Raw genomic sequence first — 224,973 nt, 5'->3', positions numbered from 1 at the left:
TCTACGACATCCCGGTCGCACTGGTCAGCGCCGACAAGCGGATCCTGCTGGCGTCCCGGCAGGGGTTCGACCCCAGCAACGACCGCGAGGTCGTGAAGTCGCTGAACACGGCGCTGAACGGCGGCGTGCGGCCCGAGCCCGAGTACACGGGCTGGCCGTGGCGCACCGGGCCGATGGTCGTCGTCGAGCCGGTCGGGCGGGACAGCGAGGTGGTGGCCGCGGTCGTCACCATCTCGCAGACGCGGGGGCTGCGGACCGAGGTGCTGCGGCAGTGGGGGCTGATGGCGCTGGCCGGGCTCGCGCCGATGCTGGCCGTGGTCGCCGCCGCCTGGCCCATGTCGCGGTGGGTGCTCAGGCCGGTCGGCAGGCTCGACGAGGCCACCGCCGCCGTGGCCGCGGGCAACCTCGACGTGCGGGCGGACGAGGTCGGCGGGCCGCAGGAGCTCCGACGGCTCGCGCGCAGCTTCAACACCATGGTCGACGTTGTTGGCAAGGCCCTGAACAGGCAGAAGGCGTTCGTGGCCGACGCGTCGCACCAGCTGCGCAACCCGCTGGCCAGCCTCAGGCTCGCCGTGGACAACCTGGAACCGCACGTCGAAGGCGAGCTCGCGCAAGAAGCGCACCAGATCGCGGTCGAGGAGGCCGAGGAGATGGGGCGCGTGCTCGACACGCTGCTCGCCGCGACTCGGCTCGACAGCGCGCGGCAGACCGAGCCCGTCGAGATCGACCAGCTGCTCGCGACGCACCGGGCGGCCTGGCAGGCGCTCGCGAGCCGGTCCGGTGTCACGCTGAGGATCGACGTGCCGGCGGGCCTCACCATGCAGGAACCGCCCGGCGGCCTCGGCAGCGTGCTCGACGAGCTCGTCAGCAACGCCATCCGGCTCGCCAACGCCACCGAGGTCACGATCACCGGCAAGCACGGTGAGCTGCACGTCGTCGACAACGGCGACGGCCTGAGCCCCGAGGAACGCGAGCTCGCGCTGCAGCGGTTCTGGCGTGCCACCAAGCACCAGAACATCGCGGGCACCGGGATGGGGCTCGCGATCTGCGCCGAGCTGATCGAGTCGGCCGGCGGCACGCTCACCCTGCACGACGCGGACCCGGGACTGGACGTGAAGGTCGCGCTCAGCGCTTCACGGAACGGAACCAGCGCATAGCGCCGTCGTGCAGCGGCACGAGGCCGGTCGCGATGCCGGTGCGGACGTTTATGCGCGACGCCTCCGGGTGGCCCTCCACGATCCGCGCTGTCTCGGTGAACACCGTGCGCGTCACGACCTCCACGACGTCCGCGCTCAGCGACTCGCGCGCCAGCAGCAGGTTCGGCACCGCGAACGTCTGGTTCGCCACCACGCCCTCGTAGGTGGTGCTGGGAATCGTCGCCGGGATGTAGGGGCCCTTGTACTTCTCGGCGAGCCTGACCGCTTCCTGCGGGATGTTGACCAGCCGCACGTCACCCTGCAGGTCGGTGATCGCGGGCGTCGGGATGCCGGTCAGCGCCAGCATCGCGTCCAGTGACCCGTCCGCGACGCGGCGGGACGCCTCGGCGTGCGCCATGCGTTCGTCCATTGCGGACAGACCGAAGAACTCCAGCATCCGCTTGGCGGTGAACTCCGTGCCGGAACCGGTGGGGCCCAGGGAGATGCGCTTGCCGGCGAGGTCGCCGAAGGTGTGGATCGGCGACCCCGCCGGGACCGCGATCTGCATGAAGCTGTCGTAGAGCCGGCCGACCGCGCGGACGCTCTGCGGGTCGTCGATGGGGTCCAAAGAGGACAGCGCGAGCTGGGCCTCACCCGAGCGCAGCAGCTGGAGGTTCTCGACCGATGCGGCCGTCGGGATGGCGGTGACCTTCGTGCCGGGCAACTGCTCCGCCAGCGCGGCCGCCAGGGCCCCGCCGACCTCGCGGAACACCGCGCCCTCGGGACCGGTCGCGAGCACCAGCTCAGCGGGTGCCTCGACCCTGCGCGGGGTGCACCCGGCGAGAGCCAGTCCGGCCCCTAGCAGAAGCGTGCGACGGCTGAGCGACACCGACGAAGCCTAGCTGTTACGTCAGGGCTGTCTGAAGTTTCCTCAGGTCGGCTTGTCGGGTCAGGTGGCGCGGCTCACTCTCTGTCCAACACGTAGTTCAAGGAGGAACAGTGGCCACCACGACCACAGGGCGCAAACCGATCTACAAGCACCTCTACTTCTGGGTGCTGGTCTCCATCGTGCTGGGCGCTGCCGTCGGCTTCCTGTTCCCCAAACAGGCGTCCGAGATGAAGTGGCTCGCCGACCTGTTCGTGAACCTCGTGAAGGTCGTCATCGCGCCGACCATCTTCGCGACGATCATCGTCGGTATCGCGGGCCTCGGGAACCTCGCCAAGGCGGGCGGGCTCGCGCTCAAGACGATCCTCTACTTCACCGCGATGACCACGGTGGCGCTCGCCATCGGCCTCATCGTCGTGAACATCGTCCAGCCGGGTCACCACGGCGGCGACATCGCGCTCAACGCGAGCCAGGCCGACGCGACGCTGAAGTCCGCCTCGACCGCGGAGACGGGCATCACCGGCTTCATCCTGAGCCTGGTGCCGAAGTCGTTCGTCAGCGCGTTCACCGACGGCCAGCTGATCCAGGTGCTCGTGGTCGCCATCCTCGTGGCCGTCGCGGTCGCCGGCATGGGTGAGCGCGGCGTCAAGGTCGTCTCCGCGATGGAGACGCTCTCCAAGGTGATGTTCGGCATCATCAAGATCGTCATGTACGTCGCGCCGATCGGTGCCTTCGGCGGCATCGCCTACACCGTCGGCAAGTTCGGCGGCAGCGTGCTCGGCAAGCTGCTGTGGCTGATGGGCTCGTTCTACGCCACCTGCATCCTGTTCGTCATCGTGGTGCTCGGCCTGGTCGCGAAGTTCGCGGGCTTCAGCCTCTTCAAGTTCCTGCGCTACATCAAGGACGAGATCCTGATCGTGCTCGGCACCTCGTCGTCCGAGTCCGTGCTGCCGCGCATGATGGTCAAGCTGGAGGCGGCGGGCGCCCAGAAGTCGGTCGTCGGCCTCACCATCCCGACCGGGTACTCGTTCAACCTCGACGGCACCTGCATCTACCTGACCATGGGCGCGATCTTCATCGCCCAGGCCACCGGCAACGACGTGTCGATCGGCGTCCAGATCGGCCTGCTGCTCTTCATGCTGATCGCGTCGAAGGGCGCGGCGGGCGTCACCGGTGCCGGCCTGGTCACCCTGGCCGCCTCGCTGCAGGCCTTCGAGGCCCACTCGGCCATCCCCGCGGTCGGCATCGCGCTGATCGTCGGCATCGACCGCTTCATGTCCGAGGCCCGCGCCATCACGAACGTGATCGGCAACGGTGTCGGGTCGCTCGTGGTCGCCGCCTGGCAGAAGGCCCTCGACAAGGACCGCTTGACCGAGGTGCTGAACAACCCCGACAGCGTCGACGTCGACGACCTGCTGGCCCAGCAGACCGGTGCCGAGGGCGACGACAAGAAGGAGCCGGTCGCGGCTCACTGAGGACGTCCGTGGCCGGAGGCGGCTCTTCCCGCCTCCGGCCACGAGACCTCAGACCTCCATGTATGCCGAGGTCCCGCTCTCCCCGCATGCGGCGCGGGGTGAACGGGGCCTCGGTCTCGTTTGGTGGGGAACAATCCCGTTCTGCCCGGACGGACGGTGCCCGCTCGACTCCGGCTGGAGGAGGTGAGCGTCCGCTAACTGGGACGGCAGGCGGCTGAACAGCCAGAACGTGTCTCTACCCGGCTCAACCACTGGCAAATCGGGAATGTCGCGCAACTCTCATCGAGCTGGCCGAAGTTGAACGTTCGGTTACGCTTACCCGGCTGTAACGAACGCCGACGTTGGCCGCAATGTCGTTCTCCGGCCAGGAATCGTTACAGTTCCATGACCTAGATCACCCATTGGAGGGTGTCCCTGGGTTTCGCGGCTGTTAAAGTCGCGTCAACACGCGGGCCATCGTCGTCCCGTGCTCCCACCTGTTGGTTCGAGGTCTGAGCACGAGGACTTTGTTCTTTAGCGAGGACGACGAAGGAGGTCTGCGCAGTGATCTTCTCCGCCATCCCCGGCCCCCAGGGTCTCTACGACCCGGCTGATGAGCGCGACGCGTGCGGCGTCGCCATGGTGGCCGACATCCAGGGCAGGCGTTCCCACGGCATCGTGAGCGATGCCCTGACAGCGCTTGCGAACCTGGAGCACCGAGGCGCCGCCGGCGCCGAGCCCACCTCGGGCGACGGTGCTGGCATTCTGTTGCAGCTGCCGGACGAGTTCCTGCGTGCTGTGGTCGAGTTCGAGCTCCCGGAACGCGACCGTTACGCGGCGGGAATCGCCTTCCTGCCGTTTGAGCCCGAAGAACGCGCCACCGCGATGCAGGAGATCGAGCGCATCGCCGAGCAGGAGAACCTCGTCGTTCTCGGCTGGCGCGACGTCCCGGTCGATCCGGAGAAGGCCGATGTCGGCCCGACCGCGATGTCGGTGGCGCCGCACTTCGCGCAGCTCTTCGTGAAGGGCACTCGGGACGAGGCCGGGATCGCCCTGGACCGCCTGGCGTTCTGCCTGCGCAAGCGGGTCGAGCACGAGGGCAGCGTCTACTTCCCGTCTCTGTCGGCGCGCACGATCGTCTACAAGGGAATGCTGACGACCGCGCAGCTGCCGGCGTTCTTCCCCGACCTGCACGACGAACGCCTCTACTCGGCGATCGCGTTGGTGCACAGTCGTTTCTCCACGAACACCTTCCCCTCGTGGCCGCTCGCGCACCCGTTCCGGTTCGTCGCCCACAACGGTGAGATCAACACCGTGCGCGGCAACCGCAACCGCATGCGCGCCCGCGAGGCGTTGCTGGACAGCGAACTCATCCCGGGCGACCTCGCCCGGCTGTTCCCGATCTGCAACCCGGACGGCTCGGACTCGGCGTCGTTCGACGAGGTGCTGGAACTGCTGCACCTCGGCGGCCGCAGCCTTCCGCACGCGGTGCTGATGATGATCCCGGAGGCGTGGGAGAACCACGCCACGATGGACCCGAAGCGCCGCGCGTTCTACCAGTTCCACGCGTCGCTGATGGAGCCGTGGGACGGCCCGGCCTGTGTCACGTTCACCGACGGTGAGCTCGTCGGCGCGGTGCTCGACCGCAACGGCCTGCGTCCCGCCCGCTGGTGGCAGACCGCCGACGGCCGCGTCGTGCTGGCATCCGAGACCGGTGTGCTCGACGTGCCGTCCGACCAGGTCGTCGCGAAGGGCCGCCTGCAGCCCGGCCGCATGTTCCTCGTGGACACCACGCAGGGCCGCATCATCGACGACGAGGAGTTCAAGTCGTCGCTGGCCTCCGAGTCGCCCTACGACGAGTGGCTGCACGCCGGCCTGCTCGACCTGGCCGACCTGCAGGACCGCGAGCACGTCGTGCAGAGCCACGAGTCCGTCGTGCGCCGCCAGCTCACCTTCGGTTACACCGAGGAGGAGCTGCGGATCCTGCTCACACCCATGTCGATCATGGGCATGGAGCCGCTGGCCTCGATGGGCACGGACACCCCGGTCGCGGCGCTCAGCCAGCGCTCCCGGCTGCTCTACGACTACTTCGTGCAGAACTTCGCGCAGGTCACGAACCCGCCGCTGGACGCGATCCGCGAAGAGATCGTCACGTCCGTCAAGCGCGTGATGGGCCCCGAGCAGAACCTGCTCGACCCCGGCCCCGTCTCGTGCCGCCACGTGACGCTCGACTACCCGGTCATCGACAACGACGAGCTCGCCAAGCTCATCCACATCAACGACGACGGCGACCTGCCGGGCTTCGCCTGCACCGTCCTGTCCGGACTGTACGAAGTGGATGGTGGCGGCGAGGCGCTCACGGCCGCGATCGAGCGCGTCCGCCGCGAGGCCTCGGAGGCCATCGCGAACGGCGCTCGCACGCTCGTCCTGAGCGACCGGGACTCCGACCACCGCATGGCGCCGATCCCGTCGCTGCTGCTCGTCTCCTCGGTGCACCACCACCTGGTGCGCACCAAGGAACGCCTGCGCGTCGCGCTCGTCGTCGAGTCCGGTGACTGCCGCGAGGTCCACCACGTCGCCGCGCTGCTGAGCTACGGCGCCGCCGCGGTGAACCCCTACCTCGCGTTCGAGACGATCGAGGACCTGATCAGCCAGGGCGCCATCACCGGCGTGCCCGCGCACAAGGCCGTGCGCAACTACGTCAAGGCGCTCGTCAAGGGCGTTCTGAAGATCATGTCGAAGATGGGCATCTCGACCGTCGGCGCCTACACCGCGGCGCAGATCTTCGAGGCGGTCGGCCTGTCGAACGACCTGCTCGACGAGTACTTCACCGGCACGCAGTCGAAGCTCGGCGGCGCCGGCCTGGAGGTGCTCGCCGAGGAGGTGGCGGTGCGCCACCGCCGCGCGTACCCGGACAACCCCACCGACCGGGCGCACCGCAGGCTCGAAGTGGGTGGCGAGTACTCGTACCGCCGCGAAGGCGAGCTGCACCTGTTCACGCCGGAGACGGTGTTCCTGTTGCAGCACGCCACGAAGACGCGCAAGGAGGACGTCTTCCGCCAGTACACGGCGGAGGTCGAGCGCATCTCCCGGCAGGGTGGCACGTTGCGCGGGCTGTTCAAGTTCCGGAGCGAGGGCCGTACGCCGGTCCCGATCGACGAGGTCGAGCCCGTCAGCTCGATCGTCAAGCGCTTCAACACCGGCGCCATGTCGTACGGCTCGATCTCGGCCGAGGCGCACGAGACCCTCGCCATCGCGATGAACCGCCTCGGCGGTCGCTCGAACAGCGGTGAGGGCGGCGAGGACCGCGAGCGCCTGTACGACCCGGAACGCCGTTCCGCGGTCAAGCAGGTCGCGAGTGGACGGTTCGGCGTCACGAGCGAGTACCTCGTGAACTCCACGGACATCCAGATCAAGATGGCGCAGGGCGCGAAGCCCGGCGAGGGCGGCCAGCTGCCCGGCTTCAAGGTCTACCCGTGGGTCGCGCGCACCCGGCACTCCACGCCGGGTGTCGGCCTGATCTCGCCGCCGCCGCACCACGACATCTACTCGATCGAGGATCTGGCGCAACTCATCCACGATCTGAAGAACGCGAACGAGCAGGCGCGGGTTCACGTGAAGCTCGTCTCGTCGATCGGTGTCGGCACGGTCGCCGCCGGTGTGGCCAAGGCCCACGCGGACGTCGTGCTGATCTCCGGCTACGACGGCGGCACCGGTGCTTCGCCGATGAACTCGCTGAAGCACGCCGGGACGCCGTGGGAGATCGGCCTCGCCGAGACCCAGCAGACGTTGCTGCTCAACGGCTTGCGCGATCGCATCACCGTGCAGGTCGACGGCGCGATGCGCACCGGCCGGGACGTCGTGGTCGCGGCTCTGCTCGGCGCCGAGGAGTTCGGCTTCGCCACGGCACCGCTGATCGTCGCGGGTTGCGTGATGATGCGCGTCTGCCACCTGGACACGTGCCCGGTCGGCGTCGCCACGCAGAACCCCGACCTGCGCGCCCGCTACACCGGCCAGGCCGATCACGTCGTGAACTTCTTCGAGTTCATCGCGCAGGAGGCCCGCGAGATCCTCGCCGAGCTGGGCTTCCGCACGATCGACGAGGCCGTCGGTCACGCGGAGCTGCTCGACAAGGACGACGCGATCGAGCACTGGAAGACCGCGGGCCTGAACCTGGACCCGGTCTTCGAGGTGCCGGAGACCCCGTACCCGACGGCGAAGCGCAAGATCCGCGACCAGGACCACGGGCTCGACAAGGCCCTGGACCGCACGCTGATCCAGCTCGCCGAGGCGGCGCTGGAGGACGCGCACCAGGTCACCCTGGAACTGCCCGTCCGCAACGTCAACCGCACGGTCGGCACGCTGCTCGGCGCCGAGGTCACCCGCCGCTTCGGCGGCGAGGGCCTGGAGGACGACACGATCCGGGTCAAGCTGACCGGGTCGGCGGGCCAGTCGCTCGGCGCGTTCCTGCCGCGCGGCATCACGCTGGAGATGGTCGGCGACGCGAACGACTACGTCGGCAAGGGCCTGTCCGGCGGGCGGATCATCGTCCGGCCGCACGACGACGCGCCGTTCCGCGCCGAGGACCAGGTGATCGCGGGCAACGTGATCGGCTACGGCGCCACGTCCGGTGAGATCTTCCTGCGTGGCCGGGTCGGCGAACGCTTCTGCGTCCGCAACTCCGGCGCGCTGCTGGTGGCGGAGGGCGTGGGCGACCACGCGTTCGAATACATGACCGGTGGCCGGGCAGTGGTGCTCGGGCCGACCGGGCGCAACGTCGCGGCCGGCATGTCCGGTGGCATCGCGTACGTGCTCGACCTGGATCCCCTGTCGGTGAACCAGGAGATGGTGAATCTGCAGCGCCTCAGCGCCGAGGACCTGCGTTGGCTCAAGGACGCCGTCACCAAGCACCACAAGGCGACTGGCTCTGCCGTCGCCGCGTCGCTGCTCGGTGACTGGACCCGTCGGGCCGGTGCGTTCACGAAGGTCATGCCCGGTGACTACCAGCGCGTTCTCGAGGCCATGCGCCTCGCCCGCGCCGAGGGCCGGGACGTTGACGCGGCTGTCATGGAGGCGTCTCGTGGCTGATCCACAGGGATTCATGAAGTACACCCGGTCCGACGCGCCGAAGCGTCCGAAGCCGGAACGGTTGCAGGACTGGAACGAGGTCTACCTCCACGAGGACCCGGTCGAGCGCAACAACGCCGTGCGCACGCAGGCCACGCGGTGCATGGACTGCGGCATTCCCTTCTGCCACAGCGGAACCGCGGGCTGTCCACTCGGGAACCTGATCCCCGAGTGGAACGACCTGGTGCGCCGCGGCGACTGGGAGCTCGCCTCGGACCGGTTGCACGCCACCAACAACTTCCCGGAGTTCACGGGTCGTCTGTGCCCGGCACCGTGCGAGGCCGCCTGCGTGCTGTCGATCTCGCACGACGCCGGTGGTGCCGTCGCGATCAAGCGGGTCGAGGAGACCATCGCGGACGTGTCGTGGGAGAACGGCTACGTGCAGCCGGCCCAGGCGACGGTGTCCTCGGGCAAGCGCGTCGCGATCGTCGGTTCCGGTCCCGCCGGACTCGCCGCCGCGCAGCAGCTGACCCGCGCGGGCCACGAGGTCGTGGTGTACGAACGGGACGACCGGCTCGGTGGCCTGCTGCGGTACGGCATCCCCGAGTTCAAGATGGAGAAGAAGGTCCTCGACCGGCGCCTGTCGCAGCTCCGCCGCGAGGGCACCAAGTTCGTCACCGGCTGCGAGGTCGGCGTCGACATCACCGTCGAGGAGCTGCGCTCCCAGTTCGACTCGGTCGTGCTCGCCGTGGGTGCGCTGCGGGGCCGTGACGACAAGACGACTCCGGGGCGTGAGCTTCAGGGCGTGCACCTCGCGATGGACCACCTGGTCCCCGCGAACCGCGCCGTCGAAGGCGACGGCCCGGCCGCGATCTCGGCTGAGGGCAAGCACGTCATCGTCATCGGCGGTGGCGACACGGGCGCCGACTGCTACGGCACCGCGACCCGCCAGGGCGCGCTGTCCGTGACGCAGCTCGACCAGTACCCGATGCCGCCGTCGGTCCGCGACGACGACCGTTCGCCGTGGCCCGTGTGGCCGCACGTCCTGCGCACGTACCCCGCGCACGAGGAGGCCGGCGAACGCCGCTTCACCGTGGCGGTCAAGCGTTTCGTCGGCGACGACGACGGCCACGTGCGCTTCATCGAGCTGCAGCAGGTGCGCGTCGAGAAGGACTCGTCCGGCCGCCGTTCCGTGGTGCCGCTGACCGACGAGGTCGAGGTGCTGCCCGCGGACATGGTGCTGCTGGCGATCGGCTTCGAGGGCGTCGAGCACATGCGGTTGCTCGACGACCTGGGCATCTCCCTGACGCAGCGCGGCACGATCTCGTGCGGCTCCGACTGGCAGACGACCGCGCCCGGCGTGTTCGTCTGCGGAGACGCCCACCGCGGCGCTTCGCTCGTGGTGTGGGCGATCGCGGAGGGCCGGTCCGTGGCGAACGCCGTGGACAGCTTCCTCACGGGATCCTCGAACCTGCCTTCACCGGTGATCCCGAACCAGCTTCCGCTCGCTGTGGTCTGACAACGGCGTCCGGCCGGCGGGGAGCAGCATGAACGCCCCGCGCGACAACGAAGTCGCGCGGGGCGTTCGCCTTTCCCTGAGGTCGGGCACATGTGGCCGATCCAGGGCGAGTTCAGGGGACGCGGCTGGGCGGATGTCGCGGAGTGGTTCGACGAACTGCACCGGGAGCAGCCAGGTTTCGAGTCGCACCAGTACATGCGCGACATCGTCGCGAGCGTTCTCGCCAGCGGTGCGGCCGATCGCCTCGGCGTGACCACCTCGATGCACGACATCGTCGTGGTGTCGCTGGACGCGAAGACCTGGTACCACGAGACGATCAGGGTGTTCTCACCCTCGTCGCTGCCGCCTGTTCGGGACGGGTTCGTCATGCTGACCTTCAGCGGGAGCAAGAGCCGCCGCCGGGGCAGCAGGGAGACCGTGCAGTGCACGGTGGAAGAGGCCGCGCCCGCGTTCTGGGACCTCGTGGAGGAGAAGTTCGGCATCACCCGCTAGCCGGGCAGGTGTCGCGGTAGGCCAGCCCCGGCAGGTGCTTCCTCCACTCGAGCGGGCTGAGGCCGCCGCCCCCGACCTCGCAGGCGCGGGCGGACAGGCCACCAGGCGCCGCCTCCCCGAACGAACTGAGCAGCGTGGTGGCCAGTTCGGCGCTCGTGTCCTGGCTGGGCGCCACCGCGTGCGCCGCCAAGCCGAGGCGCAGTGCCAGCTGCGGCGAGGAAACGCGCGCGACCTGTGCCTGCGCGACGAGTGCGCGTGCGGTCGCCTTGTCGCGGTCGACGCCGGCGTTGTACCACTGGGCGGCCGCCAGCCCCGCCGCGCCGACCGCGGCCACCAGGAACACCGCCAGCCAGCTGACCGTGCGCCTGCGGTCGCGCCGGCGTTCGTGCCGCAGCGTGTGGATCCGGTCGCGGCTCACGGCGAGGAACCGCAGGGCGTCGGGGGAGAGGTCGTCGTCGGCCACCAGCGGTGAGATGGCGGCGAACGTGTCCTCGTTGAGCAGCAGGTGGTCGGCGCGCTCGCCCTCCGTCCACTGCGACGCGTCCAGCTCGACGGACTGGGCCGCGCGCAGGCCGATCTGGCGTTCGTCGATCGCGTCGCGCAGTGGCAGCCACTCGGTGAACAACGCCTCGTGCGCCACGCCGATCCAGCGGCCCTGCTGGTCGCCGCTCGCGGTGAGCAGGCGGTGCCGGACGAACACCTCGAACGCGTCGCGGGTGTGGGCGTCCAGCTGGGCCAGGCTGACGCGTTTGCGGGTCGGGCTGCCGGTGTGGTCGAGCGTGGCGAGGGACGCGAGACGGGCGAGCAGGTCCTCCTTGCCCGTCCCGGTTTCCGCCACGGCGCTGTCGAGCACGTCGTCGGCGTGGCGGGCGAGTGCGCCGTGCACGCCGCCGAGGTGCTCGTACCGTTCGCTGGACAGCGTGCCGCCTCGGGGCACGCCCATCGCCAGGTGCTGCAACGTGAACGCGAGCAACGGCAGTGCCTCGCCGCTCGCCGTGTCCTCGACCAGGCGCGCGACGAGCTCCGGGTGCACCTTGAGGCCTGCCACGCGGGCAGGGCCGGTGATCACGACGTTGAGCACCTCTCTCGCCAGCGGCGCCAGCACGTAGCCGCCGAGGTGGACGCCGCCCAGTTCGGGCAACGCCCGCAGGTCGTCCAGGAACTCCGACCGCAGCGTGACGATCACCCGCACGTTGTCCGCAAGCGCTTCCCTGAGCAGGCTCGCGACGATCTGGCGGTCCTTCTCGCCGGCACGGGTGAAGAGCTCCTCCGCCTGGTCGATGGTGATCAGCAGCCTGCGGTCCTCGTCCACGAGCTCCTGGGCCACGCCGCGCAGCCCGTCGAGGACGAGCCGGTCCTTGGTCTCCGCCAGCGTCCAGCCGAGACCGACGCGTTCGGCGGCCTTGCGCACCGCGCGGGCGAGTGCGTCGAGCGGGTCGTTGCCCGGTAACCACGGCGGCATGACGAGCCAGCGCGGGTCGTCTGCCAGCTGGGCCAGGAGACCGGCCCGGACCAGGGACGACTTGCCGCAGCCGGACGGGCCGACGACGGCGAGCAGGCCAGGTCCGCGGCGCACCCTGCGGGCGAGCGCACGCGTCTCGGTGTCGCGACCGAAGAACACCGCGCTCAGCGCCGTGCTGAACGCGTCCAGGCCGGGGAACGGCTCCTGGTCCTTGGCGAGCTTGCGGCCACCGGCGTCGAACTGCCGCAGCGCCTTCTCCAGCTGTTCGCGGGCGGTGGCGTGCGGGATGTGGTTGAGGTGCCCGATCAGCGGGTGGATGACACCGCCGAGCTGGACCGGCAGCAGGAGGCACCCCAGCGCGTCCGCGATGGCCACCTCGGCGGTGCACCAGCTCGACACCACCGACGCCTCGCTGACGACGCAGACGACGGCGTCCGCCTTGCGCAGCTCGAGGTGCAGACGCTCGCGCCACGCCTCACCCACCTGAATCCCGTCGTCGGGATGAACTTCCAGGAAAGTTTCGTGGTCTCGGTCGAGCCAGTCCCGGATCTGTGTCGCGATCGCCACATTCTGCGTCGCGTGGCTGATGAAAACCCTCGCCACGACGGCCTCCTTTGGCATTCGGTCACCGATTGTGCAGATCTGGCAGGGATCGGTGGCCGGTTGTCCACTAATTGGCACATCTCCAACGCGCGAGGATCACTCTGTGCATACATACGTTTCCGTGAAACAGGAAACACTTTCGGGTGAAACTTCTGTGTGATGCGGGCGAACTCAGTCTCGTATATCGCGAAGCTTGTCCACTTCGGGCGAAACTGATAGCTGTAGATCAACTCAGTCGGGGGGTGAAGCATGCGCAGTGTTCTTCTCGCTGTCGTCGTCGCCCTGTGCGCCGTGCTCACCCCGGCCGTCTCGACCGTGTCGATCGGCGCGCCGCCGCCGAAGTCGAAGACCTCTGCCCCCAAGGAGGAAGCGCCCCGCGAGGAGCGCGAGCCGAGCCGCCTGCGCCTGCTGGTCGCGTCCGTCGACCGCACGTCCAAAGTGGCCGGTCCGACCTTTTTCACCGTCTTCACGCCGCGCGCCGTTCCCGGTGTTCTCGTGCTCGTGTCCAGTGCCGAGCCAATAGTGGTCTGGCGCACACCTCCTGCGCTGCAGGTGTTCCGGAACTGAGCGGTCCCCGACCCGCCGGTAAATCGAACACTTTTCACTCAGCAGTGAGGGACTCCCGTGGACTTCCATCGCTTTGTTCAGCATGCCCGCGCACACGCCGCGTCGCGTTCCCGCGCGCTCGGCCGCAAGCTCGCCGCAGGTCAGCAACCCACCACGATGTTCATCACGTGTGCCGATTCGCGCATCGTGACGGCCGCGATCACGGGCGCCGAGCCCGGTTCGTTGTTCGAGCTCCGGACGGCGGGCAACGTGATCCCGCCCTATTCGCTGACCGCGCCCACCAGTGAGATGGCCACGATCGAGTTCGCCGTGCTGCAACTCGGCGTCAGCGAGATCGTCGTCTGCGGCCACTCGCACTGCGGTGCGGTCGGTGCGCTGCACGGCGGCGGCATCGACCACCTGCCCGCCATGCGCGGCTGGCTGCGTCCCGGGCGGCCTCGTACGTCGTCCGACCCGGCGATGCGCGCGGAAGGACAGGACCACGTGCGCGCCCAACTGGAGGTGCTGCTGGCGTACCCGTTCGTGGCCGACAAGGTCGCCTCGGGTGAGTTGCGCGTCCACGGCTGGTTCTACGACATCGAGACCGGCCAGGTCTCCGCGTGTGCCGAGCACGCCTTCCTTCCGCTGTAGGGGTTCCGACGTGATGAAGAAGTACTGGACCGATCTCGGCGCATCGGTCGTCGTGTTCCTCGTGGCGCTGCCGCTGTGCGTGGGCGTGGCGGTGGCGTCCGGGGTGCCGGCCGAACTCGGCATCGTGACCGGCGTGGTCGGCGGCATCGTCGTCGGCCTGCTGCCGGGCAGCACGATGCAGGTGAGCGGACCGGCCGCCGGGTTGACGGTGCTGGTGGCGGACGCCGTCTCCCGGCACGGGATCGCGGCGCTGGGCGTGATCGTGCTCGGCGCCGGCCTGCTGCAGGTGGCGCTGGGCTTAGCGAGGTGCGGACGCTGGTTCCGCGCGATCTCCCCGTCCGTGGTGCAGGGCATGCTCGCGGGCATCGGCCTGGTGCTGATCCTCGGGCAGCTCAGGCACCTGGTCGTGTCGCCGGTCGCACTGGCACTCGGCCTGCTCACGGTGCTGATCATGTTGCTGTGGCAGCGAAGCCCGATGCGCGTCGTGCCGGGCATCCTGGTCGGCGTGGTCGTCTGCACCGGGCTGGCGGCGGCGTTCGCGTCGCCGGTCGACCGGATCAACGTCGGCACGTTGTCGGCGGACGTGCACCTGCCCGACTTCTCGCTGCTGAACACCGGGATCATCGGCACGGCGGTGGTGTTCGCCCTCGTCGCCTCCGCCGAGTCGATGTTCAGCGCCGCGGCCGTCGACCGCATGCACGACGGGCCGCGCACGCGGTACAACAAGGAACTGGTCGCGCAGGGCGTGGGCAACACGCTCTGCGGCCTGCTCGGCGCGTTGCCCATGACGGCCGTGATCGTGCGCAGCGCGGCCAACGTGTCGGCCGGAGCCCGGACGAAGGCGTCCAGGGTGCTGCACGGCGTGTGGCTGCTGCTGTTCGTGGTGCTGCTGCCGGGGTTGCTGACGCTGATCCCGGTCGCCGTGCTGGCGGCGGTGCTGGTGCACGCCGGGTGGAAGCTGCTCGGGCTGCGCGAGGTGATCGCGTTGTGGCGCACGGACAAGGCCGAGGGCTTCATCTTCGTCCTGACCGCCGGGCTCATCGTGGGCACCGACCTGCTCACCGGCACCGTGGCAGGCCTGCTGGCCGCCGTCGTCAAGACGGCGTGGGACGTGTCCCGGCTGTCGGTCGTCGTGACGCCGGAGGGGGTGGCGTTGCGCGGCAACGCGACGTTCCTGCGGTTGCCCGTGCTGCTGGACGAGCTCGACCGCGTGGACCGGGAGCACGTCCGGATGGACCTGAGCGGGGTCCGGCACCTCGACCAGGCCTGCGGGCAGGCCATCGACCAGTGGGTGGACCAGTCCCGGCGGGCGGGCAGGACCGTGGACCTCGTCGGGAGGTAGGGAAGGCGGAGCGCGCGGCCTGGGCGAGCCGTCCAGGCCGCGCGCCGATCCCCGCACGGAAGACCAGATGAACACTGGGCCGTTCGGGTGTGTGCGGCTAACGGCCTCGGGAAAGATGTCGACCCTGCAGATGAACCAGTAGGGGGCGACACATGACCAGCGCAGGCTTCGACGCGAAGTTCCTCGGCACCACCGCCGGGATCCCCGTCCTCACCGAGTCGGGAGCGGCCGACGCGGTCGAGCTCGACGGCTCGACCACGATCGACTACACGCACTTCTCGCTCGCGATGAGCAAGTCGCGCAAGTTCGCGAGCTGGGTCGCGTGGAACATCGACGGTGGCGAGATGAAGGCGTTGAGCCGCAACAACATCCCGTTCGTCAAGGACCCGCGCGTCCCGGCCGCGTTCCAGACCGGCGACGAGCTCTACCGCGACAACCGGCTCGACCGCGGCCACCTCGCCCGCCGCGCCGACCTGTGCTGGGGCCCGAAGGCCGAGGCGCAGAAGGCGAACAGGGACTCGTTCTTCTTCACGAACATCACGCCGCAGATGGACGACTTCAACCAGAGCACCAAGGAAGGGCTCTGGGGCAGGCTCGAGGACGCGGTGCTCGCGGACGTCGACGTCGACAACCTCAAGGTCAGCGTCTACGGAGGCCCGGTCTTCAACGCCGACGACAGGATCTTCCGCAGCGTCGCGATCCCGCGCGAGTTCTACAAGGCGATCGCGTTCGTGGTGGACGGCGAGCTGCGCTGCAGCGCGTTCCTGCTCACCCAGAACATCGTGGTGGCCGAGGCCCTCGACCTGGACGAGTTCAGGGTGTTCCAGGTGTCGCTGACCGAGCTGGAGAAGCGCGTGAGCCTCACCTTCCCGGCCGAGCTGCACGCCGCCGACACCGCGTCGGTGCAGCTGCTGGACGAGACCGAGCGCAAGCCGCTGGACAGCCTCGCCGACATCAGGTGGTGATGGTCAGGGCCTGACGCAGTTCTTCGAGGCGCTGATCATTCCGGCAGCGCGACCTTGCGGACGTGCCCGATGGCGAAATCCCGGCTCGTGCCGTCCTCGCAGTCCGCGCTCAGCACACCTTCGAGGTGCTTGGCCGGCACGATCACGTGCGTCTCGGTCCGGCGCGGGCCGCTCGCGTACTTGATCTCGACGCGGCTTCCGTCGACCAGCGCGGACGACAGCAGCACGACCTCTTCGTCGCGCAGGAAGACGTTCTGGTCGCGCAGGATCCGCGCCGCGCTGGCTCGCGGGGTGCCCCGGCCCGCGCTCGGCCGTTCCTGCTCGACCAGCCGGACCGCGAGCTGGGTCAGCTCCACGTCGTTCATCTCGGTGCGCCACCACCGGTCCTCGCGGCGCTCGCCACGAGCCGGCGCCCGCAGCCGTTCGACGGTCTCCGCGACGGACTTCTCGCCCGCGTCCAGCCCGGTCGGCGCGTACCCGCACCGGCGTAACACCGCGAGCGTCTCGGCCATCGGCCGGTCCGACGCCAGAACGGTCGGCGCGAGGAACCGCAGCTTCAGCGAACCGAGCCGCTTCGACTTCACGATCTCCTGCAGCAGCAGGGGATCCGAGGCCCGCACGCAGCTCGCCACGTCCGTCACCGTGAGCTGCCCGTGCCGCCTGGCCACGTCGTGCACCTGGTACTCGATCACCTGCGGCAGAGCGGCTTCGGACACGGCTGCGAGCCGCGCGAGCACCTCGTCGGCCGACAGGCCCGAGTCCAGCGCGCGCCGCACCGAGCCGGCGGACAGCCGCCACACCCGTGCCGCGTCGTTGTCCTCCAGGTCCGCCACCAGGTTCAGCGTCGCGCTGAGCTCCGGCGACGGCAGCCCGTTCACGACCGCGGTCATGTCCGTCTGGAACGCGGCCTTCTCCGTCGCCGCCGGCATCAACGCGGCGGCCGCGCTGTCGACGTCACCGCCTTGCCGCACCGCCACCCCCAACGGCGTGAGCGCTCCACCGGCCACCAGGCCCAGCGACTCCATCTCACCGATCACCGCCGCCGTCGCCCGCAGGTCGTGCACGGCGGGGCGTTCCCAGGTCAGGTCCTCGACCAGCTCAGCGGTGTTCGTGAAGGCCTCCTCGGCGGAGAACCGCTCCAGCACACCGCGCCGCAGCGCCAGCCCGGCGGCACCGGTGTAGTCCCGCAACGCCGCCCGCGCCAGGTCCGGCTCCGGCCGCCAGTCCATCCGCCGCCAGGCCGCGACCAGCGCCGAGAGCCGCGGCCCCGGCTGCGAGCCGAGCCACGCGTCGGCCTGCGTGGTCGGCAGCAGCCGAGACCGTTCCACCCCGAGCAACTGGGCCTCGGCCGCGAGCTCCAGCCACAGCCGCAGCACGCCGTCCGCGACCCGCAGGGCCCTGGCGACCCGCCGGATCTCCACGGTCGCCACGCCACCGGTGTACCGGGCGTCGAACGTGTCCTGCTCGCAGTGCGCCAGCAGCCGTGCCACTCCGTCCACAGTGGACATGGCGGCGACGATCGGTGAGGTCTCGGACGCCCTGCGCGTGCCGGGGGCCTTCGGCCGCAACGTCAGCCGCCCCTCCGCCGCGCCGTTCGCGCGCACCGAGTTCACCGCGACGAGCCGCGGTCCTTCCGGCCAGGCCAGCGCCCGCTGCTTCAGCTCGCCGAACGCCCGCTCGAAGTCGCCGGCCGAGCACCGCAGTTCAGCGCACACCGTGTCGGCCGTGCCGGTGTTGTTCTGCGCCACGATCACGCCGAGCAGGTCGATCGCGCCCTGGTCGAGCGTGTCCTCGGCCGCGTGCACCGAATCGGAGTCGGTCAGCTGCGTCGCCAGGTCCTTCAGCGTCCGGATGTGGCGGTCGGCGACATCACGGCGGTGCACCAGCACCGCGGCCACCTCGTCCGGCCCGAGTCGGAGGAGCCAGGTCGCGAGCGCGTTGATACGGCGGGGCATTCATCGAATTATGGCCTGGTTGTGCGCACTCAAACGAATTTTCACGCACATGGGCGATCCGCCTAGGCTGACTCGGTGACGTTCGACGGTTTCGGCGAGTACGCCATTGACTTCTACGACGGCCTGGTCCTCGACAACTCGAAGGCGTACTGGGACGACAACAAGGAGACCTACCTGCGTGACGTGCGCGCCCCGATGGAGGCGCTGATGCTCGCGCTGGAGAAGGAGTTCGGTGAGGGCAAGATCTTCCGCCCGTACCGCGACGTGCGGTTCGCCAAGGACAAGACGCCGTACAAGGACCACTGCGGCGCCGTGATCGAGAAGGGTCGCGGCGGCGGCGCGTACTACGTGCAGCTCAGTCCCGAGGGCCTGATGACCGGCGGTGGCTCGTTCCACATGCAGTCAGACCAGCTCGCCCGCTACCGGGCCTCGGTCGACGCGCACGGCGTCCTGCTGCGCAAGATCGTGGACAAGCTGCTGAAGCAGGGCTGGCAGCTGGCCGGCGACGTGATGAAGTCGAAGCCGCGCGGGTTCGCCGACGACCACCCGCACCTCGACCTGCTCCGGCACCGGTCGATCTACGTGCGCAAGGTGTGGGAGCCCGACGACGTGCTGCACGAGCCGGGCTGCCTCGACCGGGTGTGCAAGTCGTGGAGGCAGCTCAGGGAGTTCAACGCGTGGTGCGAGGACCACGTCGGCGTGAGCGAACAGCCGAGGCGATAGCCCAGCCGAGACCGATCCCGAGCACGTCCACCAGCGCGTCCAGCACGTCGCCGCTGCGGTGCAACGGCGTGATGACCTGCTGGAGCACCTCCGAAATGCCTGCGTAGGCGACCAGTGCGAGCAGAATGTGAGGAATTTTCGCGTACAGGCCGGTGAACGCGAGCAGCGCGAACAGCACCGTGTGCACCACCTTGTCCGTGCCGGGCGGAGAGCTCGGCACACCTGACTCGGGGGTGAACAGCACGACGACGCTGAGCGACGCCGCGATCACGAACGGAAGTACTCGACCCATTGTCAGAACATTACCGAGGAGTAGTTCGGGATCGGTCCAGGAACGGGGTCTACTCTCTCTACACGTGAGTCGACGCGCAAAGATCGTCTGTACCCTCGGTCCCGCCACTGGCACGCCGGAAAAGGTCCGTGACCTGGTAGCGGCCGGTATGGACGTGGCCAGGATGAACTTCAGCCACGGCAGCCATGCCGACCACAAGCAGGTTTACGACATGGTCCGCGCGGCAGCCGACGAGTCCGGCCGCGCCGTGGGCATTCTCGCCGACCTCCAGGGCCCCAAGATCCGCCTCGGCCGTTTCGCCGCGGGTCCGGTGGACTGGAACAACGGCGACGTCGTCCGCATCACCGTCGAGGACGTCGAGGGCACGCACGACCGCGTGTCGACGACGTACAAGGAGCTCGCGAAGGACGCCAAGGTCGGCGACCGCATGCTCGTCGACGACGGCAAGGTCGCACTCGTGGTCGTCGACGTCGAAGGTTCCGACGTCGTCTGCGAGGTGACCGAGGGCGGACCCGTCAGCAACAACAAGGGCCTCTCGCTGCCCGGCATGGACGTCTCCGTGCCGGCGCTGTCGGAGAAGGACATCGAGGACCTGGAGTTCGCGCTCTCGCTGGGCGTGGACTTCATCGCACTGTCGTTCGTCCGCTCGCCCGCCGACATCGACCTGGTCCACCAGATCATGGACCGCTCGGGCAGCAGGCGCCTCCCGGTGATCGCGAAGATCGAGAAGCCGGAGGCCGTGGACAACCTCGAGGCCATCGTCCTCGCCTTCGACGGCGTCATGGTCGCCCGCGGTGACCTGGGCGTCGAGCTGCCGCTGGAGCACGTCCCGCTGGTGCAGAAGCGCGCGATCCAGATCGCCCGCGAGAACGCCAAGCCGGTCATCGTCGCGACCCAGATGCTCGACTCGATGATCACCAACTCCCGGCCGACCCGCGCCGAGACCTCCGACGTCGCGAACGCGGTGCTCGACGGCGCGGACGCCCTGATGCTCTCCGGTGAGACCTCGGTCGGCCGCTACGCGATCGAGTCCGTGCAGACCATGGGCCGCATCATCGAGGCCGTCGAGACCGAGTCGGTCGTCGTGCCGCCGCTGACCCACGTCCCGCGCACCAAGCGCGGCGTGATCTCGTACGCGGCCCGCGACATCGGCGAGCGCCTCAACGCGAAGGCCCTGGTGGCGTTCACGCAGTCCGGCGACACGGTCCGCCGCCTGGCCCGCCTGCACACGCACCTGCCGCTGCTGGCGTTCACGCCGGAGCCCTCGGTCCGCTCGCAGCTGTCGCTGACGTGGGGCACCGAGACGTTCCTGGTGCCGAAGGTGGAGTCCACCGACGAGATGGTCCGCCAGGTCGACGTGGCCATGATCGAGATCGGCCGCTACTCCGCGGGCGACCTCATGGTCGTCGTCGCCGGATCGCCTCCCGGCACCATCGGGTCCACCAACCTCATCCGGGTGCACCGCCTGGGCGAGGACGACCACGCGTAAGTGCTCTGACTCTCAGTCAGGCCTGTCGTGATGCCGGCCCTGCTCCCGCATACTGGACGTGTGCCGGGAGCAGGGCCGGTGCCTTGCCCAGACCGAGGAGAGTTCCGCAGTGACTGAGGCCGCCCGTGCCGCCGCTTCGAGCCCGTCGGGCCTGAGTGGACAATCCGCAGTGGACGACCTGGTCGCGTTGCTCGACCTGGAACGCATCGAGGAGAACATCTTCCGCGGTGTCTCGCCCGCGGAGTCGCCCGTGCGCGTGTTCGGCGGCCAGGTGGCCGGCCAGGCCCTGGTGGCCGCGGGCCGCACCGTCCCGGTGGAACGCAGGGTGCACTCGCTGCACTCGTACTTCATCAGGCCTGGCGACCCGCGCGTGCCGATCGTGTACGAGGTGGACCGCATCCGCGACGGCCGCTCGTTCACCACCCGCCGCGTCGTCGCGGTGCAGCACGGCAAGGCCATCTTCTCGCTGTCCGCGTCCTTCCAGCAGGAGGAACAGGGCGTCGAGCACTCGTCGGAGATGCCCGACGTGCCGGACCCCGAGTCGCTGCCGACGTGGACCGAGTCCGCCAAGAGCTACCCGCTGGTGAACCTGAAGTTCCCGCGCCCCATCGACGTCCGCTACGTGACCGAGCCGCCGTGGGAGTCGCGCGAGGACGGCCCGGGCCAGGCCGCGTCACGGGTGTGGATGAAGGCCGACGGCAAGCTGCCGGACGACCCGATGCTGCAACTCTGCGTGATGACCTACGCGTCGGACATGACGCTGCTGGACGGGGTTCTGGCGCGGCACGGCGTTTATTGGGGGCTGGACAAGGTTCTCGGCGCCTCTTTGGACCACGCCATGTGGTTCCACCGGTCTTTCCGGGCCGATGAGTGGTTGTTGTACGACACGACTTCGCCTTCGGCGTCCGGGAATCGTGGGCTCGCTACTGGGCGGTTCTTCACCCGGGACGGGCAGCTGGTGGCGACGGTGGTGCAGGAAGGGCTGATCCGGGTGATCAAGTCGTCACCCGATGGGGTCTGAGCTCGCACCGTAGTTCGAACCACCTGTGTGAGTGATCAACGGCCCGGTGTGGTCCGCCGATGACTACACTCGTCTGGTAGTGCAGCTCGAAGCAGAGGGTGGTGAGCGCCTTGACCGCGCAAGCCTGGCCGGAGCACCTGGTGACCTTGGACGAGTGGGACGCGATGCCAGAGGACAAGAACCTCGAGCTCGTAGATGGAGTCCTGCACGTGGTGGCCGCAGCCGTACCCCCGCACCAGAAGGCCCAGAGCAGGTTGGTCTACTGGCTGGACGAGCAACTCCCGCCGAGCTTGGTCGCCTACCACGACGTCGACGTGACGATCGACAGCTCGAACCGGCCGACCGTGCGCAAGCCCGACATCACCGTGGGGACGGCGGAAGCAGCGGATAGCAACCCCAAGCGGTTCGACGTGAAGGACGTGGTTCTCGCGGTGGAGATCGTGTCTCCCGGTTCCGAGCGCGTCGACCGCGTCACCAAGCCGACCCAGTACGCCAAGGCTGGGATCGCGAACTACTGGCTCGTCGAACTCGGCACCCCGATCAGCCTGACGGCGTTCGAACTCGTGGATGGCGTCTACAAGCTCGTGGAGGACGGCGTGGGTCAGGTGGAGCTGACTCGGCCCGCCCCGCTGGCGTTCGATCTCGACGCATTGACGCGCCGGCGTTAAACCTTCCGGCGCCGATGCGTAGGCCGCAGGTTCGCCGGCGGCGTCAACGCACGCGTCTCCACCCGCTCCAGCACCACCGAACTGGTCAGATTCCGCACCTCGGTCCGCGAAGCGATCTTGTCCATCAGAAACGCCTGCAGGTGCGTGGAATCCGCAACGGCGATGTGCAGCAGGAAATCGGCCTGCCCGGACACGTGGAAGATCGACCGGGTCTCCGGCTGTGCCATCACGAACGCCCGGAACCCGGCCACCACGGTCCGGGTGTGCGGCCGCACGTTCACCGAGATGACAGCCTCCAGCGGCAGCCCGGTGGTAGCCGGATCGACCACGGCGTGGCACCCCGTGATCACACCCAGATCGCGCAACCGCCGCACCCGCTGCAGGCACGACGAAGGCGCCAGCCCGACGATCTCCGCCAGAGCGCGGTTCGGCAGGGTGGCGTCGTTCTGCAACTCCTCCAGGATGTGCCAGTCGACCGAATCGAGTTCGGCTTGTTCGCGCATAACCGAACATCGTACTGACCTGCTGGAATCGACACGAACGAACCACAGACGATCTGCGCCATGCACATCGCGTGGACGTCGTTCCTGCTGGCACTCGTGGTGATCACGGTCGTGCCCGGTCCCGACTTCGTACTGGTCATGGGGAACGCGGTCCGCAGCCTGCGCAAGGGCGTCGAGGCGGCGCTCGGCGTGCTCACCGGGCTGCTGATCCACGCGACGCTCGCGACGGTCGGGTTGTCCGCGCTCGTGGCGGCGGCTCCGGGGGCGTTGTTCGCGGTCAAGGCGATCGGCGCGGTTTACCTCGCCTACATCGGCTTCATGACTCTCAAAACCGCCAGCGAGCCGCTCGCCGAACAGCCGCGGCAGCAGAACGTGTTCCTGCGCGGCATGTTGTGCGATCTGTTGAACCCCAAGGTGATGCTCACGTTCCTGAGCCTCATCCCGCAGGCGATGGACCCGAACGCCGCGCCCCTGCCTCAAGCGGCGGTGCTGAGCGCCGTCACGGTCGGAGTGTTCGCGGTGTTCTGGGTCATCGTCGTGCCCTCCGCTCGTCAGCTGGGCAGGTTGTTGAGCAGGCCCAGGACGCGCGCGGTGTTCGAGAGGGTCTGTGGGACCGCTCTCATTGGGCTGGCCGCGTCAGTTCTCGCTACCTGAGTCCCACGTGACGGACAGTTCGTCGCGCGTCCCGAAACGGACCAGGTGCCGTTCGACGACGTCGCGCAGGCGTGCCACGTCCTCCTCCGACGTGCACACCACGCGCATGATCAAGCCGTCGTCGGCGGCCTCGAACTCCGCCAGCCCGGCGGAGAAGCGGACGAAGCCGCGGGTGTCCTCCCAGGACCCTTCGAGGTCTTTGGCCGTGAAGTGCTTCACCAGCTGCGATCCGTACCTGGAGGCACGGTCGGTCGCCGAGCGTCCCACGCTCGTGAATTCCGTCATGAAGCCAACTTACGCCTAGCAATACGTACCGGCACGTGACGCGGTTCACCTGGCAAAACGGAGTCTGAGAACACCCTGTGACGTCTCGCGCTGAGGCGGAGAACACGGCAGGCTGTCGCCTATGACGGAAGGCAAAGCACGTATCGCGGTCACCGGTCTTGCCACCATGGGCAGCAACCTCGCGCGGAACCTCGCGCGGCACGGTTTCAAAACTGCCGTGCACAACCGGACGCCCGCGAAGATGAAGGCCCTGCTCGAAGAGCACGGCCACGAGGGCGACTTCGTCGGCGCCGAGACGCTGCAGGACCTGGTGGACAGCCTGCAGACGCCGCGCCAGATCATCATCATGGTCAAGGCGGGTGGCCCGACCGACGCCGTCATCGACGAGTTGAGCGGGCTCCTGGAGCCCGGCGACATGGTCATCGACGGCGGCAACGCACACTTCAACGACACGCGCCGCCGTGAAGCCGCGCTGAAGGAGAAGGGGCTGCTGTTCGTCGGCGCCGGCATCTCCGGTGGCGAGGAGGGCGCCCTCAACGGCCCCAGCATCATGCCGGGCGGTCCCGCCGAGTCCTACAAGCACGTCGGGCCGGTCTTCGAGGAGATCGCGGCCAAGGTGGACGGTCAGCCGTGCTGCGTGCACGTCGGGCCGGACGGCGCCGGGCACTTCGTGAAGATGGTCCACAACGGCATCGAGTACGCCGACATGCAGTTGATCGCCGAGGCGTACGACCTGCTGAACCGCATCGGCGGGCAGACGCCGGCCGAGATCTCCGAGGTCTTCACGCAGTGGAACTCGGGCGACCTGGAGTCGTACCTGGTCGAGATCACCGCCGAGGTCCTCAAGCACGTCGACGCGGACGGCACGCCGCTCGTCCAGGTCATCGAGGACGCGGCCGAGCAGAAGGGCACCGGCCGCTGGACCGTGCAGGAGGCGCTGGAGCTGGGCGTCCCGGTCACCGGCATCGCCGAGGCCGTCTTCGCCCGCAGCCTGAGCGGTCATACCGACCAGCGCAAGGCCGTGCGGGACGCGTTCGGTGCCAGCCAGGTCGTCGCGAAGCCGGACGCCGAACTGGTCGACGACGTGCGCCAGGCGCTCTACGCGTCGAAGGTCGTCGCGTACGCGCAGGGCTTCGACATGATGCGCGAGGCGTCGAAGAACTTCGGCTGGGACATCGACCTCGGTGCGATGGCGACGATCTGGCGCGGTGGCTGCATCATCCGCGCGCAGTTCCTCAACCGCATCCGCGAGGCGTACGACACGAACGCGGACATCGCGTCCCTCCTGGTGGACGACTACTTCCGCGACGCGGTGCAGAACGCCGAGGCCGCTTGGCGCAGGGTCGTGGTCCGTGCGGTCGAATCCGGCGTGCCGACGCCGGGCTTCGTGTCCGCTTTGGCCTACTACGACGGACTTCGCTCCGAACGGCTGCCCGCCGCACTCGTGCAGGGACAGCGCGACTTCTTCGGGGCGCACACGTACAGGCGCACCGACAAGCCCGGTAGCTTCCACACGTTGTGGTCGGGTGATCGATCAGAGGTGGAAGCGTGAAATTTCGAGTTCTGGGGGCGGTCGTCGCTGTGGCGGCAGGGGTTTCCCTGACGTCCAGCGGCGGCGCCGTGGCGGTCGGCAACGAGGCCCTCACGGCTGATCTCGACACGATCCTGGCCGACAACGCGCTCAAGGGCGCGGACGTCGGCCTGGTCGTGCGGGACGCCGGCACGGGTGAAGTGATCTACACCAGGCAGAGCAGCAGGCGTTCCCAGGTGGCGTCGAACATGAAGCTGCTCACCACGACGACGGCGCTGGACCTGCTGGGCCCGGGCTTCCGCTGGAAGACCGAGCTCGTGTCGAGCGGCACGAAGTCCGGGTCGACGCTCAACGGCGACCTGGCGCTGCGCGGCGGCGGCGACCCGACGATGTCCAGGCTGCGCTACCAGCAGCTCGCGGACACGCTGAAGGCCAGCGGTGTCACCACGGTCAACGGCGCGTTGGTCATCGACGACACGAAGTTCGACGCGCAGCCGTACGGCACGGGCTGGGCGTGGGACGACGAGCCGTTCTCCTACAGCGCGGAGACGTCGGCGCTCACGCTCTCGCCGGACGCGAAGTTCAGCGCGGGCACGGTCGTCGTGCGCGTCAAGCCGGGCGCCGCGGCGGGCGCCCCGGCCGTCGTCACGACCGAACCGGCGAACGACCACGTGCAGGTCGTGTCCACGGCGACGACCGGCAACGCCGGCCTCTTCGTGGAACGCGAGCACGGCACGAACCGCATCATCGTCAGCGGGTCGACGTCCGTCGAGGCCACCAGGCTCTCGTCGGTCAAGGACCCGACCGGCCTCGTGACGTCGGTGTTCCAGAAAGCGTTGCAGGCCAGCGGGATCACCGTCACCGGCGGGGTGAAGCGGCAGAAGGCTCCGGCCGGTGCCACCGTCCTCGCGACCGACACGTCGATGACGCTCAGCGAGCTGAACGTGCCGTTGCTCAAGGACAGCAACAACATGCTGGCCGAGGTGCTGGTCAAGACCGCGGGTGGCTCGTTCACCAACGGCATCAACCAGCTCAGCACCAAGTGGTCCGGCCTGGGCGTCGACCCGAACGCGGTCGAGGTCTTCGACGGCTCCGGCATGTCGCGGCTCGACCAGTTCTCGCCGGACGACCTCACGTCGGTGCTGATCAAGGCCAGGACCAAGCCGTGGTTCTCCGCGTGGCAGGCCTCGCTGCCCGTCGCCGGTGTCGACGGCACCCTGGTCAACCGCATGAAGAACACCCCGGCCGCGGGCAACGTGAAGGCCAAGACCGGATCGCTCTCGGGCGTCTCGGGCCTGGCGGGCTACGTGAAGACCGCGGCGGGCCGTGACCTCGTGTTCTCGGTGGTGCAGAACAACGTCCTGCTGTTCAACAGCCCGAAGAACATCGAGGACAGGATCGCCGTGCGCCTGGCCTCGGAGGGCGGCTCGGTCTCGCCGCAGGTCCAGACGGTGCCGCAGCAGCGCAAGGCTCCGGCGCAGGACCGCGCGAAGGTTCCCGCACAGGAGCGCTTCGACGTGGAGTGCTCTTGGATCGGCACCTGCTAGCGGAACGTCCCCGGTGGAGCCGCCCCGAGCGTTTTCGGGGCGGCTCCTCGTTCTCCTACGCCGGAGCGGGCACGGGTTCGAGCCCGTTGCGGTCCGGGTCCACCAGGTACACGCGGGCGTTCGAGATGTCGAAGTACAGGCCCTTCAACGTGAGCGTGCCCGCCACGATCGCCTCGCGCACGCTCGGGTAGCCGAGCAGGTTGTCCAGCTGCTGCGCGACGTTCGCGACCGCGAGCCGGTCCGCCACCGGCAGTTCCGCGCAGCCGGGCGCCGTCGGCGCGTGGAACCTGATCAGCGACGGCTCGGCGTTGCGCAGCCACGAGCTCAGGTGCGAACCGCGCGGCGCGGACCCGCTGACCAGCGCCTTCATCGCGCCGCAGTCGGAGTGTCCACACACGACGATCGTGCTGACGTTCAGGATCTCCACGGCGTACTCGACGGCCGCCCCGACCGACCTGTCGTCGGCGGACGACACCGGCACCAGGTTGCCGATGTTGCGCACGCAGAAGAGGTCGCCCGGCCCGGACGTGGTGATCAGGTTCGGCACCACGCGGGAGTCCGCACACGTGATGAACAACTGCTGGGGGCGCTGCCCGCGCACCGCCAGCTCGTGCAGGAACGGCCGCACCAACGGCGCGGAACGGCGTTCGAACTCGCGCATCCCGCGCAGCATGGGGTCGCCTTCGACCAGAATCGATGTGGACGACGCCCGCTGGGCAGGCAGCGTGACGGCCTCGGGCGTGCCCTGCCAGTGCGACCACGGCGCGAACCAGCGCGGCAGCGGGCCGGGCAACGTCTTGAGCCGCCCCGGTTTGCCCTGGTTCGCCCGGTCGAACCAGGTGTCGTGCACCTCGTCGACCCTAACCCGGCCACCGAGCCGTTCGTAGCCCTCACGCCAGTCGTTGATCGCCTCGTAGGACGCGTGGTCCAGGTAGTCGACGTGCAGCTCCAGCACGACGGTCTCGCGCTGCGGCATCCTGCGCAGCTCACGCACGAGCCGTCCGACTCCCAGGAACACCAACGATCCCCGCACGCACACCCGGTTGCCCTCGACGCGCACCGAGCAGTGCGTCAACCGGTACAGCGCCCGCAGCAACGCGATGACGAGCCCGGCGACCACGCCCTCCAGCAGTCCGAAGAGGACGACGCCGAGGACGGTCGCGGCGTACACGACGAACTCCCCGTGCTGCAGCAGGTTCCGCATCCGCTGGAACGACACGAGCTTGAGCCCGACCACGAACAGCACGCCCGCCAGCGCGGACAACGGGATCAGCTCCAGGGCGGGGGTGAACGCCAGCACGGCCACCGCGATCCACACGCCCTGCAGGATCGCGGCGTACCGGGTCTTCGCTCCGGCCGCGACGTTCGTGGAGCTGCGCGCCAGGCCACCGCTGATCGGGAACCCGCCCAGCGCGCCCGCGAGCACGTTGCCGGTGCCCTGCGCGACGAGTTCCTTGTCCAGCCGGGCGCGCGGCCCGTCGTGCAGCCGGTCCGTGGCCACAGCGGACAGCAGCGACTCCATGCTCGCCACCAGCGCGACCGTGACGACGGCCATGACCACCGTGCCGGCACTGCCCTGCGGCATCTCCGGGAACGTCAGCGCGTGGCTGTCCGGCAGGTCGACGTGGGTGACGTCGAGGCGCAGCGCGAACGTCAGCGCGGTCGCCAGGGCGACGGCCACCAGCGGTGCCGGGACCAGCGAGGCACGCGGAACGTGCGGCCACAGCAGCAGGACCGCGATCGCCACCGCACCGGCGATCACCGAACCGGGCGAGGGGCCGGCCAGTTCGCCCGCCAGCAGGGCGAGGTTCGCGGGCACGGACGATGCCGCCGTGCCGCCCAGCACCACCACGAGCTGCCCGGCGGCGATCGAGATGCCGATGCCCGCGAGCATGCCGTGCACGACGGCGGGGGACAGCGACATCACCACGCGGCTGATCCCGGTGAGTCCCAGCGCGACCTGCAGCACGCCCGCGGCCAGCGTGATCGCCGCGGTGGCCGCCCACCCGAACTGCGCCACCAGCCCGGCGACGATGACCACGAGCCCGGTGCCCGGCCCGCTGATCTGCAGCGGTGCCCCGCTGATCGCGCCGACGACCACGCCGCCGATGACCGCGGAGATGATCCCCGCCATCAGCGGCGCGCCCGTGGCGTGCGCGATGCCGAGCGACAGCGGGATCGAGATGAGGAACAGCACGAAGCTCGCGGGCAGGTCGTGCTTCAGGACCAGCGGTGGACCGTGCGGGGTGTGGTCGCCGGTGTTGGACCTGGGCTGATGGTTCACGAGACGTCCCTTTGCTGAATAGCGGCATGGCCCTGTGCGACGGCTGCACAGGGCGGGGAGGGGAGTGAGCTCAGGAGATGGCGCCCGACGTTCTGAGTCGCGCCACCAGGCGCTGTAAGGGCAGCATGCGGCGCGGCCGGACGGCTGCGAGCGCGTCGGCGCGGTCATGCGGGGTCGGCACGGGAACACCTCCGTGTCGGCACAGGCACCAGGGGGCGGGATCAGGCCGCGTCGCCCTCAATGATGAGGCCGGAATCGGTGCTGTGACAGATCTTTCAGCCAACCGTGTTGATCTTGGGCGGCGTCGTCACGCGAGGTGATCACGTAGAAGGGCCGGCTCCGGTCGGGGGGTGCGGAGCCGGCCCAGGTCGGGGCGGAACTAAAGAACTATCGAGTTCCGGAAATTCAGCCTACCGAGCGCAGGTGCTTGCCGTGCGAAGTCTCCTGGCCGACGACGGTCAGGATCAGCTGCGCCGAGAGATAAGCACGGCACGGTGCGGGCATTCGCCGTGAGAACCAGCCGCGCTTGCAGGTCGCGCACCGGCCGTGCTCGTCGGGCTGGTGCTCGTCGAGCAACGCCTTCACCACCGCGACCACCCTCGGCAACTCAACCCTGGCGAGTACGAGAGCGGTCTGGTCGTCGCCGCGTTCGGCGAGATCGGTGAGTGTGGCCAGGTGGGAGTGCAGCGACTTGTCCAGTTGGCTGAACACCGTGACGGCCATCAGGCTCAGAGCTCCAGTCCTTACGTAAGCAGCCCATGCAGACTGTCGCGCCGAACCTGCGATCTGCAAGTTGCAGTACACGAATGGATGACGTCTCTTTGCGACACGCTGGTTTGCTCTCAAACTGAGAGCGACCAGAACGTGGATGGCACGCAGGAGGAGTCATGCGGGGCAGCAGCCCGACCCTGCGCAAGCGCCGGCTCGTGAGCGAGCTCCGGCGCCTGCGTGAAGTGGCCGGGCTGACGATCGAGGAGGTGGGCGAGCGCCTGGAGTGCTCAGCCTCCAAGATCAGCCGCATCGAGACGGGTCGTGTGGGGGTGAGCCCGCGTGACGTGCGGGACATGCTCACCGCCTACGGTGCGGACGCCGCCACCCTCGACGAACTGGTCCAGCTGGCAAGGGAAGCCCGTCGCAAGGCGTGGTGGGACGAGTTCGGCGACATCGTGCCCGGTCGTTACGTGGGGTACGAGGCCGACGCGGACTCGATCAGGACCTACCAGGGGCTGATGATCCCGGGCCTGCTGCAGTGCGAGGCGTACACGAGGGCGTTGATCTCCCAGGTGCTGCCGGACGCGCGCACCGCGGAGATCGACCGGCGCGTCCGGTTGCGCAAGGCCAGGCAGGCCCTGCTGAGTGAGGACGACCCGTTGCGCCTGCACGTCGTGATCGACGAAGCCGCCCTGCGCCGGCTCGTCGGCGGCGCCGAGGTGATGCGCGTGCAGATGGCGCGTCTTCTCGAAGTCGGTGCGTTGCCGAACGTCACGATGCAGGTCGTGCCGTTCAGCGCCGGTGGTCATGCTGCGATGGACGGCCCGTTCGTCATCCTGAGCTTTCCGGAGCAGCTCGACTCCGACGTGGTGTACATCGAAAGCACCAGAAGCGGCGTCTACCTGGAACAACAGTCAGACGTCCATTCCTACGCCGAGATGTTCGAGCGTCTCGTGAGCTCCGCCCAGACCCCGCGGGAATCGGTAACCCTGATCACGGAGATCGCTCGCACTCTCGCGTGACTGCGATCGGGAGTGAACAGAGTGGAAAGCTTGCAGTGGCGCAAGAGCAGCCGATCCTCGGCCGGTGGGCCCGACTGCGTGGAGATCGCGCTCGTCGCCTCCGGCACTGCCGTCCGTGACAGCAAGAACGCGGACGGAGGGCGGCTGGAGTTCGGTGGCGCGGGGTGGGACACCTTCCTCGCCGCCGCGAAGACCGGCTCTTTTGTCAGCTGATCGTCAGATGTACGAGGAAGGCCCCGGCTGGAGTTCCAGCCGGGGCCTTCTCGCGTAAGGGGACGTGGGCCGGCCGGCGTTCCGCCGCCGCGGGCTGGATGCCCCTTGCACGCCGGCCGACCCACGTCGATCATGGGGAGCAGCGGGTGTTCCGCTGTCCGGTCCAACCTGCTCCGACTCGGCGATCTCCGGTTTCCGTTGATCTCGCCGTCTGTGGTTGGTTGGACACGCTAAGCGTAAGAATGCCTTCTACAGCACGACTGGAGCCCGACTGAAGTGATCTTCAAGCTCCAGGTGGCCCACAGGCGAAGGACAGATCGGTGACGCACGGCGAGGAACCCCTCCGGTTCGAGGTTCTCGGCCTTCTCCGGGTCGTTCGCGCAGGTCAAGAGGTTGATCTCGGTGCGGCGAAGCAGCGTGCCGTCCTCGCGGTCCTGCTGCTGGCGCGCAACACACCCGTCAGCCGCGGGCACATCATCGAGGCCGTCTGGGGCGACAACGTGCCCTCGAGTGCGGTCAACCTGGTCCAGACCTATGTCGCCGGACTGCGCAGGGCCCTCGAACCGACCCGCGCCAGGAGGGCTCCCGCCGAGCTGCTGACGTCGGTCGGCGACGGCTACCTGATGCGCGTCGAACCCGGTGCCCTGGACCTCGACGTCTTCGAACGTCAAGTGCTGCTCGCGAACCGCATGCGCGCCGCCGGTGACCTGGCCGGAGCCGCGGTCGAGCTCGACGACGCGCTGGCGTTGTTCCGCGCCGAGCCGCTGGGCGGCGTGTCCGGTCTCTTCGCCGACGTGGAACGCGGCCGTCTCGTCGAACGCCGGCTGGCGGTGCTGGAGGAACGCGCCGAGCTCGGTCTCGCGATCGGGCAGGGCCCGGAACTGGTCTCGCAGCTGAGCTTGATGGTCGTCGAGCACCCGCTGCGCGAACGCGGCCACGGGCTGCTGATGAGGGCGTTGGTCCAGGCGGGCCGGCAGGCCGAGGCGCTGGCCGCGTACCGGGAGGCCCGCGCCGTGCTGATCGAGGAGCTCGGCGTCGAGCCGGGTCCTGAACTGCGCCGCGTGCACCAGGCCGTGCTGGCGGGGGACAGTCCTGAGCCGGAACGGGCGCCCGTGCGCGTGCCACAGCCGGTGTCCGCGCCCGAACCCGCGCCGGTGACGATCCCCGCGCAGCTGCCCCGCGCGCCCGTCGCGTTGATCGGCCGGGACACCGAGCTCGGCTACCTGGACGCGTTGCTGCGCGGCCACGACGGCCCGGTGATGCTGGTGACCGGACCGGCGGGGGTCGGCAAGACCGCGCTGGCACTGCACTGGGCGCACCGCGTGCGCGAGGAGTTCCCGGACGGTCAGCTCTACGTCGACGTGCACGGGTACGACCCGAACCGGGAGCCGCTGGAGATCGGCGAGGTGCTCAACCGGTTCCTGCGCGCCCTGGGCGTGCCGGCCGGCGACACCCCCGTCTCCGTCGACGAACGCTCCGCGTTGCTGCGCACGTTGCTGGCGGATCGCCGGATGCTCGTCATGCTCGACAACGTCCGCAGCTCGGCCGACCTGTTACCGCTGCTGCCGGGGGCGCCGTCGTGCGTTGTCGTGACGTCGCGGCGCCGGTTGGTCGGGCTCGTCGCGCAGGTCGAGGCGAAGCTCGTCGAGCTGGACATGCTCGACCCGGACGCCGCCGTCGACGTGCTGGGCCGCATCGCCGGCAGGTCCGACATCGAGGCCGGCGCCCTGCGCGAACTGGCCGAGCTGTGCGACGGCCTGCCGCTGGCGCTGCGGATCGCCGCGGCCCGCCTCGCGGTGTCGCCCCGCCTGCGCGTCGCCGAACTGGTCGAGGAGCTGCAGGACGAGCAGGGCCGCCTGGCCGCGCTCGGCCTGGAGGACGGTGAGGGCACCGTGCGAGCAGCTCTGGACGCCTCGCGCCGGGCGTTGCCCGAGGAGCCGTCACGACTGCTGGCGATCGTCGGCCTGCACCCCGGCGCTGACCTCACCCCGCACGTGGTCGCGGCCATGGGCGACGTCCCGTTGCTGGAGGCCCAACGCGCGCTGGACGCGTTGACGGCCGCGAACCTGCTGTCCGTCAGCGAACCCGGCCGGCACGTCGCGCACGACATCGTCCGCGTCTACACCAAGACGCTGGCCGGTGAGCTGTCCGAGCCGGAACGCCGGGCCGCGACCGGCCGCATGCTCGACTACTACCTGCACTGCGCGGACCTCGCGGACGGCCTGCTGCCGATCAACCGCGGCAGCGTCCTGGTCGCGCCGGAACACCGGCCCGTGCACGTGCCCGCGATCTCCGGTGCCGCGGACGCGACGGCCTGGTTCGACGCCGAGCGCGCCAACCTGATCGCCGCCGCCGAACTCGCCTCGGGGTCGGGCTGGCACGTGCACGCGTGGCAGCTGCCGTACACGTTGTCCCGGTACCTGTGGCTGCGGACCGAACGCGAGACCTCGTTGCGCCTCACCGAAGCCGCGTTGCAGGCCGCCATCGCGCTGAACGACGACGACGCCCGGTTCGTCATGCAGTTCAACCTGGGCGTCGCGCTGCTGCAGTTCGAACGGTTCGAAGAGGCGTTGCAGGCCCAGCAGGGCGCACTGGAGGTGGCGCGCCGCAAGGAGGACGTGCACCAGCAGGCCCGTGCCCTGACGACGGTCGCCGGCACGTTGCAGGACCTGGGCCGGGCCGCCGAGGCCGAGGAGCACTACCGCGAGGCCATGGAGATCTCGCGGATCGCGGGCTCGAAGTGGGCCGAGGCCAACGCCCACCACCACCTGGGGCTGCTCTACCTGAGCACCCAGCGCTTCGACGACGCGATGCCGTGGCTGCGGGTGGCGCTGCGGATGTACCACGAGGTCGGCGAGCAGTGCGGGGAAGCGGCCTGCCACACCGACATCTCCACGGCTCTGCTGGAGACCGGCGACACGGACGGCGCGCTGTCTGCCGCCCGTACGGCGTTGGCCGTGGCGTGCGACGCCGTCTCGCCGTACCACCAGGCGCTGGCGCACGACCGGCTCGCGGCGGTGTTCGAGCAGCTCGGCGCGGCTGGGGCCGCGGCGCACTGGCAACGGGCGCTGGCGTTGTTCACCGAGCTGGGGGCGCCGGAAGCGGACGGGGTGAGGGCCCGGCTGGCTCGCGCACGTGCGGTGACGGTCGGGTAAGGGGTTCCGCGCGCAGGACTGCGTGTTCGCCCGATGCCTGAGGTGAGGCCTCAGGACGAACCTCAGGCTCATGAACGAATGGACCCCTGAGGCGATCAAGGCGGAAATCGACTACCGGCGTGGCACCGCGGTGTGCAACTGGCGCCGGGCGAACCGCGACATGCCGTCGTGGATCAGCCGGGTGATGCACCGCACCTCTGGAAAACACGGCAACGCCGGCTCATGACATGTGCGAGCATGCCACTTGTGGCGCGCCTCGGTTCTGGAATTCCTCTCGTCGCACGCGATCGGGAACTGGACCGGTTGCGTACCGCATTGGCGCAGGCGGGCGAGGGCACCGCGGGGGCGGTGCTGCTCGCGGGTGACGCCGGCGTCGGCAAGACCCGGTTGATCGACGAGCTGGCCGCCGGCGCCGACGACACCCTGGTCCTCATGGGACGGTGCCTCGACGCGGGCGAGACCGGCCTGCCGTACCTGCCGTTCGCCGAGGCGCTGGGCACGTTGAAGAGCGACGTGTCGCACCGGCCCGCGCTCGCGATGTTGCTGCCCCAGCTGGCGTTGCCGGCCGCACGCGAGCCCGGCACCGAGGGCATGATCGCGCCGAGCCTGGTCCCGGGCCGCAGGCCGGAGCAGGACGTCGGCCAGCTGCAGCTGTTCGACGCCGTGCTCGGGCTTCTCGGTGATCTCTCCGAACAGCAGCGCGTGCTGCTCGTCGTCGAGGACCTGCACTGGGCCGACGCGTCCACCCGGTACCTGCTGTCGTTCCTGTTGTCCCGCCTGCGTTCCCAGCGCCTGCTGGTCGTCGGCACCTATCGCGCGGACGACCTGCACCGCAGCCATCCGTTGCGCCCCTTGCTGTCCGAGCTGGTCCGGCTGCCCGCCGTCGACCGCCTGGACCTCGCGCCGTTCAACGCGGCGGACGCCCGCCGGTTCGTCGAGGCACTGTCCGACGACCTGCCCGAGGACGTCCTCCGGCAGGTCGCGGAACGCTCCGAGGGCAACGCCTTCTTCGCCGAGGAACTCATCGCGGTGGCCACCTGTGACGACGCCAGGTCGTTGCCGTCCGCACTCGCCGACGTCCTGCTCAGCCGGGTCGAGAGCCTCAGCCCCGAGGCGCAGCACGTCGTCCGCGTCGCCTCGGTGCGGGGCCGCCGGGTCCGGCACTACCGCTTGCACGAGGTGTCGGGCATGTCCGACCTCGCGTTCGACGCGGCGTTGCGCGAACTGGTCCAGCACCACCTGCTCGTCGTGCACGACGACGAGGTCTACGCCTTCCGCCACGCGTTGGTCCGAGAAGCCGTCTACGGCGACCTGCTGCCCGGTGAACGGGTCCGGTTGCACGCCGCGTACGCCCGTCACCTGGCGCAGCACCTGGAGGAGCGCGGTGCCTCGGCGGCACTGGCCCACCACGCCTTCGAGAGCCACGACCTGCCGACGGCCCTGAACGCCTCGATCATGGCGTCCAAGGAGGCCGAACGCGCCGGTGCGCCCGCGGAGTCGTTGCGGTACCTGGAAAAGGCCCTCAACCTGTGGAACGCCGTCGCCGAGGCGGATCGTCCGTCCGATGTGGATGAATCCGTGCTGCTGCGGCGCGCGTCCTGGGTCGCGGGCACGGCCGGGCAGCCGGAACGCGCGGTCGCGTTCGCCCGCAGCGCCACCAAGGCGATCAGCGCCGAGCAGACGCCGGAGGAGGCCGCCGAGATCTGGTTGCGGCTCTCGCAGGCGCTGTCGATCCTCGACGGCAACGAGGAGGAGCACTTCCTGGTCCTGGCCAAGGCGCTCCAGCTCGTGCGGGACCGCGAGCCCAGCCCCACGCGCGCCCGTGTGTTCGCGGGCAAGGCCTCTTCCCTGCGCCAGCAACGCAAGGACGCCGAAGCGCGCGAAGCGGCGGAGCTGGCGATCGCGGACGGCCAGACGGCGAACGCGCCGGGTGCGATCGCGGACGGCCTGGGAACCATGGCGATCCTCGACGACCACGCGAACCGGCCGGAGGACGCGAAGGCCAGCTTCGAGCGCGCGATCCAGCACGCGCGCGAGGTCGGCGCGTTCAACAACGAGCTGAGGGCTTGGTACTACTACGGGATGATGCACTACGACCGCGGCGAACTGGCCGAGGCGGCGCGCGTCTACAACCTCGCGGGGGCCAGGGCCAAGGAGACCGGCCTGACCTGGAGCATGTTCGGCCTGGAGATCCGCATCCTGCAGGTGCTGGTGCACTACTACATCGGCGACTGGGACTACGCGGCGTGGGCCAGCGAACCGCCCGGCATGTCGGTGTCGTCGACGGTGCTGGCGCGGCTGGCGTCGGCGAGCACCCACCTCACGGTCTCGCGCGGAGACCTGGCCGAGTCCGAGCGGATGATCACCAAGCTGCGCAGCGACTGGCACCGCGACATCCAGATCGCCCTGATCAACGGCGGCACGGGCGCGGAGCTCGCGTTGTGGCGCGGCCGTCCGGAGCTGGCCGTCGAACGCGTCACGGACGCGCTGGAGTGGGCGCGCAAGCTCGGCGGTCCGTGGATGCTCGCCGGCATCAGGATCGGCGCGATCGGCATCGCGGCGCACGCGGAGATCGCCGCCAAGGCACGCCGCAAGCGCGACACCGAGGCCGAGCGGAACGCGGTCACTGCCGGTCACGAGCTCGCCGAGCACGTGCGGCTGACCGCGCGGAACGGCAAGCCGCGCGCGGGCACCCTCGGCCCGGAGGGACGCGCCTGGCTGGCCCGTGCCAACGCCGAGGAGTCGCGGCTGCGGGGAGCGGGTGATCCGGAGCTGTGGCACAAGGCCGTCGACGAGTTCGGCTACGGGGTCGCGTTCGAGCAGGCGCTGTGCCGGTGGCGTCTCGCGGAGGCGTTGCTGGGCGCGGAACGCCGGGACGAGGCCGCCGAGCAGCTGCGACTGGCCGACGAGGTGGCGACGCGGCTCAAGGCCGTTCCGCTCGCCACGGCCGTCGCGTCGTGCGCCAAGCGGGCCCGCATCAGCCTCAGGGCCGACGAACCGGTGCGCGAGCAGGTCGACCTCTTCACCCCGCGGGAACGCGACGTGCTCGGCCTGGTGGCCGCGGGACGGACGAACCGCGAGGTCGGCGAGGAGCTCTACATCAGCGAGAAGACCGTTTCCGTGCACCTCTCCCGGATCATGGCGAAGCTGGGGGCGTCGCGGCGCGCGGAGGCCGTGGCCATCGCGTACGACCGGGGTCTGCTGGAATAGCGCCGGTTGTCATACCTCAGGCTGACGCGCAACGCGTCGCCGAGTTGATGTCCGCGCACTCAGCTTCCTCATAGCTTCTTCCTCAGCAAGGAACATCCCCTGTGAGGAAGGCACGAGACATGTCTGCACTGGTGTCCGAGGTCGGCACCCGGACCGCCGCGGCGGCCCACAACCTGGTGAAGGTCTACGGCAAGGGTGACACCGCGGTGCGGGCGCTCGACGGCATCAACGTCGCCTTCCAGGCCGGCCGCTTCACCGCGATCATGGGCCCGTCCGGCTCCGGCAAGTCCACGCTGATGCACTGCCTCGCGGGACTGGACACGGTCGACAGCGGCGAGATCCACATCGGACAGACCGAGATCACGAAGCTGAACGACAAGGACCTGACCAAGCTGCGCCGCGACCGCGTCGGCTTCGTGTTCCAGGCCTTCAACCTGCTGCCGACGCTGACCGCCGAGCAGAACATCCTGCTGGGCCTGGAGCTCGCCGGCCGCAAGCCCGACCGCGAGTGGTTCGACACGATCGTCAACGTGCTGGGCCTGCGCGACAGGCTCACGCACCGCCCGACCGAGCTGTCCGGTGGCCAGCAGCAGCGCGTGGCGTGCGCCCGTGCGCTCGTCGCCCGTCCCGAGGTCATCTTCGCCGACGAGCCGACCGGCAACCTGGACTCGCGCAGCGGCGCCGAGGTCCTCGACTTCCTGCGCATGTCGGTCCGCAAGATGGGCCAGACCGTGATCATGGTGACGCACGACCCGGTGGCCGCGAGCTACGCGGACCGCGTGGTGCTGCTCGCCGACGGCCGGCTCGCGGGCGAGATCCACCAGCCCACCACCGAGTCCGTCGTCAACGCCCTCACGCACCTGGGGGCGTGAGCTACCGATGCTGAAGACGATCCTCGCGGGCCTTCGAGCCCGCACGGCGAGGCTGGTGCTGTCCAGCATCGCCATCGCGCTCGGCGTCGCGTTCGTGACGGGCACGCTCGTGCTCGGCGACGCGGTCGGGGAACAGACGAGGGACAACTTCGCCCGCAGCGCCCGCAACGTCGACGCGGCCGTGCACACGGGCGAGAACAGCCCCAACCGGGAGGACGGCATCCCCGCCGGCTTCCTGCAGAAGATCCGCGACACCCCCGGTGTCGAGGGCGCCGACTCGCGTGAGTTCGGCAGCGCCGCGTTGCTCAGCGGCGAGGGCAAGGCGCGCAGCGCACTGGTGCAGCCGCTGCCGACGACGGAGAAGCTGCGCGACTTCAACCTCAAGGACGGCAAGTTCCCGGCCAAGGCCGACGAGGCCGCGATCGACGTCAAGACCGCCCAGGTCGCGAAGCTCAAGGTCGGTGACAAGCTCAAGCTGCTCGACGAGAGCAACGCCGAGCACCCGTTCACCATCGTCGGCACCTACCAGCAGGGCGCCAGCAGCATCTCGATGTCCGGCAGCGACCACGTCCTGGTCTCGCCGGAGGGTCTGCGCACGGTGATCCCGGTGCAGCGGATCTACGAGATCGTCGCGGTCGCGAAGCCCGGTGTGTCGCAGCAGCAGCTCGTCACCGACATCACCAAGGCGATCGGCGCCGGCTACGAGGTGCAGACCGGTGAGCAGCTGACCCAGGCCACGCTGGCGCAGGTCGGTGACGCCGCGAGCGAGATCAAGACGTTCCTGCTCGCGTTCGCCGCGATCTCGCTCGTCGTCGCGGGCATGGTGATCTACAACACCTTCACGATCCTCGTCGCCCAGCGCACGAAGGAACTCGCGCTGCTGCGTTGCGTCGGGGCGAACCGCTCGCAGGTGTTCCGCAGCGTGCTCGCCGAAGCGCTCTTCATGGGACTCACGGCGTCCGTGCTCGGCCTCCTCGGCGGAGTCGGCGTCTCGGCCGGCCTGCAGGCGTTCATCAGCACGGTGGGCGGTGGCGGCCCCGGTGGCGAGGACGCCCCGATCCGCCTGCCGATCTCGTGGGTGACCATCGCCGCCGGCTTCGGTGTCGGCGTGGTCGTGACCGTGCTGTCGGCCGTGCTGCCGGCGCGCCGCGCCACGAAGGTCGCCCCGGTGGCGGCCCTGCGTTCGCAGCCGGACAGCTCCGACGACGTCGCCCGCACCGGCAAGGTCCGGATCGTCGTCGCGGCACTGATCGCGCTGGCCGGTGGCGTCGCCGTCTACTTCGGACTGCAGCAGGAGAAGGAAGAGCCGGCGATGTTCATCACCGGTGGCGCCACGATGGTCCTGCTGCTCGCGGTTCTGCTCCTCGGCCCGCTGTACGTGCCGGTGGTGAACCGCCTGTTCGGCAAGGCGCTGCGCGGTGTCCCGGCGAAGCTGGCCTCGGCCAACGCGGGCCGCAACCCCAAGCGCACGGCCGCCACCACGGCGGCGCTGATGATCGGCGTGACCATCGTCGCCATGGTGACGGTCGTGGCCGGCAGCGGCCGCGCGACCATGAACGAGCAGGTCGACAAGCGGTTCCCGTCCGACTACGCGGTCAAGTCGAACGTCTACAGCCAGCCGCTCACGCAGAAGTTCACCGACGAGCTCGCGAAGGTGCGCAACGTGGCGCAGGTCGCGCCCGAGCTCAGGGCCTACGGCGAGTCGCCCAAGCTCGAGTACGCCGACGTCACCGGCTACCCGGCCGAGGCGCTCGGGTCGCTGGTGCGGCCGGACCTCGCCGCGGGCACGCTGGCAGGGCTCAAGGACGGCGAGATCGCGATGCGCGAGAAGGAGGCCAAGGTCGCGGGCGTCGCCATCGGCTCCACCGTCCCGATCAGCGGCAAGGACCTCAAGGTCGTCGCGCTGATCAAGGACAACAGCTACGGCACCGGCATCGTGACGCTCGAGACCGCCGAGTCGTTGCTCAAGGAGCCCGTCAAGGGCTACCAGAACGTGCTGGTCAAGCTGGCGCCGGGCACGGACATCACGCAGGCCCGCGCCGACCTGGAGCGGTTCATCGCGACCTCGCCGGTGGCGGTGCTCGACTCCGCGGCCGAGACCAAGGCCGAGCTGAACGGGCAGATCGACCAGATCCTGATGTTCATCTGGGCCCTCGTCGGCCTGGCTCTCATCATCGCCCTGTTCGGCATCGCGAACACGCTGACGCTCTCGGTGCTGGAACGGACCCGCGAGTCCGCCCTGCTGCGGGCGCTGGGCCTGACCAGGGGCCAGCTGCGGCAGATGCTCGTGGTCGAGTCGATCCTGATGGCGCTGATCGGCGCGGTCGTGGGTGTGCTGCTCGGCGCCGGGTTCGGGTGGCTGCTGGTCGAGGCGATCTCCAACTCGGAGTTCACGATCAGCTTCTCCATCCCGTTCGGTCAGATCGGCATCATGCTCGGCCTGGCCGTGGTCGCGGCGGTCATCGCGGCAGCCCTGCCGGCCCGTCGCGCGGCCAGGAACTCCGTGGTCGCGGGCATGGCGGAGGCGTAGGAAATCTGGGAAGACACCCCGCCCGGCCTCGCTGTCGGGGGCCACGGCCGGGCGGGTTCGGGAGTGCGGGAACAGGGGCCGCACGACCGGGGGATCGGTGGAGGTCCGGTGCTGTCGGGGCACCGGGCCTCCACTGCGTTCACAGGCGCGACGCCGGCCGTTCCCGCGTTGGCTCGGGTGGTGTGGTGCCCGCGTTGAGCGCGTGGATGATCTCCGGTCGTTCCTCTGGACGGGTACCGCGCAGGGCGATCAGCAGTGCCAGGACCCGGCTGCCGGTCAGGGAGCGGAAAGCCAGGAAACCGAGTGCTGCCAACGGTCCCAGGGTCATGATGCTGGACCACACGGCTGCCTCCCGAAGGTCGTTTCGTTCATCCGACGATCGCACGGGTGACGGAGGTCGTGCGCAGTCTCTCCGTCGGCTCGGCCGAAGTTTCGGTAGTCGTGCGGCGCAGCAGGTTCGTCCACCACTGAACCTCTCAGGCGATCGCCACAGGCAAAGCGGACTGAGCGCGCGGCGAGGCGGCCGGCCCCTCATTGCCGGATCGACAGTGGGGCCGTGAGTAATTTTCCGCGAGCACGAGGTAGTTCGCCACTGCTTTGCCACCTGCGTGAACAAGTGCTCGTCATCCGCCCTGGCGGCACCCGGACCGCGGATCCGGAAAAAATCTTGGAGACCGCGCGTCACTTTCGGCCCGCAAGCCCCTCTACCTGGGGTGAGGGACGACCGGAGCGAGGGCCCGGTCGTCCCTCTTCGCCGTTTCCGGGGGGCCTGTGGTCGCTCGATCCGGGACGTTCGGCGTTTCGGTCCAGGTTTTTGTTGCCTGCCTCCACAAAGTTACGGAACGATGTCGACCGCTTGACACCCGCGCGTCTCCGGTTGAGTGTGAGAGCGCTCTCATCACAGTTAAGCGCCGCTCACGGCGTCGTCGAGGAGGACGGATGAGCACAAGACTGGTCGGCAGCGTCGCTGCGACCCTCGCGATGGTTCTGGTCGCTGGATGCGGCGGGAGTTCCGGGGCCGACGGCAAGATCGAGCTGTCGCTGGGTCTGTTCTCCGACTTCGGGTACGACAAGCTCATCGAGGAGTACATGGCCTCGCACTCGAACATCAAGATCGAGCAGCGCAAGGTCAAGATGGAGCAGCACAACACGCAGCTCGCGACTCAGCTCGCGGGTGGCCGTGGTGCCGCGGACATCGTCGCCCTCGAGGAGGGCGTGGTCTCGCAGTTCCGCGCCTCCAAGGACAAGTTCGTGAACCTGGCGGAGTACGGGGCCAAGGATCTGAAGGACCAGTGGGCCGGGTGGAAGTGGAACCAGGGCACCGCCGACGGCGGTGAGTTCGTGCTGGGGCTGGGCACGGACATGGGCAGCCTGGGCCTCTGCTACCGCGCCGACCTGTTCGCGGCGGCGGGCCTGCCCACCGACCGGACCGAGGTCGCCAAGCTGTGGCCGACCTGGGCCGACTACGCGAAGGTCGCCGACCAGTTCGCGGCCAAGACGCCGAACGTGAAGTTCGTCGACACCGGCCGCAACGTCTACAAGGCGATCCTCGACCAGACCGAGGAGGGCTACTTCGCGAAGGACGACTCGTACATCGCGGAGAAGAACGACAAGGTCAAGGCGGCGTTCGACCAGGCGGCGGCGCTCGGCACCAAGGGGCAGACCGGTGCTCTCGAGCCGTTCAGCCAGGACTGGAACGTCGCGCTGAAGCAGGGTTCGTTCGCCACGACCACGTGCCCGGCCTGGGCGCTCGCGCTGATCAAGGCGGGTGCCGGCGACGCGGCTGCCGGGAAGTGGGACGTGACGACGGCGCCCGGCGGTGGCGGCAACTGGGGTGGCTCGTTCCTGGCCGTCCCGAAGCAGGGCAAGCACCCGAAGGAGGCCTACGAGCTCGCCAAGTGGCTCACGGCCCCCGAGCAGCAGAAGCGGATCTTCAAGGAGACCGGCAACCTGCCGAGCCAGCCGAAGGTCTACCAGGACGCCGAGGTGCAGGCGACCGTCAACGAGTACTTCAACAAGGCTCCGGTGGGTCAGATCTTCGCGACCTCCGCTGAGTCGCTGAAGCCGACCTACCGCGGCACGAAGGACTCGAAGGTCGGCCCGGTGTTCGGCACCGCGCTGACCCGCGTGGAGCAGGGCAAGCAGTCCGCGGCTGAAGCGTGGACGCAGGCCCTGAAGGAAGCGACGGACGCCGCCAAGTGACGGTGACTCGTCCAGAGACCGAGGCGGCTCCGGCCGTCTCGGTTTCGCCTTCCAAGGAGCCGAAGCGCTTCCGGCTGAACCACTGGGACGCCAGGTACACGCCGTACCTGATCATCGCGCCGTTCTTCCTGGTGTTCGGGATCTTCGGGCTGTACCCGCTGGTGTACACGGCGTGGGTGTCGCTGCACGACTGGCAGCTGATCGACGGCAACCAGGGGTTCGTCGGTGTCGCCAACTACGTCGAGCTCTTCGGCGACGCCAAGTTCTGGAACGCGCTGTTCAACACGCTGAGTCTGTTCGTGCTCTCGACGGTGCCGCAGCTGCTGGCCGCGCTGGGCCTCGCCGCGTTGCTGGACCGGGGTCTGCGCGGCAGCGCGTTCTGGCGGGCCGGTGTGCTGCTGCCCAACGTCATCTCGGTCGCCGCGGTGGCGCTGGTGTTCGCGCAGTTCTTCGGCCGCGACTTCGGCATCGTGAACTTCCTGCTCGGGTTCGTCGGCATCGACCCGATCGACTGGCGTGCCGAGACGTGGGCGTCGCACCTCGCGGTGTCGACCATGGTCATGTGGCGCTGGACGGGGTACAACGCGCTGATCTACCTGGCGGCGATGCAGTCCGTGCCCAAGGACATGTACGAGTCGGCCACCCTGGACGGCGCGGGGCGCTGGCGGATGTTCTGGTCGATCACCGTGCCGTCGATCCGGCCGACCATCCTGTTCACCGTCGTCACCTCGACGATCGGCGGTCTGCAGCTGTTCGCCGAACCCGCGCTGTTCGACCCCGGGTTCGCCGCCAACAACTCCACCGGCGGTTCCGACCGGCAGTTCCAGACGCTGGTGCTCTACATGTACGAGAAGGGCTTCCGGTTGTTCGACGCCGGCTACGCGGCCACCGTCGCGTGGATGTTGTTCGTGGTCGTCCTGATCGTCGCGATCATCAACTTCGCGCTGACGCGCCGCATCGCGGGCAAGGGGTGATCGCATGAAGAACGCCAAGGCGGGACCCCTGCTCTACGGGTTCCTGGTCGCCGTGCTCGCCGCGTCGATCTTCCCGCTGTACTACTCGTTCATCGTCGCGTCGAAGGACAACTCCGTCCTCGGCGAGAAGGTCCCGCCGCTGATCCCCGGCGGCAACCTGGTCGAGAACATCACCCGCGTCTTCGACACCGTCGACTTCTGGCTCGCCATGCAGAACTCGTTCATCGTGGCGTCGAGCGTGGCGATCTCGAACGTCGTGCTGGGCACGCTGGCCGGGTTCGCGTTCTCGCGGCTGCGGTTCCGGGGCCGCGACTCGTTGTTCCTGGTCGTGCTCGGCACCGCGATGGTGCCGACGCAGCTCGGCGTGATCCCGCTGTACATGCTGATGTCCGACCTCGACTGGTACGGCACCCTGCAGGCGGTCATCGTGCCGGTGCTGATCGGCTCGTTCGCGGTGTTCTGGATGCGCCAGGCGTGCGAGGAGACCGTGCCGTACGAGCTGATCGAGGCGGCACGCATGGACGGCTGCTCGGTGCTGCGGACGTTCTGGCACGTAGGGTTCCCGGCGGTGCGGCCCCAGGCGGCGGTGCTGGGGATGTTCACGTTCATGACGGCCTGGAACGACTTCTTCTGGCCGTTGATCGTGCTCGACCCCAACGACAGCCCGACGGTCCAGGTGGCCCTGTCGACGCTGGCCAGCGGGTACTACACCGACTACTCGCTGATGCTCGCCGGCGCCTCCATCGCGGTGCTGCCGGTGATCGCGATCTTCGTCCTGCTGTCGCGTCAGATCGTGGGCGGCATCATGCAGGGCGCCCTAAAGGGATGACACTGCGCAGGGCTCAAGCCACAAGGATGTGAATGTATGACGACCGACTCGGACGTCGAGGTCGGGCAGGAGGTGCTGACCTTCCCGCCGGACTTCCTCTGGGGAGCGGCGACCGCGGCGTTCCAGATCGAAGGCGCGACCACGGCGGACGGTCGTGGCGCGTCGATCTGGGACACGTTCGCCGCGACGCCCGGCAAGGTGCTGGCCGGTGACACGGGCGACCCCGCCTGCGACCACTACCACCGGTACCAGTCCGATGTGGACCTGATGGAGTCCCTCGGCCTGGCCTCGTACCGGTTCTCCGTCGCGTGGCCCCGGATCCAGCCCAGCGGCAGCGGCCAGGTCGAGGAGCGCGGGCTCGCGTTCTACGACCGGCTGGTGGACTCGCTGCTGGAGAAGGACATCCAGCCGCTCGCCACGCTGTACCACTGGGACCTGCCACAGGTTCTGGAGGACTTCGGCGGCTGGCGCAACCGCGACACCGCCTACCGCTTCGCCGAGTACGCGGCCATCGTGCACGAACGGCTCGGCGACCGGGTGCAGGCCTGGACCACGCTGAACGAGCCGTGGGTCTCGGCGTTCCTGGGCTACGGCAACGGGATCCACGCGCCGGGCATCACCGACGCGGTCGCGTCCCTGGAGGCGGCGCACCACCTGCTGCTGGCCCACGGGCTCGCCACGCAGGCGTTGCGCGCGCAGGCACCGGAGTCGCACCGGCTGTCGATCGTGCTCAACTTCAGCACGATCTGGGGCGACGACGCGGAGGCCGTCCGCAAGGTCGACGGCCTGCAGAACCGCATCCTGCTCGACCCGGTCCTCGGCAAGGGCTACCCGCTCGACGTCCTGCAGGACACGACGTGGCTGGGTGACTGGACGAACGTGGTCCGCGACGGGGACATGGAGACCATCGCGACCCCGGTCGACTGGATCGGCGTGAACTACTACAACCCGACCCGCGTCGCGCCGGCCGACCCGGACTTCGTGCCAGCCGGTCCGCACGCGGGCCTGCGCGGTGTGTCGATCCAGCCGCCGCAGGGCGAGCTCACCGGCTTCGGGTGGGAGCAGAACGCCGACGCGTTCACCGAACTGCTGGTGCGCCTGTCCCGGGACACGGCGGGGGTGCCGCTGGTGGTCACGGAGAACGGGTCCGCGTTCCCGGACGTCGTCGACCCGGCGGGTCGCGTGTACGACGTCCAGCGGACGAAGTACCTGGTGGACCACGTGCGCGCGGTGCACAGGGCGATCTCCGAGGGCGCCGACATCCGCGGCTACCTGGCGTGGTCGCTGCTCGACAACTTCGAGTGGGCGGCCGGGTACTCGCAGCGGTTCGGGATCGTGCACGTCGACTTCGAGACGCAGCAGCGCACGGTCAAGGAGAGCGCGGCCACGCTGTCCCGGATCATCGGGCAGAACGGGCTCCCCGCGCACGGTTACACCGTTTAGCGCACAGGACGGGCCGAGGGGGCCTTGGCGCTCTCACCTGCGGATACTCGTGTCCACAGGTGAGAGCGCTCTCTTGTGTCAGCGCCTGCGCAGGACCCTGGGATCGGCGTGCAGGTTCTCCCCGAGCCTGATGGTGATGAACTCGTTGTTGTCCGGCTTGCCCGGCGTGCGGCCCGACGACGACGGGAAGTTGTTGTCGTTGAGCACCGCGATCGTGCGGTCGTCGAGGATCGTGACGTCCTCGATCGTGACGAACGGGAACTCGAACGGGTCCGCCTGCCCGCCGACGTGCTTCGGGTTGGCGAGGTTCAGCAGGTCGGCGACCATCGTCTTGTCGAGCTTGCCGTCGGAGTTCCTGTCGCGCTTGTCGGCGAGGTAGACGCGCTTGACGATCGCGTCGGCACCCTGGGCGCTGTCCCGCTCGATGATCAGCAGCCGGTTGTCGTCGACCGCGATGGCGTCGCCGATGGCGAAGTTCGGGTCCTCCAGCTGGTAGCGCCAGGTCCTGCCGGTGAAGCTGTTGGACGCGATGTCGAACTCGTTGAGGCGCAGCGTGCCCGGCGTGTCACCGGCGACGGTGCCCTCCAGCAGCGCGTTGATCCTCTTGCCGTCCGGCGAGAGCGTGATGCCCTCGAAGCCCTTGCTGCCGCCCAGGTTCGGGTTGCCCGCGGGGTTCTCCGGAGCGCGCACGCCCGGCAGCGGCGCGGGTGGTGCCATCAGGCGGCCGGCGCGGTCGAAGTGCAGCAGGTACGGGCCGAACTCGTCGCCCATCCAGTACGTGCCGTCGGCGCCTCGGGTGACCGACTCGACGTCGATGTCGGCGCCGGTGATCACCCGGTCCTGCCTGGTCAGCGGGAACGGGATGTGGCCGTTCGGGTCGGTCAGCGTGACGCCGCCGAGCACGTCGACGGTGTTCTTCGCGAAGTCCGGCGCGATGCGGTGGATGCGCAGCAGGAAGTCCGCGCTGTTGGCCTTGGTGCCGTAGCCGTTGTCGGAGATGGCGTCGAACGTGCCGTCGCTGTTGCGGACGAGACCGCTGAAGCCCTGGATCGGCTGGTCCGCGAACGGCGGCGTGACCCCGTTGACCGGGGCCGTCCCCAGTGCCGCGCCGCTCGGTTCGCTGCCGGGCAGGTAGGTCTCCGCCGGGAGGAAGGCGAAGTTCGTCAGCGTGGCCTGCCGGGGAGGCTTCTGACCGGAGGCTCCGGGAGCGGCGGTGGTGGGCGTGGCCAGTGCCGTGACGGTGAGCAAAGTGAGGCCTACGGCCAGTGTTCTCCTCATGCGGCGACCCTATGACGAGCGTTTTACCCGTGGTTCGCCTCGCGGCAACAAGTTCCATGAACTCTTGACGTCATGACGACGACCTGGCGCCTGCGCTTCGAACTCAGCGACAGCCCCGGCGCGCTCGCGCGCGTCACCGTCCGGCTGGCCGCCGCCGACTGCAACGTCCTCGCGCTGCACGTGATCCCCGTGCCTGGCGGGGTGCTCGACGAGATCGTCGTGCGGGCGGCTCCCGGCGTGCTCCCCGCGGACCTCGTCGAGGCGGTGCGCAGCGAGGGAGGCAAGCGCGTCGGCATCACCCGGGCCGACCTGCGCGACCTCGTCGACGAGCCGACCGCCGTGCTGCGCGCCGCACGCATGGCCCTCACCGACCCGGAGCAGACCGGCGACGCACTCCGCCAGGTGCTGGCCGCCGACTCCGTGACGGTCGGCGAGGCCGCCGACGGCCAGGTCCAGCTGGGAGAGTGGGTGGCCCGGCGGGGCTGGGCCCCGTTCACCCAGGTCGAACTCACGCGCGCGCAGGCGTTGCTCGACCTCGTGGACGCGCCGGCGCCCTCGATGCGCGCGGTGCTCAGCGACGACGGCGCGGCACTGGTCCTGCGTCCGGGGTCCGACGTGGACGAGGACGCCGTCGCCGCCCTGCACTCCCGCTGTTCGATGAGGACGATGTTCAACCGCTACCACTCGGGCATGCGCACCGTGCCCCGCCGCTGGCTGCACCGCCTGCTCAACCCGCCGCGCGGCACCACGGTCCTCGCCCAGTGCGGCGACCAGGTCGTGGCACTGGGACAGCTCATCCACACCGGCACACCGGACTGCGCCGAGATCTCGTTGCTGGTCGAGGACGCCTGGCAGCGCCGAGGCGTGGGCGCGGCCCTGCTCGCAGCCCTGGCCTCGGACGCCCGCGCGGCCGGGTTCACGGAACTCGTCGCGTGGTGCCTGCCTTCCGAAACCGCCCTGGTTCGCACCGCCGCACGCGCCGGCCTCGCCACCACGACACGCCGCGAGGACGGCCTGCTCCGAGTTTCGATCACGCCTCGCGTGCGTGCCCTGAAGACGCCGGAAGCCGCGGAGGTCGCCGAAAAACACGATGAACAGCGCGGAAACCCTCCTCGGAGATCCTTTGGGGCTAAGCTGCTTAGCGGATCAAAGGTTTTCATCGAGGAGTGGTGGTGCTCGTGTCCAACCACGCGCGTCCGACGTTGGAAGACGTTGCCGCGAGGGCAGGGGTTTCCCGCGCGACAGCGTCACGGGTGCTGAACGCGTCACCGCGCGTCAGCCCGGAGGCCCTGGAAGCGGTCAACGCCGCGGTGACGGCGCTGGGCTACCAGCCCAACCGCGCCGCGCGAGCGTTGGTCACCCGCCGCACAGGCGCCGTGGCCGTGCTGTTCTCCGAGCCGGAGCCCAAGATCTTCGACGACCCGCACTTCGCGCGCCTGATCCGTGCGGGGGCACGGGCCCTGGCCGACGTCGACGTGCAGATGGTCCTCATGCTGGTGCACTCGCTGGACGACCAGATCCGGGCGCACCGCTTCCTGGCCGGCGGTCACGTCGACGGTGCCCTGGTGTTCGCACCGCACCGCAACGACGAGCTGGTCTCGATCGTGAAGAAGCTGCCGCTGCCGGTCGTGTACGCCGGCAAGCCGTGGGGGTCGTTGCGGGGCATGCACCTCGTGGACAACGACAACGAGGGCGGCGCCGTGCTCGCCACCGAGCACCTGAAGTCCCTCGGCCGCAAGAAGATCGTCCACGTCTCCGGACCCTTGGACGAACTGTCCGCCATAGACCGTCTGAACGGGTTCAAGTCGGCCATGTCGCTGGACGACAAGGGATTGGCTCGGCTCACCGAGGACGGTGGGTTCACCCGCGAAGGTGGGCGCAAGGCCATGTCCTCGTTGCTGGCGCGGGTGCCTGCGCTCGACGCGGTGTTCGTCGCCTCCGACCTGATGGCGGCTGGGGCGTTGGAGACGCTGAACGAGGCTGGGAAGCGGGTTCCCGAGGATGTCGCCGTGGTCGGGTTCGACGATCACGTGGCCATCGCCGAGCACACCTCGCCGCCGTTGACCTCGGTTCGGCAGGATTCTGACGAGCAGGTCAAGGTGATGGTCGAGCACCTGGTGAAGCTGCTTCGGGACGAGACCGTGAAGCGGAAGCAGCAGATGTTGCCCACCGTGTTGGTGCGGCGCGAGTCTGCCTGAGTTTGGGCGCGCCTGTTTCGTAGGTCGTCCCCCTGCTTCGTTGGCGGCCGCCTGTTTGGCATCCGTAGGTGATTGGGTTGCGGGCGTTGCCTTGCGAGACCCGGCCGGGTGGGTGGTTGCCTTGCGGGCGGCTTGCTGTTGCGTTGGTCGTGGCTCCCATGAGGAATGACTGCTCGCCTGCGGCATCGCTTGGAATGACTGTTCGCCTGCGGCATCGCGTGTGGTCGCGGTCTGCAAGCCTCCGCGGTTCCGGTTCCGTCCAGCCGCATCGCGGCCCGACTTCTGTCGGTCGCCGCTGCCTCGTCTCTTAGGACTGTCAGACCTCGCCGCTACCTTGGGACGCGGGGGGTCCCAAACCCGAGGGGACCCCTGCGCGAGCCTGCTCCGACCCGCTAGTTGCCCAGGTTCTTGCAGGTGGGCGGCGGAAGCGGGTTCAACGGGCTGCACGGCCAGCCCGACGAGGACGGCGCCGGCGTCGTCGTTTGCACCGGCGGGGGTGGGGGCTGGGCCGGGTTCGTCGCCGCCGGGGGTGGCGTGGTGGTCTTTTGCGGTTGCTGCGTGCTCGGGGGCGAGCTGGTGGAGCTCGATGGTGCGCTGCTGTTCGCGGGCGAGCTCTCCGTCGAGCTCGGTGGTGTGCTGGGGGTGGACGAGATCCAGGTGGATGCCGGGGTTCTGCTCGGCGGTTCTTCGCCGGACGCTCCGTGGATCGCCATGCCTACCAGCACGCCGAGCAACGCTGACCCGAGCACGGCGGAACCACCTGCGGCCCACAGTGCGCGCACAGCAGTCCTCCTAATGCTCACGGTGTGAAGTCGGGCGATCACGCTCTTCGGCAGATTACCGGCTCGGCCGGTGGCTGGAGAACGCTCGCCTGGATGCCTTATCGGCTCCTTGACGGCCCCGGTTGAGTGATCGCTGTCACTGAACTGTGATGCGGGCAAGTACCAAACTGGCCCCGGAAAGGCCTGCCACCAGCACGGTTCCGGTCAAATGCCACGTCGGAGCGTCACCCGAGCAGGTGAACACCTCGGTGAAGCGTTCCGTGGAGCAGGTGACGAACGGGACCGACGAGAGGGCGATCGAGGCTGCCGCCACGCCGCCCAGCAGTGCGGAGCCGAACGTGCGCATGAGCGGGAACGCGGCGTTGGCCGTGCCCATCGCCGCGATGGCGAAGAGGAGCGGCACGGGTCTGGGGAACAGGCCCGTCAGGGCGCACCCGACCATCAGGACGCCGAGCACGGCCTGGCCGATCCTCGCCTGAGTCGCCACGGCTTGGCACCCTAACAACTCCGTAAGCTCTTTTCGGTCCGGTTTGCGCCAGTATTTTCGGTATGCGCCATCGTCGATTCCTGATTCCCGTCTCAGTTTTCGTGGTCGTCGCCCTCGGGGTCGGGTTGTACCTGTTCCAGCCGTGGCGGTTGTTCACGGTTCGCGAAACTCGTGACGCGCTGATCGTGCCCCCGGCCACTGTTCAGTCGACGACGCAGTCGGCCGTTCAGCCGACTGCGTCGAGTGCTCCCGCGCCCGTTGCGAAAACGCCGAAGGAGGTCGCGGCCGGTGAGTGGCGCTCACTCGAGCACGCGACGACGGGCAAGGCGAGCCTCATCGAACTGCCTGGTGGCGGGTATTCGGTCCAGTTCGCCTCGTTGAACACCAGTGACGGCCCCGACCTGTACGTTTACCTCTCGCCGCACGCGTCGGGCTCGTCCGAGAAGACCTTCGGTCAGGGGTTCACGAGTCTCGGCAAGCTGAAGGGAAATCGTGGCGACCAGGTGTACGCAATTCCGGCAGGTGTGGATGTGTCCACCATTCGGAGTGTCGTCATCTGGTGTCAGAGGTTCAGTGCGGGCTTCGCCGTCGCGCCGCTGGAACAAGCCTGAAACATCAAGACCGGACGGCCCTTTCACCATTGACTTTCCTGGTCTAGACCACATAGCGTCCACGTCGACGCACACAACATCGTCCCTTGCCGGCGGGCGTGCGGAAGCCCCGTTGGCGAGGAGTACGGCTCACTGGGTGGGCCCACTGCGGCGGTGACGCGACTCCAACTCTCCCCGGAGCCGCGTCACCGCCGGTGGCGTTTACTGTGGGTCGTGCACACCAGGACAGTGGCGATCCACTACGTGCGCGCGGCGCTCCGCGCGTGCCCGGAACCGTCCGTCGTCCTGCTCGGTGCGGGCATCCCCCAGAGCCTCCTCGCGGACGACCGTGCGCGCGTCACGCCCGCGCAGTACACGAAGTTCATCCAGACGCTCTGGGAAGTCCTCGACGACGAGTTCATGGGCTTCGGGCCGCGGCCGTCGAAGCGCGGCACGTTCGCGATGATGTGCCTGCTCGCCGTGCACTGCCCGGACCTCGAGTCGGCGCTCAAGCGCGGTCTGGCGTTCTACGCGCTCTTCGACGAGCCGCTGGAGCTGGCGCTCGACGGCGGCCGCTTCACACTCCACGTGCCCGGTGACCCCGACCACTTCCTCACCGAGTCGCTTCTCGTGCTGTGGCACCGCTTCTCGTCGTGGCTCATCGGCCGCCGCATTCCGTTGCAGGGGGCCGAGTTCGGCTATCCGGAACCGGCGCACGCCGCCGAGTACCACCTGATCTTCGGGTGCCCGCTGCGGTTCGGCGGGCCCGCCACCACGATCGCGTTCGACCCGAAGTTCCTGCGCATGCCCGTGGTGCAGGACGAGGCGGCGCTGAAGCGGTTCCTGCGGCACTCGCCGGCGGACCTGTTGTCCCGCCGCGACCACGGCGCGGACACGTCGGGCCACGTGCGGCGGCTGCTCGGGCGCGGGGTGACCGGGCTGGAGGCCGTGGCGGCGCAGCTCGGGGTGTCGGCGCCGACGTTGCGCCGGAGGCTGGCGGCCGAGGGGACGTCGTTCCGCGAGGTGCGCGAGCAGCTGCTGCGCGACCAGGCGGTGGCCTCGCTGGTGCGGGGCGGGGAGTCGGTCGAGGAGTTGGCGCTGCGCCTCGGGTTCTCCGAGGCGAGCGCCTTCCACCGGGCCTTCAAGCGGTGGACCGGGTCCTCACCCGGCTCCTACCGCGCCTAGAACCTGTCGCGCTCCCGCAGTGATGCGGGCGGGCGGAACCGTTCCCCGTACGTGTCGGCGAGGTAGTCCGCGCGCTCCACGAACGCCTGCACTCCGTAGGAGTTGATGAACTGCAGCGTGCCACCGCTCCACGGCGCGAACCCGAACCCGAAGATCGAGCCGATGTTCGCGTCCGCCACGGACGTCAGCACGCCCTCGTCCAGGCACCGCACGGTCTCCAGCGACTGCACGAACAGCAGCCGGTCCCGCACGTCCTGCTCGGACACGCCGGCGTCGGCCTTCGCGTACCGGGTGGTGAGCTCGGGCCACAGGAACTTCCTGCCGCCCTCCGGGTACTCGTAGAAACCCGAGCCGGTCGACTTGCCGCTGCGGCCCAGCGACACCATCTCGCGGATGAGGTCGTAGGCCGGGCTCTCCGACACCAGTGACGGGTCGTCGGCGAGCGTCTGGTCGTGGATCTTCAGCTGCAGCGACAGCGTCACCTCGTCCGACACCGCCAGCGGGCCGACAGCCATGCCGGACTTCTTCGCCACGTTCTCGATCAACGCCGGTGCGACGCCCTCGGCCAGCATGGTGATCGCCTCGATCACGTACGTGCCGAACGTGCGCGAGGTGTAGAAGCCGCGCGAGTCGTTGACCACGATCGGCGTCTTGCCGATCTGCCGCACGTAGTCGAGCGCGCGCTGCAGCGTCTCCTCGGACGTCTTCTCGCCGCGGATGATCTCCACGAGCCGCATCTTCGGCACGGGCGAGAAGAAGTGCAGGCCGATGAACCGCTCCGGCGCCGTGACCGCCGACGCGAGGCCGGTGATCGGCAGCGTCGAGGTGTTGGACGCGATCACCGCGTCCGGCAGCGCCTTCTCCTCGGCCGCGGGCAGCACCTTGTTCTTGAGCTCGCGGTTCTCGAAGACGGCCTCGATGATCAGGTCGCAGCCCGCGAGGTCGTCGTCGGAGTCGGTCGGCGTGATGCCTTCCAGACCCTGAGCGCCCTTCTGGGCACCTTCGAGGCTGACGTCCTTCAGGACGACCTCGATGCCCGCTTTCGCGGACACCTCGGCGATTCCGGCGCCCATCATGCCCGCGCCCAGCACACCGAGCTTGGCCACGCGTCGTCCCGTGGCCGACGCACGGCCGTTGACCTCGTTGAGGTTGAACCAGAACGCTGTGATCATGTTCTTGGAGACCTGGCCGGAAGCCAGTTCCACGAAGTAGCGGCCCTCGATCTTCAGCGCCGTGTCGAAGTCGACGTAGGCACCCTCGACGGCCGTCGCCATGATCTTCTCCGGCGCCGGGTACACGCCGTGCGACTTCTTGCTCAGCACGGCCGGAGCCGCCGCGAGCAGGCCGTAGCTGTTGGGGTCGCCGAACTTCAGGTCCGGCACGCCCGCGCCCTGCACGTCCCACGGCTGCGACGGCGCCGGGTTCTCCTTGATCCACGCACGGGCCTCGGAGATCAGCTCCTCGCGCGTGTCCACGACCTGGTGCACGATTCCGGCCTGCAGCGCGCGTTCCGGCCGCAGCTGCTTGCCCTCCATGAGCAACGGCAACGCCTTCTGCACGCCCAGCAGGCGCACCATGCGCGTGACGCCACCACCGCCGGGCAGCAGGCCCAGCGTCGCCTCGGGCAGGCCGACGCGGATGCTGTTGTCGTTCACCAGGATCCGGCGGTGCGAGGCCAGCGCGATCTCGAACCCGCCGCCGAGCGCGGTCCCGTTGATCGCCGCCACGACCGGCTTGCCGAGCTTCTCCAGCCGCCGCAGCTGCGACTTGAGCTCCTCGACGCCTTCCAGCGCCCGCGAGGCGTTCTCCGGCGTGATCGCGATCAGGACGTTCAGGTCGCCACCGGCGAAGAACGTCTTCTTGGCGGACGTGATGATCACGCCGGTGATGTCGTCGCCTTCGAGCTTGGAGACGGCGTCGCCCATCAGCTCGCGGTACTCGTCGTTCATCACGTTGGCGGAGCCGGACATGTCCATCGTCAGGGTGACGACGCCGTCCTCGTCCTTGTCGTAGTGGAACGGCATGCCTCAGACCCTCTCGATGATCGTCGCGATACCCATGCCGCCGCCCACGCACAACGTGGCGAGCCCGCGGCGCAGGTCCCGGCGCTCCAGCTCGTCCAGCAGCGTGCCCAGGATCATGCAGCCGGTGGCGCCCAGCGGGTGGCCCAGCGCGATCGCGCCGCCGTTGACGTTGACCTTGTCCTCGGGGATGTCCATGTCCCGCAGGAACTTCAGCACGACCGACGAGAACGCCTCGTTGACCTCGAACAGGTCGATGTCCTCGACCGAGAGCCCCGCCTTGTCGAGCGCCTTGCGCGCGGACGGAGCCGGTCCGGTGAGCATGATCGTCGGCTCGGTGCCCACGACGGCGACGGACACGATCCGGGCGCGCGGGGTCAGGCCGAGAGCCTTGCCCGTCGCCGCCGAACCGATCAGCATCGCCGCGGCGCCGTCGACGATCTGCGACGAGTTGCCGGGCGTGTGCACGTGGCTGATGCGCTCGACGGTGGGGTAGCGGTCGATCGCGACGGTGTCGTAGCCGAGGTCGCCGTGGAACTGGAAGCTGGGCTTCAGCCGGCCCAGCGACTCCACGGTGGACTCGGGACGGATCGTCTCGTCCTCCTTGAGCACCACCGTGCCGTTCTGGTCGACGACCGGCACGACGGACCGCTCGAACCGGCCGTCCTTCTGCGCCTCGAACGCGCGGGCGTGCGACCGGGCGGCCCACGCGTCGACGTCCGTGCGGGAGAAGCCCTCCAGCGTCGCGATCAGGTCGGCCGACACGCCCTGCGGCACGAACGACAGGTCGAAGTTCGTCTGCGGGTCGATCGCCCAGGCACCACCGTCGGAGCCCATCGGCACGCGCGACATCGACTCGACGCCGCCCGCCACCACCAGGTCCTCGAACCCGGACGCGACCTTGGCCGCGGCGAGGTTCACCGACTCGAGGCCGGACGCGCAGAACCGGTTGAGCTGCACCCCGGCCGGGCGCTGGTCCCACCCGGCGGCCAGCACCGCGGTGCGGGCGATGTCGCCGCCCTGCTCACCGAGCGGGGACACCACGCCGAACACGACGTCGTCCACCGCGGAGGTGTCGAGGGAGTTGCGTTCGGACAGCGCGCGCAGCACACCGGCGGCCAGTTCGACGGGCTTGACGCTGTGCAGCGACCCGCGCTTTCCCTTGCCGCGCGGCGTGCGCACCGCGTCGAAGATCAAGGCTTCGCTCATGGCACCACGCTAGGCCCGCGTGTGAGAGCTGGCCATGACCGTGAAGGGTGACCGATTAGCTCACCCGGAACTCCATGTGCTCGGGTTCTTCGGCGTCGACGAACCCCAGTCGCCCGTAGAGGCGTCGCGCGGGCGCGTTGTGGTCGTACACGCGCAGTCGCACGATCTTCCAGCCCTCGTCCACTGCCCACGTCAGGACCGTCCTGACCAGGACTTCTCCGACCCCTCGGCCGCGATGGGAGTCCCGCACCCACATCGAGTAGAGGTAGAGGCCCTCGGGTGTCGCGCTCGCGGCGACCAGGGCGACCGGACGGGGGTCGAGCGCGACGAGCTTCAGGCCCTCCGCCGCACGCGCACGCCAGTCGTCGTCGCTGTACTTCTGCTCGCGGGCCAGCGTGGAGCCGAACTCCTCGGGGTCGCTCGCCAATGCGTCCAGGCGGGTGTCGCGCCAGAGCTCCCAATCGCCGGGCGTGACCTGGTGGATCTGCATACCCGTCAGTCTGTACGACCGGGGTGGGAATTTCGCTCAGTTTTTCCGGGCTGCGCAGGCGCGGCGGTCATGGCGTGGATCACCGCCCGGTGGTTTCGTGGACCGCATGGCAGAGCGTCGATCGCGGTGGATGGACAGTGACCTGGACCAGTTGCGCCAGCTCGCACGCACGTTCTTCGAAAAGGAGGTCACACCGCACGTCGAGCGCTTCGCCGAGCAGAAGCAGGTCGACCGCGAACTGTGGCGAAAGGCCGGTGAGCTCGGCCTGCTGTGCCTGAGCATCCCGGAGGAGTACGGCGGCGGTGGCGGCACCTTCGCGCATGAGGCCGTGTTGCTGGAGGAGCAGGCACGGGCCGGCGACAGCGCGTGGGGCAACAGCGTCCACAGCGGCATCGTGGCGCACTACCTCAACTCCTACGGCTCCGAGGAGCAGAAGCAGCGCTGGCTGCCCAAGCTCGCGTCCGGCGAGTACGTCGGCGCGATCGCGATGACCGAGCCCGGCGCGGGCTCCGACCTGCAGGGCATCCGGACGAAGGCGATCAGGGACGGCGACGAGTACGTCATCAACGGCTCGAAGACGTTCATCACCAACGGCGTGCACGCCGACCTGGTGATCGTCGTGGCCAAGACCGACCCGGCGCAGGGCGCCCAGGGCATCTCGCTGCTCGTCGTCGAGAACGACATCCGGCGCGGCCGCGTGCTCGACAAGGTCGGCATGAAGGGCCAGGACACCGCCGAGCTGTTCTTCGACGACGTCCGCGTGCCCGCCTCGAACCTCCTCGGGGACTCCGAGGGGCTCGGGTTCATCCAGCTCATGCAGCAGCTGCCGCAGGAACGGCTGATCATCGGCGTCTGCTGCATCGCGGGCATCGAGGCGGCCGTGGGCGTGACGCTCGAGTACGTGAAGGAGCGCACGGCGTTCGGCAAGGAGCTGATGAAGTTCCAGAACACCCGGTTCAAGCTCGCCGAGTGCGCCACGGAGGCGGCGGTGACCAGGGCGTTCATCGACGAGTGCGTCGAGAAGCACCTGAAGGGCGAGCTGGACATCCCGACCGCGGCGATGGCGAAGTGGTGGGCCAGCGACCGGCTGGGCAAGGTCGTCGACGAGTGCGTGCAGCTGTTCGGCGGCTACGGCTACATGAACGAGTACCCGATCGCGCGTGCCTGGTCCGACGCCCGCGTGCAGCGGATCTACGGCGGGACGAACGAGATCATGAAGGAAATCATCGCGAGGTCCCTGTGACCACTCCTTCTGGGACCGGGCCTCTCGCCGGCCTTCGCGTCGTCGAGCTCGCCGGCCTCGCGCCCGCGCCGTTCGGCTGCATGGTGCTCGCCGACCTCGGCGCGGACGTGATCCAGGTGCACAAGCCGGGGAGCGTGCAGACGATCCCCGGCGACTTCCTCGGCCGCGGCCGGCGCTCGATCGCGATCGACACCCGCAAGCCGGAAGGCGCCGAGCTGGTCCTGGGTCTCGTCGAGCGCTCGGACGTGCTGATCGAGGGCTTCCGGCCGGGCGTCACCGAACGGCTGGGCATCGGCCCGGCGCAGTGCCTCGCCCGCAACCCGCGCCTTGTGTACGGACGCATGACCGGCTGGGGCCAGGACGGGCCCCTGGCCGACCGCGCGGGCCACGACATCAACTACATCGCCGTCGCGGGTGCCCTGGAGCCCCTCGGCCAGGCCGGCGGGCCGCCGTCGTTCCCGATCAACCTGCTCGGCGACTTCGGCGGGGGAGGGCTGCTGCTGGCCCTCGGCGTGCTCGCGGCACTGTACGAACGCGAGCGCTCAGGCCGTGGCCAAGTGGTGGACGCCGCCATGGTCGACGGGGCGGCGTTGCTGACGACGTTCCTGCACGGGATGCGGTCCGCGGGCATGTGGTCAGGCGGGCGCGGCGAGAACATGCTCGACGGTGGAGTGCCGTTCTACGACGTCTACGAGGCCGCCGACGGGAAGTACGTCGCGATCGGCGCGCTGGAGGAGAAGTTCTACGCGGACCTCGTGCGGGTGCTGGGCCTGGAGGACGCACCCTCGCGCAACGATCCGGCGAACTGGCCTGAGCTGCGGGAACGCATCGCGGCGGCGGTCAAGACCCGGCCGCGGGACGAGTGGGCCGACCTCGCGCGGGACACGGACGCGTGCCTGGCGCCGGTGCTGACCCCTGCCGAGGCGGCACGGCATCCGTACAACGAGGCGCGCTCCACTTTCGTGGACGTGTCCGGTTCGCGGCATCCGGCGCCGGCGCCTCGTTTCGACCGCACTCCCGCGGCCGTTCCCACGGCTCCGGTTCCGGCCGGGACGAACACCGGGGAAGTGCTTGCCGACATGGGTGTGGCGGATGCCCGGATTATGGAACTGCGGCGGTCTGGAGTAATTGGATGAATGTTCGGGTGCGCATTAATAACGCCACGAGGGCGTGACGGTGCGTGATGGGGGACGATCGGCATCCGGGTGAGGGCCGGTGCAACAGTCTCTCTTCCAAGCTGTGGGATGCGAGGGGGTCGTGTTTCACCTCGTGCCCAGGACATCGGCGCTGTTGACGCCCGTCTTTAGCCGCCATTCGGGTGACGTTGGCCGCTGTGCAGGCGTGCGCCGCTGGCAGAACCTGGGAGGAGTTTGGCGTGGTCGTTGTTCATCGCAAGGGTGAATGAGGGACCATGACGGGTGACACGGGCGGTCCGCCGCCCGACCTGTGAACCACACGGACGGAGAGGTACCTGTGAACCTCAAGAAGGTGCTAGTGCTGGCGGGCGTCGCGCTGGTGCTGTTCCTCCTGATCACCCGGCCGGAAGAGTCCGCTTCGGCGGTCCAGACGGCTCTCGGCTGGCTGCGGGAGGGCGCGGAGTCGATCATCACCTTCATCAGGAGCCTCTTCGGGACGGCGACCCCTCTGAGCTAGTGACAGCCGGTGATCCTCGGCCATCTGCGTTGAGCCGGATGGGTGGAATGAGGCCAATCACGCACTGGTAACGGGTGTTCTGGGGATTCAGGGTCTGGCGATTGTCAGACCTACCGAATACCTTCCGCTGCAATGGCCGATCCCCGACCGACGAGGAGGCACATATGGTCGAGGACTCCGGGGTCCACGAGCTGTTGCAGCAGTGGGCGGCTGAACGGTCTGATGACGCAGAGATGCAGGAGGTGAACCGGATCAAGAACGCATGGCTCGCGGAGGCTCCCCCCTCGGCGCCAGGCATCCCCGTGCAGCGGGGAGGCAGGAGCGGGCCGCGTGGCTTGGTCAAGGTCGACTCGGCGGATCCGGCCTACGTGGCCGCGATGCGCAAGCGGGCGCCGGAGGCACCCGAGGCACTGCTCGCCGCCGCGGCGAGCTACTGGCAGCTGGTGGGCGACGTCGCCGAAGCCGAGCAGTGGTGGGACGCGGGCATCAGCCCGTTGGACCAGCGCGCGCTCGACTACCGCGCCGCCGGCCTCTCTCCTGCCGACCTCGGTCGGCGCCTGGGACCGATGACGGTTCTCCAGCACCTCCGCCGCGGTTCTGCCGCAGCCTGGTGCGTCGCACGTCTGCAGAGGCAGCGCCGGGACGGCGTGGCGTAGTGGGAAACGGGCTCTCGGAGGCGGGAGCCCCGTAACCACACACCTCGAAGGGCGGCCTCCTGTCAGGAGGCCTCACCCAAGTAGTGTGGAGGTCGTGCGCGGCCTCCTTACCCCCCAACGAGTGTTGATCGCGTTCGCCTGTCTGGCGGCGCTGATCGTCTGTTGCGGGCTCGCGTACTGGCAGTGGCAGCGCTTCGAGTCCGCCAGCGGCACGTTCCAGAACCTCGGGTACGTGCTCCAGTGGCCGCTCTTCGGCCTCTTCCCCCTCTTCATGGTGTGGCGTTTCCGCCGTTTGGTGCGCCAGAACCGTGACGCGGATCTCGCAGCCGAGCCGGTTGCGCCCGCCCCCAAGCCGGTAGCTACCGTTGACGCCGTCAAACCCGCGCCTGTCGAGCACTTCGACGATGAAGAAGACGCGGAGCTCGCGGCCTACAACCGCATGCTCGCGGACCTCAACGCGCGGGACGGTCGTTGAGCGAAGGCGGGCAGATGAAGGGTGCGTTGACCCGGTTCAGGGTCATGGCTTACGTGGTCGGAGTCTTCCTGCTGCTCCTGGTCGTGGCCATGGTGCTCAAGTACGCCGCGGACATGGACGGCGCGATGAAGGTCGTCGGCCCGATCCACGGCTTCCTCTACGCCATCTACCTGGTGATTTCCGTCGACCTGGCGCTGAAGCTGCGCTGGTCGATCAAGGGCACCGCGCTGGTGCTGGTCGCCGGCACGATCCCGTTCCTGTCCTTCTGGGCGGAGCGCAAGGTGGTCGAGAAGACTGCGCAGGGCGTCCCGCTGTGACGTTTGGCCTGCTAGCGTCTGGGGCTGACAACTGAACACGGCCGTCGATGTCGCGCGGGAGAGTCCCCTTGAGTGGGGACACCGTAGGAGCAACTCCTCCCCGGAATCTCTCAGGTACAGGTACCGCCCGACGAAGGCAACTCTGAAAAGCAGGCTCATCAGCAGCCTCGCCCACGGTGCAAGCCGCGCTCCGCGCGGTGAAGCTCTCAGGCTCATGACAGAGGGGGAGGCTCGCTCTAGTGAGGAGTCTCCGATGGACCGTGTCATTCTTCTGATGCCTCAGCCGGCCGCGTCCGGCTCTTCGGCGCACCCTGGAGGAGCGTTCTGATGTCCCGCCTCACGCCTCTGAACGCCGAGCACGAGCAGCTCGGCGCGATGTTCACCGACTTCGCGGGCTGGCGGATGCCGCTGCGCTACTCGTCCGAACTCGCGGAGCACCACGCGGTGCGCACTACCGCGGGCCTGTTCGACCTCACGCACATGGGTGAGATCGTCCTGACCGGACCGCAGGCCGGTGAGGCCCTCGACTACGCGCTGGTCGGCCACATCTCGGCACTGGCCGTCGGCAAGGCGCGCTACACGATGATCACGCAGGCCGACGGCGGCGTGATCGACGACCTGATCGTGTACCGCCTGGGAGACCAGGAGTTCATGGTCGTCGCGAACGCCTCGAACGCCCTCGTCGTCGCCGAGGCCCTGGTCGAGCGCGCAGCCGGGTTCGACACCGTCGTGACGGACAAGTCGACCGACTACGCGCTGATCGCGATCCAGGGCCCGAAGTCGGTCGAGATCCTCTCCGGCCTGACCGACACCGACCTGTCGACGGTCAAGTACTACGCCTCGTACCCGTCCACCGTGGCCGGTGTCGAGGCGCTGCTCGCCCGCACCGGGTACACCGGCGAGGAGGGCTTCGAGCTCTTCGTCGCGCCCGCCGACGCACCCGCCGTCTGGGCGGCGTTGCTGGGGGCCGGCGAGGCGCACGAGCTCAAGCCGTGCGGTCTCGGCTGCCGCGACACGTTGCGTCTCGAAGCCGGGATGCCCCTGTACGGCAACGAACTCACGACGTCGCTGACGCCCTACAACGCGAACCTGGGCCGCGTCGTGAAGCTCGACAAGCCCGGCGACTTCGTGGGTCGCGACGCGCTGACCAAGGTCGCCGAGTCCGGGGTGGACTCGGTCCTGGTCGGACTGAAGACCCCTGAGCGCCGCGCCCCGCGCCACGGTTACGCGGTGCTCGACGGCGACGAGGTCGTGGGCGAGGTGACGTCGGGCGCGCTGTCCCCGACCCTCGGCTACTCCGTCGCCATGGCCTACGTGTCGAAGGCCAGTGCCGAGCCCGGCACCTCACTGCTGGTGGACGTCCGCGGCAAGAAGCAGCCGGTCGAGGTCGTCGCACTTCCGTTCTACAAGCGCGCCAAGTAGGGAGATCCTCCAGATGTCCGACCAGTTCAACGCTTCCCTCGCGGAGTACGACCCCGAGGTGGCCGAGGCCGTTGCGGCCGAGCTGGCTCGCCAGCAGGGCACGCTCGAGATGATCGCCTCGGAGAACTTCACGCCCGTCTCGGTGCTGCAGGCCCAGGGCTCCGTGCTCACCAACAAGTACGCGGAGGGCTACCCCGGCCGCCGCTACTACGGCGGCTGCGAGCACGTGGACGTCGTCGAGCGCCTCGCCATCGAGCGCATCAAGGCGCTCTTCGGTGCCGGCTTCGCGAACGTCCAGCCGCACTCGGGCGCGCAGGCCAACGCGGCCGCGATGTTCGCACTGCTCGAGCCCGGCGACACGATCCTGGGCCTGGACCTCGCGCACGGCGGCCACCTGACGCACGGCATGCGGATCAACTTCTCCGGCAAGCTCTACAACGTCGTGCCGTACCACGTCGCGGACTCGGACGGCCGCGTCGACATGGCCGAGGTCGAGCGCCTGGCGCAGGAGCACCGGCCGAAGCTGATCGTCGCCGGCTGGTCCGCCTACCCACGCCAGCTGGACTTCGCCGAGTTCCGCCGCATCGCGGACTCGGTCGAGGCCTACCTGATGGTCGACATGGCGCACTTCGCCGGCCTCGTCGCCGCCGACCTGCACCCGTCGCCCGTGCCGCACGCGCACGTCACGACGACCACGACCCACAAGACCCTCGGCGGTCCCCGTGGCGGCGTGATCCTGTCGAACGACGCGGCCATCGCCAAGAAGATCAACTCGGCGGTGTTCCCCGGTCAGCAGGGCGGCCCGCTGGAGCACGTGATCGCGGCCAAGGCGGTGGCGTTCAAGCACGCCGCCTCGCCGGAGTTCGCGGACCGCCAGCGCCGCACGCTCGAGGGCGCGCGGATCCTGGCCGAGCGCCTGTCGCAGGCGGACGTCGCCGCGGCCGGCGTGAAGGTGCTGACCGGTGGCACGGACGTGCACCTCGTCCTCGTCGACCTGGTGAACTCCGAGCTGGACGGCAAGCAGGCCGAGGACGTGCTGCACCAGATCGGCATCACGGTCAACCGCAACGCCGTTCCGAACGACCCGCGGCCGCCGATGGTCACGTCCGGTCTGCGGGTCGGCACGCCGGCGCTCGCGACCCGCGGGTTCGGCGAGGTGGACTTCACCGAGGTCGCCGACGTGATCGCGGAGGCCCTGAAGCCGGGCGCGGCGATCGACGAGCTGCGTGCGCGCGTCGAGGTGCTGGCGGCGAAGCACCCGCTGTACTCCACGCTCTGACGCTGAACGACGAGGGGCGCCACCGGATTTCCGGTGGCGCCCCTTGCGTTGGTGACCCGGGAGCGAAACGACGGGAACCCCGGCCCCTTCCCCAGGGCCGGGGTTTCACCACGTCAGGGTGATGTGTGTTTCAGATGGACCGTCCTAATAGGATGCTGTGGGGTTAGGCAGCGGGTGCCGTGACGCCAGGGGGCAGGCATTCCACGTTGCGCTTGCCGTCAGGCTGGATCACGTACCAGGTACCGCCGACGCCCTGGCCCTTCCAGGCGCCCGGCTTCGGGTCCTGCGAGTACGTGTAGAGAGCCCAGCCGTCGATGGCGACCTGCTTCTTGCCGTCAGCGCGCGTGATCAGCGAGACGAGCTTCGCGTCGACACCTTCGACCTGCGGGATCGTTTCCGAGATCAGCGGCGGCCAGGTGACCGCGCACTGGTTGTTGCAGTTCGACTTGCCTTCGGGCTTCGGGGTGTCCTTGTCGAAGCGGTACAGGGTGCGGCCATCGCCGTCCTGAACCACGAGGCCCATCTTGTCGACGGGCTTGCCGACCAGCTTCAACGTGCTGACCGGGGCTGCTGCGGGGGGCTGCGCGGCCGGGGGCTGCGCTGCCGGAACTTCCGGGGCCTGCTGCTGGACAGGGGCTTCGGGGGCCTGCGCGGGCTCCTGGAGTACCGGGGGCTGACCCACGTCGCCGTAGTCACCGAGGACGCCCAGGTCGGTTTCGGTTTGTGCCACCGGCTTGGAGTTCGTGCCACTGCCAGTGGCGCTCCAGACACCCAGACCCAGCACAACTGCCAGTCCCGCGGCGAGCCCGATGGCAATGCGGTTACGTCGGATCACACTCATGTCCTCCTCGTCCATCCGTTCGCTCTATCCAGGCCATACGGCCCCGGTTGCGTCTCGGTTCAGAAACGAACCGAACCTCCTCCCGTCTCGAACGTCTGGCGGAGCCAGGTAACGCAGGAGGTGCAGTGTGGTCGTCGCTGGTCAGCTGGCAGGAATGGCCGAGCGGGTGCTGGGTGCGGCGTTGCCGATCGGATTTCGGGCGTGGGACGGAAGTGTCGCCGGGCCGCAGGACGGCACGGTGGTCGTGATCCGCTCGCGCGACGCGTTGCGGCGGCTCGTGTGGAGTCCGAACGAGCTGGGGCTCGCCCGCGCATACGTGAGCGGCGAGCTCGACGTCGAGGGTGACCTCGCGACCGGTCTCTCGCAGATCTGGGGGCTCGTGCGGCGGGGCGTCACCCGCCGGCCGCGGCTCTCGGAGGTCGCGAAGCTCGCGTTGCGGCTGAAGGTGCTGGGACCCAACCCGGACGCGCCGAAGGAGGAAGCCCGGCTGCGGGGCGCGCTGCACACCAAGAGCCGCGACCGCGATGCCATTTCGCACCACTACGATCTGAGCAACGACTTCTACCGGCTCGTCCTCGACCCGAGCATGGCCTACTCGTGCGCGTACTTCACGTCCGAGGACGAGCCGCTCGCGCAGGCGCAGCACAACAAGCTGGACCTCGTGTGCCGCAAGCTCGGCCTGGAGCCGGGCATGCGCCTGCTCGACGTCGGCTGCGGCTGGGGTTCGATGATCATCCACGCCGCGAAGCACTACGGCGTGCACGCGACCGGGGTGACGATCTCCGCCCAGCAACGCGAGCACATCCTCGGCCGGATCGAGGCCGAAGGGCTGACCGGCCGGGTCGAGGTGCGGTTGCAGGACTACCGCGAGGTGCGCGACGAGCCGTTCGACGCGATCTCCACGATCGAGATGGGCGAGCACGTCGGCGAGGGCAACTACCCCGAGTACGCCTCGACGCTGCACCGGCTGCTCAAGCCCGAGGGCCGCCTGCTGCTGCAACAGATGTCGCGCGGACACAACGCACCCGGCGGCGGTGCGTTCATCGAGTCGTACGTCGCGCCGGACATGCACATGCGGCCGGTCAGTGCCACCACCGGCTTCCTCGAAGGCGCCGGCCTGGAGATCCGCGACGTGCACGCGTTGCGCGAGCACTACGTGTGGACGGTGCGAGCATGGGCGCAGACCCTGGAAGAGCGCTGGGACGAGGTCGTCGCCCTGGTGGGCGAGGGACAGGCGCGCGTCTGGCGGCTGTACCTGGCCGGCGGCGCGCTGACGTTCGAGGAGGGCCGGATGGGCGTGGACCAGATCCTCGCGGTGCGCAGGAGCGAGAACGGCCGCAGCGGCATGCCGCGCGTGCGTCGTGAGCTGGTGTCCAGGTGAGCTTCCTGATCAGCCTCGTCGTGGTGCTGGCGCTGCTCAGCGGACTGTTCCTGTACGCGGACTCCCGCAAGCGCTACGACCTGATCGACTCCGTGTGGGGCCCCGGTTTCGCCGTGATCGCCGTGATCACGTTGCTGTTCGCGGAGGGCGAACCGACTCGGCAGTGGGTCGTCACCGCCCTGACCGTGGTGTGGGGCGTACGCCTGGGCGTGCACATCCACTCGCGCAACAGGGGCAAGGACGAAGATCCGCGCTATCAGGACATTTTGAGGCGTGCCAAGGGAAACCCGCGCCTGCGGATGTACCGCGTCTACCTGCTCCAGGCCGTGCTGATGTGGATCGTGTCGCTGCCCGTCCAGGCCGCGCAGCACCTTTCGGCCCCTTTCGGAGTGCTGGATTGGCTGGGCACTGGCGTGTGGGTGGTCGGCTTCGTCTTCGAGGCCGTGGGTGACTGGCAGCTCTCCCGGTTCCGTGCGGACCCGGCGAACAAGGGCGCTGTGATGGACCGCGGTTTGTGGCGCTACACAAGGCATCCGAACTACTTCGGCGACTCCGTCGTGTGGTGGGGCCTGTACCTGTTCGCGTTGCACTCGTGGCTCGCCGCGCTCACGATCATCGGTCCGGTGGTCATGACGTGGCTGCTCGCGAAGGGCAGCGGCAAGCCGTTGCTGGAGAAGGACATCGTGTCGCGCCGTCCCGGTTATGCCGAGTACGTGCGGCGCACCAGTGGCTTCTTCCCGCTGCCTCCGAAGAGTCGCGTGGGGTAGCGGACGGGGTTGGGCGCGCGGTGGCGCGGGACTGCCGTTCGAGGCCTGGCCGTCGCGACGCAGCGCAGCAGGCCGCGGTTCGTGCCTTCGGCTTCGCGTCCACAACCCTCTTCGGATCTGTATCGCGGCAGGCAGCGCACGTCACAGCGCCCGTACGGCGCGGGTGCGCGGGTTAGTGTTGGAGCGTGGGCAACGACATCTCCTTCCCGCGCCAACAGGCGCGCACCCAGCGGTTCACCGTCGGCGCACCGAGGACCTTCGCGGTGTCGGCGGACGGCGCACGTGTCTTCTTCCTGCGCCCGGCCACGGCCACAAGCCGTGCGAACGGGCTCTGGGAACTGGACACGGCCACCGGCGTCGAACGGCTGCTCGTCGATCCGGCGACGCTGCTGTCCGATCCGGAGGACCTGCCCGCGGAGGAGAAGGCGCGCCGCGAGCGCACGCGTGAGTCCGGTGCGGGCATCGTCGGGTACGCGCTCTCCCGGGACGCCTCGGTGGCCTCGTTCGCGCTGTCCGGACGACTGTTCGTGGCCGACCTGGTGAGCGGTACCGCCCGTGAGCTGCCGACCCGGGGTGGCGTCGTCGACCCGCGCGTCGACCCGACCGGGCGGCGTGTGGCGTACGTCACGAACGGCACGATGCGCGTGGTCGAGCTGAGTTCGGGTGAGGACTACGCGGTCGCCGAGCCGGACGGCGAGGACGTGACGTTCGGCCTCGCCGAGTTCATCGCGGCCGAGGAGATGTCGCGCTACCGCGGCTACTGGTGGGAGCCGAACGGCGACCGCCTCATCGCCGCGCGCGTGAACAACGCACCGGTGCAGCGCTGGTACATCGCCGACCCGGCGAACCCCGGCACCGCCGCCACCGAGATCGCCTACCCGGCGGCCGGTACGGCCAACGCCACCGTGTCGCTGCACGTGGTGTCGCTCGACAGCACCTTCGTCCCGGTGCTGCTGGAGTTCGACTACCTCAACGACGTGCACTGGTCGTCCGGCGGCGCTCCGCTGATCACGACGCAGACCCGCGACCAGCGCACCCGCCGGATCCACACGCTGTCCCCGGACACCGGCGCCGTCACGGAGCTCGCGGCCGAGACCGATCCGACGTGGCTCGAGGTCAGCGACGGCGCTCCGGCGTGGACCCCGGACGGCCGTCTCGTGCGGATCGTGGGGGAGGGCGACGAGTACGCACTCCAGGTGGGCGACGAGGTCGTGACCTCGGGCCTGCAGGTGCGCCGGGTGCTCGACATCACCGACGACTCGATCCTCGTGGCCGCCTCCGCCGGCGACCCGACGCAGGTGCACGTCTACTCGGTCGGCGCCAGCGTCGAAAAACTGTCCTCTGAGGACGGTGTGCACTCCGCGGTTCGCGGCGGTGACACGGTTGTCCTCGTATCGGCCACTTTGGACTGGTTCGGCGCGCGGGTGCGAGTCGGTGACCACGTCATCGAGTCGTGGGCGGACACGCCGGTCCTCAAGGCGTCCCCGCGCATGCTGACCCTCGGCGAACGTTCCCTCCGCGCCGCGCTCCTGCTGCCCACCGGTCACGTCCCGGGCACCAAGCTCCCGGTGCTGATGGACCCGTACGGCGGCCCGCACGCCCAGCGCGTCGTGTCGGCCCAGAACGCCTTCCTGGCCTCGCAGTGGCTGGCGGACCAGGGCTTCGCGGTCCTCGTCGCCGACGGCCGCGGCACCCCGGGCCGGGGCCTCGCCTGGGAACGCGCGATCGCGTTCGACTTCGCCGGTGCCACCCTGGAAGACCAGGTGGACGCCCTGCACGCGGCCGCCGCGCTCGAACCGGACCTCGACCTCACCCGAGTGGCGATCCGGGGCTGGTCCTACGGCGGCTACCTGAGCGCCCTGGCCGTCCTGCGCCGCCCGGACGTCTTCCACGCGGGCATCGCCGGCGCCCCGGTGACCGACTGGCGTCTCTACGACACCCACTACACCGAGCGCTACCTGGGCCACCCCGACGACAGGCCCGAGGTCTACGACTCGAACTCGCTCATCGCCGACGCGGACAAGCTCTCCCGCCCGCTGATGATCATCCACGGCCTGGCCGACGACAACGTGGTGGCCGCGCACACCCTGCGCCTGTCGAGCGCCCTGCTCGCCGCCGGCCGCCCGCACACCGTGCTGCCGCTCTCGGGCGTCACGCACATGACCCCGCAGGAACAGGTGGCGGAGAACCTCCTCCTGCTGCAGGTCGAGTTCCTCAAGCAGTCGCTCGCCTAGCACGAACAGCGAAAGGGGCGCTTCCCGCAACGGGAAGCGCCCCTTTCGACAAGCCTGCGATCAGGCCAGCGACTGCCGCACCCGGTACGGCGGGATGCTGTTGCCCACCAGCGCCAGGTCGTCGATCGTTTCCGGCTCGTAGCCGGCCGTCTTCAACCGCTCGACCATCAGCGCGGTCGGGTCCTCGACGACGTCCGCGCGGCCGAACAGGTACGCCCACTCGTGCTCGTCCGAGCCGTAGTAGGCGACGGTGTCGAACACCTCGTTGAACCGCTGCCAGGAGCGGATCAGCGTGGTGTTGCGCCACATCGTCTGGCAACCGGACTGGTTGACGACGACGCCGCCGGGACGCAGCAGGGCCTTGCACATGCGCAGGAAGTCCGCGCCGTACAGGCGGTTGTGCTGCGCCTCCTCCTCGCGCTCGTCGGGCAGGTCCACCAGCACGATGTCGTACTTCTCCGACGTCGTGCGGATGTACTCGAACCCGTCGATGTACTGCACGCGGATCGGACCGTCGCCCTTCTCGGCGGCGGCCAGCTCCTCGGTCGTGTAGCCGTACGGGAGGTGCTCCGCGCACAGCTTCACGGCCTGCTCGTCGATGTCGATGTGGTCGACGACGGTCGCACCGTGCTGGACGGCCATCTGGCACACGACGCCCTCGGAGGAGCCGATGACCAGCACGCGCTCGACGGTGTCGGCCAGCAGCAGCGCCGGCACCATCAGGGCCTCGTGGTAGGTCAGCTGGCTGAACTCCGTCGACTGGCGGTCGTCGTCGCAGAACAGCGACAACCCCTGCGCCGTTCGGGCGATCACCAGGTGCTGGAAGTCGGTCTTGGTGTCGACCAGCACCTCGTCCACCTGCCAGTGGCGGGTCATGCCATCGGCGAGCGGCTCGTTGATCGTGTTCACGCGACATGCTCCTTGACGCCACGAGTGACGAGGTCCGTGCTCACGTGAGCAGCGCCCAGAGCGTCAGCGAGTAGCTGGACGGCCAGCGCGGGCTTCGCACGAGTACCGCAGGTGAAGACGTCGACGAACACCGAACCCACTTCGGGATAGGTGTGGATCGACGCATGGGACTCCGAGAGCAGGGCGAGCACGGTGACTCCTTGGGGATCGAACTTCTTGGAGATCACCTCCAGAACGGTTGCGTCGGCCTGCGTGAGAACCTCACCGAGGGCGTGCTTGAGGAACTGCTCGTCGTCGAGCAGATCGGCACTCACACCCGAAAGCTCTGCAAGTACGTGCTGTCCCGCGAACAAACCGACGGTCTCCTCGGTCTGACAGGGCGCTTCGGACATCAATCACTCCAAACTATGTGAATTGCAGACGGGCTTAGATGCAGTACGTGGCCAACGGCGGGAAGCCGTTGAAGCACACGGACGAATAGGAGGACGTGTAGGCGCCCGCGTGGAGGATGTCCACGTGATCGCCCGCCTGCAGGTCCAGCGGCAGGTCGTAGCGGGTGTGCTGGTAGATCACGTCGTCCGCGTCGCACGTCGGGCCCGCCAGCACGATCGGGCCTGCCGGGCCACCGTCGCGCGAGGTGCGCAGCCGGTACGCGATCGCCTCGCCCTCGGTCTCGGCGAGGCCCTGGTAGCGACCGATGTCGACGTAGACCCAGCGGCGTTCGTCCGAATAGGACTTCCGCGACACCAGCACGACGGAGGAACGGATCATGCCCGCCTCGGCGGAGATCGCCCGGCCGGGCTCGATCATCACCCTGGGGCGAGCGGTGCCGAAGTGCCGGGCGACCGAGGCCTCGATGGCGGTGGCGAAGGCCTCCAGGGACGGCGTGGCCTCCTGGTAGACGGCAGGGAGCCCGCCGCCGAGGTTCACCGTCGACGTCTCGATGCCCTCCGCGCGCAGCTTCGCGGCGATCAGCGCCGCGTCGGCGATGCCGGAGTCCCAGCCCTCGACGGAGAGCTGCTGCGAGCCCGCGTGGAACGCGACGCCGAGAGGAACGAGACCCAGTTCGTGCGCCAGCCGCAAGAGATCCGTCGCCATCTCCGGATCGCAACCGAACTTGTTGCCGAACGGGTACGTGGAACCCTTGCTGTGGACAAGGATCCGCACCAGCACGGACGAACCGGGCGCGTGGGAAGCGACGAAACGGACGTCCTGCTCGCTGTCCGACACGAACATCCGCACGCCGCGGGAGTACGCGTACGCGATGTCCGCGGCCTTCTTGATGGGGTTGCTGTAGGAGATCGACGACGGCTCGGCGCCACGCTCCAGGCACAGGTCGATCTCCGCGGGCGACGCCACGTCGAAGTGCGAACCCTCCGCGACCAGCGTGCCGACCACGTCGGACTCCGGGTTGGACTTCACCGCGTAGAAGATGTCGATGGACGGCAGTGCCGCGCGAATCGCCTGGTAGCGCGCGCGAATCGTCTCGAGGTCGATCACCAGACATGGTGTCGACGGGTTCTCCTGGTCCAGGAAACGCCGAATACGAGCCTCTGCCTCGTTGCGCCGATCAACGGCGAAGCTCTCGGTCATTTCCCCAGGGGTCCCCCTTCATCCGCCTCGCGTTCCGTACGCGGGCACGGCCGTCCACTCTACGGCCTGGACACCGAAAGTGCGCAAGCCAGTCCAGGCGAGTGTGATTTACCCAGCAGAACGCAGCTCGATCATCGTGATGTCCGGAGGCGCGCCCACGCGCACCGGCGGGCCCCAGAAACCCGCGCCACGACTGGTGTAGAGCCAGGTGCCGTCCACCTTCGACAGCCCGGCCGTGCTGGGTTGCTGCAGCGGCACGAGGAAGTTGAACGGGACCATCTGTCCGCCGTGTGTATGGCCGGACAACTGGAGGTCGACGCCGCGTGAAGACGCGTCGGCCACCTGCACGGGCTGGTGTGACAGCAGGACTACGGGGTTGTTGCGATCTCGTCCGGAGAGGGCGCGGTCGAAGTCCGGTCCGTCGTTGTAAGACTTGCCGGTGACGTCGTTCACACCCACGACCTCGATGCCGCCGGCGACCGTCAAACCCTCGTTGCGCAAGGGGTTCACGCCGAGCCTGTCGAGCTCCGCGATCCACTGTTCGTGTCCGGAGAAGTACTCGTGGTTGCCTGTCACGAAGAAGCTGCCGTGCTTGGACACCAGGTCCCGCAACGGTGCCGCGGCCTCGCCCAGCTCGGCGACCGTGCCGTCCACCAGGTCACCGACGATCGCGACGACGTCCGCTTCCTGCTCGTTGATCATCCGCACGATCCGCTCGGTGTGCGAGCGCCCGAGCAGGGGGCCGAGGTGGATGTCGCTCACGACCGCGATCCGGAAGCCCGACAGCGACGGCCGCAGCTTGTCCAGCGTCACCGGCACGTTCAGCAGCTGCGGGTCGCCCAGCGCCTGCGTCATGCCGTAGCCGACGACCCCGCCCGCCGCGATGCCGGAGCCGATCGCCACGGAGCGCGAGATGAACAGCCGCCGTGACGGGTCCGGCACGATCTCGGCCGGTTCGGCGGGCGCGGGACCGGCGGCGACGGGCACCGGCGCCAGCGTGGCGCGCTTGAGCAGGATCCGGCGCGGCACCTCCGCGACGCCGAGCGCGATCGCCAGGTAGAAGAGCACCGCGAGCCAGATGAACCCGGGCCAGGCGAAGAACTTCCCGTACTCCGGCGGCACCCTGCGCGTCACGACCAGCGCGCTCATCAGCATCAGGAACGCGGCGGCGATCGCCACCGCTCCGACGCGGCGCCCGAGCGTGCGGGGCAGCGTCGTGTCCACGACCAGCCGCCGCCACAGGTACAGATGGCCCAAGGCGACGGGGACGCCGAGGAGCAAAAGGAAAATCACGACATCAGTATGCGTTTCCAGAACTTCGTGCAACCCGCCAGGCCCCAGGTGGCGTGACTAACCCGGCACCGCAGACAGGGGGAGACCTGATGAGTGATCGGGACGCCGCGTTCCAGGAGTACTTCGCGGCCCGTTCCGACGCCATGCGCGGCACGGCATACCTGCTGTGCGGCGACTGGCATCGCGCGGAAGACCTGGTGCAACAGGCCTTCACCAAGCTGTACCTGGCTTGGCGGAGGATCGAGCGGCACGAGGCGCTGGACGCCTACACCAGGCAGGTCCTGGTGCGGACGTTCCTGTCCGAGCGACGGCGCGGGTGGTTCCGGTTCGAGTCGGCGACGGACGACGTGGCGGACTCGGCCGCTCCGCCCGGCGTCCACCCCGAGGAACGGATGGTGCTGCTGGAGGCGCTGGCGAAGGTGCCTCCGAAGCAGCGTGCGTGCCTCGTCCTGCGGTACTGGGAGGACATGTCCGTCGAGAAGACGGCCGTGGTCCTCAAATGTTCGGAAGGAACCGTGAAGAGCCAGGCTGCGCGGGGGCTGCAGACGCTGCGCGGCCTGCTCTTGGAGCAGGAGAGGGTTCGATGAACGAACAGGACCTCAAGCGAGCTTTCCAGGACGTGGTGGTGGCGAGCAGCCCGCCGCCCCCGATGGATCCGGGCATCGCGCTCGGCAGGGCGCACAAGGCCCGGTCCAAGCGGCGGGCGTCGATCACGGGGGCCGCGGTCGCCGTGCTCGTCGTCGGTGTCGGGCTCGGGTCGGCGTTCGCGCTGAACCCGCAGGGCACGACGGACTACCTGGTGGGAGCGGGGCAGAGCAGCAGTTCCAGCCCCGGCCTGCCGGACACGCAGTGGGGTGAGCAGTGGCCGGTCGGGCAGTCCGACCGGACGGCCACCAACGGGCCGCAGGCCGACCGCGGCAGGCAGTTGCTGGAACTGGCCAGGGCGTCCGTGCCGGCCGGGTACGAGGCGCCCGATCTGAAGTACACGGATCCCGCCATGCACGGCGGCATGCTCCGCGCCCAGGCGCAGGTCTCGAGCGACAAGGGTGAGTCGCCGGAGATCTGGCAGTACACGGCCTACGTGCCGGTGCGGAAGGACGGCAAGGTCGGCAGGCTGACGGTGACCGTGACGACGCCGAACCCGAGTGATCCGGTCGAACCGTGCGCGCTAGTCACGCGGTTCAAGGGTGGCGCCGGAGAAGGCTGCAAGACCTACGACGTCGCCGGGAAGCAGGTCGGGGTCGTTTCTTCCACGAGCCCCGGCCAGAACGACGCCACCTGGGCGTCCTACCGGGCGGCCGGCGGCTGGACGGTGACGGTCGCGCAGGAGGAGGAGTACCCGTACGCCGGGTATCCGGTGCTGGACAGGCAGCCGTTCTTCGGGCCGGAACTGGCGGCGCTCGCGGCTGACCCGAAGTTCCTGCTCGGCAGCTGAGTTCGCTTCGCGCATCGAGGGCGGTCACGTTTTGTGGCCGCCCTCTCTCGTTGCTCTGTTCGGGTGTTTTGCCAGGTAGAGTGCCGTCCTGCAATGCGGACTCTGCTCATCGACAACTACGACTCGTTCACGTTCAACCTCTTCCAGCACCTCGCTGAGGTGAACGGCGCCGAGCCCGTGGTCGTCCACAACGACGACCCGCGCTTCCGGCTGGCCTCACTGCGGTCGTTCGACCACGTGGTGATCTCGCCCGGCCCCGGCCGGCCCGGCAATCCCGCCGACTTCGGCCTCTGCCGCGCGGTGATCGACCACGCCGAGATCCCGTTGCTGGGCGTGTGCCTGGGCCATCAGGGCCTGTGCCTGTCCTACGGCGCCGTCGTGGGGCCCGCGCCCGTGCCACGCCACGGGATCGTCTCCCCGGTCACGCACACGGGCGCCGACGTGTTCGCGGGCCTGCCCTCGCCGTTCGACGTCGTGCGGTACCACTCGCTGGCGGTCACGGAGCTGCCTCCGTCTTTGGAGGCCATCGCGTGGAGCGACGACTCGGTGCTGATGGGTGTGCGCGCTCTCGACCGGCCCGCGTGGGGTGTGCAGTTCCACCCCGAGTCGATCTGCACGGACTTCGGCCGCGAGGTGCTCGCGAACTTCGCCGCGCTCACCCCGACGAGAACGGCCGCCGTGCCGGAACCGGTGCTGGTTCGCTCACCCCCTCAGAAGCGCCCTGTGCACGTCCGGAAGCTGGCCGCGGCCGTGGACGCGGAGGAAGCGTTCGCGGCGCTCCACCGGGCCGCTGAGACCGCGTTCTGGCTGGACAGTGGCGCCGGCGGGCGGTTCTCCGTCATGGGAGACGCCTCAGGGCCTCTCGCACGCGTCGCGCAGTACTCGGTGCAGGACGAGGTGCTCACGCTCGACGGCACACCGCACCCCTGCCCTTCTTTCTTCTCCTGGCTGGAGGACGACCTCGCGTCGTGGAACGTCGAGCAACCCGACGTTCCGTTCGATTTCGCCCTGGGCTGGGTCGGATACCTCGGCTACGAGCTGAAGGTGGAGTGCGGCGGCGACTTCGCACACCGCGCGGAACAGCCGGACGCGTCGTTCGTCTTCACCGACCGTGCCGTGGTCATCGATCACTCAGATGATTGCGTCTATTTGATGTCACTGTCCGATGACGGTTGGTTCGACGAGGTTTCGGCTGTTCTGGCTCACCTGACACCATTGGCCGAACCTTCACGGCCGGTCGTCTCCGACGTGACGTTGCGCCATCCGCGCGCGCACTACCTGAAGCTGATCAGCGCGTGCCAGGAAGCGATCACGGCGGGGGAGACGTACGAGGCCTGTCTGACGAACATGATGTCGTGGCGTGCCTCGCTCGACCCGTGGGACACATATCGCCTGCTTCGCGCCGCAAATCCCGTTCCGTTCGGGGCGTTGCTGCGTTTCGGTGACCTCTCCGTGCTCAGCACGTCACCCGAACGATTTATCAAGGTGGACCGAGATGGCGTCGTGGAGTCATCGCCGATCAAGGGGACACGGCCCAGAGGTGTTGATGCGGCCGACGACGAGATGTTGCGCACAACGCTGGCGCGATCTGTCAAGGACCGCGCGGAGAACCTGATGATCGTGGACCTCGTCCGCAACGATCTCGGCACGTGCGCGGAAGTCGGTTCCGTCGAGGTGACGCGGTTGTTCGACGTCGAGACCTACGCGACCGTACACCAATTGGTGAGCACCGTGCGGGCCCGACTTCGACCGGACAGTTCTGCCGTCCGATGTGTTCGAGCCGCGTTTCCCGGAGGATCCATGACCGGTGCGCCGAAGATCCGGACCATGCAGATCCTTGATGGGCTGGAAGCCGGTCCACGTGGGGTGTACTCGGGAGCGCTCGGATACTTCTCGCTCAACGGAGCAGCCGACTTCAGCATCGTCATCCGAACGCTGGTCGGCAACGGCGACCAGGTGAGTTTCGGTGTGGGCGGAGCGGTGATCTCGCTGTCCGACCCTGACGAGGAATTCGAGGAGACAGCGGTGAAGGCCACTGCTGTGTCACGCCTGTTCGGAGCACACTTTCCAGGCCGTTGATCCAGCGTTCCGGGGATAGTGTGAACGAACCGGTATGTGCGGGTCTATGCGGTTAACACGTCGGCCGGCGAACCGGCCGACGTGTGGAAACCTCGCGTGTTCGCGCAGGTCAGGAGGCGTGCGCTTCCTGGAACTGCACGACCAGGTTCTGCGGAATGCGACCGCGGTCCGAGATCTGGTGCCCCTGCGCGCGAGCCCAGTCACGAATGCGCTGCGCCTCAGCCTTGTCGGTGGCCTTGACCGTGGACTTGCCGGTGCCCTTGCGCTGCTTGCGGCCACCCGCACGGCGAGCCTTGCCGACGAAGTCCGCCAGCGACTCGCGAAGCCGCTCCGCATTTCCCTTCGACAGGTCGATGGCGTACTCGACACCGTCAAGTGCGAAGGTCACGGTCTCGTCGGCTTCTCCGCCGTCGAGGTCGTCGATGAGTTGGACGACGGTCTGCTGTGCCACTGTTCCTCCGTTGGGTACTCACATAGCACGCGGATCCTCGACGTAACCACGTGCTTCGACAACACCGTAGTACACAAGAGGAAAAACGGCGAACCTTTCGCCGCTAAAATGTGACCCCAACCCCCCGGTCGGGGCATTTACCCGGTAAACCACACGGGTGTTATGGGTCCAAAATGTGCTGCTAGTCGTCTCACTTCGGGTCGTTGCTGGGCTTGCCGGACGCTTCCGCATTCCCGCTGACGGAGCAGTGCCGGACATAACGCACCCCCATCCGGTGCAGGTATCCTCGACATACCCGCCAGGGGTAGGGAAGGTCAGGAGCCGATGCACGGGTACACCGCGGACAAGGACGCATACCTCAAGCGACTGCGCCGCATCGAGGGACAGATCCGTGGCCTCCAGCGCATGGTCGAGAACGACGAATACTGCATCGACGTCCTCACTCAGATCTCCGCCGCCACGAAGGCGCTGCAAGCGGTGTCCCTGGGGTTGCTCGACGAGCACCTCAAGCATTGTGTCGCGCAGGCAGCCGCGGAAGGCGGCGCCGTGGCCGAGGAGAAGCTGGCAGAGGCGTCCGCGGCCATCGGCAGGCTCGTCAAGTCGTAGGGGTCCCCACAAGAACTCGCTGGCGTGATCCGCTACAGTTCACCCTGCTACGCCCCCGTAGCCCAATCGGCAGAGGCAGCGGACTCAAAATCCGTCCAGTGTGCGTTCGAGTCGCACCGGGGGCACGACCTTCGGGCGAGGTATGTCTGCGGAAAGCGCGGACCGTACCTCGCCCGTGGTGTTTTCTGGGGGCCGAGCCCCCAGACCCCAGCCGGGGCGCTGCGCCCCCGGACCCCCGCTTCGGCCTCGCTTCGCTTGGCCGATCAACGGGCCGATCACCAAGCTGGTCATGGGGATTCCAAAGTGGAATCGTTGATTTTCTTTTGGCTGGGGTGGGGTTGCGCGTAAAGTTTCCGTTTCGCGGGCCGCGCGGTGATGTCGTGAAGTGCCGGTGGGGGTTCGTGACTCCTCCGTTGGCGAGGTAGCGCCAGGCGTGGCGGTGCGTTGGGCTCCGGACGGGTGCTGGGCTGAAGACGTTGTACGTCTCGTCTAGGCGGTCGATGGTGCCGGGGTGCCCACGCGAAGCCGGTTCCAGTTCTTCGTGAAGCTGGCGCAGCGCGGTCTGTCCGGTGTGGACTCTTTCAGGCGTTGCCAGGTACGACGCGAGTGCGCGACGAGTCGAGGGTTGCCCCGACTCCTCCGGGCGCCGTTCCTCCCGCGGTTGATCAAGGCCGAACGGTGGATGTGAGCGGTGCCCGGAGACCGCTACGGTCGTGCAGGTTTGCATGAACGTGTGCGGGAGTCCTTGGTGTTGCGAAAGTCCTTGTCCTTTCTCTTGGTCTTTTTGACGTGCGCGTGTGCGTCCGAGAGTCCGTCGCGTCCCATCTCCGCGCCCGCGCAGGTGCGTCAGCCGACGCTGGTCAACGAGGCGCGTGGAGACGTGCCGGCCGTGGTGCGCGCGGTGGTCGACGGGCGCACGGTCGAGCTCGACACCGGTGAGCGCGTCGAGGTCTCGTTGCTGGCGCAGCCCGCGGACTGCTGGGCCGCCGGTGCGCGCACGTTCGCCGAGAAGTGGTTGCTGGGCAAGACCGTTCGTGTCAGCGCGCTCACGCCCGGCGAGGTGAACCTCCGGCTGGACGACGGCACCGACTACGCGTCGCTCGCCGTGCGGGAAGGCGTGCTGAGGGCCCAGACGGCGGCCGGTTCGCTCGCCGACGCCGAACTCGGGGCCGCGCGTGAGGACCGTGGTCTGTGGGGAGCGCCGTGCAACGGCATGGACGCCGCACCGACGACGACCACCACGACGACTACGGCCGCTCCTCCCGCGCAGCGCGTCGAACCGCAGGAGTCCAAGTCCACCACGACGCCTCCCGTGGTGACGACCACGCCGCCACCGCCGCCCTGCGCGGTCGTCTACCGGCTCGACGGCCAGTGGCAGGACGGGTTCCAGGGCAAGATCACGATCAGGAACACCGGCGGCGCGCCGATCAACGGCTGGACGTTGCGGTGGTCGTTCGCCGACGGGCAGAGCGTGCGGCAGATGTGGAACGCGTCCGTGTCGCAGCGAGGTTCGGCCGTCACCGCGGCCGGCGTCGAGAACACCAGGTCGATCTCGCCGCGGGGTGAGGTGGAGATCGGGTTCCTCGGGACGTTCCGCGGCAGGAACACCGCGCCCACGTCGTTCAGCCTCAACGGGACGGCCTGCGCGACCAGCTGACTGTTGGTCCTGGCGACCACCCGTGGCAAGATTAATTGGCAATTAACTGATTTGACCTTGCTGAGGGATGAACGTGCAGGTCGTGCCGCTGTACGCCGAGGTCGACCACAGCCTCGGCGGTCGCTGGACCTCGCTGCGCACAGCCGGCCGCGAGTGGCTGTGGCACCGGGCCGATCCTGCGCGTGCCGGGGTGACGCCAGGCTCGCCGTTCGTCGACGCGGGCGGCCTGGAGTAGTGCGTCCCGACGGTCCGCGGCCTGCCCGATCACGGCGACGTCTGGAGCAGGCCGTGGCACGGGACCGGTGTGGACTGTCCTGAATTCACGCTCACCCGCTCCCTGGGTTCTGCCGGCGGCGCGGTCGTCGCCGACTACGAGTTGCTCGCCGAGCCCGGATACCGGTTCGTGTGGGCCGCGCAGCCCTGCTCGACGTCAGCGACGCTGCCCGCCTGGACGCTCCGCGCGGCACTCCCGTGTTGATCACCGATCCGGTTCCGGCGCTGCGTGAGTGGCCGGCGGGCCTCGACTCGCTGGGGCCCGACGACGGCACGGCGACCGGCGCGGTGCTCGAACGAGGGCAGATCGGGGTGGACGACGGCGATCAACGGCTCGACCTCCGCGTCGAGTGCGCCGGTCAACCCGTCTCGATCGCGTTGTGGCGCAACCTGAAGGGCTGGCCGGACGGCGATCCGTACCGCAGCATCGGCGTGGAACCCATGATCGGCCGGACCTTCGACCGCCGTGACGCCACTCGTCCGGTGGCGGTCGTGCCCGCCTCGGGATCGGTGCGCTGGCGCCTGACGATCACCGCACACGCGAGGTCACGCCGCCCGTCCGCCGGCCGGCGAGCGTGTCCGCCCTGCCGGCGGACGAGTTCGTGCCTGCTGTGAGCTGATCTGCCCTCAGCAGAGAAAGCAGCGGATCCGTTGGGGCGGCGGGCATCGTCGGTGCCATGACGAACAGCGAGAAGCTCTTCAGCCCAGGGCTGCGAGAACGGTTCTTCGGTCAGCGGGTGCTGATTCTCGACGGCGCGCTCGACGACGACAACGGCACGGTGCTGGCGACCCAGATGTTGTCGCTGGCGAGCGAGGATCCGCGGCAGGACATCGCGTTGTGGATCAACTCGCCGGGTGGTTCGGTGCCCTCGATGCTGGCCATCCGCGACGTGATGCGGCTCGTGCCGTGCGACGTGGCGACGCTCGCGCTGGGCCTCGCCTGCAGCGCCGGGCAGTTCCTGCTGTCGGCGGGGACGCCGGGCAAGCGGTTCGCGCTGCCGCACGCGCGAATCCTGATGCACCAGGGAAGTGCGGGCATCGGCGGTTCGGCCGTCGAGGTGGAGGTGCAGGCGGACGACCTGCGGCACACCAGGGACACCGTGCTCGGCCTGATCGCGCAGGACACCGGGCAGCCGTTCGACCGGATCTTCACCGACTCGCTGCACGACAGGTGGTTCACCACGGAGCAGGCCCTCGAGTACGGGTTCATCGACCACGTCGTCAGCGACCTCGGGCAGGTCGTCCCCGTCCGCATGCACAAGCTGGGACTGCACTCGGGAGCCATGGCATGAGCAGCTACACCATTCCCAACGTCATCACGCGGGACGCGCGGGGCGAGCGGATCATGGACGTCTACTCGCACCTGCTGTCCGAGCGGATCGTCTACCTGGGCACCGGGATCGACTCCGGTGTCGCCAACGCGTTGATCGCGCAGCTCTTCCACCTCGAGGCCGACAACCCGGACCTGGAGATCAACCTCTACATCAACTGCGAGGGCGGCGACCCGTCGGCGATGCTCGCGCTGTACGACACCATGCGCTACATCAAGGCACCGGTCGCGACGACGTGCGTGGGCCAGGCGGTGGCGGCGGGTGCTGTGTTGCTGGCGGCGGGCGCGGAAGGCCGCCGGTCCGTCCTGCCGCACTCCAGGGTCGTGCTGCACCAGCCCGCGGCGCAGGGACGCGGCACGATCCCGGACCTCATCCTCGCGGCGGACGAGGTGGTGCGGGTGCGCACGCAGCTGGAGGCGATCCTGGCCAGGCACACCGGCCGGACCGTGGCCGAACTGCGCCACGACACCGACCGGGACCGCGTGTTCGACGCGGCGGGTGCCGTCGAGTACGGGCTCGTGGACCAGGTGCTGGACCAGCGGGGCTAGGCGGCCCAGGCCATGGCCACCGGACCGGAGGGGCGGCCGATCGGGCGCGAGGTGTGGAAGTGGCTGACCTGCTGGACGCGGAGGTGGCGGACCTGGCCGGCGACACCGATCAGCAGGTCGGCCAGGTCGATGCCCAGGGCACCGGCGACCGCCGCGATCATCTCGCTCGACGGCTCCTTGCGACCGCGCTCGATCTCGGACAGGTACTGCACCGAGATGCCCGCGCGGTCGGCCACGTCGACCAGACGGTCGCCGCGTTCCTCCCGGGTCTCGCGGAGCTTGCGGCCCAGGGCTTCACGCCACAGGGGTTCCGGGGTGCGCTTGAAGTCCAGGATCTCCGCCATGTCGTCATGGTGACAGCAGCCCGGCCACCGCAAAGGGCTGTTCTGCTAGGAGCAGAACGGCAGGTTCGAAGGGTCACCGAACCTCCTGAGTCAGATAACGACAGCTTGGCAGTGACTGACAGGCTGGCGTACGCTGACGGCATGGGAGTCGACTTCGGGAAGCAAACGGTGCTGGTCACCGGTGCGAGTGCGGGCATCGGCGCGGAGTTCGCGCGGCAGCTCGCGGCACGCGGATCGCGCCTCGTGCTCGTCGCGCGCCGCAAGGACAGGCTGGAGGAACTGGCCGAGCAGCTACGGGCGACGCATCGGGTGGCGGTGCACGTCGTCGCCGCGGACCTCGCCCAGCCGGGCATCGGCGAGCGGCTGGCGGCGGAGGTCGCCGGGTTCGGCGTCACCAGCGTCGTCAACAACGCCGGGTTCGGGAACTTCGGGGCGTTCCACGAGGAGGAGCCCGAGCGGTTGCGGCAGGAGGTCGCCGTCGACGTCAACGCCGTGGTCGAGATCAGCAGGGCGTTCATCGAACCGTTGCGCGCCAACGGTCATGGCTTCCTCGTGAACGTGGCGAGCATGGCGGCCCACCAGGCGACGCCGTGGTCGTCGGTCTACGGCGCGACGAAGGCGTTCGTCTTGAGCTTCACCGAGGGTCTGTGGATCGAGTCGCGCGGCACGGGCCTGCGCGTCATGGTGCTGTCGCCCGGTGCGACGCGCACCGAGTTCTTCGAGGTCTCCGGCAGCGAGGACATGGCTGCGGGGCTGCGGATGCAGACCGCCGGCGAGGTGGTCGCGACGGCGATGCGCGCACTCGACCGCCGCGTCACGCCGGTGGGTGTCATCTCGGGCCGGATGAACCGCGTGCTGGCGTTCGCCGGACGTCACCTCGCCTCGCGTGCCATGGGCGCCAGGATGATCGGGCGGATGGTGCAGCGGAGCTAGTGGCGCGACCCGGAAGGTCGGCGAGGTGATCCACGCTCAGCAGGGCACCTCGCGGCGCCGCCCCCACGCCCCCGTACAACCAGTACGACGACGTGGGGGCGACACCACGACGCACCCGTCTGACCGCGAATTCCCCCGGCAACCTTCCGAGCCACACCACTAGAGTGGGGTTCATGGAGAAGCCGTCGACGCTGTGGGACCGGTCGCGTCAGGCCGTGGTCGCCGAGATCGTCGACACGGCGCTGGAGTTGTTCGCGGAACAGGGGTACGAGGCCACCACGATGGCCCAGGTCGCGGCGAGCGCGGGAGTCTCGCAGCGCTCGCTGTTCCGCTACTTCGGCACCAAGGAGGACCTGGTCTGCGGCGAGCAGGAGGCGCTGGGCGACCTGCTGGTCGCCACCGTCGAGGCGCAGCCGCCGGAAGTGTCCACCTGGGACGCTCTGCGAGCCGGGTTCACCACGATCCTCACCGCGTCGGAGCACACCCCGCAACGGGTGCTGGAGATCTCCACGCTGATCTTCGACAACCCGCCGCTGCGCTCGCGGTACTTCGAGAAGCGGCTGAGGTGGCAGCGGGCGCTGGTGCCCGTGATCGAGAAGCGGATGGGCATCGAGCCCGGTGAGATCCCGGACGCCCGCGCGATGGGCGTCATCGCCACGGTGTTCGCGTGCGTCGACACCGCGTCGGAACTGTGGGTCCGCCACGGCGGCAAGGCCGATGCGTTCGAACTGTACGAACAGGCGCTTGCCGCCGTGCGCGGTTAGACCGCCACCTCGGACTTCTTGCGGCGCAACCGGAGCACCACCGCCACCACGAGCAGCACGACGAGGATGCTGTAGGCGACCGCCGCGAACGGGCTCGTCACCAACGCGCTGAGCTCGCCCTCGCTGATCTGCAGCGTGCGCCGGACCTGTTCCTCCGCCATCGGCCCGAGGATCAGGCCGACGACCAGCGGAGCGACCGGATAACCGTGGCGCCGCATGAAGAAACCGATCACACCGATCACCAGCAGCACGATCAGGTCGTCCACGACGAAGTTCACCGCGTAGGTGCCCAGCGCCGCGAACAGCAGGATGCCCGCGTAGAGGTACGGCCGCGGGATCTGCAGCACCTTCACCCAGATCTTGACCAGCGGCAGGTTCAGCACGAGCAGCATCACGTTGCCGATGTAGAGCGACGCGATCAGCGCCCACACCATCGGGCCGTTGTTGGTGAACAGCAACGGACCCGGCTGGATGCCGTAGCTCTGGAACGCGGCCACGATCACCGCCGCCGTGGCGGTGGTGGGCAGGCCGAGCGTCAGCAACGGCACCAGAACGCCTGCCGCGGCGGCGTTGTTGGCCGCCTCCGGACCCGCCACGCCCTCGATCGCGCCCTTGCCGAACTCCTCGGGCCGTTTCGAGAGCTTCTTCTCCGCCGCGTACGACAGGAACGTCGACACGTCCGCGCCACCGGCCGGCACTGTGCCGATCGGGAAGCCGATGAACGTGCCGCGCAGCCACGGTTTCCACGAACGCGCCCAGAAGCCGCGCGTCATCCACTTGCCGCCCACGGGGATGACCTCGATCGGCCCGTGCCGCAGCCGCGACGCCACGTACAGCGCCTCGCCGACCGCGAACACGCCGACCGCGACCACGACCACGTCGATGCCGTCGGACATCGTCGCCACCCCGAGGGTGAAGCGCTGCTGGCCGGTCAGCGTGTCGGTGCCGACGAGCCCGATGAACAGGCCGAGTCCCAGCGATGCCAGGCCGCGCACGGGAGAGGAGCCGAGCAGCGCGGCCACGGTCGTGAACGCCACGACCATCAGCGCCACGTAGTCCGCCGGACCCAGCTGTACCGCCAGGTCCGCGATGGCCGGCGCCAGCAACGTGAGCAGCACGGTGGCGATCGTGCCCGCCACGAACGAGCCGATGGCGGCCGTCGCGAGCGCGGCCGCACCGCGCCCGGCCTTCGCCATCTTGTTGCCCTCCAGGGCGGTGACGATGGACGCGGACTCGCCCGGGGTGTTGAGCAGGATCGACGTCGTCGAGCCGCCGTACATGCCGCCGTAGTAGATGCCGGCGAAGATGATCAGCGCCGCCGTCGGTTCCAGGGTGTACGTCAGCGGCAGCAGCAACGCCACCGTCATCGCCGGCCCGATGCCCGGCAGCACGCCGACCGCGGTGCCGAGCGTGACGCCCAGCAGCGCGTACAGCAGGTACTCGGGTTGCGCGGCGGTCGCGAAACCCTCCAGCAGCATGGTGATGCTATCCATCGAGGAACGGCACCCCTTCGAAGATCCCGGCGGGCAGCGACAGGCCCAGGCCGTACGCGAACACCACCTGCACGAGCAGTGCCAGCACCACCGCGATCGGCAGTGCCCGCCACCAGGTCGCGCCCAGCGTCCAGGCCGCGCCGAAGAACAGCAGCGCGGCCGCGACCGGCCAGCCGACCAGGTCGATGAGCACCAGGTGCGCGATCAGCACGGCCACCAGCTTGGCCACGGTGAGCCAGTCGGTGCGGACGTTCTCGTCGACGTCCTCGGCCTCTTCGGCCTGTCCGAGCTTCCCGCGGGCGGTCGCGATGATCGCCGCGATGCCGGTCACGACGAGCAGAATCCCCACGGCATAAGGGAACGCGCGTGGTCCTACGACGTTGTCGTCACGCCCGGCGATCGTGGTCGCGTCGACCAGGGTGAAGACCCCGACCGCCGCGACCAGACCGCCGAACGCGTACTCCTCGATTTTTGCAGCAATCACTTGACGAGCCCGATGTCCTGCAGTGCGGGCTTCACCCGGCCGATCTCCTTGGCCATGAACGTGGAGAACTCGCTGCCCGTCAGGAAGGTGTCCGTCCAGCCCTTCTTGGAGAGCTCGTCCTTCCACTGCTGGCTCGCGTGCATGTCGGTGACCAGCTTGGTCAGCCGCTGCTTGGCCTCGGCCGAGATCGACGCGGGCGCGACGACACCGCGCCAGTTGATCAGCTCGACACCCAGGTCCTTGAACGTCGGCACGTTGAGGTCGGGCACCGGGTTCGGGCCGGACGTGCCCAGCGCGCGCAGCTTGCCCGCCTTGATCTGCTCCTTGTACTCGCCGACGCCGGAGATGCCCGCGTCGACCTTCTTGCCCAGCAACGCCGCCAGCGACTCACCGCCGCCGGAGTAGGGCACGTAGTTCAGCTTCCCCGGCTCGATGTTCTTCGCCTTGAGCAGCATCCCGGCGAGGATGTGGTCGGTGCCGCCGGCCGAACCGCCGGTGATCGAGACGCCCTTGCCCTTCTCGGCGACCGCGGCCAGCAGGTCGTCGATCGTCTTGTGCGGCGAGTCCGAGGGCACCACGACGACCTCGTCCTCGGCCGTCAGCCGGGCGATCGGCGTGGTCTCCTCCAGCCGGGCCGGCGACGTGTTGGTCTCCACCGCGCCGACCATGACCAGGCCGGTGATCATCAGGAACGACTCGGAGCGCTCGTTGAGGAGCTTCTGCAGGCCGACCGTCCCGCCCGCGCCACCGACGTTGGTGACCTGCACCGAGTTGGCGAGCTTGGCGCCGCTCACCGCCGACTGCATCGACCGCGCGGTCTGGTCCCAGCCGCCACCGGGGTCCGCGGGCGCCATGATCTCCAGCTTCGCGATGGAGTCACCGCTGCTCGCGCTCTTGGCCCCCTGACCGCATCCTGCGAGCACCAGTCCGGCGGCGGCTACCGCCACCGCTCGTCTCCATGCCGTACCCATCGAGTGCTCCTCGCTTCGTTGCGAACGTTGGGCGGGGACGCTAGGTAACGGCCGTGCGGCTCGTAAGGGTTAGGTCGTAAGTTCCGTATTGGTCGTTTAGTTCGTGACCTGTTTCACAGCTGATGCGTCAGAATTCCATCCATGTTCCGTCGGTCTGTTTCGTTTGGAGCTCTGCTTCTGGCGTTGCAGGTGGTCATCGTGCTCATGACCACCTGTGCGGCCGGGCTGCTCGCCGCCAAACTGCAGAGCGACCGGATCCGAGACTCCTACAAGGACCGGATGTTGTCCGTCGCCGAGAGCGTGGCGCGGCTACCGACGGTGGTCGAGGCGTTCGATTCGGTCGACCCGCCCGCGACGATCCAGCCGCTGGCCGAGCTGATCCGCAAGGCGTCCAGCGTGACGTACGTGGTGGTCACCGACCACAACGGAGTCCGCTACGCCCACCCCGACCCGAAGCGCATCGGCGAGCGCGTGTCGACCGACCCGTCCAGCGCGTTGTCCGGCGAGGTCTTCGTCGGCACGGAGACGGGCACGCTCGGCACGTCGCTCCGCGCGAAGGTCCCGGTGCGGACGGCGGACGGGCGCATCATCGGCATGGCGTCGGTCGGCATCCTGGAGAGCCAGCTCTCGGCCGACCTCGCCGAGGACCTGCCGGAGCTGATCGGCTGGCTGGCGGCGGCCGCGCTGGTCGGCGTGCTCGGGGCCGCGTTGATCACGCAGCACGTGCGGCGGCGGACGTTCCGGCTCGAACCGGCCGAGATCGCGCAGCTGCTCGAGACCAGGGACGCGATGCTGCACGGCATCCGCGAGGGCGTGGTCGCCCTGGACGACCAGGAGAAGCTGGCGCTGGTCAACGACGAGGCGCTGCGGTTGCTGGGCCTGGCCGAGAACCCGAGCGGACGCCCGGCGGCGGAAGTGCTCGACGACGGGCTGCTGGACCTCGCCCGTGGCGACGACGACGTCGCGGACCGGCTCGTCCTCGCCGGGGAACGGGTCCTGGTCGCGAACCGGATGACGGCCAAGACGAACGAACGCGCCGTCGGCGTCGTGCTGACGTTGCGCGACCGGACCGAGCTGCACGACGCGTTGCGCGAGCTCGACGGGCAGCGCACCGTCACGGAAGCACTGCGCGCACAGGCCCACGAGTTCTCGAACCACCTGCACGTCATCGGTGGTCTGCTGGACCTGGACCGCGGCCCGGACGCCGTCGCCTACATCGAACGGGTCGGTGGCGCCGGCTCCGTCACGGCCGACATCATCGACGGAGCGAACGCCGATCCCGCCCTGGCGGCGTTGTTGCTGGCAAAATCCTCCACCGCGCACGAACGAGGTGTGGAGCTCCGGCTCGATCCCGGCAGCTCCGTCGACATTCGTGCGGGCGACGACGCGTTGACCGTGCTGGGAAACCTGGTCGACAACGCGGTCGACGCCGTGGAGACCGGTGGAACCGTGCGGGTGCTCGTGCGCTCGTCGGTCACCGGGGTGCGGGTGGTCGTGGACGACGACGGACCGGGAGTGGCCGAGTCGCAACGCGGCCGCATCTTCGACCTGGGCGTGAGCTCCAAGGACGCCCAGGGCGCGCACGGCAGAGGAATAGGACTTGCATTGGTGTCGAGGGTGGTGACCCGGCGCAGCGGCCGGGTCGCGATCACCGACTCGGAACTCGGCGGCGCGTCGTTCGACGTGTGGCTGCCGGAAACGGGGAACCGATGAGCGTGCGAACGCTCGTGGTCGACGACGACTTCGCCGTGGCGGCGATCCACCGCGGGTTCCTGGAGGCGATGCCGGAGTTCGAGGTGGTCGGCGAGGCCCACCGCGGTGGCGAGGCGTTGCGCGCCGTGGAAGCCTTGCGGCCGGACCTGGTGCTGCTCGACATCCACCTGCCGGACATGTCCGGGCTGGAGGTGCTGTCGCGGCTGCGTGCTCGCGGTGGGCCGCCGGTGGACGTGATCGCGGTGACGGCGGCTCGCGAACGGGAGACCGTGCGCCAGGCGATGTCCCGCGGGGTCGACAACTACCTCGTGAAGCCGTTCACGCGCACGGCGTTCCTCGACCGGATGCGGGAGTACCTCGCCCAGCGGATCGAGGTACAGCGGCTGGGGCAGGTGCTGGACCAGGACGAGGTCGACTCGCTGATGCACCACCGGCCGCGCACCCTGGCCATGCCCAAGGGGTTGTCGGCCGTGACGTTGCGGCTGGTGACGGAGGCGTTGCGGGACAGCCAGAACGACCTCTCGGCCCAGGAGGTCGGGGACCGGGCGGGGCTGTCCCGCGTGAGCGCCCGCCGTTACCTGGAGCACCTGGTGACGATCGGCAAGGCGGAGGTGCAGCCGCGGTACGGCATGGCGAACCGCCCGGCGCACGGTTACCGGCTGACCTGAGCGTCCCAGTCGATGCGGTAGTTCTGGTCCTTCGTGAAAGCCTTGGCCCCGAAGGTCTTCATGACGAGCGGCATGAGCAGCCGGGTGATGGGGCCGATGCCGCGCTTGTTGCTGTTGGTACGCGCCGCACGTGCTGCGATGCCTTCGACGCGTGGGCGTCGCAGCTGCTCGTAGGTGGCGAAAGCCGTTGGGATGTCACGGATGTCGCGCAGGCAGCGTGCCAGCTGCACGGCGGACTCGGCGGCCAGTGAGGCGCCCTGGCCGGAGCTGGCGCTGGGAGCGTGGGCGGAGTCGCCGACGAGCACCATGCGGTCGTGGTGCCAGCGCGGCACGGTCGGCATCATCTCCAGCGGGCCACCACCGATGACGGTGCTGCTGTGCGCCAGGAGCCGCTTCGCCGGCAGGTCGTCCCCGTAGGCCACGCGCAGCCGGTCCAGCCAGCTCTCGGCGGGGATCGCGGCCATCTCCGCAGCCGTCATCGGTTCCGGGACGGCGAGGTTGGTGAACCACGCGATCTTGCCGTCCGGTTGTTCCCAGTAGCCGAGGAACGAGCTGCCGAACACGAAGTACATCGACTCCGGGTCGCCGTGCACGCCGCTGCTCTCCGCGTACGAACCGAATCCCAGCAGACCGACGTACTCGGGCTCCGGAGCGCCCGGATCGATGATCTCGCGGACCGCCGAGCGGATGCCGTCGGCGCCGACCAGCACGTCACCGGACTCGCTGGTGCCGTCCGAGAACGTCGCCGTGACACCGTCTTCGCGGCTCTCCACCTCCACCAGACGCTTGCCGTGCTCCACTTTGATCCGTTGGGCCACCGTCCGCTCGCGCAGCCGCTGGTACAGCTCGGCCCGCGTCACGACCCGGCTGGTGCCCCCGGTGATGCGGCCGAGCGTCCTGCCCTGGGCGTCGGCCATCACCATGTGGCGCAGGGGATCGCCGAACTCCGCTTCCAGTCCCGCGATCTTCAGCGCCGCCAGGCCGTTGGGCGCCACGGTCAACATGCCGCCCACGCCGTCCGCGGTCGTGTCGTACGCCTCGAAGACCGCTGCGTCGATGCCGGCCTTCTGCAAGGCCAGCGCGGTGACCGGGCCCGCTATGCCGCCCCCGATGACCAACGCTCTCACTGTTCCCTCCCGAAGATTTCCCGCCAGGTGTGCTGGTACTCGGCCTTCGCCAGTTCCGCCGTGAGCTTCCGGACGAGCCGCAGTTCGGCCTCCAGCAACGACATCCGGTACTCCTCCTCGACGAGGAAGATCCACTGGACGCCGTCGGCCGTCGCCTTGCCGACCATCCCGCGCGTCTCGTCGAGGTCCTTCGTCAGCGCGCCGGCCCGGGCCTCCAGCAACTCCACGGCCTCCACCGGGTCGAGCACCGAGATGAGCGACAGCGCCACGCCGAACTGCGGGTACTCGTGCACCGGGTCGCGAACGAGCTCGCGCATCCAGTCGTGCAGTTCGGCACGGCCGGTGTCGGTCAGCGCGTAGATCGTGCGTTCGGGCCGTTGCGTGTCCTTGACGGTCTCCTGCTCGGCGACGAAGCCGGCTTTCCGAAGCTGCTCGACGACCATGTACAGCGAGCCGCGGTTGAACTTGATGTTGCGGTCCTTGCCCGTGTCCTTGAGCTGTTTGCCCAGCTCGTAGGGGTGCATGGGGCCCATCACGAGATGTGCCAGCACCGCCAGCGCCAGCGGGTTCGACACCTTGCGCCGCATGCGTCCTCCTTGGTTGATGTCGACTATCCGACTCTAACTAGTTGATGTCAACTATTTGCTGCGGACCGCCGCTCCGCTTGTGAAGGTTTCGGCGGAGGATCCACGGCCCGTGGCAGGATCGGTCGCATGGGATCTGGGGGCAGAATTCTCGTTTTGTTCACCGTGCTCGCCGGCTTGGTCGCGGGCACGACGGCGTCGCAGGCCGCGGAAGACCCGTCGTGCGAGACGGGCGTGCGGTTCACGGCGAACGGCACCGGCGCGGCGATGGGCCTGCGCGTGATGTCGGTCGAGGTGACGAACTGCGGCAGCGGGCCGGTGGAGCTCAACGGCTATCCGCAGGTGAAGGTGCTGGACGCGGAGCTCGGGCAACTGGACGTCGCGATCCTCGAGGGTTCCGGTGGCATCGCGGCGATCGAAGGCTTCGACGACGCGCCACGGCCGATCACGGTGCCGCCGGGGGAGAGTGCGAGGAGCGCGTTCCTGTGGCGCAACACCCACGCGTCGGTGGACCCGCCGCTGGTAGGCAAGCACGTCGACATCGCGGCCGCGCCGGATGACGGCTGGCAGCCGCTGGTCCCGGCGTCGCAGCAGGGCTCGATCCACATCGACCTGGGGAGCACCGGGCGGATCGGCGTCCAGGCCTGGCACCGCCCGTGACCGAGCTCAGGCGCGCGACCCCGGACGACGCCGCCGCGGTGGCCCGGATCTGGTACCCGGGCTGGTGCGACGCGCACCTCGGCAACGTCCCACAGCGGCTCGTCGACGCACGGCCGGAGGAGACCTTCGAGCCACGCGCGCTGGAGCACGCCGGCCAGACCACGGTCGCGATCGTCAACGGCGGGGTCGCCGGGTTCGTCATGGTCGTCGACGACGAGGTCGAACAGGTCTACGTCTCGGCAGACCACCGCGGATCCGGTGTCGCACAGGCACTTCTGGCCGCCGCCGAACAGGAGGTGGCGGCGAACGGGCACTCCCGCGCGTGGCTCGCGGTCGTCGCCGGGAACGCGCGGGCCCGCCGCTTCTACGACCGGCGGGGCTGGGCCGACGAAGGTCTGTTCGACCACCGGGCGCCGCACCCGGACGGCCCGATCCCGGTTCCGGCTCACCGCTACACCAAGCCCGTGTGATCGTGTCGGGTGTGTTAACTCTTCTGGTGGCGCTGTTCTTCCGTGTTCTCATGGCGTCATGTCGACCGCCGCCCTCCTGAGTTTCACGTTCGTCGCGCTGCTGACGGTCATCACACCGGGCCTCGAGACCCTGCTGGTGCTGCGCACGGCGCTGCTGGTCGGTCGCCGCACGGCCATGGGCGTGGTGGTGGGCAGCACGCTGGGCTGCCTCGTGTGGGCGGTCGCGGGCCTGGTCGGCCTGACGGCGTTGCTGCAGGCGTCCGAACTGGCCTACGACGTCGTGCGCTGGCTCGGCGCGGGATATCTGGTCTACCTCGGCGTCAAGGCGCTGTGGCAGTCCAGGCGTCCCGCCGAGATCGACGAACCCGCGCCCGTGCCGTCGGTGCGCGCGGCCGTCCGGGTCGGACTGCTGACGAACCTGCTCAACCCGAAGCCGGGCGTCTTCTACATCTCGCTGCTGCCGCAGTTCCTGCCGGTCGGCCAGCCCGCGTGGGGCGCGGTGCTCGTGGCGATCCACCTCGGCATCGGGCTGGTGTGGTTCCCGATCCTGATCACGGCGGCCGGCCGGGCACGTGCTTTCCTGTTGCGGCAACGGCTTCTGCTGGACCGGTTGTCCGCTTCAGCGCTGATCGCGTTCGGCTTGAAGACGGCGGCGGACGCGCGCTGACGTGTGATGTGATGTCCGCATGCCGACCGCCGCCCTCCTGAGCTTCTCCCTCGTCGCGCTGCTCACCGTCCTGACGCCCGGCCTGGACACGGTGATGGTGTTGCGCACGGCGTTGCTGAGCGGCAAGCGCGCCGCGATGGGCGTGGTCCTCGGCATCACACTCGGTTGCCTGGTCTGGGCGGTGGCGAGCCTCGCGGGCCTCACCGCACTGCTGCAGGCGTCCGCGCCGGCCTACGACGTCGTCCGCTGGCTCGGTGCCGCCTACCTGATCTACCTGGGCGCCAAGGCTTTGTGGAACTCCCGCAAGGCCGTGTCCCTCGACGACTCCCGTTCGGTGCCGGGCGCGGGAGCGTCGTTGCGCGCCGGACTGCTGACGAACCTGCTCAACCCCAAGGTCGGCGTCTTCTACCTGTCGCTGCTGCCGCAGTTCATGCCCGCCGGTGAACCCGCGTGGGGGGCCGCACTCGTCGCCATCCACCTCGGACTCGGCCTGGTGTGGCTGCCGATCCTGATCGCGGTGGCCGGTCGCGCTCGTGCCTTCCTGTTGCGCCAGCGGGTTCTGCTGGACCGGCTGACGGCGTCCGTGTTCGTCGCGCTGGGGCTGAAGCTGGCGTTCGACGCGCGCTAACGCTCCCCGGTGACCGAGCGGTGCCAGGCCGCGAGCGCGACCCTGCTCGGCAGGCCGAGCTTCACCCGGATGTTGACCACGTGCCGGTCCGCGGTGCGCGGCGAGATGAACAGCCGCGTCCCGATCTGCTTCGACGTGAACCCGTCCGCGACCAGCCCGGCGATGGTGAACTCCTGCCGGGTCAGGCCGCCGGGCAGCAGGGGCTTCGCCGGTCGGCGTTCGGAGTCCGGCACCGGTTCGAGCGCGAACGCCATCGCCTGCTCCGGTCGCAGGTCGGCGCCGAGCGTCGAGATCACCTGGTAGTCGTCGCCGAGCGAGCGGCGGACGGTCCGGTCGGCGCGGTCCAGCAGCCGGTGGAACGGACTCATGCCGGCGAACGAGATCCGCGAGATCCGTTCCAGCGACCGCAGCGCGCCGAGCAGCCGTGCCGCGCGGTCGAAGGCCCCGAGTTCGGCGCACGTGCAGGCGAGCAGCCACAGGCTGAACGGCGCACCCCACGTGTCGCCGAGCGCCAGCTGGATCCGCAACGCCTCGATCACCAGCGGATGCACCTGTGCCGCGTCGCCGTGCAGCAGTTCGTACAGGCCGCGATGCCACAACCCCCAGGCGTGCGACCAGTTCACGCCGTTGCTCTCGGCCTGCCTGGCGAGCGCCGTCGTGGCCTTGTCCGCGGCTTCGGCGTCCAGCAGGAAGCACGACGCCATCGCGTGCATCAGCTCGGTGACGTAGGTGTCGCCCAGCGACGCGTACTGACGGCACAACTCCACGACATGCGCGTACAACGGCACACAGTCCGGTGAGCCCTCAACGAAGAAGAGATGCGTGGCCTCGGCCAAAACCAGGTGCACGTCCGTGATCGGCAGCCGTGGCAACGCACGTGCCTCGCTCATCAACGGGAACGCCACCGCTGAATCGCCACGCACCTGCGCCATGTACGCGCTGTGCGCCAGCAACGACGTCCGCAGCGGTGCCTCGGTGATCACCCCGCGGGCGGCGACGAGCATGTCCCACGCCTCCCCGAGCATCCCCGCGAACGAGGTGAAGCGCGCCCGCTGCACGTTCATCGCCACGCCCGCGCCGGCCGCGGCCAGGCCGGGTGTCCGGAGCGCGTGTCCGACGGCCGCGCGGACGTTCGGCCACTCCTCCCACAACCGGCCCATCCACAACGCCTCGCCCGGCGAGAACCACGAGCGGGCGGCCTCGTCCACGAACCCGCTGTAGTGCACGGCGTGGCGGCGCAACGGCTCGTCCGCATCCGTCAGCAGACGGGCACCGAACTGCGACACGGCGCCCAGTAATCGATAGCGGGTCTCACCGGTGACAGAGCTCTTCGCCGTCGCGACAACCGCCCGGAGAACCAACGCGGACAACGGTTTCCGCACGTCCGCATCCGCCACCGCCTCGGCGGCGGCGAGGTCGAAGTCCGCGGGGAACACCGACAACCGCGCCCACAACCGCCGTTCCTCGTCCGTGCACTGCTGCGCCGCCCACTCGAGCACCTGCTCCAGAGAGGCGGGCTGCTGCGGCACCTCGGCAACCACGCCGGTCGGCAGCGCGGCCAGGAGTTCGATCGCGAGCGGCAGCCCTTCGACCGCCTGGCACAACGTCGCGACGCCGGCTGACTCGGGCGGCACCTCCGCCCTGTCCAGGAACAGCTCCACCGCGTCGTCCACGCTCAGCGGCGGAACCCGCAGCGGCTGCTCGCCGTAGACGCCGAGCGGCTCCCGCGAGGTCGCGAGGACCGTCAGCCCCTCGCAGTCGCGCAACAGGTGGTGCGCCAGGTGCCGGACCGCCTCCAGCAGGTGCTCGCAGCCGTCCAGCACGAGCAACAAGTGCTTGTCGTGCAACGACTCCACGAGGCGTTTGAGCCCGGGCTCCGGTGAGTTGTCGACGATCCGCAGCTCGGCTGCGACGGTGCGGGACAGCGCCGCCGGGTCCCGGAGATCCGCGAGCCGCACCCGCCACACCCCGTGCTGGAACGCCCCCGCCCGAGCCAGCGCGCGCCCCGTCTCCACGGCGATCCGGGTCTTGCCCGCACCGCCCGTGCCCACCAGCGTGACCAGCCGCGACCGGCGCAGGAGTGCCTCGGTTTCGGCGAGCACCGCCCGGCGGCCGATGAACGTCGTGGTCTGGGGAGGCAGATCGCCCCGCACGGTCATCGGCGCATCTTCGCCTAGTGGCACCGAAGTGTGATGACGAGCATCACCTCTCCACTCTTTCGGACTAGTGGTGTGACCCGGAAGGTCGGCGAGGTGATCCACGCTCAGCGGGCGGCACCCTTCCGGGCCACACCCCTAGCGAGTTCGACCAGGCGTGGTCACGCGCTCCCGCGTTCGAATGATCATCTTGGTCGCGAGCCGAAGTCCCTGCCGAGCGTTGAGGTGCGGGAGGTACGCGCGGCTCACCGCGTTCGCGATGCGCGGCAGTGCCGCCGAGTCCGGGTACGCCATGAACATCGGCTGGTAGGTCGGCTGGAACTTCGCCTTGAACGCGAACAGCGAGCGGAACCCGTACACCGGCTCCAGCACCTGCCCGGTGAAGTCCAGGACGCGCTGCAACGCCCGCGGCCGCTCCCCGCGGTCCAGCCGCGCGAGCGGTGCCCCGGACAGGCTCAGGAACCGCGCTCCCTCGGCCTGGAGTTGTTGTGCCGCCGAGGCGATCAGGAATTCCATCGAGCCGCGGAAGCCGTGCGAGCGGCGGCGCATGAAGTCGAGCGTCCACCCGACGACCTCGCCGTCGGCGTACACGGGCAGCCAGCTCGTGATGCCGTGCACGGTCCGGTCGCCGTCCACCGCCAGCAGGCAGCGGACCCCGTCACCGGCCAGCTCCTCCAGTCCTCCCAGCGTGAAACCCATCTCCGGCAGGCCCTTGTCCGCCACCCACTCCGCCGAGATCGAGCGGATCTGGTCCGTGATCGCGTACGGCGCGTCGGCGTAGGTGCACCACTCGGCGGTGATCCCGGCCTTGGCGGCCTTGTTCAACGCCGTGCGCACGTCCTGCCACTTCTTGCCGGTGAAGCTCAGCTCGTCGAGCTCGATCATCGTGTCCTCGGCGACCTGCACCGCCGACCAGCCGATCTCCTCCACCGCGGCCCGCGTCTCCGCGCCCACGCTGTAGAGACACGGCGTCCAGCCGTTGAGCGCGCAGAACTCCGCGAACCCGCGCACGGCGTCCAGCCGCGCCGGGCCGATCGGATCGCCGACCGTCAGCGCGATGGTCGCCACCACGCGGTACGCGATTGCCGTCTCCCCGTCCGGCGTGAACCAGTACTGGTTGCCACGCCACGTCGTCATGTACGACAACGACGAGCCGCCGTGGCGACGCATCAGTTCACGGGCTTGCGCTGCCTCCTTCTCGCACGACGACGGCCACGTCCGCCACGACGCCATCAGCAGCCCGGCCAGCACGATCAGCCAGAACACCACGCCGGTGTACTCGAACAGCAGCGCGCCGACGAACCCCTCGGTGGAGAACCGCAGCGGCACCAGGCCGAGGTAGCCCGGCGGCAGGAACCGCGTCGGCAGGTCCGCGAGCAGCGCACCGAACCCCGGCTCCGGCGTGAACTGGTCGCGGACCAGGTACCCGGCGAACACGTACAGCGCCGACAGCAACGCGACGCTGATCGCCGTGAACCGCCAGAACCTCACGACGGCATGCCGAGGAAGACGCACGTCGAAATGCCTGCGCGTCAACAACAGCACCACGGTGATCGCGAGCGGTGCCAGCATCGGCACACCGAACGAGACCGCCATCTCCAGCACGCTCGCGCCCGGGAACTGCGCTACGTACACGACGTACGAACCGATGAACGCCGCGAACGCCACGTTGAACACGAGCGCCGCCCGCCACGCGAACCGCCGTCCGCGCCGCAGCCCTTCCGCCAGCACGAGCAGCAGCAACGCCGGCAGCAACGACATCACGAGCGCGGGGAACCGGCCGTACGACAGCTGGACCAGCATCGTCCGGCACTGCTCGACCGCGTCCGAGGAGCAGAACGCGTCGACGTCCTCCTGCGACGGCTGAGCGACCGCCACGACGTCCGCGAACCACCACAGCGGTCCGTTCGGGTACGGCGACATCATCGACACCACCGGCCCGAGCGCCGACGCCGCGAGCAGCAACGCCACCAGCACCCGCGTCTCCTGCAGCGAACGCGCCTTGTGCACCGGCCCGCTCTTCAGGAACAGCGCTCCCACCACCAGCCCGGCCACGCCACCGGACAGTCGGAGGAGGTCTTCCAGCCAACCCGAGTACAGCGTGAGGACCAGCACCGACAAGATCATCATCAGGCGTACACGACGCCTCCACAGAGGTGGCATCCGGAACGTCAGGGCGAGCGCCAGCCCGACCCCGCCGATCGACGGCCCCGCCGCCTGCTCGCCGACGAGCGACTCGAGCCAGCCCCAGTGCAGGTCGCCGCCGACCAGCACCAGGCCGAGCCCCAGGAACGAGCCGAGCACGTGCGTGGCCAGGAAGATCACCGCGGTCCGCAGGGCGCCGAACTCACGCTCCGCCAGCGGTCCGGCGACCGCCAGCAGCACGGTGGTCGCGACGTAACCCAGCAGGTCCATCGACCACAGTGCCGAGCTGAGCACCGTCCACCACGGACTCCCGGTGCCGAACCCGGTCCACGTGAGCAGCTCGTCGCCAGCGCCGCCGATCGCCCCGGTCAACGCCCCGGCCGTCCAGAAGACGATGAGGAACGCGCACGTCAGAGGTGCGGTGCGGAACAGCCGGGCGATCATCTGACCAGCCCTGTTCGCTGCGCGAGCCACGGCATCGACCCGAAGAGGCCCTCGCGGGCCATGTTCCAGTCGTGGTTGTTCGGCAGTTCTTTCCACTGCACGTCCATTCCGGCCTTCCGGCACGCCTCGAAGACCTCGGCGTCCGCCTTGCGGTACGTGACGTCGTCGCGTCCGGCGACGACCATGCCCGCCGTGTGCGGGAATCGCTGGCGCGCGAGGACGTCCATCGGGTTGACCCGGACGAACGCGGCCTCGTCGCCGCCGAACGCCGCCTTCACCGTCTCCTGCCGCGTGCCCAGGGAGGGCTCGGGCTGGGGAGCGAGGGCGACGAAGTTGCCGTACACGTCCGGCGCGCGCACGGCCAGCTGCACCGAGCACGTGGCGCCTTGGGAGAAGCCCGCGACCGTCCACGACTCCCGGCGCTCGTCGACCGTCAGCCGTTGTTTGATCCACGCGGGCACGTCACGCGCCAGGTACGTCTCCGACTGGCCCAGCTTCGAGTCGAGGCACAGAGGGTTCGCCGTCGACGTGCCGAGCTGGTCGACCACCACGACGATCGGCGCGAGCCCGTCGTGCTGACGCGCGTAGGCGTCGAGGTTGTCGAGGATCCGGCCACCGTCGAACCAGTCGCGTGGGCTGCCCGGCTGGCCCGCCATCAGGACGATGACGGGCAGCCGCGGACGTGGGACCGCGTTGTAGGCGGGAGGCAGGTAGATCCACGCCGGACGCGCCTTGAACGCGCCGGGGATCTCCGCCTCGGTGACGACACCCCTGTCCGGCAGGTCCGCCGGCCGCTTCCAGACGTCGGCGAGCTTCTGGCCCGCGGGCACCTCGACGACGCTCGTGGGCGGGGGAGCGGCGTCGTTCAGGGCGACCGTGTCGTTCCTGAAGACGTCCAGCACCGCGCGCGTGGTGGGGTACTGCCCGAAGTGGGCGTTCGTCGCGACCGCCGCGCTCGCCGTCACGCCCAGCGCCAGCAGGACGCCGAAGGCCCGTCCGTACCACCGGCCGGAGCGCAACCGAACCGCTGCCAGCGTCAACGCGACCAGGGCCGCGCCCAGCCACACCGCCAGAACGGGCGGCAGCGGCTCCGGCCACGGCTTCCACACGTGGTCGACGACGAGCACCAGCCCGGTCACCACGAGCGCGCACGTCAGCACGACGATCGGCAGGACTCGGGACCACCACGTCCGGTTCTTCCGGATCGCCAAGTACGTGAGAGCGAGTGCGGCGGCGGCCGTGGCGAGCTGGGGGATCGGTCCGTTTATCAGCGACAGATCCAACGGGCTGAGCATGCCGCCGATGCTTCAGGAAGTCTTCAGGAAGCACATCGGCGTTTCGTCTCGCTTCAGAGCTGTGAACATCAGCCTGAAGAATGACAACCCCTCAGCCGGATGATGCGTCGCGCCAGGCGTTCGTCAGCACCGGCAGGGCGTCCGGGTGCTCGGCGATCTCCGCCGCACGGGACAAATCGGACTCCGCCATCCCCAGTTCCCGCAACGACGTCGCCGCGCCGAACCGAGTCGCCGTGTCGTGGACACGAGTGGCCAGATCGGACGGTGCCGTGTGCGGGAGCAGTGCCGTGTGGGTGGCGGCGTGCGGCAGTCCGAACGTGCCGCCCAGAACGTGCGCGAGCTTGTGGTGCAGTCCCATGGGGACGGACGCGAGGCACGTGCCCGCGAGCCAGGCCGACGACAGCAGCTCCGTCCGTGCCTCCACAGTGGACGGGTTTCCGCTCAAAGCGTGCAAAACGCCCTCGATCGCCTTGGTCGCGATGGCGTCGATCAGCGGGTTCTCGTTGCCTCGGGCGGCGACGGCGTGCGCGAGAGAGTTGAGCGCGCTCGTGACCGTGACGTCGAGCGGCAGGTCGAGCGTGAGGTCGACGTCGTAGATGACCGTGTTCGGCTGGATCGCCGGGTCGCGCCGCGTCTTCTTCAGCCCCGACGCGGTCTCGCCGAGCACCTGTGTGACCTCGGAGCCCGCGTAGGTCGTGGGGATGACGATCTGCGGTATGCCCGCACGCACCGAGAGCGCCTTCGACAGCCCTGTGCTCGACCCGCCGCCAACGGACACGATGCAGTCCGCCCCGTGTTCGTGCAACGACGCGAGCGCGCGCTCGGTGACCTCGACCGGCGTGTGCATCGCCGCACCGGTGAACCGCGTGACCAGCAGCGGGCCGAGTTCGGCGGCCACTTCGTCGCCACCGTGGCGGGCGATCAGCAGGACCCGCTGCGCGCCCAGCCGCTCGACCTCGGCGCGCACGGAGGAGGCGGTGCCGCGGCCGAAGACCACGCGGGTGCGGCCAGGTTCGAAGGTGAAACTCACGAGTGACGAATATTCGTGAGGGGAGCGCCGGGCGCAACAGCAGAGGGTCAAGCCTTTCGGCTCTGACGGGGCGAGTTCATCACTCCTTAGCGTGAATCTTCATGAAGCGTGTTCGTGTTGTAGTGGCGTTAGCAGGAGCCCTGTCCCTGACGCCGATCCCTGCCACAGCGGCGACACCAGCGTTCACCCTGTCCGGCGGCGTGACCGCGCCGATCCACTCGATGGCCGACGCGGTCCGCGAGACGGTATACGTCGACTCCGGGCTCGACCTCGACGGCAACGGCACCCGTGACCGGGTGGCAGCCGACATCATCAGGCCGTCCACGACCGGGCGCGTGCCCGTGATCATGGACGCCAGTCCCTACTACCAGAGCGCCGGACGCGGCAACGAGAGCGAGGTCAAGACCTACGACTCCGCCGGGGTGCCGGTCAAGTTCCCGCTCTTCTACGACAACTACTTCGTGCCGCGCGGCTACGCCGTCGTGCTGGTCGACTTCCTCGGCACGAACCGGTCGCGCGGCTGCGTCGACGTCGGCGGCCAGTCGGAGATCGCCTCCGGCACGGCCGTGATCGACTGGCTGAACGGCCGGCGCACCGGCTATTCCACCCTGACCGGCGCCACCACGAAGACCGCGTCCTGGTCGACCGGCGCGGTCGGCATGATCGGCAAGTCGTGGGACGGCTCGATCGCGAACGGCGTCGCGTCGACCGGCATCGACGGCCTGAAGACCATCGTGCCGATCGCGGCCATCAGCTCCTGGTACGACTGGTTCCGCTCGGACGGTGTCGCGTACCCCGGCTACAGCTCGCCGACCGGCCTGGGCTCGCAGTTCGAGAACTCCAACGCGCGCTCTCGGTGTGCTGCGGTGCGCACGCAGATGACGAACGGTTCTCCCGCCAACGGCGACTACACGGCGATGTGGCAGACGCGCGACTTCGTGCGCAACGCGGCCAACGTGAAGGCGTCGATCTTCGCGATCCACGGGCTGAACGACCTCAACGTGAAGACGTTGCAGTACGGCCAGTTCTGGGACGCGGTGCCCGCGTCGGTGCCGAAGAAGCTGTGGTTCTCGCAGACGGCGCACGTCGACCCGTTCGACTTCCGGCGTGGCGAGTGGGTCCCGACGCTGCACCGGTGGTTCGACCGCTGGTTGCTGAACGTGCAGAACGGCATCGAGAACGAGCCGCAGGTGTCGGCGGAACGCGCGCCCGACCAGTGGGCGGACGACCAGACGTGGCCTCCTGCGGGCACCGTCAGCACCGTGTTGCGTCCCTCTTCTTCGGGACTCGGCACGACGCCCGGCACGGGCACGTCGGCGTTCACCGACAACGGCAGCGGCACGCCGGCGAACTGGCTCTCCGGCTCGAACACCGGGAGGACGATCTACTCGACGGCACCGCTGACCTCCGACCTGCGCGTCGCGGGCACGTCCTCGATCACGGTGGGGGTGTCGTCCTCGACGCCGACCGCGCACCTCACGGCGTACCTCGTCGACTACGGGCCGGCGACGGTGCGGACCGGCGAGGGCATCCGGACCCTGACCACGGAGTCGTGCTGGGGAGAGAGCCGCACGGGCGATGACGCCTGTTATCGCAACACGGAGGCCACGACGGGCAACGTTGACGCGCAGATCATCGCGCGTGGCTGGGCGGATCTCGCGAACTACCAGTCTCTCTCGACCCCGCGCACGATCACGCCGGGAACCAAGTACCGCATGACGTTCCGACTGTCCACAACGGACCACCTGGTCAAGGCGGGACATCGTCTGGGCCTGGTCATCGGCGGCACCGACTCGACCGCGATCGTGCGGCCGAGCCAGCTGCCGAGGCTGACCGTCGACCTGGCGGACACGTCGGTGCGGATCCCGTTGAAGGGCTCGGTCCCGGCCGCCTCGTCCGCTCCGCTGGTCGCCGGCAGCGTTTCCGCTGGTACGAAGGGCGCGTTGGGCTAGCGAACCGGACTGTCGGTGCTGCTCGCTAGCATCGGCGGCATGGTTTCCACCGACGGTGTCGTTCTCGGAGACGCGCTGCAGGTCCTGCAGCGCGTCTTCGGGTATCCCGAGTTCCGCGGCGACCAGGCCGCCATCGTCGAGCACGTGATCGCCGGTGGCGACGCGCTCGTGCTCATGCCGACAGGTGGTGGCAAGTCCCTCTGCTATCAGGTGCCGGCGCTGGTCCGGCCGGGCGTGGGTGTGGTGATCTCGCCGCTCATCGCACTGATGCAGGACCAGGTGGACGCGCTGCGTGCTCTCGGCGTGCGCGCGGGCTTCCTGAACTCGTCGCTGTCGTGGGACGAACGCCGGAAGGTCGAGGCCGACTTCGTCAACGGCGAGATCGACCTGCTCTACCTGGCGCCGGAGCGGCTGACGTCCGAGGCGACGCTGCGCCTGCTGGAGCAGGGTGAGATCGCGCTGTTCGCGATCGACGAGGCGCACTGCGTCTCCCAGTGGGGCCACGACTTCCGGCCTGACTACCTCTCGCTCACGCACCTGCACGAGCGCTGGCCGAAGGTGCCGCGGATCGCGCTCACCGCCACGGCCACGGAGGCGACGCGCAAGGAGATCCTGACGCGCCTGGAGCTGAACGACGGGCGGCAGTTCGTCTCCAGCTTCGACCGGCCGAACATCCAGTACCGCATCGTCGGCAAGAAGGAGCCGAAGAAGCAGCTGCTGGACCTGCTGCGCGGCGAGCACCAGGGCGACGCGGGCATCGTCTACTGCCTGTCCCGCGCGTCGGTGGAGAAGACGGCGGAGTTCCTGGTGGCGAACGGGATTCCCGCGCTGCCGTACCACGCGGGCCTCGACTCGTCGGTCCGCCAGCGCAACCAGGCCCGGTTCCTCCGGGAGGACGGTCTGGTCATGGTCGCCACCATCGCGTTCGGCATGGGCATCGACAAGCCGGACGTCCGCTTCGTCGCCCACCTCGACCTGCCGAAGTCGGTCGAGGGCTACTACCAGGAGACGGGCCGCGCCGGTCGCGACGGCCTGCCGTCCACCGCGTGGCTCGCCTACGGCCTGCAGGACGTGGTGCAGCAGCGAAAGATGATCGAGTCGTCGGAAGGCGATCTGGCGTTCCGCCGCCGCTCGCAGGCGCACCTCGACGCGATGCTCGCCCTCTGCGAGACGGTGACGTGCCGCCGGTCCAGGCTCCTGGAGTACTTCAACGAACCCGGTGGCGCCCCCTGCGGCAACTGCGACACCTGCCTGACCCCTCCCGAGTCGTGGGACGGCACGGTCGCCGCGCAGAAGGTGCTGTCCACGGTCTACCGGCTCCGCAAGGAGCGCAACCAGAAGTTCGGCGCCGGGCAGGCCATCGACATCCTGCTGGGCCGCAAGACCGCCAAGGTCATCCAGTTCGACCACGACCAGCTCAGCACCTTCGGCATCGGCGAGGACCTGAGCGAGGGCGAGTGGCGCGGTGTGGTCCGTCAGCTCCTCGCGCAGGGCCTGCTGGCCGTCGAGGGCGAGTACTCGACGCTCGTGCTCACCGAGGCGAGCACCGAGGTCCTCGGCCGCAAGCGCGAGGTCAAGATGCGCAAGGACCCGACGCCCGTCCGCTCGACGACGCGCACGGCGTCCTCCTCGTCCGGCGCGGCCAAGGTGAAGGTCGACCTCCCGGCCGACGCGGGCCCGCTCTTCGAGGCGCTGCGCGAGTGGCGGGCCGGCCAGGCCCGCGAACAGGGCGTCCCGGCGTACGTGATCTTCCACGACGCCACGCTGAAGTCCATCGCGGCGTCGCGCCCCGGCTCGCTCACCGCCCTCGGCGCGGTGAGCGGCGTCGGCCAGGCGAAGCTCACGAAGTACGGCGAGCAGATCCTGGAGGTGGTGGCGGCCGGCGGTCCCGCACCGGAAGCCGCCGCACCTGCCGCGGCCGCGGCGCCCAAGCCGAAGACCCCGAGCGCCGGCGGTGCCGCGTGGGGCTCGGGTGACGCCGTGGACGAGTGGCCGGAGCCCGAGGAGCCGGACGAGCCCATGGACTGGTGACGGGTCAGGTCACCTTCTCGATCTGAACCCGCTTGATCACGCTCTTCCCGGACTCCCCGACGAGTTCGAAAGCAGCGCTGTTCAGCACGACGCAGGCCGGCCCGACGCCGACGACGCGGACGGTCGTCTGCCTTCCGTTGTCCAGGTTGGTGACCCGTACCGCGGTCCCGACCGGGAGCTGCGAGGAGAACGCCCCGGCCGCCCCGCCGACGGCCGACAACCCGACGGTCGCGCCGTCGCAGACGACCTGCCCGACTGTTCCGGAAGCCCGCACCCGCGCCGTGGAGGTGCGGGTGGTGGGAGTCGGCGCCGGTGCGTTTCCGATGATCTCCACTCGAATGCGCCGGAGAACGCTTTCTCTTCCGCCGGTCTCGGCAGACCCGAGTGCATCGAATGCCGCGGTGTTCAGCACCGCGCATCCGGTCGACGGTCCGGTGACCGAGACGGTGATCGCCCGCCCGTTGGCGGGATTCGTGACTCGCAACAATGTGCCGATCGGGAACTTGTCCGACAGCACCGTCGCCGGACCCTTGGCGTTCGTCGTCCTCACCTGCTGCCCGCCGCACACCTCTTTGCCCGCCACCACCGGCTGCGACGAGGAGGCACCGGATCCGGCGAGAGCGAAGGCCGTGCCCCCGATGGCCGCGACGACCGAGAAGACCCCGCCGCTCGCGATCCAGCCCTTCGACCAGCGCATGTACAACACCCGACCTCTCTGTCAGGCCGTACGGCCCGCAGATCGGGAAGGTTCAACGGCGCGTGGCCCGAACCAGCGCCGTCGGGTCGCACGACGCCAGGTGATCGCGCAGGGCGACATGGGTGAAGCGGTACTCGCCGTCGACGCGCGTGAGCAGCAGCCTGTCCTGTGCGAGGTGCAGCAAAGCCTTGCGGCGGAACGACAACTCGCCCAGCGACAATGGACGTGTGACGGCCTCGGCGGCGACTTCAGCGAGCGCGTCGAACGGCCAGACGTAGTCGCGGGCGGCGGTCGGGGTCACCAGCAGACCGAGTGCTACTCCCAGTGCGACTCCCCACGACCCCAGTGCGCCGATCCCGCCCAGCAGACCGATCGTGCCGAGCACCGGGACGGCCGGCTGAACCCACCACGGGCGCCCTTGCCGCATGCGGTGTCGTTGCACCGGCAGCACCGTGCTCCACACACGCCCCACGGCTGCGGCGAAAACCCCGCCCGCCACACCTGCCGAGAAGCCAACCCCCATGCCCGTCATCACCGCGTAGGGACCGGTCCAGATCATCGAGACGCCCGGTGCGGCGGCGATCAGCAACGCCCACGGGATGGGTGCGTCACCCGGAATGAAGCCCAACGCCAAGAAGAAAGACGCCACCACCACGAACACGTACGCCACGAGATACGGCCACGGCGTCCCGATTGCGCCCAGCCACAAACCGGCCAGACCGACCAGCAACCCCGCGAACACTCCTGCGAGGAATCCCAGCGCGGCAGTCACGATGCCGTGCGCACGTCCAGGCGGGTGGAAGACGCGGGGCAGTTTGTTCACCAGCACGAGCAAAGAAGAAGCCGCGACAACGAACACCAAAGCGGGCCACAATCCGAGGCGCAGTCCCGTCATGAACGACACGGCACACACACCGCCGGCATACGCCGCAGGCACCGCACGCACGAACAGCAACCACAGCGGACGCGTCGGCAGCAGCGGGAGCCACGCACGGCGATGAGGCAAGTGCACGGGGGCTCCGAGGTCCGGCCGCCCCAACCGCGCGAGGAACTTCAACGCGCGAATGGTGGGTCCCGCACCGCGTTGGCCGGAAAGCCTTTCCACGACGAAGGACCCCACGAAGTCGTTGCCGATCGTGTCGACCTGCTTGTCCAGGTGCGTCAGCGCCAGCAGGTTCAACGCCAGGGGAGAGTCCAGCCGCTCCCAGATCTCCGGGGTCAGGGCCGATTCCAGGCTGTCGAGCCGAGGGCTGACCGAAGCGATGTACTCGAGCACCTGACCGCGGGTCAACGGCTCCACGAACACCGACGGCAGGTTCTCGATCGGACCGGTCGAGGTCACGACGGAGGCGAACGGCGCGAGTTCGGACTCGCAGAGCGCGCGGTCCACGCGCGGCACCTCGTCCAGTCCGTCGATGAGCACGGCCACCCGCTCGCGGCGCAGCCAGATCGTGCCGGCCGAACGGCTGATGCCGTAGCGGCGGTTCATCTCGCGCAACAGCCATGCGGTGAACTCGGTCGGCTTGCGCGTGCCGTATGCCCGCCACGTCGCCAGGTCCACGACGACCGGGATGGGCGCCTCAGGGTCGTCTCGTGCCCGTTCGACCAGCGCCAGGCACAGTTCGCGCAGCAACGTCGACCGGCCGCTGCCCACAGGGCCGATCAGGACCATGGTGTGGCCGAGGCGGTCGTAGACGGCCTCCACGTTCCGCGAGGAGATTTCTTCGCCGTCGACTCGTACGGAGATCGAGGGCTGCTTCAAAGCACCGAGCTTGATCTGCGTCTGCGCGGCCAGCGAGGCACTGAGCAGCGTTTTCACCCGTGACTCGACCCGCGCGAGGGCGGCGGTGCGGTTGCTGGTCTCGTGGCCGCGACCGCGCTCCCAGAGAGCGAGACCGACCGCGACGAGGACCATCACGCCGACCGTGGGCCACAACCATCGGCCGAACTCGCCGATGAACCCCGGCACAGCACCGCCGGTGCTCACGCTGATGGCCGCTGGAAGCAGCAAAACGACGGTGACCAGGCACAACGCGGCCAACGCAGTCAGCCGTGCAGCCCTCGTCACCCCGCTTGGATCCACCTTCACCTCCGCGATCCCGGCGAACGACGGTAACCGTGTCGCCGGGATCGCGGAAGTGAATCCGAACAGGCTTAACTCACACGCGAACCAACCGCCTGTGCCGCCTCAGGAGCCCACTCCGGGTAGGTCCTGTCACTGCTGTTGCTGGCCACCGAAGTTCCGGAGGCCTTCCTTGAGCTTGTCCTCGCCCTTGTCGATGTGCTCGCTGTGCTTGCCGCCGGTCTTGTCGTCGGCGAACTGACCCGCGCGCTCGACACCGTCGTCGACCTTGTCACCATGCTGGCCCACGAGGTCCTTGGCCTTGTTCTTCAACTCGTCGAATCCCATGACTGCATTACCTCCCTATGCAGTTCGGGTACCCCGTCTCAGATCCGATACACGTCGCTGGATCGAGTGAAGCGCCGCGAGCGACTCGGCCTCCATCCCCGCAGGCACCTGTGATCCGTTAAACCTTGCCCGCTCATCCCGGCTCCACTAGGAAACGCGCATGAGGCGAATCGCAGCTGGACTGGCAGTGGCGGCGCTGGCCGTTGGTTTCACCACGACGGGCACCGCGTCCGCCGAGGTTCAGACGGCCCGGCCGGACTGCGGCTACACCGCGACCCCGGAGGAACCGGCCGCGCGTCCGGTGCCGATTCCGCACGACCCGCGGTTCACCAAGGGCAAGGTCCTGGTCAAGGTGAAGACGAACCAGGGCGACATCCCGCTCCTGCTCGACCGCTCCAAGGCCGCGTGCACCGCGCACAGCTTCATCCACCTGGCGCACCGCGGTTTCTACAACCAGACCGAGTGCCATCGGCTCACCGCGTACCCGACGCTGAAGGTGCTGCAGTGCGGCGACCCGTCCAACACGGGTGAGGGCGGCCCTGGTTACAGGTACAAGGACGAGCTGCCGACCGACCTGCAGCCCGCTCCGAACGACCCGACCGGTCAGCGCCGCATCTACCCGCGCGGCACGCTCGCGATGGCGAATGCCGGCCCGGACACGAACGGCTCGCAGTTCTTCCTCGTGCAGTCGGACTCGGTCCTGCGCCCGAACTACACCGTGTACGGCGAGATCCTGCCCGAGGGCCTGAAGACCCTGGACAAGATCGCGGCCGGCGGCATCGCGGGGGAGAACCCGCTCGACGGCCGGCCGAACGTCAAGTCGGAGCTGAAGTGGGTGCTTCCCCTCGGGCTCTGACCGAGGCGCGCCAAGCACGCGGTGAACTGCCGTAGGCACGTGTGAACGCGCGGCTGAACGCTGCTTCCGAATACCCCACGCCTGCTGCGATCCGTCCGACCTGCTCGGTCGTGGTGAGCAGCAGGCGTGCCGCGTGTTCGAGGCGTTGCCGCAGCACGTAGGCGCCGGGGGACCGGCCGAGCACCTCGGTGAACCGGGTGGCGAACGCCGACCGCGACAGCGCGGCGATCCGTGCCAGCTCGTCCACCTGCCAGTCCCGTCCAGGAGCGAGGTGGATCGCGGAGACCACCGCGCTGAGCGAGGGATCCAGCGCGCCCCTCAGCCATCCCGGCTCGGTCTTCTGGCCGGAGTCGGACCACAGGCGCAGGGCCTGGATGAACAGCAGGTCCAGCAGCCGCGACACCATCACGCGGGAGCCGGGGCGCGGCTCGTTCACCTCGGTGATCATCAACGCCAGGCCGAGAGGCAGCCATCGGGCGTCCTCCAGCGCGCCGCGCACGACGATCGCGCCGGGCAGCACCCCGAGCAGCGGCGCCGCTGCCACCGGTTCGGTCAGGTACTCGCCGGTGAACCACGACGCCTTGGTGCCTCCACGCACGGTGTGAGCGTCCCCGCGCGCAAGCAACGCCATGTCGCCTTCAGCGAGTTCGACCGGCCCGTCAGGCAACTCCACTCGTACGGTGCCGTGTTCGACGAGATGCACCAAGCGCGCGCCGGACGGGTATCGCGCCGTGGTGTCGTAACTGCGGACGACCTCGCCGCCCCGCAGGTGGATCGACTGCAGGACGTCCGACAGCGCGTCCTGTCCGCCGTGTTCCGAGCGAATGAGCGGCTCTGGGGGAACGGCAAAGTTCCCCGGCTTCTCGGTCATATTCGGTACTCCACTGTTCTCATAAGCTCGCGGAGCAAGTATGTCCGATGTGAACGGTGAGGAGACCGACTTCATGTCCACGAAGCCGACCGTGCTGCTGGTGCACGGGTTCTGGGGCGGCGCCGCGCACTGGGCCAAGGTCATCGTCGAACTGCGTGCGCGCGGGTTCTCGTCGATCAAGGCCGTGGAGAACCCGCTGACCTCGCTCGCCGACGACGCGGCCCGCACGCGTCAGATGATCGACCAGGTCGACGGTCCCGTCCTCCTGGTAGGACACTCCTACGGCGGTGCGGTGATCACCGAGGCCGGTGACCTGCCGAACGTCGTCGGGCTGGTCTACGTGGCGGCGTTCGCGCCGGACGCGGGCGAGAGCCTGGCGACGATCAGCGAGGTGCACCCTCCGGCCGCGCACGACGTCGTCACGCCGGACTCGGACGGCCATCTGTGGATAGCCGAGAACCGGTTCCACGAGAGCTTCTGCCAGGACCTGTCCGCGGACGAGGCGCTGGTCATGGCCGTCACGCAGAAGGCGCCCCTCGGCGCGGCGTTCGGCTCCGAGGTGTCGGAGCCCGCGTGGCGGACCAAACCGTCCTGGTACCAGGTGTCGACGGAGGACCGGATGATCGCTCCGGACAACCAGCGCCGCATGGCGGAGCGGATGAAGCCGCTCAGGACCGTCGAGCTGGCGTCCAGCCACGCGTCACTCGCTTCGCACCCCGCGGAGATCGCCGACCTCATCGAGGAAGCCTCACGCGTCTGAGCGCGCCCAGCCCTTCAACGCGCCGTAGAACGCGTCCGAGAGCCGCCGGACCACCTGTTCGTCAGGTACTCCGGCGGTTTTCGTCAGGTCGAGGATCTCCCGCGGGTCGAACAACGCGTGGTGCAGGAACCGGGCCACGTTCAGCAGGGCGTCCGGGAGCGCCAGGTCGATCAGCACGCCGCGCAAAGCCTGGTCCCACGCGCTGCACGTCAACGCCGCCACCTCCTCGGCGTTGTGCATCCGTTCCAGAATCCCGCGCTGCGACGAGAACCGCACTATCACCGGGCCGTGCACGTTCTGCAGCTTCACCCACCGTGCGGCTTGGTGCTCGAACAGTTCTTTGCCGGTCTTGCGAGACCGTTCGCCGTGTTCGACCAACGACGCTATGACGTCTTCGTGATAGGCCATTACGAGCGCTTCCACGGAGGGAAAGTGCCGATACGCCGTCGCTTGCGAAAGCGCGGCCCTGCGCGCGATCGACTGCATCGTCGCCGTTGCTGGTTCAGCCCGCAGGACGTGCGTCGCGGCGTCCAGCAATCGCTTGCGGTTGCGACGCGCGTCACTGCGGCTGTTTGTCTCCTCCGGCAGAACGTCCTCCCACCCGCGAACCCCGTTGCGGAGTGCAGGATAGGGCGAACGATCAACGGAAAGCGGCGATTCCGGTCAACGCGTGGCCGATGGATAGCAGGTGGATGTCGGAAGTGCCCTCATAAGTCAGTACGGATTCCAGGTTGTTGGCATGACGCAAGGGCGAGTACTCGAGCGAGATGCCGTTCGCGCCGAGGATGGTCCGGCTTTCCCGGGCGATCGCGATGGCCGACTCGACGTTGTTGTACTTGCCGACGCTGATCTGCTCGGGCTTGAGCGTGCCGGCCTCCTTGAGCCGCGCGAGGTGCAACGCCAGCAGCATCGAGTTGCTGACCTGCACCGTCATGCTCGCGAGCTTGCGCTGGGTGAGCTGGAACGAGGCGATCGGCTGGTCGAACTGGATGCGCGTGCCGGAGTAGTCGAGCGCCGCCTGCAACGAATCCCGCGCGGCACCGACAGCGCCGAACACGATCCCGAACCGCGCCTCGTTCAGACACGTGAGCGGTGCGCGCAAGGAAGTCGCGAGCGGCAGCCGGGCACTTTCCGGCAGCCGCACGTCCTCCAGGACCAACTCGGAAGTGACGGATGCTCGCATCGACAGCTTCTGTTTGATGTCACGGGTGGAGAATCCGGGCGTCCCGCGGGGAACGAGAAATCCCCGAATTCCCTCCTCGGTCCGCGCCCACACCGTTGCCACGTCGGCGAGGCCACCGTTGGTGATCCACGTCTTGGTGCCGTTCAGCACCCAGTCCGCGCCGTCGCGCACAGCCCGCGTGCGCATGCCGGACGGGTTCGAGCCGAAGTCCGGCTCGGTCAGCCCGAAGCACCCGATCGCCTCACCGGCCGCCAGCCGCGGCAGCCACTCCTGCTTCTGCTCCTCCGACCCGTACTTCCAGATCGAGTACATCGACAGCGAACCCTGCACGGACACGAAGCTGCGGATGCCGCTGTCGACGGCCTCCAGCTCCAGACACGCGAGTCCGTACGCGAGCGCGGACGTCCCCGCGCACCCGTACCCCTCCAGGTGCATTCCCAGCACGCCGAGCTTGCCCAGTTCCCGCGCCAGCTCGCGCGGCAGGATCCCCGCCTCGAACCACGAGGCGATGTGCGGCCGGACGTGGTCGGTCAGGTAGGCCGCGACGGTGGCCTGGATGTCGCGCTCCTCGTCGCCCAGCAACGCCGGGATGTCCAGCAACTCCAACGGGTCCTGCACGTCACTGCTCCAGTTTCGGCGGGCGCAGCCGGTAGGTCACCGGCGTGCGCGACAGGCGGATGGGGTTCGCGACGAGCGTCATGCCGTCGATCGTCGCGGTGGGGCCGAGATCCAGCGACTCCGCCAGCGCGAACGCGCGCGCGACGTCGTTGACGGGACCACACGGCACACCCAGTGGCGTCAGCGTCTCGAACCAGTGCTGCGCCGGGCGCGTCCGCAGCCTCGCCGCGAGCACCTCGAACAGCTCGTCCACGTTCTCCACGCGATCGGAGTTCGTGACGAACCGCGGGTCCGTGGCCAGCTCGGGCACGTCCAGTACCGAGCACAGCCGGCGGAACTGCCGGTCGTTGCCGACCGCGAGCACGATCGGCTGGTCGACCGTCGGGAACACCTCGTACGGCGCGATCGACGGATGCCGGTTGCCCATCGGCTTCGGCACCGACCCGGCCAGCGTGAAGCCCGCGCTCTGGTTCACCATGCTCGACAACAACACCGTCAGCAGGTCGAGCTCGACGAGCTGCCCCAGCCCCGTCGCCTCCCGGTGCCGCAACGCCGCCAGGATGCCGACGCACGCGTGCAAACCGGTCAGCACGTCGACCAGCGCCACACCGGTCTTCACCGGCTCGTACGGACCGGGCCCGGTCACGCTCATCAACCCGCCCACGGCCTGCACGAGCAGGTCGTAGCCGGGCAGATCCGCGCCCTTGCCCGAACCGAACCCCGAGATCGAGCAGTAGACCAGGTCGTCCCGCCCGAGCGACTCGTAGTCGAGCCCGAACTTCTTCATCGTGCCCGGCTTGAAGTTCTCGACGACGACGTCCGCCCGCGCGATCAGCTCACGCGCCGCCTCCCGGCCCGCCTCGGTCGACAGGTCGATCTGCACCGACGTCTTGTTCCTGTTGACGGACAGGAAGTACGTCGCCTCGTCCTCGTAGTGCGGCGGACCCCACGAGCGGGTCTCGTCGCCCCTGCCGGGCTGCTCGACCTTGACCACCTCGGCACCGAGGTCGCCCAGCACCATCGTCGCGTACGGCGCCGCCAGCACCCGGCTGAAGTCCGCGATCACCACGCCTTCAAGGGAACTCATGCGACCCGCCCCCGCAGCTTCATCGCGGCCAGCACGCGTTCCTGCGCCAGCTCGCGCGCCGCCACATGTGTCGTGGTGCCGCGACTTCGTGCCTCGTCGATGATGTTCACCGCGTTCGCCCTCAGCTTCGAGGACACGGCCTCCAGCACCGTCGCGGGATCCACCGGGAACGGCGAGTACCGCGCGTCCATCCCGAACGCCGCCGCGACCACGCCACCGGCGTTCGCGATGAAGTCCGGCACGACCGTGATCCCGCGCGCGGCGAGAACCTCTTGCGCCGCAGCCGAAGTCGGCAGGTTCGCACCCTCGACCACCAGTGTGGTGTCGAGCTCGCCCGCCAGGTCCGCGTCGATCACGTCCTGCAGGGCGGCCGGCACCAGCACGTCGCACGGCACCCGGAGCTCGGCACCGAGCGCGCGGACGGCGCCGTACTCCTTCACCGCGAGGTCACCGAATTCGCCTCGCAGCTCCAGCAGTCGTGCGACGTCCAGGCCGCCGGCATCCACCAACGACCCGTGCACCGATGACACGGCGACGACGACAGCGCCCAGTTCGGCGAACCGCTTCGCCGCAGCGGCGCCCACCGCACCGAAACCCTGAATCGCCACGCGTTTGCCGCGCAGCACCACCAACTCGTCCGCCACCTCGGCCACGCCGTACCCGGTGACGCCCAGCTCGTCGTACGGAAGACCGCCGAGTTGAGCCGGTGCGCCCATCATAGCGCCGCGGTCCGACAGTTCGTCCTGGACGATCGCGGCGTCCCGTTCCGTGAGGCCCATGTCGAGCCCGAGCACGTACTCGCGCGGCACCTCGTTGGAGAGCTTGCGCGCGAACGCCCGCAGCGCTGCTTCCTTGCCGGGAGAAGAAGGGTCGAACACGATCCCCGCCTTCGCGCCGCCGAAGAACAGGTCGACGCCGGCCCACTTCCACGTCATCACGCGTGCGAGGCGGGCGATCTCCGCGACCGTCACGTGCGGGCTCATCCGGGTGCCGCCCTTGCCCATGCCGCGCGCGGTGTTGTCGATGACGAGCACACCTTTCATGCCGGTGCGCCGGTCGGACACGCAGACGACCTTCTCCGGCCCCCACTCGTCCATGAGCTCGAGAACGTCCATCACATTCCTCACACGCAGTTGAGTTCCGGCCGTGCCCGGTCGGCGGCGAACCTGGAGGCGTCCAAACTGGACACGTCGACGAAGGGCTCGCGGCCGAGCACGAGGTCGCGAACCACCTCGCCGACCGCGGGGCCCTGCAGGAACCCGTGCCCCGAAAAGCCCGTGGCGTAGAAGAACCTGCCCACCGAGCCGATCAGCGCGTTGTGGTCCGGCGTCACCTCGTACAGCCCGGCCCACCCGTCGCGCACGCCCACGTCCAGCAGCCTCGGCGCACGCCTGCCGATCGCCTCGGTCAGGCGAGGCAGCCACGCGTCGGACATGTCCAGCTTGAAACCCGGTGTCTCGTCGGGGTCGGACATGCCGAACAACAACCCCCGGCCCTCGCGGTGGAAGTAGAAGGTGCTGCCGAAGTCGATGGTGAACGGAGTCACCCGATCGTGTAGCTCCGGCATGGGCTCGGTGAACATGATCTGCCGCCGCAAGGGAGAAACAGGCAGGTCAACGCCCACCATCTCGCCGATCTCCCGCGACCACGCACCCGCCGCGCAGACCACGGTTCCCGCCGAAACCGTGCCGCGGTCGGTTTCGACGCGAAAACTGTCGGACCCCGTCCCTACGATCGATCTCACGGTTGTTCTGGTGTGGAAGCGGACACCGGATCGGCGGGCCGCGGTGGCGTAGCCCAGTACGACGGACTCAGGCGTGCAGTGTCCGTCGTCGGGCGAGAAGGTCGCCGCGAGCAGGCCGTCCGTTTCGATCAGCGGCGAGATCCGCCGGGCCTCCTCGACAGTCAGCATGCGACTGCGCACGCCGAGGGAGTTCTGGAGATCGACGTTGCGCTCGAACGCCGTGACGTGTTCCCGGGAGGAAAGGAGGAACAGGTAGCCGACCTGGTGCAGATCGATCTCCTGCCCGGGGCGCTGCGGAAAGCGCTGGAACAGTTCGATGGATCGAGCTCCGAGCCTGATGTTCAGTTCGTCGGAGAACTGGGCGCGCACTCCACCCGCTGCCTTGCAGGTGGAGCCGGACCCCAGGTCATCCCTCTCCACGACCACGACGTCCCGGACTCCTGCCTCGGCGAGGTGGAAGGCGATGGATGTGCCCATCACCCCGCCGCCGATGACGACGACCTCTGCTTGAGCGGGCAGCTCAGGCGAGGCGGAAGTCAAGGTTCGCCTCGATCGCGAGAGTGTCCATCTGCGCCTTCTGCAGCTTCCCGGAGTAGTCCCAGTTCATGGACTGCCAGCGGGTGAACTGGTCGAGCACCCACACGCCCGACTGCCGGGAGCCGTTGCCGCTCTTGCCGTTCCCGCCGAACGGCAGGTGCGCCTCGGCCCCGGACGTCGAGTTGTTGACGCTGACCATTCCGGCGGAGATGCCGGCGCGGAACCGGAAGGCCTTGTTCGGATCCGTGGTGTAGATCGAGCAGGAAAGGCCGTAGCCGGGCTTGTTGCCGAGCTCGATCGCCTCGTCCAGGTCCGAGTACCCCATGACGCCGACGAGCGGGCCGAACGTCTCCTGCAGGAACAGTTCGTCGTCGTCGCGAACACCGGAAACGATTGCGGGGTGGTAGAAGAAGCCGTTCTCACCAGTGAAGCCGTCGCGGGGACTGGAGGCCGAGATGCGGCCGGTCGGGCCGTGCACCGTGTGGTGCTCACCGATCCAGCCGAGGTACTTCTCGTACGCCAGCGCGAACTTCTCGTCCAGCAGCGGTCCATAGAGGACATCGCCGGTCGGGTCACCCACGGTGGCGCCGGCGGCGGCCTCGACGAACCGGGTCAGGAACTCGTCGTACACCGACTCGTGCACGATCGCCGTGCCGAGCGAGGTGCAGCGCTGGCCCGCGGAACCGAAGCCGGCGAACAACGCGCCCTGCACGGCCAGGTCGAGGTCCGCGTCCTCGGTGACGACCATCGGGTTCTTGCCGCCCAGTTCCAGGCACGGTGTCTGGAGGTGGCGTCCGCACAGTTCGCCGATGCGCACACCGACCTCGCTGGACCCGGTGAAGCCGACCTTGTCGACGAGACCTTGCCGCAGCGACTGCTCGAGTCCGTCGAACGTCTCCGAGCCCTCGGCGAAGACGATCTCGAACACGCCGGCCGGAATGCCGGCGGCCTGGAACACGTCGTAGAAGGCCTGGGCCGATGCGGCGGAGTACTCGGCGGGCTTCCAGACGACCGAGTTGCCGCACAGCAGGGCCGGGATGATGTACCAGGACGGCACGGCGACAGGGAAGTTGCCGGCGGTGATGATCGCCGCGACACCGACCGGGTTGCGGAAGGTGAAGAGCTGCTTGTCCGCCATCTCCGAGGGGACGGTCTGCCCGTAGAGGCGCCTGCCCTCGCCGAGGAAGAAGTTCGCGGTGTCGACGATCTCCTGCACCTCGCCGCGGGCCTCCGCGATCGGCTTGCCGATCTCGCGGGTCACGAGCTGGGAGAGGGGCTCGAAGTTCGCCTCGACCAGGCGGCCGATGTTGCCGATGACCTGGCCGCGCACTGGCGCGGGTACGCGTGCCCACGCGCGCTGTGCGGCCTTGGCCCGCTGGGCGGCGTCGACGAAGTCGCGGCTGGTCCCGAGCTCGATCTCGGCGACCACGTCGGAGGTGTTCGACGGGTTCGTGGAGATGTAGGGCATGCATCCACCCTGGTAGGTGGGCGGTGGATGCGCCAGAGGTTGCAGAACGAAACCTCGCGACGTCGAGCATAAGCTGGCCTGGTGCTCAACCCGGTGCATCTCCGCACGCTCGTCGAGGTCGTGAAGACGGGTTCCTTCGCCGAGGCCGCCCGCCGTCTCGGCTACACGTCGTCGGCCGTGTCGCAGCAGATCTCGGCGTTCGAGCGGGCAGTCGGCGTGACGCTCTTCGAACGTGAGGCGCACTCGATCAGGCCGGCCGCCGCCGCTCTGCTGATCGCCGACCGCGGTGGCGAGTTGCTCGCCGCGTTCGACGGGTTCGAGCACGAGGTGAAGGCGATGGTGCAGGGCCTGCGGGGCCGCCTGCGGATCGGCACCTTCCCCACGGCGAGCGCGCGGGTCGTCCCGAAGGCGTTGGCGAAGCTGCAGGCCGAGTTGCCGGGCGCCGAGATCCGCCTGGACGAGGCGGAGCCGGACGACGTGCTGCCGCTCGTGCTGGCGGGCGAGCTCGACCTCGCGCTGGTCTACGCCTACGACCTCGTCCCGCGCACGTGGCCGGAAGAGCTGACCGTGCTGCCGCTGCTGGACGAATCCCTGCTGGTCATGGTGCCGTCCGCGCACCAGGCCGCGAAGAACAACGTCAGGCTCGAAGACCTCAAGGACGAGCGCTGGATCGCGTCACGCGACGGCACCTCCGGTGCCACCTGCCTCACGCGCCTGTGCGCGGCGGCGGGGTTCGCTCCCAAGATCGCTTTCAGGAGCAACGACTACGAGGTCGTGCAGTCGCTCGTGGCGGCCGGGGTAGGTGTCGCACTCGTGCCCGCGCTCGGGTACAAGGAGCTGCCCGGCACGCACGCGATGCCGTTGCGGCACAAGCCTGTGCGCAGGCACGTGCACGTCGTCCACCGCACGGCGAACACCAACCCGCTGCTGCGCGACGCGGTGAACGCACTGCAGGAGGTGTGCCGGAACGCCGTGGCCGGCCACCTCTACCAACCGTGAGGGGAAGATGCGGCCCGGCTCGCCCATGGCCGGACTGATCTCTACTCGCCGGTCTGCCCGTCCACGAGTTCGCGGAGGAGGTCCAGATGTCCCACGTGGCGCGCGGTTTCCTGTGCCACGTGGGCCAGGATCCACCGCACGGTGCGTTCGCCGTCTGCGGCCGTCGTGTCGGGCGTCAGCTTCTTCAACGCCTCGGTGTTCGCCCATTCCTCACGGTAGGCCTGGATGAGCGACGCCGGGGTGTCGTCGTCTTCGAGGTTCCAGGACGGGTCCGGGTCGCCCCTCCACAGCGACGGCAGCTCGAGGCCCGCGCCCGCGATGCACAGCCAGTACCGCTCGACGGCCGTCAGGTGCTTGAGCACGCCGAGGGCCGTCAGCTTCGGGGACGTGGCGATCGGGGCCGCCGCGGCTTGACTGCGGGTCAGGCCGTCGACCTTCAGCACGGCGGTCTTGCGGAGGAAGTCGAGGAATTCCCAGGCGAGCGCGCTTTCGTCGGTGGCGCGCTTCTCGGGCCAGGTTCGGGTCACCGGGCGAGTTTGTCAGCCTTCATGGCCGGTGTCGTTCAGTAGTAGTGGCGGAGTTTTGGCCACAGGGTTTCCCATGGTTCCGTTGGGGTCGCGCACAGCTTTATCTCCGTGCCGTCTTCCTCGTTCTCCACGGGGTTGCGGTGCTGGCCGACGACTTTGCAGTCGCTGAACGGCGGTGCGTCGAACCCGACCAGGAGCACCTTCCTGCGGCTGGACGGGGGAGGTCCCCAGTCGTAGAAGGACATGTGCCCGGACCAGACGCGCACCTCGGTGTAGGCCTCGATCGCTCCGGCCTGGCCGTAGTTGCGGGTGATGACGGTCGGGTAGTCGTTCGCGAAGAACGCTTCCTGGACGGTCAGGGCCAGTTCGCGCCAGCCGACCTGCTCGCCCTGTTCGGGGTTGATCGCGATCACCGGGGCCAGTGCGCTGGGCGGCAGGATCGGCAAGGAGCCCAGCACAGCCGGCACGACGCTCAGGGCGACCAGGACGCTGCCGGTGGTCTTGCGGTGTGACAGCCATTCTTGGGCCTGGCGTGCTCCTGCTGCCGTCAGCACTAGGAGCAGCGGGACGGCGTAGTAGGGCTTGCCGCCGGTGATCAGGCACAGGGCGCAGAGGATCGGGTAGGCGAGTGCGATCGAGCGGAAGGTCCTGTCACGCCACAGGTTGCGGAAGCCGATCAGCCACACCGGCACCAGCAGTGGTGACAGCAGCAGGATCTGCATGGGGACGAACATGATGCGGTTCTCGGCGCCGTCGTCCTCGCTGATGCCCTGGGCGACCGTCAGCAACGGGAAGTCGTGCAGTGCCTGCCAGACGACGGCCGGGGCGGCGAGCACCGCGCACGCCGCGAGGCCGGCGAGGAGCCACCAGGTGCGCAGGACGGTGCGGGGGCCCACGGCGAGGAGTGCGATCGCCATGGCTGCCAGGAGCAGGAGCAGCAGCCACTTGTTGGCCAGGCCCACGCCCGCCGTTGCGCCGAGGGCCAGCCACCAGCGGCCGTCTGCGGTCTTCAGGAGCTTGATCGCGAAGTAGCCGATGAGCACCCAGATCAGCAGGTCGACGGTGGCGGTGGAGAGCATGTGGCTCACGGCCAGGACGAATGTCGACGTCGCCGAGGCGGCCGCCGCGAAGACCGAGCCGCCGCCCAGTTCCCTCGCTGTCAGGGCGACCACGACCGTGATGGCCAGGGCCAGGAGCGTGGCCATCACGCGGAGGCCGGCCGGTGTCTCGCCGAACACCTCCGTCGTGAGGCGGGCGAGGAGCGGGGTGATCGGAGGCTGGTCGACGTAGCCCCAGTCCAGGCGTTTGCCCGCCGCGATGAAGTAGAGCTCGTCGCGGTGGAAGCCGTAGCGGCCTGACAACGCGGTCAGCGCCACCGCCTGCACGGCGAGCACGATCCCCAGCCCACGTCCCATGGACGGACGGTACCCAGGCGTGCCCGGTCAGGTGGCGGTTTTGCGGTACCAGCGAGGGGAGGTGGTGACCGGGGGCTTGAGGCTCGCGTTGACCACGATCATGGTGGGGCCCTCGGCGCCGGTGAGCGCGGACTTGAGGTCGTCGAAGCCGTTGAGCGTGACGGCGGGGATGCCGAAGCTCTCGGCCAGCTTCGCGAAGTCCGGGCAGGTCAGGTCGACACCGCTGATGGCGTGGTTCGCGATCTGCTGGTCGTAGCGGAGCATGCCGTAGCCGCCGTCGTCGACGAGCACGATGGTGAGCGGCAGGCTTTCTTGTTTCAACGTCGCGAGGTCGCCGCACGCGAAGAGGAAACCTCCGTCGCCGACGACCGCGATCGTGCGGTGTTCGACTGCGGCGCCGATGGCCGCCGGGAAACCGAAGCCGAGCGTGCCCCAGCCGACCGGGTAGGCGAGGCCGCGAGGTTTGGTGACGTGGTGGAAGCCGCCGATCCAGTAACCGGGGATGCACATGTCGGCGACGATCGTGGCTTCGGTGTCTTCCAGTGCCCGCAACAGTTTCATCGCTTCGGGGGAGTCGGCCTCGGCCAGTGCGCGCACCTCGGCGTTGACGGCATCGATGTCGACGGAGGCCTGCTTGGCGGTCACCTCCGCGGCGAGAGCGGTGGTGACGACGGCCGCGTCGCCTTCGAGCGTGACGTCGGCCGGGTAGTTCTTGTTCGCCTCGGCCTTGTCGATGTTGATGGCGATCAGGGCGCGCGGCCTCGGCTGCAACCAGTTCTGGGTCATCATGCCGTCGAAGTCGGTGCCGACCGCGATCACGAGGTCGGCGTCGTCCCACAGCTTTCCGACGGGCGGTGCGTGCACCGGACCTCGCACGACGTAAGGGCTGTCCGTCAGCCCGCGGGCGCCGTACGTCGTGACGATCGGTGCCTGCAGCTTGGCGGCCAACGCGCCGAGGGCTGCTCCCGCGCCTGACCGTGCCGCACCGCCGCCGGCCCAGATCAGAGGCCTCGACGACTTGGCGATGAGTTTCTGGGCTTCGGTGAGGTCGACAACCGCGTGAGTGGGCTCGGCCTGCGTCACGGTGTGGTGCGGGACGTCGGCGGACAGGAAGTCCGTCGGGACGCCCAGGTACACCGGGCCGTGCGGGCTTCGCATCACCTGCTGGACGGCCTTGTCGGCGCACGCGCCGAGCTCCCGGGCGGACGGCACGTCGAACGTCGCCTTGGTGACCGGCGCGAACATGGCCTTCTGGTCGCGCGTCTCGTGCAGGACGCCGCGGTACACCCCGGGCCGCCGGAGGGTCGAGGGGATGTCCGTGGCGATCACGAGCACCGGGCTGCCGGACGCCCATGCCTCGCCCGTGGCGCCCAGGGTGTTCGCCGCGCCGGGACCGGTGGTCACGACCGCCACACCGAGCTTGCCGGTGGCCCGTGCGTAGCCGTCTGCCGCGTAGACCGCCGTCTGTTCATGGCGCACGCCGATCATGCGGATGCCCGGATGTTTCTGCAGTGCCTCCCAGACGGCGAGGTTGTGCACGCCGGGCAGTCCGAACACCACCTCGACGTCGTGCGCGGCCAGCACTTCCAGCAAGCTCTCGGCACCCCTGGGCATGTGCCCGACGCTAAGGCTCCCTTACTACGCGAGCAACGGGTGCGCAGCAGGTCTGGTGCTCAGCGTCAGCTCTCCTCACGAACTCCAGTCCAACCGGGACGGTGTGAACGTTCCGGGTCGCGAAACCTCGTTCGAATCCGGTGAAACGCAATTCGGCCCTGTGTGGAGAGGCGTCGAATTCGATCGCGTCACCGCGCCTTTTCGTTCCTAGGGGCGATTCGGTTGCGCGGGTCGGCCGACAGAGCCGGTGGGCCTGACAGCCGAACGGGACGTGGTGCGTGCGAAGTTCGGCGTGGTACGGCCCCCGAACCGCCGCACGGCATTTCCGGCCTTCCCGCGGCTTTTGTTTCGGTGGATTCACGGCTTCGTGAATTGGTCCCGAGATGATTGACAAGTGAACTGTGTTCAGGGAGTGGCCCCTTGTGCCACCATGTGCGGCGACCGCACTACCTGGGGGTGGAGATGCTGTACTTCGGTGGGCTGTTCGGAGTGCTGATGCTGGGCCTGACGATCTTCGCCGTCGTGGACGTGATCACGACTGACGAGGGCTCCGTTCGCAATCTGCCGAAGATGATGTGGCTTCTCCTGGTCCTGCTGTTCCCGTTGGTGGGTTCGATCGCGTGGCTCGTTGCGGGCCGTCCGGTGGTGGGGACCGGACGCGCTCGATTCGGAGCGTACGAACGAGGTACTCCCGCATTTCCCGAGTACGACCGGCCGGGACGGTTCGCGGCCACCGATGCTGACGACGATCAGGAGTTCCTGCGCCGCTGCCGTGAGCGCGCGGAGGAACAACGACGCAAGGGACGCGAGAACCAGTGAGGATTGCCCTGCTGTTCTTGGTTTTTCTGCTCGCCGGTTGTGGCGGAAACGCGCAAATGGCGGCACAACCCCCCACCGCTCAATCGTCCACTTCGGACAAGCTGGCGCCGGCCGACTTCCAGGCGCGCTGGTGGACGTGGGCTTCCCAGCCCTCGGGCAGCAACCCGGTGTCCGACACCTCGGGGCGCTTCTGCATGCGGGACCAGCCCGTCGAGGTCTGGCTGCTCGCCGGGTCGCTCGGTGAGGCGCCGGTGGAGCGCCAGTGCCGGGTTCCCGCCTCCAAGCCGTTGCTCGCGCCGGTCGTGAACCTCGCGAGCGATGTCGCCTCCTGCGAGACGTTCATGAAGGGCGCACAGGGCGAGGTGCTGCTGGACGGCTCCACGCAGACGCTCACGAAGGTGTCCGCCACGCCGTTCACCTTCGAGGCTCGCGCGGGCAACCCGTACGGCACCTCGGCCGGGCGGATCAACGCCGTCGGCTGCGGTCTCTACGCGTGGATCCCCGCGCCCGCGTCCGGTGAGCACGAGCTCGTCATCCGCGGGTTGGCGGACGGCAAGCAGGTCGACGTGAGGTACAAGCTCATCGTGGGCGCCGACTAAGGCGGAAATGGGGTGCGCCGGTCCGGTAACGTGGTGGACGGCGTCCGAGCAGACGTGAGGCTGGAGCCGCTCCCCGGCAGTGAGTGGCACTCTCCGCCGCAGTGTTCAGCAACTCCTGCTCGCCTAAGCGACCTGACCACGTAGACGCGTGACACATGCGTCCTTGTCGGCCGAGCCGGGCGGCGGAAACGAGGACTGCTGTCATGGCACGTCTGTCCACCACGGACCAGCTCGCCGATCTGCGGCGCACCTACACGGGCGAGAACCTGTCCCAGGCGGTCCCGGCCGTCCGCGACGGTGGCGCGCTGCTGCCCGATGCCACGACCGAGGCCCAGCAACAGCTGGAGGCCAAGGTCCTGGTCGCGGGCTGCACCGCCGCGAGCATGCTCCAGCTGATGCCGCCCGCGAGCATCGTCAGGCCCGCCCACGCGTTCCGGACGGTGGAACCGGGCGAGACCCTGCGGCTGCACCTGACCGACCGGGCTCTGGGCCCGCTGCTGTTCGAACTGCTGCCGCGCACCGAGGGCGGCTTCGGCATGGGCGTCGCCGGTCTCGAGCACCGGCAGTACCGCAGGTCGGCCGAGCTGACCACCGGTGACGCCGGCGTCGTGCTGGCCGGGGTCGACGAGCAGGCGTGGGACCTCGGCATGCGCTACGTGCGCTGGATGCACGAGCACCGCGGCGTCGAGTACACCGAGGGCGGCGGCAACGACGACAAGATCGCGGAATCGGCCACTGGGAGCGCCCTGCTGCGCCGGGTACACCTGTGGCATGACGCCAGCTGGTTGCGAGCACTCCCGATGGGCGGGGCCTGGTTCGTCGAGTGACCCGGTGGTCCGACCGAGGACGAGATCAGGCAGAAGCTCGGTCACCCGGACTTCGGGACCACCCGCGACATCACGGTGCGCCGCATCGACGCGCCGGCCGAGGACGTCGAGGAGGGCATGCGGACCTACCCGTGGCCTGAGGAGTTCGTGTCTGCCGTCACGGCTGGTCAGCCCGATCAGCGGCCCGGCCGCCGGTAGACTGCGCTTTCGCCCGCAGGAACGATCGTCAGGAGGACCCCGGTGACCCAGCAGGCTGCCGAGGCCCAGTCCGATGCCACGCGCAAGGCCCCCCGCGTGCTCGTCGCCGAGGACGAGGCCTTGATCCGCCTCGACCTCGTGGAGATGTTGCGCGAAGAGGGCTACGACGTGGCGGGCGAGGCCGCAGATGGTGAAGAGGCCATCAAGCTCGCGACCGAGCTCAATCCCGACCTGGTCATCCTGGACGTCAAGATGCCCAAGGTCGACGGGATCGAGGCGGCGCAGCACATCGCGGGCAACCGGATCGCGCCGGTCGTGATCCTCACCGCGTTCAGCCAGCGCGACCTGGTGGAGCGCGCCCGTGACGCGGGTGCGATGGCCTACCTGGTCAAGCCGTTCGCCAAGCGGGACCTGGTGCCCGCGATCGAGCTGGCGATGAGCCGGTTCAGCGAACTGGCCGCGCTGGAGCAGGAGGTCGCCGGGCTCACCGAGCGACTGGAGACCCGCAAGGTCGTGGAGCGGGCCAAGGGCGTTCTCATGACCAAGCAGGGTCTGAGCGAGCCGGAGGCGTTCCGCTGGGTGCAGCGCACCGCGATGGACCGCCGCACGACGATGAAGGCCGTCGCAGAGGCCGTCATCGAGAACTTCGGCTGATCAGCGTCTGAGTTCGAGCAACACGGAGTCCGTCTGCCGCCCTGGATCCTCGGGGCGCAGGCGGACTTCGACGTTGTGGCTGCCTTGCAGCGAGACCAGCAGCTCGTGCCGGCCACCCACGCCGCCAGGCATCGGCACGGTCGCCGCGAGAGAGTTGTCCACGTACACCTCGAAGCCCGCTATCGGCGCCACAGAGCGCGCAGAGGAGGCGTCGAGGGTGATCACCAGTGATGCGTCGTTCGGGTCCGTAGCGGCGAACTCAGCGGTCATGACGGGCAAAACGGGCGGCGGCTCGTCTGGGGCGTTCTCCAGCTTCACCGGCGACCGGCCCGGCACCTCCAGGTAGCTCTCCAACACCTGGGCCTGCGACGCGCCGGGCATCCGCAGCACGAACGGCGTCAGCGCGTGCGTCCCGGCCTCTCCGAGCAGCTCGGCGGGCACGTCTGCGACCAGCGTCAACTCGCTGTCCTCCGCTGCCGACCAGCCGCTCACCACCGGCCGCAACGGCAGCTTCGCCGGCCCGAGCTCCGCGACCAGGCCGTTCGGGTCGCCGCCGTCGCCGAACCGCACCGTCGCCCGCAATCGCGCTGAAGGTGCCGCACGCAACGGTGCGCGCGCTACACCGATGCTCGGCGCCTCCTCCTCGGGTTCGAGCACGCGCAACGTCCCCGCCACCAGCGGTGTCTCGATCACCTCGTCCACCGGGCCACGCGAGCCGGTGATGCCCACGGCGTCGATCTCCACACGTCCGGGGTAGCTGGGCGGCGGGGTCACGCTGACCAGCACGCTCGCCTCGCGCCACTTCGGTACGACCGGCACCGTCGCGATCTGCACGCCATCTTGCACAACGCGCACATCGTTATCTGTCAGCACCGCTTCGAATCGATGCAGAACGCCCGCTCCGCGCGTTCCGGGGGCCGTGGAGTCGTCGACCACGACGCGGATCGCATCAGCAGGAGGTATGGGTCCGAGACGATCGGGGGTTCCTGGGACCAGGTCGAGCACCAGCTTCCCGTGCGGTCCCGCCGCGTCCGTCACCACGGCCACGCGGCCTAGTTCGCCCGACTCGTTCAACTGCAACGGTGTCCTTGCGCGCAACACGGCCGTGTCGTTGCCGCACGGCATGTCGAGCACCAGGCGCCCGCCCGAGCCGGAGCCGGGGTTCACGCACCCCCGCCGCCCACTGAGGTGGTAGCGGCGTTCCAGGAACGTGTCGTCGAAGTCGTCGATCCAGCCGTTGATCTTCTGGCGCCAGCTGTCGTCGCTCGGGCGTTCTTCGGCCCTGGCCGGCTCGGACCGCTGGCCGAAGGCGTCGACGGCGCGCACCTCGGGCCTTCCTGAACCCGCGATCTCGGGCGACGTGACGAGTTTTCCGGCGACCTCGTAGCCGGCCGCGCCGTCCACGGGAGCCCATTGGACTCGTCCGTCGCTGCTCCAAACGGTGGACGGAGGGCCAGGTCTCGCGGGCTGAGACGAAACCTCGACGAAATCCGCCGTGTACTTAGTTAGGCGAACGGCCTCTGAACTGGGCTTCTTCAGGGCATCATCGGTGGCGCGCAGCACCAGCACCGAGGCGACCAGAGCCGCCACGATGCCGGCCGCGGTGATCACCCGACGACGCGGAGTCATACGTCCACGTTATGGCAGCCGTCCAAAGAGTGAACGAAGGTTACAGGCTGTGAGATTGCTTAAGTAAAACATAACGCCGCGTTGCGTTATGGTCACGAGCCCATTGGCTTTGATGACTGCGGTCACAGTCATCGCCTAGGTTCCGGCCATCCCTCAGGAGAGGGTGATGGAGCGGCGCGCGGAGATCTCGCGTAGCCGGGAGCAGGAATATAGGAGGGACATCACGTGCGTAAGCACTCTGTGAAGTCCGCAGCGATCGTCGGCGCCTCGCTGCTTGTTCTTGCAGCTTGTGGCTCGAACAAGACCGAGGGCGGCGGCACCACCGGGGGCAGCTGCGACACGTCGAAGGGCACTCTGACCGTCGGTGTTGTCGCCCCGTTGTCCGGGAACCTGTCCGCTCTCGGCGTCGGCATCAAGCAGTCCGCCGAGCTCGCCGTGGACGAGGCGAACAAGAAGTGCACGGTTCCGGGCTTCAAGCTGACCGTGTCCGCCCAGGACGACGAGGCCAACCCCGCCAAGGGTGCCCAGGCCGCCACGAAGCTGTCGACCGACCCGAACGTCGTGGGTGTCGTCGGCACGCTGAACTCGTCGGTCGCCCAGACCGTGCAGCCGATCCTGCGGGACAAGAAGATCCCCCAGGTGTCGCCCGCCAACACGAACCCGTCGCTGACCAGGGGCAATGACTTCCTGACGGCCCCGAAGCGGCAGTTCGACAACTACTTCCGCGTCTGCACCACCGACGACCTGCAGGGGCCGTACGCGGCCAACTACCTCGTCGAGAAGGCCGGCAAGAAGAAGATCGCCATCATCACCGACGGCAAGACCTACGGTGAGGGCCTGGCCGCCGAGCTGTCCAAGCAGGTCAGCAAGAAGGGCGGCACGATCGTCGGTTCCGAGAAGGTCGGCGAGAAGGACACCGACTTCTCCGGTGTCATCTCCAAGATCAAGGCTCTGAACCCGGAAGCCGTCTACTACGGCGGTGAGTACCCGGTCGCCGGCCCGCTGTCGAAGCAGATGGCGAGCGCGGGCCTGAACGTTCCGCTCATGGGCGGCGACGGCATCTTCGACGGCAAGTACATCGAGCTCGGCGGCAAGGAAGGCGACCTCGCCACCTCCGTCGGTGCCCCGACCGAGTCCCTGGCCACGGCCAAGGCCTTCGTCGACGCGTACAAGGCGAAGTTCGGCAAGGAGGACTACGCCGCCTACGGTGCGTTCTCCTACGACGCCGCGAACGCGATCATCGGTGGCCTCGCCAAGACCCTCGAGGGCGGCTCCGCCTGGGACGAGTCGAAGCGTGACGCCATGCTGACCAACGTCGGCGCCTACGCCGGCTCCGGTGCCACTGGCGAGGTCAAGTTCGACCAGTACGGCGACAGCACGAACAAGGTGCTGACCGTCTACCAGGTCACCTCGGCCAAGTGGAAGGACGTTCAGACCGGCACCTTCACCGGCTGACGACTACCGAAAAACTGATTGAGCCACGGCGGGGGCGGGCGTTCTTTGCTCGCCCCCGCCGTCTACGGAGGTAGTCGTGTCAGTCCTGCTCCAACAGCTGGCCAACGGGGTCATTCAGGGTGCGTTGATCGCCCTGATCGCCCTCGGGTACACGATGGTGTACGGCATCATCCAGCTGATCAACTTCGCCCACGGCGAGGTTTTCATGGTGGCCTCGTACGGAGGCCTCGCCACGTTCACGCTTCTTCCTGACGACCTCAAGAAGTCGCCTGCCGTGGCCCTGCCGCTCATGTTCGTCGGCGGCATCGCGGTGGCGGTCCTCGTCGCCGTGATCATGGAACGGTTCGCCTACCGGCCGCTGCGCAACGCACCCCGGCTGGCGCCGCTCATCACAGCGCTCGGCGTGTCCGTGTTCCTGCAGGAGGCTGTGCGCGTCTTCTACCCGAACGCCAAGTCCAACCTGCCGTACCCCAAGGTCTTCCCCGAGGGCAACCTCACGCTCGGCCCGGTGAACATCCCGTGGACCGGTGTGCTGCTCGTCGCCCTCTCGGTCGGTCTCGCGATCGCCCTGCAGACCTACATCAACCGCTCCCGCATGGGCCGCGCGATGCGAGCGACCGCGCAGGACCCCGACACCGCGAAGCTCATGGGTGTCAACCCCGACCGCGTGATCGTGCTGACGTTCATCTTCGGCGCCGTCCTCGCCGGTGTCGCGGGCGTCATGTTCGGCGGCTACCTGAACAACATCAACATCGACATGGGCTTCCAGAACGGCATCTTCGCCTTCACGGCGGCCGTCCTGGGCGGCGTGGGCAGCATCCGCGGCGCGGTCATCGGCGCGTTCATCATCGGTCTGATCAAGACCGTTGCCGGTCAGTACATGCCGGGCGGCACCCAGTACGACTACGTGTGGATCTTCGTCGTGCTGATCCTCGTGCTCGTCTTCCGCCCGCAGGGTCTGTTCGGTGAGCCGGAAAGGGTGCGCGCATGAGTACGGTCGACACTTCTGCGAAGCGCTCCGCGCTCGCACCTCTCGGCAAGCCGTTCGCGGCCGCCGGTGGCGTCCTCGGCATCGTCGCGGCGTTGCTGCCGTGGGTCACGTTCGTTCTCAACGACGGCAACTGGCCGGACAAGTCGACGCTGCAGTTCTTCGACGCCCCGTTCCTCGTCACCGGCTTCCGCTGGCACGTCCTGCTGCTGGGCATCCTCATCCTGGTCGCGGCGTTCGCGCCGATTCCGTCCAGGGGCCGCGTCGTCCGGGCGCTCGGCTGGGGCCTCACCCTCGTCTCCTTCGTCAACTCCGCGTACATCACGGTCAAGGGCGGTGGCCTCGGTGCCATCACGGCCCTCGACGGTGCCACCGCGTTCGGTGGCGTCGTCGGCCTCGTCGCGGGTGTGCTGACGATCCTCGCGGGCTACGGCATCGGCATCGAGCCGGTGGGCGAGTGGAAGTTCAAGATCTCCACCCCGGTCGCGTACCTGGTGCTGCTGCTGTCGTTCGGTGCGGTGCTCTACGCCGTCGCCGCGATGCTGACCACCGGTGGCGTCGGTTCCGCCAACCCGTACGCGGGCGCGATCTTCCTGTCGTTCCTCGGGTTCGCCGCCGGTGTGCTCGGTGCGCTCAGCGGCGTCGGCTACGTCCGCTGGCTCTCGGCACTGTCCGAGCAGCACCGCGTGTTCAGCGTGATCGTGCTGGCGGCGTGCGCGCTGCTGCTGCCGTTCACCGAGGCGGGCAACGAGTACTGGATGACGGTCGCGGCGAACATCGGCATCTACGCCGCCACCGCGATCGGCCTGAACATCGTCGTCGGCCTCGCGGGTCTGCTCGACCTCGGGTACGTGGCGTTCATGGGCATCGGTGCCCTCGTGGCAGCGAACTTCTCCGGTGCCGCCACCGCGTACTTCGGCTTCGACCTGCCGTTCCCCGTCGCCGCCGTGATCGCGGCCGTCGTGGCCGGCATCTTCGGCGCGATCGTCGGTTCGCCGACGCTGCGGGTCCGCGGTGACTACCTGGCGATCGTGACGCTGGCGTTCGGTGAGATCTTCACCCGCTCCGCGCAGAACGACATCGGTGGCTTCACCAACGGCTCCAACGCGATCCCCGGTGTTCCGGCGCTGTCGCTGTTCGGCGCGGAGTTCAACAAGTCGATCTCGATCGGCGCGGTGAAGCTCCCCGCGGGTGTCCTCTACTACGTCCTGATCGTGCTGCTCGTCGCGGCGACGATGGCGGTGTTCGCGAACCTCAAGTTCAGCCGCATCGGCCGTGCCTGGATCGCGATCCGCGAGGACGAGGACGCCGCCCGCGCGATGGGCATCCGCACCGGCAAGATGAAGATCCTCGCGTTCCTCATCGGTGCCATGCTCGCGGGTCTCGCGGGCGCGGTGTTCGCGCACAAGAACGGCACCGTGTCGTACGAGTCGTTCAAGTTCCTCGAGTCGGTCACGCTGCTCGCGGCGGTCATCCTCGGCGGCATGGGCTCGATCCCCGGCGCCGTTCTCGGTGCCGCGCTGCTGTTCGTGCTGCCCGAGAAGCTCCGCGACTTCGAGGACTACCGCCTCATGATCTTCGGCCTCGCGCTGATCCTGATCATGCGGTTCCGGCCGGTCGGCCTGATCCCCGATGCGCACAGGCGTGCTGAGATGGTCGAACGCGCCGACGAGAATGCCGAAGAGGCGCATGTGGAGGCGAAGAAAGCATGAGCACTCCGGTGTTGGAGGCGCGTGACGTCTCGATGGTCTTCGGTGGCCTCAAGGCGTTGAAGGGCGTCACCCTGACGCTCGAAGAAGGCAAGATCGTCGGTCTGATCGGTCCGAACGGTGCGGGGAAGACGACGTTCTTCAACTGCCTGACCGGTCTGTACACCCCGACCACGGGTGAGGTGCGGCTCAAGGGCAACATCCTGCCCGGCGACCCGGCGAAGGTGACGGACGCGGGCGTGGCCCGCACGTTCCAGAACATCCGCCTGTTCCCCAGCATGACCGTGCTGGAGAACGTCATGGTCGGCCGCCACGTGCGGATGAAGCAGGGCCCATTGGCCTCGCTGTTCCACGGCCCGGCCTACCAGCGCGGCGAGAAGGCGGCCCGCGAGCGGTCGCGGGAGCTGCTCGCGTTCGTCGGCCTCAACGGCGTCGATGACGAGCTCTCGCGCAACCTGCCGTACGGCGACCAGCGCCGTCTGGAGATCGCGCGCGCGTTGGCGACGGACCCGGCGGTGCTGCTGCTGGACGAGCCCACCGCGGGTATGAACCCGCAGGAGACGGAAGCGACGCAGCAGCTGATCTTCCGCATCCGCGACACGGGTGTGTCCGTCGTGGTCATCGAGCACGACATCAAGTTCATCTTCGGGCTGTGCGACTCGGTTTCCGTGCTCGTGCAGGGCGAACTGCTCGTCGAGGGCAGCCCCGAGGTCGTGCGGGCGGACCCGCGGGTGGTCGAGGCCTACCTCGGCAAGCCGCCGGAGGAAGTCCAGCACGACGTCGAGGCCGCTGCTGCAGCTGGAGAGGAGCAGGCATGACCGCGCTGCTCGAGGTCCGGAACCTCTCGGTCGCCTATGGCGCCATCGAGGCCGTCCGCGACATCTCGTTCACCGTCGAAGCCGGCCAGATCGTGTCGCTGATCGGCTCGAACGGTGCGGGCAAGACCACGACCCTGCGCACCATCTCGGGTCTGCTGCGGCCGAAGGCCGGCGAGATCCTGTTCCAGGGCAAGCCGATCCACAGCGAGCCGGCACACGCGATCCTGGGCATGGGCATCTCGCACTCTCCGGAGGGCCGCCGCCTCTTCCCCCGGATGACGGTGGAGGAGAACCTGCATCTCGGCGCCTACGTCCGCAAGGACGACGGCGTGCAGGCCGACATGCAGCGCGTGTACGACCTCTTCCCCGTGCTGGGGGAGCGCCGTCACAACAAGGCGGGGCTCTTCTCCGGTGGCGAGCAGCAGATGCTGGCCATCGGCCGCGCCATGATGTCGAAGCCCCGTCTGCTGATGCTCGACGAGCCCTCGATGGGTCTCTCGCCGATCATGACGCAGAAGATCTTCGACACCATCAAGGAGCTGCAGTCGCTCGGCACCACCATTCTCCTGGTGGAGCAGAACGCCCTGGCGGCGCTGGCGTTGTCGGACCACGGCTATGTGATCGACCTCGGCAGGACCACTTTGGACGGCCCGGGGCACTCGCTCCTGGCCGACCAGCGGGTGCGCGACGCGTACCTGGGTGAGGCTCACTGAGGTTCGGCTTGTCGGGAGCGGGGCGGAGGACTTTCCTCCGCCCCGCTTTCGTTTGCCCGTGGGGACATGGGCGGGCGCTCCGCCCGCACCCGGCGCTCTGGTCCGCGCCGCGGCGGTCAGGTGCGGTCGAAGTCGGCCAGGATCCGGGGTAAGGCCAGCTTGGCGGCCCTGCCGTGGTTCACGTCCGCGCCCAGGTCCACGAGCGTGCTTCGGGCGTGGTGCCGCTTCAGGCGCTGGTCGCAGTAGGCGGAGGTTTCGAGCAGCGTGTCCTTGTCGCCGGCCGAGGAGTAGATCGTCACCGGGACCGCGGGGCGCCAGTCGCAGTAGCCGTCGGCCTCGCGCAGCTTCGCGCGCAGGATGCCCGTGGGGTGCTTGACTCGGTCCAGGTAGGACTCGGTCATGAGCTTCTCCATCGTCGCCGGCAGGTGCCGGAAGATGTCCTCGTTGCGGTGGTCGCCGTCGAAGAGCGCCTCGATCGAAGGGTCGCGGAAGGCCTCGGCGGGGTCGTCGTAGAGGTGGTGCAGGCGGTTCCAGGCCACGGTCCAGTACGCCATGTACGCGACGCCGTTGGTGATCTCGTCGTTCGTCGCCCTGGCGACGAGGAGGCTCGGCTTGAACGGGCCGCCGATGGGGGCGAGGGCGCCCACCTCCAGGCGCGGGTCGGCGCCGCGGTGCAGGGCCTGGCCCAACGCCATGGCGGCGTGGCCACCCTGCGAGTGGCCGGTGATCATGACGCGCGGGTCGGGGCGGAGGCCTCGGCGGGCGGCGAACTCACGGGCCGCGCGCAGGGCGTCCACCGAGGCGGTGACGGTCGACGGGGCGTCGACGTACGGGTGGTGGCCGGGACCGGTGCCCAGGCCGAGGTAGTCCGGCGCCGTGGTGAGGTAGCCGGCGGAGGCGAAGAGGTAGGTGGCGGCTCTGTCGTTGCCGTCCGCCACCGAGGCGACCGAGCCCCGGTAGCCGGTGGTGCCGTGCAGCCAGGTGGCCTGCCGGGGCGTGCGGTCCTCGTTGCGCGGTAAGACGATCAGCGCACTCGCCGTCGTCGGTTTCCCGAAGGCGTCGATGGTGCGGTACGTGATGCGCTTCGCCTCCACGGCGAAGCGGACGCGCGAGGCGTCCAGGTCGTAGTCCCCCAGATAGGTGACCAGCTGGTTGGTGTCCATCGTGGACACCGGGACGACGTCGAGGAGGCTGCCGCGCGCCGGGCGGGCGGAGGCGGTGACCGGGACCGAGGCCGCGACCACCGCGCCGCACAGGACTGCTGCTGTCAGTCGAGTCGTGAAGGTCATGCGACCAACGATGTCGGGCTGATCTTGGTCGCACACTGGGGCTCACCGCAGAACTGGGGTGTGGTTAACCCCAGTGCTCAGGCGCCGGGGGGCTTCGGGCGGATGAGGCACGTGAGGCGGGCGGTGCAGGTGCGCTTGCCCTCCTCGTCGGTCACCACGATCTCGTACGTCGTCGTGCTGCGGCCCAGGTGGATCGGGCGCGCCACTCCGGTGACGGTGCCCTCGCGCGCCGCTCGATGATGGGTGCAGGACAGCTCGAGCCCGACGGCGATGCAGTTGAACTGGGAGGCGTGCATCGCGGACGCGACGGAGCCCAGCTGTTCGGCGAGCACCGCGTTCGCGCCGCCGTGCAGCAGGCCGAACGGCTGGCGGTTGCCCTTGACCGGCATCGTGCCGATCATCTCCTGAACATCCCATTGGGTGATTTCGATGCCCATCCGAACGTGCAACTGCTCGTCGGCGAACTCGATAGGCAGGTCCGGGGTCACGCGGGCTCCAAGGGCTCAAGCAAAACTGTCAGACCCCCACCCTAGACTCGGGCCCGTGACTACCTCAGACGTGAAGCGGCTCCTGCTCATCGACGGTCACTCGATGGCCTACCGAGCGTTCTACGCCCTGCCCGCCGAGAACTTCGTGACGAAGACGGGCCAGGTCACGAACGCCGTGTACGGCTTCACGTCCATGTTGATCAACATCCTGCGCGACGAGAAGCCGACGCACGTCGCGGTGGCGTTCGACGTCTCGCGCAAGACCTTCCGCTCCGAGCAGTACCCCGAGTACAAGGCCGGCCGCTCGAAGACGCCGGACGAGTTCCGCAGCCAGGTCTCCCTGATCAAGGACGTGCTGGCCACGCTGGCCATCCCGACCATGGAGAAGGAGAACTACGAGGCGGACGACATCATCGCGACGCTGACCACGCAGGCCGTGGAGCAGGGCGTCGAGGTGGAGATCGTCACCGGCGACCGGGACGCGTTCCAGCTGGTCAACGACAAGGTCACGGTGCTGTACCCGGTCAAGGGCGTCTCGGAGATGGGCCGCTTCACCCCGGCGTACGTCGAGGAGAAGCACGGCGTGCGCCCGGAGCAGTACGCGGACTACGCGGCGGTGCGCGGCGACTCCTCGGACAACCTGCCGAACACCCCCGGCGTCGGCCCGAAGACGATCATCAAGCTGCTCAACCAGTTCGGCGGCCTCAACGAGCTCGTCGACCGCATCGACGAGGTGCCGGGCAAGGTCGGCGAGGCCCTGCGCGGCAACCTGGCGAACATCATCATGAACCGCCAGCTCACCGAGCTGATCAAGGACGTCGAGCTGCCGTACACGATCGACGGCCTCGAGGCGCAGCAGTGGGACCGCGACGCGGTGCACCGCCTGTTCGACGAGCTGGAGTTCCGCGTCCTGCGCGACCGTCTGTTCCAGACGCTGACGACCGCGGAGCCCGAGGCCGAGGAGGGCTTCGAGGTCTCCGGTGGCGCGATCCCCGCGGGCACGCTCGCGAAGTGGCTGGACGAGCACGCCCGCAAGACGCGGGTCGGCGTCGCGCTGCGCATCACCACCGATCTGGAGGGCGTCGCGCTGTGCACGGCCACCGGTGAGGGCGGGTACGTCGCCGTCGAGGAGCTGAACGAGGCCGACGAGCAGGCGCTCGCCGCGTGGCTGGCCGACGAGTCGGTGTCCAAGGCGGGCCACGACCTGAAGCTACCGTTGCGCCGCGTGCGCGCCCGCGGGTGGAAGCTGCGCGGCCTGTCCTCCGACACGGCGCTGGCCGCCTACCTGGTGCGTCCCGGCCAGCGGTCGTTCGCGCTGGACGACCTGGCGCTGCGCTACCTCAAGCGCGAGCTGCGGGCCGAGGAGTCCGGCGACGGTCAGCTGTCGCTGCTCTCCGACGAGTCCGAGGAAGCCCAGAAGGTCGCCACCAGCACCATCCTGCGCGCGCGGGCGGTCGCCGAGCTCGCCGACCGCCTCGACGAGGAACTGGTCACGATCGGCGGCACCGACCTGCTCGCGAACCTCGAGCTGCCGCTGATGAACGTGCTCGACGAGGTCGAGGCCGTCGGCATCGCGATCGACGTCGACCACCTCTCGGAGCTGGAGGCGCACTTCGCGGCCGGCGTGAAGCAGGCGGCGCAGGACGCGTACTCGGTCATCGGCAAGGAGATCAACCTCGGCAGCCCGAAGCAGCTGCAGACGGTCCTCTTCGACGAGCTGAACATGCCGAAGACGAAGAAGACCAAGACCGGCTACACCACGGACGCGGACGCGCTGCAGAACCTGTTCGAGCAGACCGAGCACCCGTTCCTGCAGCACCTGCTCTCGCACCGCGACGTCACGCGCCTGAAGTCCACTGTGGACGGCCTGCTGAAGTCGGTGGCCGACGACGGCCGCATCCACACGACGTTCCACCAGACGATCGCCGCCACCGGCCGGCTGTCCTCGACGGACCCGAACCTGCAGAACATCCCGATCCGCACGGACGAGGGCCGCCGCATCCGCCAGGCGTTCGTCGTCGGCGAGGGCTACGCGGAGCTGATGACCGCGGACTACAGCCAGATCGAGATGCGGATCATGGCGACGCTGTCCGGCGACGAGGGCCTGATCGCGGCGTTCAACAGCGGCGAGGACCTGCACACCTACGTGGCCTCGCAGGCGTTCTCGATCCCCACCTCCGAGGTGACGGGGGAGATGCGCCGCCGCATCAAGGCGATGTCGTACGGCCTCGCGTACGGCCTGTCGGTGTTCGGTCTGTCGCAGCAGCTGCGCATCCCGACCGAAGAGGCCCGCGAGCAGATGGAGGCGTACTTCTCCCGCTTCGGCGGCGTGCGCGACTACCTCAACGAGATCGTGAAGAAGGCCGGCAAGGACGGCTACACCGAGACGGTGCTGGGCCGCCGCCGCTACCTGCCGGACCTGACGTCGGACAACCGCCAGCGTCGAGAGATGGCCGAGCGCATGGCCCTCAACGCGCCGATCCAGGGCAGCGCCGCGGACATCATCAAGGTGGCCATGCTGGGCGTCTACCGAGCGCTGGAGTCGTCCGGCCTGCGCTCGCGGATGCTCCTGCAGGTCCACGACGAACTGGTGCTGGAGATCGCCGACGGCGAGCGCGAGGCCGTCGAGGCCCTCGTGCGCGACCAGATGGGCAACGCCTACCAGCTCCTCGTGCCGCTGGAGGTCTCCGTCGGCGTGGGTCGTTCCTGGGACGAGGCCGCCCACTAGGGTTCGCAGCACGAATCAGCCCGTCCGAGTCGAGTGCTCGGGCGGGCTTTCGTGGTGAGAGCCCGGTGGGCAGGACCCTGCACAACGCCGCGCTCGCGTGACGCCTCGTGGCTACGCGGCAGAACGGCTGATGACGCTCTCAATCGCCTGATGCGGGCGGTGGCAGCGTGATATGCCAACGGCATGAAGATCCTTGTCGTGGTGCTGCTCCTCGCCGTCACCGCCTGCACGGCCACCCAGCAGGGCGAGCCGAAGAGGGAAGCGTGGCTCACGGGCAAGCTGACCTTCCGCAAGGTGGAGAGCGTCGCGCCGACGTCCAAGCCGTCGTCCGGCTATCCCGCGCCCCAGAACGAGGCGGGCGACCCTGCCGTGAAGACGGCGCGGGCGACCAGGCAGAGCCCCGACGCCACCGTCCGCGAGCAGGCGCTCGGCACGTTGGACTGCGGCGCCCCGGACCCGCTGACCGGCAACGACGACGCGGCCGCCCCGCTGGTCACGTGTGACGCCGGCGAGTTCAAGTACGACCTCGGCCCGGTCTTCCTCGACAGTGATCGCGTCGGCAAGGCGAAGGCCAGTCCCAGCGAGTACGGCACCGGCCACGTGGTGACGGTCGAGTTCGACCCCGAGGGCGCCCGGACGTGGAGCGACTTCACGACCGCCAACGTGGGGAACCAGGTCGCGATCCTGGTCAACGGGCGGGTGCTCAGCGCCCCGAGCATCCAGTCACCTATCACGGGTGGCGCCATGCAGATCGCCGGCAAGTTCACCGCGGACGAGGCCGATCAGCTCGCGAGGCAGCTGGTCGGCCGATGATCGAGGACTACGACGAGCGGCGGCTGCGCAGGACGCCGTGCGGTGCCTTCACCGAACGGGACGGTCCACTCGTCCGTCACCACCTCGGCACGCACGTGACGATCCAGCACGCCGAGACCATCACGGGCGATTTGAAGGTGTTGGTCGCACGCCAGCAAAGCATTGCGGCGGAACGGATCGAACCCGTCGAGTGGCGGATCCACCAGCACATCGCCGCGCACGGGCTCGCCGAGCACCTCGCCGAGGCGGGGTTCACCGAGGACGAGCCCGCGCACGTCATGGTCGCCGAACGTGATCGCACGTTGTCGACGCACGAGTTGCCGGAGAGCATGCACTGGCCGGACGACCAGGAGGCCGATGAGGTCCGCCTCGCGACGCCCGCACTGCAACGGTTCTGGGAGGACGAGGCAGGGGACGTCAGCTGGTGCGTCCGGGAACCCGGCGGCGTCTTCTGGTGGCACGACGAGATCGGCGACAGGTTCATCGAGTTCGGCATGACCGGCGCACACACCGAGTTCGGTCCATTGCCGCAGATCATGGCGCCGAACCGGACGCGTGCCCAACTGCACCTGCTTGCCGAGGGAACCGGTGGCGTGCGTGACCTGTTGGCGCGCAACGGGTTCAATGAGCTGACCACGATCCGCACGTTCCGCTGGGCTCCGGAGGGAGAGCCGCGCGCGACGCGGCCGATCCAGCCGATCGGCAACGTCGAGTACCGGGACCTGCTGGAACGCTTCCGGCAGAAGCTCGACGCCGAGCCGGAGGACTCGATCACCTGGGGCAGCGCGTTCAGCGCGGAGAAGGCCGCGACGGACGTGGTCAGGCGAGGTCTGGTCGCCTGTGCGGAGCCGGGTGAGCTGATCTTCTGGGCCGACCCCTACCACTTCGGGATCGCGGGGGATCTGCGCCGCGTGGGTGGTCTCGGCCAACCGGAGTGGGACGAGACCGTGGTCGGCGACGGCGACTACGCCATCAACGCGCCGTACGACCTGAGGTTCGGCACGTTCGGAAACCACCACGAGGACTCGCTGTGCGTCTGGGGCGCCGACCTCCTCGCTGAGGTGACCGGCGAACTGGACGGCGTGTTGCCGAGGTTGAACCGAACCAGCTGAGACGTACGTGTTGTGGGTGTCCGCAGCGAGGGGTGACCCGCAATGTCGTACCAGGTTGGGCTCGATCTCGGATCCGCAGGTACCACCATCGCCACCGGCAGTGGCGTCACGACCAACAGCCGCCGTCAGCCGACGCCGGCCAGGGAAATCGCGAACGTCCTCGACGACCTCACGCATCGGCTCGGGGAGCCCCCGAGCCGCGTCGCGATGACGCATCCCCTGTGCTGGCCGCACGAGCATCTCGAGCAGTTGCGCCAGGACCTCATCAACGAGGGCCGTGCGGACGTGTTGTTCGTGCCCGCGCCGCACGCCGCCGCCATCGCGTTCGACGCCGACGCGCAGATGCCCGAGCACAGCACGGTGGCGGTGTTCGACTTCGGTGCCACCGGGTGCGACGTCACGGTGCTGCGCAAGCAGGGGGTGCTGTTGCTGACCGGGCAGCCGGAACGGGTCGAGGTCGGCGGTTTCGACCTGGACGAACTGGTGGCGGAGCACGTGATCGCGAAGATCGGCACGCACAGCCGGGAGCTCGTGCGGAGCTGTGTCGAGGCCAAGGAACTGCTCGGCAGCTATCCGGAGGTGCGGATTCCCTACGTCGCGACGAACGGCGAGGTGCGCGAGGTCCGGTTGAGCCGGCTGGAGTTCGAGGCGGTCATCCGGCCGTCGGTCGAGTTGGTGATCGACGCGCTGGAACGCGTGGCGAGCAGCGCGGGGCTGTGCCTGCCGGACGTCATCCTGCTCGTGGGCGGCTCGTCACGGATTCCGTTGGTGGCGAGGGAGATCGTGGAACGGCTGCACATCCCGGTGATGAGGGCTCCGGACGGCGCGGCCGCGACTGGTGCCTATCTCGAAGCGAGGCAGCTGGAGCCCGAACCCGGCGAGCAGTCCACCGTCGAGGTGCCCGTGCCGCGCACGGAGGAGCCGAAGAAGCGGATTCCGACCACGCCGTTCATCGCGGCGGGGCTGCTCGTGCTCGTTCTCGGAGGAGGGTGGTTCGCGCACGACGCGATGAACCAGCCACAGATGAGGATGGAGAACACCAGCGTGCAGCTCGCACCGCCGGGAACGGCCGAGTTGCCGCGGATCAGCGAGCCAGGGCGCTGATCTCGCGCACGGTCCGGTCGATCTCCTCGGGTGTGTTGAGGATCGACGTGCCGACTCGTGCGTACGGGATCCGGTAGGACGCCGTCGTGATCTGGATCTGCTTGCGCGCCAGCAGTTCCACGACCTCGGGGCCGCTGTGGCCGGTGACGTCGAAGCACACCATGCCCGCGGATGTCGCCGGGTCGCGCGGCGTGTGCACGACGACGCCGGGGATCTCGGCCAGCCCGTCGGAGAACCGCCCGGACAGCTCGGCGATCCGGGACGCCACGCGGTCGCGGCCGAGGCGTTGGTGGAACCGCACCGCCGCCTGCACCCCGAAGTGCTGCTCGAACGCGTGGAAGCCACCGGGCCCGAGCAACGCCGTCTCGCTGCGGTCGCTCAGGCTCGGCAGCATCGGCACGATCTCGCCGCGCACCTCGGGATTCACCCACACCATGCCGGTGCCACGCGGTCCGAACAGCCACTTGTGCGTGCCGGCGACGAACACGTCCGCACCCATGCGCGCCGCGTCCTCGTCGACGGCCGCCAACCCGTGCACGCCATCAACGATGAGAAGGCAGCGGTCTTGCGGTGCACGCCCTTTGTTCGCCTCGGCGACGACGGAAGCGCACGCTCGCACGGGCATGCGCAGGCCCGTGCTCGACTGCACCCACGTGATGCCGACAGCACGGGTCCGCGGCGTAATGGAGTTACGCAGCCGCACAGCGATCTCGTCCTCGGTGGCCTTCGCCGGGTTCTCGTAGAGCGTGCCGACCCTGACCTTCGCGCCCACCCGTGCCGCCGCGAGCCTGGCCGCCTGCTGGTGCCACGCGTGGTCCTGGTCGCTGAGCAGCAACTCCTGGTCCGGGCGCAGTTTCAGGCCGCCGTAGACGATCGAGAGTCCCATGGTCGTGTTGGGCACGAACGCGATGTCGTCCGCGGCGCCACCGACGTACTGCCCGAGCGCGACGGCGACCTCCTGCGCCTGCTCGGGCATCAGGTCGTGCGAGTTGGCGTCGAGCCTGCGCTTGAACTCCTCGACCGCGTCCCGCACCTCGCGCGGATTGGACGCGAGGTAGAAGAGCCCCAGGTTGGTCAGGCCCTGGTCCAGCCGGAACTCGCGGCGCACGGAGGCCCAGTCCGCTCCCTGCGCGGCGGACGACGCGGCCGGTGCGACCGCGAGCAGCCCTGCCCCCACGAGGAAGTCACGACGTTCCATGCCTGCCATTGGACACCCGTTCCGCCGCGAACGGCAGGCCGGTGTTCAACGCCTTCGCGCCCACGGCACACAGCTCGCCGAGCATGCTCACGCCGATGGACAGCTGCGTCGGCGCGTGGTGGTCGAGCAGCAACACGAAGCCGAAGCTCGCGCCGATCGACGTCACCCACACCAGCAACGTCCACGGCGTGTACCGCTGCCACAGGTGGCCGTCGCGCTCGAACAGCTTGATCGTCAGCCCCCGGACCGCACCGAACGCGAAGCCGGCGGCGAGCGGGAGCAGGTAGGTCAGGTGGAACTCGTCGACCGCGCGGATGCCGAAGAACAGCAGGAACGCGGGCGGCGCCAGCAGATCCCTGGCATTGAGCGGTTCTCCCCTGAACCGCCGCACGAGCACGTACAGCACACCGGCCGCGATCAGCAGATACGTCATGACATCCCCCTAAGTAGCATGACCCTGCTATTTAAAGTAGCAGGATCATGCTACAAAAGGGAGGTGTCGCCGAGAGTCGTGGATCCCGCCGCCCGCCGCCAGGCCGTCGCCGAGGCGGTGTTCCGCGTGGTGGTGCGCGACGGCGTCGAGCAGGCCTCGCTGCGCAACGTGGCGGTGGAGGCGGGTCTCGCGATCGGCTCGATCCGGCACTACTTCGACAGCCACGACGAGATGATCGTCTTCGCCGTCGAGGCCCTCATTCACTCGACAGAGCAGCGCGTACTCGCCCACGTGCGGTCGTTGCAGGACCGGAGTGATCCGCGCCGGCCGGCCGAACGAGTGCTCTCGGAGGTGCTTCCGCTCGACGATCGTCGTCGTGACGAAGCCGTGCTGTGGCTGGCCTTCGTGACCGCCGCGCGCACCCGGCCGTCACTCGTGCCGCACGCCGAACGGCTCTACGACGGCCTGCGGTCCCTCTGCCGCCGGGTGCTGGCCGTGATGACCGAGGCCGGGACCATCGCGGCCACCCACGACGTCGAACTGGAGGCCGAACGGCTGGCGTCGCTGCTCAACGGCATCACTGTCGACGGGGTGCTGCACCCGGACCGGATGACGCCGGAGCTCACGCTGTCGTTGCTGCGCAGGCACCTCGACTCGCTGCGGTAGCTTCCGCGACCCACGCCGGCAGCTCGGGCAGGCCGTGCCGCGCCGCCTGACCGGGACAGCTCACTGCTTGGCCGTGACCTGCACGTCGCGCGCGGTCAGCTCGGCGGCGCACTCGGTGCACTCGACCTTCGCCCGGACGCCTCCGCCGCAGTCGCGGTGGTGCAGGTGGAACGTCTCCTCCTCTTCCGGAGCCATCCACTTCTCGCCCCACGTCCGCAGTGCCATCAGCACGGGGTAGAGGTCGCGCCCTTTCTCCGTGAGGCGGTACTCGTGCCGTGTGCGGCCATCCTCGTTATAGGGCACACGCTTGAGCACGTTCTCCTGCAGCAGCACGTTCAAACGATCGGTCAGGACGCTCCGCGAGATGTCCATCGTCGCCTGGAAGTCCTCGAAGCGACGGGTGCCCAGGAAGATCTGGCGGAGCAGCAGCAGCGTCCAGCGCTCGCCCAGCAGCGCCGCGGGGCGGCTCAGCGTGCAGGGCATGCTCGCGAAACTCGAGTACGGCATGAGCCCAGGGTATCCCTTGCGTTCGTTTTTCGAACTCAGCTACAGTTCGGATTCCGAACTCAGAGGGGTCGATCCTCATGCGCGTCACCGAGCTCAACCGCGACACCGCGCCGGAAGCTGTCGACGTGGTGTTCGAAGGACTGTCCGCGCGAAGCCGCTACCTGCGGTTCCACTCGCCGACGCCGCGGCTGACCGCGTCCGCGCGCCGGGTGCTGACCGATGTGGACGGAGAACGGCACGGGGCCGTGTGCGCGACGGTCGGCGGTGACCCGATCGGCATCGCGAGGGTCATCAAGACCGGCGAGTGCGGTGCGGAGATCGCGGTCGCCGTGATCGACCTGTGGCAGCGCCGTGGCGTCGGCCGCCTCCTGCTGGAGGAGCTGACGTCGATCGCGGCCCGGATGGGCGTCGCCGAACTGCACGGCAACGTCCTGCCCGACAACCACGCGATGCTGGCGCTGGTGCGCAAGGTGCTGCCCGGCGTGCGGTTGAACAGGGAGGCCGACACGATCGAACTGAGCTACCCGCTCGCCTGGGTCACCGCCGAGATCAGCGACGCCGACCTCGTGCGGAGCTTGCAGGGGATCTAGCCCGGCACGTTCACCGTTGACCGTTTGAGCGGTACCGACAAGTCTTTGAAAGCAGGAAGATGGGACGTTCGACCGGACCAAAACTTCACATCGCCTTGCTACGGTGACCGGCATGAGATCGTGGGGGATGTTGGCGGTCGCCGCGGCGGCCATCACGTTCGGCTCGACGCTGGCCATGCCGGACGTCGCGGTCGCCGCTGCCGAGGGCGGGGTGGTCTGCGGGACGTACGAGACCAACTCCAAGATCACGCGCAGCGAAGTCCTGGCGCGCTCACGGACGTGGATCAGCGCACGTGTGCCGTACAGCCAGAGCGACTGCTTCGGCAACAAGTACGGCGCCTACCGCACGGACTGCTCCGGCTTCGTCTCGATGGCCTGGGGCCTGCGCATCTCCTACACCACGCACATCCTCGAGCAGGTCGCGCACCGCATCGACTGGGAGGACCTCCGTCCCGGCGACGCGCTCAACGACCGCGAGAACCACGTCGCGCTGTTCATCGGCTGGGCGGACGCGGCCAAGACGCGGCCGATCGTGCGCGAGCAGGCCGGGCCGGACGGCAGCAGGCCCGTGCAGCGCGTGTGGAGCGCCAGCACCGCTCGCAGGTACGTGCCCCTGCGCTACAACAACATCCTCGAAGCCGGCAGCGGCGGCAGTACCGGCAGCGAGACGCCGGTGACGGACAAGCTCGTCGTCAGCGCCGGCCCGCAGATCTCGAACACCGGCCAGCAGCAGCTCGAGATCTTCGCGCGCGCCACCGACGGCACGATCGTCACGAACTTCCACAAGACGAGCCGCTGGAACGGCTGGCAGCAGCTCGGCCCCGAGCTCTTCGCCGGTGAGCCGGTCGCGCTGATGAACCCGCAGACGAAGATCGTCGAGGTGTTCGCGCGCGGCACGGACGACAGGATCTACCGCCGCGTCGACGGCAAGTGGCTCGCGCTCGGCGACACGGCCGTCGCGGGCGAGCCGACGCTGTTCTGGAACGACAAGACCAACGCCGTCGAGGTCCTCGCCCGCGGCGCGGACGGCCTCCTGCTCCGCTTCACCGACAGGTGGGCGCCGGTCGGCGACCGCAAGATCGAGGGCGACCCGGCCGTCGCCGACAAGGACGTCTACGCGCGTTCCGCCGACGGCAAGCTCGTGAAGTGGGACGGCAGCACCTGGGCCGACCAGGGCGACAAGAAGATCGTCAGCGACCCGAGCGTCGCCGTCGACCAGGTCTTCGTGCGCACCGAGTCCGGCAGCGTCGAGCAGTACGGGACGGGCGTCTGGAAGTCGCTGGGCGGCAAGGGCATCGGCGCGCCGTCGGCGGTCTTCAACTCCACGACCGGGTCCATCGACGTCGTGCAGCTCGGTGAGGGCGGCATCGTCGAGCACTCCCGCGCGACCGACGGCGGCTGGACCCCGTGGGCCAAGCTCGGCACCACCAAGGTCTCCGAGGCGCCGACCGCGATGTACCACGCGCAGACGAAGACCGTCGAGGTCTTCGCCCGCACCGACGACGGCAAGCTGATCCGCCGCTTCTACAAGGAGAAGGCGGGCTGGAGCCAGTGGGCCAAGCTCAGCGACAAGACAGTGTCCTGATCTGAACGGAAACGGGGCGGCGACTCGGATGAGTCACCGCCCCGTTTCCGTTCCAGCTCAGATCAGCACTCGACGAGCAGGCCCTTGATCGCGGCCTCGCCCTTCGTGGCGTCGTTGGCGACGAGCGCGGACTTGATCTCCTTCGCCGCGTCCTTGCACTTCTGCGAGCTCACCGCGTCGGCCTCGGCCTTCTTCTGCGCGGTCACCGCCCGGTCGGTGTCCTCCGCGCTGTTCTTGGCCTTCTTGGTGAGGTCCGCGATCTCGCGGTCCTTGCCCTCGACCTGAGTGGACAGTTCGGCGGAGTGCCCCTTCTCCTGGAAGAAGAGCACGCCGAACGCGGCACCGGCGCCGGCGAGCAGCACGACGAACAACGACAACACGACGATGCCGGTCTTCTTCGCCTTCGGCGGCACGGGTGCCGGCGCGACGGGCTGTTGCTGCGGCGGCGGCGCGAACGCGGAAGGCGTGTACACCTCGAACTCCGGTCCGGCGGGCGCGATGTCCTGCTGCTGCACGGTGGTGTCCGCAGACTGCTGCGGATCGAAAACAGGATTGGTCATGATTTCCCCCCCAGGAAGTCCCCCTGCGCCTATCATCGCCGGACCGTCAACGGCGTTACGTGAGCTGAGCCACGGCGGCGACGACCAGGTCGAAGAACCGGTCCACGTCCAGCCCGACGGCCACCTGCGCGTTCGGTTCCCGGCCGAGCCTGCCGTGCAGGTCCACGACGGTCGCGCCGCGGGTGAACGTCCCCGTGGTCTCGATCCCCACGAACGCCTCGACGCAGGTCACGAGTGTCGGATCGATCACCCGTGCCACCGCGACCGGGTCGTGCAGCGGCGGTGCCGCGAAGCCGAAGACGTCGCGGTAGGTCGCCGCGAAGAACGTCATCAGCTCCCCGCACGTCCGCCCGAGCGGCCCCAGGGCGTTCAACTGAGCCACGATCTCCGGCGTCACCAACGCCCTGTGCGTCACGTTCAGCCCGATCATCGTGATCGGCACGCCGCTGCCGAAGACGATCGCGGCCGCCTCCGGGTCGACGTAGATGTTGAACTCCGCGTACGGCGTGGTGTTGCCGCGCTCGGTCGACCCGCCCATGAGCACGATCTCGCGCACCGCGGCCGGCCCGTACCGCCGCAGGTACATCGCCACGTTCGTCAACGCGCCGGTGGCCACCAGCGTCGCCGGCATGTGGGCGTGCATCACGTCGATCGCGTGCTCCTCGGTCACACCGACGGTCAGCGGGCCGAACGCCGGACCATCCATTCCGGACTCGCCGTGGATGTCCTCCGCCACGTACAGCGGTCGCACCAACGGTTGCGCGCACCCGCGCGCGATCGGCACCGAGATGCCGGCGGCGGAGCAGATCCGCTGGGCGTTCGCGGTGACCTTGTCCAGCGTCTGGTTCGCGGCCACGGTGGTGATCGCGCGCAGGTCGATCTCGGGTGAGCCGGCCGCGAGCAGGATCGCGATCGCGTCGTCGTGGCCGGGGTCGCAGTCGAGCACCACAGGAGTCGGCATGACCTCATCTTGACGAGGCTGGGGCGGATGCGGCTAGCGTGGAGAAAACCTTTTCAGGGGAGGCCGGGGATGACGCGCAGGCGGTACGCGGTGGTCGGGACCGGATCGAGGGCGGAGCGGCACGTCCACGCCATCGCGGTCGAACACGCGGACACCTGCGCACTCGTCGCGTTCGCCGACGTGAACCGGACCAGGATGACCGTCCACAACGACCGCCTCGCGGAACTCGGGATCGAGCCGGTCCCCACGTACGACGCGCAAGACTTCCTGAAGATGCTCGACGAGCAACGGGTCGACGTGGTGGTGGTGACCACCGTCGACCGTTTCCACGACACGTACATCATCGAGGCGCTGGACTCCGGTCGTGACGTCGTGACGGAGAAGCCGATGACGACGGACGTCCCGTCGGCCGGCAAGATCCTGGACGCGGTGCACCGCAACGAAGGCAGCCTCACGGTCACCTTCAACTACCGCTACAACCCGATCCACGAGAAGGTGCGCACGCTGCTCGCGGACGGCGCCGTCGGCGAGATCGGGTCCGTCCACTTCGAGTGGTTGCTGGACACCCGGCACGGCGCCGACTACTTCCGCCGCTGGCACCGCGACAAGGTCAACTCCGGCGGTCTCATGGTCCACAAGGCGACCCATCACTTCGACCTGCTCAACTGGTGGGTCGGCTCGGTGCCCGAGACCGTGTACGCGCACGGCCGGTTGTTCTTCTACGGCAACGAGAACGGTGAGCGTCACGGTTACACGCACGACGACAGGTTCGACATCGATCTGGAGCGCAACGCCTGGCTGAAGAAGCTCTACGTCGACGCACGGCACGAGGACGGCTATCGCCGCGACCAGAACCCGTTCGAGCCCGGTGTGTCCATTGAGGACGACATGTCGGTACTCGTGCGCTACGCCAGCGGTGCGAACCTGACCTACCACCTGACGGCCTACTCGCCGTGGGAGGGCTACCGGCTGATGGTCAACGGTAGCAGGGGCCGTCTCGAACTGGAGGTCGTCGAGAACTCCTGGGTGTCCGGCCAGGACCCGTCCGTGCACGGCGTCGCCGCGAACCCCGAGCAGGGGTGGGCGAAGCTCTCGGTGCACCGGCTGTTCGAGGAACGGGAGGACATCGCGCTGGAGTACGACCGGGACGGGCACGGCGGTGCCGACCAGCGCATGGTCGACGCGCTGTACGGGCCCGCAGGACAGGAGGACCCGCTCGGTCGCAAAGCGACGCACCACGACGGCGCGCTCTCCCTGCTGACCGGGTTCGCCGCCAACCGCAGCTTCGAGACCGGGCAGCCGGTCCGCGTCGCCGACGTCCTCGACCTCCGATAGCGGTCATCGTGCTCCCGGCGCCATTGCCCGTTCGGGTGGCTGTGTTGACGCTTCGGACGCCGTTGGTGCCGTGATGCTGTCGCAAACGAGTCTTGGTTGGCGCGGCGCATTGAAATTACCGGCACCTCGGCTGATGCTGGTGGCCGCGTTGGTGGCGGAGTCCGCCCGAGAAGGGTGAGAGCGATGCGTGTTGCGCTGGTCGGTGCTCGGGGACATGGGGCGCGGCACGTGGAGAACCTGGTCCGGCTCGGCCACGACGGGCTCGCCACGTTCGTCGGCGTGGTCGACGTGGCGGACGTCGACGTGCCGGTGCCGTCCTACCCGGATCTGCCGTCGCTCGCGGCCGAACTGCACCCCGAGGTCGTCGTGGTCTCCTCGCCGCCCTCGACGCACCGCGACCTCGTGCTGGCGGCGTTCGAACTGGGCTGCGACGTGCTCGTCGAGAAGCCGGCGGTGCTGTCGGTGACCGACTTCGACGAGATCTGCGCGGCGGCGCTGGACCGCGGCCTGGTGTGCCAGGTCGGCTTCCAGACGCAGGGCACGGGTTCGTACCGGCGGCTCTGCTCACTGATCGGCTCTGGCGCGCTGGGCGACATCACGGGCATCGGTGCCGCCGGGCGTTGGGTGCGCTCGGACTCCTACTACGAGCGCTCCGAGTGGGCCGGGCGGCAGGGCGAGGACGGCACGCTCGTCAACCCGTTCGCACACGCGCTGCAGAACGCGCTGCTGCTCGCCGATGTCGAGGAACGAGCCGACATCGCTGTCGAGTTGGAGCTGTACCGGTGCCGCGACACGATCAGTGCGGACGACACGGCCTGTGTCCGGGTCACGGCTGATGGCGCGCCGCCGGTCGTGGTCGCCACCACGCTCTGCGCGACGACATCGTTGCCACCGGTCGTCCTGGTGCACGGAACGCTCGGCCAGGTCGTCTGGTGGTACGACGACGACAGGCTGACGGTCAACGACCACCGCATGGCCGTGGCGCCGCCGGTCGACCTCCTGGAGAACCTCATCCGGCACCGGCAGACCGGCGAGCCCCTCGTCGCACCGCTGGCCGCCGCGCGGGCGTTCACGTCGATCGCCGAGCAGTGCGGCAAAGCCGACGTGCCGCTGCTGCCCGCCCGCCGCGTCGGTGAACGGGTGGTGCTCGACGGCATCGACGAGGTCGTCGTGCGGGCGGCCGAGAAGATCGCGACCTTCACCGAACTGGGCTGCGGATTCGGGCGGTAGTCTGCCGCGCAGTTCGCCGCGTTCGGGGAGAGTTGCGTTGGACACCTACATCGACCTGAAGGACGTCCGGGTCACCGGCTACGTCAGCATGGGCCTGATCGCGCTGGTCGTCGCCGAGTCGATCTGGGGCACGATCAACGACTGGCAGGGCGGCTCGTCCTCGTGGAGCTTCCTCGCCATCATGCTGCTCGTGCCCGCGGGCGTGGCGTGCATGGTGTGGTTCCGCGGTGTGACCCACAACGCCGAGGCGATCGCGTTGCACGGCGTGCGGACGGTCTCGCAGGTGTGGAAGGCGAGCGACCCGGAGCAGCGCGAGGTGCCGTTCGCCCAGCGCGCCGCGAGCCCGTTGATCAAGCCCTGGCAGTACGCGTTCCTCGCCATGGTGCTGGGCGACGTGTTCGAGTCGTTGCTGCTCGACACCCCTCTCTACGTGGTGTTCTCGACCCTGTCAACGCTGTGCGCCATAGGCGCGGGCGGTCTCGCCTGCTTCCTCGTCTTCCGCATCTCGATCATGCAGCAGCGGTTCGCGGTACCCCAGCGCAAACGCGGCTAGGTAGGGTATAGTTCTTCGTTGGTTGCAGTTTCGTGTTCGTGTCTTTCACGCTCGCCAAACTTCAGTTGCGAGTGCTTCTCCTTCTTCACGGTTGGGGCAAGGCTCATGACCAACCACGGAGCGGCTGCACAGTGCGGCGCGCTCTTCAGTAATCAAGGAGAAGCAGTACATGGCAAACGGCACCGTCAAGTGGTTCAACGCTGAAAAGGGCTTCGGCTTCATCGCCCCCGAGGACGGCGGCGCTGACGTCTTCGTCCACTACTCGGCCCTCAACGGCGGCGGCTACCGCAGCCTCGAGGAGAACCAGAAGGTCTCGTTCGACATCACGCAGGGCCAGAAGGGCCCGCAGGCGACGAACGTCACCGCTCTCTGACGTTGTTTCACCCCGAAGGGCCTCCGGAATCTTCCGGGGGCCCTTCGGGCTTTCCGGGCCCGCTCCGCGCCGTGTTGTGATCATTGGGTTTTCGCTAGCCTGGCCCGATGCCGTTGCTCGGACCAGCTGATCCGCTGCCGCACGTGCCCCGGCGCATCCTCGTCGCCGGCAACGCCGGATCCGGCAAGTCGACGCTCTGCCTGCGCATCGCCGAGCAGCACGAACTGCGGCGCGTCGAGCTGGACAGCCTCTACTGGGGTCCACAGTGGACACCGCGGCCGGAGTTCTTCGCGGAGGTCGCCGCGTTCGCGCAGGACGACCACTGGGTCACCGAGTACCAGTACAAGGCGGCGCGGCCAGTGTTGCTCGCCAGGGCGGACACGGTGGTGTGGCTCGACCACCGGTTCCCGGTCGTGATGGGACGACTGGTGAGTCGCACGATCAGACGTCGCGCGGCAGGGGTGGAGTTGTGGAACGGTAATCGGGAGTCGTCGCTGTGGTCGGCGTTCACCGACCCCGGGCACATCCTGCGGTGGGGCTGGAAGAGCTACCGGCGCAACCGGGTCAGGGTGCTCGCCCTGGTCGACGACGTGGTGGTCGTGCGGCTGCGCGGGCAGGCGCAGGTGGAGCGGTGGCTCTCGGGGCCGCTCGCCTCGGTCGGGGAGGAGCGTGCTCGGTGAGAACTGCGCTGGTGCTGGGCGGGACGGGCATGCTGGCCGGCTGCGCGGGACAACTCGTGGCACGCGGATGGCGGGTGGTGCTGCCGTCGCGCACGCAGCCGCTGATGGCCGACGACGGTCCCGGACGGGCGGCGCGGGCGTCGATCTCGCGCGGACACCGGCCGACGTGGGTGCGGGCCGACTGGGCGGAGCCCTCCAAGCTCGCGGAGGAGGTCGAGTACGAGCTCGACGGCCACCTGGTGAACCTGCTCGTGGCGTGGGTGCACGACAGCTATCGCGTGAGGGTCCTCAACGCCGTGCGGCACCTTCTCGCAGAGGGTGCGCCGGTAGTGGAGGTGCACACGTCCACGCCGGTGCCGGACCCTGTGCTCCCTCACCCGACACAGCAGGTGTTGCTCGGTCACTTCGCCCACGACGCCACGCTGCGCACGAACCGTGCGGTGCTGCAGGCCGTCGAACGAGGGTTGGAAGGACGAGCGCCCTCGCTGCACCACGAGGACGCCCGCTGAGGCCTTACCGGACCTCGGTCTTCACGACCTTCGCGCGGCCGATCTCCGCCTGCGCCTTCACGCCGACAGCCACGTCCACGAGCTGGCGGACGACCACGTCCTCGTTGCGGATGTCCGCGATCTTCTGCTTGGTCACCGTGACGAACTCGAACGCGCTGACCTCCGCCGCCTCGATCTCGGCGACCTCCTGGAAGTCCTTGCTGAAGTCCAGCACCACCTCCGCGCCGTCGAGGACCACCAACTGGTAGTCCGACGGCAGGTCGGAGGCGAAGCCCTTCTTGAACTCGCCGGCGACCTTGATGCCGTCGGCTGTCTCCTCGAGGTCGAGGACGCCGGCGACAGGGGTGAACAGCGCTTCCTGGAAGTCGGCGGTGGCCTTCGCCGGCTCGGGCTCGGCCAGCGCCGGCGAGGCCGTGAGGGCGATGGTCGCGAGCAGGGCGGTGGCGATGGTCAGCAGTTTCGGCATGTCTTCGTTCGTACCGGCGGGCATCGTGCCCTGCTCGGTCAAACGCGTCGCTCGATCGTGCATCGGAGTTGTACGGTCAGCGCCGACGTCGGGGGACGTGTCTTTTTGGGGGAGTCAATGAGCGCTCACATCGATCTGAAGGACGTCCGGATCACCGGGCACGTGACTCAGGGCCTGATCGTGCTGGTCGCCGTGGCGAGCGTGCTCGGCACGGCGGTCGACCTGAGCACGGGCGAGGTGAGGTGGGACGCGATCGCGTCATTGCTGTTGCTGCCGGCCGCGGTCGCGTTCGTGATCTGGGTCCGGCGCGCCTCGGTCAACGCCACGGCCATCGGGCTGCGCGACGCCAGGCAGATGGCGGACGTGTGGCGGGCGTCCGACGTGGCGCAGCACGACAGGCCGTTCGAGGAACGGGTGCCCAGCCCGTGGATCAAGCCCTGGCAGTACGCGTTCCTCGCGATGATGCTCGCGAACGCGGCCGAGGGGCTCGTCGACGAAGGGCCCGCCTACCGGGCGGCGGCGGTGCTGTCCGCGGTGCTCACCGTCGTGGCCGCCGCGCTGGCCGTCGTGGTGATCGCCCAGGTCTCCGCGCTGCAACGGCCGGAGCGGATCGCTCAGCTCTAACGCGCCGAGCGCATCCCCCGCACCAGCAGCATGACCGACTCGCGCACCTCCGCCCGTGACCGCTCCGGCTGGAACACCTGCCAGTCCAGCGCGATCACGAGCAACGTGCCGAACAGCGCCGCCGACGCGGTGCCGACCTCGACCCCTTCGGGCAGGCGGCCCGCGTCGGCCAGGCGCTTCATCTGACCGCGCACGATCGAGACGATGTCGTCGCGCAGCAACGAGAGAGTGCCGTGCCATTGGCCCGGCGTGCGCCACAGCTCCGAGACGAGGAGCTGGCCGAACGCCGGGTACTCGGCCCAGAAGCCGAGCATCTCGTCGACCAGCGCCTCCAGCGAGTCCTCCGAGCCCTCCGCGGACCGCAGCCGGCCCGCGAGGATCTCCACGCCGTGGTGCAGCAGCGCTTCGACCAGGGCGTCCTTCGAGGCGAAGTTGTAGTAGATCGTGCCCTTGGCGACGCCCGCCTCCGCGGCGATCTCGTCGACCGTCACCGAGGCCGCGCCCCGTTCTCCGACCAGCTTCAACGCCGCGTCGAAGAGCTTCTGCTTGGTCGCCGTCGTCCGCGCGCTCACAGCACGAGCTCCGGCTTCAGCTTGGACGCTGTCCACACGCGCTGCTTGTAGGCCGCCACGGACGTCAAGGCTAGGGCTCCGAGCAGCCAGGCGAGAAGGATCAGCGCGTCCTTTCCGACGCTGCCGAGGTCACCGCCGTACATCAGGTGGCGCAGGCCGTCGACCGCGTAGCCCATCGGCAGGCCGTAGTGCAGCGGGTACAGCGGCACCGGGATCGTCTGCCACGGGAACGTGCCACCCGCGCTGACCAGCTGGAGGATCAGCAGGATCAGGCCGAGGAACTTGCCGACGGCGCCGAACGCGGCGTTCAGCGCGTGCAGGATCGCCACGAACGTCAGTGACATCAGCGCGAGGAATCCGAACGTGCCGATGGGGTTCGACGGCTCGATGTCCACCACGAACCGCACGACCGTGAACATCACGAGCACCTGCACGATGCCGAGCAACGCACCCGGCAGCCAGCCGCCCAGCGCGACCCTGAGTGCTGACTGACCGGCGGCGAGCGCACGGCGTGAGAGCGGGCGCAGCAGCAGGAACAGCACGAACGCGCCGATCCACGTCGCCAGGCCCAGGAAGAACGGGGCGAGGCCTGCGCCGTACGTGGCGGCCTTCGTCTGGGACAGGCCGCGCACCGCCACCGGGTCGCCGATCGCCTGCGCGATGGCCGCCCTGGTCGGGTCGTCCTGGTTCGGGATCTTGTTCACGCCCCCGGTCAGGCCGTCACGCAGCTGCGCCGATCCGTCGGCGAGCTTCACGGCGCCGTCCTCGAGCTGCGGCGTGCCGGTGGCCGCCGTCCGCAGGCCGTCGCGGAGCTGGGCGTTGCCTTCGGCGAGCTTCGTGGCGCCGTCGTCCAGCCTGGCGACGCCGGCGACCAGGCCGGGCATCTTGGACGAGAGCTGCTCGGCGCCGTCGGCCACCTGGTCCGCGCCGGTCGCGAGCTTGCGGAGATCACCAGCGGCGCCCTGCACCTTGCCGTTGGCGTCGTCGACCGGCTTGCGGACCTGGCCGATCGTGGCCATCACGTTCTGCACCTGTTCCTCGGTGAAACCCAAGGTGCGCAAGCGGTTCGCGATGTCGCCGTTCGCCTGGTCGAGCACGCCGACGAGCGCCTGGGCCTTCTTCGCGTACTCCTCGGCCTGGGTCGCGGCGGTCTCGTTGCCGGTGGCGACCTGGCGTGCGCCGTCGGCGATCTTCTTGGCGCCGTCGGGCAGTGGTGCGGTCTGCGAGCGGAGCTCGTGCGTGCCGTCACGGAGCTGCGCGGCGCCGTTGGCCGCCGTCACCGCGCCCGTGGAGAGTTGCTGGACGCCGCTGTCGAGCTCGCCGAGCTTGTCGCGCAGGGTCGCGCTGCCGTTCGCGAGCTGCGTGGCGCCGTCGACGGCCTTGGTGGTCTCCTGGCGGATCGTCGAGAAGCCGAGCAGCAGCTTGTCGGCGGCTTCGGTGGAGACCTTCGCCGTGACGGCCCTGCGCACCTCGCTGACGACCTGGTTCGCGATCGTGCTGCCCAGGTAGTTGTTGGCGTCGTTGGTCGTCAGGGTCAGCACGCCCTGGCGCGGCTTGTTCTGCTCGGCGGAGGTGAGCGCCTCGGAGAAGTCCTCCGGCAGCGTGAGGGCGAAGATGTACTCGCCCTTGCGGACGCCCTCGTCGGCGTCGTCGACGACCTTCCAGTTGAACTTCTTGCCGTTGAGCAGCTCGTCCGCGACGTCCTTGCCCGCGTTGAGGTCCTTGGCGCCCTTGTCCTTCACGACCAGTGCGGCGGGCACGTGGTTGAGGTTCGCGTACGGGTCCTTGTTGGCGTACAGGTAGAGCGACGCGTACAGCAGAGGCACGAGCGCCAGAGCCAGGACGGCGAGTTTGGGGAGCTTGCCGGAGGTGATCCGGCGGAGCTCGTTGAAGGCCATGCGAAGGGCGCTCATGCGGTGATCTCCATCTTGGTGTCGTTGTCCTCACCAAGGCGCGCGTGCGGGATGTCGAGGATGTGAGCGGAGGAGTTCGAGCACAGGACGACGACGGACCGTTCGGGGGTCACGTGGTCGTGGGCCAGGGCGAACCACTCGCGCGGGTCGGGGTGGTAGCGGTCGGGGCAGTCGAGGACGAGAGCCGTCACGCCGGGGCGTGACGCGGCCAGTTCGAGCAGCACCGCGCACCGCGTCCGCGCCGGGACGTGCTCGAAGCGCTTGTCCGCGTGCTCATCGGCGGCGTGCTCCACCAACCAGTCGTGCACCGCCTTCTTGCCGGACGGCATGCCGTTCATCGCGAGCTCCTCGCCGACGACGGCGGACAGGCTCAGCGCTTCCTCCGGCTCGTTCACCTCGGGGGCGTCGACCAGGACGACGCGCTTGCGCAGCGTCTTCGCGTCCGGGGACACGGTGCCCGTCGAGGGCTTCATGCGACCGGAGAGCAGCAGGCCGAACGCCGTGTGACCGGTGCCGGGCTCGCCCGCGACCAGCGTGAGCTCGCCGGGCTTCACGGTCAGCGAAGTCGGCCGGAGCAGGGGACCATGGCCCCCGTTGACGCCTGCGCGACTTGCGTGGATCTCCACGGCTTTACCCTCCGTTAAACTGACCGGTCAGTACAAATTCTCCCGCAGACCTCGGCACCCTGCAACTCGGACATAGGTCACCTAAGGGCTGACGCGGGGCGTACTTCCCAGACGGTCCACAGCGGCCGGTAGCCCTGACGGGGCCAGAACACGCTGCTCAGCGGGTTCGGCGGGTTGTAGTAGAGGTACGTGCCGACCGTGCCCATCCGGTGGAGCTCCTGGTGGGCGTAGGCGAGGAGCTGCTGGCCGATGCCGGCGCCGCGGGCGCCCGGCAGCACCGAGACGCAGTTCACGTAGCCCCAGCGGCCGCGGGGGAGTCTCGCCGCCGCGGCCGTGCCGGGCTCGGACGACACGATCGCGCACTCGGCGAGCGCCACCGCGATGCCGTCGCGTTCGGCGAGCCAGATGGGGCTCGCGTTCTTGAGGCGCTCGACCAGCGCCTGGCATTTCACATGGGCCGCGTTCGGGCGCACGATCGTCGAGCCGACGTAGGAGGAGTACTCCAGTTCGGCGAGCGACAGCTCCAGCACCGTCTCCAGGTCGTGCGGGGTCGCACGGCGGATCGTGAGCGTGCGGGAGATGTGCTGTGCCGGAGTCCTCAGGCGCACGGCGAGCACCGACAGCGGCACCAGCCCGTGGTCGAGGAACGCACGTGCGGCTTTGGTGTCGCGGCTCGGCCAGTGCACGACGCACGCCGTGTCGTCGTGCACCTCCTGCGTGTCGAGGTGCCGGCGGAAGCGGGTGAGCAGCGCGTCCATGCCCTGCGACTCGCCGACGAGCGGCAGCATCTCCCACACCTCGGCCGCCGACCACAGGCGCGTGGTCGTGTGGGGCTCGAAGCTCTGGTGGCTGATGATCCCGGCCACGCGCGTGCCGTCCGCCAGCGCCGCCGTGATGACGTGGCCGTCCGTGGGCGGTTCGGTGGCGGGCGGGAGCAACGGGTCCAGCGAGGCGAAACGCGCTGACTGGGCCGCCACTAGTCCGCGTGCCGAGGTCATGGCACGTGAGGTTACGACGTCAGGCGGGTCCGGAAGATCGCGGTGCCGGGGAAGAGCTTGCCGCGCAGCGGGCTCCACTGGCCCCAGTTGCGGGTGTGGCCCTTCGGCCACTCCGGCTCGACCAGGTCCTCGAGCACGAAACCCGTGTTCGTGAGCGCGCGGACGTAGTCGCCGAGCGTGCGGTGGTGCTCGACGTAGGTCGCCTTGCCCTCCTCGTCCACCTCTACATAAGGCGTGCGGTCGAAGTACGACTGCGTGACGGTGAGACCCAGCGGGCCGGGGTCGTCGGGGAAGATCCACCTCATCGGGTGGTTGACCGCGAACACCCAGGGCGCGCCGGGCCTGAGCACGCGGGCGACCTCGCTGAAGACCTCCTGGACGTCCGCCACGAACGGCACGGCGCCGAACGCGCTGCAGGCGGCGTCGAAGGAGCCGTCGCGGAACGGCAGCTGGTCCGCGCTGGCCTGGACGAGCGGCACGTCGATGCCGGTCTCGGCGTTGTTCCTGCGGGCGTGCCGGAGCATGCCCGCGGAGATGTCGAAGGCGGTGACGTCGGCCTTGTTGTCCTTGAGCCAGCGGGCGCACATCGCACTGCCGCAGCCCACCTCCAGGATGCGCTGACCAGCGATCTCACCCAGGAACCGGGCGTCGGACTCGCGCAGGCCCTCCGGGCACCACACGAAGTCGGCCGCGCCGAGGAACTCGCCGTGCGTCTCGTGGTAGTCGTCGGCGTCCGCGTCCCACCAGATCTGGTTCGCCACGCGTGACTCCGCGGCGTCCGCCCCGCGCTTGACGATGCCGGCGGTGCCGAGCGCTTGCTCCGCGCTCGCGTGCTGGTTGGACACACTGCTCCTTCACATGGGGGCTGGTTTGCTTGCGCGTCTCGCAGCCGCGTACGATATCGCGTGCGTAGTGGGTTAGCGCTGCCCATGATCCAGAAGTGCCGGTGTTCAAGGTCTCTGAGTCGCTGCGCGCGCACCACTTACCCAGCCAATCAATGCCAATCCGTACCGGAGCCACCTACCTAATGTCCACCGACACCACCACCGCCCCCGTTGCCGCTGCTCCCAAGCAGGTCGCGATCAACGACATCGGGACGGAGGAGGACTTCCTCGCAGCTATCGACTTGACGATCAAGTACTTCAACGATGGCGACATCGTTGAGGGCACCATCGTCAAGGTCGACCGGGACGAGGTCCTGCTCGACATCGGCTACAAGACCGAGGGCGTCATCCCCTCGCGTGAACTGTCGATCAAGCACGACGTCGACCCCAACGAGGTCGTCAAGGTCGGTGACGAGGTCGAGGCGCTTGTTCTCCAGAAGGAGGACAAGGAAGGCCGTCTGATCCTCTCCAAGAAGCGCGCCCAGTACGAGCGCGCGTGGGGCACCATCGAAGCCCTCAAGGAGAAGGACGAGCCCGTCAAGGGCACGGTCATCGAGGTCGTCAAGGGTGGTCTCATCCTCGACATCGGCCTCCGCGGCTTCCTCCCCGCCTCGCTCGTCGAGATGCGTCGCGTCCGCGACCTCCAGCCGTACGTCGGCCGTGAGCTCGAGGCGAAGATCATCGAGCTGGACAAGAACCGCAACAACGTGGTCCTGTCCCGCCGTGCGTGGCTGGAGCAGACCCAGTCCGAGGTCCGCAGCGAGTTCCTCAACCAGCTGCAGAAGGGCCAGGTCCGCAAGGGCGTCGTGTCCTCGATCGTCAACTTCGGTGCCTTCGTGGACCTGGGTGGCGTCGACGGTCTCGTCCACGTGTCGGAGCTGTCCTGGAAGCACATCGACCACCCGTCCGAGGTTGTCGAGGTCGGCCAGGAAGTCACCGTCGAGGTCCTCGACGTCGACATGGAGCGCGAGCGCGTGTCGCTGTCGCTCAAGGCGACGCAGGAAGACCCGTGGCGCCAGTTCGCCCGCACCCACGCGATCGGTCAGATCGTGCCGGGCAAGGTCACCAAGCTGGTTCCGTTCGGTGCGTTCGTCCGCGTGGACGAGGGCATCGAGGGCCTGGTCCACATCTCCGAGCTGGCCGAGCGCCACGTGGAGATCCCGGAGCAGGTCGTCCAGGTCGGCGACGACGTCATGGTCAAGGTCATCGACATCGACCTCGACCGTCGCCGCATCTCGCTGTCGCTCAAGCAGGCCAACGAGGGCTTCACGGTCGACACCGAGTTCGACCCGACCCAGTACGGCATGGCCGCCGAGTACGACGACCAGGGCAACTACATCTACCCCGAAGGCTTCGACCCGGAGTCGCAGGAGTGGGGCGAGGGCTTCGACAAGCAGCGTGAGGAGTGGGAGCGCCAGTACGCCGAGGCGCACACTCGTTACGAGGCCCACATGAAGCAGATCAAGAAGGCCGCCGAGGCCGAGGAAGAGGCTTCGGCCGAGGGTGCGGGCAACTACACCTCCGGTGGCGACGCTCCTTCCACGTCCGTGGGCGCGCCGGCTCAGTCCGGTGGCACGCTCGCCTCCGACGAGCAGCTCGCGGCTCTCCGCGAGAAGCTGTCGGGCGGCATGTGAGTCGCTAGTTAGACCTTCGAAGGCCCCTGCACCCTTTGGGTGTGGGGGCCTTCGTTGTTTGGGGGCGTGGGCGGGTGGTCGGCTTTGCGGGCGGCGACCGTGCGGGTGGTCACCGTGCGGGTGGTCACCTTGCGGGCGGCGACCTGTCGGTTGCGTGCTTCCCCCTGGGGGCTCTGCCCCCAGACTCCCGGCAATCTGATCGGGGGGCCACCTGTGGGTTGATGGCACGCCTGTTGCGTTGGGCGGCTGCCTGTTGCTTAGAGGGTGCGTTGGCGGTGGGGTCCCGTCACGAGTCGCACCAAGAGCGGGCCACATGAGAGAAGGGGTGTCAAGCGGACGAAAAGCGTGTCCGCTTGACACCCCTTCTCTCATGTGGCAAGAGCTATGGCGCGACTCGTGACGGGACCCACCGCCAGGCCCGTTCGGTGAAGACGGCTCGCCTTCGGCTTCGCTTGGGGAAGGGCTCTCGTCTTGGCTTAACGCGATCAGGTGCTTGCTGTTCACTCTGTGGTGGGGGCCCAACCTTGTTGTGTAGGTTGGCAAACCTATGCGTGGGAACAAGTTCGTCGTGGCGCTGGGTGTCGGTGTGCTGCTGGTTGTCAGCACCGCCTGTTCTGCTGCCGTGCCGCAGACTCAGGCGCCGCCGCCTCAGATTCCTCGGATCACGCCGTCCACCACGCCGTCTCGGGTGCCGGTGATGGTGGACCGGGCGTTGCCCGATGACTGTGAGCTCGTGGTGCCCGTTGAGGTCATGAACACGACGCTCGGGCAGGAGCTTCCCGGGGAGCCTCGGATCATCGTCGGCATCAAGGAGCCGGGGATCGGACGGACCGGGAAGATCGATTGCTACTACGGGATTCCCGACAAGAAGGGGCTGACGGACGCCAAGATCGTCATCGGGTTGTCGTCCTACACCGACGACCTGACCGCTCGTACTCGTGTCTCCGAGAGTGTCGAGGCCGAGCGGGCTGATGGTGCGAAGATCACCGAGGTCGACGTCGGCAAGCAGAAGGGGACGTTGGTCGAGGGCAAGGACGAGCAGTTGCTCATCGGGTCGCTGGGGAAGTCGACGTTCGTGGTGCGCAACCGGAACAACTTCATCCCCAAGGAGAAGCTCATCGCGATCCTGCCGGTGCTGGCCGCGCAGTCGATGACGCCGCCGGTCTAGCGGTCCTGGTGGCCCGGCTAACCTGACCGGCATGCTCAGGGTGGGGTTGACCGGGGGAATCGGGTCCGGCAAGTCGACGATCGCGCGGCTGCTGGCGGAGAACGGCGCCGTCGTCATCGACGCGGACAAGCTCGCGCGTGAGGTTCTCGAGCCGGGGAGTGACGGGCTCAAGGAGGTCGTCGCGGCGTTCGGCGAGGACGTGCTGAACGCGGACGGGACGCTCGACCGGGCGGCGCTGGCGGCCAAGGCGTTCGCCACCGAGGAGGCTCGGCAGACGCTCAACGGGATCACGCACCCGCGGATCGGTGCGCTCACCGGGCAGCGGATGTCAGAGGCCGCCGAGGACGCCGTCGTGGTGCACGACATCCCGTTGCTGGTGGAGCGGGACATGGCGGCCGTGTACCACCTGGTGATCGTCGTCTTCGCGGACTCGGACACGCGGCTGGAGCGGCTCGTCACGAGTCGCGGGATGGATCGGCGGGACGCCGAGAACCGGATCGCCGCGCAGGCCACCGACGAGCAGCGCCGGGCCGTCGCGGACGTGTGGCTGGACAACAGCGGCGAGGTTCCGGACATCACGGCGTTGTGGGACCGGCTGGTGGGCTTCGAGAAGAACGTGCGCTCTGGCACGTACGCGTCCGGGTCGCCGATCGTCGTGCCCTATGACGAGAGGTGGCCGGTGCAGGCGCGGCGGATCGCGCGCCGGATCAGCCTGGCGGCCGGTGGGCGGCACGTCGAGCACATCGGGTCTACGGCGGTGCCGGGGCTCGCGGCCAAGGACGTGCTGGACTTCCAGCTCGCCGTCGAGGACATGGAGACCGCCGACGAGCTGCGCGAAGTGCTGGCTCAGGCTGGTTTCCCGTACGTGGGGCCGTACGTGGACACGCCGCGTGGCGAGGGTGACTGGAGCAAGCGGTTGCACGCCGGGGCTGACCCCGGACGGCGCGTGAACCTGCACCTGCGTGTCGAAGGTGCGCCGAACTGGCGGTGGGCGGTCGACTTCCGCGACTGGCTGCGGCACGACGCGCGGGCGCGTGAGGAGTACGCGGATCTCAAGCTCGAGCTGTCACAGCGGTTCGCGGGCGACGCCGGCGCCTTCGCCTACGGTGAGGCGAAGGAACCCTGGATGGAGGCGGCCGTGGAGCGCGTCGAGGCCTACAGGGGCGGCCAGGAGTCGTAGATGCCGTGCCACGTCAGCCACGACGTCAGGTTGTGGTTGACGTTGCTGAGCTCTTCGAGGGTGCGGTGGACCGTGCGCAGCGCCTGGTCGGCATCGCCCGGTCGCAGCACTCGGCCCGCGACCGCGGCGGCGAAGTCCTCGCTGCGCACGATGCGGGCCGTGGTGCCGCCGGGGACGGCCAGGCCGAGCAGCAGGTCCGTGGTCTGCCAGTGGCGGTGGTCGCGCTCGACCCGCACCGCGGACAGCACGCTCGGGCTGCTGCGCGCATGCCGTGAACGAGGGCGGTAAGTGGTCAGGCGCAGACCCAGTTCGGGCATCAGCCAGGTGACCTCGGAGTCCGAGAACGGGTCCTCCGGAGTGGGGTGCTCGATTCGCAGACCCCACCGTTCGGGATAACACGAACTGAGAGTTCGCGAGCCACCCGAAGAATACGAGCGCACGCCCGAAATGGTGTCGACGACATCGACCAACTGAGGTGTAGTGACCGCTCCCACGCCGCCGAGCGTAGTCAAATATGTGCTCCCAGTTACACGCCGGGTCGATTTGTTACGTCACGGTCAGGTGACGAACACGCTCTGTGTATCAACGCCAGGTCGTAGGACAACCCGAATAGGTGAGCCACCTGACCACATCGTGACCGTGCGCTGAAATGCCGGACACCGCCGAGTAGGTGGTTTCCAGTGCCCATTGCGCGCGTTGCGCGGAGAGCAGGTTGTGCTGAACTGCGGAGATCAACTCGTCCGTGTCCAAAACAGTCACGCTGTGGCCCGTTCGGACTATCAGGTCGAGGTACAGATCGGTTGTTTTCCAGACACTGCCGATCGCGTTGATCTCGACGACGTCCACGTAGAAGTCGAAGTCGAGCTGGTGACCGGGGTGCCAAGACTGGCGCGTCACGCGGATGTTGAGCTTCGGCAGGAACCAGCTCTCGAAGTGGCTGATCTTCGGATGTCCCGCGAGCGGCCGGAACATGTAGAGGCCGGTCGGTGTGAGGCGGAACTCGTCGACCCTCCTCAGCTGCCCCTTGGGGTCGGTGTTGCTCTTGGCGTCCAGGTCGAAGTACTCGATCTTCGGCGGATGGATGTGTGCCACGTCCGCGATACTGCCATCGTCGGGCGCCGCGGCCACTTAGGATGCCGCGCATGTTCGGGATCATCCGCCCCTGTCGCAACAGAATGGGCGCTGAGCTGCGGTCCGCGTGGCTGTCACACCTTTGTGGAATGTGCCTGTCGTTGCGCGACGAGCACGGTCATCTCTCGCGCCTCGTCACCAACTACGACGGGCTGATGATCTCGGCCGCGGTCGAGGCGCAGTCCGGGGTCTCGCGGCGGACCGCCGGACCGTGTGCGTTGCGCGGCATGAAGTCCGCGGACGTGGCCATCGGCGACGGTGCGCGGCTGGCCGCCTCGGTGTCGCTCGTGCTCGCGTCGTTGAAGATCCAGGACCACGTGGACGACGGCGACGGCCTCGCGGGCCGGCTCGGGTGGGCTGGCCGCGCGGTGGCGCAGCGCTGGGCCTCCAAGGGTCTCGGAACGGCGTCCGACCTCGGGTTCGACGCTTCGGTGATGGTGGACGCGGTGCGGCGCCAGCCCGAGGTGGAGGCCGGGGCGGGGCTCGGCAGCTCCGTGCTCGTGGTCACCGAGCCCACGGAGACCGCGACCGCGTTCGCGGTCGGGCAGACCGCGATCATCGCCGGCAGGCCCGGGAACGTGGAGCCGTTGCGCGAGGTGGGGCGGCTGTTCGGGCGGGTGGCGCACCTGATCGACGCCGTGGAGGACCTGGAGGAGGACCGCGCGTCCGGCGCGTGGAACCCGCTGCTCGCCACCGGGACGCCCGTCGAGGAGGCGCACCGGCTGTGCCTGGACGCGGTCGCGGGGATCAGGCTGGCGCTCGGTGACGTGGAGTTCACCGACGCGCGGCTCGTGCACAAGCTGCTGGTGCACGAGCTGGAGGAGTCGATCATCCGGGTGTTCGGCAAGCGCAAGAGGCACGACTACCCGCCGGGCAAGCCTCGCTGGTCGGATCCCGGCAGCGGGTTGTGGTCGTACCCCAGGCTCAACTGGCAGAGGCAGCCGCGCGGGTGCTTCGAGGGCTGCGGGGCGTTCCTCTACATGTGCGGGACCTGCCAGTTCTGCTGCCGCGACCCGTTCCCCGGGCCGTGGAGCGACAAGCGGCGCGACGGCTGCGACCCCGGTCCCGACTGCGGGCCGAACTGTGACTGCGACTGCAACTGCTGCCCCTGCGACTGAGGTCTTCGAGGGGTCTGACCTGGCACAATCGGAAATTGTCAGACCCTCGGCGTAACGTGCTTCCCGTGGCTTTCGCAACCGAGCTCCCGCCAGAGGAAAGCACCGTCAAGGCGCACTCCGAGCACCGTCCCGTCGGCGACATCGAACGCACCGACGGGCAGTTCCGCGTGGTCAGCGACTACCAGCCGGCGGGCGACCAGCCGGCGGCCATCGCCGACCTGGAACGGCGCGTGCGCTCCGGCGAGCGCGACGTCGTGCTGCTCGGTGCCACGGGTACCGGCAAGTCGGCGACCACGGCGTGGCTGGTCGAGAAGCTGCAGCGCCCGACGCTGGTGATGGCGCCGAACAAGACCCTGGCCGCCCAGCTGGCGAACGAGCTGAAGGAGCTCTTCCCGCACAACGCGGTGGAGTACTTCGTCAGCTACTACGACTACTACCAGCCCGAGGCGTACATCCCGCAGACGGACACGTACATCGAGAAGGACTCCTCGATCAACGACGACGTCGAGCGCCTGCGCCACTCGGCCACGATGTCGCTGCTGACCCGGCGCGACGTCATCGTGGTCGCGTCCGTGTCGTGCATCTACGGCCTGGGCACGCCCCAGTCGTACCTCGACCGCTCGATCCCGCTGGAGACCGGTGTGGAGGTCGACCGCGACGCGTTCCTGCGCCTGCTGGTCGACGTCCAGTACACCCGCAACGACATGTCGTTCACCCGCGGCTCGTTCCGCGTGCGCGGCGACACGGTCGAGATCATCCCGTCCTACGAGGAGCTCGCCATCCGCGTCGAGTTCTTCGGCGACGAGATCGACAAGCTCTTCTACCTCCACCCCCTCACCGGCGACGTGGTGAAGGAGGTCTCCGAGCTCCGGATCTTCCCCGCGACGCACTACGTGGCGGGCCCGGAGCGCATGGAGCGCGCGATCCGCGACATCGAGGCGGAGCTGGAGACGACGCTCGCGCAGATGGAGCGCCAGGGCAAGCTGCTCGAGGCCCAGCGCCTGCGCATGCGCACCCAGTACGACCTGGAGATGATGAAGCAGGTCGGCTTCTGCAACGGCATCGAGAACTACTCGCGCCACATCGACGGCCGTGGCGCCGGCACGGCACCGGCGACGCTGATCGACTACTTCCCCGACGACTTCCTGATGGTCATCGACGAGTCGCACGTGACGGTGCCGCAGATCGGCGGCATGTACGAAGGCGACGCCTCCCGCAAGCGCAACCTCGTGGAGCACGGCTTCCGGCTGCCCTCCGCGATGGACAACCGCCCGCTGACGTGGGAGGAGTTCGCCGACCGCATCGGCCAGGTCGTGTACCTGTCGGCCACCCCGGGCCCGTACGAGATGGGCCAGGCCGGCGGCGAGTTCGTCGAGCAGGTCATCCGCCCCACCGGTCTCATCGACCCCGAGGTCGTCGTGAAGCCGACCGAGGGCCAGATCGACGACCTGGTGCACTCGATCCGCGAAAGGGCAGAGCGCGACGAGCGCGTGCTGGTCACCACGCTGACCAAGAAGATGGCCGAGGACCTGACGGACTACCTGCTGGAGCTGGGCATCCGGGTCCGGTACCTGCACTCCGAGGTCGACACCCTGCGCCGCGTGGAGCTGCTGCGCCAGCTCCGTCTCGGCGACTACGACGTGCTGATCGGCATCAACCTGCTGCGAGAGGGCCTCGACCTCCCCGAGGTGTCGCTGGTGGCGATCCTGGACGCCGACAAGGAGGGCTTCCTGCGGTCGGGGACCTCCTTGGTGCAGACGATCGGCCGTGCCGCCCGCAACGTGTCCGGTGAGGTCCACATGTACGCGGACCGGATCACCGACTCGATGCGGCACGCGATCGAGGAGACCAACCGGCGGCGTGAGAAGCAGGTCGCGTACAACCTCGAGCGGGGGATCGACCCGCAGCCGTTGCGGAAGAAGATCACCGACATCCTGGAGGCCGTGTACTCCGAGATCGAGGACGAGGTCCCGGTCGGCGGGTCCGGGCGGAACCAGTCCCGGGGCAAGCGGGCCGCCGGGGAGAGCGGCCGGTCTTCCGGGGTGGTGGCTTCGGCTGAGCGAGCTGGGATGGCTCGGTCCGAGTTGGCTGATCTGGTGCAGTCGCTGACCGATCAGATGATGAACGCTGCCCGGGATCTGCAGTTCGAGTTGGCCGGCCGGTTGCGGGACGAGATTCAGGATCTGAAGAAGGAGCTGCGGGGGATGGACGCGGCCGGGGTCAAGTGATCCTGGGCGCACGGGTTTCGTAAGTCCGTTCCCCTGGCTCGCTGGCGGCTGCCTGTCTCGTGCGCAGGCGGTCGCCTTGCGGTTGCGTGCGTTGCCTGAGGGCTCTGCCCTCAGGCTCCCGACACTCCGCGAGGATCGACTGCTCGCTTTCACTTCGAGCGTGCTCTGGCCTGTCCACTGTGGAGACGTGTTGCGTGCGGTGGGTTAGATCGCTGTGTGCGGTGCGTAGTCCTGTGCGCTTGTAACGATTCGCGCCTCGCACGTAAATCGCCCTCTGGGGTGAGATGTTCGCGGACTGCTTTCGTCAGGGCCGTGGGCGGCCATGATCTCGGGGTGGATGTGGACTCCCACCTTGCCGCGGTGGAGCAGGCGCTGATCGCTGTGCGGCGTAGTCAGTCTCGTCGGGCCTTGGCCGAGTTGGCTGTGCCTGCGTTCGACGTACTAGATGTTGTGGAGACCGCTGAACGGACTGGGGCCCAGGCCACGGTTTCCAGTGTTGCCTTGGCTTTGCACGTCGATCAGCCTCGTGCCAGCAAGCTCGTGACCAGTGCTGTCGAGGCCGGGTTGGTGGCGAGGATCGCGGACAAGGCCGACGGGCGGCGGGTGTTGCTCGTGCGGACGCCTCGGGGGCGGGCCACGTCCGCTGAGCTGCATCGGGCCCGGCAAAGTGCCTGTGCTGTCGCCATGGCGGACTGGAGTGAGGAGGAGCGGGTGCTCTTCGCCCGGTTGCTCACTCGTTTCGTTGCCGTGTTCGGCGCGCGATAATCCTGTTGTGACACTGGATGAGTTGATCGTCTACTGCGCCGGCAAGCCTGGCGCCGAGGAGACGTATCCGTGGGGCGAGACCGAACTGGTGTGCAAGGTCGGTGGGAAGGCGTTCGCCTTCATCGGGCTTGACGTGCACACCGTCGGGTTGAAGTGCGGTGCCGACGCCGAGGCCGCCTCGGTGTGGCGAGAGCGCTTTCCCGGTGACGTCACGGTGAGCGGGTACGTCGGGCGGTACGGCTGGAACACCATCGCGCTCAAGGGGTCTGTGCCCGACGACGACCTGCTGGAGCTGGTCGACGGCTCCTACGAGGCCGTCGTCGCTCGGTTGCCCAAGGGGAGGCGGCCCGCTGTCTAGCGTTCTTCCGGCTGGATGATGCCGAAGATGTTGTTCTCGGTGTCCTTGTAGTACGCGAGCAGGCCCACGCCGGGCATCTCGTCCTTGGGCAGGGCCACGGTGCCGCCGTTGACCTCGATCGCGGCGATGGCCACGTCGATGTCGGCCACGCTGATCGTCATGACGTAGCCGTGGACCGGTGCGTCCGGGGCCGGGTCCGGGCCTCGGCGGGGGAGCAGGCCGCCGTTCACGCCGGGTTGGTCGTCGTCGCCGGTCACGATGGTCCAGTAGGGGATGTCGCCCCACTGTTCGATCTTCCAGCCGAAGACGGAGGAGTAGAAGTTCCGCGCTCGCTCGGGATCTGCGGCGTGGATCTCGAAGTGCACAGGACGTGACATGGGAGGGCACGCTACTCCGGACAGTGGTTGTCCGCATTGGTCTCTACGGTGGCCGCATGGCAACGGAAATGCAGATCTCGTTCGACGCCGCCGACCCGCCCAAGCTCGCCGACTTCTGGGCGCAGGCACTCGGTTACGTCCCGCAGCCGCCGCCTCCCGGCTTCGCCACGTGGGAGGAGTTCGCGGTGAAGAACAACATCCCGTTCGACTCGGTGGACGACTACGCGGCGATCATCGATCCGCACGGCAAGGGGCCGCGGTTCCTGTTCCAGCGCGTGCCCGAGGGCAAGACCGCGAAGAACCGCGTCCACCTCGACATCCGGCCGGGTCTCGACGCAGTGGCCCGCCTGGTTTCGCTGGGTGCCACGCGGGTGCGTGAGCACAACGACCAGACGGGCCACTGGGTCGTGATGCTCGACCCTGAAGGCAACGAGTTCTGCGTGAGCTAGCTCGTGATGTCCTTCGTCTTGAACTGCCGTGCCGCGAGCAGCGTGAAGATGCCGCCGTAGGCGAGCGCGGAGAACGTGCCGCGCGCCATCTCCGACCAGTCGATGTCGGTCGAGAGCAGGTCGGCCCACGCCATCGCGTAGTGCGTCGGCAGGTAGTTGCGCAGGTCCCCGAGCGGCTCGATCTGGTCGAGGATCTGCGACACGATCGAGACGAGCACCGTGCCGCCGACCGCGCCGAGAGGCGCGTCGGTGGACACGGACAGGAACATCGCGAGGCCCGCCACCCAGAACAGGTTGATCGAGATGTAGATGACGGCGAACGCCATGGCGAGCACGCCGTCGCCGAACGGGGCGGCCTCGCCGGTCGGGCTCACCACCTCGCCCGTGCCGTACCAGGCGACGCCCACGCCCAGGGCCACCGCGGGGAGCAGAGCCAGGGCGAAGACGCTGAGCAGGCCGCTGCTGATGGCCTTCTGGCGCAGCAGGCGGTGCCTCGGGATCGGTGCGGCGAGCAGGTACTTGAGGCTCGACCACGACGCTTCGGACGCGATCGTGTCGCCGAAGAACAGCGCCACGATCATCGGCAGCAGGAAGCTGCTGCTCACGAACAGCGTGAGCACCACGAAGTTGATGCCGCTGGCGGTCGCGAGGTCCACGAAGCCGCCGGAGCGGCGGTTCGGGTCGGACTGCCCGATCTCGAAGCTCGCCGCGAGGATGAACGGCAGCAGCACCAGGAAGGCCAGCACGAGCTGGGTCCTGCGGCGGCGGATCTGCCGTTGCAGCTCCACGTGGATGCGGAGCGTGCGGCGTGCCTTGTAGCCGACCGACGAACCGTCCGGCGCCACCTTGGTGTGCTGCTGGGCGGCGGCGTCGGTGAGGTCCTTGAGCGCGCCTGGGTCGGTGTGGACGCTGTTCTCGTTCACCGGTCCACCTCCTGCGGGATTGGTGCCTTCGTGCGGTTCGGGTTGGCGGTCCGCACGGGTGCGAACGCGGGCGTCGCCGCGATCTCGTCCGCCACGTCGAGGCCGGCCTCGGCCAGCACCTCGACGGCGGCGGGGTTCGGGGCGTCCGCCGTGGCGGACGCCGCTGCCATCAGGAAGTCATTCACCGACCAGCTCCAGGAACGCGTCTTCCAGCCTGCGTCGCGGGCCCGCCTGGTCCACCGCAACACCGGCCGCCACGAGAGCGGTCAGTGCGACGGAGCGCGGGACGCCGTTCATCGACGCGTGCACGGCGTCCTCGTCCTCGTGCACGTCGTGCACGCCTTCGAGACCCCGCAGGACATCGGCTGCCTTCGAGGGGGAGTCGACGCGGAACGTCGCCTCGCCGCCTCCCGCCGCGATGTCGGCCACCTCGCCGGCGGCGACGAGCTGACCCTTGTGCATCACGACCACGTGCGAACAGGTCTGCTCGACCTCGGCCAGCAGGTGCGACGACACGACGACCGTGCGGCCCGCCGCGGCGTAGCGGCGCAGGACCTCGCGCATCTGGTGGATCTGGGGCGGGTCGAGGCCGTTGGCCGGCTCGTCCAGGATCAGCAGGTCCGGGAGGCCGAGCATGGCCTGGGCGATCGCCAGCCGCTGGCGCATGCCCTGGCTGTACGTGCGCACGCGGCGGTGCACCGCCTTGCCGAGGCCCGCGATCTCCAGCGCCTCGTCGAAGTGCGCCTCGTCCACCGGCCGGCCCGTCGCCGCCCAGTACAGGTGCAGGTTCGCGGCGCCGGAGAGGTGCGGCAGGAAGCCGGATCCCTCGACGAACGACCCGATGCGCGACAGCACCGGAGCGCCCGGCGTGACCTTGTGGCCGAACACCCGGATGTGGCCCTCGGACGGGTGAATCAGGCCCATCACCATGCGCAGCGTCGTGGTCTTGCCGGCGCCGTTGGGGCCGAGCAGCCCGAGGACCATGCCGTGCTCGACCCGGAACGAGAGGTCCTTCACGGCGGTCACGCCGCCGGGGTAGGCCTTCGTCAGGTTCGAGATGACCAGCGGCACCTCGGCGAGGTCGGGATCGGAGTCCTGCGCCATGCGGCGGCGGAACATCGCGACGATGCCCGAGCCGATCAGCACGAGCAGTGCGATCGCGATGCCCCACAGGGCTCCCGTCGGGAAGCCCTCGGTGACGTTGCGGCCGGACACCACGGGAACCGAGATCTCGTCGGAGGCCAGCGAGATCCGGTACGCGGCGGGCTGCTCGGCGTTCGCGAACGCCTGGTCCGTCGTCGACACCACGAGAGCCAGCTTGTGCTCGCTCTCGACGGGACGGACCGCGCCGGGCAGCGTCACCGTCACCTCGGCGGCGGAACCGTCCGGCGGCAGCGCCACGCGGAACGGCGCGACGATCGAGCCGGGCAGCGTGCGGGTGCCGTCCGCGGAGACGTCGTAGAGCTTCGCGAACAGGATCGCCTCACCGGAGCTCTGGTCACCGCGCGCGACGCGCAGCTTCACCGTGGACGACCCGGTCAGCAGCACCTGCGAGTCCAGGGCGTCCGAGGTGAACACCGCGGCCTGGCCCGGCATGTCGAGCGACAGCCGCGACGAGATCGCCGACGACCGCGACAGCGCCGAACCCAGGCCCGGCAGGTTGCTGATCGACGCCGGGTTGCCGCCCGCCGGGTTCACCACGACCTGCTCGCGCCCGCTGAGCTTCAGCGTCTTGCGCTCGGTGGAGGAGCCCTGGGCGAGACCGGGGTACGACGGCGCGACGACCGTGCGCAGCGACGGCTGGCCGGACGAGCGGAACGCGCCCTGCACCGTGTACTCGAAGCCCGTACCGGGGTCGGTGCCCCTGCCGCGCAGGTGGAAGTCCATCCAGTCGGCGATCTCGCCGCGCAGCGCGGTGCCGGGGTTGCCGCCGTCGTGGCCGCCCGCGTACCAGACCATCTTGACCTGGGCGCCGGCCGCGGCGATCTGGCGCGCGGTGGCGTCGGACTGGTCGAGACCGAACAGGGTGTCCTGCTCGCCCTGCACCAGCATCGTCGGCTGCTTGATCTGGTCGGTCACGGCCACGGGGGACGACTTGCGCAGCAGGTCGAGCGTCTGCTGCGAGGCACGGCCCTTCGTGGCGACCTCGGTGTAGGCGGCGCAGACCTCGGGCGTGAAGCGGCCGCACGCACCCAGCGAAGGTGTGGGCGGCTGCTGGCCCTGGGCGCCTGAGCTGCCCCCTGGCTGCTGCTGAGGTGCCTGCACGGAGTTCTGGCTCGGTTCCCGCTGGCCCTGCTCGGGCGCGTCACCCGTGGGCGACGAGAGGTCGATCGACGTCATGCCCGCGGAGAAGAAGATGCCCGCCCACGAACGCTTGAAGACACCGTCCTCACCGAACGCCGTGGCGGACGGGGTGGCGTCCGCTCGCGGTGTCGCCAGCGCCGAGTTCGGCAGCAGCGCCTGCGCGAGGTCGTTGTAGGTGATGACGGGGACGAGTGTGTCGACGCGCTTGTCGACGCCCGCGAGCAGCAGTGACAGCGCACCGCCGTACGACGCGCCTGTCACGCCCACGCGGGGGTCGCCACCGCTGTCCTTCTCCACCTCGTCACGTGTGCCGAGGAAGTCGAGGAGCTTCTGCGCGTCGCGGACCTCGCGGTCGACGGAGTTCAGCGCGATCTGGCCCGTGCTGCGGCCGAAACCACGCGCGGACCACGTCAGGACGACGAATCCGCGCCGGGCGAACTCCTCGGCCTGCGTGTGCACGCTGCGCAAACTGCCGCCGAAGCCGTGCGCGAGCATGATCGCGGGCGCGGGCGTCTGCTGTGGGAGGTAGAGGCGCGTCTCGATCGTCACCGTCTGGGCGCTGTCAGCGCTCTCAGGTGCGTCGATGTTCGCTTCTTTGAAGGAAACGGCTACGGGGTCGTCTCCGGATCGAGTGAAGTACACGCCACCTGCGACGAGGGCGAGTACCACGATCAATGCGGGGATCGTCCACCTGCCGCGAAGGCGGGAGAGGCGGGACACGCCGCTGACGATATGCGAGTTTTGCTGAGAACGTCCTGTCGGGATCCGGTGGCGGTCTCAGCATCAGTGGATCTTCAGCAGGGCTTCAGGTAGTGGTCCGCTCAACCCGAACGACACGCTGGGTATTCCCATCGCACCTGGTCGCGTGCGTCTGCTCACCCTGTGTGGCGCTAACCGCTCTTCGTAGAGCACAATATTGACGCAGCATGGAGGGGAGTACTCCCTAAGCAGCGGTGTCGTCAGTACGGAGCTCAGCATGGAGCTCCCGGTGCCGTTGGTCGTTCGAGAGAACATCTCGGCGGCGGAGGAGACCTCCGGGTTTATCTGGCATGCGCTGAGAATCCCGGAGGTTGGGTTGTGAACGTCCCCGCATGGATGTGGCTCGCGACGATCGGTGGTCTGCTCCTTCTGCTCGCCGTGGACCTGGTGATCGTCGATCGGAAACCCCATGAGGTGACGATCGGTGAAGCCGCCCGCTGGGTGATCTTCTACGTGGCGATGGCCGCCGTCTTCGGCCTCGGCATCTGGTACTTCTCAGGTGGTCAGTACGCGACGGAGTTCTTCGCCGGGTACATCACCGAGTACTCCCTGAGCGTCGACAACCTCTTCATCTTCTTGATCATCATGACGACGTTCAAGGTGCCCGCGATCCACCAGCACAAGGTGCTGCTGATCGGCATCGTGCTCGCGCTCGTCATGCGGGGCATCTTCATCGCGGCCGGCGCGGCGCTCATCGCCAAGTTCAGCTGGGTCTTCTTCATCTTCGGTGCGTTCCTCATCTACACCGGCTGGCAGCTGGCGCGGGAGAACCACGACGAGGAAGAGGAGTACAAGGAGAACCTGATGCTGCGCATGGTGCGCAAGGTTTTCCCGGTGACCAACGACTACCACGGCTCGAACTCGTTCATCAAGATCGACGGCAAGCGCTACGTGACCCCGATGTTCATCGTGATGGTCGCGATCGGCTCCACCGACCTGCTCTTCGCGCTCGACTCGATCCCCGCGATCTTCGGCCTCACCAAGGAGCCGTTCCTGGTGTTCACGGCCAACGCGTTCGCGCTGATGGGCCTGCGCCAGCTGTACTTCCTGCTCGGCGGCCTGCTCGCGAAGCTCGTCTACCTGTCGATCGGCCTTTCGGTGATCCTCGGCTTCATCGGCGTCAAGCTGATCCTGGAAGCCCTGCACACCAACACCCTGCCGTTCCTCAACGGCGGCGAGCCCTTCCACGTGCCGACGATCGGCATCGAGGTCTCCCTGTCGGTGATCATCGGCGTGCTGGCGATCACGACGATCGCCAGCCTGCTCAAGGTGCGTCGCGACCCGGATTCCGTGAAGCACATCGGCGCCGATGCGGACGCCCACCACTAGCTACAACTGGGAGACGCCGTTCTGGTAGACGGCGCGGACGGCCTGCTTCAGCGTTCCGGCCTTCACGTGCTGCTCGGCGTCACCCTCCACGAGTACGAGATCGGCGAGCTTGCCCGGTGCGAGCTCGCCGAGTTCGTTTCCGAGGCGCATGAGCTCGGCGGCGGACGTGGTGGTGGCGTGGAGCGCCTCGGCCGGGGACATGCCGTACTCGACCATCAGCGTCAGCTCGTTGAGGTTGTCGCCGTGCGGACCGACGCCGGAGTCGGTGCCCATCGCGATCTTCACGCCCGCCTCGTGCGCCTTCTGGAACGACTGGAAGTGTTGCGAGACAACGGCATTGGCCTTGTCGAGGATGACGTCCGAGATCGCCATGCCGGCCGCGGCCTGGTCGAGCACCATGCGCGGGGCCATCAACGTCGGCACTAGCCACGTGCCGTTCTTGAGCATTTCCTCGACGCCCTCATCGGTGAGGAACACGCCGTGCTCGATGGACCGCACGCCGTTGCGCACGGCCGTGAGGATGCCGTCGCCGCTCATGGCGTGCGACATCACCGCGATGCCCGCGGCATTGGCCTCCTGCACGATCATCGCGATCTCCTCGTCGCGGAAGTGCGCGTGGCGGGGGTTGCTGCGCGGGGACATCACGCCACCGCTCGACGCGATCTTGATGATGTCGGCGCCGTGGCGGACCAGCGTGCGGATGACCTTGCGCAGTTCCTCGGGACCGTCGGCGACGGTGTCCGGCAGACCGGGGTGCAGCGGCGGTGAGATGTGGGCGCCGCACTGCATCCAGTCGTCGTTGTGGCCGCCGGTCTGCGAGACCATGTTGACCGCGATCTGCATGCGCGGGCCCTGGACCAGACCGCGCCGCACCGCCTCCGCGACACCGAGGTCCGCGCCGAGCGCGTCGCGGACCGTCGTGATGCCGCATTGCAGCGTCGCTTTCATGTTCCCGATCGCCTCGTAGAACGGCAGCGAGAACGGCGTGTTCAGCGACCGCACCAGGTCGGCGCCGCTGAACATGAAGTGCACGTGGCAGTCGAACAGTCCCGGCAGGATCGTGTGGCCGGTCGCGTCGACCACGGTGTCGCCGTCGAGCCCGATGCCGACGTCGACGATGCGGTCGTTCTCGACCACCACGTCGCCGGGCTCCGTCGCCCGGCCGGTGAAGACCCTGCCCCCAGAGAACACGATGCGCGTCATACGCGGGAATCTATGCGCTGAGTCAATTTTTGTGATCGGTCAACAAATAACTCTGAGCGTTGCTAACAAGTTCTGTTAGCGTCCACGCCGTGCGCCCTGAAGACCTGCAGCTGCTCACCACGCCCGGCACCGTCGCCGTGTCCGGAGACCTGGTGCTGGTCAGCATCACCACGCCCGACCTCGACAAGAACACCTACCGGGGCGGTCTGCACCGGGTGTTCCCGGATGGCACGACATCACCGTGGACGCACGGTGATCGTGACAATGCGCAGCGCATTTCTCCCGACGGCAAGCTGGTCGCGTTCCTGCGCGTCAGCGGAAAGTCGAAGCCGCAGCTCTACGTCGTCCCGGTGGACGGCGGCGAGCCTCGCCGGCTGACCGACCTGCCGCTCGGCGCCGGTGCCCCGGTGTGGTCGCCGGACTCGTCACGCCTCGTCTTCGTGGCCCGCGTACCCGAAGCCGGCCGCTACGGGACCACCGACGACGGCCCGGAGTCCGAGGCGCCGCGCCGCATCACGCGCCTGGACTACCGCGTCGACGACGTCGGCTTCCTCGCCGACCGCCGCCCGCGCCTGCACGTCGTGGACCTCGACGGTGCCGTCATCGAGGTCACCGACGGCGCGCACGACGTCTCCGACCCGGCCTGGCTCGACGACTCGACGCTGGTGTTCGTCGCCCCGCGCGACCTCGGCGTCTCCGAGACCCTGCACTCCGACCTGTACACGGTTCCCGCCGCCGGCGGCGAGGTCTCACTGCTGGTGCGCGGCGCCGGCGAGGTCTCGATGCCGTTCGTCGCCAACGGCTCGCTCTACTGGCTGGGCACCGAGTTCACCGGCATCGATGCGGTCGCGCGCAACCACGGCCTGTGGAAGTCGCCGGTGGACGGTTCCGCTCCCGTCCGGCTCACCGACGTCGAAACCGTCGACGTGGAACGGCTTTCGGGCCAGCCCGTCGCCGACTCGTCGGGCGTGCTCCTGGTCGTGCGCAACCGCGGCGCGTTGGAACTGCAGCGAATCCCGTTCGACGGCGGGCCCGGCGAGGTGCTCGCGGGTTCCTCGGCCGCCGTCCGTTCGTTCGCGACCGACGGGTCCACTGTGGTCGCGGTCGTGTCCACTCCGGACGACGTCGGTCAGGTCGAGTTCGTCGGAACCGGTGTCCGCACGGCGTTCTCGTCGGTCCCCACCCGCCGAGTCGTCGAGCTCTCCGGCTCCGCCTCCGACGGCTACCCGGTGCACGGCTGGCTCGTGCTGCCCGAAGGCGACGGCCCGCACCCGGTCGTCATGGCCGTGCACGGCGGCCCGTTCATGTACCACAGCTGGGGTTTCTTCGACGAGGCCCAGGTCTACGCCACCGCGGGCTACGCCGTCGTGCTCCCGAACCCGCGCGGCTCGGCGGGCTACGGCCAGGCCCACGGCCAGGCGGTGATCGGCAAGTTCGGCACGGTGGACGTGGACGACGTCCTGTCCCTTTTGGACGTAGCGCTCGCCCGCGAGGACTGCGACCCCGAACGAGTCGGCGTGATGGGCGGCTCCTACGGGGGCTTCATGACCTCGTGGCTGTCCGCGCACCACGGCGAACGCTTCAAGGCGGCCTGGAGCGAACGCGCCGTCAACGCCTGGGACTCGTTCGGCGGCTCCTCGGACATCGGCTACTTCTTCGCCGACGCCTACTGCGGCACCGACCCCGAGGCACAGCGCGCGATGTCACCGCTGACCTACGCCGAGAAGATCAACCTGCCGTTCGCCGTCGTCCACTCCGAGCACGACTGGCGCTGCCCGCTGGAACAGGCGCAGCGCATGTTCGTGGCGTTGAAGCGGCGTGGTGTGGAGACGGAGATGCTGATCTTCCCGGGTGAGGGGCACGAGTTGACCCGGTCCGGGCAGCCTCGGCACCGGAAGCAGCGGTTCGACGCGGTGCTGGAGTGGTGGGACCGCTACCTCAAGGCCTGACCCGCTCGGAACAGCCAGCCGACAGGTGACTCCCGCTCCGGGTCCGCTTTCAGCCACACGCGGACGCGGCGCGGGACCAGCTTGATCGAACGGAGCTTGTCCTCCAACTCGACGAGCTCGGCGCGGACGAGCTCGTCCACGGCCACGTCGATGTGCAGTTTTGTCGTCCTGTCCGCTTTCAGCTCGGTGAACCGGTCACCGATGTGGGCGCGGAAGCGGTGGAACTCCTTGGGGAAGGTCTCGCGCAGTTCGAGGATCTTCTCGACCGGAACGCCGGCGAGGCCTTCCGGCACAACGGTGTGCACTGCGGCTTCCACGAACTGTTGCGTGGCATCGCGTTGCCGGGGGCGTCGCGGGATGTCGAGCAGGACCTCTGCCATGCGTTCGAGGTCCCAGCCCAGCGAGGCGTCGTGGGCCAGAGGATCGTCGGTCACCGGGTGCAGCCACTCCCTCCTCGCCAGGAATTCCACGAGCTGGCAGATGTACACGTTGGCGAGATCGGGGTGCATGCCGATCCATTTGCCGTCATCGGCGGTGTGCAACACCCCGAGGTCGCTCGCCAGCAAACGTTCGAAGACGAACCTGTCGAACTTCTGCGGGTGCAGGTAGATGAGTCGCGGGTCGGCGCCCTCTCCCGCTGCCGCGTGCCTGTTCTGAGCAGGCCATCGGTCGAGGTTTCGGACGCTGTAGCGAGCACGCAGGTCGTCCGAGCGTTCTTCGACCATGCGGAAGAACATCCACTGATGCCCTTCCAGGTGGCCCGGCTCGAGGTCACTGAGCACACCCGCGCGGACGAACGCCTCCGCGACCGAGGAATCGGTTGTGCGATAGGTGTTCGGCACCAGCCGGGTGATCCTGGGCCAGTACAACGCCGCGTACTTCAACCACAGGTTGTCCTGAACGTGGATGTACGGGTAGTACAGGGCGATCGGCGAGCGTTGTTCCGGCTGCTCGTTGTAGATCAGGTTGTGGGCCTGGAAGACCTTGCCGTAAACCGGCCCGTTGACCTCGTTGTGCGTGCTCACCCGAGCAGTGTGTAGTTCAGTTCCTCGCACACGCGCGCCAACGGCAGATCCAGACCCGGATGGTCCAGCGGCAGCAACACGTCCGGCGCCGCAGGCAGCCCGGAAGCTCCGGGCGGGTCCCAAAGACAGATCGCCGGATCCCCGGAGTCCATCGAAGACCGGTACCAAAGCCCGTCCAGCTCCGGATAGGCCGCCCGGATCGCCCGCGACCACGCCTGAGTCACGATCTTCGGCCCCGTCGAGATCTCCTGCGAGGCCCCGACGCGAGTGGGCCACAACCCGCCCAGGTCCAGCAACATCAAAGTACGGCGAGGCCGGAGCACCACCAGGAACGGCGAGCGGGTGCGGCGGTCCACGATCGACGTCGCCTGGAATACCTCGGCGATCGACGTGCGGACGGAGAGGCCGAAGTACAGGACGCCGTTCTCGTGGTCCTGGACCGGGCTGCCGTCGTCGGCCGGTTGTTGTGCGTCGAAGCGCGCGTGGGGGAGTGGGCCCGTGTAGCGGAACGTGTTCCAGCGCTGGGGGTGGGAGCCCTTCGCGGTGAAGACGCGGACCAGGCGGGTCGCCCGGTGCACCGCCACCACGTCCTCGGTGCGGCGCAGGTGCGCTTGGAGCACGGCAGGGGCAGGCGGCTGCGGAAGCCGTGACATTCGGGTCCTGTCGGGTGTTCGGGAACGCTCAGGCAGGTGTGCCGAGCGTGGAGGCCAGGATGCCGACTCGGCGCGGGTCTCCTCCTGCGAGGAGCCAGTCGCGCGGGGTCGCGGGCTTGCCGTCGACGGGCAGGTCCTCCTGGAGGGTGGTCATGAACGCGGCTACCACGAGTGCCGGTTGGTCCGTCGGGATGTCCGCCAGGACGGTTTCCAGGCCCGGTAGGACGCCGGTGCCCGCGAACTGCCACGCGGGCAGGCGCCAGCTGCCCCTGTCCTTCCAGCCCACGAGCCTGCCGACGCCGAGGCGGTGCCGGATGCGGCTGGTGTCCACCTGGAGTTGGCGCGCGGCCTCGTTCACGGTCAGCGCCGAGTCGCGCAGCACCGCGTGCGCCACGACCGTGCGGGTGCGTGGCTTGGCGTCGCCGGGGCCCGCGGGCGAGAGGTCGAGGCCCACGTCGGTCAGCGCCGCCTGCTGGTCCGGCGTGAAGTAGGTGGCCGGTTCCGGGTGTGGCGGGGCCAGCCTGCGTGCCGCGTCGGACACGAGGGCCAGGAACTCGTCGGGACTCACCTGCAGGCCGGCCTTGGCCAGCACCGTCTCCAAGGCTGGACTCATGCGCACAGAATAGCCCGTGCGTGCGCATCTGTGCGCCCTACGAACGGTCTAAACAGGAACGGTTGACGTTGTGCGCTCACATGACGACGCTACGTTAGAATCCCCGGTCCGGACCGGTGACGTGGGCCTCATGTGGCACATCGATACCATTCCCCGATGCAGCTCGACCGCACCGCCAAGCGGGTCGTGGTGGCGTGGTCCGCCGTCATGGTCGCCACAGTCACCTACGTCATGCTCCGCCCGCCGGGGTGGTCGCTCGACCTGCGCGTCTACCGCAACGGCGGCGCGGCGTTCCTCAAGGACATCCCGCTGTACGCCGAGGGCTTCGCCACACCGCTCGGCGGGCCCGACCTGCCCTTCACGTACCCGCCGATCGCGGCCGTGCTGTTCAGCCTGCTGGCGCTCGTGCCGCTGGGTGTCGCGATCTTCGCGGTGGCGGTGGCGAACCTCGCGATGCTCACGGGGTTGTGCCTGATCGCGGCGAGCCGGGTGGTCGGCTGGGGTCCGGACGCGGTCAAGTGGGGGCTGGGCGCGGCGGCGGTGTCGTCGATCTTCGACCCGCTGCGCGAGACGCTGTGGTTCGGGCAGATCAACCTGCTGCTGGGCCTGCTGGTGATGGCCGACTGCCTGCTCGAACGCACCCGCTGGTGGCCGCGCGGCGCGTTGATCGGACTGGCGGCCGCGATCAAGCTGACGCCGGCGTTCTTCGCGTTGTTCTTCGTGGCGCGACGGCAGTGGAAGCCCGTGTTCGTGTCCATCGGGTCGTTCTTCTTCTTCGTGCTGGTGGGGTTCCTCGTCTCGTTCGGCGATGCGAAGGAGTACTGGACGCACGCGCTGCTCGACCCGGGCCGTGTCGGCCGCCTCACCTACGCGTCCAACCAGGCCATTCGCGGCACGCTCGCGCGCTTCGGCCTGGAGAACGGCGCCCAGGTCGGCGTGTGGCTCGTGCTGGCGCTTCTGGTCGTGGCGACGGTGTGGTGGCTGGCCTCGCAGCTCGGCGAGATCGAGGCGTTCTTCGTCGTGGCGATCGGCGGCCTGCTGATCTCGCCCGTGTCGTGGGGCCACCACTGGGTGTGGATCGCGCCCGCGCTCGTGCTGCTCGCACGGCCCGCGCTGCGCCGCCACTGGGCGTCGTGGGCGATCGTGGCGGTGTTCGCCATCGGGCCGCACTGGCTGTTCCCGCGCGACAACGACGTCGAGCGCGACTGGGCGTGGTGGCAGCAGCTGATCGGCAACCTCTACGTGTTCATCGGGGTCGCCGTGCTGGTCACGCTTGCGGTGCGCGTGGTGCGAGACCGCCGTCGAGCTGCTTCAACCGCAGGCTGAACAGCACCAGCACCACACCCCACAGGATCGCGAACACGCCGATGGTGATCACGAACGCCAGCGCGCCCGCGGCCGGGTTCACGACGAGGATGATGCCGAGCAGCACCGTCAGCGCGCCGGTGACGATGTAGAACCACTCGTTCGTCATCACCTTGCGCAGGCGGATGGCGTCGACGATCTGCAGCACGCCGGTGACGAGCGCCCACACCGCGATGAGGAGCAGCAGCGCCGTCGCGGTGATGTCCGGCCAGAACAACGCGATCAAGCCCGTGACCAGGCCGAGCACGCCGATGAGCCCGAGTGCCCAGCGCGCGGGCCACTCCTTGTGCGTCAGCGTCAGGTACAGCATCATCGCGCCGTCGAAGAGCGCGTAGGCGCCCCACAGGATGATCAGCGCGAGCAGGGTGAGGCCGGGCCAGATCAGGGCGGCCAGCCCGAACAGGACCGCGAACACCCCGCGCACCGTGAAGAGCCACCAGCGTTGCATGGTCCAGGATCGTCTCGGCTGTCGCCGGGGCCGGCAACCTGAGACCCTCGTTCGGTGCTGATCCGAGTGGCTGACTGGGAACGGATCCGGTCCGGCGAGATCACGCTGCAGTTCCGGCGGTGGAAGCGGCCGACCGTGCGCGCCGGCGGGACGTTGCGGACGTCGCAGGGCGTCCTGGCGATCGACGCGGTGGACGTCGTGTCGCGGGTGTCGCGGGCCGAGGCGGTGGCGGCCGGGTTCCCGACCGTGACCGCGCTGAAGTCCTCAGTGGACGGACGGGAGGGCTCGCTCTACCGGATCCGCCTGCGTTTCGTGGGCGAGGACCCGCGCGCCGAGCTGCGTTCGTCGTCCGATGTGGACGGACTGGAGCTGCGGGAGGACGCTCTCGCGTTGCTGCGCCTGATCGCGGCCAAACCCGGCGTGCGGGCCGCGGACCTGGCCGCCTCGATCGGTCGCGAGAAGCTGCCGTTCAAGGCGGACGTCCGCAAGCTCAAGGCAAAGGGGCTCACCGAGTCACTCGAAGTGGGGTATCGCCTCTCCCCGCGGGGAGAGGCGTACCTGCGAACCCTCGACTAGCTCTGTCCCGTGATGATCGAGACCGCCCGGTCCTGCGTCTGCTCGGTCACCTCGGCGATCTGGAAGCCGCGCGCCACCGCGTGCGCCACCAGCTCCGGCTCCGGCGGCAGGCCGTACTTGCGCAGGTAGTGCGGAACGGCGCCGGCCCAGATCCACGTGCCGTCGGTGCGGAAGTTGAGCGGCACGTCCTGCTCACCGCTCTGCGAGAACTCGTCGAGGTCGTAGCTGCGCGCGGCCAGCACGACCGGCGCCGACTCGAGGTAGTTCAGCAGACCGTCGAGCACCTGCGGGTCGACCGGCTGACGGTTCACCACGATGCGGCCGTCGTCGTTCTTGCCGTCGTACACGCGGGCCGTGCGCAGCTCACCCGAACCGGCCTGCGGCTGGGCGGCCGGCGCCTGGAACTCCTGCGGCGGCTGCTGTGGCTGCTGCTGGGGTTCCGGCTCGGGCTCGGGCGCGGGCAGCGGCGGCAGGCCGACGCGCTGGCGCCACCAGTCCGGGATCTGCCGGTCCGGCCGCGGGAACGTCTGCAGCTCGTCGCGGAAACCGATGGGCGGCGGCGCGTTGCGCCAGCGCGGTTCGTCCTCGGCGTTGAAGTCCACCGTGAACGCCGCGGGCGCCTCGATCTCGTACGTCGCGCTCAGCCACGTGCCGCGCTCGGGGTGGTACATGCCCCCGCGCAGGTGCCCGAACATCTGCACGACGTCCATCGGCGGCCGCACCGGTCGCAGCTGGCCATCGGGCCCGGCGAACGCCAGGTCGACCTCGATGTGCCTGCCCGCGGCGCGGTACTCGGCCCGGATGCGCTGCCAGCCCTGCGGTACGGCCGGCAGCATGGCACGGCCGATCTGCCGCACCAACTGCTGCTGGTCCTGCTCGCTCAGCGGTGTAGCCGGCTGGCTCATGTGGTTCTCGCCCCTCTCCCCGTGAAAGCCCGCTGATCTTATCGGGCCACCGCGACGCGTGCGGGCCGGTCACACACCGCGCGTCGTTCACCACACTCTGAGTGGGTGTGGGGCCCTGTGGTTCCCGTCGATGTCTCAGTCGGTCCCTGCTCGCCGGAGCAGGCCGGGGCCACCTCGTGCCGGTGCGGACACCCCGCCCCGGAGTGCGGGTCCAGCCTAGGTCGACGCGCGCCCGGTCCGGACCGGGCCTTGGCGAGCGAGTCGTTGAACCTCACGTCCTCGCGCTGGGTGAGGTTCTCCGGCGAGAGCGGAGGCCCTTGGTCGAAGCGGCCGGAGAGCTGCACGGATGCGGTCCGGTCAGCCCCTCGTGCGGCCATGTGCCGTTGTACGGGTACGCCGGGCGATGGCGACCACGAGAGACGCGCTGATCAGGATCACGTGGGGAACTCGCCGACCCAGTTGCCGTCGACCAGGGTTTTCGGCAGGTACTCCGACTCGACGTCGATCGTCATGCCGGCGTCCTTGGCGAGTGCGGCGATCGCCAGGAGCGGGATCGAGACGAACCCGTTCGGGTCACCCCTGCGGTCGTCGTCCTTCGTCCAGAACCGTTGGTGCAGTTCGAGTGCACGAACGAGGGAGTCGTTGAACTTCGCCTCGTCTCGTTGGGTGAAGAGGTAGAACAGCTCGATCGGTGGGTACAGCAGTTCCAGCACCAGCTCGGGAGCCGCCACCCGCAACGAGTCGGGTTCGGTTCCCTGCATGGCGGCCAGGAGGGCGTCGACCAGACCGTCCTCGCCCCGCCAGTAGAGCTGCAGCGCCTTCACCCAGTGGTAGATGTAGTCGTCGAAGTCGGCGCCGGACCCGCGGAGCACCTCTTCCGGCACCGAGGCCAGGACGTCGACGCGCGGCTTCTCCCGGCAGATCATGGCCAGCCACAACGCCCTCAGCCAGTTGCCCGCGTCGGTGTCGATGGTCGGGCCCGTGCCCGGGATGCGCCAGTCCTTGTCGCGCAACCGGAACTGCGCCTCGCCACCGTCCGCGAGCGCGGTGACGAAGATGGCGGAGCTCGCCTGCATCGCCAGCACGACGCTTTCCCAGGTCGGCAACCACGTCGCCGTCGGGTCTCCCGCGGTGTGGTACTCGAACTCCATCAGCGCGCGGTTGGTCACGCTGTTCAGCGCTCGCGGGTTCTTCGCGACCAGGTCGATGAAGACCTGCGTCTTCTTCGCCAGGCCGGCGGCCTGCTGGTCCGCCCACTGCTGGTCGATGTCGTGACGGGCGACGACTCGCACCGAAGGACTCCCTTATGCGCCGTAGCCGGAAAGGTCGAAGTGCCTGCGATCGTACCCACCGTACTTCGGCACCTTGGTCTTCTCGGGGGTGCCGTCGGCTCCCGGTACTTCGATCGTGTCGTGCGCGACCTTCGCCTTGACCACCAGGTAGTCGAGGTCGCCTCCGAGAGCGGCGGCTTCCAGTTCGTCGGCGAGGTCGCCGTCGCCACGCCGGCGCATGTTCTCCAGAAGGCTCTCGACGTACTTCGGGTGTCCCTGCTCGTAGTTCTTGCCGTCGAGACCTTGACGGACACCGAGGTCCGCGTTCGGGCCCTTCGCCTCGACGACGACGTACTTGACGGTGTTCCCGTCCGCGTCCTTGATCTCGTAGACCTGGTCGAAGCTGCCGGCGCCGTCGTAGGCGGTCTGACGCGGCACGGGAGTGAGATCCGAGTCCCGGTACATGTCCTCGATCGCGTCGCTGGCCGCGTGCTCGCCGAGGTCCTCGCCGCGGTTCGTGCGGTCGCGGTGCGCATCGGTGCGCTCCTGCTGGAGCTCGTCGGTGAGCGTGCCGTCTTCCTTTGCCTTCTGGTACCTCGCCTCGACCTCGTTCGCGTGGCGGTTGGCCTCGGCGCGGCGCTCGATCAGATCCCGCGCGCGCTCAGTCTGCTCGGGCGTGGCCTTCCTGGCACCGTCGTCCGGGATGTCCTTGCGGTAGTCCGAGGCCGTGTAGTCGGTCGGCTTCGGCTCGATGTCACCGTTCTCGTTGCGGCGGAGAATCGGCACGTCCACGTCGTCGGCGTCCGGCTGGGTCGCGTTCTTGCGGCGGTAGCTGCCGTCCTCCAGGGGACCGTCGTAGTACTTGGCCCGGTACTGCTCGTTCTGGACCTTGTCCTTCATCGGCATGACGGGGTCCTGCTTCTCCACACCCGGCACCGGTTCGCTGGAGATCGGCCTGCCTTCGCGGTCCTTCGCGTCGGTCGGGTCGAGGTCCTTGTCCTTGTCGTGGGTGCCGGGGGCGAAGCCGTCGTCGCCGGTCCTGGACCTGGAGCCGTCCGGGTGGTGGGTCTCCCACTCGCCGTTGGGCGGGATCTTGGGCTGGCGGGTGCCGTCGGGCAGGATCTCGGCGTCGCTCGTGAAGACGCGGCCGTGGCTGTCGGTCCAGGCCGGTTTCGTGGGGGCGAGGACCGGGGCGTCGAGGTGCCGGGAGAGCTGCTGCGCGAAGTCGTTGCTGCCCGCGTCGCAGCCGATCAGGCGGACGGGCCTGCTGCCGTCGTAGCCGCTGCGCCGCAACATGTCCGCGTACTCGGCGGGCGTGTAGTCGTGCCCGCCGACGCGCGCCCTGCCGTCCGGGGTGACGTGGACGTCCGCGGTGAAGTAGCGCGGGTCGTTGGGCACGCGGTGCGGCAGGTCGCCCATGTCGCGGTCGCCGCCGTGGTGCGAGACACCGGCCGGGGTGCTTTCCGCGTGCCGGGCGTGCGCTTCCTCCGGGCTCGGGCGGTCCGCGGGCGGGACGTCCGGGTCGCGGCTGTCGGGGTTGTTCGGGTCGCTGTCGTGCGGCTTGTCCGGGGTGTTGTCGCGCGGCTTGTCGGCGTCCGGGCCGTGACCGGGTGCGTCCGGCTTGTGCGGGGCGTCGGCGTCGGGGCGGTGCGGGGGTGCTGCCGTGTCGGTGCCGCGGGAGCGCGGGGCGTCCGGGCTTTGCGGGCTGTGCGGACGAGAGCCGTCGGGGCGGGCGCCGTCCGGGCGGTTGCCGGGGCCGCTGCCGTCCGGGCGCGACGGGGAGTCGGGCCGGTGGGGTGCGTCCGGGCGTGACGGCGAGTTCGGGCCGCTGTGCGGTGCGTCTGGGCGGGACGGCGTGTTGGGGCCGTACGGGGTGTTCGGGCTGTGCGGCGTGTTGGGGCCGCCGTAGGGAGCGTTCGGGCCGTGTGGGGCATTGGGTGCGTCGGGACGCGACGGCGCGTGGGGCGCGTCAGGTCGCGACGACGGCGTTGTGGTGCCGCCGTGGGGTGCGTCGGGACGCGACGGCGCGTGGGGCGCGTCAGGTCGCGACGACGGCGTTGTGGTGCCGCCGTGGGGTGCGTCGGGACGCGACGGCGGGTTCGGGCCGCCATGCGGTGTGTTCGGGCCGCTGTGGGGAGCGTTCGGGCCGTGTGGGGCATTGGGTGCGTCGGGGCGCGATGGTGCGTGGGGTGCGTCGGGGCGTGACGGCGGGTTCGGGCCGCCATGCGGTGTGTTCGGGCCGCCGTGGGGAGCGTTCGGGCCGTGTGGGGCATTGGGTGCGTCGGGACGCGATGGTGCGTGTGGCGCGTCGGGACGCGACGGCGGGTTCGGGCCGCCATGCGGTGTGTTCGGGCCGCCGTGGGGAGCGTTCGGCCCGTGTGGGGCATTGGGCGCGTCTGGACGCGATGGTGCGTGTGGCGCGTCGGGGCGTGACGGCGCGTTGGGGCTGTGCGGTGCGTGGGGGCCACCGTGCGGGCCGGATGGACCGGTCGGGCGGCTCGGCGGAGCGTCCGCGCGAGATGGTGCGGTCGGGCCGTTGTGCGGCGCGTCCGGCCTGGACGGGGCGTTGGGGCCGCCGTGGGGGCTGGACGGGCGGCTCGGCGGGGCGTCCGTGCGTGCCGGGGGTGCGGACGGGGAGTGCGGTGCGTTCGGGCTGTGCGGGGTCCCTGCCGAGGGAGCGTGCGGGGTCGCCGCGGACGGGGTGTGGGCCGGCGTGAACGGCGCCGCCGACGGTGAGGTGGCGCGGCTCGGAGGAGTCGCGTCGGGGCGGCCCGCGTTCGGGGCGCCGGTGGACGGGGCGTGCGGCATGCCGCCTGACGGGGCGCCGCTCGTGGGCATCGACGGTGACGAAGGCGTGTGCGGCATCGACGGGGCCGAGGGCGTGTGCGGCATCGACGGGGCCGAGGGCGCCGACGGGCGGGCCGGGGCGTCCGCGCGGGCTGCCGACGTCGACGTGTCGGGGGTGCGCGGGGCCGGGGACGTCGGGGCGTTGCCGCCCGCGTTCGGGGCGCCGCCGCCCATCGGGCCTGCCTGGGACGGGGCCGAGGGCGAGCCGTCCGGGGTGCGCGGTGCCGGCGGGGCGTGCGGGACGTCCGCTCGCGGCGGGGCCTCGGGCGGTGCCACGGACGACTGGACGGTCTGGCCCGTGTTGCGGGCCGGGGCGTCCGGCGTGGACGAGGGGGACGGGGCGTGCGGCGGTGCGCTGGGACCCGACGGCGCGGACGACGAACCGTCCGGCGTGCGCGGGGCCGACGGTGCGGCGGCGTTGTCGGGCGTCCGCGACGGTGAGGGCGAGTCGGGAGCGGAGCCGTCCGGGGTGCGCGACGGGGACGGGGCGTCCGGCGCCGACGGGCTGTCGGGCGTGCGGGACGGCGAAGGCGCGGAAGGGGGCGACGCGGACGACGGCGACGAGCTGTCCGGGGCCCGCGAGGGCGCGTCCGGCGTCGAGGAGGGCGACGAAGGCGAGGAGGGCGACGAAGGCGAGGACGGAGACGAAGGTGAGGAGGGCGACGTCGGCGAGCTGTCCGGAGAGGACGGTGACGAAGGCGACGAAGGGGAGTTCGAAGAAGGCGAAGTGTCCGGAGTGGACGAAGGCGAGCTGCCGGGAGACGAGGGCGTGCCGGCGTTGGGGAGGTCCGGCGTGCTCGTGGTCTGGAAGAGACCACCGGGCTTGATGGACTTGGTGGAGATCACGTCCAGGCCGGTGACCTTGCCGACGATCTTGCCGAGGACCTTCATGATCTTCGTGAAGATCTCGACCAGCCTGCCCAGCAGCGGCGAGACCTTCTTGATGGTCTTGATGAGCTTCTGGATGAGCTCACCGATACGAGTGGCCCACTTCGAGATCGCGGTCACGGCCTGCGCCACGATCACCGGCGTGCCGAACCCGAGCGTGAACACGGCCTCGAGCACCCACGTGATCAGCTTCGCGACCAGGTCGGCGATGAGGTCGCGCACCATCTCGCGCACGAAGCCGACGACCATGCCCATCACGCCGACGACGGTGCCGACCGAACCCGCGGTGGAGGCCGCGCCGGACAGCGCGTCCAGCTGCTCGCCGGCGGCCTTGCGGTAGGCGTCGGCCGCGGCACCCGTCCACTCGCCGGTGCCGTCGACGGCGGCCTTGTAGTCGCCCGCGACCTTGCCGAGCTCCTGCGAGACGTTGCCCCACGTCGTCGAGTACGACTGGATCACCGGCGGGTCGCCCGCCAGCCAGTCGAGCGCTTCTTTCAGCGGCTGCATGTGTTCCATCAGGAACGACGCCGCGGAGGACAGCAGGGTGCCGAACGGGTCGATCGCCATCGAGGCGGCGTCGGCGACCAGGCCGACGACGCCGAGGCCGCCCTCGATCCAGCTGCCCTCGGAGATGCCCTTGTACGCGTCCACCGCCGAGTCGGCGATGGAGAAGCCGGTCGCCCAGCCGTTGTCACCGGTGCCGGCGTTGAAGAACCCGGACGGCTCGGCGGGGGCCTGAGCCACCAGCGGGTTCGGCGACGACATCAGACGCCGCCCTGGAGCGACTTGGTGATCTTGTCCTCGACCTCCTGGTAGTGCTTGGCGGTCGCGGTGACCTTCTTGGCGGTGGCGTCCATGGCCTCCGCCGCGCCCTTCAGCGCGTCCATGCCCCACTGTTCGACGGGGTCGAGCAGCATCCGGAACGGCTGGCAGATGATCCCGTACGCGTCAGTCGGCATCGACACGGTGTTCGCCGCGTCCACTGCCCCCTTCAAACGCCCGTGCAGGCCCTCCAGGGCCTTGGCGTGCGCTTCCAGCACGTCCGAGGTGACGTTGAAACCACCGGCGGTCATCGAACCCCCTCAAGTTCGGGCAACGGACAGGAAGATCAGGAGAGCACGGACTCCCCGCCGAAGTCGTCGTCGTCATCCGACGGCCGGCGGCGGCGCGGGGGAGGAGGCGGCGGCGTCGGCCGCGACGGCGGCGGAGCGTCCTCCTCGACCCGGAAGTTGATCTCGTTGCGGTCGTACGGCGTGCGCACCGGCTCCTCGGCGGGAGGCGCGGGGAAGTTCTTCTTGGCCTCGTTGAACAACACGTTGGCCGTCTCGTCCTGCGTGCCGATGGTCTCGGCCATGGCCTCCTGCAGCAGTGCGGGAATCCGGGACTGCGCGCGCTGCAGCAGCTTCATGATCTCGCCGCTCACCTCGGCCATGCGCTTGCCGGAGGCGGACTCCTGGATCACGAGGTTCTGCAGGATCCCGTTGGACCCGACCAGGATCTCGATGGAACCGTCGGAGGAACGCTCGGAGATGGTCATCCCCTGCACGCGCGTCGCCATCTCCTGATAGCGGGCGGCGCGTTCCTGGATGTTCTGGTTCCAGTTCGCGAGCATCTGCTCGGACCCGGCGATGTCCTGGGGCACCGGTGTTCCCTCCTGAGGCGGCGGCGGACTCAAAGGATGACGCAGCCGGGTCCGATCCAGTTCCAGCCCCGGGTCAAATCGGCCACGCAGACCAGCGGCGTTCCACCGATCGGACCAGTGAAACGCCGCTGTGCTGACCGTACTAGTTCACGCCCAGCAGGTCGACGACGAAGATCAGCGTCTCGCCGGGCTTGATCACGCCACCGGCGCCGCGGTCGCCGTAGCCCAGGTGCGCCGGGATGACCAGCTTGCGGCGGCCACCGACCTTCATGCCCTGCACGCCCTGGTCCCAGCCGGCGATGACACGGCCGCCACCGAGCGGGAACTGGAACGCCTCGCCGCGGTCCCAGGACGCGTCGAACTGCTCGCCGGTGGAGTGCGAGACTCCGACGTAGTGCACGGAGACGAACTGACCGGCCGTGGCCTCCGCACCGTCGCCAACGGTGATGTCCTCGATCAGCAGGTCGGCGGGCGCCGGGCCGTCGTGCGGGTCGACCTCAGGCTTCGTGGGGGCCATCACAACTTCCTCTCGGAACGGGGTTGTTCGCGGTCGATCCAATCACGCGGGGGCGCGCGCGGCCGAATGGCCTACGCGGACCAGCCCTACCCGGTTCCGGCGGGGACATGTCTTTCTTGAACGACCACCGGCCCTGCGGCCGGGGGCACAACAGAAGAAGGAGATGATCATGGCGGCAACCCTGCACCGCCTCCGGTCACTGCTCGGCGCGGCACTGGCGGCGGCAACGCTGTCCATGGCCTGCGTCAGCGTGGCCGAAGCAGCTCCGGCCCCCACCTCCGACGGCGAGTTCGGCACCCAGATCGTCGGCGGCACGCGCGCGAGCACGTCCACCTACCCCTGGGTCGTCTACCTGGCCACGAGCAGCGGTTTCCAGTACTGCGGCGGCACTCTCGTCGCTCCCGACAAGGTCGTCACCGCCGCGCACTGCACCGTGGGCGACTCGGCGTCCGCGGTACGGGTCGTGGCGGGCCGCGACGACAAGAACTCCACCGCGGGCACCGTCGCGCGCGTCACGAGGATCTGGATCCACCCGAGCTACCGCGACGTGACCCGCGGCTACGACGTCTCGGTGCTCACGCTCGACCGCAACCTGTCGCAGACCCCGATCCCGTTCGCCACCTCGGCGGACAGCGCGCTCTACACCGCGGGCACCAGCTCGACGATCCTCGGCTGGGGCACCACGTCCTCCGGTGGCTCGGCCTCGCGCTACCTGCTGCGGGCCACCGTGCCGCTGACCAGCAACTCCAGCTGCACCGGCTCGTACGGCAGCGACTTCAATTCCACGCACATGGTGTGCGCGGGCTACGCCCAGGGCGGCACCGACACGTGCCAGGGCGACTCCGGCGGCCCGCTCGTGGCCGGCGGCAAGCTGATCGGCATCACGTCGTGGGGCGAGGGTTGTGCGGCCGCCGGTTACCCCGGCGTCTACGCCCGCGTCTCCACCTACGCGGCGCAGATCCAGGCCCAGCTGTAGGAGAAAGGCCGGGAAGGGCGGCAACCCTTCCCGGCCCCGCTTACGTCCTGATGACATGAACGGCAAGAAGCTGTTGGCCGGTACCGCCGTGCTGGCCGTCGCCGGAGTGTGCGTGAGCTCCGCGGTGCGGGACGAGATCCCCGCGCCACCACCGATCGTGGACCACGGGCCGGTGCGTCTCGTCGCGTTCGACTCGTGCGACAACGCGGTGGCCGAACTACGCCGCGCCATGGCCCCGTACGTCAGCGCGTACGGCCTCGGGCGCGGCAACATCATGTACGCCGAGGGCATGGCGACGGACAGCAGCGCGGGGGTCGCGCAGAAGAGCGTGCCCGACGCGCCCACCGCCGCCACGCCGCCCGCGCAGCAGCAGGGTCATTCGACGACCAACGTCCACGAGCAGGGTGTCGACGAGCCGGACATCGTGAAGACGGACGGGAAACGCGTCGTCTCCATCGCCGGCGGCAAGCTGCGCGTGATCGACGTCGCGGGCAAGGCCGTCACCGGCACCGTCGACCTCGGCGAGCGCCACGCGAGCCAGTTGCTGGTCTCCGGCGACCGCGCGCTGGTGGTCACCGAGAACCCCGTGCCGATGATGAAGCCGACGAGGCCGACCGGCCGCCCGTCGTTCGCCCCCGAGGCCGGCACCGAGCTGGTCCTCGTGGACCTCAAGGGGCTCAAGGAGATCAGCAGCCTCAAGACCGACGGCTTCTACCTCGACGCCCGCCAGATCGGCGGCACCGCCCGTGTCGTCGTCCGCTCGCAGCCGCGCATGCCGTGGGTGTACCCGGACGAGACGATGAACGACGCGGGATCGTTGCGCCGCAACAGGGAGATCCTGCAAACCGAACCCATCACGTCGTGGCTGCCGCGCTACGAGCTCGACGAGAGCGGCGCCAAGTCGAGCGGAACCCTGGTCGACTGCGCGAACGTCAGCCACCCCGTCGTGCACTCGGGCACGTCGATGCTGACCGTGCTGACGTTCGACCTCTCCGGCAAGCTCGGCACCGGTCAGCCGGTCTCGATCGTGGCCGACGGTGACACCGTCTACGGCACCGACCGCAGCCTCTACATCGCCGACGACCACCGCCTGCTGCCCGAACTGCCCTCCCGGCCACCGGTCCAGCGCCCGATCACGACGGCGATCCACCAGTTCGACATCAGCGCGTCCGGACCGCCGAAGCACGTCGCGTCCGGCGACGTCAACGGCACGCTGCTCAACCAGTACTCGCTGTCCGAGCACGAGGGCGTGCTGCGCGTCGCCACCACCACGGGCACCGAGAGCCGTTGCTGCTGGCGGATGCCGGCGGACGTCGTGCCGCAGCAGCAAGCCGCGCCACCGCCGTCGGAGAGCTTCGTCACCACGCTGCGCCGTGACGGCAACCAGCTCACGAAGCTCGGCCAGGCAGGCGGGCTGGGCAAGGGCGAGCGGATCTACAGCGTGCGGTTCATCGGCAAGATGGGCTACGTCGTCACGTTCCGCCAGACCGACCCGCTCTACACGCTCGACCTCAGCGATCCCCGGCAGCCCAGGGTCATGGGCGAGCTGAAGATCAACGGGTTCTCCGCCTACCTGCACCCGGCGGGGGACGGCAGGCTCATCGGCGTCGGCCAGGAGGCGACCGACCAGGGCAGGACGACGGGCACCCAGGTGTCGTTGTTCGACGTGGCCAATCCCGCGTCACCGCAACGGATCGCGCAGTACCACCTGCCGGGCACCGACTCCGAGGCCCAGTTCGACCCGCACGCGTTCCTCTTCTGGCCGCAGGACGGCACCCTGGTGATCCCCGTGGCGTCGTACAAGGCGCGCTACGAGGTCTCCTCGCTGGTGCTGCGCGTCGACGGCGGCCAGTTGCGCGACGGCGGCAAGATCGTCGAACCGTCCAGCCAGGACTTCGGCGGCGGACAGAGGCGCACGATCGTGATCGGCGACCAGCTGTGGTCGATCTCCAACGCGGGCGTGCAGGTCAACGCGCGCAACGGCCTGGCCCAGCAGGCCTGGCTGCCGTTCACGCGGTAGCGCGGTCCCCGTTGAGCAGGCGGTGCGCCAGCACCGTGCCGCCTGCCATCGCCGCCGGGATCACGACCAGCGCGGCGAGCGGGACCAGGCACAGCAGGTAGGTGGGGACGGCGAGCCCGAGGACCAGCCCGCGCCGCGTCGCGAGGATCTGCCTGCGCTGCTTGAACGTCCGGCCGCGGCGGGTGAACGGGATGCCGGTGAGCTCGATGCCGAGCAGGTAGCCGTTGATGCACACGGCCACCACCGGCACGACCGTCTGCCCGACGACGGGGATGAACCCGCAGAGGAACAGCGGGATCGCGAACAGGATCGACGTGCCCACGAGCAGGAGCGTGCTGCGCAGCCCCACGACGAACCCGCGCCACCAGCCGATCTGCTCCGCCTCCGGCACACCGCCGAGCTCGTCCTCGACCTCTTCGGAGATGTACTCGTAGAACGGGCCGCCGATCATGATCGTGATCGCGGTGAACAGCAGCACGCTCAGCCCGAGGCCGGCCGCGATCACCGAAATTCCGACGGCGACCTCGGCGACGTTCTTCCAGGTGTCGCTCCACGAGTCCGCGAAGCCCGTCAGCCAGTCGGCGACCGAGTCGATGTTCGTGAACAGGAACACCCAGCCGGTGATCATCAGCGCGGCCGTGATGACCGCGGGCAACGCGCCGACCAGCACGCGCTTGGGCGAGCTGAACACCAGGCTGAACCCACGCAGCAGCAGACCGACACCGGCACCGAAGTCCTTGATCACGCGCGCAGGATAGTCGGTTTCGTCCCCTGCCGAGACGAGGTGGAGTGATTTCGCCGCGAGCGGCATGATGGCGGCTCCCGAGCGTGGGAGGCGTCGAGGTTGAGCGACCCCGTTGTGAACGCCGTCGTCCCGGACGGGCCGCTGCCGGTGCTGCCTCCGTCCACCTGGGAGGCGAAGGCCGTGCGGGACGCGGTCGCCGCGGAGTCGCCCGGCGCCGTGATCGCGATCGCGCGCAGGGCCCACGGACTGCGCCAGGACGAACTGGGCGCGCTGGCCGGGTTCTCCCAGTCGGCGATCTCACGGCTCGAGTCCGGCAGCAACATCGCCTACGACCTGCGCGTTCTGCGCACGTTGCAACGGCTGCTCGGCGTGCCCGCCCACCTGCTCGGGCTGACCGACCGCACGGTGCCGATGAGGTCCGGCGACCTGGTGGCCGGCCTGGAGGGCAAGGCGCTCATGGCGTTGTGCGCCTCCGCCGTCTTCAACGCGGACAGCGAGGACGACGCGGTGAGCCAATTGCTCGTGCTGCGCCGGATCGTCAACGACGCGCACAACTGGCGCGCGACCGGCGCCCTCATGCCCGCTGTTCGCGGCATGTACGACGTCATCGACGCGTTGCGCCGCAACGCGCGTGGCGAAGTCCGCCGGCGGTTGCTCGGCACGGGCGCGATGTACGCGGAGTTCTACGGCTGGCTGCACGAGGAGGTCGGCGACCTCCGCAACGCGGCCGCGTGGACGTCGCGGGCGCGGGAACAGGGGAAGGCCGCGGACGACGGCGACGTCGTCGCGTACTGCTCCGTGCGGCTGAGCCAGCTCGCGGAGGCGGACGGCGACGACGACCGCGTGATCGGCCTGGCGCGCGCCGCCCAGCGTGAGAGCGGAGTGAGCCCGGTCGTGCGCGCGATGGCGTTGCGGCAGGAGGCGCGCGGTCTCGCACGGGCGGGCCAGGAGGCGTGCATGGCGCGGTTCGACCTCGCACAGGCGTTGGTGCTGGAGGTTCGTCCGCCGCAGTCCGACGAATACTCGATCGGCTACTGCTTCACCGACCTGCACGTTCAGCTGCAACGCGCCGCGAGTCTCGTCGACCTCGCCGACCACCGTCGCGCCATCGACGTCTACACGCAGCTCATGCCGCGGTGGGGCAGCGCGTGCCAGTGGGAACAGGGCGTGCACACGGCCACCCTCGCCTACGCGCACGCCGCCAGTGGTGACGTGGAGCGGGCCGCCGAGCTGGGGTTCGCCGCACTGGACCTGGCCAGGGCGACGGGCTCGCAGCTCGTCGTGAACGAGTTGGCCAGGCTCGGGCCGTGGGCCGCGACGCCCGCGATGGCCGAGCTCACGGCGCAACTCCGGTAGCTGCCGCATGCGAGTTCCGCATATACGGACCGCGAACCACCGTGCGGCCGCCACGATCTACGGATGGCTGTACTGCTGGTCCGCAAGCGTGCGGGTGTCGTAGGAGAGACACAGCGCACGTGCCACCTCGTGCCCGTGCCCGACGGCGACACACCGCTCGCGTTGACCGCCTACTGCGGCGAACTCATCCGTCAGGGCGAGGCCGAACTGCTCGACCGGCCGTCCGGCATGCCGTGCGTCGACTGCCTGTTCCGCGTGCCGGAGGCCTAGGCCGAAGCGATGCAGGCGGTGGCGACCCGGCGGAAGCCGACGCGCTCGTAGACCCGCGCGATCTCCTGGCTGCCGGCCGACAGGAACACCAGTTCCGCGCCCCTCTCAAGGGCATCACGTGCCAGTTCCGCGGTGACCGCGCCACCGAGGCCGCGTCGCCGTGCCGCCGGCAACGTGCCGATGCCCACGATCTCCACGACGTCACCCGCCCGTTGCGCGGTGCCCACCGCCAGCACGCCCTCGCCGGGCAGGTCGGCCACCGCGTGCCGGTGCCGGGTGCTCGTGGGCGTGGCGCTCGCGAGTTCCGCGTCCCGTTCCGCCGTCCCGGCCCCACCCGGCGCCGTGCCCGGTGACGAGAACGCCAGCTGTGCCACGACGGACACCTCGGCGGGGCTCGTGCCGATCACGCGCACGTGCGGATGCGGCTCCGGCAGCTTCTCGGGGTCGAGCACCAGCAACGGAGCTTGGAGCACCTCCAAGCCGGCCTGCCGGGCGACGTCGAGCAGGCCCGGCGTCGTCTCGTGCACCCACTCGAACGCTTCGGGCACACCGATTTCGCGTTGCCGTTCGCGCACCTTCAAGACCTCGGCGACCGTCGGCTGTCCGCCGGGGAACCGGGGACGCGCGTAGTACGGGTAGCCGTCGCCCGCTTGGACGAACAGCACCAGGTCGCCGTGTTCCTCAACGCGAGATCCCGGTCGGGGCACAGAGTCGTAAAACTCTTCCAGAATGGTGAGCACGAAGGATCACGCTAGCTACCTTTGGCGGTATGACGCACGGCAATTACCGCAGCGAACTGTCATGAGGTCCCTGGCGGCGCTCGTCGCCCTGCTCCTGGTCCTCACCGGCTGTGGCGGCGACGGCGAGGACCGGTTCGCGAGACCCGGTGCGCCCAAGCCGTCGCCGAGCGGGAAGTTCGTCGCGCACGCCGAGAGCGCGAGCGAGGTGCGGGTGACCGACCGCAACGGCGGCGACGTGTTCCGCAAGTCCTACGAGTACGCGACCAGCTCGCGGGCGGACGGCATCGGCGTCGTGTGGCTGTCCAAGCAGGACCAGCTGTGGGTGCTGGTCCCCGGTGACACCAGCGAACGCATCGAGGCCGGGCCCGACGGGGTGTGGAAGGCGGTCGAGGCCGAGTTACCCGGGGAGATCACGCGGCTCGGGTGAGGGGTCCTCCTCGCCCTGCTCGAGCCTCCTGCCGCGCTCCAGCTCCGCGTCGAACTCGGCGCCGAGCAGCACGGCGATGTTCGAGATCCACAGCCACACCAGGAAGACGATCACACCACCGAGCGAGCCGTAGGTCTTGTTGTAGGACGCGAAGTTCGCCACGTAGATCGCGAAACCGACGGTCGCGAGCGCCCACAGCGCGATCGCGAGCAGGCTGCCGGGGCTGACCCAGCGGAAGCCGGGTTGGCGCACGTTCGGCGCCGCCCAGTACAGGATCGCGAACGCCAGGCTCACGAGCAGCAGGATGACCGGCCACTTCGCGATGTCCCAGACCGTGACCACGGTGTCGCCGAGCCCGATCGCGTTGCCGAGCGCGTCCGCGACGCCGCCCGTCAGCACGAGCGCGCCGAGCGTGAGCGACACCAGCACCACCGAGCCCAGCGTCAGCGCGAGCCGCAGCGGCACGATCTTCCAGAACGGCCGGCCCTCCTCGACGTCGTAGACGGCGTTGCAGGCGCGCATGAACGCACCGAGGTAGCCCGACGCGGTCCAGAGCGCGGTCAGCAGACCGACGACGCCCAGCAGGCTGGCGGCGTTCTGGCTCTTCTGGAGCTCCTCGATGGACGACTTCACCACGTCCCCGGCCTGACCGGGCGCTACCTGGTCGACGTACTTCATCAGCTCCTGCGTCGTCGTGTCGCCGAGCAGCGCGAGCACGGACGTCAGGACGATGATGCCGGGGAACAACGACAGCACCGCGTAGTAGGTGAGCGCGGCCGCCCAGTCCGTCAGGTTGTCGTCGCTGAACTCTTTGACAGTCCGCTTGAGAACGCCCCACCAGGCGCCTTTCGGCAACCTGGTGGGACTTTTGACGGTCTTACCTGCGGGCACGACGCCATCCAAAGGAACGAGTGCCGGCGCCGACACCGGCGAGGTGCAATGCGAGCAGCAACAGTCCGAGCACGACCAGGGTGTTGACCGTGATCACTTCACCGAGCGCCGCCTTCGCCAGATCCAGGATCAGGGCGAGGCCGAAAGAGACTGCGGCGATGATGGCCAGCATGTGTCCACCTCCGTATTGGTTGAGGTGCGGATACCCACTTCGTTGAGGGGGAATCGCGCCGTTCGGAGCAATGGACGTGCCATGATCGGTCCCGTGGACGTCCAGCGCTGGCAAGCAGCCGCGGTTCCGTGGTGGGTGACCAAGGTCGGGCTCGTCGGTGGGTGGATCGCCGCCTTCTACTTCGCCGTGAGCGCGAACGAGGCCCCGTGCACGGCCGCGCAGCCGTGCCTGCCGGACCCGCTGTTCTCCCTCGCGGTGGTGCCGTTGCTGGCGACGCCGTTGTTGCTGCTGTTCAACCGCGTGCTCACGGGCTGTGCGATGGGCGTGCTGTTCGGAGTGCTGGACATCGCGCTCGACGGCAGTGCGGTGGCGAACCTGGCGTTCGGGCTGCACGCCGGCGCGTGTGCGTTGGTCGCGGTGTGGACGGTCAGGGCGCGTGCGGACCAGCACGAGGCGGCGGGCGCGGCGATCGTCTCCCTGCCGGACCTGCCGCCGCAACGCGGAGTTCTGCGCGTCGTCGCCGTGCTGCTGGTCGTGTTCGGGTTCCTGACCTTCGTCCAGTACGGCCTCACCAACGACGCGATCGAGCAGCACATCGCGAACGCCAGCCGCGTCGAGGCCCAGGTCGTCGAGATCAAGGACACCTACGAGGTGTGGGTGGAGCTGCCGGACCGGCAGCGCACCGCGTTCCAGCCGCTCGCGCCGGAGTCCTACCAGGTCGGCGACGCGGTGCCGGTGCTCGCGGACGGCACGTGGGTGCGGATGGAGAACGAGCCCGAGGACGTCACGTGGTGGCTGACCATCGGGGGCGCCGCGGTGTTCTTCGCGATCATGATGGCCGCGCGGGAACGCCGCCGCCGCGCGTTGTGGTCGGGCCCGGTGAAGGCGATCCGGCTGCAGGCGCGTCCGCTCGGACCTCGCCGGATCCTGTTGCGGTACGGCAAGGAGGACATCGCCACCGTCACCACGCTCGCCGACCTGGGGCTGGAGGAGCCGCTCTACCACGACACCGAGCAGTTCGGCCGGGTGTGGCGCGGCGAGGAGGACCCGCCGCTGCGGCTCGACCCGGCCGAGGTCCTCGTCGCGGGGGAGTGGCACCACGGCGGCCAGGTGGCGTTGCTGGTCGAGGGGGAGGTCGTGGCGACGAGCACGCTGAACCGCGTCCGCCCGCGCCACACCGTCCACAGTGCACACCTGCCGGGCGTGCCGGTCACTGCGGGCACGCCGGTCGACCTGCCGCACGCGATCTGGCCGGGCGACCGGCGGCGGATCGAGGGCGTGGTGCTGCTGCTCGGCGCCGCCGGTGCGCTGATCGCGCTGAAGTTCTACCCGGAGCTGATCGTGCTCGGGCTGATCGGCGTGCAGTGCGTCCTGTCCGCGGTGACGCGGTTCCAGCCGATGCTGCGCCTCGACCACAACTCGGTCGTGCTCTACACCGGCGTCTTCACCTACCGCGTGCCGTGGGCGCAGCTGCACGGCGTGCGGCGGTCCGGCCCCCAGCTCATGCTCGCGTTCGGCCCGCACGGCGACGTTCTCACGACACCGCACCTGCCGGACGAGGAGGCGGGCGAGAAGCTGATGTGGGCGCGCGCCCGGTCGTTGGTCGCCGAGCACCCCGGCGACCGCGTGACGCGCAAGCTCAACATCAGCGTGCTCATCGGCGCGGCCTACGCCGCGCTGGTCCTGTTCATCTGAGCTTGGCCACGGCCTGGAGCAGACGATCCACATCGGACTCGTCGGTGTACGGCCCGATGCCCGCCCGCACCGCGCCCTTGTCGCCCAGGCCGAGCCACCGCGAGCACTCGAGCGCGTAGAAGTGGCCGGCGGGCGCGTTCACGCCCTCGGCCCCGAGCCTGCGGTAGACCTCGGCCGGGTCCAGCCCGTCGACGGAGAACAGCACGGTCGGCGTGCGCGACGAGGCCTTGCTGTAGATGCGCGCGCCGAGTTCCCGCAGCCCGGTCTCCAGCTGCTCGCGGAGGCCGAGCTCGTGCTCCTCCAGGCCTTCCAGCGACCGCATGAACTCCACGGCCGCGGTCGTCCCGGCGAGCAGCTCGTACGGCAGCGTGCCCAGCTCGAACCGTTCCGGCACGGCGTTGCTCGACGGCAGCAGCTTGTCCGGCCGCAACGTCTCCAGCAGCTCCGGTGCCGCCGCCAGCACGCCGAGGTGCGGGCCGAGGAACTTGTACGGCGAGCACACGAAGAAGTCGGCGTCCAAGGCCTCGACGTCGACGGGCACGTGCGGTGTGTAGTGCACGCCGTCGACGTAGACGAACGCCGCCGCCTCGTGCGCCGCCCGCGCGACCTCCGCGATGTCCGGGCGCGTGCCGAGCAGGTTCGACGCCGCCGTGATCGCGACGACGCGGGTGCGGTCGGACAGCAGCTTCGTCACCGACTCGACGGGGAGCTCACCGGTCGTGCGGTCGAACGGCGCCCATCGCACCGTGGCCCGCGCGGCCTCGGCGGCCTGCACCCACGGCCTGATGTTCGCGTCGTGGTCGATCCTGGTCACGATGATCTCGTCGCCCGGCCGCCAGTTCTTCGACAGCGTGCGGGCGAAGTCGTAGGTCAGCTGGGTCATGCTGCGCCCGAACACGATGCTGCCGGCGTTGAGGAACTCCGCCATCGTGCGCCGTGCGGTCCGCACGATCTCCTCGGCCCGGCGCTCGGCGGCCGTGACGCCGCCCCGGTTGGAGACCGCCGAGATCAGGGTGTTCCTGACCGCCTCGGCCACGACGTCGGGCACCTGCGCGCCGCCGGGCCCGTCGAAGTGCGCGGCACCCTCGCGCAACGCGGGGAAGTGGGCGCGGACCGCAGCGACGTCGTAAGCCATGCCCTCATGGTGCTTCAGCACCCACGAATCGGGAAAGGATCAACCGGAGGGTCCTCACCTGTTCGTTCGCGTCGAAGTCCGGGTCGATCAGCCTGCCGAACAGGCCGTCGACCAGCCCCTGCGCCCAGCTCGCGGCCGTCAGCGCGCTCACCGGGAGCGCGATCTGGCCCGCGTCGTGCGCCTGCTGGAGCAGGGCGGCGAGTTCGTCGCGCACAGCCTGTTCGTTGCGGCCGGCCAGCTCCCACAGCTCCGGATCGCGGCTGGCCTGCGTCACGACCTCCAGCACCAGCCCGGCCACGGACCTGTCCAGCGCGGGTTCGCACAGATGGCCGATCACCAGCAGGACGCCGTCCCACGGGCTCAGCTCGCGGGCTCGGGCGAACACGGCCGCGTTGTCCCCGGCGTCCTGCACGAAGATCTCGCGGAAGATCGCCCGCTTGGTGGGGAAGTAGTGGAAGAGGCTGCCGGTGCTGATGTCCGCGGCCCTGCAGATGTCCGCGACGGTCGTGCGTTCGAAACCCTTCTGCGCGAACAACCCCGCCGCGGTGTCGGTGATGTGCCGCTTCTTCTCCGCGTGCTTGACCGGGTCTACCGTTCGCACCTGTAGTACTGCCTCTTCTTCTCGTCCCGCACGGAGACGCCGCGTTTGCGGATCTCCCGCGCCAGTTCTGCGGCCTCCTCGTGCTCGTACTTCGAGATGGCCTTGCGGCGGGCGGTGAACAGCGCGTTCACGTCCGCCGTCAGTTCGGGCGAGTGCTCGACCCACATCCGGAACTCCTTCGCGAACGGGTCCGCTGCGCGCCACCGGTAGCCCTGCTCGGTGAAGGCGTGTTCGAGCCTCGCCCTGCTCAGATCGGACTTCTCGCGGGCCAGTTCCGTGCCGCTCGGGGAGAGCAGCACGAGCTGCTTGCCGTCCGCGAACACCGACTCGACCTCGTCGCGGCCGAAGTCGAACGTCTTGTCGTCCTTGCGCAGCGTGATCCGCGCGTGCGAGACCTCGACCGACATCATCTCGCTCGCCCAGAACAGCGCGAACACGAAGCCCGCGACCGCGCCGACCGCGAGCCCTCCGATCGTCCGCCACGGCTGCTGGATGTCCGTGACCAGCTCGAACACGCCTTGGAACGGGAACCAGCCCAGGGTCGTGATCCACCCGGCTGCCAGCGTGAGCCCCCACGCCGCGGCGGCGCCGGCGGCCGGGCACGCGACCCAGATGCCGTACCGGACCGCTGCGGCCTCCTGCACAGTCGTCATGCGGCCAATAGTAGACCGAGCGCTCGGTTTATTCTGGGTTACGGCAGGTAGAAGGTCAGCAGATCGCTCGTGACCGGCGGGAAAAGCCTGGTCATCAAGTCTTCTTTCGGGCCGGGGTAGACGTCGGAGAAGCGGCGGCGCAGCCCGTCCATGCCGTGCGGGCCGAACAGCAACGGCGCCAGCAGGTCCGGTGCGATTCCCGCGCCGCCCTGCGAACCGGGGCCGAGCAACGTGCCGCCCCACTCGTACGGGCCGATCTCCTCGCCGTCCCAGCGGAAGCGGACGTGCGTGCGGTAGAAGCCGAGCACCACCTCGTCGGGATCATGGCCCCGCAGGCGTTGCGCGAAGACCGGCCGGAGGTGGTCGAGCAGTCTCGGGATGCTCGGGATGCGCACCATGTACTGGTTCAGGTCCGCGGGCCCGGCCGCCAGGTGTTCTTCCAGCGCCGGGTGCCGTTCTCCGACCTCGGCCGGGTTCACGAGCGCCACCAGCGCCTTCACCGCGTCGTCGTCGATGCCGGCGATCTCGCCGAGCACGACGTCGCCTTCCTCCTCCGGCGTGCTGCGGCCCGTGGCGACCGGCACGCCGTCGCGTTCGACGATCCACGTGGTCGAGCCGGTGCGGTTGATCAGCCAGCGCCAGCACGGCGTCGTGTGGGCCACGCGCAGGTCGGCGCCCTGCTGCGCGTCGTCCTGGAACCGGTCGAGCACCGGGATGTCGGCCTCTGTCGCGCGCCGGATCGTGTGTCCCGCAAGGGGTTCGGGCCTGCGGGCGAGCTTGCGCGTCTGCTTGAACGGGATCGAGTAGGTGTAGCCGAACTGCCGGTAGAAGTACGGGACGCCCATCAGGAACTGCACCAGGTGGCCGCGTTCGGCCGACCTCTCGTTCGTCCAGTCCATCAGCTGCCGGACCAGGCCCCTGCCCTCGTACTCGGTGTCGGTGGCCACCTGTTCGATCTGTCCCGCCGGGATGCCGACGCCGGCGAGAGTCATCGTCTCGTCCATCAGCGTGATGGTGGAGACGATCCGGCCGCCGTCGTCGGCGACCCCGACCCAGTCGCACCCCGCGTCCGGATCGGTCATCAGCAGGCGGGCGTCGACGCCGTCACTGGGATCCATGCGCGAGACGACGAGCTTCTCGACCTGGTCCACGTCTTCGGGGCGCGAGGTGCGAATCTCCACGCCCGAAGTGTTTCCAGGGCGGTGGTTGTCCGCAAACGGATTTACCGTCGGGGCATGGACTGGAACAAGCAGTTGACGGACCAGCTCGAGTTCCACTGGACCGTGCAGGCGCGGCCTCGGCTGGAAGGCATGACCGACGAGGAGTACCTCTGGCAGCCGGTGCCCGGCGCCTGGACCGTCCACGAGGACAACTCGATCGACTGGCAGTACCCCGTGCCCGAACCGGCGCCGGTCACCACGATCGCGTGGCGGATGGCGCACATCATCGTCGGCGTGTTCAACGCGCGCACGGCCTCGCACTTCGGTGGCCCGCCCGCTGACTACGCGACCTGGCAGTTCGCTCAGAGCGCCGACGAGGCGTTGAAACAGCTGGACGACGCGTACGAGGCGTGGATGGCCGGCGCGCGCACGGCGGATCTGTCGAAGGCCGTCGGTCCGGCGGAAGGGCCGTTCGCGGAGGAGCCGATGGCGACCCTGGTGCTGCACATCAACCGCGAGGTCATCCACCACCTCGCAGAAGTCGCACTGCTCCGCGACCTGTATCTGAGGGAGAGTTAGTCACCATTAAGTGCCTACTTTCTAGAAGTTGGCGCTAACTGCAGGATGGTCCCTGGTGAAGACGTTGAAGGGGGATCATCGTGCGAGTCATAACGCAGAAGACCGTGGGCGACGCGTCCGTGCTGGAGGTCGCGGAGGTGGCGACGCCCGTGGCCGGACCGGGTGAGGTGCTGGTCAAGGTGGGTGCGGCGGGCGTGAACCCGGTCGACACCTACATCCGCGGCGGCGGGTTCCCGGCGCTCGGCGAGCCGCCGTTCACGCTGGGCTGGGACGTCGCGGGCACCGTCGAGCACGCCGCCGAGGGGTTCGCGGCCGGTGACGAGGTCTACGGAATGCTCGACTTCCCCGGCACTGGCGGTGGGTACGCCGAGTACGCCGTGGTGAAGGCCTCCAACCTCGTGAAGAGGCCCGCGTGGCTGACCGTCGAACAGGCCGGTGCGGCACCGTTGGTGGCGCTCACCGCCTGGCAGACGCTCGTCGGCAGGGGTGGTGTTTCCGCCGGCCAGCGGGTGCTGATCCACGCCGCGGCCGGTGGTGTCGGGCACGTCGCGGTGCAGATCGCCAAGGCTCTTGGCGCGTACGTCATCGGTACGGCGTCGGCGGCCAAGCACGACTTCGTGCGGTCGCTCGGCGCGGACGAGGTCGTCGACTACCGCCACCAGGACTTCACCGGGATCGAGCCGGTCGACGTCGTGCTGGACACGATCGGCGGCGAGTACGCCGGGCGGTCCGCGAAGGTGGTCAAGCCGGGAGGCGTGCTCGTGTCGACCGTCCCGGGCAACCCGGGTTTTGACGTTGACCGAGCTTCCGGGCTCGGAATCCGGTTCGAGCTGTTCCTGAGCGTCACCGCGTCCGGTGCCGAGCTCGCCGCGTTGCCGCAGCTCAGGGTGCAGATCGATCACGCGGTGCCGCTGGCTGATGCCACGAAGGCCCACGAACTGGTCGAGTCCGGCCGGACCACGGGCAAGGTCGTCCTGGTGCCGTGACCCCTCGTTAACCATTCGTTGACCATGTACACCGATCGTGTGCGAAACATCCACACGATCGGGGAGTGCTCATGGCACGGTGGAGTCCACTTGCTTTAGTCGTCGCTTTGCTGGCGGCGGTCGGCCTGTACGGGTCGACCGCCGCTGTCGCAGCAGCTCCGCTCACTGTCGCGCAGGCGATCGCGACCCAGAACGGGTCGTCGGCGACTGTCCGCGGGTACGTCGTCGGCCAACCCACGGCCACGACGACCGTCGTACGTTCGGGTTATCCGAACGACTACGCGCTCGCCCTGGCCGACTCGGCGTCCACGACCAGCACTTCGAGCATGGTCTACGTGCAGATCCCGTCGTCGTTCCGCGCGGCGTGGGGCATGAGGACGAACCCGTCGCTGCTGGGCAAGCAGATCGACGTGACGGGCTCCCTGAGCGCGTACTTCTCGCACGCCGGCCTGACCTCGGCCACGGCGTTCGCGTTCGCCGGCACGACCCCGCCGACCAGCGGCACGACCACCCCGCCACCCTCGGACTGCCTCGCCTACTACGCGGCAGCCTGCGGCAAGTCCGGTGCGGCGCTGAAGTCGGCGTTGAACGGCATCATCCGCAGCCAGACCAAGCTGACTTACGCGCAGGTCTGGGAGGCGTTGAAGGTCACCGACCAGGACCCGAACAACTCGGCGAACGTGATTTTGTTGTACAGCGGCACTTCCCGCTCGAAGACGGACAACGGCGGTGACCAGAACGACTGGAACCGCGAGCACGTCTGGCCCCAGTCGCACGGCGACTTCGGGACCTCCGCCGGAATTGGCACCGACCTGCACCACCTGCGACCGGAAGACGTGACGGTGAACGGGGTCCGCGGCAACCTGGACTTCGACAACGGCGGCACCCAGACCCACCCCGAAGCGCCCGGCAACGTCTTCGACTCCGACTCGTGGGAGCCGCGCAACGCCGTGAAGGGCGACGTCGCGCGCATGCTGTTCTACATGGCCGTGCGCTACGAAAGCGGCGACCAGTTGAACCTGGAGCTCAACAACTCGACGTCCAACAGCTCACAGCCGTACATGGGCAAGCTGTCGGTCCTCAAGCAGTGGAACCTGCAGGACCCGCCGGACGCGTTCGAGCAGCGGCGCAACCAGGTGATCTTCGACAGCTACCAGCGCAACCGCAACCCGTTCATCGACAACCACAAGTGGGCGGACCTCATTTGGCCGTGAGGCGTTCGAGGAAGGGGCGCTGCGCGGAGACGATCTTCGCGCTCGCCTCTTCGACGCTGAACCACTGGACCCGGTCGACCTCGGGGAACGTCTTGCGCTGACCCGACTTCGGCGGCCACTCCATCTCGAACGTGCCCGGCGTGACGGCCTCGGGGTCCAGGTCGCCTTCGAGCGCCCAGACCGTGATGACCTTGCCGGAGCCCTTGGCCTCGCCGAGCGGGACGAGGTCGCCGTGCGGCACCGGCAGCCCGAGCTCCTCCTCGAACTCCCTGCGCGCGGCGGCCTCGGGCGTCTCGTCGTCGGTGTACTCGCCCTTCGGCACGGACCACGCGCCGGCGTCCTTGCGGGCCCAGAACGGGCCACCCATGTGCCCGAGGAGCACCTCGAGCTGCTCGCGCCTTCTGAAGAGCAGGATCCCGGCCGACCGTTTCATACTGTCCAGCATGGCGGACTGGGTCCTGCACGTGGACCTCGACCAGTTCATCGCGGCGGTCGAGGTGCTGCGCGACCCGTCGTTGCGCGGCAGGCCCGTGGTGGTCGGCGGCAACGGCGACCCGACCGAACGCGCGGTCGTGGCCACCGCGTCCTACGAGGCGCGCGAGTTCGGGGTGCGCTCGGGACTGCCGCTGCGGACCGCGTTCAGGAAGCTGCCCGACGCCGTCTACCTGCCGGTGGACCACGCGCTGTACGAGGCCGCGTCGGCGGACGTGATGGCCGTGCTGCGCTCGTTCCCCGTGGTCGTCGAGGTGATGGGGTGGGACGAGGCGTTCGTGGGCGTCTCGGCGGACGACCCGGCGGCGTTCGCGCGGTCGTTGCAGGCGGCGGTGCTGCAGAAGACCGGTCTGCACTGCTCGGTGGGCATCGGCGACAACAAGCTGCGGGCCAAGATCGCGACCGAGTTCGGCAAGCCCGCCGGAGTCTTCCAGCTCACGCGGGAGAACTGGGTGGAGGTGATGGGGCACCGGCCGACGTCCGCGCTGTGGGGGATCGGCGCGAAGACCGAGCGCAAGCTCGCCGAACTCGGCTTCGTGACCGTGACTGACCTGGCCTCCGCGCCGGTGGAGGAGCTGGCCCTGCGTTTCGGCCCGCGGATGGGTCCCTACTACCGGACCGTCGCCCAGGGCGCGGGAGACACGGTCGTGAGCGCGACGCCGTGGGTGGTGAAGTCCCGGTCGCACGAGAAGACCTTCCAGCAGGACCTCGTGTCGATGGAGGACATCCGCCGCGAGGTCGTGGCGCTGGCGCACCAGGTGGCCGTCGACGTGGTCGCCGAGGGACGTCCTGTCGTGCGCGTGGGCGTGAAGGTGCGGTTCGTGCCGTTCTTCACGAAGGTGCGGCTGATGAAGCTACCTGCGCCGACGTCCTCCGCCGACGAGCTGGCGGCGGCCGCCCTGGTCGTGCTGGACCGCTTCGAACACGGCCGTGCCGTTCGTCTTCTCGGAGTACGCGCGGAATTCTCTGACGATGATGTCGAACCGAAACCTTCTCCTTCGACGTATCAGTAAGTAGAGGATTCACCGCTAGGAGAAGAAGATGACCGAATCATCGCTCACACACCGCGACCGGGCCGTTCTCAGAGCAGTCGCCGACGGCCGCTGCGAGATCGCCGGAAGCTCTCTGCTCGTCGACGGCCTCTGCTGCGCCGACCAGTTCGCCGGACTGCGCCTGAGGACAGCGGGCCTGATCAGCACCCGTCCAGGCCCTGCCGCGCTGACCACGGCGGGCTACGAGGTGCTCGCGGCCTGACTTTTGCGGAAGAGTGACATCAGGTACTTGTTCGAAAACCGATAGCCGCCGTCCGGAGTTCGGAACGGTTCAACCGCGGCCTTGATTTTTTCCGCGACTTCTTCTTCGCCCTCGCTCTCGATGACGCGCTGGTAGCTGCCCACACTCAGGAAGCTGCGCAGCATCGTGGCCTCGTCGGGATGCACCAGAGGAATGTCGATCGTCAGTTCCTCCTGCGGCTCGGGCAGCGTCGCGCCCCTGCGCCCGCTCGTCCCGCGCACGGCCCTGCCGACGACCAGCAGATCGCTCGGGATCTCCGGATGCCACTGGCACACGACCACGTAGTCCTTGCTGACCCGGACAGCCTCCGCGAACGCCTCGTCGGGGTCCCGTGCGAAGAACAGCGCGTTGAACGCCGTCACGACGTCGAACGTCCCGTCCTCCCAGGGCAACCGCCCCAGCGGCAGCTCGTGGAACTCGGCGGTGCTCGCCTGCCGCGCCAGCGCGATCATGGCCGGCGAGATGTCGATCCCGGTCGCCTTCGCGCCCGCTTCCGTTGCGGCGGCGCAGAACTCGCCGCTGCCGCACGCCAGGTCGAGCACCTTCGTGCCCTCCGTGATGCCCGTGCGTTCGATCGCGGTCTTCCAGGCGGGCATGGACATCTTGGCGCCGAGTTCCGCGCGCTGCGCGGCCTTGCGGCCCCACCGCTCGCCTTCCTGGGCTGCCGGGGTGTCGGTCATGGCTCCGACCCTAATCCGCTGGCGGGGGCGTGGATCATGGCAGGCATGGGTGTCCTGGCGCGGGTACTGCGATCGGTGGGCGGCGACGAGGTGCTGGACCGGCTCGCGGGCCTGCCCGGCAGTGATCTGACGAGTCTGCTGCTCGCGCTGGCGCGGCGGCGTGCCGGTGCGCTGTCGGCCACGGACGTGTTGCGGCAGTACCGCTCCGACCGGTTCGTTGCGCCTTCGCCGGTGCCGTTCGCCGTGCTGCGCGCGGCGGAGGACCGGCTGCTGGCCGCGTTGCCGTCGTCGTTCTCGGTGCTGGCCCTTGCTCCTGTGGCGCCGCTGGGGACGTGCTCCGCTGTGGCCGAGATGGACCAGAACAACATCGTGTCGACCATGCGCGGCACCGAGGTCGCCGCCGACCCGACGAACGCGCTGGCGCTGGAAGCCGCTCTGCTGCGGCAGTCAGGGCCGGACGACGTACGGCTGGCGGCGGTGCAGCGCGTGGTGCGGGCGCAGTTGTTCAGCGGTGCCGGGAGGTTCGCGCACTTCTCATTGTTCGCGGCCGTGTCGGCTGGGCGTGCGCGTGGATCGCTCGACTTCGAGCTCGAGCACTTCGCCGAGCACATCGCGTTCCTGCGCTCCGCCTGTGGCGACGTCGAGTTCCGCGTGACCGTGCTGGATCCTCGGTTCGAGGCGGTGCGCGGTGATCTGCCCGCAGACCCGTCGCGGCGGACCGGGTACTACAAGGGCTTGTGCTTCAAGGTGTTCCGCGACGGTGTGGAGATCGGTGACGGCGGGTTCGTCGACTGGACCGCGCGGTTGACGGGCAACCGCAAGGAACGGCTGCTGATCAGCGGTGTGGGCGTCGACCGGTTCGCCACGCTCTGATTCCAAGTCATGTCAACGGGTTCCGCATGCGCGGTGTCCTTGATATGTCCTCTTTCCCTTGCTGCGGCGTACCTCTGGCGGTGTTGATGACCGTCTTCGTTGATTTATTCTGAGTTGTGGCCTCATCGGGCTGGAGGCGTTCCCTCCGCCGCCCTCCCGGGGTGCACGCGGGCGGGCCGGGCCGAGGACTGTGGGTTCGGTCGGGGACCCCGTGCGATGGGAGCGGCGAATGGCTTCAGAGCTCAGGTGGATCCGTAGCTCGTACAGCGACTCTTCTGCATCAACCTGCGTCGAATGCGCCAGTAACGGCGCGACCGTGTGGGTCAGGGACTCCAAGGATGTCAGCCGGCGATTCGGCGTTCCGTTGGTGAGCTGGCGTGCGTTTCTGATGGCCTTGTCCCACGAGTGAGTCGTCACCCGACCAGCGGGTGAAGCCATGATCAACCGACGGCGTGGCTCGCACACATGTTCGTCTGATCTGATAGGTCTCCTTCTGCTGTGTGCCAAATGGTTGACAGCACTACGATGACGCGCTATATGCGCGCTACCATTCTGCTAGTACGCAGAATGAAGGGAGACGTGTTACCGTCGTGAACAGTCCCGTTGTTCTGCAAAAACGCCTGCTCGATGAACTTCGGCAGATGCGGGACGATCTAGATCTCACCCAGCAAGCCGTCGCGGACGCGCTCGACTGGTCCGTCTCGAAGCTGATCAGAGTCGAGAAGGGCGAGAACAAGGTCTCGGTCACCGACGTCCAGGCCCTGCTGTTCCACTACGGGGTGACGGACAAGGAGCGAGTCGACGAGCTCGTCGGGATGGCCAGGGCCATCAAGCGTTCGCGTTCCGCGTGGATGGACAAGTACAAGGGCTTCTTCAGCGAGCAGTTCGCACGGTTCCTGGAACTCGAGACATCCGCCATTCGCGTTCGGCAATGTCAGCTCAACGTCGTTCCTGGCCTGCTGCAGATCTCGGACTACGCACGCGTTCTGGTCGCGGCCAACGCCCCCAACGAGGACAGCGTCGCGCGGGGTGTCGAGATCCGTCTGCACCGCCAGTCGATGCTGGAGCCAGGCGGCCCTGAGATCTTCATCGTCCTCGACGAGGCCGTGCTGCACCGGGTCATCGGTAGCGAGGACCTGTTGCGGCGCCAGCTCGTGAGGATCAAGGAGGTCGCCGCGCTGCCGCAGGTGACGATCCAGGTCCTGCCGTTCGCCAAGGGCATCCACCCGGCGATGAAGAGTTCGTTCTCCATCCTCGACTTCTCCGAGGACGAGGACGACTTCGCGTTGCTGATCGAGCAGCCGTACAAGGACAACCTGCTCACCGCGGGACCTGAGCTGAAGGAGTACCTGAACTACTTCTACCAGCTGGAGAAGTTCGCCCTGCCGGCGAGCGAGACCCCGAACGTGATCGACCGGCGACTGGAAGAGCTGGGAGGCGTTTGATCGATGAGGCCGGGCGGGTGGCTGCTGGAACAGCCACCTGCCCGATGGCAACCAATACCGGCCCCGAGTCCCATGAGGCGAGGCAATGCCGCCGTCCGTCAGCGTATGACGTTCGACCCCTGATGAGTTCCGCCATCCAGGTCCCCTTCAGGTGATTGGCCCTCGCCGCACTGATCCAGCACGGATCTGTTCGTCGACCCAGTCCCCAGGAGGCGCTCCATGTGCAGCAGCACCAGAAATCCCATCCTTCCCCTCACTCCCTGCGCGCGAGACGGGGGAGGTCACCGAGATGGGCATATTCGCTAGCTACAGCTGCAGCGACGGAGGGAAGATCGCGGCACCGGTGGTCGAGGTGTTGCGGGGGCACGGTTTCGACGTGCTCTGGGACGCCGATCTGAGTTCCTCTCATCCGATGTCCATCCAGGCCTGGATGGAGAACGCGGTCCGGGAGCGGATCGTCGTGGTCATCGTGTCGGACTCCTACCTGAAAGCGTTGCTGTCCAACGACTTCATGGAGCGCCTGGGCGTCCGCTACGAGCTGGGGCTGATCCGCCAGAAGCTCTACCACCACGTCGGGGCGGACAGGTGCCCGGTCGTGGTGGTCGTGCCGCCGGGGATCGAGATGAACTCGCTACCGGCTGTGCTGCAACAACTGGTGGTTCATCGGTTCGATCCGAGCACTCGCGACGGGGAGGAGGAACTGGTGCGGAGCCTCAAAGCGCTTGAGGAGGGCAGTTGCAGCCGCACGTCGCCCGCTGTGCAGGAGAGCGACGATGTGTACCGCACCCGTGCGGCGCTGAGCGGTCTGCAGGCCGAGCCGCTGTCCTCGGAGAAGGCCTACCTGCTGGCGCGAGAGCTGGTGGAGCGGGGTGCCGGTGACTTCGAACTGGTCAGGGGGTTCGAGTCGGTCGCGGCCGTGGCCAAGGCCCGCGGTGACGTCCGGCTGGTTCGGCGCCTGTCCGAGGTGTGCCTGCGGACGCTGGCGTCCGGGCCGCCGCTGAGGGGCGAGGAAGAGCTGAAGGCGAAGGTGCTCGTCGCGGGGCATGCGTGGCATCTGCTGCGTGAGCACCGTTTCAGCGAGGCGACCCTGATGGCGCAGGACGGAACTCACATCGCGGAGAAGATCCGCGATCTGAAGACGGCCGCGAGGGGGAAGCGTGCCGAAGCGAGGGTCTTCCTGCACCTCGCCGCCGAGGCGGTCGGGTACGACCGCGAGTACTACCTCGGCAAGGGCGAGCACCTGTTGATGATCGCGAAGGAGCTGTTCCGCTCGATCGGCGGACCGACCAGCGAGGAGCTCGGGGTGTGCGCCTCGCTGCACGCGGAACTGCAACTGCTCCGGTACGAGTCGACGGGATCCCCTGACGAGCTCGCCGCCGCGGTCCGGCGGGCGCACGCGGCCGAGACGGTGCTGACACCGGGGACGGAGCCGTACCACTGGCTCGCGGCGCTGCAGGCGCGCCTGTGCCTGGCCGACAAGAAGTACAACGACGGCAAGGAACTGGTCACGGCCGTCATCGCCACCGCGGACTTCCCCGAGGTGGTGGCCAAGTCCCGGCAGGTACGAGCCGACCTCCTGTTCGCCACCAGGGAGAAGACCGCGGCGCTGCGTGACCTGCTCGCCGCGGAGGAGTCGTACCGGAGGCTCGGCTGCGAGCGCGCCGCGGACACCTGCTGGTGGACGATCGCGAGGTACGACGCCTCGAAGGTGACCGACGTCCGTCTCACCGCGGCCGACCTCGACCGGCTCGAGGAACTCGCGCCGAACCCAGGGGATCGGCGGCGCGCGGTGCTGGAACACGAGTTGAGGACACCGAGACGGCTCGTTCGGCGAAGCGCCCCGGACTGGGTGTGCCTCATCGACCGCGTGCAGCACGACTGACGCCCTCGGCGCGGCCGGACCTCGGTTCGGGAACGGCCGCGCTCGTGGTGTCCGGTCAGTGGCCGGCGTAGCGCTGGGCCAGTTCCTCCTCCCGGGCCGCGGGCCACGGGCAGCGGATCTCGCCCTGAGTGGCCGCGAAGAACAGTTCCAGGTGCACGTGCCAGGCCGCGAGCGCTTCGGCGCCGTGAGCGTTCTCCTGGATGAGCGTGACCGTGGTGCCCTGCAGCGGTACGTTCTCGAACTCCCAGCGCACCCTGCCCTTCGGCTCGCCGTCCTGGAGCCACTCGTACTCCAGCACGCGCGGCGCTTCGAACCTTGTGACCTCGCCCGGCGTCAGGCCGGGGTGTGCGGCGCGCACCGGTACCGCGTCCGCGGTTCCTTCGGTGAGGACCTTCCAGACTTCGTCCAGCGGTGCCCACGCGAGGTCGCGGACGAACCGCACGCCGTCGGCCTGGTCGGTGCCCTCGTCGAGGCCGAACTTCCTGACGTAGTGCTCGATGAGCGGCAGCCACTCCGCCGGTGGCTCGTACTTCGTGCCGTCGGCGTGGGCGACCAGCGCGTCCAGGCAGGTGGTCCAGCCCGGTGCGTCGCGACCCACGGACAGCATGTTCGTGACGACCGCGGTGAAGACCAGCAGACAGCCGTCCTCGCGCGGCAGGATCTCGAAGCGCAGCACGTCGTTCAGCCAGCGGAACGCGAAGACCTTCGGCGGATCGGACTCCAGCACCTCGCCCTCGCCGCCGTCGGAGTCGACGGGTGCGTCGTCCGGGAACGTGAAGCGCATCTTCCGGCCGTCGACCTCGACCTCGGCCGGGAACCAGTGCTTCATCTCGGCCGGATCGGTGACGACCCGCCAGACCTTCTCCGGCGAGTGCCGCAGTGTGCGCTCGAAGCGCAGCACGGGCTTGCCCTCGATCATCCGCAGTTCGGCGTCCACGGTCAGTCCCCTTCGATCTCGTCGAGCCGGCGTTCCAGTGCGTCGAGGCTCTTCTCCCACATCCGCCGGTACGGCGCGAGCCAGGCGTCGATCTCCGCGAGCGGCCCCGGCGAGACCCGGTACCAGCGCTTCTGGGCGTCGGTGCGCACCTCGACGAGACCGGCCTCGCGCAACACCTTGAGGTGCTTCGAGACGGTCGGCTGGGTGAGTGTCAGCCGGTCGACGAGGTCGCCGACCGGCCGCTCGCGTTCACGCAGCAGGTCGAGGATCTCCCGGCGACTCGGATCCGCCAGCACGGCGAATGTAGATGCCATGCCAGCAATATAGCTCGATCAGCATATAACCGCCACTCAGCCCGCGAGGCGGATGGCCACCTCCGTCGTCCACCTGCTCGGGTCCGGCTCCACGGCAGGGTCGGTGAAGTACGTTTCGAGGCGCGCACCCCACGCGTCACCGTCGCGGTCGAACCGCACGGCGTGGGCGAGGAGCTGATCCGTGACGGCCGCCAGCCCGTCCGGGCCGCCCTCGTGCAGCGCGACCAGGTACTGGCCGGCGGGCAGCGTGGCCGTGAACACGTCGCCCTCGCCGGGAACCTCGGCGACGGTCGGGATGCCGGCCTCCACCTCGAACTCCTCGGCGGTCACGCGTAAATACCGCAGGAAAGGCGCTCCGGTGGCCGGTAACTCGCGATCGGCCAGCCACCGCATGACCTCCGGAAAACGGTCGGCGATCTTGCCGGACGTCTCCGCCGTCGCCGTGCCCCTGACGGCTGCGTAGGGCTGCTCCGCACGTGTCTCGATGTCCATGCCCGCAACGCTAGTCAGGACCACCGACAGAAAAGGGGAGTACGGAGTCGAGGGGCGCCGATTAACGTGAAGTTCATGCACCGCACCCTCTCCGTGGCCAGTTCCCCGGTGCGCGACCTGCTCGCGCTCACCTCGCGCCCCGAGGTCATCTCGTTCGCCGGCGGGCTGCCCGCCCCCGAACTGTTCGACCTGGACGGTGTGCGCGCCGCCTACGACCGCGCCCTGCGAGACCGCGCCGTCCTGCAATACGCGCCCACAGAAGGAGATCCGGCGCTTCGAGACCTGGTCTCGTCGCGCCTGACCGGTCGTGGACTGCCCACTTCGGACGTCCTGATCACCACCGGCTCCCAGCAGGCGCTCGCGCTGGTGGCCACCGCGATGCTCGGGCCGGGCGCGGTCGTGGCGGTCGAGGAACCGACCTATCTGGCGGCGCTGCAGTGCTTCCGGATGACCGGCGCCCGGATCGTGCCCGTCGAGAGCGACGCCGACGGCCTGGTCCCCTCGTCACTGCGGTCCGTCGTCGCCACCGAGAAACCAGGACTTCTCTACCTGGTGCCGACGTTCGCGAACCCGACCGGCCGCACCCTCTCCGCCGAACGCCGCGTGGAAATCGCGGAGATCGCCGCGGCTCACGACCTGTGGATCGTCGAGGACGACCCGTACGGCGAACTCCGCTACCGCGGCTCCGCCGTGCCCCCGCTCGCGTCGATGAGCGACAGGACCATCTACCTGGGCAGCTTCTCGAAGGTCGGCGCCCCCGGCATGCGCCTCGGCTGGCTGAGGGCCCCCGCCGACCTGCTGCGCACCCTGACGATCGTGAAGCAGGCAGCCGACCTCCACACGTCCACAGTGGACCAGGCCGCCGCCGCGGTCTACCTGGCGGACAACGACCTCGACGCCCACATCACCCGCCTGTGCGCCGAGTACGGCGCCCGCCGCGACGCGATGCTCGCCGCACTGCCCGCGACCACGCCCGCCGGCACGACGTGGAGCGACCCGGACGGCGGCATGTTCGTGTGGCTGCGGCTACCCGGAGACGCGGACAGCGCCGTGCTGCTGAAGGACGCCCTGCAGCACGACGTCGCCTTCGTGCCCGGCGCGGCCTTCTTCGCGACGACGCCGGACCACGCGACGTTGCGGCTGTCGTTCACGGCCAACACGGTGGAGGAGATCGGCGAGGGCATGGCGCGCCTGGCGAAGGTGCTGCTGTGAACCTGCACGACGATGACTGTCAGACCCCGTGAGTACGTTGAAACGCAGGGGTTCCCGATTCGGGGGTACCCCTGCGTGAGCGTGCTCGGAGTTGGAACCCACTCGTGCCTGGGTGTGGCTGCGAAGTGGCCGAGGCTGCGACGGACGGCGTGATCGCCATCGAGGTGGCTCTTGAGCCGACCGTGAAGTGCCGGCGCGCGACGTGACGGCTGTTGCCGACGGCGACGGCCGGCGGGAGCCCGTGGACCTGCGCTCTGATCGGCGCTGAGAGAGACGGATTCGGCTGTTCATCCCTGCCCGCTGCCAGCGTCGCGCGGCCTGCTTCGTGGCGAACCTGCGCGCTGCTGGTGTGCGTCGCTCACAGCACTCGGTTGGCCACGTGCTGACACGCGTGAGACAACGGATTTAGCCAAGACAAGCGCAAGTGCCCCGTTGGCACCGCAGTGTCTTGGACTCAGCGCAGGGCCGGCGGATTCCGGGAGCACGCCGGCGGCGCTACGCCGGTCCGCAGGCGCTCACCCGAACAGTTCGAGCGCGTTCTGGTGGTGGTCGCACCGGCCGCCGCCGGTCGCGACGGAGCAGGGTGTGCCCTTCTTCGTGATGGCACCGCATTGCAACGCTGGGTCGTGGACGTGGCACAGGCCGTTCGACCCCGCCGTGATCGGGCAGGGCGTGCCCTTCTTCGTGGGCGCGCCACACGGTTCGCCGCTCAGTTCGCGCGGCTGCTTGGGCTTCGCGGCTTTCTTCGGCTTCGCCTGGGGCTGCTTGACTTCGCGCCCCGTCACCTCTTCGACGCCGCGCACGGCGAGGCGGTCGGCGCGTTCGTTCTCGGGATGGCCCGCGTGGCCCTTGACCCAGTGCCACTCGACCTCGTGCGGGCCGGCGGCTTCCTCCAGGCGGCGCCACAGGTCGGAGTTCTTGACCGGCTCGCGGGCCTTCGTGAGCCAGCCGTTCGACTTCCAGCCGTGCACCCACGACGTGATGCCGTTCCGGACATAAGTGCTGTCCGTGTACAGGTTCACGGTGGACGGACGCGTGAGGCTCTCCAACGCCATGATGGGCGCCATCAGTTCCATGCGGTTGTTCGTCGTCGGGCCGATGTCACCGCCGTACATGTCCTTCTCGTGCGCGCCGTAACGCAGCACGGCACCCCAGCCACCCGGCCCGGGATTGGGGCTGCACGCACCGTCGGTGTAGATCTCGACCTCCATGCGGCATGAGGCTACCGACGCGGTCCGGCACCCTTGCGCCTGCGGTTGTTCGCGATGATGCACCGGAACATCTCGACGAGCGCCGGCGCGTTGATCGGCTGGTCGCGGTACACGGAGATCATGCGCGCGGTCTTGTTGCCGTGGCCGCTCGTGATGATGTCGTGCGGGTCCGGCACGCTCGCCTTGTCGTAGAGCATCACGTTCACGTGGTCCTTGGTGCCGAGCAACGCGCACACGTTGCCGTCCAGCACGAAGTACGGCCGGTCGGTGAACTTGATCGTCTCCTCGACGTCCGGGTCGGCCTCGTGCACGAGCCTGCGCACCTCGTGGCAGACGTCCTGCTGCCAGTCCGGCAGCCCGGCGATGTAGTCGTCAACACGTGTGTCCATAGCCCTGTGTCGCAGCCTCTCGCCGTTTCTCGACATGGTCAGCGCGGCAGCCAACTCGCCATGTCCGCCATGGCGTCCAGTGTCTCCCCGCTCACCTGCCCGGACGCGGACTCGGTCTCCGCGATCACGACCGTGCTGCCGTCCGTCCGGGACGAGTAGTTCAGCCCGGAGAACCGGATGTCCGCCAGGCCGAGCAACGGGGTGGCGAGCGGGCTGATGTCGCCGGTGCCGTGCACGTCGATCAGCTTCTTGAACTCTCCCGCGTCGCGCCGGTTCCGGAAGCCGACCCACGCCACGGACACCACCGCGACGTTGCCCCGGTCGTCCCCGACGGCGAAGAGCGTCCGGTCGAGCGACTTGCAAGGATTGCGGACGAAGTGGTCCCGCACCTGGCCGAACGAATGCGACACGCACTCCAGCGCGGGTGTGGCCGTGCGCTTGAGCGTCCGCATGTTCAGCTGACGCCACGCGCCATCCGCGTCGCCGTTGCGGGCGGACTTCCTGCCCTCCGACTTCGCCCTGGTCAGGTTCAGCCCGGCCGAGTCGGCAACGGTCGTGGACGCGCCGCCACCGAGCGACAGGCCGCCGCCGGCGGTGAGCGACACCGCCAGCACTCCGGCCGCCACCACCGCTCCGGCCTTGCCCGATCCCGGATCCGATCCGCCTCCGGGCCCACCGATTCTGCGCGCCATTCGTGTCCCCCTTCAGGGCGACGAGGACACCGCGCGGACCATGATCAGCGAGGTGGATTGGGGCCAAAGCACTCGATCGGGTGATTCCGCAGAACGGCGCGGGCGGCGGCGACCAGGTCCGCTTCCCGGCCGTGCCGCGCCACGGCCTGCAGCCCGACCGGCAGGCCGCACGGGTCGAACCCCGCCGGGATGCTGATCGCCGGATGCCCGCTGAGGTTGAACGCCCACGTCAGTGCCGTGTTGACGCGCGAACCCGGGCCGTCGTGGCCGTGCGGCGGGCCGGGGGTGGTCGGCGTGAGCAGCAGGTCCGTGGTCTCGAACAACGAGTCCAGCGCCGGGTTCGGGCCGCAGCGGCCCGCGAACCAGTCGGAGGCGGGGTCCTCGAGCAACAGCGAGACGGGGCGTGGGCGCAGGGCGGCGGCCGCCTGCCAGGCGATCGAGGCCTGCTCGTCGTCGACCTCGGCGAAGCCCAGGTCCGTGGACCAGACGGCGGAAGGCGTGCTGACCTCGGTGATGCCTAGGTAGGTCGCGAGCAGGGACGGGTCGCGGGTGAAGACGCCCACCGCGGCCCGTTCGGCCGCGGTGGTCTTCAGGCCGAGGACGCCGCACCACGCGGCCGGGATGCGGATCGAGCCCGCGCCGTCCACTCCGGTGGCCAGCGGCACGATGCCGGACGCCACCGCGACGGCCGAACCCGCCGACGAACCGCCCGGTGTGCGGTCCAGGTTCCATGGGTTGCGTGTGAGGCCGCGAGAGTTGCGGCCCCACGTCTGCCACGGGGTGCTGCCATCGGGCGTGGTGGTCAGTCCGATCGGTACGCAACCCATGGCCACCAACGCTTCCCGGTGGCTTCGGCGTTCGCCCCGCTTCACCGCGATGGGCATGCCCGCGAACGGCAACGAGGGGTCGACCTCGAGAGAGGGTGTGCGGAAGACCTCGTGGAACGCACACAGCGTGGGTTCCACCGAAGCCAGCCGTGCCATCGCCTCGGCCACGCGGTCAGGCATGATCCACCCCGTGAAATGGTCTCGCGCTGTGCACCACCTGGCCGAACTCGCCGAGAAGTGCGGTGAGCTGCCGACCTCGTTCTTCCGGTTCCAGGTGGTCGAGGTGTGGGTCTTCGGCGCGCTGCTCGACGTTCCCCGGGACATCGACGCCATCGAGGTCGCGCTGGTCACGGACCTGCCGGTCGAGGAGGTGCCGTGGATGAGCGAACCGGTCGGTGCCGAGCACTGGGCGAACTCGACGCGGCTGTCGCGCAACCCGTTCGAGGCGCGCTGGCGGTCGAAGGACGCTCCGGTGTGGAACCACCGCATCGAACGGCCCGCGCTGGTCTGGAGCGCCGCGGACGGCATGAACGAGGAAGCGCTCGTGGCGGTCAGCGACGGCACGGGCGAGCTGGTGCGCCTGGCCGCGCCGTCGGAGGAGGACCTGCGCCAGCGCGTCCAGGACGAGTTCGCGATCAGCCTCAGGGCGTTGCGGCGCGAGAACCAGGCCTACACCGACCACCGCTGGAGCCCCGGCAAGCTCACGCCGTACTCCGACGCCCTGTGGCGCGCGACCACCGGATACCTGGACCTGCTCGACGTGGTCAACTGACGCCGAAACCACCACGGGCGGGTCGTGCGCCGCGCTAGTTTGCGCGCCGTGCGGACCAATCGATGGCTCTGGGGCCCTGCGGCGCTGGCGCTCCTCGCGCTTTTCACCGTCAGCGACTACGCCCTGCTGTCGACGCACGGAGCGCATTTCGGCGTCAGCAAGTACTCCGTCGCGACACTGGGCCTCCCGGCGCTGGCGGTGATCGCCGGCGTGTGGCTGACGAGGCACTGGCAGTGGCTGCTCGTGGCAGGCACCGCCGGCGCGCTGGTCGCCTCGGTGGAGTCGCAGGTGCACTTCTTCAGTCTGCGGCCGGGCACCTCGAGCATCATCGGCTCGCTCGGCGCCGCCGGTGCGGTGCTGATCATCATCGGCGTGCTGGCCGTCACCCGCGACGCCGCGATGGCCGCGACCGTGGTCGGCGTCCAGGTGCTGGCCACGCTGTTCCGCGGCATGGACTGGCTGGACAGCACGATTCCCCCGATGGCCGTCGTGTTCGCGCTGGCGGGACTGGGTGTGCTCGGCGCCGCCCTCGCGGTCCACGCCGTGCGCACGGGCAAGGCGCCACGATCCGAACCCGTCCGCCGTCGCGCCGCGATCGCGGGAACGGCGGCGGCGCTGTTGCCGCTCGTGCTCCTCGGAGCCGGGATCCTGCTGCAGCAGGCACTGGTGCTGCCGCTGGTGCGAGCGAGCGCGGGCTTGGCACTGCTGCTCTGCACCGCCGGCCTGACGCTCGCCCTGGGCAGGGGAGCGTTCCTCAGGACCGTGACCGCCGGCTTCGTCCTGCTCGCCGTGGCAGCGCCCCTCAACTTCGGGCTCTACTTCTCCGCCAGCCAGTTCAGCACGTACGCACCGGCCGCCGTGGTCGGCCTGGGCGCCGGGGTCCTCGCCGCGCAGCTCGGCCGGTCCGCCGTGACCGGTGCCGTCGCCTGCGCCGCACTCGCCGCCGTCATGGGCCTGGTCGTCGAGGTCACCGGCACGCACGCCGACATGACCCACAGCACGCTCGGTTCGCTGATCATCGCGCTGGGCGTGCTGGCCGTGACCTCCGCCGTCGCCGCGGCCACCCAGGCACTCGTGGACCTCCGCGCGCTGCCCGTAGCGCTCGGGCCGTTGCTGATCGCCTTCGCGCTGGCCTTCCGCCAGCTGATCCAGCCGTGGCTCGCCTACGAGAAGAGCACGACCCAGTTCCCCGAGCAGTACTACGGCTCGTTGTGGGTCGTGCTGCTCGTGCTCGCCGCGTCGGCCCTGCTCGCGGGCCTCTACCAGCCGCGCGAACGCCACTCCGGGAGCGAGGGACGGTCCTTGCCGAGCGTCGAGTCGTCGCCGTGACCGGGGTAGAACCACGTCTCGTCGGGCAGCACCGCGAACACCCGGTCCTCGACGTCGTTGATCAGCGACGCGAAGTTGTCGGCGGACGTGGTCTTCCCACACCCTCGGAAAGAGTGAATCACGCGAGCGGTGAACACATACAGCCTGTGTAGCCTCACGTGCTACATGGGGCTACACTTGGTTCGTGAAGGTCATCAGTCAGCGGGAGTTCCGCAACCACTCCGCCGCGGTCATGGACGCGGTGGAGGCGGGCGAGACGTACCACGTGACGCGGAATGGTGTTGAGGTCGCCGAACTTCGGCCCTTGCCTCGTCGCCGTCGACTGACGGCCGAGGAGCTTGTCGAACGACACAGGACCCTGCCCCAGGTCGACCACGTCCGCATGCGCCAGGAAGCCGATGAGTTCTTCGGCGACGAGGACCGCGTTGGCGACTTCGATCCGTGGGAGCGCAGCCGTGGCTGAACGTCCTGAATCCGGGGTGCTCGACACGTGCGCCTACATCGACCTCGGTCTTCTGGACCCGGCCAGGCTGCCGGAGATACCTGAACTCACCGCGGTCACGATGGCCGAGTTGCATCAGGGTGTGGTGATGGCCAAGGACGCGGCGTCCAGGGCCGCGCGCACTGAGAAGCTCGGAGCGGCGATAGTGGACTTCGAACCACTGCCCTTCGACGGTCAGGCAGCCGCCCGATACGGCACGTTGGTCGCGCTCACAACGGCGGCGAACCGCAATCCGAAGCCTCGGCGAATGGATCTGATGATCGCCGCTGTCGCGTCATCGCGTGGATTGCCGCTTTACACGCGAAATGCCGAGGACTTCAAAGGGCTCGACGGCATGGTCACGATCATCGAGGTCTGATCGAGGCTGTCGGGGAGCCCGCGTTGGCGGACTCCCCGTCCGGCCATGGTCACCAGCCGCGCGAACGCCACTCCGGGAGCGAGGGACGTTCCTTGCCGAGCGTCGAGTCGTCGCCGTGACCGGGGTAGAACCACGTGTCGTCGGGCAGCACCGCGAACACCCGGTCCTCGACGTCGTTGATCAGCGACGCGAAGTTGTCGGCGGACGTGGTCTTTCCCACACCCCCCGGAAAGAGTGAATCTCCGGTGAAGAGGTGCGGGTGGCCGTCCGGGTCGTCGTAGACGACGGCGATGGAGCCCGGTGTGTGGCCGCGCAGGTGGATGATCGAAAGCGGGACTTCTCCCACGTTGATGGTGTCGCCGTGCTCCACGAGGGTGTCCGGCGGGACGGGGAGGACGGAGGCGTCCAGTTCGTGGGCGACGGTGTTCGAGCCGTGGGCGCCGGCCAGTGCTCCGAGTGCCTGCCAGTGATCGGCGTGCTGGTGCGTGGTCACGATCGTGCGCAGTCTCGGGCGGTCCGGGAGGAAGCCCAGAAGGTCCGACAGGCGCTCGTGGTCGTTCGCCGCGTCGATGAGCAACGCTTCGTTCGTGGACCGGCAAACGAGCAGGTAGGCGTTGTTGTCCATCGGACCGACGGAGATCTTCGTGATGGTCAGCGCGGCCAGGGTGCGGCGGGCCGCCGGGCCTTCTGGATCGACGTGACCGGTGTAGTTCTCGTGTACGTCCACGGTGGCAGACGGTAGTCGTTCGAAGCGGTGCAGCGCACACCTTCAGGTTGCATACAGGTTGCACTCATAGGGTAAGTAAAGGTCAACACCTAGTCGCCGCTTACCCCGAAAGCACCAACGAACAGGTCCCCGCCTCTCGTGATTCCAGAGCAACGGCAGAAGCCCCGGACGGACCGCAGGGTCAGCTGGGACGTTCTCCGCGTCGTCGCCATCGGGTGCGTGCTGCTCCACCACGCCACGCTCACGAGCGTCAGCAGCCATCCCGATCTCGGGCCGTTGCCGTTCACCTTCCCGATGTCGATGGGCGCCAGCACGTTGATGGTCGTCTCGGCTTTCTTCGCCTGCGTGTCGCTCGACAGCGGCAAGCCAGGGCGGTTCCTGTGGAGAAGACTCGCCAGACTGCTGCCCGCGTACATGGCGGCGGTGCTGCTCACGTTCGCGGTGCAGAGGTGGATCGCGCCGGAGGGGTGGAGTCAGCTCGACGGCAGAGACGTCGTCTACAACCTGTTGCTGATCAACCAGTGGATGCCGGACGTCGACATCGTCGACTTCGCCTACTGGACGGTGCCGGTGCAGATCGCGGCGTTCATCGCCGGCGCCCTGCTCGTGAAGCGACTGAGAGGCACGAGGCTCCGTGTCTTCCTGTGGGCGCTCATCGTCACGCCCCTGCTGCTCAGGCCGTTGCTGGACCACTCGCACACGTTGTTCGTGGTCTACAACGGCTTCGCGCTGCACAGGGCGCAGCTGTTCGCGGCCGGGATCGCGATCTGGCTGTGGCACAAGGACAGGCTGAAGACGCCGCACCTCGTCGCGCTCCTGACGGCCACGCTGGTCGCGCAGGCGGTGCACACGACCGAGTACGGATCGACGCTCGGCTTCGCGGTGCTGCTGCTCATGGTGTGCGCGGCGGCCGCAGGGCCCGACTGGCTGTTCTTCAGCCCGATCGCGCGGCCCGTCACGTGGCTCGCGGGCATCTCGTACGGGGTCTACCTCGTGCACCAGCAGATCGGCACCGTGGTGATGGACCGCATGCACGCCGTTGGGCTGCGGTCCTGGTGGCTCCTCGCCGGCTTCGTCACCTCGGCGCTGGTGCTCGGCTGGGCGATGACGAAGTTCGTCGAACGCCCCGCCTACAAGCTGCTCACTCAGATCCAGTCGGGCAGGTCCGGCAGTTCTCCGCGCAGGTCGGAGCCGTCGGTCCTGCCGGTCAGCCACCCCAGGACGGCGCTGGCGGACCCGCTCACCGAGCTGCGGCTCGCCGGGCCGTTGAGCGCCCAGCTGCGCTGACTGCCGTCGGGCAGGGTCACCTCGATGCCGAACGGGTCGACCCTGCCCTCGAACTGCTTCACCGCGTCGTCGAGGAACTCCTCGACGAAGTCGGCGGGCAGGTCGGCGAACCCGACGCCCGCGTCGAGGTCGATCAGGTGGATCCAGATCTCGCGCAGGCGGAACAACGGCACCGTGGACGCCGTGATCGTCTGGCCCTTGGGCGCGGTGACCTCCGAACGCCACGCGTGCGCCGGGAACTCGCGGCACGCGGCGTCGAACCGCTGGCAGGCGGAGTCCAGGTCGGCGCGGATTACCTGCAGAAGCCGGTGGGAACCCTCTTCGATGTCGGCGTCGCGATCCGCACGCGACGCGTAGGCCTGGTGCTCGACCCCGGTCTTCGCCCATGTGAGCAGGTTCACCAGCGCGTCGGCGTTGCGCGCGAGGTGGGTGAGGACGTGTCCGCGGGTCCAGCCGGGCAGCAGGCTCTGGCCGCGCACGGCGGCCTCGTCCAGCTCCTCGACGACCTCGTACAGCACGTCCGTCGCCTCGCGCACCGCGGTGATGTGCCGGTCTGGCACCCCTCGCGGTGCAGGTACGGACGTGTGCTGCGTGGACGGCGTGTAGGTCATGTGCTGCCTCTCCCCGACGTTGAGGCTCTGATCGAAGTGACCAGACTATGAGTAAAGCCAGCTCAGGGGAATGCGATAGCCGTCGGAACCGTTTTTGTCAGGGGTCAGCCCTAGCATGGTCGGCGGGTCGGTCGCAGCCTCCGAACCGATGCTAGTACTCTTCGAACGCTTGTTCGGGAGAGTGTGGCGTGAGTGACCCGCCAATCGCAGCCGAAGGGACCCCAGTGGCAGACCGTCTTGTTGTTCGCGGCGCCCGCGAGCACAACCTGCGCGGCGTGGATATCGACCTGCCGCGGGACAGCCTGATCGTCTTCACGGGGCTGTCCGGCTCCGGCAAGTCGAGCCTGGCTTTCGACACGATCTTCGCCGAGGGGCAGCGCCGCTACGTCGAGTCGCTCTCGGCCTACGCGCGCCAGTTCCTCGGGCAGATGGACAAACCCGACGTCGACTTCATCGAGGGCCTCTCGCCCGCGGTCTCGATCGACCAGAAGTCCACGAGCCGCAACCCGCGCTCGACCGTGGGCACGATCACCGAGGTCTACGACTACCTGCGCCTGCTGTACGCCCGCGCCGGCAAGCCGCACTGCCCGCAGTGCGGCGAGGCGATCGGCAAGCAGACGCCGCAGGAGATCGTCGACCAGGTGCTCGCGATGGAGCAGGGCATCAAGTTCCAGGTGCTCGCGCCGGTCATCCGCGGCCGCAAGGGCGAGTACGTCGACCTGTTCCAGAACCTGCAGACGCAGGGCTACTCGCGCGCGAAGGTCGACGGTGTCGTCTACGCGCTCGCCGAGGTGCCCAAGCTCAAGAAGCAGGAGAAGCACCACATCGCGGTCGTCATCGACCGCCTGAGCGTCAAGTCCTCGTCCAAGCAGCGCCTCACCGACTCGGTGGAGACGGCGTTGCGGCTCGCGGACGGCCTGGTCGAGCTCGAGTTCGTCGACCTCCCGGAGACGGACCCGAAGCGGATCAGGGGCTTCTCCGAGAACCTGGCGTGCCCGAACGGCCACCCGCTCGCGATCGAGGACCTGGAGCCGAGGTCGTTCTCCTTCAACTCGCCGTACGGCGCGTGCGTGGTCTGCACGGGCATCGGCGTGCGCAAGGAGGTCGACCCGGAGCTCGTGGTCACGGACGACGAGCTGACCCTCGAAGAGGGTGCGATCGCGCCGTGGGCCGGTGGGCAGACGGCGGAGTACTTCACCCGGCTGCTGCAGTCGCTCGGCGAGACCATCGGCTACCGGATGGACACGCAGTGGCGGCACCTGCCGGCCAAGGCGCAGAAGGCGATCCTGCACGGCATCGACGAGCAGGTGCACGTCCGCTACAAGAACCGCTACGGCCGTGAGCGCTCCTACTACGCCAACTACGAAGGCGTGATCCCGTTCCTCGAACGGCGTCAGGAGCAGACCGAGTCCGACTACATGCGGGAGAAGTACGAGGGCTACATGCGCGAGGTCCCGTGCCCCGCGTGTGCCGGTACCCGCCTCAAGCCCGAGATCCTCGCCGTCACGCTGCACCACGGCAAGAAGGGCGACAGGTCCATCGCCGAGGTCTGCGCGATGAGCGTGGCGGAGTGCTCCGACTTCCTCGACGGCCTCAAGCTCGGCAAGCGCGAGTCGATGATCGCGGGCGCGGTGCTCAAGGAGATCCAGGCCCGCCTGCACTTCCTGCTCGACGTCGGCCTCGACTACCTCTCGCTCGACCGCGCGTCCGGCACCCTGTCCGGCGGCGAGGCGCAGCGCATCCGGCTCGCCACGCAGATCGGGTCCGGCCTCGTCGGCGTGCTGTACGTGCTGGACGAGCCGTCGATCGGCCTGCACCAGCGCGACAACCACCGGCTGATCGAGACGCTGACGAGGCTGCGCGACCTCGGCAACACGCTGATCGTCGTCGAGCACGACGAGGACACGATCCGCGCGTCGGACTGGGTGGTCGACATCGGCCCCGGCGCCGGTGAGCACGGCGGCAAGGTCGTGCACAGCGGCCCGTACAAGAAGCTGCTCACGAACAAGGAGTCGATGACCGGCGCGTACCTGTCGGGCCGCAAGTCGATCCCGATGCCCGCGAAGCGCCGCAAGATCGACAAGAAGCGCCAGCTCACGGTCGTCGGCGCGCGCGAGCACAACCTGCGCGGCATCGACGTGTCGTTCCCCCTCGGCACCCTCACCGCGGTGACGGGTGTGTCCGGCTCGGGCAAGTCGACGCTGGTCAACGACATCCTGGCCACGGTGCTCGCGAACAAGCTCAACGGCGCGCGCCAGGTGCCGGGCCGCCACACCCGCATCAACGGCCTGAACGAGGTCGACAAGCTGGTGCGCGTCGACCAGTCGCCGATCGGCCGCACCCCGCGGTCGAACCCGGCCACCTACACCGGTGTGTTCGACCACGTCCGCAAGCTGTTCGCGGCGACCACCGAGGCGAAGGTCCGCGGCTACCAGCCGGGCCGCTTCTCGTTCAACGTCAAGGGCGGCCGCTGCGAGGCGTGCGCCGGCGACGGCACGATCAAGATCGAGATGAACTTCCTCCCGGACGTCTACGTCCCCTGCGAGGTCTGCAAGGGCGCGCGGTACAACCGCGAGACGCTGGAAGTGCACTACAAGGGCAAGACGATCTCCGAAGTCCTCGACATGCCGATCGAGGAAGCGGCCACGTTCTTCGAGCCGATCAACGCCATCCACCGCCACCTGCGCACGCTGGTGGACGTGGGTCTCGGCTACGTGCGGCTGGGCCAGCCGGCGCCGACCCTGTCCGGCGGTGAGGCGCAACGCGTGAAGCTCGCGTCGGAGCTGCAGAAGCGTTCGACGGGCAAGACGGTCTACATCCTCGACGAGCCCACGACGGGCCTGCACTTCGAGGACATCCGCAAGCTGCTGGGCGTGATCAACGGCCTGGTGGACAAGGGCAACAGCGTCATCGTCATCGAGCACAACCTCGACGTCATCAAGACGTCCGACTGGATCGTCGACATGGGTCCCGAAGGGGGCTCCGGCGGCGGTATGGTCGTAGCAGAGGGCACGCCCGAGCAGGTCTCGCAGGTCGAGAAGAGCTACACGGGGCAGTTCTTGCTGCAGGTGCTCGAAAATGAGGAGGTGTCGGCAGCAGGGTGATGATCCCACTCGATGCGCTGGCCCACCGCGAGCGCGCTCTTCAGGCGTCGCGCGGCGAGCCCACGGCGTACCCCTTCAGCCTCGTTGAGGTGCTCGACTCGTCGGAGCTGGCACTCCGCCGCGTCGCGGCTGTCGGTTGGTTGCGGGCCCTGGAACGGCTTCCTCATCTAGTCGACTAGTGAACTCCTGCGGCCTAGTGAGGCGGTGGAGTCTCACTAGAGCCGTAGTACAGCCGGTGAGGAATTACCGGTCTGCTGTGAGATGTGTCCAGGAGCTGTCACTCGGACGAGGTATCCGGGATGATGGCGGCCGTGTCACTGAACCGCTATCGCTTCCGCAGCGTGTGGCACGTCGACGCGTCCCCGGCTGATGTGTACGAGGTGCTGTCCGACATCGCGAACTACCCGCTGTGGTGGCACGAGGTCCGGAGAGCCACGAAGATCGACGACGAGACCGGCGAGCTCAGGTGCCGGTCGTTCCTGCCGTTCGACCTGGTCGTGCAGGTCAAGCACAGCATTCGCAACCAGCAGGCGGGTCTGCTGCGGGCCACGTTGTCCGGTGATCTCGAAGGCTATGCGAGCTGGGAGATCATCGGCCGCGACGGCGGCACCGACCTCGTGTTCGACCAGGAGGTCGTGGTCAACAAGGCGTTGTTGCGGCGCCTGGTGCTCATCGCCAAGCCGTTCTTCCGCGGCAACCACGACATGATGATGCGCGGCGGCTTCAAGGGCCTGAAGCAGGTCCTCGAAGCGAAGGCCGCGAGCCGCGAGTCCTGATCAGGCCCGGCCGGACAGGTGCCGCACCAACAACCTCAGCTGTTCCGCGTACT

217 protein-coding genes, 1 tRNA gene, 3 pseudogenes and 2 riboswitches (2 of these 223 running past the window's edge) are annotated in these 224,973 nt (G+C 68.9%); of the genes and pseudogenes, 126 read left to right on the top strand and 95 right to left on the bottom strand.

Features of this window, described 5'->3' with window-relative positions; all coding sequences use genetic code 11:
• Nucleotides 1–1,157, top strand: partial view of a sensor histidine kinase gene (locus DFR72_RS21060; RefSeq protein ID WP_090067563.1) — the 3' portion only. It extends 217 nt beyond the left edge of the window; 1,157 of the gene's 1,374 nt are visible here — the last part of the coding sequence; its start codon lies beyond the left edge, outside the window; it ends in the stop codon at nt 1,155–1,157.
• Here DFR72_RS21060 and DFR72_RS21055 read toward each other — a convergent pair.
• Complete coding sequence (locus tag DFR72_RS21055; RefSeq protein WP_090067564.1) at nt 1,126–2,025, bottom strand: TAXI family TRAP transporter solute-binding subunit; 900 nt, start codon at nt 2,023–2,025, stop codon at nt 1,126–1,128. The two genes, DFR72_RS21060 and DFR72_RS21055, sit on opposite strands and share 32 nt — an antisense overlap.
• A gap of 110 nt (nt 2,026–2,135) precedes the next feature.
• Here DFR72_RS21055 and dctA point away from each other — a divergent pair, with 110 nt between their 5' ends.
• From dctA to DFR72_RS21035, 4 genes are all read left to right on the top strand, one after another.
• Nucleotides 2,136–3,497 (top strand): C4-dicarboxylate transporter DctA, encoded by a 1,362-nt coding sequence (gene dctA, locus DFR72_RS21050; protein ID WP_090067565.1) that lies wholly within the window; start codon nt 2,136–2,138, stop codon nt 3,495–3,497.
• A gap of 543 nt (nt 3,498–4,040) precedes the next feature.
• Complete coding sequence (gltB, locus tag DFR72_RS21045) at nt 4,041–8,564, top strand: glutamate synthase large subunit (protein ID WP_090067566.1); 4,524 nt, start codon at nt 4,041–4,043, stop codon at nt 8,562–8,564.
• Nucleotides 8,557–10,062, top strand: a complete 1,506-nt coding sequence (locus DFR72_RS21040; protein WP_090067567.1) for a glutamate synthase subunit beta — start codon at nt 8,557–8,559, stop codon at nt 10,060–10,062. The genes gltB and DFR72_RS21040 overlap by 8 nt, the downstream gene beginning before the upstream one ends.
• A 90-nt stretch (nt 10,063–10,152) precedes the next feature.
• On the top strand, nt 10,153–10,554 hold the full coding sequence (locus DFR72_RS21035) for a hypothetical protein (protein ID WP_090067568.1): 402 nt from the start codon (nt 10,153–10,155) through the stop codon (nt 10,552–10,554).
• Here the strand turns inward: DFR72_RS21035 and DFR72_RS21030 are convergent.
• Nucleotides 10,544–12,619 carry a toll/interleukin-1 receptor domain-containing protein gene (locus DFR72_RS21030; RefSeq protein ID WP_170176336.1) on the bottom strand — a complete coding sequence of 692 codons (2,076 nt, stop codon included), beginning with the start codon at nt 12,617–12,619 and terminating at the stop codon, nt 10,544–10,546. The two genes, DFR72_RS21035 and DFR72_RS21030, sit on opposite strands and share 11 nt — an antisense overlap.
• 249 nt (nt 12,620–12,868) lie before the next feature.
• Here DFR72_RS21030 and DFR72_RS21025 point away from each other — a divergent pair, with 249 nt between their 5' ends.
• The 4 genes from DFR72_RS21025 to DFR72_RS21010 all read left to right on the top strand — a co-directional run bounded on the left by DFR72_RS21025 (nt 12,869) and on the right by DFR72_RS21010 (nt 16,123).
• Entirely contained in the window at nt 12,869–13,186 is a 318-nt protein-coding gene (locus DFR72_RS21025) for a hypothetical protein (RefSeq protein WP_090067570.1), read from the top strand.
• 57 nt (nt 13,187–13,243) lie between these two features.
• On the top strand, nt 13,244–13,816 hold the full coding sequence (locus tag DFR72_RS21020; RefSeq protein ID WP_090067571.1) for a carbonic anhydrase: 573 nt from the start codon (nt 13,244–13,246) through the stop codon (nt 13,814–13,816).
• 13 nt (nt 13,817–13,829) lie between these two features.
• Complete coding sequence (locus tag DFR72_RS21015) at nt 13,830–15,158, top strand: SulP family inorganic anion transporter (RefSeq protein WP_090067572.1); 1,329 nt, start codon at nt 13,830–13,832, stop codon at nt 15,156–15,158.
• Nucleotides 15,159–15,310: 152 nt separating this feature from the next.
• Nucleotides 15,311–16,123: a DNA/RNA non-specific endonuclease gene (locus DFR72_RS21010; protein ID WP_090067573.1), complete on the top strand. Its 813-nt coding sequence runs from the start codon at nt 15,311–15,313 to the stop codon at nt 16,121–16,123.
• Between the two features lie 35 nt (nt 16,124–16,158).
• Here DFR72_RS21010 and DFR72_RS21005 read toward each other — a convergent pair whose 3' ends face one another.
• On the bottom strand, nt 16,159–18,078 hold the full coding sequence (locus DFR72_RS21005; RefSeq protein WP_090067574.1) for a helicase-associated domain-containing protein: 1,920 nt from the start codon (nt 18,076–18,078) through the stop codon (nt 16,159–16,161).
• 75 nt (nt 18,079–18,153) lie between these two features.
• Here DFR72_RS21005 and DFR72_RS21000 point away from each other — a divergent pair, with 75 nt between their 5' ends.
• Complete coding sequence (locus DFR72_RS21000; protein ID WP_090067575.1) at nt 18,154–18,801, top strand: DUF2461 domain-containing protein; 648 nt, start codon at nt 18,154–18,156, stop codon at nt 18,799–18,801.
• Here the strand turns inward: DFR72_RS21000 and DFR72_RS20995 are convergent.
• Nucleotides 18,749–19,093, bottom strand: coding sequence for a VanZ family protein (locus DFR72_RS20995; RefSeq protein WP_090067576.1), 345 nt, complete (start codon nt 19,091–19,093; stop codon nt 18,749–18,751). The two genes, DFR72_RS21000 and DFR72_RS20995, sit on opposite strands and share 53 nt — an antisense overlap.
• Nucleotides 19,094–19,157: 64 nt before the next feature.
• Here DFR72_RS20995 and pyk point away from each other — a divergent pair, with 64 nt between their 5' ends.
• The 3 genes from pyk to DFR72_RS20980 all read left to right on the top strand — a co-directional run bounded on the left by pyk (nt 19,158) and on the right by DFR72_RS20980 (nt 22,271).
• Complete coding sequence (gene pyk / locus DFR72_RS20990) at nt 19,158–20,582, top strand: pyruvate kinase (RefSeq protein ID WP_090067577.1); 1,425 nt, start codon at nt 19,158–19,160, stop codon at nt 20,580–20,582.
• Between the two features lie 109 nt (nt 20,583–20,691).
• Nucleotides 20,692–21,603, top strand: coding sequence for an acyl-CoA thioesterase II (tesB, locus tag DFR72_RS20985; RefSeq protein WP_090067578.1), 912 nt, complete (start codon nt 20,692–20,694; stop codon nt 21,601–21,603).
• A 101-nt stretch (nt 21,604–21,704) separates the two neighbouring features.
• Nucleotides 21,705–22,271: a Uma2 family endonuclease gene (locus DFR72_RS20980; RefSeq protein ID WP_090067579.1), complete on the top strand. Its 567-nt coding sequence runs from the start codon at nt 21,705–21,707 to the stop codon at nt 22,269–22,271.
• Here the strand turns inward: DFR72_RS20980 and DFR72_RS20975 are convergent.
• Complete coding sequence (locus DFR72_RS20975) at nt 22,268–22,774, bottom strand: Lrp/AsnC family transcriptional regulator (protein WP_090067580.1); 507 nt, start codon at nt 22,772–22,774, stop codon at nt 22,268–22,270. The two genes, DFR72_RS20980 and DFR72_RS20975, sit on opposite strands and share 4 nt — an antisense overlap.
• Before the next feature lie 60 nt (nt 22,775–22,834).
• Between DFR72_RS20975 and DFR72_RS20970 the strand changes: the two genes are divergently transcribed.
• A complete protein-coding gene (locus tag DFR72_RS20970) occupies nt 22,835–23,428 on the top strand; it encodes a LysE family translocator (protein WP_090067581.1) in 594 nt (197 codons plus the stop codon).
• Here the strand turns inward: DFR72_RS20970 and DFR72_RS20965 are convergent.
• Entirely contained in the window at nt 23,411–23,713 is a 303-nt protein-coding gene (locus DFR72_RS20965) for a DUF2218 domain-containing protein (protein WP_090009912.1), read from the bottom strand. The two genes, DFR72_RS20970 and DFR72_RS20965, sit on opposite strands and share 18 nt — an antisense overlap.
• Before the next feature lie 121 nt (nt 23,714–23,834).
• On the opposite strand from DFR72_RS20965, the gene gndA reads away from it, so the two are divergent.
• On the top strand, nt 23,835–25,265 hold the full coding sequence (gene gndA / locus DFR72_RS20960) for an NADP-dependent phosphogluconate dehydrogenase (RefSeq protein ID WP_090067582.1): 1,431 nt from the start codon (nt 23,835–23,837) through the stop codon (nt 25,263–25,265).
• A complete protein-coding gene (gene dacB, locus DFR72_RS20955; protein WP_170176335.1) occupies nt 25,262–26,791 on the top strand; it encodes a D-alanyl-D-alanine carboxypeptidase/D-alanyl-D-alanine endopeptidase in 1,530 nt (509 codons plus the stop codon). Before gndA ends, dacB begins: the two co-directional genes overlap by 4 nt.
• A 55-nt stretch (nt 26,792–26,846) precedes the next feature.
• On the opposite strand, the gene DFR72_RS20950 is transcribed toward dacB, so the two are convergent.
• Both DFR72_RS20950 and DFR72_RS20945 read right to left on the bottom strand, forming a co-directional pair.
• The gene (locus tag DFR72_RS20950; RefSeq protein WP_245983244.1) at nt 26,847–29,075 is read right to left on the bottom strand and encodes a SulP family inorganic anion transporter; all 2,229 of its coding nucleotides are present in this window, start codon (nt 29,073–29,075) and stop codon (nt 26,847–26,849) included.
• A gap of 405 nt (nt 29,076–29,480) precedes the next feature.
• Complete coding sequence (locus DFR72_RS20945) at nt 29,481–29,798, bottom strand: hypothetical protein (protein WP_089917134.1); 318 nt, start codon at nt 29,796–29,798, stop codon at nt 29,481–29,483.
• A 164-nt stretch (nt 29,799–29,962) separates the two neighbouring features.
• Between DFR72_RS20945 and DFR72_RS20940 the strand changes: the two genes are divergently transcribed.
• From DFR72_RS20940 to DFR72_RS20915, 7 genes are all read left to right on the top strand, one after another.
• Nucleotides 29,963–30,808 carry a helix-turn-helix domain-containing protein gene (locus DFR72_RS20940; RefSeq protein WP_090067585.1) on the top strand — a complete coding sequence of 282 codons (846 nt, stop codon included), beginning with the start codon at nt 29,963–29,965 and terminating at the stop codon, nt 30,806–30,808.
• Nucleotides 30,809–30,829: 21 nt separating this feature from the next.
• Nucleotides 30,830–31,021, top strand: coding sequence for a DUF397 domain-containing protein (locus tag DFR72_RS20935; protein ID WP_245983242.1), 192 nt, complete (start codon nt 30,830–30,832; stop codon nt 31,019–31,021).
• Between the two features lie 320 nt (nt 31,022–31,341).
• On the top strand, nt 31,342–34,176 hold the full coding sequence (locus DFR72_RS20930; protein ID WP_090067587.1) for an AfsR/SARP family transcriptional regulator: 2,835 nt from the start codon (nt 31,342–31,344) through the stop codon (nt 34,174–34,176).
• Nucleotides 34,177–34,246: 70 nt separating this feature from the next.
• Nucleotides 34,247–34,402, top strand: coding sequence for a hypothetical protein (locus DFR72_RS45630; protein ID WP_170176334.1), 156 nt, complete (start codon nt 34,247–34,249; stop codon nt 34,400–34,402).
• Nucleotides 34,399–37,386: a helix-turn-helix transcriptional regulator gene (locus DFR72_RS20925; RefSeq protein ID WP_425459903.1), complete on the top strand. Its 2,988-nt coding sequence runs from the start codon at nt 34,399–34,401 to the stop codon at nt 37,384–37,386. The genes DFR72_RS45630 and DFR72_RS20925 overlap by 4 nt, the downstream gene beginning before the upstream one ends.
• 119 nt (nt 37,387–37,505) lie before the next feature.
• Nucleotides 37,506–38,258 carry an ABC transporter ATP-binding protein gene (locus DFR72_RS20920; RefSeq protein ID WP_030476986.1) on the top strand — a complete coding sequence of 251 codons (753 nt, stop codon included), beginning with the start codon at nt 37,506–37,508 and terminating at the stop codon, nt 38,256–38,258.
• 7 nt (nt 38,259–38,265) lie between these two features.
• Complete coding sequence (locus tag DFR72_RS20915) at nt 38,266–40,788, top strand: ABC transporter permease (RefSeq protein WP_090067589.1); 2,523 nt, start codon at nt 38,266–38,268, stop codon at nt 40,786–40,788.
• 139 nt (nt 40,789–40,927) lie between these two features.
• Here the strand turns inward: DFR72_RS20915 and DFR72_RS20910 are convergent, their stop codons facing one another.
• The gene (locus tag DFR72_RS20910; RefSeq protein WP_090067590.1) at nt 40,928–41,131 is read right to left on the bottom strand and encodes a hypothetical protein; all 204 of its coding nucleotides are present in this window, start codon (nt 41,129–41,131) and stop codon (nt 40,928–40,930) included.
• A gap of 596 nt (nt 41,132–41,727) precedes the next feature.
• On the opposite strand from DFR72_RS20910, the gene DFR72_RS20905 reads away from it, so the two are divergent.
• The 4 genes from DFR72_RS20905 to DFR72_RS20890 all read left to right on the top strand — a co-directional run bounded on the left by DFR72_RS20905 (nt 41,728) and on the right by DFR72_RS20890 (nt 46,236).
• On the top strand, nt 41,728–42,990 hold the full coding sequence (locus tag DFR72_RS20905) for an ABC transporter substrate-binding protein (protein WP_090067592.1): 1,263 nt from the start codon (nt 41,728–41,730) through the stop codon (nt 42,988–42,990).
• Nucleotides 42,991–43,064: 74 nt separating this feature from the next.
• Nucleotides 43,065–43,964 (top strand): carbohydrate ABC transporter permease, encoded by a 900-nt coding sequence (locus DFR72_RS20900; protein WP_245983320.1) that lies wholly within the window; start codon nt 43,065–43,067, stop codon nt 43,962–43,964.
• Between the two features lie 4 nt (nt 43,965–43,968).
• Nucleotides 43,969–44,793 (top strand): carbohydrate ABC transporter permease, encoded by an 825-nt coding sequence (locus DFR72_RS20895; protein WP_090067594.1) that lies wholly within the window; start codon nt 43,969–43,971, stop codon nt 44,791–44,793.
• A 36-nt stretch (nt 44,794–44,829) separates the two neighbouring features.
• Nucleotides 44,830–46,236, top strand: coding sequence for a GH1 family beta-glucosidase (locus DFR72_RS20890; RefSeq protein ID WP_090067596.1), 1,407 nt, complete (start codon nt 44,830–44,832; stop codon nt 46,234–46,236).
• 78 nt (nt 46,237–46,314) lie between these two features.
• Here the strand turns inward: DFR72_RS20890 and DFR72_RS20885 are convergent, their stop codons facing one another.
• Nucleotides 46,315–47,514, bottom strand: a complete 1,200-nt coding sequence (locus DFR72_RS20885) for an esterase-like activity of phytase family protein (RefSeq protein ID WP_090067598.1) — start codon at nt 47,512–47,514, stop codon at nt 46,315–46,317.
• Between the two features lie 72 nt (nt 47,515–47,586).
• Between DFR72_RS20885 and DFR72_RS20880 the strand changes: the two genes are divergently transcribed.
• The 3 genes from DFR72_RS20880 (at nt 47,587) to DFR72_RS20870 (ending at nt 50,522) form a co-directional block, all read left to right on the top strand.
• The gene (locus DFR72_RS20880; RefSeq protein ID WP_090067600.1) at nt 47,587–48,774 is read left to right on the top strand and encodes a GNAT family N-acetyltransferase; all 1,188 of its coding nucleotides are present in this window, start codon (nt 47,587–47,589) and stop codon (nt 48,772–48,774) included.
• Nucleotides 48,684–49,712, top strand: a complete 1,029-nt coding sequence (locus DFR72_RS20875) for a LacI family DNA-binding transcriptional regulator (protein ID WP_425459902.1) — start codon at nt 48,684–48,686, stop codon at nt 49,710–49,712. Before DFR72_RS20880 ends, DFR72_RS20875 begins: the two co-directional genes overlap by 91 nt.
• A gap of 414 nt (nt 49,713–50,126) precedes the next feature.
• Nucleotides 50,127–50,522, top strand: a complete 396-nt coding sequence (locus DFR72_RS20870) for a hypothetical protein (protein ID WP_090067602.1) — start codon at nt 50,127–50,129, stop codon at nt 50,520–50,522.
• Between the two features lie 108 nt (nt 50,523–50,630).
• Here the strand turns inward: DFR72_RS20870 and DFR72_RS20865 are convergent, their stop codons facing one another.
• A complete protein-coding gene (locus tag DFR72_RS20865) occupies nt 50,631–50,981 on the bottom strand; it encodes a hypothetical protein (RefSeq protein WP_090067603.1) in 351 nt (116 codons plus the stop codon).
• 62 nt (nt 50,982–51,043) lie between these two features.
• Here DFR72_RS20865 and DFR72_RS20860 point away from each other — a divergent pair, with 62 nt between their 5' ends.
• Both DFR72_RS20860 and DFR72_RS20855 read left to right on the top strand, forming a co-directional pair.
• Complete coding sequence (locus tag DFR72_RS20860) at nt 51,044–51,592, top strand: DM13 domain-containing protein (protein ID WP_090067605.1); 549 nt, start codon at nt 51,044–51,046, stop codon at nt 51,590–51,592.
• Nucleotides 51,593–51,805: 213 nt separating this feature from the next.
• The gene (locus DFR72_RS20855; protein ID WP_090067606.1) at nt 51,806–52,756 is read left to right on the top strand and encodes an AraC family transcriptional regulator; all 951 of its coding nucleotides are present in this window, start codon (nt 51,806–51,808) and stop codon (nt 52,754–52,756) included.
• On the opposite strand, the gene DFR72_RS20850 is transcribed toward DFR72_RS20855, so the two are convergent.
• Genes DFR72_RS20850 through DFR72_RS20840 form a run of 3 tightly spaced genes read right to left on the bottom strand, consistent with a single transcriptional unit; the run spans nt 52,753 to nt 56,476 of the window.
• The gene (locus DFR72_RS20850; RefSeq protein WP_090067608.1) at nt 52,753–54,780 is read right to left on the bottom strand and encodes a 3-hydroxyacyl-CoA dehydrogenase NAD-binding domain-containing protein; all 2,028 of its coding nucleotides are present in this window, start codon (nt 54,778–54,780) and stop codon (nt 52,753–52,755) included. The two genes, DFR72_RS20855 and DFR72_RS20850, sit on opposite strands and share 4 nt — an antisense overlap.
• 3 nt (nt 54,781–54,783) lie before the next feature.
• Nucleotides 54,784–55,986, bottom strand: coding sequence for an acetyl-CoA C-acetyltransferase (locus DFR72_RS20845; protein WP_030476972.1), 1,203 nt, complete (start codon nt 55,984–55,986; stop codon nt 54,784–54,786).
• A 55-nt stretch (nt 55,987–56,041) separates the two neighbouring features.
• The gene (locus DFR72_RS20840; protein ID WP_090067610.1) at nt 56,042–56,476 is read right to left on the bottom strand and encodes a GNAT family N-acetyltransferase; all 435 of its coding nucleotides are present in this window, start codon (nt 56,474–56,476) and stop codon (nt 56,042–56,044) included.
• 106 nt (nt 56,477–56,582) lie between these two features.
• Between DFR72_RS20840 and DFR72_RS20835 the strand changes: the two genes are divergently transcribed.
• From DFR72_RS20835 to glyA, 8 genes are all read left to right on the top strand, one after another.
• Nucleotides 56,583–57,719, top strand: coding sequence for an acyl-CoA dehydrogenase family protein (locus DFR72_RS20835; RefSeq protein WP_090067612.1), 1,137 nt, complete (start codon nt 56,583–56,585; stop codon nt 57,717–57,719).
• Nucleotides 57,716–58,855, top strand: a complete 1,140-nt coding sequence (locus DFR72_RS20830; RefSeq protein WP_090067614.1) for a CaiB/BaiF CoA transferase family protein — start codon at nt 57,716–57,718, stop codon at nt 58,853–58,855. Before DFR72_RS20835 ends, DFR72_RS20830 begins: the two co-directional genes overlap by 4 nt.
• Nucleotides 58,856–59,192: 337 nt before the next feature.
• Nucleotides 59,193–59,372: a hypothetical protein gene (locus DFR72_RS20825; RefSeq protein ID WP_177224597.1), complete on the top strand. Its 180-nt coding sequence runs from the start codon at nt 59,193–59,195 to the stop codon at nt 59,370–59,372.
• A 164-nt stretch (nt 59,373–59,536) separates the two neighbouring features.
• On the top strand, nt 59,537–60,028 hold the full coding sequence (locus tag DFR72_RS20820) for a hypothetical protein (RefSeq protein WP_065916950.1): 492 nt from the start codon (nt 59,537–59,539) through the stop codon (nt 60,026–60,028).
• Between the two features lie 121 nt (nt 60,029–60,149).
• Complete coding sequence (locus DFR72_RS20815; protein WP_245983237.1) at nt 60,150–60,503, top strand: hypothetical protein; 354 nt, start codon at nt 60,150–60,152, stop codon at nt 60,501–60,503.
• Nucleotides 60,504–60,517: 14 nt separating this feature from the next.
• Nucleotides 60,518–60,820, top strand: coding sequence for a DUF3817 domain-containing protein (locus DFR72_RS20810; protein ID WP_090067618.1), 303 nt, complete (start codon nt 60,518–60,520; stop codon nt 60,818–60,820).
• 45 nt (nt 60,821–60,865) lie between these two features.
• Nucleotides 60,866–60,956: riboswitch (glycine riboswitch) on the top strand.
• Nucleotide 60,957: 1 nt separating this feature from the next.
• Nucleotides 60,958–61,048: riboswitch (glycine riboswitch) on the top strand.
• A gap of 99 nt (nt 61,049–61,147) precedes the next feature.
• The gene (gcvT, locus tag DFR72_RS20805; RefSeq protein WP_090067620.1) at nt 61,148–62,242 is read left to right on the top strand and encodes a glycine cleavage system aminomethyltransferase GcvT; all 1,095 of its coding nucleotides are present in this window, start codon (nt 61,148–61,150) and stop codon (nt 62,240–62,242) included.
• A 13-nt stretch (nt 62,243–62,255) separates the two neighbouring features.
• Complete coding sequence (gene glyA, locus DFR72_RS20800; protein ID WP_090067622.1) at nt 62,256–63,521, top strand: serine hydroxymethyltransferase; 1,266 nt, start codon at nt 62,256–62,258, stop codon at nt 63,519–63,521.
• A 163-nt stretch (nt 63,522–63,684) separates the two neighbouring features.
• Here glyA and DFR72_RS20795 read toward each other — a convergent pair whose 3' ends face one another.
• Nucleotides 63,685–64,377 (bottom strand): COG4315 family predicted lipoprotein, encoded by a 693-nt coding sequence (locus DFR72_RS20795; RefSeq protein ID WP_245983235.1) that lies wholly within the window; start codon nt 64,375–64,377, stop codon nt 63,685–63,687.
• Nucleotides 64,378–64,516: 139 nt separating this feature from the next.
• Here DFR72_RS20795 and DFR72_RS20790 point away from each other — a divergent pair, with 139 nt between their 5' ends.
• From DFR72_RS20790 to DFR72_RS20780, 3 genes are all read left to right on the top strand, one after another.
• On the top strand, nt 64,517–65,743 hold the full coding sequence (locus tag DFR72_RS20790; protein WP_090067624.1) for an SAM-dependent methyltransferase: 1,227 nt from the start codon (nt 64,517–64,519) through the stop codon (nt 65,741–65,743).
• Between the two features lie 5 nt (nt 65,744–65,748).
• A complete protein-coding gene (locus DFR72_RS20785; RefSeq protein WP_090067995.1) occupies nt 65,749–66,510 on the top strand; it encodes a DUF1295 domain-containing protein in 762 nt (253 codons plus the stop codon).
• Between the two features lie 185 nt (nt 66,511–66,695).
• The gene (locus DFR72_RS20780) at nt 66,696–68,744 is read left to right on the top strand and encodes a S9 family peptidase (RefSeq protein WP_090067626.1); all 2,049 of its coding nucleotides are present in this window, start codon (nt 66,696–66,698) and stop codon (nt 68,742–68,744) included.
• 60 nt (nt 68,745–68,804) lie between these two features.
• Here the strand turns inward: DFR72_RS20780 and DFR72_RS20775 are convergent, their stop codons facing one another.
• From DFR72_RS20775 to DFR72_RS20760, 4 genes are all read right to left on the bottom strand, one after another.
• A complete protein-coding gene (locus DFR72_RS20775) occupies nt 68,805–69,620 on the bottom strand; it encodes a spermidine synthase (RefSeq protein ID WP_090067997.1) in 816 nt (271 codons plus the stop codon).
• Between the two features lie 29 nt (nt 69,621–69,649).
• Complete coding sequence (gene speD, locus DFR72_RS20770) at nt 69,650–70,045, bottom strand: adenosylmethionine decarboxylase (protein WP_030476957.1); 396 nt, start codon at nt 70,043–70,045, stop codon at nt 69,650–69,652.
• Nucleotides 70,046–70,079: 34 nt separating this feature from the next.
• Nucleotides 70,080–71,246 carry a type III PLP-dependent enzyme gene (locus DFR72_RS20765; RefSeq protein WP_090067628.1) on the bottom strand — a complete coding sequence of 389 codons (1,167 nt, stop codon included), beginning with the start codon at nt 71,244–71,246 and terminating at the stop codon, nt 70,080–70,082.
• 108 nt (nt 71,247–71,354) lie between these two features.
• Nucleotides 71,355–72,539, bottom strand: a complete 1,185-nt coding sequence (locus DFR72_RS20760) for a metallophosphoesterase (RefSeq protein ID WP_342768661.1) — start codon at nt 72,537–72,539, stop codon at nt 71,355–71,357.
• An 89-nt stretch (nt 72,540–72,628) separates the two neighbouring features.
• Here DFR72_RS20760 and DFR72_RS20755 point away from each other — a divergent pair, with 89 nt between their 5' ends.
• The 3 genes from DFR72_RS20755 (at nt 72,629) to pabB (ending at nt 76,053) form a co-directional block, all read left to right on the top strand.
• Nucleotides 72,629–73,126 carry a SigE family RNA polymerase sigma factor gene (locus DFR72_RS20755; RefSeq protein WP_090067630.1) on the top strand — a complete coding sequence of 166 codons (498 nt, stop codon included), beginning with the start codon at nt 72,629–72,631 and terminating at the stop codon, nt 73,124–73,126.
• Nucleotides 73,123–73,974: a hypothetical protein gene (locus DFR72_RS20750; RefSeq protein ID WP_090067631.1), complete on the top strand. Its 852-nt coding sequence runs from the start codon at nt 73,123–73,125 to the stop codon at nt 73,972–73,974. Before DFR72_RS20755 ends, DFR72_RS20750 begins: the two co-directional genes overlap by 4 nt.
• 93 nt (nt 73,975–74,067) lie before the next feature.
• On the top strand, nt 74,068–76,053 hold the full coding sequence (gene pabB, locus DFR72_RS20745) for an aminodeoxychorismate synthase component I (RefSeq protein ID WP_090067633.1): 1,986 nt from the start codon (nt 74,068–74,070) through the stop codon (nt 76,051–76,053).
• A gap of 109 nt (nt 76,054–76,162) precedes the next feature.
• Here pabB and DFR72_RS20740 read toward each other — a convergent pair whose 3' ends face one another.
• Complete coding sequence (locus DFR72_RS20740; RefSeq protein WP_030476951.1) at nt 76,163–76,504, bottom strand: histone-like nucleoid-structuring protein Lsr2; 342 nt, start codon at nt 76,502–76,504, stop codon at nt 76,163–76,165.
• 324 nt (nt 76,505–76,828) lie between these two features.
• Here DFR72_RS20740 and DFR72_RS20735 point away from each other — a divergent pair, with 324 nt between their 5' ends.
• From DFR72_RS20735 to DFR72_RS20705, 7 genes are all read left to right on the top strand, one after another.
• Entirely contained in the window at nt 76,829–77,110 is a 282-nt protein-coding gene (locus DFR72_RS20735) for a metal-sensitive transcriptional regulator (RefSeq protein WP_090067635.1), read from the top strand.
• 51 nt (nt 77,111–77,161) lie between these two features.
• Nucleotides 77,162–77,235: transfer RNA gene (locus DFR72_RS20730), tRNA-Leu, on the top strand.
• 716 nt (nt 77,236–77,951) lie between these two features.
• Complete coding sequence (locus DFR72_RS46370) at nt 77,952–78,767, top strand: cellulose binding domain-containing protein (RefSeq protein WP_211335470.1); 816 nt, start codon at nt 77,952–77,954, stop codon at nt 78,765–78,767.
• A gap of 67 nt (nt 78,768–78,834) precedes the next feature.
• A complete protein-coding gene (locus tag DFR72_RS46365) occupies nt 78,835–79,002 on the top strand; it encodes a hypothetical protein (protein WP_211335469.1) in 168 nt (55 codons plus the stop codon).
• 170 nt (nt 79,003–79,172) lie between these two features.
• A complete protein-coding gene (locus DFR72_RS46360) occupies nt 79,173–79,655 on the top strand; it encodes a hypothetical protein (RefSeq protein WP_211335468.1) in 483 nt (160 codons plus the stop codon).
• 62 nt (nt 79,656–79,717) lie between these two features.
• Nucleotides 79,718–80,332 carry a ClpP family protease gene (locus tag DFR72_RS20710; RefSeq protein ID WP_090067638.1) on the top strand — a complete coding sequence of 205 codons (615 nt, stop codon included), beginning with the start codon at nt 79,718–79,720 and terminating at the stop codon, nt 80,330–80,332.
• A complete protein-coding gene (locus DFR72_RS20705; RefSeq protein WP_090067640.1) occupies nt 80,329–80,919 on the top strand; it encodes a ClpP family protease in 591 nt (196 codons plus the stop codon). Before DFR72_RS20710 ends, DFR72_RS20705 begins: the two co-directional genes overlap by 4 nt.
• Here DFR72_RS20705 and DFR72_RS20700 read toward each other — a convergent pair.
• Entirely contained in the window at nt 80,916–81,263 is a 348-nt protein-coding gene (locus DFR72_RS20700; RefSeq protein WP_090067642.1) for a helix-turn-helix domain-containing protein, read from the bottom strand. The genes DFR72_RS20705 and DFR72_RS20700 overlap by 4 nt on opposite strands.
• 141 nt (nt 81,264–81,404) lie before the next feature.
• Between DFR72_RS20700 and DFR72_RS20695 the strand changes: the two genes are divergently transcribed.
• A complete protein-coding gene (locus tag DFR72_RS20695; RefSeq protein ID WP_090068003.1) occupies nt 81,405–82,196 on the top strand; it encodes an SDR family NAD(P)-dependent oxidoreductase in 792 nt (263 codons plus the stop codon).
• Between the two features lie 173 nt (nt 82,197–82,369).
• Entirely contained in the window at nt 82,370–82,960 is a 591-nt protein-coding gene (locus DFR72_RS20690) for a TetR/AcrR family transcriptional regulator (protein ID WP_090068005.1), read from the top strand.
• On the opposite strand, the gene DFR72_RS20685 is transcribed toward DFR72_RS20690, so the two are convergent.
• From DFR72_RS20685 to DFR72_RS20675, 3 genes are read right to left on the bottom strand one after another with little or no spacing between them, the layout of a single operon-like run.
• Nucleotides 82,957–84,453, bottom strand: a complete 1,497-nt coding sequence (locus DFR72_RS20685; protein WP_090067644.1) for a tripartite tricarboxylate transporter permease — start codon at nt 84,451–84,453, stop codon at nt 82,957–82,959. The genes DFR72_RS20690 and DFR72_RS20685 overlap by 4 nt on opposite strands.
• Nucleotides 84,446–84,937 carry a tripartite tricarboxylate transporter TctB family protein gene (locus DFR72_RS20680; protein ID WP_090067646.1) on the bottom strand — a complete coding sequence of 164 codons (492 nt, stop codon included), beginning with the start codon at nt 84,935–84,937 and terminating at the stop codon, nt 84,446–84,448. Before DFR72_RS20680 ends, DFR72_RS20685 begins: the two co-directional genes overlap by 8 nt.
• On the bottom strand, nt 84,934–85,908 hold the full coding sequence (locus DFR72_RS20675) for a Bug family tripartite tricarboxylate transporter substrate binding protein (protein ID WP_090067648.1): 975 nt from the start codon (nt 85,906–85,908) through the stop codon (nt 84,934–84,936). The genes DFR72_RS20680 and DFR72_RS20675 overlap by 4 nt, the downstream gene beginning before the upstream one ends.
• A 204-nt stretch (nt 85,909–86,112) precedes the next feature.
• Here DFR72_RS20675 and DFR72_RS20670 point away from each other — a divergent pair, with 204 nt between their 5' ends.
• Both DFR72_RS20670 and DFR72_RS20665 read left to right on the top strand, forming a co-directional pair.
• Nucleotides 86,113–87,621, top strand: a complete 1,509-nt coding sequence (locus DFR72_RS20670) for an ATP-binding protein (protein ID WP_245983317.1) — start codon at nt 86,113–86,115, stop codon at nt 87,619–87,621.
• The gene (locus DFR72_RS20665; RefSeq protein ID WP_090067652.1) at nt 87,618–88,289 is read left to right on the top strand and encodes a response regulator; all 672 of its coding nucleotides are present in this window, start codon (nt 87,618–87,620) and stop codon (nt 88,287–88,289) included. Before DFR72_RS20670 ends, DFR72_RS20665 begins: the two co-directional genes overlap by 4 nt.
• Here DFR72_RS20665 and DFR72_RS20660 read toward each other — a convergent pair.
• Together DFR72_RS20660 and DFR72_RS20655 are read right to left on the bottom strand one after the other, a co-directional pair.
• Nucleotides 88,274–89,416, bottom strand: a complete 1,143-nt coding sequence (locus tag DFR72_RS20660; protein WP_090067654.1) for an FAD-dependent oxidoreductase — start codon at nt 89,414–89,416, stop codon at nt 88,274–88,276. The genes DFR72_RS20665 and DFR72_RS20660 overlap by 16 nt on opposite strands.
• Nucleotides 89,413–90,003, bottom strand: a complete 591-nt coding sequence (locus DFR72_RS20655; RefSeq protein ID WP_090067656.1) for a PadR family transcriptional regulator — start codon at nt 90,001–90,003, stop codon at nt 89,413–89,415. Before DFR72_RS20655 ends, DFR72_RS20660 begins: the two co-directional genes overlap by 4 nt.
• Nucleotides 90,004–90,129: 126 nt before the next feature.
• On the opposite strand from DFR72_RS20655, the gene DFR72_RS20650 reads away from it, so the two are divergent.
• From DFR72_RS20650 to DFR72_RS20635, 4 genes are read left to right on the top strand one after another with little or no spacing between them, the layout of a single operon-like run.
• Nucleotides 90,130–90,660, top strand: coding sequence for a DUF4232 domain-containing protein (locus tag DFR72_RS20650; RefSeq protein WP_090067659.1), 531 nt, complete (start codon nt 90,130–90,132; stop codon nt 90,658–90,660).
• Nucleotides 90,657–91,130 carry a GNAT family N-acetyltransferase gene (locus DFR72_RS20645; RefSeq protein WP_245983231.1) on the top strand — a complete coding sequence of 158 codons (474 nt, stop codon included), beginning with the start codon at nt 90,657–90,659 and terminating at the stop codon, nt 91,128–91,130. Before DFR72_RS20650 ends, DFR72_RS20645 begins: the two co-directional genes overlap by 4 nt.
• A 58-nt stretch (nt 91,131–91,188) precedes the next feature.
• On the top strand, nt 91,189–91,797 hold the full coding sequence (locus tag DFR72_RS20640; protein ID WP_090067663.1) for a LysE family translocator: 609 nt from the start codon (nt 91,189–91,191) through the stop codon (nt 91,795–91,797).
• 19 nt (nt 91,798–91,816) lie between these two features.
• A complete protein-coding gene (locus DFR72_RS20635; RefSeq protein ID WP_090067665.1) occupies nt 91,817–92,425 on the top strand; it encodes a LysE family translocator in 609 nt (202 codons plus the stop codon).
• Here DFR72_RS20635 and DFR72_RS20630 read toward each other — a convergent pair.
• The 4 genes from DFR72_RS20630 to DFR72_RS20615 form a co-directional block, all read right to left on the bottom strand.
• Complete coding sequence (locus DFR72_RS20630) at nt 92,422–94,584, bottom strand: ATP-binding protein (RefSeq protein ID WP_090067667.1); 2,163 nt, start codon at nt 94,582–94,584, stop codon at nt 92,422–92,424. The genes DFR72_RS20635 and DFR72_RS20630 overlap by 4 nt on opposite strands.
• 135 nt (nt 94,585–94,719) lie before the next feature.
• A complete protein-coding gene (locus DFR72_RS20625; protein ID WP_147290335.1) occupies nt 94,720–97,200 on the bottom strand; it encodes a bifunctional lysylphosphatidylglycerol flippase/synthetase MprF in 2,481 nt (826 codons plus the stop codon).
• Nucleotides 97,167–98,465 carry an alpha/beta hydrolase gene (locus DFR72_RS20620; protein WP_090067670.1) on the bottom strand — a complete coding sequence of 433 codons (1,299 nt, stop codon included), beginning with the start codon at nt 98,463–98,465 and terminating at the stop codon, nt 97,167–97,169. The genes DFR72_RS20625 and DFR72_RS20620 overlap by 34 nt, the downstream gene beginning before the upstream one ends.
• A 91-nt stretch (nt 98,466–98,556) precedes the next feature.
• On the bottom strand, nt 98,557–99,495 hold the full coding sequence (locus DFR72_RS20615) for a maleylacetate reductase (protein WP_090067672.1): 939 nt from the start codon (nt 99,493–99,495) through the stop codon (nt 98,557–98,559).
• Between the two features lie 101 nt (nt 99,496–99,596).
• Between DFR72_RS20615 and DFR72_RS20610 the strand changes: the two genes are divergently transcribed.
• A complete protein-coding gene (locus DFR72_RS20610; protein WP_090067674.1) occupies nt 99,597–101,447 on the top strand; it encodes a Xaa-Pro dipeptidyl-peptidase in 1,851 nt (616 codons plus the stop codon).
• A gap of 39 nt (nt 101,448–101,486) precedes the next feature.
• Nucleotides 101,487–103,478: a DNA helicase RecQ gene (gene recQ / locus DFR72_RS20605; RefSeq protein WP_090068007.1), complete on the top strand. Its 1,992-nt coding sequence runs from the start codon at nt 101,487–101,489 to the stop codon at nt 103,476–103,478.
• Between the two features lie 4 nt (nt 103,479–103,482).
• Here recQ and DFR72_RS20600 read toward each other — a convergent pair whose 3' ends face one another.
• The 3 genes from DFR72_RS20600 to DFR72_RS20590 form a co-directional block, all read right to left on the bottom strand.
• The gene (locus DFR72_RS20600; protein WP_143086805.1) at nt 103,483–104,175 is read right to left on the bottom strand and encodes an RlpA-like double-psi beta-barrel domain-containing protein; all 693 of its coding nucleotides are present in this window, start codon (nt 104,173–104,175) and stop codon (nt 103,483–103,485) included.
• A gap of 52 nt (nt 104,176–104,227) precedes the next feature.
• On the bottom strand, nt 104,228–106,243 hold the full coding sequence (locus DFR72_RS20595) for an NACHT domain-containing protein (protein ID WP_143086806.1): 2,016 nt from the start codon (nt 106,241–106,243) through the stop codon (nt 104,228–104,230).
• A gap of 147 nt (nt 106,244–106,390) precedes the next feature.
• Nucleotides 106,391–106,585, bottom strand: a complete 195-nt coding sequence (locus DFR72_RS20590; protein ID WP_090067680.1) for an antitoxin — start codon at nt 106,583–106,585, stop codon at nt 106,391–106,393.
• A gap of 160 nt (nt 106,586–106,745) precedes the next feature.
• Between DFR72_RS20590 and DFR72_RS20585 the strand changes: the two genes are divergently transcribed.
• On the top strand, nt 106,746–107,441 hold the full coding sequence (locus DFR72_RS20585; RefSeq protein ID WP_090067682.1) for a peptidylprolyl isomerase: 696 nt from the start codon (nt 106,746–106,748) through the stop codon (nt 107,439–107,441).
• Here DFR72_RS20585 and DFR72_RS20580 read toward each other — a convergent pair.
• A complete protein-coding gene (locus tag DFR72_RS20580; RefSeq protein ID WP_090067684.1) occupies nt 107,401–108,312 on the bottom strand; it encodes an AraC family transcriptional regulator in 912 nt (303 codons plus the stop codon). The genes DFR72_RS20585 and DFR72_RS20580 overlap by 41 nt on opposite strands.
• A 40-nt stretch (nt 108,313–108,352) precedes the next feature.
• Here DFR72_RS20580 and DFR72_RS20575 point away from each other — a divergent pair, with 40 nt between their 5' ends.
• On the top strand, nt 108,353–109,072 hold the full coding sequence (locus DFR72_RS20575) for an alpha/beta hydrolase (protein WP_211335467.1): 720 nt from the start codon (nt 108,353–108,355) through the stop codon (nt 109,070–109,072).
• Here the strand turns inward: DFR72_RS20575 and DFR72_RS45625 are convergent.
• The 6 genes from DFR72_RS45625 to DFR72_RS20545 all read right to left on the bottom strand — a co-directional run bounded on the left by DFR72_RS45625 (nt 109,061) and on the right by DFR72_RS20545 (nt 115,709).
• Entirely contained in the window at nt 109,061–109,609 is a 549-nt protein-coding gene (locus DFR72_RS45625; RefSeq protein WP_114773719.1) for a TetR/AcrR family transcriptional regulator, read from the bottom strand. The two genes, DFR72_RS20575 and DFR72_RS45625, sit on opposite strands and share 12 nt — an antisense overlap.
• Before the next feature lie 103 nt (nt 109,610–109,712).
• Nucleotides 109,713–110,873, bottom strand: coding sequence for an acyl-CoA dehydrogenase family protein (locus DFR72_RS20565; protein WP_090067688.1), 1,161 nt, complete (start codon nt 110,871–110,873; stop codon nt 109,713–109,715).
• 1 nt (nt 110,874) lies between these two features.
• Complete coding sequence (locus DFR72_RS20560) at nt 110,875–111,960, bottom strand: CaiB/BaiF CoA transferase family protein (protein ID WP_090067690.1); 1,086 nt, start codon at nt 111,958–111,960, stop codon at nt 110,875–110,877.
• Nucleotides 111,957–113,075, bottom strand: a complete 1,119-nt coding sequence (locus DFR72_RS20555) for a Glu/Leu/Phe/Val family dehydrogenase (protein WP_170176333.1) — start codon at nt 113,073–113,075, stop codon at nt 111,957–111,959. Before DFR72_RS20555 ends, DFR72_RS20560 begins: the two co-directional genes overlap by 4 nt.
• 8 nt (nt 113,076–113,083) lie before the next feature.
• Nucleotides 113,084–114,181 carry an NAD(P)/FAD-dependent oxidoreductase gene (locus tag DFR72_RS20550; protein WP_211335480.1) on the bottom strand — a complete coding sequence of 366 codons (1,098 nt, stop codon included), beginning with the start codon at nt 114,179–114,181 and terminating at the stop codon, nt 113,084–113,086.
• A gap of 43 nt (nt 114,182–114,224) precedes the next feature.
• On the bottom strand, nt 114,225–115,709 hold the full coding sequence (locus tag DFR72_RS20545; RefSeq protein WP_090067694.1) for an aldehyde dehydrogenase family protein: 1,485 nt from the start codon (nt 115,707–115,709) through the stop codon (nt 114,225–114,227).
• Between the two features lie 81 nt (nt 115,710–115,790).
• Here DFR72_RS20545 and DFR72_RS20540 point away from each other — a divergent pair, with 81 nt between their 5' ends.
• Complete coding sequence (locus tag DFR72_RS20540) at nt 115,791–116,708, top strand: LysR family transcriptional regulator (protein ID WP_090067696.1); 918 nt, start codon at nt 115,791–115,793, stop codon at nt 116,706–116,708.
• A gap of 41 nt (nt 116,709–116,749) precedes the next feature.
• Here the strand turns inward: DFR72_RS20540 and DFR72_RS20535 are convergent, their stop codons facing one another.
• The 3 genes from DFR72_RS20535 to DFR72_RS20525 are packed head-to-tail and all read right to left on the bottom strand — an operon-like array spanning nt 116,750 to nt 120,264.
• The gene (locus DFR72_RS20535) at nt 116,750–117,235 is read right to left on the bottom strand and encodes a DinB family protein (protein WP_090067698.1); all 486 of its coding nucleotides are present in this window, start codon (nt 117,233–117,235) and stop codon (nt 116,750–116,752) included.
• 35 nt (nt 117,236–117,270) lie between these two features.
• Entirely contained in the window at nt 117,271–118,650 is a 1,380-nt protein-coding gene (locus tag DFR72_RS20530) for an ArnT family glycosyltransferase (RefSeq protein ID WP_090067700.1), read from the bottom strand.
• Between the two features lie 27 nt (nt 118,651–118,677).
• Nucleotides 118,678–120,264 (bottom strand): thiamine pyrophosphate-binding protein, encoded by a 1,587-nt coding sequence (locus DFR72_RS20525; protein ID WP_090067702.1) that lies wholly within the window; start codon nt 120,262–120,264, stop codon nt 118,678–118,680.
• Between the two features lie 462 nt (nt 120,265–120,726).
• Here DFR72_RS20525 and DFR72_RS20520 point away from each other — a divergent pair, with 462 nt between their 5' ends.
• From DFR72_RS20520 to DFR72_RS20505, 5 genes are all read left to right on the top strand, one after another.
• Nucleotides 120,727–121,083 (top strand): PLDc N-terminal domain-containing protein, encoded by a 357-nt coding sequence (locus tag DFR72_RS20520; RefSeq protein ID WP_090068013.1) that lies wholly within the window; start codon nt 120,727–120,729, stop codon nt 121,081–121,083.
• A 56-nt stretch (nt 121,084–121,139) separates the two neighbouring features.
• On the top strand, nt 121,140–121,682 hold the full coding sequence (locus DFR72_RS20515; RefSeq protein ID WP_143086808.1) for a signal protein: 543 nt from the start codon (nt 121,140–121,142) through the stop codon (nt 121,680–121,682).
• Nucleotides 121,683–121,885: 203 nt separating this feature from the next.
• Nucleotides 121,886–122,509: a hypothetical protein gene (locus DFR72_RS20510; RefSeq protein WP_090067706.1), complete on the top strand. Its 624-nt coding sequence runs from the start codon at nt 121,886–121,888 to the stop codon at nt 122,507–122,509.
• A 75-nt stretch (nt 122,510–122,584) separates the two neighbouring features.
• Complete coding sequence (locus tag DFR72_RS47530; protein WP_256239435.1) at nt 122,585–122,707, top strand: hypothetical protein; 123 nt, start codon at nt 122,585–122,587, stop codon at nt 122,705–122,707.
• A gap of 42 nt (nt 122,708–122,749) precedes the next feature.
• A complete protein-coding gene (locus tag DFR72_RS20505) occupies nt 122,750–123,361 on the top strand; it encodes an ANTAR domain-containing response regulator (protein ID WP_090067708.1) in 612 nt (203 codons plus the stop codon).
• Here the strand turns inward: DFR72_RS20505 and DFR72_RS20500 are convergent, their stop codons facing one another.
• On the bottom strand, nt 123,362–124,990 hold the full coding sequence (locus DFR72_RS20500; RefSeq protein ID WP_143086809.1) for a hypothetical protein: 1,629 nt from the start codon (nt 124,988–124,990) through the stop codon (nt 123,362–123,364).
• 225 nt (nt 124,991–125,215) lie between these two features.
• Between DFR72_RS20500 and DFR72_RS20495 the strand changes: the two genes are divergently transcribed.
• The 5 genes from DFR72_RS20495 to DFR72_RS20475 all read left to right on the top strand — a co-directional run bounded on the left by DFR72_RS20495 (nt 125,216) and on the right by DFR72_RS20475 (nt 130,673).
• Nucleotides 125,216–126,445, top strand: a complete 1,230-nt coding sequence (locus DFR72_RS20495; protein ID WP_090067712.1) for a branched-chain amino acid ABC transporter substrate-binding protein — start codon at nt 125,216–125,218, stop codon at nt 126,443–126,445.
• Between the two features lie 76 nt (nt 126,446–126,521).
• Nucleotides 126,522–127,436 carry a branched-chain amino acid ABC transporter permease gene (locus DFR72_RS20490; protein WP_090067714.1) on the top strand — a complete coding sequence of 305 codons (915 nt, stop codon included), beginning with the start codon at nt 126,522–126,524 and terminating at the stop codon, nt 127,434–127,436.
• Nucleotides 127,433–129,145, top strand: coding sequence for a branched-chain amino acid ABC transporter permease (locus DFR72_RS20485; protein ID WP_090067716.1), 1,713 nt, complete (start codon nt 127,433–127,435; stop codon nt 129,143–129,145). Before DFR72_RS20490 ends, DFR72_RS20485 begins: the two co-directional genes overlap by 4 nt.
• Entirely contained in the window at nt 129,142–129,960 is an 819-nt protein-coding gene (locus tag DFR72_RS20480) for an ABC transporter ATP-binding protein (RefSeq protein ID WP_090067717.1), read from the top strand. Before DFR72_RS20485 ends, DFR72_RS20480 begins: the two co-directional genes overlap by 4 nt.
• Nucleotides 129,957–130,673: an ABC transporter ATP-binding protein gene (locus DFR72_RS20475; protein ID WP_090067719.1), complete on the top strand. Its 717-nt coding sequence runs from the start codon at nt 129,957–129,959 to the stop codon at nt 130,671–130,673. The genes DFR72_RS20480 and DFR72_RS20475 overlap by 4 nt, the downstream gene beginning before the upstream one ends.
• Nucleotides 130,674–130,789: 116 nt before the next feature.
• Here the strand turns inward: DFR72_RS20475 and DFR72_RS20470 are convergent, their stop codons facing one another.
• Together DFR72_RS20470 and DFR72_RS20465 are read right to left on the bottom strand one after the other, a co-directional pair.
• Entirely contained in the window at nt 130,790–131,962 is a 1,173-nt protein-coding gene (locus DFR72_RS20470; protein ID WP_114773718.1) for a lipase family protein, read from the bottom strand.
• Between the two features lie 77 nt (nt 131,963–132,039).
• Nucleotides 132,040–132,399 carry a hotdog fold thioesterase gene (locus DFR72_RS20465; protein WP_090067725.1) on the bottom strand — a complete coding sequence of 120 codons (360 nt, stop codon included), beginning with the start codon at nt 132,397–132,399 and terminating at the stop codon, nt 132,040–132,042.
• Here DFR72_RS20465 and polA point away from each other — a divergent pair.
• The 4 genes from polA to DFR72_RS20445 all read left to right on the top strand — a co-directional run bounded on the left by polA (nt 132,392) and on the right by DFR72_RS20445 (nt 138,207).
• A complete protein-coding gene (polA, locus tag DFR72_RS20460) occupies nt 132,392–135,178 on the top strand; it encodes a DNA polymerase I (protein WP_090067727.1) in 2,787 nt (928 codons plus the stop codon). The two genes, DFR72_RS20465 and polA, sit on opposite strands and share 8 nt — an antisense overlap.
• Nucleotides 135,179–135,361: 183 nt before the next feature.
• Nucleotides 135,362–135,991 carry a SecDF P1 head subdomain-containing protein gene (locus tag DFR72_RS20455; protein ID WP_090067729.1) on the top strand — a complete coding sequence of 210 codons (630 nt, stop codon included), beginning with the start codon at nt 135,362–135,364 and terminating at the stop codon, nt 135,989–135,991.
• Nucleotides 135,988–137,103 (top strand): DUF2716 domain-containing protein, encoded by a 1,116-nt coding sequence (locus DFR72_RS20450; RefSeq protein WP_090067731.1) that lies wholly within the window; start codon nt 135,988–135,990, stop codon nt 137,101–137,103. The genes DFR72_RS20455 and DFR72_RS20450 overlap by 4 nt, the downstream gene beginning before the upstream one ends.
• Before the next feature lie 42 nt (nt 137,104–137,145).
• Nucleotides 137,146–138,207 (top strand): Hsp70 family protein, encoded by a 1,062-nt coding sequence (locus DFR72_RS20445; protein WP_090067733.1) that lies wholly within the window; start codon nt 137,146–137,148, stop codon nt 138,205–138,207.
• Here the strand turns inward: DFR72_RS20445 and DFR72_RS20440 are convergent.
• Together DFR72_RS20440 and DFR72_RS20435 are read right to left on the bottom strand one after the other, a co-directional pair.
• A complete protein-coding gene (locus DFR72_RS20440) occupies nt 138,188–139,405 on the bottom strand; it encodes an aminotransferase class V-fold PLP-dependent enzyme (RefSeq protein WP_211335466.1) in 1,218 nt (405 codons plus the stop codon). The genes DFR72_RS20445 and DFR72_RS20440 overlap by 20 nt on opposite strands.
• The gene (locus tag DFR72_RS20435; RefSeq protein ID WP_090067737.1) at nt 139,392–139,838 is read right to left on the bottom strand and encodes a hypothetical protein; all 447 of its coding nucleotides are present in this window, start codon (nt 139,836–139,838) and stop codon (nt 139,392–139,394) included. Before DFR72_RS20435 ends, DFR72_RS20440 begins: the two co-directional genes overlap by 14 nt.
• A 63-nt stretch (nt 139,839–139,901) precedes the next feature.
• Here DFR72_RS20435 and DFR72_RS20430 point away from each other — a divergent pair, with 63 nt between their 5' ends.
• The gene (locus DFR72_RS20430) at nt 139,902–140,504 is read left to right on the top strand and encodes a TetR/AcrR family transcriptional regulator (RefSeq protein ID WP_245983225.1); all 603 of its coding nucleotides are present in this window, start codon (nt 139,902–139,904) and stop codon (nt 140,502–140,504) included.
• A 60-nt stretch (nt 140,505–140,564) separates the two neighbouring features.
• Here the strand turns inward: DFR72_RS20430 and DFR72_RS20425 are convergent, their stop codons facing one another.
• Nucleotides 140,565–141,011 carry a winged helix-turn-helix transcriptional regulator gene (locus DFR72_RS20425; protein ID WP_090067741.1) on the bottom strand — a complete coding sequence of 149 codons (447 nt, stop codon included), beginning with the start codon at nt 141,009–141,011 and terminating at the stop codon, nt 140,565–140,567.
• Nucleotides 141,012–141,088: 77 nt separating this feature from the next.
• Between DFR72_RS20425 and DFR72_RS20420 the strand changes: the two genes are divergently transcribed.
• Together DFR72_RS20420 and DFR72_RS20415 are read left to right on the top strand one after the other, a co-directional pair.
• A complete protein-coding gene (locus tag DFR72_RS20420; RefSeq protein ID WP_090067743.1) occupies nt 141,089–141,601 on the top strand; it encodes a GNAT family N-acetyltransferase in 513 nt (170 codons plus the stop codon).
• A gap of 112 nt (nt 141,602–141,713) precedes the next feature.
• Nucleotides 141,714–143,186, top strand: a complete 1,473-nt coding sequence (locus tag DFR72_RS20415) for a DUF8189 domain-containing protein (RefSeq protein ID WP_143086810.1) — start codon at nt 141,714–141,716, stop codon at nt 143,184–143,186.
• Nucleotides 143,187–143,248: 62 nt separating this feature from the next.
• On the opposite strand, the gene DFR72_RS20410 is transcribed toward DFR72_RS20415, so the two are convergent.
• Complete coding sequence (locus DFR72_RS20410; protein WP_090067747.1) at nt 143,249–143,746, bottom strand: hypothetical protein; 498 nt, start codon at nt 143,744–143,746, stop codon at nt 143,249–143,251.
• 55 nt (nt 143,747–143,801) lie between these two features.
• Nucleotides 143,802–144,707, bottom strand: coding sequence for a nucleoside hydrolase (locus DFR72_RS20405; protein ID WP_090067749.1), 906 nt, complete (start codon nt 144,705–144,707; stop codon nt 143,802–143,804).
• 69 nt (nt 144,708–144,776) lie between these two features.
• Here DFR72_RS20405 and DFR72_RS20400 point away from each other — a divergent pair, with 69 nt between their 5' ends.
• The 6 genes from DFR72_RS20400 (at nt 144,777) to DFR72_RS20375 (ending at nt 149,387) form a co-directional block, all read left to right on the top strand.
• Nucleotides 144,777–146,042 (top strand): Gfo/Idh/MocA family protein, encoded by a 1,266-nt coding sequence (locus DFR72_RS20400; protein ID WP_090067751.1) that lies wholly within the window; start codon nt 144,777–144,779, stop codon nt 146,040–146,042.
• A 183-nt stretch (nt 146,043–146,225) separates the two neighbouring features.
• Nucleotides 146,226–147,272, top strand: coding sequence for a Gfo/Idh/MocA family protein (locus tag DFR72_RS20395; RefSeq protein ID WP_090067753.1), 1,047 nt, complete (start codon nt 146,226–146,228; stop codon nt 147,270–147,272).
• A gap of 37 nt (nt 147,273–147,309) precedes the next feature.
• Nucleotides 147,310–147,825 (top strand): hypothetical protein, encoded by a 516-nt coding sequence (locus tag DFR72_RS20390; RefSeq protein ID WP_090067755.1) that lies wholly within the window; start codon nt 147,310–147,312, stop codon nt 147,823–147,825.
• Nucleotides 147,826–147,994: 169 nt separating this feature from the next.
• Nucleotides 147,995–148,198 carry a cold-shock protein gene (locus DFR72_RS20385; protein WP_030476842.1) on the top strand — a complete coding sequence of 68 codons (204 nt, stop codon included), beginning with the start codon at nt 147,995–147,997 and terminating at the stop codon, nt 148,196–148,198.
• A 107-nt stretch (nt 148,199–148,305) separates the two neighbouring features.
• Nucleotides 148,306–148,878, top strand: a complete 573-nt coding sequence (locus DFR72_RS20380) for a P-loop NTPase family protein (RefSeq protein WP_090067757.1) — start codon at nt 148,306–148,308, stop codon at nt 148,876–148,878.
• The gene (locus DFR72_RS20375; protein ID WP_245983222.1) at nt 148,875–149,387 is read left to right on the top strand and encodes a Rossmann-fold NAD(P)-binding domain-containing protein; all 513 of its coding nucleotides are present in this window, start codon (nt 148,875–148,877) and stop codon (nt 149,385–149,387) included. Before DFR72_RS20380 ends, DFR72_RS20375 begins: the two co-directional genes overlap by 4 nt.
• A 4-nt stretch (nt 149,388–149,391) precedes the next feature.
• Here DFR72_RS20375 and DFR72_RS20370 read toward each other — a convergent pair whose 3' ends face one another.
• Nucleotides 149,392–149,853: a hypothetical protein gene (locus tag DFR72_RS20370; protein ID WP_143086811.1), complete on the bottom strand. Its 462-nt coding sequence runs from the start codon at nt 149,851–149,853 to the stop codon at nt 149,392–149,394.
• A 117-nt stretch (nt 149,854–149,970) separates the two neighbouring features.
• On the opposite strand from DFR72_RS20370, the gene DFR72_RS20365 reads away from it, so the two are divergent.
• Complete coding sequence (locus DFR72_RS20365) at nt 149,971–150,477, top strand: hypothetical protein (RefSeq protein WP_090067761.1); 507 nt, start codon at nt 149,971–149,973, stop codon at nt 150,475–150,477.
• Here DFR72_RS20365 and DFR72_RS20360 read toward each other — a convergent pair.
• The 5 genes from DFR72_RS20360 to DFR72_RS20340 all read right to left on the bottom strand — a co-directional run bounded on the left by DFR72_RS20360 (nt 150,474) and on the right by DFR72_RS20340 (nt 155,431).
• Nucleotides 150,474–151,049, bottom strand: coding sequence for a TetR/AcrR family transcriptional regulator (locus DFR72_RS20360; RefSeq protein ID WP_170176332.1), 576 nt, complete (start codon nt 151,047–151,049; stop codon nt 150,474–150,476). The two genes, DFR72_RS20365 and DFR72_RS20360, sit on opposite strands and share 4 nt — an antisense overlap.
• Nucleotides 151,046–152,962, bottom strand: a complete 1,917-nt coding sequence (locus DFR72_RS20355) for a YhgE/Pip domain-containing protein (protein ID WP_090067764.1) — start codon at nt 152,960–152,962, stop codon at nt 151,046–151,048. The genes DFR72_RS20360 and DFR72_RS20355 overlap by 4 nt, the downstream gene beginning before the upstream one ends.
• Nucleotides 152,959–153,588: an ATP-binding cassette domain-containing protein gene (locus tag DFR72_RS20350; protein WP_090067766.1), complete on the bottom strand. Its 630-nt coding sequence runs from the start codon at nt 153,586–153,588 to the stop codon at nt 152,959–152,961. The genes DFR72_RS20355 and DFR72_RS20350 overlap by 4 nt, the downstream gene beginning before the upstream one ends.
• Before the next feature lie 77 nt (nt 153,589–153,665).
• Nucleotides 153,666–154,586, bottom strand: a complete 921-nt coding sequence (locus tag DFR72_RS20345; RefSeq protein ID WP_090067767.1) for a GNAT family N-acetyltransferase — start codon at nt 154,584–154,586, stop codon at nt 153,666–153,668.
• A gap of 11 nt (nt 154,587–154,597) precedes the next feature.
• Complete coding sequence (locus DFR72_RS20340) at nt 154,598–155,431, bottom strand: class I SAM-dependent methyltransferase (RefSeq protein ID WP_090067769.1); 834 nt, start codon at nt 155,429–155,431, stop codon at nt 154,598–154,600.
• 182 nt (nt 155,432–155,613) lie between these two features.
• Between DFR72_RS20340 and rpsA the strand changes: the two genes are divergently transcribed.
• The 3 genes from rpsA (at nt 155,614) to coaE (ending at nt 159,452) form a co-directional block, all read left to right on the top strand.
• The gene (gene rpsA / locus DFR72_RS20335) at nt 155,614–157,104 is read left to right on the top strand and encodes a 30S ribosomal protein S1 (protein ID WP_090067771.1); all 1,491 of its coding nucleotides are present in this window, start codon (nt 155,614–155,616) and stop codon (nt 157,102–157,104) included.
• 547 nt (nt 157,105–157,651) lie between these two features.
• A complete protein-coding gene (locus DFR72_RS20330; protein WP_090067773.1) occupies nt 157,652–158,272 on the top strand; it encodes a hypothetical protein in 621 nt (206 codons plus the stop codon).
• 31 nt (nt 158,273–158,303) lie between these two features.
• Nucleotides 158,304–159,452 carry a dephospho-CoA kinase gene (coaE, locus tag DFR72_RS20325; protein WP_090067775.1) on the top strand — a complete coding sequence of 383 codons (1,149 nt, stop codon included), beginning with the start codon at nt 158,304–158,306 and terminating at the stop codon, nt 159,450–159,452.
• On the opposite strand, the gene DFR72_RS20320 is transcribed toward coaE, so the two are convergent.
• Nucleotides 159,428–159,892 (bottom strand): ribonuclease FAU-1 family protein, encoded by a 465-nt coding sequence (locus DFR72_RS20320; protein WP_245983218.1) that lies wholly within the window; start codon nt 159,890–159,892, stop codon nt 159,428–159,430. The genes coaE and DFR72_RS20320 overlap by 25 nt on opposite strands.
• 142 nt (nt 159,893–160,034) lie before the next feature.
• A complete protein-coding gene (locus tag DFR72_RS20315; RefSeq protein ID WP_090068017.1) occupies nt 160,035–160,544 on the bottom strand; it encodes a ribonuclease FAU-1 family protein in 510 nt (169 codons plus the stop codon).
• Between the two features lie 50 nt (nt 160,545–160,594).
• Here DFR72_RS20315 and DFR72_RS20310 point away from each other — a divergent pair, with 50 nt between their 5' ends.
• From DFR72_RS20310 to DFR72_RS20295, 4 genes are all read left to right on the top strand, one after another.
• Nucleotides 160,595–161,701 (top strand): DUF5685 family protein, encoded by a 1,107-nt coding sequence (locus DFR72_RS20310; protein WP_090067779.1) that lies wholly within the window; start codon nt 160,595–160,597, stop codon nt 161,699–161,701.
• A 65-nt stretch (nt 161,702–161,766) separates the two neighbouring features.
• Nucleotides 161,767–163,929 carry an excinuclease ABC subunit UvrB gene (gene uvrB, locus DFR72_RS20305; RefSeq protein ID WP_090067781.1) on the top strand — a complete coding sequence of 721 codons (2,163 nt, stop codon included), beginning with the start codon at nt 161,767–161,769 and terminating at the stop codon, nt 163,927–163,929.
• A 333-nt stretch (nt 163,930–164,262) separates the two neighbouring features.
• Nucleotides 164,263–164,694, top strand: a complete 432-nt coding sequence (locus DFR72_RS20300) for a MarR family winged helix-turn-helix transcriptional regulator (protein ID WP_342768660.1) — start codon at nt 164,263–164,265, stop codon at nt 164,692–164,694.
• 7 nt (nt 164,695–164,701) lie between these two features.
• Complete coding sequence (locus tag DFR72_RS20295) at nt 164,702–165,052, top strand: MmcQ/YjbR family DNA-binding protein (RefSeq protein ID WP_090067783.1); 351 nt, start codon at nt 164,702–164,704, stop codon at nt 165,050–165,052.
• On the opposite strand, the gene DFR72_RS20290 is transcribed toward DFR72_RS20295, so the two are convergent.
• Nucleotides 165,049–165,429: a VOC family protein gene (locus DFR72_RS20290; protein WP_090067785.1), complete on the bottom strand. Its 381-nt coding sequence runs from the start codon at nt 165,427–165,429 to the stop codon at nt 165,049–165,051. The two genes, DFR72_RS20295 and DFR72_RS20290, sit on opposite strands and share 4 nt — an antisense overlap.
• A 56-nt stretch (nt 165,430–165,485) precedes the next feature.
• Here DFR72_RS20290 and DFR72_RS20285 point away from each other — a divergent pair, with 56 nt between their 5' ends.
• On the top strand, nt 165,486–165,878 hold the full coding sequence (locus DFR72_RS20285; protein ID WP_090067787.1) for a VOC family protein: 393 nt from the start codon (nt 165,486–165,488) through the stop codon (nt 165,876–165,878).
• On the opposite strand, the gene DFR72_RS20280 is transcribed toward DFR72_RS20285, so the two are convergent.
• Genes DFR72_RS20280 through DFR72_RS20270 form a run of 3 tightly spaced genes read right to left on the bottom strand, consistent with a single transcriptional unit; the run spans nt 165,875 to nt 169,825 of the window.
• The gene (locus DFR72_RS20280) at nt 165,875–166,801 is read right to left on the bottom strand and encodes an ABC transporter permease (RefSeq protein WP_090067790.1); all 927 of its coding nucleotides are present in this window, start codon (nt 166,799–166,801) and stop codon (nt 165,875–165,877) included. The two genes, DFR72_RS20285 and DFR72_RS20280, sit on opposite strands and share 4 nt — an antisense overlap.
• Nucleotides 166,798–166,986, bottom strand: a complete 189-nt coding sequence (locus DFR72_RS20275) for a hypothetical protein (RefSeq protein WP_084401629.1) — start codon at nt 166,984–166,986, stop codon at nt 166,798–166,800. Before DFR72_RS20275 ends, DFR72_RS20280 begins: the two co-directional genes overlap by 4 nt.
• Nucleotides 166,979–169,825, bottom strand: a complete 2,847-nt coding sequence (locus DFR72_RS20270) for an alpha/beta fold hydrolase (RefSeq protein WP_090067791.1) — start codon at nt 169,823–169,825, stop codon at nt 166,979–166,981. The genes DFR72_RS20275 and DFR72_RS20270 overlap by 8 nt, the downstream gene beginning before the upstream one ends.
• A gap of 357 nt (nt 169,826–170,182) precedes the next feature.
• Between DFR72_RS20270 and DFR72_RS20265 the strand changes: the two genes are divergently transcribed.
• The gene (locus DFR72_RS20265; protein ID WP_090067793.1) at nt 170,183–171,193 is read left to right on the top strand and encodes a TerC family protein; all 1,011 of its coding nucleotides are present in this window, start codon (nt 170,183–170,185) and stop codon (nt 171,191–171,193) included.
• Here DFR72_RS20265 and DFR72_RS20260 read toward each other — a convergent pair whose 3' ends face one another.
• A complete protein-coding gene (locus DFR72_RS20260) occupies nt 171,194–172,396 on the bottom strand; it encodes a metal-dependent hydrolase family protein (RefSeq protein WP_090067795.1) in 1,203 nt (400 codons plus the stop codon). It lies immediately after the preceding gene.
• Between the two features lie 89 nt (nt 172,397–172,485).
• On the opposite strand from DFR72_RS20260, the gene DFR72_RS20255 reads away from it, so the two are divergent.
• Nucleotides 172,486–174,345, top strand: coding sequence for a S9 family peptidase (locus DFR72_RS20255; RefSeq protein ID WP_090067797.1), 1,860 nt, complete (start codon nt 172,486–172,488; stop codon nt 174,343–174,345).
• On the opposite strand, the gene DFR72_RS20250 is transcribed toward DFR72_RS20255, so the two are convergent.
• The 3 genes from DFR72_RS20250 to DFR72_RS20240 are packed head-to-tail and all read right to left on the bottom strand — an operon-like array spanning nt 174,330 to nt 176,636.
• Entirely contained in the window at nt 174,330–175,370 is a 1,041-nt protein-coding gene (locus DFR72_RS20250; RefSeq protein ID WP_090067799.1) for a DUF6236 family protein, read from the bottom strand. The genes DFR72_RS20255 and DFR72_RS20250 overlap by 16 nt on opposite strands.
• A complete protein-coding gene (locus tag DFR72_RS20245) occupies nt 175,367–176,023 on the bottom strand; it encodes an RES family NAD+ phosphorylase (protein ID WP_090067801.1) in 657 nt (218 codons plus the stop codon). Before DFR72_RS20245 ends, DFR72_RS20250 begins: the two co-directional genes overlap by 4 nt.
• A 28-nt stretch (nt 176,024–176,051) precedes the next feature.
• The gene (locus DFR72_RS20240) at nt 176,052–176,636 is read right to left on the bottom strand and encodes a DNA-binding protein (RefSeq protein ID WP_090068021.1); all 585 of its coding nucleotides are present in this window, start codon (nt 176,634–176,636) and stop codon (nt 176,052–176,054) included.
• Between the two features lie 156 nt (nt 176,637–176,792).
• Between DFR72_RS20240 and DFR72_RS20235 the strand changes: the two genes are divergently transcribed.
• Nucleotides 176,793–177,962: a glycosyltransferase 87 family protein gene (locus DFR72_RS20235; RefSeq protein WP_090067803.1), complete on the top strand. Its 1,170-nt coding sequence runs from the start codon at nt 176,793–176,795 to the stop codon at nt 177,960–177,962.
• Here the strand turns inward: DFR72_RS20235 and DFR72_RS20230 are convergent.
• On the bottom strand, nt 177,904–178,449 hold the full coding sequence (locus DFR72_RS20230) for an HdeD family acid-resistance protein (protein WP_090067805.1): 546 nt from the start codon (nt 178,447–178,449) through the stop codon (nt 177,904–177,906). The two genes, DFR72_RS20235 and DFR72_RS20230, sit on opposite strands and share 59 nt — an antisense overlap.
• 54 nt (nt 178,450–178,503) lie before the next feature.
• On the opposite strand from DFR72_RS20230, the gene DFR72_RS20225 reads away from it, so the two are divergent.
• Nucleotides 178,504–179,025: a hypothetical protein gene (locus DFR72_RS20225; RefSeq protein WP_090067807.1), complete on the top strand. Its 522-nt coding sequence runs from the start codon at nt 178,504–178,506 to the stop codon at nt 179,023–179,025.
• Here DFR72_RS20225 and DFR72_RS20220 read toward each other — a convergent pair.
• From DFR72_RS20220 to DFR72_RS20185, 6 genes are all read right to left on the bottom strand, one after another.
• Complete coding sequence (locus DFR72_RS20220) at nt 179,022–179,930, bottom strand: hypothetical protein (RefSeq protein ID WP_090067810.1); 909 nt, start codon at nt 179,928–179,930, stop codon at nt 179,022–179,024. The two genes, DFR72_RS20225 and DFR72_RS20220, sit on opposite strands and share 4 nt — an antisense overlap.
• A 434-nt stretch (nt 179,931–180,364) precedes the next feature.
• Nucleotides 180,365–181,222, bottom strand: coding sequence for an immunity 49 family protein (locus DFR72_RS20215; RefSeq protein WP_211335465.1), 858 nt, complete (start codon nt 181,220–181,222; stop codon nt 180,365–180,367).
• 12 nt (nt 181,223–181,234) lie between these two features.
• Nucleotides 181,235–185,701, bottom strand: a complete 4,467-nt coding sequence (locus DFR72_RS45005; protein ID WP_147290334.1) for a hypothetical protein — start codon at nt 185,699–185,701, stop codon at nt 181,235–181,237.
• Complete coding sequence (locus DFR72_RS20195; RefSeq protein ID WP_090067820.1) at nt 185,701–186,009, bottom strand: type VII secretion target; 309 nt, start codon at nt 186,007–186,009, stop codon at nt 185,701–185,703. Before DFR72_RS20195 ends, DFR72_RS45005 begins: the two co-directional genes overlap by 1 nt.
• Nucleotides 186,010–186,044: 35 nt before the next feature.
• Nucleotides 186,045–186,578 carry a YbaB/EbfC family nucleoid-associated protein gene (locus DFR72_RS20190; RefSeq protein WP_090067822.1) on the bottom strand — a complete coding sequence of 178 codons (534 nt, stop codon included), beginning with the start codon at nt 186,576–186,578 and terminating at the stop codon, nt 186,045–186,047.
• Nucleotides 186,579–186,720: 142 nt separating this feature from the next.
• Nucleotides 186,721–187,095: an FKBP-type peptidyl-prolyl cis-trans isomerase gene (locus DFR72_RS20185; RefSeq protein ID WP_090067824.1), complete on the bottom strand. Its 375-nt coding sequence runs from the start codon at nt 187,093–187,095 to the stop codon at nt 186,721–186,723.
• Between the two features lie 169 nt (nt 187,096–187,264).
• Between DFR72_RS20185 and DFR72_RS20180 the strand changes: the two genes are divergently transcribed.
• Entirely contained in the window at nt 187,265–188,071 is an 807-nt protein-coding gene (locus DFR72_RS20180) for a S1 family peptidase (RefSeq protein WP_090067826.1), read from the top strand.
• Nucleotides 188,072–188,126: 55 nt separating this feature from the next.
• Complete coding sequence (locus DFR72_RS20175) at nt 188,127–190,091, top strand: beta-propeller domain-containing protein (RefSeq protein WP_090067828.1); 1,965 nt, start codon at nt 188,127–188,129, stop codon at nt 190,089–190,091.
• Here DFR72_RS20175 and DFR72_RS20170 read toward each other — a convergent pair.
• Entirely contained in the window at nt 190,081–190,836 is a 756-nt protein-coding gene (locus DFR72_RS20170) for an EI24 domain-containing protein (RefSeq protein WP_090067830.1), read from the bottom strand. The two genes, DFR72_RS20175 and DFR72_RS20170, sit on opposite strands and share 11 nt — an antisense overlap.
• Before the next feature lie 99 nt (nt 190,837–190,935).
• On the opposite strand from DFR72_RS20170, the gene DFR72_RS20165 reads away from it, so the two are divergent.
• Both DFR72_RS20165 and DFR72_RS20160 read left to right on the top strand, forming a co-directional pair.
• Complete coding sequence (locus DFR72_RS20165) at nt 190,936–192,192, top strand: helix-turn-helix domain-containing protein (protein ID WP_090067832.1); 1,257 nt, start codon at nt 190,936–190,938, stop codon at nt 192,190–192,192.
• A gap of 63 nt (nt 192,193–192,255) precedes the next feature.
• Nucleotides 192,256–192,462: a hypothetical protein gene (locus DFR72_RS20160; RefSeq protein WP_170176331.1), complete on the top strand. Its 207-nt coding sequence runs from the start codon at nt 192,256–192,258 to the stop codon at nt 192,460–192,462.
• On the opposite strand, the gene DFR72_RS20155 is transcribed toward DFR72_RS20160, so the two are convergent.
• The gene (locus tag DFR72_RS20155) at nt 192,459–193,202 is read right to left on the bottom strand and encodes a GNAT family N-acetyltransferase (protein WP_211335464.1); all 744 of its coding nucleotides are present in this window, start codon (nt 193,200–193,202) and stop codon (nt 192,459–192,461) included. The genes DFR72_RS20160 and DFR72_RS20155 overlap by 4 nt on opposite strands.
• 61 nt (nt 193,203–193,263) lie before the next feature.
• On the opposite strand from DFR72_RS20155, the gene DFR72_RS20150 reads away from it, so the two are divergent.
• Nucleotides 193,264–193,629: a hypothetical protein gene (locus DFR72_RS20150; RefSeq protein WP_090067836.1), complete on the top strand. Its 366-nt coding sequence runs from the start codon at nt 193,264–193,266 to the stop codon at nt 193,627–193,629.
• Here DFR72_RS20150 and DFR72_RS20145 read toward each other — a convergent pair.
• Nucleotides 193,600–194,520: a YihY/virulence factor BrkB family protein gene (locus tag DFR72_RS20145; RefSeq protein WP_245983217.1), complete on the bottom strand. Its 921-nt coding sequence runs from the start codon at nt 194,518–194,520 to the stop codon at nt 193,600–193,602. The two genes, DFR72_RS20150 and DFR72_RS20145, sit on opposite strands and share 30 nt — an antisense overlap.
• Nucleotides 194,507–194,692, bottom strand: a complete 186-nt coding sequence (locus tag DFR72_RS20140; RefSeq protein ID WP_090067841.1) for a hypothetical protein — start codon at nt 194,690–194,692, stop codon at nt 194,507–194,509. The genes DFR72_RS20145 and DFR72_RS20140 overlap by 14 nt, the downstream gene beginning before the upstream one ends.
• Before the next feature lie 81 nt (nt 194,693–194,773).
• Between DFR72_RS20140 and DFR72_RS20135 the strand changes: the two genes are divergently transcribed.
• Nucleotides 194,774–196,387, top strand: coding sequence for a hypothetical protein (locus tag DFR72_RS20135; protein WP_090067843.1), 1,614 nt, complete (start codon nt 194,774–194,776; stop codon nt 196,385–196,387).
• Here the strand turns inward: DFR72_RS20135 and DFR72_RS20130 are convergent.
• The 4 genes from DFR72_RS20130 to DFR72_RS20115 are packed head-to-tail and all read right to left on the bottom strand — an operon-like array spanning nt 196,380 to nt 199,957.
• Complete coding sequence (locus DFR72_RS20130) at nt 196,380–197,522, bottom strand: cysteine desulfurase-like protein (RefSeq protein WP_090068026.1); 1,143 nt, start codon at nt 197,520–197,522, stop codon at nt 196,380–196,382. The two genes, DFR72_RS20135 and DFR72_RS20130, sit on opposite strands and share 8 nt — an antisense overlap.
• A 4-nt stretch (nt 197,523–197,526) precedes the next feature.
• The gene (locus DFR72_RS20125; protein WP_090067845.1) at nt 197,527–198,123 is read right to left on the bottom strand and encodes a TetR/AcrR family transcriptional regulator; all 597 of its coding nucleotides are present in this window, start codon (nt 198,121–198,123) and stop codon (nt 197,527–197,529) included.
• Nucleotides 198,111–198,776, bottom strand: a complete 666-nt coding sequence (locus DFR72_RS20120; protein ID WP_143086813.1) for a YqeB family protein — start codon at nt 198,774–198,776, stop codon at nt 198,111–198,113. The genes DFR72_RS20125 and DFR72_RS20120 overlap by 13 nt, the downstream gene beginning before the upstream one ends.
• 38 nt (nt 198,777–198,814) lie before the next feature.
• Entirely contained in the window at nt 198,815–199,957 is a 1,143-nt protein-coding gene (locus DFR72_RS20115; RefSeq protein WP_245983216.1) for a GNAT family N-acetyltransferase, read from the bottom strand.
• A 54-nt stretch (nt 199,958–200,011) separates the two neighbouring features.
• Between DFR72_RS20115 and DFR72_RS20110 the strand changes: the two genes are divergently transcribed.
• From DFR72_RS20110 to DFR72_RS47750, 3 genes are all read left to right on the top strand, one after another.
• Nucleotides 200,012–200,515 (top strand): DinB family protein, encoded by a 504-nt coding sequence (locus tag DFR72_RS20110; RefSeq protein WP_090068028.1) that lies wholly within the window; start codon nt 200,012–200,014, stop codon nt 200,513–200,515.
• Between the two features lie 80 nt (nt 200,516–200,595).
• A complete protein-coding gene (locus tag DFR72_RS20105; protein WP_090067848.1) occupies nt 200,596–201,501 on the top strand; it encodes an NADP-dependent oxidoreductase in 906 nt (301 codons plus the stop codon).
• Nucleotides 201,502–201,572: 71 nt separating this feature from the next.
• Entirely contained in the window at nt 201,573–202,715 is a 1,143-nt protein-coding gene (locus tag DFR72_RS47750; protein ID WP_090068032.1) for an endonuclease, read from the top strand.
• On the opposite strand, the gene DFR72_RS20095 is transcribed toward DFR72_RS47750, so the two are convergent.
• Entirely contained in the window at nt 202,702–203,148 is a 447-nt protein-coding gene (locus DFR72_RS20095) for an NUDIX hydrolase (protein WP_245983213.1), read from the bottom strand. The genes DFR72_RS47750 and DFR72_RS20095 overlap by 14 nt on opposite strands.
• Before the next feature lie 10 nt (nt 203,149–203,158).
• On the opposite strand from DFR72_RS20095, the gene DFR72_RS20090 reads away from it, so the two are divergent.
• Both DFR72_RS20090 and DFR72_RS20085 read left to right on the top strand, forming a co-directional pair.
• Complete coding sequence (locus DFR72_RS20090) at nt 203,159–204,220, top strand: DNA polymerase IV (protein ID WP_090067852.1); 1,062 nt, start codon at nt 203,159–203,161, stop codon at nt 204,218–204,220.
• 28 nt (nt 204,221–204,248) lie between these two features.
• Nucleotides 204,249–204,461, top strand: a complete 213-nt coding sequence (locus DFR72_RS20085; protein ID WP_090067855.1) for a hypothetical protein — start codon at nt 204,249–204,251, stop codon at nt 204,459–204,461.
• Here DFR72_RS20085 and DFR72_RS20080 read toward each other — a convergent pair.
• Nucleotides 204,440–205,180, bottom strand: a complete 741-nt coding sequence (locus tag DFR72_RS20080; protein ID WP_090067857.1) for a class I SAM-dependent methyltransferase — start codon at nt 205,178–205,180, stop codon at nt 204,440–204,442. The genes DFR72_RS20085 and DFR72_RS20080 overlap by 22 nt on opposite strands.
• 45 nt (nt 205,181–205,225) lie before the next feature.
• Between DFR72_RS20080 and DFR72_RS20075 the strand changes: the two genes are divergently transcribed.
• The 4 genes from DFR72_RS20075 to DFR72_RS20060 all read left to right on the top strand — a co-directional run bounded on the left by DFR72_RS20075 (nt 205,226) and on the right by DFR72_RS20060 (nt 209,380).
• Nucleotides 205,226–206,053 carry a hypothetical protein gene (locus DFR72_RS20075; RefSeq protein ID WP_090067859.1) on the top strand — a complete coding sequence of 276 codons (828 nt, stop codon included), beginning with the start codon at nt 205,226–205,228 and terminating at the stop codon, nt 206,051–206,053.
• A gap of 229 nt (nt 206,054–206,282) precedes the next feature.
• Nucleotides 206,283–206,462, top strand: a complete 180-nt coding sequence (locus DFR72_RS47925) for a DUF397 domain-containing protein (protein ID WP_090067861.1) — start codon at nt 206,283–206,285, stop codon at nt 206,460–206,462.
• 181 nt (nt 206,463–206,643) lie between these two features.
• On the top strand, nt 206,644–207,498 hold the full coding sequence (locus DFR72_RS20065) for a helix-turn-helix domain-containing protein (RefSeq protein ID WP_256239437.1): 855 nt from the start codon (nt 206,644–206,646) through the stop codon (nt 207,496–207,498).
• Nucleotides 207,499–207,787: 289 nt separating this feature from the next.
• Nucleotides 207,788–209,380: a hypothetical protein gene (locus DFR72_RS20060; RefSeq protein WP_143086814.1), complete on the top strand. Its 1,593-nt coding sequence runs from the start codon at nt 207,788–207,790 to the stop codon at nt 209,378–209,380.
• Between the two features lie 55 nt (nt 209,381–209,435).
• On the opposite strand, the gene DFR72_RS20055 is transcribed toward DFR72_RS20060, so the two are convergent.
• The 3 genes from DFR72_RS20055 to DFR72_RS20045 are packed head-to-tail and all read right to left on the bottom strand — an operon-like array spanning nt 209,436 to nt 211,123.
• Nucleotides 209,436–210,317, bottom strand: coding sequence for an SRPBCC domain-containing protein (locus DFR72_RS20055; RefSeq protein ID WP_245983212.1), 882 nt, complete (start codon nt 210,315–210,317; stop codon nt 209,436–209,438).
• Between the two features lie 2 nt (nt 210,318–210,319).
• Entirely contained in the window at nt 210,320–210,631 is a 312-nt protein-coding gene (locus tag DFR72_RS20050; protein WP_089923684.1) for an ArsR/SmtB family transcription factor, read from the bottom strand.
• Nucleotides 210,632–210,667: 36 nt separating this feature from the next.
• Nucleotides 210,668–211,123, bottom strand: coding sequence for a GyrI-like domain-containing protein (locus DFR72_RS20045; protein ID WP_090067867.1), 456 nt, complete (start codon nt 211,121–211,123; stop codon nt 210,668–210,670).
• A gap of 75 nt (nt 211,124–211,198) precedes the next feature.
• Here DFR72_RS20045 and DFR72_RS20040 point away from each other — a divergent pair, with 75 nt between their 5' ends.
• Complete coding sequence (locus DFR72_RS20040; protein WP_090068035.1) at nt 211,199–212,335, top strand: aminotransferase-like domain-containing protein; 1,137 nt, start codon at nt 211,199–211,201, stop codon at nt 212,333–212,335.
• Between the two features lie 767 nt (nt 212,336–213,102).
• On the opposite strand, the pseudogene rnhA reads toward DFR72_RS20040, so the two are convergent.
• From rnhA to DFR72_RS47745, 4 genes and pseudogenes are all read right to left on the bottom strand, one after another.
• A pseudogene (rnhA, locus tag DFR72_RS20035) lies at nt 213,103–213,546 on the bottom strand (ribonuclease HI); the annotation flags it as partial.
• A gap of 11 nt (nt 213,547–213,557) precedes the next feature.
• Nucleotides 213,558–213,935, bottom strand: coding sequence for a DUF1801 domain-containing protein (locus DFR72_RS20030; protein WP_090067869.1), 378 nt, complete (start codon nt 213,933–213,935; stop codon nt 213,558–213,560).
• 38 nt (nt 213,936–213,973) lie between these two features.
• Complete coding sequence (locus tag DFR72_RS47005; protein ID WP_245983209.1) at nt 213,974–214,627, bottom strand: hypothetical protein; 654 nt, start codon at nt 214,625–214,627, stop codon at nt 213,974–213,976.
• A gap of 44 nt (nt 214,628–214,671) precedes the next feature.
• Entirely contained in the window at nt 214,672–215,634 is a 963-nt protein-coding gene (locus tag DFR72_RS47745) for an amidase family protein (protein WP_090067871.1), read from the bottom strand.
• A gap of 10 nt (nt 215,635–215,644) precedes the next feature.
• On the opposite strand from DFR72_RS47745, the gene DFR72_RS20015 reads away from it, so the two are divergent.
• Both DFR72_RS20015 and DFR72_RS20010 read left to right on the top strand, forming a co-directional pair.
• Nucleotides 215,645–216,226 (top strand): DUF7711 family protein, encoded by a 582-nt coding sequence (locus DFR72_RS20015; protein WP_143086815.1) that lies wholly within the window; start codon nt 215,645–215,647, stop codon nt 216,224–216,226.
• 48 nt (nt 216,227–216,274) lie between these two features.
• On the top strand, nt 216,275–217,555 hold the full coding sequence (locus DFR72_RS20010; RefSeq protein WP_143086816.1) for a hypothetical protein: 1,281 nt from the start codon (nt 216,275–216,277) through the stop codon (nt 217,553–217,555).
• Here DFR72_RS20010 and DFR72_RS20005 read toward each other — a convergent pair.
• Nucleotides 217,486–217,675 (bottom strand): annotated as a pseudogene (locus tag DFR72_RS20005) (MBL fold metallo-hydrolase); the annotation flags it as partial. The gene DFR72_RS20010 and the pseudogene DFR72_RS20005 sit on opposite strands and share 70 nt — an antisense overlap.
• A gap of 64 nt (nt 217,676–217,739) precedes the next feature.
• Between DFR72_RS20005 and DFR72_RS20000 the strand changes: the two are divergent.
• Nucleotides 217,740–218,018 carry a type II toxin-antitoxin system Phd/YefM family antitoxin gene (locus DFR72_RS20000; protein ID WP_089950354.1) on the top strand — a complete coding sequence of 93 codons (279 nt, stop codon included), beginning with the start codon at nt 217,740–217,742 and terminating at the stop codon, nt 218,016–218,018.
• Entirely contained in the window at nt 217,981–218,415 is a 435-nt protein-coding gene (locus DFR72_RS19995; RefSeq protein WP_245983206.1) for a type II toxin-antitoxin system VapC family toxin, read from the top strand. The genes DFR72_RS20000 and DFR72_RS19995 overlap by 38 nt, the downstream gene beginning before the upstream one ends.
• Nucleotides 218,416–218,464: 49 nt before the next feature.
• Here the strand turns inward: DFR72_RS19995 and DFR72_RS19990 are convergent, their stop codons facing one another.
• Entirely contained in the window at nt 218,465–219,142 is a 678-nt protein-coding gene (locus DFR72_RS19990) for an MBL fold metallo-hydrolase (RefSeq protein ID WP_090067879.1), read from the bottom strand.
• 138 nt (nt 219,143–219,280) lie between these two features.
• On the opposite strand from DFR72_RS19990, the pseudogene DFR72_RS46990 reads away from it, so the two are divergent.
• Nucleotides 219,281–220,240, top strand: a pseudogene (locus DFR72_RS46990) (acyltransferase family protein); the annotation flags it as partial.
• 47 nt (nt 220,241–220,287) lie between these two features.
• On the opposite strand, the gene DFR72_RS19980 reads toward DFR72_RS46990, so the two are convergent.
• Complete coding sequence (locus tag DFR72_RS19980) at nt 220,288–221,040, bottom strand: maleylpyruvate isomerase family mycothiol-dependent enzyme (protein ID WP_090067884.1); 753 nt, start codon at nt 221,038–221,040, stop codon at nt 220,288–220,290.
• 224 nt (nt 221,041–221,264) lie between these two features.
• Here DFR72_RS19980 and uvrA point away from each other — a divergent pair, with 224 nt between their 5' ends.
• The 3 genes from uvrA (at nt 221,265) to DFR72_RS19965 (ending at nt 224,920) form a co-directional block, all read left to right on the top strand.
• Complete coding sequence (gene uvrA / locus DFR72_RS19975; RefSeq protein WP_090067886.1) at nt 221,265–224,144, top strand: excinuclease ABC subunit UvrA; 2,880 nt, start codon at nt 221,265–221,267, stop codon at nt 224,142–224,144.
• Nucleotides 224,144–224,323, top strand: a complete 180-nt coding sequence (locus tag DFR72_RS19970) for a hypothetical protein (RefSeq protein ID WP_143086817.1) — start codon at nt 224,144–224,146, stop codon at nt 224,321–224,323. Before uvrA ends, DFR72_RS19970 begins: the two co-directional genes overlap by 1 nt.
• A 132-nt stretch (nt 224,324–224,455) precedes the next feature.
• Complete coding sequence (locus DFR72_RS19965; RefSeq protein WP_090068039.1) at nt 224,456–224,920, top strand: SRPBCC family protein; 465 nt, start codon at nt 224,456–224,458, stop codon at nt 224,918–224,920.
• On the opposite strand, the gene DFR72_RS19960 is transcribed toward DFR72_RS19965, so the two are convergent.
• Nucleotides 224,921–224,973, bottom strand: the 3' end of a protein-coding gene (locus DFR72_RS19960; protein ID WP_090067890.1) for a TetR/AcrR family transcriptional regulator. It continues 544 nt past the right edge of the window; the window shows 53 of its 597 coding nt (coding positions 545–597); its start codon lies beyond the right edge, outside the window; it ends in the stop codon at nt 224,921–224,923.

This window comes from Lentzea flaviverrucosa (assembly GCF_003350445.1).
GTDB classification, from domain to species: domain Bacteria; phylum Actinomycetota; class Actinomycetes; order Mycobacteriales; family Pseudonocardiaceae; genus Lentzea; species Lentzea californiensis.
This window is presented reverse-complemented; position numbering and strand designations above follow the sequence as displayed.

Excerpts from the sequence above, each read along its gene's own strand:
- DFR72_RS21035 (WP_090067568.1), top strand. The coding sequence starts at position 10,153 with ATGTGGCCGATCCAGGGCGAGTTCAGGGGACGCGGCTGGGCGGATGTC.
- DFR72_RS21025 (WP_090067570.1), top strand. The coding sequence starts at position 12,869 with ATGCGCAGTGTTCTTCTCGCTGTCGTCGTCGCCCTGTGCGCCGTGCTC.
- DFR72_RS21015 (WP_090067572.1), top strand. The coding sequence starts at position 13,830 with ATGAAGAAGTACTGGACCGATCTCGGCGCATCGGTCGTCGTGTTCCTC.
- DFR72_RS21010 (WP_090067573.1), top strand. The coding sequence starts at position 15,311 with ATGACCAGCGCAGGCTTCGACGCGAAGTTCCTCGGCACCACCGCCGGG.
- DFR72_RS21005 (WP_090067574.1), bottom strand. The coding sequence starts at position 18,078 with ATGCCCCGCCGTATCAACGCGCTCGCGACCTGGCTCCTCCGACTCGGG.
- DFR72_RS20995 (WP_090067576.1), bottom strand. The coding sequence starts at position 19,093 with ATGGGTCGAGTACTTCCGTTCGTGATCGCGGCGTCGCTCAGCGTCGTC.
- DFR72_RS20975 (WP_090067580.1), bottom strand. The coding sequence starts at position 22,774 with ATGCGCGAACAAGCCGAACTCGATTCGGTCGACTGGCACATCCTGGAG.
- DFR72_RS20970 (WP_090067581.1), top strand. The coding sequence starts at position 22,835 with ATGCACATCGCGTGGACGTCGTTCCTGCTGGCACTCGTGGTGATCACG.
- DFR72_RS20965 (WP_090009912.1), bottom strand. The coding sequence starts at position 23,713 with ATGACGGAATTCACGAGCGTGGGACGCTCGGCGACCGACCGTGCCTCC.
- gndA (WP_090067582.1), top strand. The coding sequence starts at position 23,835 with ATGACGGAAGGCAAAGCACGTATCGCGGTCACCGGTCTTGCCACCATG.
- DFR72_RS20945 (WP_089917134.1), bottom strand. The coding sequence starts at position 29,798 with ATGGCCGTCACGGTGTTCAGCCAACTGGACAAGTCGCTGCACTCCCAC.
- DFR72_RS20940 (WP_090067585.1), top strand. The coding sequence starts at position 29,963 with ATGCGGGGCAGCAGCCCGACCCTGCGCAAGCGCCGGCTCGTGAGCGAG.
- DFR72_RS45630 (WP_170176334.1), top strand. The coding sequence starts at position 34,247 with ATGAACGAATGGACCCCTGAGGCGATCAAGGCGGAAATCGACTACCGG.
- DFR72_RS20925 (WP_425459903.1), top strand. The coding sequence starts at position 34,399 with ATGACATGTGCGAGCATGCCACTTGTGGCGCGCCTCGGTTCTGGAATT.
- DFR72_RS20920 (WP_030476986.1), top strand. The coding sequence starts at position 37,506 with ATGTCTGCACTGGTGTCCGAGGTCGGCACCCGGACCGCCGCGGCGGCC.
- DFR72_RS20915 (WP_090067589.1), top strand. The coding sequence starts at position 38,266 with ATGCTGAAGACGATCCTCGCGGGCCTTCGAGCCCGCACGGCGAGGCTG.
- DFR72_RS20905 (WP_090067592.1), top strand. The coding sequence starts at position 41,728 with ATGAGCACAAGACTGGTCGGCAGCGTCGCTGCGACCCTCGCGATGGTT.
- DFR72_RS20895 (WP_090067594.1), top strand. The coding sequence starts at position 43,969 with ATGAAGAACGCCAAGGCGGGACCCCTGCTCTACGGGTTCCTGGTCGCC.
- DFR72_RS20890 (WP_090067596.1), top strand. The coding sequence starts at position 44,830 with ATGACGACCGACTCGGACGTCGAGGTCGGGCAGGAGGTGCTGACCTTC.
- DFR72_RS20885 (WP_090067598.1), bottom strand. The coding sequence starts at position 47,514 with ATGAGGAGAACACTGGCCGTAGGCCTCACTTTGCTCACCGTCACGGCA.
- DFR72_RS20880 (WP_090067600.1), top strand. The coding sequence starts at position 47,587 with ATGACGACGACCTGGCGCCTGCGCTTCGAACTCAGCGACAGCCCCGGC.
- DFR72_RS20860 (WP_090067605.1), top strand. The coding sequence starts at position 51,044 with ATGCGCCATCGTCGATTCCTGATTCCCGTCTCAGTTTTCGTGGTCGTC.
- DFR72_RS20850 (WP_090067608.1), bottom strand. The coding sequence starts at position 54,780 with ATGCCGTTCCACTACGACAAGGACGAGGACGGCGTCGTCACCCTGACG.
- DFR72_RS20845 (WP_030476972.1), bottom strand. The coding sequence starts at position 55,986 with ATGAGCGAAGCCTTGATCTTCGACGCGGTGCGCACGCCGCGCGGCAAG.
- DFR72_RS20840 (WP_090067610.1), bottom strand. The coding sequence starts at position 56,476 with ATGCAGATCCACCAGGTCACGCCCGGCGATTGGGAGCTCTGGCGCGAC.
- DFR72_RS20835 (WP_090067612.1), top strand. The coding sequence starts at position 56,583 with ATGGCAGAGCGTCGATCGCGGTGGATGGACAGTGACCTGGACCAGTTG.
- DFR72_RS20820 (WP_065916950.1), top strand. The coding sequence starts at position 59,537 with ATGGTCGAGGACTCCGGGGTCCACGAGCTGTTGCAGCAGTGGGCGGCT.
- DFR72_RS20810 (WP_090067618.1), top strand. The coding sequence starts at position 60,518 with ATGAAGGGTGCGTTGACCCGGTTCAGGGTCATGGCTTACGTGGTCGGA.
- gcvT (WP_090067620.1), top strand. The coding sequence starts at position 61,148 with ATGTCCCGCCTCACGCCTCTGAACGCCGAGCACGAGCAGCTCGGCGCG.
- glyA (WP_090067622.1), top strand. The coding sequence starts at position 62,256 with ATGTCCGACCAGTTCAACGCTTCCCTCGCGGAGTACGACCCCGAGGTG.
- DFR72_RS20795 (WP_245983235.1), bottom strand. The coding sequence starts at position 64,377 with ATGGACGAGGAGGACATGAGTGTGATCCGACGTAACCGCATTGCCATC.
- DFR72_RS20790 (WP_090067624.1), top strand. The coding sequence starts at position 64,517 with ATGGCCGAGCGGGTGCTGGGTGCGGCGTTGCCGATCGGATTTCGGGCG.
- DFR72_RS20775 (WP_090067997.1), bottom strand. The coding sequence starts at position 69,620 with ATGACCCGCCACTGGCAGGTGGACGAGGTGCTGGTCGACACCAAGACC.
- speD (WP_030476957.1), bottom strand. The coding sequence starts at position 70,045 with ATGTCCGAAGCGCCCTGTCAGACCGAGGAGACCGTCGGTTTGTTCGCG.
- DFR72_RS20765 (WP_090067628.1), bottom strand. The coding sequence starts at position 71,246 with ATGACCGAGAGCTTCGCCGTTGATCGGCGCAACGAGGCAGAGGCTCGT.
- DFR72_RS20755 (WP_090067630.1), top strand. The coding sequence starts at position 72,629 with ATGAGTGATCGGGACGCCGCGTTCCAGGAGTACTTCGCGGCCCGTTCC.
- DFR72_RS20750 (WP_090067631.1), top strand. The coding sequence starts at position 73,123 with ATGAACGAACAGGACCTCAAGCGAGCTTTCCAGGACGTGGTGGTGGCG.
- pabB (WP_090067633.1), top strand. The coding sequence starts at position 74,068 with ATGCGGACTCTGCTCATCGACAACTACGACTCGTTCACGTTCAACCTC.
- DFR72_RS20735 (WP_090067635.1), top strand. The coding sequence starts at position 76,829 with ATGCACGGGTACACCGCGGACAAGGACGCATACCTCAAGCGACTGCGC.
- DFR72_RS46365 (WP_211335469.1), top strand. The coding sequence starts at position 78,835 with ATGAACGTGCAGGTCGTGCCGCTGTACGCCGAGGTCGACCACAGCCTC.
- DFR72_RS20710 (WP_090067638.1), top strand. The coding sequence starts at position 79,718 with ATGACGAACAGCGAGAAGCTCTTCAGCCCAGGGCTGCGAGAACGGTTC.
- DFR72_RS20705 (WP_090067640.1), top strand. The coding sequence starts at position 80,329 with ATGAGCAGCTACACCATTCCCAACGTCATCACGCGGGACGCGCGGGGC.
- DFR72_RS20700 (WP_090067642.1), bottom strand. The coding sequence starts at position 81,263 with ATGGCGGAGATCCTGGACTTCAAGCGCACCCCGGAACCCCTGTGGCGT.
- DFR72_RS20695 (WP_090068003.1), top strand. The coding sequence starts at position 81,405 with ATGGGAGTCGACTTCGGGAAGCAAACGGTGCTGGTCACCGGTGCGAGT.
- DFR72_RS20690 (WP_090068005.1), top strand. The coding sequence starts at position 82,370 with ATGGAGAAGCCGTCGACGCTGTGGGACCGGTCGCGTCAGGCCGTGGTC.
- DFR72_RS20685 (WP_090067644.1), bottom strand. The coding sequence starts at position 84,453 with ATGGATAGCATCACCATGCTGCTGGAGGGTTTCGCGACCGCCGCGCAA.
- DFR72_RS20675 (WP_090067648.1), bottom strand. The coding sequence starts at position 85,908 with ATGGGTACGGCATGGAGACGAGCGGTGGCGGTAGCCGCCGCCGGACTG.
- DFR72_RS20670 (WP_245983317.1), top strand. The coding sequence starts at position 86,113 with ATGACCACCTGTGCGGCCGGGCTGCTCGCCGCCAAACTGCAGAGCGAC.
- DFR72_RS20665 (WP_090067652.1), top strand. The coding sequence starts at position 87,618 with ATGAGCGTGCGAACGCTCGTGGTCGACGACGACTTCGCCGTGGCGGCG.
- DFR72_RS20655 (WP_090067656.1), bottom strand. The coding sequence starts at position 90,003 with ATGCGGCGCAAGGTGTCGAACCCGCTGGCGCTGGCGGTGCTGGCACAT.
- DFR72_RS20650 (WP_090067659.1), top strand. The coding sequence starts at position 90,130 with ATGGGATCTGGGGGCAGAATTCTCGTTTTGTTCACCGTGCTCGCCGGC.
- DFR72_RS20640 (WP_090067663.1), top strand. The coding sequence starts at position 91,189 with ATGTCGACCGCCGCCCTCCTGAGTTTCACGTTCGTCGCGCTGCTGACG.
- DFR72_RS20635 (WP_090067665.1), top strand. The coding sequence starts at position 91,817 with ATGCCGACCGCCGCCCTCCTGAGCTTCTCCCTCGTCGCGCTGCTCACC.
- DFR72_RS20630 (WP_090067667.1), bottom strand. The coding sequence starts at position 94,584 with ATGACCGTGCGGGGCGATCTGCCTCCCCAGACCACGACGTTCATCGGC.
- DFR72_RS20620 (WP_090067670.1), bottom strand. The coding sequence starts at position 98,465 with ATGCTCAGCCCGTTGGATCTGTCGCTGATAAACGGACCGATCCCCCAG.
- DFR72_RS20610 (WP_090067674.1), top strand. The coding sequence starts at position 99,597 with ATGAAGCGTGTTCGTGTTGTAGTGGCGTTAGCAGGAGCCCTGTCCCTG.
- recQ (WP_090068007.1), top strand. The coding sequence starts at position 101,487 with ATGGTTTCCACCGACGGTGTCGTTCTCGGAGACGCGCTGCAGGTCCTG.
- DFR72_RS20600 (WP_143086805.1), bottom strand. The coding sequence starts at position 104,175 with ATGCGCTGGTCGAAGGGCTGGATCGCGAGCGGCGGGGTCTTCTCGGTC.
- DFR72_RS20590 (WP_090067680.1), bottom strand. The coding sequence starts at position 106,585 with ATGGGATTCGACGAGTTGAAGAACAAGGCCAAGGACCTCGTGGGCCAG.
- DFR72_RS20585 (WP_090067682.1), top strand. The coding sequence starts at position 106,746 with ATGAGGCGAATCGCAGCTGGACTGGCAGTGGCGGCGCTGGCCGTTGGT.
- DFR72_RS20580 (WP_090067684.1), bottom strand. The coding sequence starts at position 108,312 with ATGACCGAGAAGCCGGGGAACTTTGCCGTTCCCCCAGAGCCGCTCATT.
- DFR72_RS20575 (WP_211335467.1), top strand. The coding sequence starts at position 108,353 with ATGTCCGATGTGAACGGTGAGGAGACCGACTTCATGTCCACGAAGCCG.
- DFR72_RS20560 (WP_090067690.1), bottom strand. The coding sequence starts at position 111,960 with ATGAGTTCCCTTGAAGGCGTGGTGATCGCGGACTTCAGCCGGGTGCTG.
- DFR72_RS20555 (WP_170176333.1), bottom strand. The coding sequence starts at position 113,075 with ATGGACGTTCTCGAGCTCATGGACGAGTGGGGGCCGGAGAAGGTCGTC.
- DFR72_RS20550 (WP_211335480.1), bottom strand. The coding sequence starts at position 114,181 with ATGGGCACATCCATCGCCTTCCACCTCGCCGAGGCAGGAGTCCGGGAC.
- DFR72_RS20545 (WP_090067694.1), bottom strand. The coding sequence starts at position 115,709 with ATGCCCTACATCTCCACGAACCCGTCGAACACCTCCGACGTGGTCGCC.
- DFR72_RS20530 (WP_090067700.1), bottom strand. The coding sequence starts at position 118,650 with ATGGGACGTGGGCTGGGGATCGTGCTCGCCGTGCAGGCGGTGGCGCTG.
- DFR72_RS20525 (WP_090067702.1), bottom strand. The coding sequence starts at position 120,264 with ATGCCCAGGGGTGCCGAGAGCTTGCTGGAAGTGCTGGCCGCGCACGAC.
- DFR72_RS20520 (WP_090068013.1), top strand. The coding sequence starts at position 120,727 with ATGCTGTACTTCGGTGGGCTGTTCGGAGTGCTGATGCTGGGCCTGACG.
- DFR72_RS20515 (WP_143086808.1), top strand. The coding sequence starts at position 121,140 with ATGGCGGCACAACCCCCCACCGCTCAATCGTCCACTTCGGACAAGCTG.
- DFR72_RS20510 (WP_090067706.1), top strand. The coding sequence starts at position 121,886 with ATGGCACGTCTGTCCACCACGGACCAGCTCGCCGATCTGCGGCGCACC.
- DFR72_RS20500 (WP_143086809.1), bottom strand. The coding sequence starts at position 124,990 with ATGACTCCGCGTCGTCGGGTGATCACCGCGGCCGGCATCGTGGCGGCT.
- DFR72_RS20485 (WP_090067716.1), top strand. The coding sequence starts at position 127,433 with ATGAGTACGGTCGACACTTCTGCGAAGCGCTCCGCGCTCGCACCTCTC.
- DFR72_RS20480 (WP_090067717.1), top strand. The coding sequence starts at position 129,142 with ATGAGCACTCCGGTGTTGGAGGCGCGTGACGTCTCGATGGTCTTCGGT.
- DFR72_RS20475 (WP_090067719.1), top strand. The coding sequence starts at position 129,957 with ATGACCGCGCTGCTCGAGGTCCGGAACCTCTCGGTCGCCTATGGCGCC.
- DFR72_RS20470 (WP_114773718.1), bottom strand. The coding sequence starts at position 131,962 with ATGACCTTCACGACTCGACTGACAGCAGCAGTCCTGTGCGGCGCGGTG.
- polA (WP_090067727.1), top strand. The coding sequence starts at position 132,392 with ATGCCCATCCGAACGTGCAACTGCTCGTCGGCGAACTCGATAGGCAGG.
- DFR72_RS20465 (WP_090067725.1), bottom strand. The coding sequence starts at position 132,399 with ATGGGCATCGAAATCACCCAATGGGATGTTCAGGAGATGATCGGCACG.
- DFR72_RS20455 (WP_090067729.1), top strand. The coding sequence starts at position 135,362 with ATGAAGATCCTTGTCGTGGTGCTGCTCCTCGCCGTCACCGCCTGCACG.
- DFR72_RS20450 (WP_090067731.1), top strand. The coding sequence starts at position 135,988 with ATGATCGAGGACTACGACGAGCGGCGGCTGCGCAGGACGCCGTGCGGT.
- DFR72_RS20445 (WP_090067733.1), top strand. The coding sequence starts at position 137,146 with ATGTCGTACCAGGTTGGGCTCGATCTCGGATCCGCAGGTACCACCATC.
- DFR72_RS20440 (WP_211335466.1), bottom strand. The coding sequence starts at position 139,405 with ATGGAACGTCGTGACTTCCTCGTGGGGGCAGGGCTGCTCGCGGTCGCA.
- DFR72_RS20435 (WP_090067737.1), bottom strand. The coding sequence starts at position 139,838 with ATGACGTATCTGCTGATCGCGGCCGGTGTGCTGTACGTGCTCGTGCGG.
- DFR72_RS20425 (WP_090067741.1), bottom strand. The coding sequence starts at position 141,011 with ATGCCGTACTCGAGTTTCGCGAGCATGCCCTGCACGCTGAGCCGCCCC.
- DFR72_RS20420 (WP_090067743.1), top strand. The coding sequence starts at position 141,089 with ATGCGCGTCACCGAGCTCAACCGCGACACCGCGCCGGAAGCTGTCGAC.
- DFR72_RS20415 (WP_143086810.1), top strand. The coding sequence starts at position 141,714 with ATGAGATCGTGGGGGATGTTGGCGGTCGCCGCGGCGGCCATCACGTTC.
- DFR72_RS20410 (WP_090067747.1), bottom strand. The coding sequence starts at position 143,746 with ATGACCAATCCTGTTTTCGATCCGCAGCAGTCTGCGGACACCACCGTG.
- DFR72_RS20405 (WP_090067749.1), bottom strand. The coding sequence starts at position 144,707 with ATGCCGACTCCTGTGGTGCTCGACTGCGACCCCGGCCACGACGACGCG.
- DFR72_RS20400 (WP_090067751.1), top strand. The coding sequence starts at position 144,777 with ATGACGCGCAGGCGGTACGCGGTGGTCGGGACCGGATCGAGGGCGGAG.
- DFR72_RS20395 (WP_090067753.1), top strand. The coding sequence starts at position 146,226 with ATGCGTGTTGCGCTGGTCGGTGCTCGGGGACATGGGGCGCGGCACGTG.
- DFR72_RS20385 (WP_030476842.1), top strand. The coding sequence starts at position 147,995 with ATGGCAAACGGCACCGTCAAGTGGTTCAACGCTGAAAAGGGCTTCGGC.
- DFR72_RS20380 (WP_090067757.1), top strand. The coding sequence starts at position 148,306 with ATGCCGTTGCTCGGACCAGCTGATCCGCTGCCGCACGTGCCCCGGCGC.
- DFR72_RS20370 (WP_143086811.1), bottom strand. The coding sequence starts at position 149,853 with ATGCCGAAACTGCTGACCATCGCCACCGCCCTGCTCGCGACCATCGCC.
- DFR72_RS20365 (WP_090067761.1), top strand. The coding sequence starts at position 149,971 with ATGAGCGCTCACATCGATCTGAAGGACGTCCGGATCACCGGGCACGTG.
- DFR72_RS20355 (WP_090067764.1), bottom strand. The coding sequence starts at position 152,962 with ATGAGCGCCCTTCGCATGGCCTTCAACGAGCTCCGCCGGATCACCTCC.
- DFR72_RS20345 (WP_090067767.1), bottom strand. The coding sequence starts at position 154,586 with ATGACCTCGGCACGCGGACTAGTGGCGGCCCAGTCAGCGCGTTTCGCC.
- rpsA (WP_090067771.1), top strand. The coding sequence starts at position 155,614 with ATGTCCACCGACACCACCACCGCCCCCGTTGCCGCTGCTCCCAAGCAG.
- DFR72_RS20330 (WP_090067773.1), top strand. The coding sequence starts at position 157,652 with ATGCGTGGGAACAAGTTCGTCGTGGCGCTGGGTGTCGGTGTGCTGCTG.
- coaE (WP_090067775.1), top strand. The coding sequence starts at position 158,304 with ATGCTCAGGGTGGGGTTGACCGGGGGAATCGGGTCCGGCAAGTCGACG.
- DFR72_RS20310 (WP_090067779.1), top strand. The coding sequence starts at position 160,595 with ATGTTCGGGATCATCCGCCCCTGTCGCAACAGAATGGGCGCTGAGCTG.
- DFR72_RS20290 (WP_090067785.1), bottom strand. The coding sequence starts at position 165,429 with ATGTCACGTCCTGTGCACTTCGAGATCCACGCCGCAGATCCCGAGCGA.
- DFR72_RS20285 (WP_090067787.1), top strand. The coding sequence starts at position 165,486 with ATGGCAACGGAAATGCAGATCTCGTTCGACGCCGCCGACCCGCCCAAG.
- DFR72_RS20260 (WP_090067795.1), bottom strand. The coding sequence starts at position 172,396 with ATGACGCGCATCGTGTTCTCTGGGGGCAGGGTCTTCACCGGCCGGGCG.
- DFR72_RS20245 (WP_090067801.1), bottom strand. The coding sequence starts at position 176,023 with ATGTCACGGCTTCCGCAGCCGCCTGCCCCTGCCGTGCTCCAAGCGCAC.
- DFR72_RS20240 (WP_090068021.1), bottom strand. The coding sequence starts at position 176,636 with ATGAGTCCAGCCTTGGAGACGGTGCTGGCCAAGGCCGGCCTGCAGGTG.
- DFR72_RS20235 (WP_090067803.1), top strand. The coding sequence starts at position 176,793 with ATGCAGCTCGACCGCACCGCCAAGCGGGTCGTGGTGGCGTGGTCCGCC.
- DFR72_RS20230 (WP_090067805.1), bottom strand. The coding sequence starts at position 178,449 with ATGCAACGCTGGTGGCTCTTCACGGTGCGCGGGGTGTTCGCGGTCCTG.
- DFR72_RS20220 (WP_090067810.1), bottom strand. The coding sequence starts at position 179,930 with ATGAGCCAGCCGGCTACACCGCTGAGCGAGCAGGACCAGCAGCAGTTG.
- DFR72_RS45005 (WP_147290334.1), bottom strand. The coding sequence starts at position 185,701 with ATGTCGTCGCCGAACCCGCTGGTGGCTCAGGCCCCCGCCGAGCCGTCC.
- DFR72_RS20195 (WP_090067820.1), bottom strand. The coding sequence starts at position 186,009 with ATGACCGCCGGTGGTTTCAACGTCACCTCGGACGTGCTGGAAGCGCAC.
- DFR72_RS20185 (WP_090067824.1), bottom strand. The coding sequence starts at position 187,095 with ATGGCCCCCACGAAGCCTGAGGTCGACCCGCACGACGGCCCGGCGCCC.
- DFR72_RS20180 (WP_090067826.1), top strand. The coding sequence starts at position 187,265 with ATGGCGGCAACCCTGCACCGCCTCCGGTCACTGCTCGGCGCGGCACTG.
- DFR72_RS20175 (WP_090067828.1), top strand. The coding sequence starts at position 188,127 with ATGAACGGCAAGAAGCTGTTGGCCGGTACCGCCGTGCTGGCCGTCGCC.
- DFR72_RS20160 (WP_170176331.1), top strand. The coding sequence starts at position 192,256 with ATGGCTGTACTGCTGGTCCGCAAGCGTGCGGGTGTCGTAGGAGAGACA.
- DFR72_RS20150 (WP_090067836.1), top strand. The coding sequence starts at position 193,264 with ATGAGGTCCCTGGCGGCGCTCGTCGCCCTGCTCCTGGTCCTCACCGGC.
- DFR72_RS20140 (WP_090067841.1), bottom strand. The coding sequence starts at position 194,692 with ATGCTGGCCATCATCGCCGCAGTCTCTTTCGGCCTCGCCCTGATCCTG.
- DFR72_RS20135 (WP_090067843.1), top strand. The coding sequence starts at position 194,774 with ATGATCGGTCCCGTGGACGTCCAGCGCTGGCAAGCAGCCGCGGTTCCG.
- DFR72_RS20130 (WP_090068026.1), bottom strand. The coding sequence starts at position 197,522 with ATGGCTTACGACGTCGCTGCGGTCCGCGCCCACTTCCCCGCGTTGCGC.
- DFR72_RS20120 (WP_143086813.1), bottom strand. The coding sequence starts at position 198,776 with ATGACGACTGTGCAGGAGGCCGCAGCGGTCCGGTACGGCATCTGGGTC.
- DFR72_RS20110 (WP_090068028.1), top strand. The coding sequence starts at position 200,012 with ATGGACTGGAACAAGCAGTTGACGGACCAGCTCGAGTTCCACTGGACC.
- DFR72_RS47750 (WP_090068032.1), top strand. The coding sequence starts at position 201,573 with ATGGCACGGTGGAGTCCACTTGCTTTAGTCGTCGCTTTGCTGGCGGCG.
- DFR72_RS20095 (WP_245983213.1), bottom strand. The coding sequence starts at position 203,148 with ATGAAACGGTCGGCCGGGATCCTGCTCTTCAGAAGGCGCGAGCAGCTC.
- DFR72_RS20090 (WP_090067852.1), top strand. The coding sequence starts at position 203,159 with ATGGCGGACTGGGTCCTGCACGTGGACCTCGACCAGTTCATCGCGGCG.
- DFR72_RS20085 (WP_090067855.1), top strand. The coding sequence starts at position 204,249 with ATGACCGAATCATCGCTCACACACCGCGACCGGGCCGTTCTCAGAGCA.
- DFR72_RS20080 (WP_090067857.1), bottom strand. The coding sequence starts at position 205,180 with ATGACCGACACCCCGGCAGCCCAGGAAGGCGAGCGGTGGGGCCGCAAG.
- DFR72_RS20075 (WP_090067859.1), top strand. The coding sequence starts at position 205,226 with ATGGGTGTCCTGGCGCGGGTACTGCGATCGGTGGGCGGCGACGAGGTG.
- DFR72_RS47925 (WP_090067861.1), top strand. The coding sequence starts at position 206,283 with ATGGCTTCAGAGCTCAGGTGGATCCGTAGCTCGTACAGCGACTCTTCT.
- DFR72_RS20060 (WP_143086814.1), top strand. The coding sequence starts at position 207,788 with ATGGGCATATTCGCTAGCTACAGCTGCAGCGACGGAGGGAAGATCGCG.
- DFR72_RS20050 (WP_089923684.1), bottom strand. The coding sequence starts at position 210,631 with ATGGCATCTACATTCGCCGTGCTGGCGGATCCGAGTCGCCGGGAGATC.
- DFR72_RS20045 (WP_090067867.1), bottom strand. The coding sequence starts at position 211,123 with ATGGACATCGAGACACGTGCGGAGCAGCCCTACGCAGCCGTCAGGGGC.
- DFR72_RS20040 (WP_090068035.1), top strand. The coding sequence starts at position 211,199 with ATGCACCGCACCCTCTCCGTGGCCAGTTCCCCGGTGCGCGACCTGCTC.
- DFR72_RS20030 (WP_090067869.1), bottom strand. The coding sequence starts at position 213,935 with ATGGACACACGTGTTGACGACTACATCGCCGGGCTGCCGGACTGGCAG.
- DFR72_RS47005 (WP_245983209.1), bottom strand. The coding sequence starts at position 214,627 with ATGGCGCGCAGAATCGGTGGGCCCGGAGGCGGATCGGATCCGGGATCG.
- DFR72_RS47745 (WP_090067871.1), bottom strand. The coding sequence starts at position 215,634 with ATGCCTGACCGCGTGGCCGAGGCGATGGCACGGCTGGCTTCGGTGGAA.
- DFR72_RS19980 (WP_090067884.1), bottom strand. The coding sequence starts at position 221,040 with ATGACCTACACGCCGTCCACGCAGCACACGTCCGTACCTGCACCGCGA.
- DFR72_RS19970 (WP_143086817.1), top strand. The coding sequence starts at position 224,144 with ATGATCCCACTCGATGCGCTGGCCCACCGCGAGCGCGCTCTTCAGGCG.